This window comes from Thalassobacillus pellis, assembly GCF_016908295.1.
GTDB classification, from domain to species: Bacteria; Bacillota; Bacilli; order Bacillales; family Halobacillaceae; genus Thalassobacillus; species Thalassobacillus pellis.
Map to the genome: position 1 here is coordinate 1 of NZ_JAFBDO010000001.1, position 230,686 is coordinate 230,686.

At 41.8% G+C, this 230,686-nt stretch carries 238 protein-coding genes, 2 tRNA genes, 1 other RNA gene, 3 pseudogenes and 3 riboswitches (1 of these 247 cut by a window edge); of the genes and pseudogenes, 82 read left to right on the forward strand and 162 right to left on the reverse strand.

Annotation, left to right across the window (positions count from 1 at the left end; genetic code table 11):
• Positions 1–132: 132 nt before the first annotated feature.
• Positions 133–486 (reverse strand): YlbF/YmcA family competence regulator, encoded by a 354-nt coding sequence (locus JOC33_RS00005; protein ID WP_205089790.1) that lies wholly within the window; start codon positions 484–486, stop codon positions 133–135.
• An 88-nt stretch (positions 487–574) separates the two neighbouring features.
• Entirely contained in the window at positions 575–1,711 is a 1,137-nt protein-coding gene (locus JOC33_RS00010; protein WP_205089791.1) for a DUF445 domain-containing protein, read from the reverse strand.
• Between the two features lie 206 nt (positions 1,712–1,917).
• On the opposite strand from JOC33_RS00010, the gene JOC33_RS00015 reads away from it, so the two are divergent.
• Positions 1,918–3,225 carry a YheC/YheD family endospore coat-associated protein gene (locus JOC33_RS00015; protein ID WP_205089792.1) on the forward strand — a complete coding sequence of 436 codons (1,308 nt, stop codon included), beginning with the start codon at positions 1,918–1,920 and terminating at the stop codon, positions 3,223–3,225.
• A gap of 56 nt (positions 3,226–3,281) precedes the next feature.
• Positions 3,282–3,434 carry a hypothetical protein gene (locus JOC33_RS00020; RefSeq protein ID WP_205089794.1) on the forward strand — a complete coding sequence of 51 codons (153 nt, stop codon included), beginning with the start codon at positions 3,282–3,284 and terminating at the stop codon, positions 3,432–3,434.
• A gap of 93 nt (positions 3,435–3,527) precedes the next feature.
• On the opposite strand, the gene JOC33_RS00025 is transcribed toward JOC33_RS00020, so the two are convergent.
• Positions 3,528–3,803: a metal-sensitive transcriptional regulator gene (locus tag JOC33_RS00025; protein ID WP_239533921.1), complete on the reverse strand. Its 276-nt coding sequence runs from the start codon at positions 3,801–3,803 to the stop codon at positions 3,528–3,530.
• Positions 3,804–3,934: 131 nt separating this feature from the next.
• On the opposite strand from JOC33_RS00025, the gene JOC33_RS00030 reads away from it, so the two are divergent.
• Positions 3,935–4,837: a PucR family transcriptional regulator gene (locus tag JOC33_RS00030; protein WP_205089796.1), complete on the forward strand. Its 903-nt coding sequence runs from the start codon at positions 3,935–3,937 to the stop codon at positions 4,835–4,837.
• A 119-nt stretch (positions 4,838–4,956) separates the two neighbouring features.
• A complete protein-coding gene (locus JOC33_RS00035; RefSeq protein ID WP_205089798.1) occupies positions 4,957–6,054 on the forward strand; it encodes an ABC transporter ATP-binding protein in 1,098 nt (365 codons plus the stop codon).
• A 42-nt stretch (positions 6,055–6,096) separates the two neighbouring features.
• On the opposite strand, the gene JOC33_RS00040 is transcribed toward JOC33_RS00035, so the two are convergent.
• The 3 genes from JOC33_RS00040 to fumC all read right to left on the reverse strand — a co-directional run bounded on the left by JOC33_RS00040 (position 6,097) and on the right by fumC (position 8,125).
• On the reverse strand, positions 6,097–6,357 hold the full coding sequence (locus JOC33_RS00040) for a hypothetical protein (RefSeq protein WP_205089799.1): 261 nt from the start codon (positions 6,355–6,357) through the stop codon (positions 6,097–6,099).
• Between the two features lie 81 nt (positions 6,358–6,438).
• The gene (locus JOC33_RS00045; protein WP_205089800.1) at positions 6,439–6,645 is read right to left on the reverse strand and encodes an alpha/beta-type small acid-soluble spore protein; all 207 of its coding nucleotides are present in this window, start codon (positions 6,643–6,645) and stop codon (positions 6,439–6,441) included.
• Between the two features lie 88 nt (positions 6,646–6,733).
• Complete coding sequence (gene fumC, locus JOC33_RS00050) at positions 6,734–8,125, reverse strand: class II fumarate hydratase (protein WP_205089801.1); 1,392 nt, start codon at positions 8,123–8,125, stop codon at positions 6,734–6,736.
• Between the two features lie 401 nt (positions 8,126–8,526).
• Here fumC and JOC33_RS00055 point away from each other — a divergent pair, with 401 nt between their 5' ends.
• Positions 8,527–9,444, forward strand: coding sequence for a zinc dependent phospholipase C family protein (locus JOC33_RS00055; RefSeq protein ID WP_205089802.1), 918 nt, complete (start codon positions 8,527–8,529; stop codon positions 9,442–9,444).
• A 90-nt stretch (positions 9,445–9,534) separates the two neighbouring features.
• On the opposite strand, the gene JOC33_RS00060 is transcribed toward JOC33_RS00055, so the two are convergent.
• Positions 9,535–10,830: an MFS transporter gene (locus tag JOC33_RS00060; RefSeq protein WP_205089803.1), complete on the reverse strand. Its 1,296-nt coding sequence runs from the start codon at positions 10,828–10,830 to the stop codon at positions 9,535–9,537.
• 121 nt (positions 10,831–10,951) lie between these two features.
• Between JOC33_RS00060 and JOC33_RS00065 the strand changes: the two genes are divergently transcribed.
• Positions 10,952–11,575, forward strand: coding sequence for an NAD(P)-dependent oxidoreductase (locus JOC33_RS00065; protein ID WP_205089805.1), 624 nt, complete (start codon positions 10,952–10,954; stop codon positions 11,573–11,575).
• Positions 11,576–12,024: 449 nt separating this feature from the next.
• Here JOC33_RS00065 and JOC33_RS00070 read toward each other — a convergent pair whose 3' ends face one another.
• The 7 genes from JOC33_RS00070 to JOC33_RS00100 all read right to left on the reverse strand — a co-directional run bounded on the left by JOC33_RS00070 (position 12,025) and on the right by JOC33_RS00100 (position 17,155).
• On the reverse strand, positions 12,025–12,861 hold the full coding sequence (locus JOC33_RS00070; protein WP_205089807.1) for a M15 family metallopeptidase: 837 nt from the start codon (positions 12,859–12,861) through the stop codon (positions 12,025–12,027).
• A gap of 259 nt (positions 12,862–13,120) precedes the next feature.
• On the reverse strand, positions 13,121–13,363 hold the full coding sequence (locus JOC33_RS00075) for an IDEAL domain-containing protein (protein ID WP_205089809.1): 243 nt from the start codon (positions 13,361–13,363) through the stop codon (positions 13,121–13,123).
• Positions 13,364–13,780: 417 nt separating this feature from the next.
• Entirely contained in the window at positions 13,781–14,392 is a 612-nt protein-coding gene (gene wrbA, locus JOC33_RS00080; protein WP_205089810.1) for an NAD(P)H:quinone oxidoreductase, read from the reverse strand.
• A gap of 208 nt (positions 14,393–14,600) precedes the next feature.
• Positions 14,601–15,251, reverse strand: coding sequence for an ATP-binding cassette domain-containing protein (locus tag JOC33_RS00085; RefSeq protein ID WP_420825692.1), 651 nt, complete (start codon positions 15,249–15,251; stop codon positions 14,601–14,603).
• A complete protein-coding gene (gene modB, locus JOC33_RS00090; protein WP_205089815.1) occupies positions 15,248–15,925 on the reverse strand; it encodes a molybdate ABC transporter permease subunit in 678 nt (225 codons plus the stop codon). Before modB ends, JOC33_RS00085 begins: the two co-directional genes overlap by 4 nt.
• Positions 15,926–15,940: 15 nt before the next feature.
• On the reverse strand, positions 15,941–16,696 hold the full coding sequence (modA, locus tag JOC33_RS00095) for a molybdate ABC transporter substrate-binding protein (RefSeq protein ID WP_205089816.1): 756 nt from the start codon (positions 16,694–16,696) through the stop codon (positions 15,941–15,943).
• Between the two features lie 240 nt (positions 16,697–16,936).
• Entirely contained in the window at positions 16,937–17,155 is a 219-nt protein-coding gene (locus JOC33_RS00100; RefSeq protein ID WP_205089817.1) for a hypothetical protein, read from the reverse strand.
• A gap of 251 nt (positions 17,156–17,406) precedes the next feature.
• On the opposite strand from JOC33_RS00100, the gene JOC33_RS00105 reads away from it, so the two are divergent.
• Positions 17,407–18,276 (forward strand): cation diffusion facilitator family transporter, encoded by an 870-nt coding sequence (locus JOC33_RS00105; RefSeq protein WP_205091484.1) that lies wholly within the window; start codon positions 17,407–17,409, stop codon positions 18,274–18,276.
• Positions 18,277–18,512: 236 nt separating this feature from the next.
• Here the strand turns inward: JOC33_RS00105 and JOC33_RS00110 are convergent, their stop codons facing one another.
• From JOC33_RS00110 to JOC33_RS00125, 4 genes are all read right to left on the reverse strand, one after another.
• Complete coding sequence (locus tag JOC33_RS00110) at positions 18,513–19,049, reverse strand: GNAT family N-acetyltransferase (protein WP_205089818.1); 537 nt, start codon at positions 19,047–19,049, stop codon at positions 18,513–18,515.
• Between the two features lie 95 nt (positions 19,050–19,144).
• Positions 19,145–19,579: a transporter gene (locus JOC33_RS00115; RefSeq protein WP_205089819.1), complete on the reverse strand. Its 435-nt coding sequence runs from the start codon at positions 19,577–19,579 to the stop codon at positions 19,145–19,147.
• Between the two features lie 98 nt (positions 19,580–19,677).
• Positions 19,678–19,968, reverse strand: a complete 291-nt coding sequence (locus tag JOC33_RS00120) for an AzlD domain-containing protein (RefSeq protein ID WP_205089820.1) — start codon at positions 19,966–19,968, stop codon at positions 19,678–19,680.
• Positions 19,965–20,702 (reverse strand): AzlC family ABC transporter permease, encoded by a 738-nt coding sequence (locus JOC33_RS00125; RefSeq protein ID WP_205089822.1) that lies wholly within the window; start codon positions 20,700–20,702, stop codon positions 19,965–19,967. The genes JOC33_RS00120 and JOC33_RS00125 overlap by 4 nt, the downstream gene beginning before the upstream one ends.
• A 696-nt stretch (positions 20,703–21,398) precedes the next feature.
• On the opposite strand from JOC33_RS00125, the gene nhaC reads away from it, so the two are divergent.
• Positions 21,399–22,778 (forward strand): Na+/H+ antiporter NhaC, encoded by a 1,380-nt coding sequence (gene nhaC, locus JOC33_RS00130; protein WP_205089824.1) that lies wholly within the window; start codon positions 21,399–21,401, stop codon positions 22,776–22,778.
• Between the two features lie 60 nt (positions 22,779–22,838).
• Entirely contained in the window at positions 22,839–23,666 is an 828-nt protein-coding gene (locus JOC33_RS00135) for an MBL fold metallo-hydrolase (RefSeq protein ID WP_205089825.1), read from the forward strand.
• A 5-nt stretch (positions 23,667–23,671) separates the two neighbouring features.
• On the opposite strand, the gene JOC33_RS00140 is transcribed toward JOC33_RS00135, so the two are convergent.
• Positions 23,672–24,454 carry a cobalamin-binding protein gene (locus tag JOC33_RS00140; protein WP_205089826.1) on the reverse strand — a complete coding sequence of 261 codons (783 nt, stop codon included), beginning with the start codon at positions 24,452–24,454 and terminating at the stop codon, positions 23,672–23,674.
• A gap of 98 nt (positions 24,455–24,552) precedes the next feature.
• Here JOC33_RS00140 and JOC33_RS00145 point away from each other — a divergent pair, with 98 nt between their 5' ends.
• Positions 24,553–25,383 carry an alpha/beta fold hydrolase gene (locus JOC33_RS00145; RefSeq protein WP_205089827.1) on the forward strand — a complete coding sequence of 277 codons (831 nt, stop codon included), beginning with the start codon at positions 24,553–24,555 and terminating at the stop codon, positions 25,381–25,383.
• Positions 25,384–25,739: 356 nt separating this feature from the next.
• Here JOC33_RS00145 and map read toward each other — a convergent pair whose 3' ends face one another.
• Both map and JOC33_RS00155 read right to left on the reverse strand, forming a co-directional pair.
• Entirely contained in the window at positions 25,740–26,495 is a 756-nt protein-coding gene (gene map / locus JOC33_RS00150; protein ID WP_205089832.1) for a type I methionyl aminopeptidase, read from the reverse strand.
• A 92-nt stretch (positions 26,496–26,587) separates the two neighbouring features.
• Positions 26,588–27,142, reverse strand: a complete 555-nt coding sequence (locus JOC33_RS00155) for a sugar O-acetyltransferase (RefSeq protein ID WP_205089834.1) — start codon at positions 27,140–27,142, stop codon at positions 26,588–26,590.
• Between the two features lie 100 nt (positions 27,143–27,242).
• Between JOC33_RS00155 and JOC33_RS00160 the strand changes: the two genes are divergently transcribed.
• The 4 genes from JOC33_RS00160 (at position 27,243) to JOC33_RS00175 (ending at position 30,839) form a co-directional block, all read left to right on the forward strand.
• The gene (locus JOC33_RS00160; RefSeq protein WP_205089836.1) at positions 27,243–27,743 is read left to right on the forward strand and encodes a GNAT family N-acetyltransferase; all 501 of its coding nucleotides are present in this window, start codon (positions 27,243–27,245) and stop codon (positions 27,741–27,743) included.
• A gap of 228 nt (positions 27,744–27,971) precedes the next feature.
• Positions 27,972–28,694 (forward strand): ABC transporter ATP-binding protein, encoded by a 723-nt coding sequence (locus tag JOC33_RS00165; RefSeq protein WP_205089837.1) that lies wholly within the window; start codon positions 27,972–27,974, stop codon positions 28,692–28,694.
• Positions 28,687–30,336: a putative ABC transporter permease subunit gene (locus JOC33_RS00170; RefSeq protein WP_205089845.1), complete on the forward strand. Its 1,650-nt coding sequence runs from the start codon at positions 28,687–28,689 to the stop codon at positions 30,334–30,336. Before JOC33_RS00165 ends, JOC33_RS00170 begins: the two co-directional genes overlap by 8 nt.
• A 26-nt stretch (positions 30,337–30,362) precedes the next feature.
• On the forward strand, positions 30,363–30,839 hold the full coding sequence (locus JOC33_RS00175) for a DUF1648 domain-containing protein (RefSeq protein ID WP_205089847.1): 477 nt from the start codon (positions 30,363–30,365) through the stop codon (positions 30,837–30,839).
• Between the two features lie 23 nt (positions 30,840–30,862).
• Here the strand turns inward: JOC33_RS00175 and JOC33_RS00180 are convergent, their stop codons facing one another.
• Positions 30,863–31,282, reverse strand: a complete 420-nt coding sequence (locus JOC33_RS00180; protein ID WP_205089849.1) for a universal stress protein — start codon at positions 31,280–31,282, stop codon at positions 30,863–30,865.
• Between the two features lie 282 nt (positions 31,283–31,564).
• Here JOC33_RS00180 and JOC33_RS00185 point away from each other — a divergent pair, with 282 nt between their 5' ends.
• A complete protein-coding gene (locus tag JOC33_RS00185; protein ID WP_205089851.1) occupies positions 31,565–33,037 on the forward strand; it encodes a SulP family inorganic anion transporter in 1,473 nt (490 codons plus the stop codon).
• A gap of 266 nt (positions 33,038–33,303) precedes the next feature.
• Here the strand turns inward: JOC33_RS00185 and abc-f are convergent, their stop codons facing one another.
• Positions 33,304–34,881 (reverse strand): ribosomal protection-like ABC-F family protein, encoded by a 1,578-nt coding sequence (gene abc-f / locus JOC33_RS00190; RefSeq protein WP_205089854.1) that lies wholly within the window; start codon positions 34,879–34,881, stop codon positions 33,304–33,306.
• A gap of 300 nt (positions 34,882–35,181) precedes the next feature.
• Here abc-f and JOC33_RS00195 point away from each other — a divergent pair, with 300 nt between their 5' ends.
• Entirely contained in the window at positions 35,182–35,697 is a 516-nt protein-coding gene (locus JOC33_RS00195; protein WP_205089856.1) for a dihydrofolate reductase family protein, read from the forward strand.
• Positions 35,698–35,711: 14 nt separating this feature from the next.
• Positions 35,712–36,326: an NUDIX hydrolase gene (locus tag JOC33_RS00200; RefSeq protein WP_205089858.1), complete on the forward strand. Its 615-nt coding sequence runs from the start codon at positions 35,712–35,714 to the stop codon at positions 36,324–36,326.
• A gap of 37 nt (positions 36,327–36,363) precedes the next feature.
• On the opposite strand, the gene JOC33_RS00205 is transcribed toward JOC33_RS00200, so the two are convergent.
• The gene (locus JOC33_RS00205) at positions 36,364–37,125 is read right to left on the reverse strand and encodes a (S)-benzoin forming benzil reductase (protein WP_205089860.1); all 762 of its coding nucleotides are present in this window, start codon (positions 37,123–37,125) and stop codon (positions 36,364–36,366) included.
• Positions 37,126–37,271: 146 nt separating this feature from the next.
• On the opposite strand from JOC33_RS00205, the gene JOC33_RS00210 reads away from it, so the two are divergent.
• Positions 37,272–37,901, forward strand: a complete 630-nt coding sequence (locus JOC33_RS00210) for a YczE/YyaS/YitT family protein (RefSeq protein ID WP_205089861.1) — start codon at positions 37,272–37,274, stop codon at positions 37,899–37,901.
• A 548-nt stretch (positions 37,902–38,449) separates the two neighbouring features.
• Here JOC33_RS00210 and JOC33_RS00215 read toward each other — a convergent pair.
• From JOC33_RS00215 to pyrH, 6 genes are all read right to left on the reverse strand, one after another.
• Positions 38,450–40,558: a TRAP transporter permease gene (locus JOC33_RS00215; protein WP_205089863.1), complete on the reverse strand. Its 2,109-nt coding sequence runs from the start codon at positions 40,556–40,558 to the stop codon at positions 38,450–38,452.
• The gene (locus JOC33_RS00220) at positions 40,551–41,066 is read right to left on the reverse strand and encodes a DUF1850 domain-containing protein (RefSeq protein WP_205089864.1); all 516 of its coding nucleotides are present in this window, start codon (positions 41,064–41,066) and stop codon (positions 40,551–40,553) included. Before JOC33_RS00220 ends, JOC33_RS00215 begins: the two co-directional genes overlap by 8 nt.
• A gap of 152 nt (positions 41,067–41,218) precedes the next feature.
• Positions 41,219–42,202 carry a TAXI family TRAP transporter solute-binding subunit gene (locus tag JOC33_RS00225; RefSeq protein ID WP_205089865.1) on the reverse strand — a complete coding sequence of 328 codons (984 nt, stop codon included), beginning with the start codon at positions 42,200–42,202 and terminating at the stop codon, positions 41,219–41,221.
• Between the two features lie 209 nt (positions 42,203–42,411).
• Positions 42,412–42,852 (reverse strand): hypothetical protein, encoded by a 441-nt coding sequence (locus JOC33_RS00230; protein WP_205089866.1) that lies wholly within the window; start codon positions 42,850–42,852, stop codon positions 42,412–42,414.
• A 236-nt stretch (positions 42,853–43,088) separates the two neighbouring features.
• Positions 43,089–43,982: a D-amino-acid transaminase gene (dat, locus tag JOC33_RS00235; RefSeq protein ID WP_205089870.1), complete on the reverse strand. Its 894-nt coding sequence runs from the start codon at positions 43,980–43,982 to the stop codon at positions 43,089–43,091.
• A gap of 90 nt (positions 43,983–44,072) precedes the next feature.
• Positions 44,073–44,813: a UMP kinase gene (gene pyrH / locus JOC33_RS00240; protein ID WP_205089872.1), complete on the reverse strand. Its 741-nt coding sequence runs from the start codon at positions 44,811–44,813 to the stop codon at positions 44,073–44,075.
• Positions 44,814–45,402: 589 nt separating this feature from the next.
• On the opposite strand from pyrH, the gene JOC33_RS00245 reads away from it, so the two are divergent.
• Both JOC33_RS00245 and JOC33_RS00250 read left to right on the forward strand, forming a co-directional pair.
• Positions 45,403–46,665, forward strand: coding sequence for a helix-turn-helix transcriptional regulator (locus JOC33_RS00245; RefSeq protein WP_205089878.1), 1,263 nt, complete (start codon positions 45,403–45,405; stop codon positions 46,663–46,665).
• 12 nt (positions 46,666–46,677) lie between these two features.
• Entirely contained in the window at positions 46,678–47,238 is a 561-nt protein-coding gene (locus JOC33_RS00250) for a hypothetical protein (RefSeq protein WP_205089879.1), read from the forward strand.
• A 39-nt stretch (positions 47,239–47,277) separates the two neighbouring features.
• On the opposite strand, the gene JOC33_RS00255 is transcribed toward JOC33_RS00250, so the two are convergent.
• The 8 genes from JOC33_RS00255 to JOC33_RS00290 all read right to left on the reverse strand — a co-directional run bounded on the left by JOC33_RS00255 (position 47,278) and on the right by JOC33_RS00290 (position 54,018).
• Entirely contained in the window at positions 47,278–48,072 is a 795-nt protein-coding gene (locus tag JOC33_RS00255) for a phosphotransferase family protein (protein WP_205089882.1), read from the reverse strand.
• Positions 48,073–48,301: 229 nt separating this feature from the next.
• A complete protein-coding gene (locus JOC33_RS00260) occupies positions 48,302–49,663 on the reverse strand; it encodes a TrkH family potassium uptake protein (RefSeq protein ID WP_205089885.1) in 1,362 nt (453 codons plus the stop codon).
• Between the two features lie 43 nt (positions 49,664–49,706).
• Positions 49,707–50,060: a fluoride efflux transporter FluC gene (locus JOC33_RS00265; RefSeq protein WP_205089886.1), complete on the reverse strand. Its 354-nt coding sequence runs from the start codon at positions 50,058–50,060 to the stop codon at positions 49,707–49,709.
• The gene (gene crcB / locus JOC33_RS00270; protein WP_205089891.1) at positions 50,057–50,437 is read right to left on the reverse strand and encodes a fluoride efflux transporter CrcB; all 381 of its coding nucleotides are present in this window, start codon (positions 50,435–50,437) and stop codon (positions 50,057–50,059) included. The genes JOC33_RS00265 and crcB overlap by 4 nt, the downstream gene beginning before the upstream one ends.
• Before the next feature lie 116 nt (positions 50,438–50,553).
• On the reverse strand, positions 50,554–51,420 hold the full coding sequence (locus tag JOC33_RS00275; protein WP_205089894.1) for an AraC family transcriptional regulator: 867 nt from the start codon (positions 51,418–51,420) through the stop codon (positions 50,554–50,556).
• Between the two features lie 73 nt (positions 51,421–51,493).
• Positions 51,494–51,673, reverse strand: a complete 180-nt coding sequence (locus JOC33_RS00280) for a DUF6954 family protein (protein WP_205089895.1) — start codon at positions 51,671–51,673, stop codon at positions 51,494–51,496.
• Between the two features lie 42 nt (positions 51,674–51,715).
• Complete coding sequence (locus tag JOC33_RS00285; RefSeq protein WP_205089897.1) at positions 51,716–52,138, reverse strand: DUF1801 domain-containing protein; 423 nt, start codon at positions 52,136–52,138, stop codon at positions 51,716–51,718.
• Positions 52,139–52,599: 461 nt separating this feature from the next.
• Positions 52,600–54,018: a SpoVR family protein gene (locus tag JOC33_RS00290; protein WP_205089899.1), complete on the reverse strand. Its 1,419-nt coding sequence runs from the start codon at positions 54,016–54,018 to the stop codon at positions 52,600–52,602.
• A gap of 200 nt (positions 54,019–54,218) precedes the next feature.
• On the opposite strand from JOC33_RS00290, the gene JOC33_RS00295 reads away from it, so the two are divergent.
• On the forward strand, positions 54,219–54,548 hold the full coding sequence (locus tag JOC33_RS00295) for a DUF2628 domain-containing protein (protein ID WP_205089901.1): 330 nt from the start codon (positions 54,219–54,221) through the stop codon (positions 54,546–54,548).
• Positions 54,549–54,610: 62 nt separating this feature from the next.
• Here JOC33_RS00295 and trxB read toward each other — a convergent pair whose 3' ends face one another.
• The 5 genes from trxB to JOC33_RS00320 all read right to left on the reverse strand — a co-directional run bounded on the left by trxB (position 54,611) and on the right by JOC33_RS00320 (position 57,766).
• Complete coding sequence (trxB, locus tag JOC33_RS00300; protein ID WP_205089903.1) at positions 54,611–55,564, reverse strand: thioredoxin-disulfide reductase; 954 nt, start codon at positions 55,562–55,564, stop codon at positions 54,611–54,613.
• A 238-nt stretch (positions 55,565–55,802) separates the two neighbouring features.
• Complete coding sequence (locus JOC33_RS00305; RefSeq protein WP_205089905.1) at positions 55,803–55,961, reverse strand: DUF1540 domain-containing protein; 159 nt, start codon at positions 55,959–55,961, stop codon at positions 55,803–55,805.
• Between the two features lie 119 nt (positions 55,962–56,080).
• Positions 56,081–56,728 (reverse strand): YhcN/YlaJ family sporulation lipoprotein, encoded by a 648-nt coding sequence (locus JOC33_RS00310; RefSeq protein WP_205089909.1) that lies wholly within the window; start codon positions 56,726–56,728, stop codon positions 56,081–56,083.
• Positions 56,729–56,846: 118 nt separating this feature from the next.
• Positions 56,847–57,371, reverse strand: coding sequence for a hypothetical protein (locus tag JOC33_RS00315; RefSeq protein WP_205089910.1), 525 nt, complete (start codon positions 57,369–57,371; stop codon positions 56,847–56,849).
• A 212-nt stretch (positions 57,372–57,583) separates the two neighbouring features.
• On the reverse strand, positions 57,584–57,766 hold the full coding sequence (locus JOC33_RS00320; protein ID WP_205089911.1) for an imidazoleglycerol-phosphate dehydratase: 183 nt from the start codon (positions 57,764–57,766) through the stop codon (positions 57,584–57,586).
• 158 nt (positions 57,767–57,924) lie between these two features.
• Here JOC33_RS00320 and JOC33_RS00325 point away from each other — a divergent pair, with 158 nt between their 5' ends.
• Entirely contained in the window at positions 57,925–58,158 is a 234-nt protein-coding gene (locus tag JOC33_RS00325) for a YhdB family protein (protein WP_205089913.1), read from the forward strand.
• A gap of 34 nt (positions 58,159–58,192) precedes the next feature.
• Here the strand turns inward: JOC33_RS00325 and JOC33_RS00330 are convergent, their stop codons facing one another.
• The 4 genes from JOC33_RS00330 to JOC33_RS00345 all read right to left on the reverse strand — a co-directional run bounded on the left by JOC33_RS00330 (position 58,193) and on the right by JOC33_RS00345 (position 62,710).
• A complete protein-coding gene (locus JOC33_RS00330) occupies positions 58,193–58,831 on the reverse strand; it encodes a response regulator (RefSeq protein WP_239533922.1) in 639 nt (212 codons plus the stop codon).
• The gene (locus tag JOC33_RS00335) at positions 58,800–60,266 is read right to left on the reverse strand and encodes a GAF domain-containing sensor histidine kinase (protein WP_205089915.1); all 1,467 of its coding nucleotides are present in this window, start codon (positions 60,264–60,266) and stop codon (positions 58,800–58,802) included. The genes JOC33_RS00330 and JOC33_RS00335 overlap by 32 nt, the downstream gene beginning before the upstream one ends.
• Before the next feature lie 141 nt (positions 60,267–60,407).
• Positions 60,408–61,133, reverse strand: coding sequence for an SDR family oxidoreductase (locus JOC33_RS00340; RefSeq protein ID WP_205089917.1), 726 nt, complete (start codon positions 61,131–61,133; stop codon positions 60,408–60,410).
• Positions 61,134–61,147: 14 nt separating this feature from the next.
• On the reverse strand, positions 61,148–62,710 hold the full coding sequence (locus JOC33_RS00345) for a bifunctional GNAT family N-acetyltransferase/carbon-nitrogen hydrolase family protein (protein WP_205089919.1): 1,563 nt from the start codon (positions 62,708–62,710) through the stop codon (positions 61,148–61,150).
• 168 nt (positions 62,711–62,878) lie between these two features.
• Here JOC33_RS00345 and JOC33_RS00350 point away from each other — a divergent pair, with 168 nt between their 5' ends.
• On the forward strand, positions 62,879–63,103 hold the full coding sequence (locus tag JOC33_RS00350; protein ID WP_205089921.1) for a DUF3892 domain-containing protein: 225 nt from the start codon (positions 62,879–62,881) through the stop codon (positions 63,101–63,103).
• A gap of 378 nt (positions 63,104–63,481) precedes the next feature.
• Here JOC33_RS00350 and JOC33_RS00355 read toward each other — a convergent pair whose 3' ends face one another.
• The 7 genes from JOC33_RS00355 to JOC33_RS00385 form a co-directional block, all read right to left on the reverse strand.
• Entirely contained in the window at positions 63,482–64,222 is a 741-nt protein-coding gene (locus JOC33_RS00355; protein ID WP_205089923.1) for an ABC transporter ATP-binding protein, read from the reverse strand.
• 77 nt (positions 64,223–64,299) lie between these two features.
• Positions 64,300–65,268, reverse strand: coding sequence for an ABC transporter permease (locus tag JOC33_RS00360; protein WP_205089925.1), 969 nt, complete (start codon positions 65,266–65,268; stop codon positions 64,300–64,302).
• Positions 65,252–66,448, reverse strand: a complete 1,197-nt coding sequence (locus JOC33_RS00365; RefSeq protein ID WP_205089929.1) for an ABC transporter permease — start codon at positions 66,446–66,448, stop codon at positions 65,252–65,254. Before JOC33_RS00365 ends, JOC33_RS00360 begins: the two co-directional genes overlap by 17 nt.
• 22 nt (positions 66,449–66,470) lie before the next feature.
• On the reverse strand, positions 66,471–68,114 hold the full coding sequence (locus JOC33_RS00370) for a DUF6583 family protein (protein ID WP_205089930.1): 1,644 nt from the start codon (positions 68,112–68,114) through the stop codon (positions 66,471–66,473).
• A gap of 291 nt (positions 68,115–68,405) precedes the next feature.
• On the reverse strand, positions 68,406–69,599 hold the full coding sequence (locus JOC33_RS00375) for an anti-sigma-I factor RsgI family protein (RefSeq protein WP_205089931.1): 1,194 nt from the start codon (positions 69,597–69,599) through the stop codon (positions 68,406–68,408).
• Complete coding sequence (gene sigI / locus JOC33_RS00380; protein ID WP_205089935.1) at positions 69,596–70,336, reverse strand: RNA polymerase sigma-I factor; 741 nt, start codon at positions 70,334–70,336, stop codon at positions 69,596–69,598. Before sigI ends, JOC33_RS00375 begins: the two co-directional genes overlap by 4 nt.
• A gap of 315 nt (positions 70,337–70,651) precedes the next feature.
• Positions 70,652–71,446 (reverse strand): PRC-barrel domain-containing protein, encoded by a 795-nt coding sequence (locus JOC33_RS00385; RefSeq protein ID WP_205089937.1) that lies wholly within the window; start codon positions 71,444–71,446, stop codon positions 70,652–70,654.
• A gap of 147 nt (positions 71,447–71,593) precedes the next feature.
• Here JOC33_RS00385 and JOC33_RS00390 point away from each other — a divergent pair, with 147 nt between their 5' ends.
• The gene (locus JOC33_RS00390) at positions 71,594–72,205 is read left to right on the forward strand and encodes a flavodoxin family protein (protein WP_205089939.1); all 612 of its coding nucleotides are present in this window, start codon (positions 71,594–71,596) and stop codon (positions 72,203–72,205) included.
• 177 nt (positions 72,206–72,382) lie between these two features.
• On the opposite strand, the gene JOC33_RS00395 is transcribed toward JOC33_RS00390, so the two are convergent.
• The 4 genes from JOC33_RS00395 to JOC33_RS00410 form a co-directional block, all read right to left on the reverse strand.
• On the reverse strand, positions 72,383–73,192 hold the full coding sequence (locus JOC33_RS00395) for a S1C family serine protease (RefSeq protein ID WP_205089941.1): 810 nt from the start codon (positions 73,190–73,192) through the stop codon (positions 72,383–72,385).
• Between the two features lie 30 nt (positions 73,193–73,222).
• On the reverse strand, positions 73,223–75,250 hold the full coding sequence (locus JOC33_RS00400) for an ABC transporter ATP-binding protein (RefSeq protein ID WP_205089943.1): 2,028 nt from the start codon (positions 75,248–75,250) through the stop codon (positions 73,223–73,225).
• Positions 75,250–76,998 (reverse strand): ABC transporter ATP-binding protein, encoded by a 1,749-nt coding sequence (locus JOC33_RS00405; protein WP_205089945.1) that lies wholly within the window; start codon positions 76,996–76,998, stop codon positions 75,250–75,252. The genes JOC33_RS00400 and JOC33_RS00405 overlap by 1 nt, the downstream gene beginning before the upstream one ends.
• 569 nt (positions 76,999–77,567) lie before the next feature.
• Entirely contained in the window at positions 77,568–78,587 is a 1,020-nt protein-coding gene (locus tag JOC33_RS00410) for a TIGR00341 family protein (RefSeq protein ID WP_205089946.1), read from the reverse strand.
• A gap of 129 nt (positions 78,588–78,716) precedes the next feature.
• Here JOC33_RS00410 and JOC33_RS00415 point away from each other — a divergent pair, with 129 nt between their 5' ends.
• Complete coding sequence (locus tag JOC33_RS00415) at positions 78,717–79,274, forward strand: beta-class carbonic anhydrase (RefSeq protein ID WP_205089948.1); 558 nt, start codon at positions 78,717–78,719, stop codon at positions 79,272–79,274.
• 53 nt (positions 79,275–79,327) lie between these two features.
• Here JOC33_RS00415 and ku read toward each other — a convergent pair whose 3' ends face one another.
• Positions 79,328–80,203, reverse strand: coding sequence for a non-homologous end joining protein Ku (ku, locus tag JOC33_RS00420; RefSeq protein ID WP_205089952.1), 876 nt, complete (start codon positions 80,201–80,203; stop codon positions 79,328–79,330).
• A 102-nt stretch (positions 80,204–80,305) separates the two neighbouring features.
• On the opposite strand from ku, the gene ligD reads away from it, so the two are divergent.
• Entirely contained in the window at positions 80,306–82,102 is a 1,797-nt protein-coding gene (ligD, locus tag JOC33_RS00425) for a DNA ligase D (protein ID WP_205089955.1), read from the forward strand.
• 158 nt (positions 82,103–82,260) lie between these two features.
• Positions 82,261–82,821 (forward strand): CotY/CotZ family spore coat protein, encoded by a 561-nt coding sequence (locus JOC33_RS00430; RefSeq protein WP_205089956.1) that lies wholly within the window; start codon positions 82,261–82,263, stop codon positions 82,819–82,821.
• 303 nt (positions 82,822–83,124) lie between these two features.
• Here JOC33_RS00430 and JOC33_RS00435 read toward each other — a convergent pair.
• From JOC33_RS00435 to JOC33_RS00560, 26 genes and pseudogenes are all read right to left on the reverse strand, one after another.
• Positions 83,125–83,391 (reverse strand): annotated as a pseudogene (locus tag JOC33_RS00435) (transposase); the annotation flags it as partial.
• A gap of 64 nt (positions 83,392–83,455) precedes the next feature.
• Positions 83,456–84,241 carry a sulfite exporter TauE/SafE family protein gene (locus tag JOC33_RS00440; RefSeq protein ID WP_205089958.1) on the reverse strand — a complete coding sequence of 262 codons (786 nt, stop codon included), beginning with the start codon at positions 84,239–84,241 and terminating at the stop codon, positions 83,456–83,458.
• Between the two features lie 44 nt (positions 84,242–84,285).
• A complete protein-coding gene (locus JOC33_RS00445) occupies positions 84,286–84,513 on the reverse strand; it encodes a sulfurtransferase TusA family protein (protein WP_205089959.1) in 228 nt (75 codons plus the stop codon).
• A 20-nt stretch (positions 84,514–84,533) separates the two neighbouring features.
• Positions 84,534–85,664: an MBL fold metallo-hydrolase gene (locus tag JOC33_RS00450; protein ID WP_205089960.1), complete on the reverse strand. Its 1,131-nt coding sequence runs from the start codon at positions 85,662–85,664 to the stop codon at positions 84,534–84,536.
• A 15-nt stretch (positions 85,665–85,679) separates the two neighbouring features.
• Positions 85,680–86,252, reverse strand: a complete 573-nt coding sequence (locus JOC33_RS00455) for a sulfurtransferase TusA family protein (protein ID WP_205089962.1) — start codon at positions 86,250–86,252, stop codon at positions 85,680–85,682.
• 55 nt (positions 86,253–86,307) lie between these two features.
• Positions 86,308–86,787, reverse strand: a complete 480-nt coding sequence (locus JOC33_RS00460; protein WP_205089964.1) for a DsrE/DsrF/DrsH-like family protein — start codon at positions 86,785–86,787, stop codon at positions 86,308–86,310.
• Positions 86,788–86,866: 79 nt separating this feature from the next.
• Positions 86,867–87,127 (reverse strand): metal-sensitive transcriptional regulator, encoded by a 261-nt coding sequence (locus JOC33_RS00465; protein WP_205089966.1) that lies wholly within the window; start codon positions 87,125–87,127, stop codon positions 86,867–86,869.
• 295 nt (positions 87,128–87,422) lie between these two features.
• Positions 87,423–88,211, reverse strand: a complete 789-nt coding sequence (locus tag JOC33_RS00470; RefSeq protein ID WP_205091486.1) for an aldo/keto reductase — start codon at positions 88,209–88,211, stop codon at positions 87,423–87,425.
• Positions 88,212–88,463: 252 nt separating this feature from the next.
• A complete protein-coding gene (helD, locus tag JOC33_RS00475) occupies positions 88,464–90,737 on the reverse strand; it encodes an RNA polymerase recycling motor HelD (RefSeq protein WP_205089969.1) in 2,274 nt (757 codons plus the stop codon).
• Between the two features lie 228 nt (positions 90,738–90,965).
• Positions 90,966–91,316 (reverse strand): hypothetical protein, encoded by a 351-nt coding sequence (locus tag JOC33_RS00480; RefSeq protein ID WP_205089970.1) that lies wholly within the window; start codon positions 91,314–91,316, stop codon positions 90,966–90,968.
• 102 nt (positions 91,317–91,418) lie between these two features.
• On the reverse strand, positions 91,419–92,489 hold the full coding sequence (locus JOC33_RS00485) for an undecaprenyldiphospho-muramoylpentapeptide beta-N-acetylglucosaminyltransferase (RefSeq protein ID WP_205089972.1): 1,071 nt from the start codon (positions 92,487–92,489) through the stop codon (positions 91,419–91,421).
• 610 nt (positions 92,490–93,099) lie between these two features.
• Positions 93,100–94,533 carry an aldehyde dehydrogenase family protein gene (locus tag JOC33_RS00490; RefSeq protein WP_205089974.1) on the reverse strand — a complete coding sequence of 478 codons (1,434 nt, stop codon included), beginning with the start codon at positions 94,531–94,533 and terminating at the stop codon, positions 93,100–93,102.
• Positions 94,534–94,816: 283 nt separating this feature from the next.
• The gene (locus tag JOC33_RS00495) at positions 94,817–96,007 is read right to left on the reverse strand and encodes a nucleoside transporter C-terminal domain-containing protein (protein WP_205089975.1); all 1,191 of its coding nucleotides are present in this window, start codon (positions 96,005–96,007) and stop codon (positions 94,817–94,819) included.
• A 270-nt stretch (positions 96,008–96,277) separates the two neighbouring features.
• Positions 96,278–96,877: a SafA/ExsA family spore coat assembly protein gene (safA, locus tag JOC33_RS00500; protein WP_205091487.1), complete on the reverse strand. Its 600-nt coding sequence runs from the start codon at positions 96,875–96,877 to the stop codon at positions 96,278–96,280.
• 392 nt (positions 96,878–97,269) lie between these two features.
• Positions 97,270–98,367, reverse strand: a complete 1,098-nt coding sequence (locus JOC33_RS00505; RefSeq protein WP_205089976.1) for a Ger(x)C family spore germination protein — start codon at positions 98,365–98,367, stop codon at positions 97,270–97,272.
• 14 nt (positions 98,368–98,381) lie between these two features.
• The gene (locus tag JOC33_RS00510) at positions 98,382–99,557 is read right to left on the reverse strand and encodes a GerAB/ArcD/ProY family transporter (RefSeq protein ID WP_205089977.1); all 1,176 of its coding nucleotides are present in this window, start codon (positions 99,555–99,557) and stop codon (positions 98,382–98,384) included.
• Entirely contained in the window at positions 99,532–101,067 is a 1,536-nt protein-coding gene (locus JOC33_RS00515; protein ID WP_205089978.1) for a spore germination protein, read from the reverse strand. Before JOC33_RS00515 ends, JOC33_RS00510 begins: the two co-directional genes overlap by 26 nt.
• 452 nt (positions 101,068–101,519) lie before the next feature.
• Positions 101,520–102,329 carry a pyrroline-5-carboxylate reductase gene (gene proC / locus JOC33_RS00520; RefSeq protein ID WP_205089979.1) on the reverse strand — a complete coding sequence of 270 codons (810 nt, stop codon included), beginning with the start codon at positions 102,327–102,329 and terminating at the stop codon, positions 101,520–101,522.
• 314 nt (positions 102,330–102,643) lie between these two features.
• Positions 102,644–104,161 carry a potassium/proton antiporter gene (locus JOC33_RS00525; RefSeq protein WP_205089980.1) on the reverse strand — a complete coding sequence of 506 codons (1,518 nt, stop codon included), beginning with the start codon at positions 104,159–104,161 and terminating at the stop codon, positions 102,644–102,646.
• Between the two features lie 215 nt (positions 104,162–104,376).
• Complete coding sequence (gene yhbH, locus JOC33_RS00530) at positions 104,377–105,549, reverse strand: sporulation protein YhbH (protein WP_239533924.1); 1,173 nt, start codon at positions 105,547–105,549, stop codon at positions 104,377–104,379.
• Between the two features lie 152 nt (positions 105,550–105,701).
• Positions 105,702–105,947: a hypothetical protein gene (locus JOC33_RS00535; RefSeq protein WP_205089982.1), complete on the reverse strand. Its 246-nt coding sequence runs from the start codon at positions 105,945–105,947 to the stop codon at positions 105,702–105,704.
• A 207-nt stretch (positions 105,948–106,154) separates the two neighbouring features.
• The gene (gene odhB, locus JOC33_RS00540; protein ID WP_205089984.1) at positions 106,155–107,462 is read right to left on the reverse strand and encodes a 2-oxoglutarate dehydrogenase complex dihydrolipoyllysine-residue succinyltransferase; all 1,308 of its coding nucleotides are present in this window, start codon (positions 107,460–107,462) and stop codon (positions 106,155–106,157) included.
• Complete coding sequence (locus JOC33_RS00545) at positions 107,449–110,307, reverse strand: 2-oxoglutarate dehydrogenase E1 component (RefSeq protein ID WP_338054453.1); 2,859 nt, start codon at positions 110,305–110,307, stop codon at positions 107,449–107,451. The genes odhB and JOC33_RS00545 overlap by 14 nt, the downstream gene beginning before the upstream one ends.
• 240 nt (positions 110,308–110,547) lie before the next feature.
• On the reverse strand, positions 110,548–110,715 hold the full coding sequence (locus JOC33_RS00550; protein WP_205089989.1) for a hypothetical protein: 168 nt from the start codon (positions 110,713–110,715) through the stop codon (positions 110,548–110,550).
• 300 nt (positions 110,716–111,015) lie between these two features.
• Positions 111,016–112,911 carry a PrkA family serine protein kinase gene (locus tag JOC33_RS00555; protein WP_205089990.1) on the reverse strand — a complete coding sequence of 632 codons (1,896 nt, stop codon included), beginning with the start codon at positions 112,909–112,911 and terminating at the stop codon, positions 111,016–111,018.
• A 269-nt stretch (positions 112,912–113,180) separates the two neighbouring features.
• Positions 113,181–113,360: a hypothetical protein gene (locus JOC33_RS00560; protein ID WP_205089991.1), complete on the reverse strand. Its 180-nt coding sequence runs from the start codon at positions 113,358–113,360 to the stop codon at positions 113,181–113,183.
• A gap of 270 nt (positions 113,361–113,630) precedes the next feature.
• Here JOC33_RS00560 and JOC33_RS00565 point away from each other — a divergent pair, with 270 nt between their 5' ends.
• Together JOC33_RS00565 and lipA are read left to right on the forward strand one after the other, a co-directional pair.
• Positions 113,631–114,449, forward strand: coding sequence for a lipoate--protein ligase family protein (locus tag JOC33_RS00565; protein WP_239533925.1), 819 nt, complete (start codon positions 113,631–113,633; stop codon positions 114,447–114,449).
• A gap of 23 nt (positions 114,450–114,472) precedes the next feature.
• A complete protein-coding gene (gene lipA / locus JOC33_RS00570; RefSeq protein WP_205089995.1) occupies positions 114,473–115,417 on the forward strand; it encodes a lipoyl synthase in 945 nt (314 codons plus the stop codon).
• 313 nt (positions 115,418–115,730) lie between these two features.
• Here the strand turns inward: lipA and trmL are convergent, their stop codons facing one another.
• From trmL to JOC33_RS00605, 7 genes are all read right to left on the reverse strand, one after another.
• On the reverse strand, positions 115,731–116,204 hold the full coding sequence (gene trmL / locus JOC33_RS00575; protein WP_205090000.1) for a tRNA (uridine(34)/cytosine(34)/5-carboxymethylaminomethyluridine(34)-2'-O)-methyltransferase TrmL: 474 nt from the start codon (positions 116,202–116,204) through the stop codon (positions 115,731–115,733).
• Between the two features lie 46 nt (positions 116,205–116,250).
• Positions 116,251–117,117, reverse strand: a complete 867-nt coding sequence (locus JOC33_RS00580; protein ID WP_239533926.1) for an amidase domain-containing protein — start codon at positions 117,115–117,117, stop codon at positions 116,251–116,253.
• Between the two features lie 93 nt (positions 117,118–117,210).
• Positions 117,211–117,750, reverse strand: coding sequence for a methylated-DNA--[protein]-cysteine S-methyltransferase (locus JOC33_RS00585; RefSeq protein ID WP_205090001.1), 540 nt, complete (start codon positions 117,748–117,750; stop codon positions 117,211–117,213).
• Positions 117,751–117,823: 73 nt separating this feature from the next.
• Positions 117,824–118,957, reverse strand: a complete 1,134-nt coding sequence (gene queG, locus JOC33_RS00590; protein ID WP_205090007.1) for a tRNA epoxyqueuosine(34) reductase QueG — start codon at positions 118,955–118,957, stop codon at positions 117,824–117,826.
• 23 nt (positions 118,958–118,980) lie between these two features.
• Positions 118,981–120,693, reverse strand: coding sequence for an ABC-ATPase domain-containing protein (locus tag JOC33_RS00595; RefSeq protein ID WP_205091490.1), 1,713 nt, complete (start codon positions 120,691–120,693; stop codon positions 118,981–118,983).
• Between the two features lie 150 nt (positions 120,694–120,843).
• Positions 120,844–120,914: transfer RNA gene (locus JOC33_RS00600), tRNA-Gly, on the reverse strand.
• A gap of 333 nt (positions 120,915–121,247) precedes the next feature.
• Positions 121,248–121,640: a hypothetical protein gene (locus JOC33_RS00605; protein ID WP_205090009.1), complete on the reverse strand. Its 393-nt coding sequence runs from the start codon at positions 121,638–121,640 to the stop codon at positions 121,248–121,250.
• Between the two features lie 182 nt (positions 121,641–121,822).
• Here JOC33_RS00605 and JOC33_RS20460 point away from each other — a divergent pair, with 182 nt between their 5' ends.
• Positions 121,823–121,957, forward strand: coding sequence for a hypothetical protein (locus JOC33_RS20460; RefSeq protein WP_275576954.1), 135 nt, complete (start codon positions 121,823–121,825; stop codon positions 121,955–121,957).
• A gap of 598 nt (positions 121,958–122,555) precedes the next feature.
• Here the strand turns inward: JOC33_RS20460 and JOC33_RS00610 are convergent.
• Entirely contained in the window at positions 122,556–123,161 is a 606-nt protein-coding gene (locus tag JOC33_RS00610) for a hypothetical protein (protein WP_205090013.1), read from the reverse strand.
• 126 nt (positions 123,162–123,287) lie between these two features.
• On the opposite strand from JOC33_RS00610, the gene JOC33_RS00615 reads away from it, so the two are divergent.
• Positions 123,288–123,854, forward strand: coding sequence for a recombinase family protein (locus JOC33_RS00615; RefSeq protein ID WP_205090019.1), 567 nt, complete (start codon positions 123,288–123,290; stop codon positions 123,852–123,854).
• Positions 123,855–123,990: 136 nt separating this feature from the next.
• Here JOC33_RS00615 and JOC33_RS00620 read toward each other — a convergent pair whose 3' ends face one another.
• Together JOC33_RS00620 and JOC33_RS00625 are read right to left on the reverse strand one after the other, a co-directional pair.
• Entirely contained in the window at positions 123,991–125,067 is a 1,077-nt protein-coding gene (locus JOC33_RS00620; RefSeq protein WP_205090020.1) for a DUF3644 domain-containing protein, read from the reverse strand.
• A gap of 151 nt (positions 125,068–125,218) precedes the next feature.
• A complete protein-coding gene (locus JOC33_RS00625) occupies positions 125,219–126,523 on the reverse strand; it encodes a YopA family protein (RefSeq protein WP_205090021.1) in 1,305 nt (434 codons plus the stop codon).
• Between the two features lie 452 nt (positions 126,524–126,975).
• Between JOC33_RS00625 and JOC33_RS00630 the strand changes: the two genes are divergently transcribed.
• A complete protein-coding gene (locus JOC33_RS00630) occupies positions 126,976–127,782 on the forward strand; it encodes a GerAB/ArcD/ProY family transporter (RefSeq protein WP_275576955.1) in 807 nt (268 codons plus the stop codon).
• Positions 127,783–127,788: 6 nt separating this feature from the next.
• Positions 127,789–128,865 (forward strand): Ger(x)C family spore germination protein, encoded by a 1,077-nt coding sequence (locus tag JOC33_RS00635; protein WP_205090023.1) that lies wholly within the window; start codon positions 127,789–127,791, stop codon positions 128,863–128,865.
• Between the two features lie 156 nt (positions 128,866–129,021).
• Here JOC33_RS00635 and JOC33_RS00640 read toward each other — a convergent pair whose 3' ends face one another.
• Positions 129,022–129,516, reverse strand: coding sequence for an SRPBCC domain-containing protein (locus JOC33_RS00640; protein ID WP_205090028.1), 495 nt, complete (start codon positions 129,514–129,516; stop codon positions 129,022–129,024).
• Between the two features lie 499 nt (positions 129,517–130,015).
• Here JOC33_RS00640 and JOC33_RS00645 point away from each other — a divergent pair, with 499 nt between their 5' ends.
• From JOC33_RS00645 to JOC33_RS00675, 7 genes are all read left to right on the forward strand, one after another.
• A complete protein-coding gene (locus JOC33_RS00645; protein ID WP_205090030.1) occupies positions 130,016–130,465 on the forward strand; it encodes an NUDIX hydrolase in 450 nt (149 codons plus the stop codon).
• On the forward strand, positions 130,462–131,331 hold the full coding sequence (gene phaZ, locus JOC33_RS00650; protein WP_205090031.1) for an intracellular short-chain-length polyhydroxyalkanoate depolymerase: 870 nt from the start codon (positions 130,462–130,464) through the stop codon (positions 131,329–131,331). Before JOC33_RS00645 ends, phaZ begins: the two co-directional genes overlap by 4 nt.
• Positions 131,332–131,376: 45 nt before the next feature.
• A complete protein-coding gene (locus tag JOC33_RS00655; RefSeq protein WP_205090032.1) occupies positions 131,377–131,862 on the forward strand; it encodes a GNAT family N-acetyltransferase in 486 nt (161 codons plus the stop codon).
• A gap of 84 nt (positions 131,863–131,946) precedes the next feature.
• Positions 131,947–132,420 (forward strand): hypothetical protein, encoded by a 474-nt coding sequence (locus tag JOC33_RS00660; protein ID WP_239533928.1) that lies wholly within the window; start codon positions 131,947–131,949, stop codon positions 132,418–132,420.
• Between the two features lie 157 nt (positions 132,421–132,577).
• Complete coding sequence (locus JOC33_RS00665; RefSeq protein WP_239533929.1) at positions 132,578–133,576, forward strand: M23 family metallopeptidase; 999 nt, start codon at positions 132,578–132,580, stop codon at positions 133,574–133,576.
• A 396-nt stretch (positions 133,577–133,972) separates the two neighbouring features.
• Positions 133,973–134,662: an MBL fold metallo-hydrolase gene (locus JOC33_RS00670; protein WP_205090033.1), complete on the forward strand. Its 690-nt coding sequence runs from the start codon at positions 133,973–133,975 to the stop codon at positions 134,660–134,662.
• Between the two features lie 233 nt (positions 134,663–134,895).
• Positions 134,896–136,071, forward strand: a complete 1,176-nt coding sequence (locus tag JOC33_RS00675) for an alpha/beta hydrolase (RefSeq protein ID WP_205090034.1) — start codon at positions 134,896–134,898, stop codon at positions 136,069–136,071.
• Between the two features lie 101 nt (positions 136,072–136,172).
• Here JOC33_RS00675 and JOC33_RS00680 read toward each other — a convergent pair.
• From JOC33_RS00680 to JOC33_RS00695, 4 genes and pseudogenes are all read right to left on the reverse strand, one after another.
• Positions 136,173–137,548: pseudogene (locus JOC33_RS00680) on the reverse strand (MFS transporter).
• Between the two features lie 776 nt (positions 137,549–138,324).
• Positions 138,325–138,867 carry a GNAT family N-acetyltransferase gene (locus JOC33_RS00690; protein ID WP_205090040.1) on the reverse strand — a complete coding sequence of 181 codons (543 nt, stop codon included), beginning with the start codon at positions 138,865–138,867 and terminating at the stop codon, positions 138,325–138,327.
• A 13-nt stretch (positions 138,868–138,880) separates the two neighbouring features.
• Positions 138,881–139,009: a hypothetical protein gene (locus tag JOC33_RS20465; protein ID WP_275576956.1), complete on the reverse strand. Its 129-nt coding sequence runs from the start codon at positions 139,007–139,009 to the stop codon at positions 138,881–138,883.
• A 131-nt stretch (positions 139,010–139,140) separates the two neighbouring features.
• Positions 139,141–139,989, reverse strand: a complete 849-nt coding sequence (locus JOC33_RS00695; RefSeq protein ID WP_205090042.1) for an NmrA/HSCARG family protein — start codon at positions 139,987–139,989, stop codon at positions 139,141–139,143.
• A 296-nt stretch (positions 139,990–140,285) separates the two neighbouring features.
• On the opposite strand from JOC33_RS00695, the gene JOC33_RS00700 reads away from it, so the two are divergent.
• Positions 140,286–140,891, forward strand: coding sequence for a TetR/AcrR family transcriptional regulator (locus JOC33_RS00700; RefSeq protein ID WP_205090043.1), 606 nt, complete (start codon positions 140,286–140,288; stop codon positions 140,889–140,891).
• Between the two features lie 584 nt (positions 140,892–141,475).
• Here JOC33_RS00700 and sufB read toward each other — a convergent pair.
• From sufB to JOC33_RS00735, 7 genes are all read right to left on the reverse strand, one after another.
• Positions 141,476–142,873, reverse strand: a complete 1,398-nt coding sequence (gene sufB, locus JOC33_RS00705) for a Fe-S cluster assembly protein SufB (RefSeq protein ID WP_205090044.1) — start codon at positions 142,871–142,873, stop codon at positions 141,476–141,478.
• Between the two features lie 33 nt (positions 142,874–142,906).
• The gene (gene sufU / locus JOC33_RS00710) at positions 142,907–143,350 is read right to left on the reverse strand and encodes a Fe-S cluster assembly sulfur transfer protein SufU (protein ID WP_205090045.1); all 444 of its coding nucleotides are present in this window, start codon (positions 143,348–143,350) and stop codon (positions 142,907–142,909) included.
• Positions 143,340–144,560, reverse strand: coding sequence for a cysteine desulfurase (locus JOC33_RS00715; RefSeq protein WP_205090046.1), 1,221 nt, complete (start codon positions 144,558–144,560; stop codon positions 143,340–143,342). The genes sufU and JOC33_RS00715 overlap by 11 nt, the downstream gene beginning before the upstream one ends.
• Entirely contained in the window at positions 144,560–145,870 is a 1,311-nt protein-coding gene (gene sufD / locus JOC33_RS00720; protein ID WP_205090047.1) for a Fe-S cluster assembly protein SufD, read from the reverse strand. The genes JOC33_RS00715 and sufD overlap by 1 nt, the downstream gene beginning before the upstream one ends.
• Positions 145,871–145,888: 18 nt before the next feature.
• Complete coding sequence (sufC, locus tag JOC33_RS00725) at positions 145,889–146,674, reverse strand: Fe-S cluster assembly ATPase SufC (RefSeq protein WP_205090049.1); 786 nt, start codon at positions 146,672–146,674, stop codon at positions 145,889–145,891.
• Between the two features lie 289 nt (positions 146,675–146,963).
• Positions 146,964–147,104 carry a YuzK family famiily protein gene (locus tag JOC33_RS00730; RefSeq protein ID WP_205091561.1) on the reverse strand — a complete coding sequence of 47 codons (141 nt, stop codon included), beginning with the start codon at positions 147,102–147,104 and terminating at the stop codon, positions 146,964–146,966.
• Between the two features lie 237 nt (positions 147,105–147,341).
• A complete protein-coding gene (locus tag JOC33_RS00735) occupies positions 147,342–147,707 on the reverse strand; it encodes a carboxymuconolactone decarboxylase family protein (RefSeq protein ID WP_205090050.1) in 366 nt (121 codons plus the stop codon).
• A gap of 234 nt (positions 147,708–147,941) precedes the next feature.
• Between JOC33_RS00735 and JOC33_RS00740 the strand changes: the two genes are divergently transcribed.
• Positions 147,942–148,466, forward strand: coding sequence for a ribonuclease H-like YkuK family protein (locus JOC33_RS00740; RefSeq protein ID WP_205090053.1), 525 nt, complete (start codon positions 147,942–147,944; stop codon positions 148,464–148,466).
• A 42-nt stretch (positions 148,467–148,508) separates the two neighbouring features.
• Positions 148,509–148,928, forward strand: coding sequence for a TlpA family protein disulfide reductase (locus tag JOC33_RS00745; protein WP_205090055.1), 420 nt, complete (start codon positions 148,509–148,511; stop codon positions 148,926–148,928).
• Here JOC33_RS00745 and JOC33_RS00750 read toward each other — a convergent pair whose 3' ends face one another.
• The 10 genes from JOC33_RS00750 to JOC33_RS00795 form a co-directional block, all read right to left on the reverse strand.
• Positions 148,929–149,255: a hypothetical protein gene (locus JOC33_RS00750; RefSeq protein WP_205090057.1), complete on the reverse strand. Its 327-nt coding sequence runs from the start codon at positions 149,253–149,255 to the stop codon at positions 148,929–148,931.
• Between the two features lie 71 nt (positions 149,256–149,326).
• Complete coding sequence (locus JOC33_RS00755) at positions 149,327–149,674, reverse strand: thioredoxin family protein (RefSeq protein ID WP_205090058.1); 348 nt, start codon at positions 149,672–149,674, stop codon at positions 149,327–149,329.
• A gap of 15 nt (positions 149,675–149,689) precedes the next feature.
• Positions 149,690–150,046, reverse strand: a complete 357-nt coding sequence (locus JOC33_RS00760; RefSeq protein WP_205090059.1) for a toprim domain-containing protein — start codon at positions 150,044–150,046, stop codon at positions 149,690–149,692.
• Between the two features lie 95 nt (positions 150,047–150,141).
• On the reverse strand, positions 150,142–150,294 hold the full coding sequence (locus tag JOC33_RS00765) for a hypothetical protein (RefSeq protein ID WP_205090060.1): 153 nt from the start codon (positions 150,292–150,294) through the stop codon (positions 150,142–150,144).
• A gap of 42 nt (positions 150,295–150,336) precedes the next feature.
• Positions 150,337–150,720 carry a glycine cleavage system protein GcvH gene (gene gcvH / locus JOC33_RS00770; protein WP_205090061.1) on the reverse strand — a complete coding sequence of 128 codons (384 nt, stop codon included), beginning with the start codon at positions 150,718–150,720 and terminating at the stop codon, positions 150,337–150,339.
• Positions 150,721–150,822: 102 nt separating this feature from the next.
• Complete coding sequence (locus tag JOC33_RS00775; protein WP_338054454.1) at positions 150,823–151,179, reverse strand: arsenate reductase family protein; 357 nt, start codon at positions 151,177–151,179, stop codon at positions 150,823–150,825.
• A 191-nt stretch (positions 151,180–151,370) separates the two neighbouring features.
• Complete coding sequence (locus JOC33_RS00780; protein ID WP_205090066.1) at positions 151,371–153,155, reverse strand: acyl-CoA dehydrogenase family protein; 1,785 nt, start codon at positions 153,153–153,155, stop codon at positions 151,371–151,373.
• 14 nt (positions 153,156–153,169) lie between these two features.
• Positions 153,170–154,345: an acetyl-CoA C-acetyltransferase gene (locus JOC33_RS00785; protein ID WP_205090067.1), complete on the reverse strand. Its 1,176-nt coding sequence runs from the start codon at positions 154,343–154,345 to the stop codon at positions 153,170–153,172.
• A gap of 36 nt (positions 154,346–154,381) precedes the next feature.
• Complete coding sequence (locus JOC33_RS00790; protein WP_205090068.1) at positions 154,382–156,781, reverse strand: 3-hydroxyacyl-CoA dehydrogenase/enoyl-CoA hydratase family protein; 2,400 nt, start codon at positions 156,779–156,781, stop codon at positions 154,382–154,384.
• Positions 156,782–157,082: 301 nt separating this feature from the next.
• A complete protein-coding gene (locus JOC33_RS00795) occupies positions 157,083–158,000 on the reverse strand; it encodes a proline dehydrogenase family protein (RefSeq protein WP_205090070.1) in 918 nt (305 codons plus the stop codon).
• 265 nt (positions 158,001–158,265) lie between these two features.
• Here JOC33_RS00795 and JOC33_RS00800 point away from each other — a divergent pair, with 265 nt between their 5' ends.
• Positions 158,266–158,526 carry a hypothetical protein gene (locus JOC33_RS00800; RefSeq protein ID WP_205090071.1) on the forward strand — a complete coding sequence of 87 codons (261 nt, stop codon included), beginning with the start codon at positions 158,266–158,268 and terminating at the stop codon, positions 158,524–158,526.
• Between the two features lie 13 nt (positions 158,527–158,539).
• The gene (locus JOC33_RS00805; RefSeq protein ID WP_205091493.1) at positions 158,540–158,881 is read left to right on the forward strand and encodes a spore coat protein; all 342 of its coding nucleotides are present in this window, start codon (positions 158,540–158,542) and stop codon (positions 158,879–158,881) included.
• A gap of 49 nt (positions 158,882–158,930) precedes the next feature.
• Here JOC33_RS00805 and copZ read toward each other — a convergent pair whose 3' ends face one another.
• The 4 genes from copZ to JOC33_RS00825 form a co-directional block, all read right to left on the reverse strand.
• Complete coding sequence (copZ, locus tag JOC33_RS00810) at positions 158,931–159,137, reverse strand: copper chaperone CopZ (protein ID WP_205090072.1); 207 nt, start codon at positions 159,135–159,137, stop codon at positions 158,931–158,933.
• A 29-nt stretch (positions 159,138–159,166) separates the two neighbouring features.
• Positions 159,167–161,557 carry a heavy metal translocating P-type ATPase gene (locus JOC33_RS00815; RefSeq protein ID WP_205090073.1) on the reverse strand — a complete coding sequence of 797 codons (2,391 nt, stop codon included), beginning with the start codon at positions 161,555–161,557 and terminating at the stop codon, positions 159,167–159,169.
• A 19-nt stretch (positions 161,558–161,576) separates the two neighbouring features.
• Positions 161,577–161,891, reverse strand: a complete 315-nt coding sequence (locus tag JOC33_RS00820) for a metal-sensing transcriptional repressor (RefSeq protein WP_205090078.1) — start codon at positions 161,889–161,891, stop codon at positions 161,577–161,579.
• 196 nt (positions 161,892–162,087) lie between these two features.
• Positions 162,088–162,471, reverse strand: coding sequence for a DUF302 domain-containing protein (locus JOC33_RS00825; protein ID WP_205090080.1), 384 nt, complete (start codon positions 162,469–162,471; stop codon positions 162,088–162,090).
• Between the two features lie 296 nt (positions 162,472–162,767).
• Between JOC33_RS00825 and JOC33_RS20470 the strand changes: the two genes are divergently transcribed.
• On the forward strand, positions 162,768–162,893 hold the full coding sequence (locus JOC33_RS20470; protein WP_275576957.1) for a hypothetical protein: 126 nt from the start codon (positions 162,768–162,770) through the stop codon (positions 162,891–162,893).
• Between the two features lie 245 nt (positions 162,894–163,138).
• Here the strand turns inward: JOC33_RS20470 and JOC33_RS00830 are convergent, their stop codons facing one another.
• From JOC33_RS00830 to JOC33_RS00850, 5 genes are all read right to left on the reverse strand, one after another.
• Positions 163,139–163,900: an STAS domain-containing protein gene (locus JOC33_RS00830; protein WP_239533986.1), complete on the reverse strand. Its 762-nt coding sequence runs from the start codon at positions 163,898–163,900 to the stop codon at positions 163,139–163,141.
• A complete protein-coding gene (locus JOC33_RS00835) occupies positions 163,887–164,549 on the reverse strand; it encodes a cobalamin B12-binding domain-containing protein (RefSeq protein WP_205090091.1) in 663 nt (220 codons plus the stop codon). Before JOC33_RS00835 ends, JOC33_RS00830 begins: the two co-directional genes overlap by 14 nt.
• An 18-nt stretch (positions 164,550–164,567) precedes the next feature.
• Positions 164,568–164,930 carry a hypothetical protein gene (locus tag JOC33_RS00840; protein WP_205090092.1) on the reverse strand — a complete coding sequence of 121 codons (363 nt, stop codon included), beginning with the start codon at positions 164,928–164,930 and terminating at the stop codon, positions 164,568–164,570.
• Positions 164,927–165,232 (reverse strand): antibiotic biosynthesis monooxygenase family protein, encoded by a 306-nt coding sequence (locus JOC33_RS00845; RefSeq protein WP_205090093.1) that lies wholly within the window; start codon positions 165,230–165,232, stop codon positions 164,927–164,929. The genes JOC33_RS00840 and JOC33_RS00845 overlap by 4 nt, the downstream gene beginning before the upstream one ends.
• A gap of 292 nt (positions 165,233–165,524) precedes the next feature.
• Entirely contained in the window at positions 165,525–166,331 is an 807-nt protein-coding gene (locus tag JOC33_RS00850) for a VLRF1 family aeRF1-type release factor (protein ID WP_205090094.1), read from the reverse strand.
• A gap of 405 nt (positions 166,332–166,736) precedes the next feature.
• On the opposite strand from JOC33_RS00850, the gene JOC33_RS00855 reads away from it, so the two are divergent.
• Positions 166,737–168,206 carry a UDP-N-acetylmuramoyl-L-alanyl-D-glutamate--2,6-diaminopimelate ligase gene (locus JOC33_RS00855; RefSeq protein WP_205090095.1) on the forward strand — a complete coding sequence of 490 codons (1,470 nt, stop codon included), beginning with the start codon at positions 166,737–166,739 and terminating at the stop codon, positions 168,204–168,206.
• Positions 168,207–168,359: 153 nt separating this feature from the next.
• Here the strand turns inward: JOC33_RS00855 and JOC33_RS00860 are convergent, their stop codons facing one another.
• Complete coding sequence (locus JOC33_RS00860) at positions 168,360–168,539, reverse strand: YfhD family protein (RefSeq protein WP_205090096.1); 180 nt, start codon at positions 168,537–168,539, stop codon at positions 168,360–168,362.
• Between the two features lie 112 nt (positions 168,540–168,651).
• Positions 168,652–168,752, forward strand: a riboswitch (guanidine-I (ykkC/yxkD leader).
• 49 nt (positions 168,753–168,801) lie between these two features.
• Between JOC33_RS00860 and JOC33_RS00865 the strand changes: the two genes are divergently transcribed.
• Positions 168,802–169,146, forward strand: a complete 345-nt coding sequence (locus JOC33_RS00865; RefSeq protein WP_205090098.1) for a DMT family transporter — start codon at positions 168,802–168,804, stop codon at positions 169,144–169,146.
• Positions 169,143–169,457, forward strand: coding sequence for a DMT family transporter (locus tag JOC33_RS00870; RefSeq protein WP_205090099.1), 315 nt, complete (start codon positions 169,143–169,145; stop codon positions 169,455–169,457). The genes JOC33_RS00865 and JOC33_RS00870 overlap by 4 nt, the downstream gene beginning before the upstream one ends.
• 167 nt (positions 169,458–169,624) lie before the next feature.
• Here JOC33_RS00870 and JOC33_RS00875 read toward each other — a convergent pair whose 3' ends face one another.
• A complete protein-coding gene (locus JOC33_RS00875; RefSeq protein ID WP_205091494.1) occupies positions 169,625–169,984 on the reverse strand; it encodes a Lin0512 family protein in 360 nt (119 codons plus the stop codon).
• 332 nt (positions 169,985–170,316) lie between these two features.
• On the opposite strand from JOC33_RS00875, the gene gvpQ reads away from it, so the two are divergent.
• The 13 genes from gvpQ to JOC33_RS00940 all read left to right on the forward strand — a co-directional run bounded on the left by gvpQ (position 170,317) and on the right by JOC33_RS00940 (position 176,670).
• On the forward strand, positions 170,317–170,916 hold the full coding sequence (gene gvpQ, locus JOC33_RS00880; RefSeq protein ID WP_205090100.1) for a gas vesicle protein GvpQ: 600 nt from the start codon (positions 170,317–170,319) through the stop codon (positions 170,914–170,916).
• A gap of 27 nt (positions 170,917–170,943) precedes the next feature.
• On the forward strand, positions 170,944–171,240 hold the full coding sequence (gene gvpA, locus JOC33_RS00885; protein ID WP_205090101.1) for a gas vesicle structural protein GvpA: 297 nt from the start codon (positions 170,944–170,946) through the stop codon (positions 171,238–171,240).
• Positions 171,241–171,314: 74 nt separating this feature from the next.
• Complete coding sequence (locus JOC33_RS00890) at positions 171,315–171,581, forward strand: gas vesicle protein GvpO (RefSeq protein WP_205090102.1); 267 nt, start codon at positions 171,315–171,317, stop codon at positions 171,579–171,581.
• Positions 171,582–171,597: 16 nt separating this feature from the next.
• Positions 171,598–172,530: a gas vesicle protein GvpN gene (gvpN, locus tag JOC33_RS00895; protein WP_205090103.1), complete on the forward strand. Its 933-nt coding sequence runs from the start codon at positions 171,598–171,600 to the stop codon at positions 172,528–172,530.
• Positions 172,527–173,291: a GvpL/GvpF family gas vesicle protein gene (locus JOC33_RS00900; RefSeq protein ID WP_205090105.1), complete on the forward strand. Its 765-nt coding sequence runs from the start codon at positions 172,527–172,529 to the stop codon at positions 173,289–173,291. The genes gvpN and JOC33_RS00900 overlap by 4 nt, the downstream gene beginning before the upstream one ends.
• The gene (locus JOC33_RS00905; RefSeq protein WP_205090106.1) at positions 173,288–173,548 is read left to right on the forward strand and encodes a gas vesicle protein GvpG; all 261 of its coding nucleotides are present in this window, start codon (positions 173,288–173,290) and stop codon (positions 173,546–173,548) included. The genes JOC33_RS00900 and JOC33_RS00905 overlap by 4 nt, the downstream gene beginning before the upstream one ends.
• Positions 173,549–173,558: 10 nt before the next feature.
• Positions 173,559–174,362: a GvpL/GvpF family gas vesicle protein gene (locus tag JOC33_RS00910; protein WP_205090108.1), complete on the forward strand. Its 804-nt coding sequence runs from the start codon at positions 173,559–173,561 to the stop codon at positions 174,360–174,362.
• 13 nt (positions 174,363–174,375) lie between these two features.
• Complete coding sequence (locus JOC33_RS00915) at positions 174,376–174,636, forward strand: gas vesicle protein (RefSeq protein WP_205090109.1); 261 nt, start codon at positions 174,376–174,378, stop codon at positions 174,634–174,636.
• Positions 174,626–174,916: a gas vesicle protein K gene (locus JOC33_RS00920; RefSeq protein WP_205091495.1), complete on the forward strand. Its 291-nt coding sequence runs from the start codon at positions 174,626–174,628 to the stop codon at positions 174,914–174,916. The genes JOC33_RS00915 and JOC33_RS00920 overlap by 11 nt, the downstream gene beginning before the upstream one ends.
• Before the next feature lie 16 nt (positions 174,917–174,932).
• Positions 174,933–175,250, forward strand: a complete 318-nt coding sequence (locus JOC33_RS00925) for a gas vesicle protein (protein ID WP_205090110.1) — start codon at positions 174,933–174,935, stop codon at positions 175,248–175,250.
• A gap of 31 nt (positions 175,251–175,281) precedes the next feature.
• Complete coding sequence (locus JOC33_RS00930) at positions 175,282–175,692, forward strand: YtxH domain-containing protein (protein WP_205090111.1); 411 nt, start codon at positions 175,282–175,284, stop codon at positions 175,690–175,692.
• 32 nt (positions 175,693–175,724) lie between these two features.
• Positions 175,725–176,129 carry a gas vesicle accessory protein GvpU gene (gvpU, locus tag JOC33_RS00935; protein ID WP_205090112.1) on the forward strand — a complete coding sequence of 135 codons (405 nt, stop codon included), beginning with the start codon at positions 175,725–175,727 and terminating at the stop codon, positions 176,127–176,129.
• Between the two features lie 91 nt (positions 176,130–176,220).
• A complete protein-coding gene (locus JOC33_RS00940) occupies positions 176,221–176,670 on the forward strand; it encodes a hypothetical protein (RefSeq protein WP_205090113.1) in 450 nt (149 codons plus the stop codon).
• Between the two features lie 158 nt (positions 176,671–176,828).
• On the opposite strand, the gene JOC33_RS00945 is transcribed toward JOC33_RS00940, so the two are convergent.
• The 3 genes and pseudogenes from JOC33_RS00945 to JOC33_RS00955 all read right to left on the reverse strand — a co-directional run bounded on the left by JOC33_RS00945 (position 176,829) and on the right by JOC33_RS00955 (position 179,638).
• Complete coding sequence (locus JOC33_RS00945; protein WP_205090115.1) at positions 176,829–178,511, reverse strand: sodium:solute symporter family protein; 1,683 nt, start codon at positions 178,509–178,511, stop codon at positions 176,829–176,831.
• A 38-nt stretch (positions 178,512–178,549) separates the two neighbouring features.
• Positions 178,550–178,851 (reverse strand): annotated as a pseudogene (locus JOC33_RS00950) (DUF4212 domain-containing protein).
• 547 nt (positions 178,852–179,398) lie between these two features.
• Positions 179,399–179,638: a hypothetical protein gene (locus tag JOC33_RS00955; RefSeq protein WP_205090117.1), complete on the reverse strand. Its 240-nt coding sequence runs from the start codon at positions 179,636–179,638 to the stop codon at positions 179,399–179,401.
• Positions 179,639–179,789: 151 nt separating this feature from the next.
• Between JOC33_RS00955 and JOC33_RS00960 the strand changes: the two genes are divergently transcribed.
• On the forward strand, positions 179,790–179,930 hold the full coding sequence (locus tag JOC33_RS00960) for a hypothetical protein (protein ID WP_205090118.1): 141 nt from the start codon (positions 179,790–179,792) through the stop codon (positions 179,928–179,930).
• Positions 179,931–180,052: 122 nt separating this feature from the next.
• On the forward strand, positions 180,053–180,190 hold the full coding sequence (locus JOC33_RS00965; protein ID WP_205090119.1) for a small, acid-soluble spore protein L: 138 nt from the start codon (positions 180,053–180,055) through the stop codon (positions 180,188–180,190).
• 314 nt (positions 180,191–180,504) lie between these two features.
• Here the strand turns inward: JOC33_RS00965 and JOC33_RS00970 are convergent, their stop codons facing one another.
• The 3 genes from JOC33_RS00970 to JOC33_RS00980 all read right to left on the reverse strand — a co-directional run bounded on the left by JOC33_RS00970 (position 180,505) and on the right by JOC33_RS00980 (position 184,160).
• A complete protein-coding gene (locus tag JOC33_RS00970) occupies positions 180,505–180,816 on the reverse strand; it encodes an ArsR/SmtB family transcription factor (RefSeq protein WP_205091496.1) in 312 nt (103 codons plus the stop codon).
• Positions 180,817–181,074: 258 nt separating this feature from the next.
• Positions 181,075–182,769 carry a dihydroxy-acid dehydratase gene (gene ilvD / locus JOC33_RS00975; protein ID WP_205090120.1) on the reverse strand — a complete coding sequence of 565 codons (1,695 nt, stop codon included), beginning with the start codon at positions 182,767–182,769 and terminating at the stop codon, positions 181,075–181,077.
• Positions 182,770–183,026: 257 nt separating this feature from the next.
• Entirely contained in the window at positions 183,027–184,160 is a 1,134-nt protein-coding gene (locus JOC33_RS00980; protein ID WP_205090122.1) for a zinc-dependent alcohol dehydrogenase, read from the reverse strand.
• A gap of 240 nt (positions 184,161–184,400) precedes the next feature.
• Here JOC33_RS00980 and katA point away from each other — a divergent pair, with 240 nt between their 5' ends.
• Complete coding sequence (gene katA / locus JOC33_RS00985; RefSeq protein ID WP_205090124.1) at positions 184,401–185,858, forward strand: catalase; 1,458 nt, start codon at positions 184,401–184,403, stop codon at positions 185,856–185,858.
• Positions 185,859–186,080: 222 nt separating this feature from the next.
• On the opposite strand, the gene JOC33_RS00990 is transcribed toward katA, so the two are convergent.
• The gene (locus tag JOC33_RS00990; protein WP_205090126.1) at positions 186,081–187,061 is read right to left on the reverse strand and encodes a cation diffusion facilitator family transporter; all 981 of its coding nucleotides are present in this window, start codon (positions 187,059–187,061) and stop codon (positions 186,081–186,083) included.
• A 283-nt stretch (positions 187,062–187,344) separates the two neighbouring features.
• Here JOC33_RS00990 and murB point away from each other — a divergent pair, with 283 nt between their 5' ends.
• Together murB and JOC33_RS01000 are read left to right on the forward strand one after the other, a co-directional pair.
• Positions 187,345–188,268, forward strand: coding sequence for a UDP-N-acetylmuramate dehydrogenase (gene murB, locus JOC33_RS00995; RefSeq protein WP_205090128.1), 924 nt, complete (start codon positions 187,345–187,347; stop codon positions 188,266–188,268).
• A 464-nt stretch (positions 188,269–188,732) separates the two neighbouring features.
• Positions 188,733–189,188 (forward strand): hypothetical protein, encoded by a 456-nt coding sequence (locus JOC33_RS01000; RefSeq protein ID WP_205090131.1) that lies wholly within the window; start codon positions 188,733–188,735, stop codon positions 189,186–189,188.
• 188 nt (positions 189,189–189,376) lie between these two features.
• Here JOC33_RS01000 and ssrA read toward each other — a convergent pair.
• Positions 189,377–189,740, reverse strand: a transfer-messenger RNA (tmRNA) gene (gene ssrA / locus JOC33_RS01005).
• A 124-nt stretch (positions 189,741–189,864) separates the two neighbouring features.
• Positions 189,865–190,326, reverse strand: a complete 462-nt coding sequence (smpB, locus tag JOC33_RS01010; protein ID WP_205090133.1) for an SsrA-binding protein SmpB — start codon at positions 190,324–190,326, stop codon at positions 189,865–189,867.
• Positions 190,327–190,466: 140 nt separating this feature from the next.
• Between smpB and JOC33_RS01015 the strand changes: the two genes are divergently transcribed.
• A complete protein-coding gene (locus tag JOC33_RS01015; RefSeq protein WP_205090134.1) occupies positions 190,467–191,324 on the forward strand; it encodes a GNAT family N-acetyltransferase in 858 nt (285 codons plus the stop codon).
• Between the two features lie 330 nt (positions 191,325–191,654).
• Here JOC33_RS01015 and rnr read toward each other — a convergent pair whose 3' ends face one another.
• From rnr to secG, 3 genes are all read right to left on the reverse strand, one after another.
• On the reverse strand, positions 191,655–193,958 hold the full coding sequence (rnr, locus tag JOC33_RS01020; protein WP_205091497.1) for a ribonuclease R: 2,304 nt from the start codon (positions 193,956–193,958) through the stop codon (positions 191,655–191,657).
• Between the two features lie 63 nt (positions 193,959–194,021).
• On the reverse strand, positions 194,022–194,765 hold the full coding sequence (locus tag JOC33_RS01025) for an alpha/beta fold hydrolase (RefSeq protein ID WP_205090135.1): 744 nt from the start codon (positions 194,763–194,765) through the stop codon (positions 194,022–194,024).
• Between the two features lie 187 nt (positions 194,766–194,952).
• Positions 194,953–195,186: a preprotein translocase subunit SecG gene (secG, locus tag JOC33_RS01030; protein ID WP_205090136.1), complete on the reverse strand. Its 234-nt coding sequence runs from the start codon at positions 195,184–195,186 to the stop codon at positions 194,953–194,955.
• A gap of 222 nt (positions 195,187–195,408) precedes the next feature.
• On the opposite strand from secG, the gene JOC33_RS01035 reads away from it, so the two are divergent.
• The 6 genes from JOC33_RS01035 to ytzI all read left to right on the forward strand — a co-directional run bounded on the left by JOC33_RS01035 (position 195,409) and on the right by ytzI (position 201,295).
• Positions 195,409–196,158 carry a DeoR/GlpR family DNA-binding transcription regulator gene (locus JOC33_RS01035; RefSeq protein ID WP_205090137.1) on the forward strand — a complete coding sequence of 250 codons (750 nt, stop codon included), beginning with the start codon at positions 195,409–195,411 and terminating at the stop codon, positions 196,156–196,158.
• Entirely contained in the window at positions 196,155–197,069 is a 915-nt protein-coding gene (gene pfkB / locus JOC33_RS01040) for a 1-phosphofructokinase (protein WP_205090138.1), read from the forward strand. Before JOC33_RS01035 ends, pfkB begins: the two co-directional genes overlap by 4 nt.
• Positions 197,070–197,082: 13 nt before the next feature.
• Entirely contained in the window at positions 197,083–198,969 is a 1,887-nt protein-coding gene (locus JOC33_RS01045) for a PTS fructose transporter subunit IIABC (protein WP_205090143.1), read from the forward strand.
• 53 nt (positions 198,970–199,022) lie between these two features.
• A complete protein-coding gene (locus JOC33_RS01050) occupies positions 199,023–199,289 on the forward strand; it encodes a phosphocarrier protein HPr (RefSeq protein WP_205090144.1) in 267 nt (88 codons plus the stop codon).
• 4 nt (positions 199,290–199,293) lie between these two features.
• The gene (ptsP, locus tag JOC33_RS01055) at positions 199,294–201,009 is read left to right on the forward strand and encodes a phosphoenolpyruvate--protein phosphotransferase (RefSeq protein ID WP_205090145.1); all 1,716 of its coding nucleotides are present in this window, start codon (positions 199,294–199,296) and stop codon (positions 201,007–201,009) included.
• A gap of 133 nt (positions 201,010–201,142) precedes the next feature.
• Entirely contained in the window at positions 201,143–201,295 is a 153-nt protein-coding gene (ytzI, locus tag JOC33_RS01060) for a YtzI protein (RefSeq protein WP_239533987.1), read from the forward strand.
• A gap of 72 nt (positions 201,296–201,367) precedes the next feature.
• Here ytzI and cysI read toward each other — a convergent pair whose 3' ends face one another.
• From cysI to JOC33_RS01105, 9 genes are all read right to left on the reverse strand, one after another.
• Positions 201,368–203,077, reverse strand: a complete 1,710-nt coding sequence (gene cysI / locus JOC33_RS01065) for an assimilatory sulfite reductase (NADPH) hemoprotein subunit (protein WP_205090148.1) — start codon at positions 203,075–203,077, stop codon at positions 201,368–201,370.
• A 21-nt stretch (positions 203,078–203,098) separates the two neighbouring features.
• Positions 203,099–204,937 carry an assimilatory sulfite reductase (NADPH) flavoprotein subunit gene (locus tag JOC33_RS01070; protein WP_205090153.1) on the reverse strand — a complete coding sequence of 613 codons (1,839 nt, stop codon included), beginning with the start codon at positions 204,935–204,937 and terminating at the stop codon, positions 203,099–203,101.
• Between the two features lie 68 nt (positions 204,938–205,005).
• The gene (locus tag JOC33_RS01075) at positions 205,006–205,797 is read right to left on the reverse strand and encodes a uroporphyrinogen-III synthase (protein ID WP_205090155.1); all 792 of its coding nucleotides are present in this window, start codon (positions 205,795–205,797) and stop codon (positions 205,006–205,008) included.
• Positions 205,794–206,450 (reverse strand): NAD(P)-binding protein, encoded by a 657-nt coding sequence (locus tag JOC33_RS01080; protein ID WP_205090156.1) that lies wholly within the window; start codon positions 206,448–206,450, stop codon positions 205,794–205,796. The genes JOC33_RS01075 and JOC33_RS01080 overlap by 4 nt, the downstream gene beginning before the upstream one ends.
• Positions 206,450–207,205, reverse strand: coding sequence for a sirohydrochlorin chelatase (locus tag JOC33_RS01085; RefSeq protein WP_205090157.1), 756 nt, complete (start codon positions 207,203–207,205; stop codon positions 206,450–206,452). Before JOC33_RS01085 ends, JOC33_RS01080 begins: the two co-directional genes overlap by 1 nt.
• A 19-nt stretch (positions 207,206–207,224) precedes the next feature.
• A complete protein-coding gene (gene cobA / locus JOC33_RS01090; RefSeq protein ID WP_205090158.1) occupies positions 207,225–208,001 on the reverse strand; it encodes a uroporphyrinogen-III C-methyltransferase in 777 nt (258 codons plus the stop codon).
• A gap of 61 nt (positions 208,002–208,062) precedes the next feature.
• On the reverse strand, positions 208,063–208,656 hold the full coding sequence (gene cysC / locus JOC33_RS01095; RefSeq protein WP_205090159.1) for an adenylyl-sulfate kinase: 594 nt from the start codon (positions 208,654–208,656) through the stop codon (positions 208,063–208,065).
• A gap of 6 nt (positions 208,657–208,662) precedes the next feature.
• The gene (sat, locus tag JOC33_RS01100) at positions 208,663–209,820 is read right to left on the reverse strand and encodes a sulfate adenylyltransferase (protein ID WP_205090160.1); all 1,158 of its coding nucleotides are present in this window, start codon (positions 209,818–209,820) and stop codon (positions 208,663–208,665) included.
• Between the two features lie 29 nt (positions 209,821–209,849).
• On the reverse strand, positions 209,850–210,584 hold the full coding sequence (locus JOC33_RS01105) for a phosphoadenylyl-sulfate reductase (RefSeq protein WP_205090161.1): 735 nt from the start codon (positions 210,582–210,584) through the stop codon (positions 209,850–209,852).
• Between the two features lie 104 nt (positions 210,585–210,688).
• Positions 210,689–210,808, reverse strand: a riboswitch (SAM riboswitch).
• A gap of 177 nt (positions 210,809–210,985) precedes the next feature.
• Positions 210,986–211,090: riboswitch (SAM riboswitch) on the forward strand.
• A 140-nt stretch (positions 211,091–211,230) separates the two neighbouring features.
• Here JOC33_RS01105 and JOC33_RS01110 point away from each other — a divergent pair.
• Both JOC33_RS01110 and JOC33_RS01115 read left to right on the forward strand, forming a co-directional pair.
• Positions 211,231–212,118, forward strand: coding sequence for a sulfite exporter TauE/SafE family protein (locus JOC33_RS01110; protein WP_205090163.1), 888 nt, complete (start codon positions 211,231–211,233; stop codon positions 212,116–212,118).
• Between the two features lie 114 nt (positions 212,119–212,232).
• Positions 212,233–212,628, forward strand: a complete 396-nt coding sequence (locus JOC33_RS01115; RefSeq protein ID WP_205090166.1) for an SET domain-containing protein-lysine N-methyltransferase — start codon at positions 212,233–212,235, stop codon at positions 212,626–212,628.
• Positions 212,629–213,056: 428 nt separating this feature from the next.
• Here the strand turns inward: JOC33_RS01115 and JOC33_RS01120 are convergent, their stop codons facing one another.
• The 4 genes from JOC33_RS01120 to JOC33_RS01135 all read right to left on the reverse strand — a co-directional run bounded on the left by JOC33_RS01120 (position 213,057) and on the right by JOC33_RS01135 (position 216,156).
• Positions 213,057–213,518 (reverse strand): thioesterase family protein, encoded by a 462-nt coding sequence (locus JOC33_RS01120; protein WP_205090168.1) that lies wholly within the window; start codon positions 213,516–213,518, stop codon positions 213,057–213,059.
• Positions 213,519–213,522: 4 nt separating this feature from the next.
• A complete protein-coding gene (locus JOC33_RS01125) occupies positions 213,523–214,494 on the reverse strand; it encodes an L-carnitine dehydrogenase (RefSeq protein WP_205090170.1) in 972 nt (323 codons plus the stop codon).
• Positions 214,495–215,388, reverse strand: coding sequence for a beta-keto acid cleavage family enzyme (locus JOC33_RS01130; RefSeq protein ID WP_205090172.1), 894 nt, complete (start codon positions 215,386–215,388; stop codon positions 214,495–214,497).
• Positions 215,389–215,619: 231 nt separating this feature from the next.
• The gene (locus JOC33_RS01135; RefSeq protein ID WP_205090176.1) at positions 215,620–216,156 is read right to left on the reverse strand and encodes a TetR/AcrR family transcriptional regulator; all 537 of its coding nucleotides are present in this window, start codon (positions 216,154–216,156) and stop codon (positions 215,620–215,622) included.
• A 253-nt stretch (positions 216,157–216,409) separates the two neighbouring features.
• On the opposite strand from JOC33_RS01135, the gene JOC33_RS01140 reads away from it, so the two are divergent.
• On the forward strand, positions 216,410–216,907 hold the full coding sequence (locus tag JOC33_RS01140) for a hypothetical protein (RefSeq protein ID WP_338054456.1): 498 nt from the start codon (positions 216,410–216,412) through the stop codon (positions 216,905–216,907).
• Positions 216,908–217,029: 122 nt separating this feature from the next.
• On the opposite strand, the gene JOC33_RS01145 is transcribed toward JOC33_RS01140, so the two are convergent.
• From JOC33_RS01145 to JOC33_RS01180, 8 genes are all read right to left on the reverse strand, one after another.
• On the reverse strand, positions 217,030–217,200 hold the full coding sequence (locus JOC33_RS01145) for a hypothetical protein (protein ID WP_205090178.1): 171 nt from the start codon (positions 217,198–217,200) through the stop codon (positions 217,030–217,032).
• Between the two features lie 79 nt (positions 217,201–217,279).
• Positions 217,280–218,566 carry a phosphopyruvate hydratase gene (gene eno, locus JOC33_RS01150; protein ID WP_205090180.1) on the reverse strand — a complete coding sequence of 429 codons (1,287 nt, stop codon included), beginning with the start codon at positions 218,564–218,566 and terminating at the stop codon, positions 217,280–217,282.
• Positions 218,567–218,591: 25 nt separating this feature from the next.
• Positions 218,592–220,130 carry a 2,3-bisphosphoglycerate-independent phosphoglycerate mutase gene (gene gpmI / locus JOC33_RS01155; protein ID WP_205090182.1) on the reverse strand — a complete coding sequence of 513 codons (1,539 nt, stop codon included), beginning with the start codon at positions 220,128–220,130 and terminating at the stop codon, positions 218,592–218,594.
• The gene (gene tpiA, locus JOC33_RS01160) at positions 220,123–220,884 is read right to left on the reverse strand and encodes a triose-phosphate isomerase (protein WP_205090184.1); all 762 of its coding nucleotides are present in this window, start codon (positions 220,882–220,884) and stop codon (positions 220,123–220,125) included. Before tpiA ends, gpmI begins: the two co-directional genes overlap by 8 nt.
• 17 nt (positions 220,885–220,901) lie before the next feature.
• Entirely contained in the window at positions 220,902–222,083 is a 1,182-nt protein-coding gene (locus JOC33_RS01165) for a phosphoglycerate kinase (protein ID WP_205090185.1), read from the reverse strand.
• 246 nt (positions 222,084–222,329) lie between these two features.
• On the reverse strand, positions 222,330–223,337 hold the full coding sequence (gene gap, locus JOC33_RS01170) for a type I glyceraldehyde-3-phosphate dehydrogenase (protein WP_205090187.1): 1,008 nt from the start codon (positions 223,335–223,337) through the stop codon (positions 222,330–222,332).
• Positions 223,338–223,373: 36 nt separating this feature from the next.
• The gene (locus tag JOC33_RS01175; protein ID WP_205090188.1) at positions 223,374–224,402 is read right to left on the reverse strand and encodes a sugar-binding transcriptional regulator; all 1,029 of its coding nucleotides are present in this window, start codon (positions 224,400–224,402) and stop codon (positions 223,374–223,376) included.
• 150 nt (positions 224,403–224,552) lie between these two features.
• Positions 224,553–224,786 carry a glutaredoxin family protein gene (locus tag JOC33_RS01180; protein ID WP_205090189.1) on the reverse strand — a complete coding sequence of 78 codons (234 nt, stop codon included), beginning with the start codon at positions 224,784–224,786 and terminating at the stop codon, positions 224,553–224,555.
• A 657-nt stretch (positions 224,787–225,443) separates the two neighbouring features.
• Between JOC33_RS01180 and motA the strand changes: the two genes are divergently transcribed.
• Both motA and motB read left to right on the forward strand, forming a co-directional pair.
• Positions 225,444–226,235, forward strand: a complete 792-nt coding sequence (gene motA, locus JOC33_RS01185; protein ID WP_205090190.1) for a flagellar motor stator protein MotA — start codon at positions 225,444–225,446, stop codon at positions 226,233–226,235.
• The gene (motB, locus tag JOC33_RS01190; RefSeq protein WP_205090195.1) at positions 226,228–226,992 is read left to right on the forward strand and encodes a flagellar motor protein MotB; all 765 of its coding nucleotides are present in this window, start codon (positions 226,228–226,230) and stop codon (positions 226,990–226,992) included. The genes motA and motB overlap by 8 nt, the downstream gene beginning before the upstream one ends.
• 364 nt (positions 226,993–227,356) lie before the next feature.
• On the opposite strand, the gene JOC33_RS01195 is transcribed toward motB, so the two are convergent.
• A tRNA-Arg gene (locus tag JOC33_RS01195) sits at positions 227,357–227,432 on the reverse strand.
• Positions 227,433–227,617: 185 nt separating this feature from the next.
• On the opposite strand from JOC33_RS01195, the gene JOC33_RS01200 reads away from it, so the two are divergent.
• The 3 genes in view from JOC33_RS01200 to JOC33_RS01210 are tightly spaced (at most 36 nt apart) and all read left to right on the forward strand, a layout consistent with a single transcriptional unit that may run on beyond the window.
• Positions 227,618–228,616 (forward strand): ABC transporter ATP-binding protein, encoded by a 999-nt coding sequence (locus JOC33_RS01200; RefSeq protein WP_205090196.1) that lies wholly within the window; start codon positions 227,618–227,620, stop codon positions 228,614–228,616.
• Entirely contained in the window at positions 228,613–229,614 is a 1,002-nt protein-coding gene (locus tag JOC33_RS01205; protein ID WP_205090197.1) for an ABC transporter ATP-binding protein, read from the forward strand. The genes JOC33_RS01200 and JOC33_RS01205 overlap by 4 nt, the downstream gene beginning before the upstream one ends.
• A 36-nt stretch (positions 229,615–229,650) precedes the next feature.
• Positions 229,651–230,686, forward strand: the 5' portion of a protein-coding gene (locus JOC33_RS01210; RefSeq protein WP_338054457.1) for an ABC transporter substrate-binding protein. The gene runs 584 nt beyond the window's last position; the window shows 1,036 of its 1,620 coding nt (coding positions 1–1,036); it begins with the start codon at positions 229,651–229,653; its stop codon lies off the right edge, out of view.

The window sequence follows — 230,686 nt, forward strand, 5'->3', positions numbered from 1 at the left end:
TGGACACCCTTGCCTTTGGCTAACAGCTACAACGACCTTCGCCGTTCGGGACTTGAACCCTAGAGTATATGCCCATGCCGGGCACACATAAAAAAAGATCAGACGTTTTCGCCTGATCTTTTTGTAAATGCTTTATTGTTCTTCTGGATTGCCGTAAAGCTCTTCCAATGGTTTCGTGATAATACGGCTTACATCATTGATGACTGTATTCAACTGTTGTTCTTTTTCCATAAGCTTAGAGATCTGCTCATGCTGTTGAACCAGCTGAACTACTTGTTGTGCTTGCTGTACTTCTTCCTCCGTAATCTCTTCCCCTTGCATTTGTTTCTGCTGAAGGTTGATTTGAGTTTCGCGGAAGTTATCGAACATTTTTTTAGCAGCTTCGTCAGCCATTACCGCTTCATATGCTTCCTTCAAACCTTGAAATTCATTACTTTCTCGGATGGATTTCTCCAAGTCATACGCGTTATCATAAATATTTGCCATTTTTAAAAAAACCTCCTAATTGATTGGCGTACTTTGATTCCTCCCCCACTATAACAAACGAATAGAGCTCTGTATAGGATAAGGGGGATTATCCGAAAATTATGACGAGCACACCCTGAATTATTCCAATTAAACCACCCAGCAACGCTCCTAAATAAGTGATCATTTTGAATTCACGGCGGGAAATACCAAGCACCATATCTTCAAGCCTCTCAACTGAAAAAGTATCTACCTGCTCCTGAACGATCTCTGCCAGATGCATTTTTTCCATCATATTTTCAATCTTGTCAGAAATAAGTTCGGTAAGTTTCTCTACCAGTACCGGAATTCCTTCTTGGATAATTGTTGAGCGGTATGGCTTTACCCATTCTTTGACCGACTTGTCCAGCCAGCTTTCTACTGGAAGAAATTCAGCTACGGTTCTGCCCAGCGTACGTTTGATAGTGTTTTTCCCTATTTTATCTTCCAGGTTCCCTATCGGCTCTTCCATCCACGTATGCAATTCTTTTTCCAGCAATTCAGAGAGCCAAGCCCTGGTTTCAGGGGCACGTACATACTGTAAAATGGCTGGGTGAGCGCGTTCCGTCAGTCCTTGTGGTGTCATAAAGGAGGCAATCATATTACCCAGGAACCCCTGGCCGCCAAGGTAATCTTCTATCAAATCAGCTATTTTCTGTTTGCCTTCCCAGCTTTCTATATAATTCTCCAATTTTCCTTGAATATGGATAGACAGCTGCTCTGCCCCTTGGAATGCTTTTCTCCGCCACCTGTCAGGCATGATATCGCCGATTTTTTCATGACGGTAACCTTCCATTATTTCTTCATAGCGGTTCTCAACCCAGAATGCTGTTTTGCGCTTGATACCCGCAGCCTCGACTTCTATATCCATTTTTTTCAAAAGTTCTTTGATTGTTGTTTCCTGACTTAGAAAATGTTTTGCTTCTGACTGGCTCCACCGAATCATTTGCTGTTGAAACTCATGATTCTTAAGCTTCTTCCGCAACCCTTCCGCCGTAAGCAAATGCTTGACGACCATCCTTCCAAGCTGACGGGCAAGCTCCCCTTGCCGTTTCGGAATCAAGCCTGGTGTAAAGGGAAGCCGGTATCCTTTTATATAAATGGGGCGGTACGGACGGAATAACATCCGTATGGCTAATGAGTTCGTCAGCCCACCGATCAATGCCCCGATAGCCATCATTAATAGGATCATGATTATCGTATCCATTAGATCAACCTCATTTCTTATCCATCCTCAAGTATAATCCATTTGTCTTCTTTTCTAAAAGTTTTACTAATGTATGAAGATAGATCTCCAATCATATATTTTTATTAGAACTCGTCTTTTCGTGCTTTGAACTTGAAAATTTCCACTACGTCGCGGAACTAAATTCCAAGTCTTTCATAAACGTGTTAAAAAGAGGAGGGCCGTCCATGTTCTTTGCTATCCGTTTTTACCCTAGCGCCCACGCCCGCATGATTGTCCCTAAAGCCTATGGCAGGGAATTTCACCCGATTCACTCGGTGTCATTTGGGGATAGAACCTGCCCTGTCCAATGCCTGACCCATAACCAGGAAGACAATTTCATTCTCATTTCTTCAGCTGTAGAAAAACGGCTTACGCTGCCGAGACATCGGATGGCCAGTTTCCACTTGAATGGCGAAAATGCCACATGCACGATTCCATTCGGGGTTTTCACCGCAGGTTTTCAAAAACGCGGACCACTTTTAGGGACAAGGACAAAATATTTTGAAGCACTTAGTAATGCAGGACGGAATCATGGTTACCAAAGTGTTTTTTTCGGGCAACAGCACCTGAATTCGCTTCCTTCTTATATGACCGGCTACATTTATGACCAGAATATCTGGAGGAAAATTGAATCTCCTCTTCCTGAAGTAGTTCATAACCGTATTCCTAACCGGAAAGCGGAAAATCATCCAAAAGTGGCTAATGCATTTCGATCATTGCGGAAGAAGACACATATTTTTAATCCAGGGTTCTTCAATAAATGGTCGGTATTCAAACAGTTGAAACAGAGCGATCATCTTGATCATCTTTTACCAAAGACCGTTTTCCACCCTTCGGAAGCTATGATTGCTGATATGCTGGAAAAAGAAAATATCTATATAAAATCTTCCCACGGCAGTAAAGGAGAAGGATTGATCCGCGTCCAGAAAACAGACACCGGTTCCATACATGTAACCGAATCGGAGGCGCTTCAATCCCAAACTTTTGCAGATGTCCATTCTTTTTTTTCCTCCTATTTCCCTCAAGGAAGCGAGGGATATCTGCTTCAGCCACAGATCAGGTTGTTTGAGATTGACGAACAGCCTGTTGATTTCCGTGTTCACACCAATAAAGATGAGACAGGAAAATGGCGTGCCACAGTCATGGCAGCACGCCTGGGATCAAAAGGACAGCCGACAACTCACCTGACCTACGGGGCACAGGTTAAACTGGTAGAGGAAATATTCCCTGAAAAGAAAGCTGCTCAAATCACAAAGCGGCTGGAATCTGCAGCATTGGAAACGAGCTATGAGCTTGACCGTCATTATCATCAGCAACTAGGTGAGCTTGGACTCGATATAGGTATCGACCAGGATGACTCACTCTGGCTATTTGAGGCAAATGCCAAGCCGGGTTATTTCATTTTCGAGCACCCTATTCTCTGGAACCAAATCGAGGATTACTTTTCCTACATTTATCGTTACAGCTATTATTTAATGACGAAAAGATCTTAATTGGCATGAATTACCCGTTATGGCTAAAACTAATGCTAGTAACGGGAGGTGAGCAGATGCGTAAGCGAAAAGAAAACCGTGCACCGGAAGGTAAAGGAAAATACGAGCTCGATGTCGATCGAATGATTAATGAAGGCATGGCAGGAGGAAAAGTGTTCCGTCATGGCCAAATAGATGAAGCGCACGAAATCCCTAAACAGAAGAAATGACTTTAATCCTTTAACAAAGTTAAACCTTTTAAAGGGTAAAAAAAGGGTCTGCCTCTAAAGGTCTTTTGGAAGACTTTTGGGCAGCCCCTTTTGTTATCTGCTTTTTACAATCATCTGAACTGCTTCATTAATCAGTTCTTCAGCAGAATCTTCATTTTCATGAGTAGTACGGATACACTTTTCCAGGTTTTTCGCTACTATATAGCCAACGGCGCGATCCATGGCTGTTCGTGCAGCTGACAACTGAGTGATGACATCCCTGCAGTCTTTTTCTTCATCCATCATTTTCAAAACACCACGTACTTGTCCTTCAATTCTCTTCAATCTGTTCTTCATTTCCTGATTGTAATGATCCATTTTTGTTTCCATTGTCATCCCTCCAATTTCACTGAGGTCAAATTATAATTCTGTTTAAGCTGGAGCTTGTAAGTGACTTTTCCTTGGATGCAGCAGACATATTCCATATAATAAAGAATAATCCAACAAAAAGGAAGAGACAAATGGCGATTATTGAAAAATTAAAAGAGTTGTACCCTTCATTGATCGAGCGTAAAAAAGAGCAAGAAATACCTAAAAATCATGCATGGTTTCTAACTTCGGATGACGAAATCATTGGGATTGACAGAGATGAGCTTGATGGTCAGGAAGCAGACATGCTCGGAATTTTCCTTACCCCTTACCATTGGGAAAAACCTGAAAATACCGAGCGCGAACAACAATGGGCAGATCTGTTGTTTCATGAAAAATTGGACAATCGCTTATTGGAAAATCCACCGATCCAGTACAGGTTCGTCTTCTTTATAATATCAGAAAATCCGATGGAATCAGAAAGCTTCCAGGAAGCAGTTCAAGGACTTTTTCCTACTGCGATGCCGTTAATTTGGGAAGACGAAAATACTGGATTTATTATCGAGGAAGCTGATGAAAATTTTGAAGAAAGCCACTCCTATGAGCAAATTATCGATGTACTCATGAGTGATTTTTATGTGAAGCTGTCTTTTTTTGTCAGCGACTTTTTCACCGACATCAAACAGGCACCTGCTCATTTTAACTGGAGCCGTCAATGCTCTCAGGTTGCACAAAAACACCTGAAACTGTCTGTCGCAGATCACTTGGATGTCATCCCTTTCCTTTTTCTCGATAAACTTTCTGATCGGACAAGCGAGAATATTATAGAAGCTATTTTAAAAGATGCGAAGGATGATCATGAGTTGTTAAAGACGATACAAGTCTTTCTCGAATGTAATTCAAATGCAACCCTGACATCGAAACAGCTGTATATGCATCGGAACAGCCTGCAATATCGCGTGGATAAATTCATTGAAAAGACGGGAATAGACGTTAGGCAGTTCAAAGAAGGTATGCTTGTCTACCTTGCCATGTTGTTACAGGACAAGAATTGACAAGTTGCACAAAACTCAGAAAATTCTTTGTGCACTTCGTCCATTTACCAAACAAACCTTCTTCGGTAGACTGTAAACATATCGTAAAAACGCTTACATTACTAAGGAGGAATTGTTTCATGGCAGAATTAGTACTCGATCATATTGATAAGGTTTATGACAAGAAAGTAAAAGCTGTAGAAGATTTCAATCTACATATCAACGACAAAGAGTTTGTCGTCTTCGTTGGTCCATCAGGCTGTGGTAAATCCACAACCTTGCGAATGATTGCCGGTCTGGAAGAAATCACAGACGGCGATTTCTATATCGGTGACCGCCGCATGAACGATGTTGCCCCGAAAGATAGAGATATTGCGATGGTTTTCCAGAACTATGCCCTATATCCGCATATGAACGTGTATGACAATATGGCGTTCGGTTTGAAACTACGTAAAATGGATAAAAAAGAAATCGAGCGTCGTGTCCAGGATGCTGCCAAAATTCTTGGATTGGAAGCATTGCTTGACCGTAAGCCAAAAGCCCTATCCGGTGGTCAGCGTCAGCGTGTCGCCCTCGGCCGTGCTATTGTACGTGATGCAAAAGTTTTCCTGATGGATGAACCGCTTTCCAACCTTGATGCAAAATTACGTGTACAAATGCGTGCGGAAATCCAAAAGCTTCACCAGCGTCTGCAAACGACTACGATTTACGTTACGCACGACCAGACAGAAGCAATGACGATGGCAACTCGCCTCGTTGTTATGAAAGATGGGTACATCCAGCAAGTCGGTGCTCCTAAAGAAGTTTATGATAAACCAGCGAATGTCTTTGTCGGTGGATTCATCGGATCTCCTGCAATGAACTTCCTGACTGGTACGTTGAGCGATGGCAGTATCGAAATCGGTGATGTTAAAATTAAGGTACCTGAAGGAAAAATGAAACCGCTTCGAGCTCAAAACTATGTAGACAAAGAAATCATTCTGGGTATCCGTCCGGAAGACCTGCATGACGAGCCACTATTTGTAGATGCTAACCAGGATGCAAAAATCACTGCCCACATCGAAGTTGCTGAGCTGATGGGATCTGAATCCTATCTATATTCAAAAGTTTATGACCAGGACTTTATTGCGCGTGTAGATTCCCGCACAGATATCAATGGCGGCGAAGACATCGAGCTTGCCCTTGATATGAATAAAGCTCACTTTTTCGATAGCGAAACAGAAGAACGCATTGATTAATACAAAAGCCAAGTTAAACGGCGAAAGGCTAACCTTCAGTGGTTAGCCTTTTTCTATGGGCTCTTCCTCGATGACAACTACTTCATCCCTGTCACAACTTTTACATCTGAGTACATGTATACAATGATCCGACTTCACGGATTGCCTATCCCCATCAACCATTTTGGTAATCCCGACATCAAGGTAAGGGCTGTAATCATCCAAATAATCGACAAGCTTCCCTTGATCATCCATTAGATTTTTGCATGCCGGACATTGTTGTTCCAAATGTTTCAGCCCATTGCAATAGGAACAAACCTTCATTGAGCGCTCCTCCACCATCTATCATTATAGTATATGAAAATGGAAAGAGAAGTGGCTCGCCACTTCTCTTGTTTACCATGCTTATCGTTGTTGAGGTTGTCCGCTGAATTGTTGTTCAGCCATTTGTACTAGACGCTTAGTGATTTCTCCACCTACAGAACCGTTAGCACGGGAAGTAGTGTCAGCACCAAGTTGTACACCGAATTCTTGAGCGATTTCGTATTTCATTTGGTCTAGAGCTTGTTGTACACCAGGTACAAGCAATTGGTTAGATTGGTTTTGAGCCATTTTGTCTCACCTCCTGTGTAATTGTAGTTTGACCACAATTTCAGGAAGTATCACAAAAATAATTTGGTAAATTAGGGAAAAACTCACCCTACTTGGCGTTCGGTTTTGTCATAGCTTTCGGGTCTACGTACTCTTCAAACTGGTCTTCTGTTAAAATACCAAGCTCGACAGCGGTCTCTTTCAATGTCTGATCTTTTTCAAAAGCGGTTTTTGCAATTTTCGCTGCATTTTCATAACCTATATGGGGATTAAGGGCTGTCACCAGCATCAAGGAATCCTTCAGGTACTGCTCAATTTTTCCATGTTCCGGTTCTATTCCACTTACACATCGTTCATCAAACGATACCATGCTGTCTGCTAATAATTGAGCAGACTGGAGGAAATTATATGCGATAACCGGCTTAAATACATTCAGTTCAAAGTTCCCTTGACTTGCTGCAAATCCAATCGTTGCATCATTCCCCATCACTTGAGCCGCCACCATTGTCACTGCTTCACTTTGCGTTGGGTTGACTTTACCTGGCATTATCGAACTTCCAGGTTCGTTAGCCGGAATTGTGATTTCTCCGATTCCACAGCGAGGACCGCTTGCCAGCCAGCGCACATCATTTGCTATTTTCATGATATCTGCAGCTAGGGCTTTTAAGGCACCATGCGTATGGACAAGCTCATCATGAGAAGTCAGTGCATGGAATTTATTAGGAGCCGAAACGAATTCTTTTCCTGTTTCCTCTTTTATTTTTTTTACTACTAATTCCGCGAAATCAGGATGGGCGTTAAGGCCGGTCCCAACTGCGGTGCCGCCTAAAGCGAGTTCCTTCACATAAGAGAGACTGTCCTCAAGCATGCTTTCTGTTTTTTCCAGCATCCGGTGCCAACCGCTTATTTCCTGCCCAAGCGTAAGTGGAGTGGCATCCTGGAGATGAGTGCGCCCGATTTTAACAATATCGTGAAACGCTTCCATCTTTTCTTTCAATGTACTTTTAAGCTGTCTTAACGCAGGAAGTACAGTGTCTTCTACTTTAAGTACAGAAGCGATATGCATGGCAGTGGGATAAGTATCATTCGAGCTCTGCGATTTATTGACATCATCGTTTGGATGAAGACGTGTTTCACTTCCTTGCTCTTTCAGCCATTCGCTCCCAACATAAGCTATCACTTCATTGACATTCATGTTTGACTGCGTACCACTGCCAGTCTGCCAGACAACTAAAGGAAAATGTTCTTCCAGTTTTCCCTTAAGAATTTGATCAGCAGCATAACCGATAGCATCCGCACGTTCCTGTTCTAATAAACCAAGCTCACTGTTCGCACGTGCAGCGCTTTTTTTCAAAATAGCAAAACCTTCGATCACTTCCACAGGCATTTTTTCATTACCGATAGGAAAGTTTTCTTTACTGCGTTGTGTTTGGGCTGCCCAGTATTTCTCTTTCGGAACTTTCATTTCACCGAGTGTGTCTTTTTCGATACGATAGTCCATATATATCCTCCCTCAATTATACGAAATTAACTCCTTTCCTATTGTAACAAATTTCAACATTATCCCACTAACAGAACCAAAGTGAATTTTTCAAAAATATTTCTTTCAGACTATTTACATTTTTCTGAATTGGGCGTATATTAAAGATAACAATTAAGAAAGGAGGCAGGAAGATACTACATAAAACGCTAAGGAGGGATATATTAGACGTTTTGTAGATGATTTTCTTGCTCGATCTCTTTCGAAAATGGGAAAATAGTGGTAAGGGAGCCCTGTGGGAGGGCTCCCTTTTTCGTATGGAAATGTTATGAAAAGTTCACATCCCCTCTTAAATTCCTTCAATAATTCTTTCCGAAATTTTATATAATGGTAATGAGAAAATCAGGGAAGGAGCCATCCCCATGCCAAATGTATGGACTCATATTCATTTTGCCGAAGATATACTGGACAGTGTCGAACACCCAGATTCATTCGGTTTGGTCACGAATTTTGTCAATCTGGGTGCCCAGGGACCGGATCCATTTTTTTATCACCGTTTCTGGCCCTTCTTAAAAAATAAAGAAGTCGACCAGGTAGGGATGAAACTCCATACAGAAAAGTGCGGTGATTTCCTGCTTGACCTTATTGAAGCAGGCAGGACTGCTCCATTACCAGTCCGAGCTTATATTGCTGGTTTTGTCACCCACCATATTTTAGACCGAAACACCCATCCCTACATCCATTACCGGGCAGGCTATGAAGGTAATAATCATCAACGTCTGGAAACGATTATCGATACCATTATTCTGGAACGGATTCGAAACATCAAAACATGGAAAACTCCCGTATACAAAGAAATCGATGTTGGTAAGCACCTGAATCGTGGAGTGATTAAAGTTGTAGAAGAGGCAATCAAGCGCCACTTTCCTGTTCTTGTCGAAGACTTACCAGCTAAATTCATTCAGCAATCCTATCGTGACATGAAACTCGCTTTAAAAATTCTATACGATCCTTACGGCTGGAAAAACAAACTCCTCCGGTCACTCGTATCACCGTTCTCCCACCGCCCTGTATCAGGCGATGTAGACTATTTGAACGAATGCCATACGGAATGGAAGCACCCGGCAACCGGTGAAATAAGGATTGACTCTTTTTTTGAACTGTATGATAACGCCAGAAAAGAAGGAATGGAAATCCTGACTCTTCTCCTCCATTACTGGAACGAGAAAGAAGCCATACTTTTTAATGAAATTGAATCCTTATTAAGCGATATTTCTTATGATACAGGAGAGCCGCTCCACCGAAAACTGACCAATCAGTGGAGCCAGCCAATTGTTTAGATCAACCAGCGCTTTAACTGCTGTTCTCTAACGAAAAAAGACGATTCCTTCCCGTCACTATGCTTTCGGAGGAATCGTCTTTATTTGTTTTTATGAATGAATATCAATTGTGTCCTTTAATCGAGTCATGTCCTTGGCATCTTCCACACCTTTATCAACGTCCACACGCTGTAAGAGTATCAGACCAACAACAAAAAAAGTAACCAAAGCAAGAATTCCATACCTGCTCGAACCTGTCAACTGACCGACGATTGCAAAGAGGAATGGACCAAAAATTGCCGCAAATTTTGAGGAAATCCCATAAAACCCGTAAAATTCCGCGTGTCTATCATCCGGTACCATCCTGCCAAAAATAGAACGGCTCAGGGACTGTGCCCCTCCCTGCACCATTCCTACACAGGTTGCCAAAATATAAAAATGAAGGGCGCTGGTCATGAAATAACCGATAACCACAATGATGATATAGACGATTAAGGATAAGCTGAGCGCTCGCTTCGCGGTTATTTTAGATGCGAGCCATCCGAATACGAACGTGAATGGAATTCCCACGAACTGTGTAATCAGTAAAGCAAGAATAAGGTCATTACTGTTGATTCCGATATCTCTTCCATAGATAGTCGCCATTTTAATGATGGTGGAAATGCCGTCATTATATAACCAGAAGGCAAGGAGGAATATAAACAGCTGTTTGTATTGATTAATTTCCCGAAAGGTCTGGCCAACTCTTTGGAAACCAATCGCTGCGTAGGATTTTGTCCTTTTTTGCTTCACTTTCTTTTCTTCGAGGATATTTTTAAAAAGCGGTATGGAAAATACCAGCCACCAGAGGCCGACGGAAACAAACGATAACTTAGTGGCTAAAAGTGTGCTTGAAATCCCAAACAACTCTGGCTTCATGATCATCGCCAGGTTTATGGCAAGAAGAACCCCACCTCCGATGTAACCAAAGGCAAATCCCCAGGCAGAAACTTTATCAATCGTCTTTTCATCTGCAACTTCCGGTAAAAATGCATCATAGAATACATTTCCCCCAGAGAAACCGATTGTCCCCAAAACCATCAGCAGGGATGCCAGTAAATACTGGCCCTCTCCCACAAAAGCCATAAGGATACTGGCTATCATTCCCATGAAGGCAAAGAACATCAGGAATTTTTTCTTGGCTGCGGAATAGTCACTTATTGCCCCAAGAATAGGTGCAAGCACTGCAACTATCAACACCGCAATCGATTGCGTGTAGCCCCAATAACTGCTGGCCAGGGTATCATCGAGCCCGGCCGCTGCTACATCATAATAAAAAATCGGTAAGACTGCTGCCATCATCGTCGTAGCGAATGCGGAATTGCCGAAGTCATAAAAGACCCAGCTTAAAATCGGTTTCTTTTTCATGTTTTTCCCCCATCAAGACAATGACTTGTATATCGTATATACTAAGCATAGCAAATTCTCAACAGTTCATGCTCACTTTTTTCAGAATAATCATAAAAATATACAACAAAAGGGGATAGTAATGAAGGTAGCTGTTTTTGGTGCAACTGGCCGTGTAGGAAATAGTTTTATAAACCTTGTCCATGCTCACAAATCATGGAATTTGAATGCTTTAGTCAGAAATACTTCACAAGCGGGGATGGTATCCGGCAAGGCTGGCATCGTTGAAGGCAATGCCAAAAGCCTAAAAGATGTAAGAACTGTTCTGACGGGATGTGACGTCGTCTTCAGCGCGCTCAATACAGATAAAAACGATACACTGTCAAAAGCGGTACCGTTGATTATAACGGCAATGAAGGAACGGGAAATAAAAAGAATTGTGACAGTCGGAACTGCAGGCATTCTGGACAGCAGATTGGAGAAAGGTAAATACAGATTTCAAACTTCAGAAAGTAAACGTAAATCTACGTTCGCGGCAGAGGAACACCTGAAAGCCTATCAAATACTTAAAGAAAGCAACCTGGACTGGACAATCATCTGCCCGACCTACCTGCCTGATGGAGATGCCCTTGGCGGAGTACGATATGAAAAAAATCTTCTACCTGAAAACGGCAAAAAAATAACAGTAGGAGACACTGCAAACTTTGCTGTGGAAGTGATCGAACAGAAACAGTTTATCCGTAGCCGTGTCGGTATTTGCTACTAAGAAGCATGTGTTTCCGGAAGAAGCCGGATTGTGTCTTCTGAGGAAGCAAAGGTCATGTTCTTTTCGTATGAAAAAAAGAAGACTTTTGCATTGTTGATTGCTAATTTGGGCAGGGAAAGTATGAGACTCCTGCAGGAGAGTCAAGACTGACGAAGCCCGAGGAGACTTGTCGTCTTCCCTGCAGAAAGAGAATCGTTTGGTCAAGCGATATTCTTGACCAAGTTAGCTGAGGTCGTGCCCGCGGCAAGCATCCGCTGGCAAGCGATTAGTGAGAATCAACAACAAACTTTAACATTTCCTTTCGATTATAAAGGGCTTTTTTAGTCGCTTCAATCGTTCTCTAGCCATACTTTTCCCGTATCAACAATATGAAAACAAGAGGCTGCCCGTAAGTCTATTTTTGACTTATGGACAACCCCAATCCTTTAAATCAGACACTCTTCCTGTAATTATTGTTTACTTGGAAGCAGTCCAAAAAATTCTTCCAATGTCTTTTCCTGCTGGTGTATTTCCTCTGCTGTCTCTTTCCCTACATAACGAAGGTGCCACGGTTCATATGAATAACCGGTAATATCTGATTTACCTTTCGGATAGCGAATTACAAATCCATACTCATAGGCATGTTTAGCCAGCCACTCTCCTTCTGCTGTCTGACTGAAGCTCTGCTCCAATTTAAAAGCCATCTGGGCAGAAGTAACATCCATAGCAAGTCCTGTTTGGTGCTCACTTGTGCCTGGCTTAGCCGAAAATTGATTGGCCCACTCCTGTCCCCTCGTCTTCACATTATTTTGGTAAATGCTTTTCTGCCGTTCATACGAACGATATCCAGATGCTCCAACTAGCTCAAGACCTGCCTGGCGGGCCCCTTGAAATAATTCCTCTAAAGCCTTGGCTGCTTCTTTCCTCATCTGTTTCTTCGGATGAAACTCGTCAAAATAGAACGGAACATCCGGAACTACCAGATTTTTTGGAACAAACCCATCAGGTAGTTTCCGATTTTTATTTACTACTACCTGAAAGCTATTAGGTTCCTCAACTACAACCATTCCACTATTTCCTTTATCTGAATTCGGTTCTTTACCCGAAACAGGCGTATCATCCGTTGTTTCATTTTTATTTTTGTTGGCATGATTCGTGTCCTCTTGCTCCTTTTCTTTCATTCCTGATTGTTTCTCAGCGTTATCACTGGAGGTTAACTGAGAAGAGTTGGTTTCTTCACCGAAACCTGCACAACCTGCTAATAATACCGTCAGAGAGAGAACTGTACTGGTTATCATCCTGTCCATTTCTTATGTTCCTTTCAAAAACCACTTTTCTCCCACTATAACATGGAAAATCCATACATGTAAGCAGATTCCCTATCATTCAATAATCTTAATTTCCAAGGCAAGTCTCTTAGAAAAACTTGGCTCGCCAAGTCTTTATGGCGAAAGCCTTCGTTTTACTTATACTTTAACCTTTAACAAATTTAAACTTTCATAAAGTGAAAAAAGACCGGCTGGACTCAGTGAATCCATCGGTCTTTACTATCATATCTAGTTAGACTTACTCCCAAGTATATGGCACATATTCTTTACTTAAGCGATCAAATCGGTCACGATCTTCCATTTCAATGGCGTCATTAATTTCAGCGTCAAGTCGCGTTTTATTAAACTGGTAGCTTAACTCATCTAGGATCAAACGCGAAGCTAGTTGAAGACCGAAGGATAGCTCTCGCTTTGCATAAATAGTTTTATCTCTAAAAACAGGGCTTCTTCGCAACACGTAATTAATTTTTTGCTTTTTCATGTGGCCTACCCCCTAAATGCTTTTTTCTATTATGCAGGATTTGAAGAGGTTTTGCAACAATTTTCTGAATATTTAATTTACTATTCCCTCTTACACCCATTTTAAACCTGTCCATACACCTATTTCAATTGTAATTTATGGGAATTAAATATTTCTATTTACCCTTATTTTTTAAGCGTTATCCATTAATTTGGAAAAAATTTATCTTGATTTCATAGAAAAGTAGCATAGACTACGACTTGTCTATTCTATGAGCGACAACACGGTTATTTGTACCGAGTACCTGGATAAATAGGCTGCTCTTATGTTGAATATAGAACTATCATTCCGAAATGTACTAATTCGACCTTTGGAAAAGGGGGATGAGACAAAAGGAGCTGTCCCACTTGGAACAGCTCCTATCCTGAAGAAATAATATTATTGTTGTCCTTTGACAATCATTTCCGCCACATTAATAGTACGGATCGCTTGATTACGGACAGCTTCTTCCACATCTTCTTTCATGTTGCCTTCACCATCGACGCTAACACTTGTTCCATAAGGGTTGCCGCCTGCAGTGAAGGCTGCGTCGTTGGTGTATCCTGGTGCTGCGACGAGCACGCCCCAGTGGAACATGCTTGTGTACAGATTCAACAAGGTGGCTTCTTGTCCGCCATGTGGGTTTTGTGCAGATGTCATGGCGCTTGCTACTTTATTGACTAGTTTACCTTGGAACCATAGTCCGCCAGCCATGTCCATAAGCTGTTTGAATTGAGATGGGACATTACCGAAGCGTGTAGGCACACTGAAAATATAAGCGTCTGCCCAGTCCAGATCATCCACAGTTGCTTCCTGGACGTCTTTTGTTTCTTCATAATGCTTCTTCCATGCAGGATTTTGTTCAATTGCTGACATTGGGGCAGTTTCCGCAACTTTAACTAGTTTGACTTCCGCTCCTTCTTGCTTCGCTGCGTCTTCCGCCCATTTTGCCATTTGATAGTTAGTACCGGTAGAACTGTAATAAATGACTGCTAATTTTACATTTGCCACTCTTATCTCTCCTTTTCACATTTCATTTTATCGTTTCCGGCAGCCTGGGTAATTATTCCGGCTGCTACATTTCCACTATATACCCTCTTATAATTTTATTCAAACTAAAGACTCTTTAATTCAAGATATTTTTTATATACGGTTTTATTTTCATAAAAAATTCCCAGGTTCCTTCAATCATCTACGGAGTTCTCCCGGGAATCTCATGCTAGTTTGTGTCAACTATTTTTCCGTTTTCAATAAAAAGGATGCGGTCAGCGAGCTTTTCAGCCTCTTCTCTGTTGTGGGTAACGAGTATCATAGGGATCTGCCACTTTTCTTTCAATTGAAGCACTTGTTCATGGCACTGGTAACGACTTTCTTCATCGAGAGCGGAAAACGGCTCGTCCATAAGCAATAAATCAGGCCGATAAGCAAGTGCCCGCACTAAAGCGACCCGCTGCTTTTCCCCTCCTGAAATCTCATGAGGATATTTTTTCTGCAAGTGCCCTATTGACACCATGTCCACCAATTTATTTATATGGCTTCGAGACTCTGCTGTATTTTCGTCCCTTATGCCATATTGAATATTTTTTTTCACAGTCATATGAGGAAAAAGTGCGTAATCCTGAAATACATAACCGATATTTCTTCGCTGCGTTGGATGGTGGATAGTCCCTTGGTGGTACAAGGTTCTTTCGTTTAACTTGATCCAGCCGTCAGCAGGTTTGGATAGCCCTGCAAGCAGCTGTAAAATTGTAGTTTTTCCAGCACCGGAGCGCCCAAATAAGACCACTAGTTCATTGTCGACATTCAGATCGATATCCAATAGATAATAGTCCAGCTGTTTTTTGAAACTGGCAGTAAGCAATACGTTCACCTCTTCCCGGGATCATTCAGCCAAGGTTTTTTGCTCCAATTATTAAGCCAGTAGATTGTCGTAAAACCAATCAGCACAATGATGATCACCCATAATAAAGCCTGCTGTTCATTGCCGGACTCTACAGAAAAATAAATGGCAAGGGGCAGCGTATCTGTCACCCCAGGGATATAACCGGCAACCATCAGTGTGGCTCCAAATTCCCCAAGACCTCTGGCAAACGATAGGACGAGACCGGCGAGGAGTCCTGGCCACGCCAAGGGAAAGGAAATAGTCCAGAATACTTTCCACCTGCTCGCGCCCATCGTATAAGCAGCATTTTCAAGTGTCCGATCATATCTTAAAAATGCTGCTGACGCGCTTTGGTACATTAATGGAAAAGAAACTACTATTGCAGCGATCACAGCGGCATACCACGTAAAAATGATTTGAAAATTAAACCATTCCAACAGTAGACTGCCTAACGGGCCGTTTTTCCCGAATAAATATAACAAACCGAACCCTACTACGGTTGGCGGCAGAACCAATGGAAGCATGAACAACGCCTCCAGTACCTGTTTACCGAAAAACTGTCTCCTGACGATTCCCCTTGCCAGAAATGTTCCGGTAAGAAATACAATCGCCGTTGAAATAGAGGCTATCTTTAAGGACAGCCATAATGGTGAAAAATCCATTAACAACACCCAGCCTTATCCGTCAAAACCATATTGTTCGTAGATTTCTTTTACTTGTTCACTCTTCATATAGGTAAGAAATTCCCTTGCAGCTTCCTTTTGGTCTGAGGAGGCAATCACTGCTCCAAAATAATGGATCGGAGAATGCAGTTCTTCCCGAATGAGAATTGCTGTCTGAAGCCCATCCAATGCGGCAACATCGCTGCGATAAACAAGACCTGCATCAACGTTACCGGATTCGACGTAAGCAGCTACCTGCCGGACATTTTTAGCATAAACCGCCTTAGATTGAACTTCCTTCCATAATCCTTTTTGTTTCAACGCTTCTTTCGCATATTTTCCAGCAGGGACACTTGCCGGATCACCGATCGCAAATTTTGTCACGTGCGAGGAGGCAAGATCGCTTAGGTCAAGTGACTTTTCTCCCTCTGGAGGAACTGCAAGCACCAGTCGATTATCCAGAACCGTCCGAACACTCTTACTTGTGACCAGCCCTTTTTCCAATGCATAATCCATCCACTTTTCACTGGCTGATAAATAAACGTCGCCAGGTGCGCCTTTTTCAATTTGACGGGCGAGTTTACCTGATGAATTAAAATTCATGATCAGATCATAATCTGTTTTCTCTTCAAAATTTACTGCTATCTCTTTCAAAACACTTGTCAGGCTTGAAGCAGCAGATATTCGCAGGGACGTCTTCTTGTCCCCTGCGGTCGACTGACACCCCATTAACAATACGATTAACAGGGCAGTTATGATTACCTTCTTCATTGTTTTTCCACCTTATGTAGACGCTATTACTGCTCTCATTATAACGAAAAACCAACTCCTATGAATAGCAAGACCTCCATCGCACAAAAGCAAGAAGCGTTTTGTTCTACCAACAAGCTTGTACCAAATTTTATCCTGACACTTTTTTATCACTGCAAAGGTATGTTAAAACCATCAATTTTTCTTAGACACCAGAATAAGACCGCGTACGTTTTCCCGCACACGGTCTTAGTAAAATAATTACACTACCATTCCGTAATATGGAGGATAAGTCCAATAAGATTCCTCCCACCCTCGTTGAATAGCCAGTTCTTCAAATGATTGGGCCTGACTGCCAAAGAAATTGATCAAAGCCTCTTCAGGCGTCTGGGAATCTGGATCATAGGAAATCAATACAGGCTTAGAAAATTTCATCCCTTTGATCGAACCTTCTACAACAACGGTTTCCTGAAAGACCATACCTTCACCCCTTTAATAAAAAGTAACGCAATGGAAAAAATAAATGCTTGTTCCCTATTTACCCCAGTCACAAAATATAAACCATCTTCGTTATCTTTCCCCTCGGAAACTTTATTGCTTTTTATCAATACGTGTGCTGCCGGCAATCATTGTTTCTCTAGACTCAATATGTATGGCTTTGTTAAGCTATGAATGCTAATAATCAAGGTTGGACTAATTTTCCATTTTTCCCGTTATCGGAGGCGGAAATGATGAGCGAATACGAAAACTTAAAAAAAGGTGAAAAAGGAGCCTGGGTCAGCATTGCAGCATACCTTGTCCTGGCAGCTGTCAAACTGATCATTGCCGCCATCGGAGGATCTGCCGCCCTGCGTGCTGATGGGTTGAATAATACTACCGATGTCATTGCATCCATTGCGGTCTTAATCGGGTTAAGAATCTCCAGAAAACCGCCTGACGAAGACCATCACTATGGTCACTTTCGTGCAGAAACCATTGCCTCTCTAATTGCAGCCTTCATCATGATGACAGTTGGATTAGAAGTGATCATTGGTACAGTGGAAAATTTATGGCATCAGAATTTCGAGGAACCGAGTATACTTACCGCCTGGACTGCACTTATAGCTGCCTTTGTCATGCTCGGTGTCTACCGTTATAACTTGAAGCTGTCCAAAAAAATAAAAAGCGCTTCATTATATGCGGCCGCCCAGGATAATCGTTCGGATGCCCTTGTAAGTATCGGCGCTTTTATCGGGATTCTTGGTGCCCAGTTCGGTATTTTCTGGCTGGACCCATTAGCCGGGTTTATCGTAGGTTTGATCATTTGTAAAACGGCATGGGATATTTTCCGTGATTCCACTCATACGCTTACAGATGGCTTTGATGAAGAAATGCTTGCAGAAATCAAACAGTTGATTGCAAAGAATCCAGGTGTATGGTCCATAAAAGACGTCAAGGGGAGACTACAGGGTAACATCGTACTGATTGATGCGACGATACATGTTGACCCCGAGATAAGTGTCGAGGAAGGCCATACCATTACCGATGAAATTGAAGAGATGCTCGAAGAAGAATTGAACATCAAGCATGCCCAAATCCATATCGAACCATATAAACAATAGAACGGATCCCTCTTTCCCTTTTAATTGAGAGACTTCTGAGAAACTGAAGGTTTAGATAAGGTATGAACTTTAAAAAACGGTCTGTCTGGAATTTAATGTCCAGACAGACCGTTTTGTCAAAATAACTGAATTCCGGTCTTTTTGACCAAGAAGGCTTGAGGCCGTGCCCGCGGCAAGCATCCGCAGGCAAGTGATTTGTGAATCAACAACCAACAATACTGCTCCTTTAGCGTTTTTTATGCATGGAACTGGTTCAGGAGAGCATCAATATGCTGCCACCCAAATGCGGTTTCCTGATATGTACCGTCGCCGATCGTAACTATCTCTGCTTCTACACGCTTGGCACCATATTTACGATAAAACTTGCTGGCAGGATTTTTTGTCAGCACCCATACAAGGAGTGAATCATAACCATGTACTTTCATTTCCTTTGAAAATGCATGGAGCAGCAAACCACCTAATCCTTTTTTTTGATAGTCATCCAATAAGTAAAGCGTATAGATTTCACCGTCATAGCCGTAACGTTTTGTCCGTTCCCTGCCGCCGGATATGAACCCTACTATCTCTTCTCTATCATTTTCCAACACAAGTACAAACTGTCCATTCAGAGGTACTTTCAAAACTGTTTCCCACAGGGCAGTCCTGTTTTCCACTGTAATGTTACTCATATCTTGTTCATCGATAACATCTTTATAAACGGATTTCCAGCTGCTTACATGAACATCTGCTATCTTCCTTGCATCCTTATAGACTGCTTTTCTTACATTGAACATTGGCACGTATCATCCCTTCTGGTTTGATTATGGCTGCTCTATGTCAAAACTAGAAAAACAAGGATGGATGACCGCTGTTGGCCATCCTCCTCTTTTCAACATTGGAAAGATACAATCCGGTTCGTATCTGTTCCGAAATAGACCCAACGTCTTTGGCGTGGACGCCAACGATATCCTGCTACGGAAGTCCTTCCAATGAAAACAGGATAGAACCAGAACCTTTGGCCATTTCTTAGCCATACGCGTGTAAATCGGAATAAACAGCCGTAGAACGACCCTGGATCTACCGCAAAAAGGCCCGGGGATTGCTGGGCACTGAATTGTGGCTCATCTGATGGCGGCGGCGGAAGCTGGATGGACTGCGATCCTCCACCAGGAAAACCTCCTGGACCCTGCCCCGGAAATCCGCCCGGGCCCTGGCCGGGAAAGCCACCTTGACCTGGGAAACCTCCCTGTCCCTGGCCTGGAAAACCTCCTATCCCACCAAATCCTGGCAGGTTAGAAAAGAACCCTCCTTGTTGTCGATGCATACGATCATACTCCTTTATTGAGATAATCCCTACAATATATGCATCCCAGCAAGGCGTGTGACTATATCCATCTGTGTCCGATTACTGGAAGATCAGTTTCACAATGTCATCAGAAAAACGGTAGTAATGGCACCAATGACAACCAGAATGATGTTTAATCCTGCCCAGGCAAGTCCGATAGCAATAATTCCAGCAGTTATCCCAATGTGTGGAGATTCGGGCTTTACATTTATGATACCCGGAAAAATAAGTGCCCCTAAAGCTGCATAAGGGATGGCATTCAACCATCGGTCCACCCAGCCTGGGAAACGCAGTTTATCAACAATAAAAGCTGGAACCACCCTTGGAATTGCTGTCACTAAGGCCATCCCGACAATAATCCAGATCATGGCTTATCCTCCTTTAACAAACCGATACCGCTTAAACCCCCGATTAAAGTGCCCAAGACAATCGCCCATCCGTCACTCATACCATTAACAGAAAATATAAAATTCGTCGCCATGGCAATAACAGCAACAACTGCAACTTTGGATTCTTTTTTGATAGATGGGATTAGCAAGCCGATAAACATAGCATACAAAGCAATTCCCATACTCTGGCTCAATCGCGCTGGAAGGATATCTCCAAGTACCCCGCCTAAATATGACCCACCGATCCAAGCAACATAAGCAGTCAGAATCAGGGAACCAAAGAACCATACACCATATTGCTCTTTTGCTTCCTTTTTATGAAGGGAGGATACAGTAAAAGTCTCATCAGTAAGCCCGAGGGATAATGGAACTTTCCACTTTAATGCAATTCCCCGTAACCGATTCATGAAAGATAAGCTCATGACAAAATGCCTGAAATTAAGCACGAACGTCGCGATTATCAGCTCTGCCGCTCCAGTACCTATGGCTATCATATTGGCAGCCATAAACTGTGCAGCACCAGCAAATACTAATATACTCATTAATGTCAATTCTATATTGGACAAACCAGATTGACGGGCAAGTACTCCATAAGTGACTGCAATGGGAAGATAGCCAAGCATAATCGGCAGTCCTGCGACAAACCCTCTTTTTACCATGTGCTTTCTTGTTATGTAATTGTCTGCTTCTATATCCATTACTTTTGGTTCCATACCTCTACCTCCGGAACAATAAAAATCCATAACACTTTTAATCATAACGGAATTTTTCAAATGGCGCGATTGCTTTTATTTACCATTTTTAAAATGCTCCATGCATAATACTTCCATTGACAAAAACCTATTCTTTATTTTATATTAAATGACATACTTTACAACATAAAAGCGTTTAAGTATAAAAGAAGTGTCAAGAATTCCGAAGTAGGGTCCATGGAACAGTTACAGAGACTGGATGGCAGCTGTGAATCCAGGTTGCATGTTTCCTGAATTACAGAATTCTATTTACAGCGGCATTTTCTTTTTCTTAGAGTGGATGACATTTTCATCAATCAGGGTGGTACCGCGGAGTGAACTTCGTCCCTATTCGGGATGAAGTTTTTTATTGTCATGAGGTTATAAAAATGGATTGTTGTGGATAACCCTTTTGCAGAGGGGTTTCATCCAGCTCCAGCGCCTACCCCCTGGGGCATAAGCCCTTCCTCTCTGTGACACAGATCGTCACGACGAGGCTTGGCTTATGCTTGGCGGGGGTGACAAGGCGCTTTCGCTTTAGTCTCATCCAGCTCCAGCGCCTACCCCCTGGGGCATAAGCCCTTCCTCTCTGTGACACAGATCGTCACGACGAGGCTTGGCTTATGCTTGCGGGGGTGAACAAGGCGCTTTCGCTTTAGTCTATAGGGAGGAATCAGCATGTTACATTTACAGCCCAAGAAATTACCAAGCATGGCCGAAGCAATTATATTATTGATTCTCATCGTAAGTGTTATCAGTTATTTTATTATTCGTTTACAAACTGTTCCCCATATTCCAATCTTAATCGGGTTAATGATTATGCTCAGTTATGGATTATTCAAAGGTTTCTCATTTAAAATGCTCCAGAATGGTATGATTCAGGGGGCACAAACCGGCATGGGAGCTGTATTGATTTTCTTCTTGATTGGTATTCTGATCAGCAGCTGGATGGTCAGCGGTACCATTCCCGCTTTGATGGATGTTGCTTTCCTGATGACAGGCGGCCCATGGTTTTTAGCATTGGTGTTTGCCATTACTGCCATTGTAGGGGTTGCCCTTGGAAGTTCGTTCACCACAAGTGCCACAATCGGTGTAGCTTTACTTGGGGTTGCTTCGTCCTTAGATGCTTCTTTAGCCATGACAGCTGGTGCTATCGTATCCGGGGCATTTTTCGGAGATAAAATGTCGCCACTATCCGATACGACTAATCTGGCATCAACTGTCGTAAAAGTAGACTTATTTGACCACATCAAAAATATGGCCTGGACAACTGTCCCTGCCTTTATTCTGTCATTTATTCTTTTTGCATTTTTATCACCATCTGAAAACGCAGAAAGTGCAGGAAGCATTAACAGTATTCAGCAGGCACTTTCTGAGTCTGGGCTTATTCACTGGAGTTCATGGCTTCCGCTGATTATTTTAATCGGTGCGACCCTTTTTAAAGTTCCTGCTTTTATTTCACTCGCGATCACAAGTATTACAGCAACTGTCCTTGCAGGGATCCGCGGGGTGATGCCCTGGACCGATTTATGGAATACATGGTTTGATGGCTTCACTGCTGAAACCGGTAACGATGCCGTCAACAGCATGTTATCCAGAGGTGGAATGAACAGTATGCTGTTCACCATTTCCCTTGTGATTTTAGCCCTGGCTCTCGGAGGATTGTTTTTCGTAACGGGTGTGATTCCAGCAGTCCTTAACAGCATCCAACAGTCCTTACAGACAATCAGAACAATCACTTTATCTACAGCGCTTACCGCAATTGGAATCAATATATTCATAGGAGAGCAGTACCTGTCGATTCTGCTGACAGGCGAAGCTTATCAAGATATTTATGACAAGGCTGACCTGGCCAGGAAAAATCTGTCGAGGACACTGGAAGATGCAGGAACGGTCATCAATCCGCTCGTTCCTTGGAGTGTTTGTGGTGTATTCCTTGCGGATGTACTGGGTGTAGCTGTCATCGACTATCTGCCATTTGCGTTCTTTTGCTTATTAAGCCCTGTGCTTACTATTTTGTTCGGTTTAACGGGAAAAACAATTGAACGAAAAGCTTGAGTTCCGTGTATAACTTCCATCATTCGTATAAGACTAAAAGAAAACGAGGAGTTCGGATATATGGATAAGCACACGGAACATTTACAGGACGGTTGGAAAATGGACCATGCGGTCGCTGATGTCGTACTGGATGATCTTGCCTTCTATCAGACCTTGATCGTTAATGTATGTATGATTGGAAAAGAAAATTCAAACGACTGGGTGTTGATTGATACCGGAATCAGACATTATGGGGAACGGATCATGGAAATGGCACGGAAGCGATTTGGCGGCCACCCGCCAAAAGCGATTATTTTGACACACGGACACTTTGACCACGTCGGTTCTGCAGTCTACCTTGCCAAACATTGGGATGTCCCGATATTTGTCCATCCCATGGAATGGGATTACGTAACAGGGAAACGCGATTACCCCGTGGGAGATGCTACTGTCGGTGGAGGTTTTTTTGCATTGATTTCTCCTTTTTATCCTACGAAGGCTGTTAATTTGGCACGTTATGTGGAGAAACTTCCGGAAGATGGTTCACTCCCTCATCTTCCGGACTGGAAGTATGTCCATACACCAGGCCATACCCCCGGCCACATCGCATTATTCCGGGAGAAAGACCGGGCGCTGATTGCCGGTGATGCCTTCATAACAGTCAAACAAGAATCAGCCTTTGGTGTGTTTACCCAACACCAGAAAGTGCACGGACCGCCTGCTTACTTTACTCCGAACTGGAAAGAGGCGGAAAAGTCGGTGCAAAAGCTGGCAGAACTAAAGCCCTCAGTCGCCATCACCGGACATGGGCTGGCCATGGAAGGGGAACGGCTGAATAAACAGCTTCAGGAGCTGGCCGCAAACTTCAAAGAGCTTGCAATACCAAAGCACAAACGGAATGTCCATTAGTCTTGTTACGGGTTAAAAACCTCTGGATGGAGAAGAGAGGCCAACTTCTCAATCCCTTCCAATAACCGCGGGGATGGACGGCAATATAGCGATTCTTCTAAAACATGAATATCATTTCTCTTCACGGCCTTCATGTTTTCCCAGCCCGGTCTTTTTTTTATAAGATCCGGGTTCATTTTTTCTTCTTTCACCCCTACCCAAACCATGCAAATCTGGTCAGGATCACGCATGCGCACATCTTCCCAGTCCGTCTGGACACTTGCTTCATTCTCCGTTGCGAAGATATTCTCCGCCCCGGCAAGCGCACTTACTTCGGTCAGCCAATTGATTTTTCCCGGGGTAAAAATCGGCTTCGGCCACCATTCCCAATAAAGTTTCGGCTTAACCTCAATCCCTTCAGCCAATTTACTGAAATGAGTGATGGCATCTCTGAATACCTGCGCTTTATGTTTACCTTTATTCTCTTCCCCTAACGCGTGCCCGACAGCTTCCACATCCAATGCGATTTCCTCAAGAGAATTCGGATTGAGAATGATGTATGGAATGTTTCTATCTTCCAAGCCTTTAATATTCTTTTCCATTCCAGGCACACTCAGTGAAGCTAGCACCAAATCAGGATCCAACGACTCCAGCTTGTCCATATCTATATCCAGATCCGGGCCCAGCCTAGGAAGACTGTTGGTGCTTTCCGGCCAATCAGAATAATCATCTATCCCAACAAGCAAATCTACTTTATCCAGATAAGCCACAAGTTCTGTGTTACTAGGGCATATGGATACTAAACGCATCTTCTTTCCTCCTTATTTCAGACTTCTATCGTATTTCCTTTTCTTTCATTATAGCTTATATTGAGGGAGACTCTAAATGCAACGGAAAGGATGAGGGTATGCGACCTGTCTTACTGGAAACCAGAAATGGATACGTAGAATATTCCTATGAAGGACAAGGACCACCGCTATTGGTGTTAAAAGGCGGGCATTGCAGCAGATATACGGACCTGTCACATGGCAGCCTAATCCATGAAGGGTACTCCCTGCTAACCGTCTCACGCCCCGGTTATGATAAAACGGAAGTAAAGACAGGGAAAACTCCGGAGGCATTTGCAGATACTTTAATAGAAGTTCTGGATCACCTCCACATAAAAAAATTGCCGGTCATTGCCATTTCTGCAGCCGGACCAACTGGCATTGCGCTTGCCTCCAAATATCCAGAACGAGTGGACAAGTTGGTGATGGAAGCTGCACTTGTCACTCCCTGGGACAAAAACTATAAACGAAAAGGCAGGCTGCTCTTTGGCCGCGGGGAAGCTGTGACTTGGAAGCTGTTAAAATTGTTGCTCCGCATACATCCGGACTATGTGATGCGTATGATTCTGACTGAGCTGACAACGGAAGACCCTAATGCCCTGTTGCAAAAACTTTCAAGGCGGGACCGACGTTTCCTTTATGAAATGCTGGATACTTCCAGATCCGGTAGAGGCTTTTCTGCAGATATGAATCATCAAGTTTCCGATCTTTCCAAAATCACTGTACCAGTGCTCGGTCTTTATGCTAAAAAAGACCGAAGTGTAAGCTACACCAATGCTGTACTCTTGAAATCTTCGGTTCCTCAAAGTGACATCTATGACGTAAATGCTGACAGCCATTTGATTTGGATTGGAGATGCCGCACAGGAAGTATGGCAGAAACGCCTCGAATTTTTAAAAATGACAAGTTAATTTTAAAAAACCTTGCCGTCATGCAAGAAAGCCAAGGTTATCGGTCAATAAAAAAACAGTCTGTATGGAGCTTTATGTCCATACAGACTGTTTTGTCTATTTCTAGAATTTTATGGTGATGCGAATCTAGTTCAGCGCCCCCCTTAAGGTCTTAATCCTCCTCTTTGGGAAGAAGAACGTCACGACCAAGCTTAGATTAAGGTTATCGAGGGTGCACAACAAGCTTCCATTTTTGTTCTTATTCGATTGGCCAATGTTGCGGTTTATAGTGCCATACAGTTATAACACGGTTGATTCCACGATGAGCAAGAGGCCGTGCCGGCGTCAAGCATCCGCCGGCAAGCGATTCGTAAATGTTACAGGTTGTCTTGATCTGTCAAAATAACAGGACCATCTGCCGTAATTGCTACTGTATGCTCATATTGTGCAGAAAGCGAACCGTCAACGGTACGGGCGGTCCAGTTATTTGTATCCATTTTACTTTCCCAACCACCGATATTCACCATCGGTTCGATCGTTATAACCATTCCTTCTTTCAATCGTGCCCCTTTACCTGCCTCTCCGAAATGAGGGATATAAGGATCTTCATGTATCGTTTCTCCTATTCCATGACCAGTAAAATCCCGGACAACAGAGTACCCTTCTCCTTCTACGTAGCTCTGAATGGCATGACCGATGTCACCGATACGGTTTCCGACCCTGGCCTTCTCGATCCCTTTGTAAAGGGATGTCTTAGTTACATCCAATAGTTGCTTCGCTTCTTCACTGATATTGCCGACTGGATGTGTCCAGGCAGAGTCAGCAAGACCTCCATTCAGTCGAATGACCATATCGACAGTTACAATATCGCCGTCTTCTAAATTATCCGTTCGCGGAAAACCATGACAAATCTCGTCATTAATAGATGCACATGTAGCAAACTCATATCCTTGATACCCTTTCTGTTCCGCTGTGGCTCCGTGTTTTTTCAAGTACTCCTCAACGAAATTTTCGATATCCATTGTGCTTATCCCTGGTTTGATATATGTTTCTAATTCTTTATGAACGTTTGCTAAAAGCTTTCCTGCTTCATGCATTAATTCGATTTCTCTTTTACTTTTACGTTTAATCATTTTGCAGCCCCTTCCTTCCACTATTCATATATGCAATCGAAACCACTGTTGATGATAACGGAAATCACGTTTTTTTGCTACCTTCCTTACTATCAAGGTAGTTCCTTAATGACCCGGCAAGGGTTTCCTGCCGCAAATACATTATCAGGAACATCTTTTGTGACGACACTGCCAGCACCAATCACACTGTTGTTCCCTATCTTGACACCTGGATTAATGATCGCTCCTCCGCCAATCCAGACATCATCTCCAATCGTTATCGGTTTCCCAAACTCTAAGCCGGTTTTTCTTGTTTTTACATCCATTGGATGGGTAGCGGTATAAAGCTGTACTTTTGGTCCAAGCATGACCCGATTCCCAATGGTTATCTGACATACATCGAGAAACACACAATCAAAATTCGCGAAAAAGTTTTCACCCACAAAAATATTATAGCCATAATCACAGTAGAACGGCGGTTCGATTTTTATATCCTCCCCAGTTTTACCGAATAACTCCTTGATCCATATATCACGGTGATCCGTATCATGCTCGCTGGATTGATTAAAATCCTGCATCAATTTTCTTGCACGCGTGCGGTCGTGTATCAATTCTTCGTCCCAAGACTCATATAATTCTCCTGCAAGCATTTTCTCTTTTTCATTCATGAGCTTAATCTCCTTATGTTCAGGCATTTATGTATTTACTTTACCATAAATATAGGCTACGATTTGATTCAATACTCAACAGAATAGGTGGTTGATCACAATGTTAATCAAACGTCTTACACCTGATGACGCGGCAAATTACTGGGAACTTCGACTTGAAGCATTACAGAACGCTCCTGATGCATTTATCACAACTTATGGTGAGGCAAAGGCACGGGAAAATCCCATCGAACACGCTGCTGGCCGCATGAGTAATAAAGGTAACTATACATATGGCGCATATTTAGCCAATGAAATGATCGGTTCGGTGACAATGCTCAGGCAGGAACATCCTAAGTACGCCCATAAGGCAGATATCCTTGCTATGTATGTCTCACCGAGGGGCAGAGGACATGGCGCCGGGAAAAAAATGCTGCAAAAAGCTATGGAGGATGCCGCGCGTGACGGAATTGAAAAACTGATGTTGGCGGTCGTGTCCACTAATACCCCAGCTGTAAAGCTTTATGAATCAGTCGGATTTAAAAAATTCGGCGTTGAAGAAAATGCCGTCAAAAATGCTGAGGGTTACCTTGACGAAGACCTGATGGTATATTTCCTGTAAGAAATCTCTACTTAATGCGTTGATTAATTAGCTAATAAATTTCTGATGGAAAACCAGGCGGGGCTGAACTTCTTTTTCTAAGGAATGGCTTGACGGGTTTCCACGGCAAAAGCAGGCTTCTTGTCCGATATAAAGAAATTGAACTCTATTATTACCTTAACCATAAGTTTGAAACGAATTCCCTAATTAAAACGTATGTTAGTTAGTTGTAGAAGGAAGGGGAATAGCATGATTACCATTAATAATGTCACGAAAAAATTTCCGGGAAACACAGCAGTCAGCAACTTGGATCTTACTATTCCGGACGGAAAAATATTCGGATTTCTCGGACCGAATGGTGCCGGCAAATCCACTACCATTAAAATGATTACTGGTATTCTCCCTATTGATGAAGGAGAAATCACCATCAATGGTTTTAACATTGCCTCACACCCAATGGAAGCGAAAAAAATCTTCGGCTACGTACCAGACCGTCCAGATGTCTTCCTGCGGTTAAAAGGAATCGAATACTTAAACTTTATTGGCGATGTCTATGATATACCTAAGGATATCAGACAGGAAAAGATCGAATATTTAACGAAAAGCTTCGGTATTTACGGATCATTAAGCGATCACATCCAGACTTATTCCCATGGTATGCGGCAAAAAATCGTCATTAGCGGTGTGCTGCTCCATGACCCGGATGTATGGATACTAGATGAACCTCTGTCAGGCCTTGATCCAAAGTCGTCTTATACCTTGAAGGAAATGATGCGCGAACATGCTGATAAAGGAAACACCGTCTTCTTTTCCACCCATGTGCTTGAAGTTGTCGAGCAGCTTTGCGATGAAGTAGCCATCATCAATTACGGGAAACTCGAGTTTCGTGGGAACATGAAGGAACTGAAGGAACAATTCGAAGCGGAACAGACATTGGAGAAATTATTCCTGGAGCTGACCAGCCATGAATAAAACGCTTTTGTTAGCACGTACAATGCTGAAAATGCAGTATTCCATGGCAGGAAAAAGCTCCAGCGAAAAATTCGGCATTATTCTTGTCATAATAATGGTAATCCCTTTTGGCGGAATGTTTTTCTGGTTCGTCGATTCGTTAATCGGCAGTATGTATGAGCAGCTTTCAGCAACTAACAATCAAAACATTATTCTTGGACTCCTTTTTATCAGCATGACGTTTCTTTTGCTATTTGTGAGCCTTGCTTCCATTCTGAGCTCCTTTTACTTTTCTGAGGATATTGAAGGGTTCATGACTTACCCCTTCCATCCATATCAGCTGATGGCCGGTAAAGCAGCGGCACCATTTCTTTCCCTTTACCTGACCTCAGGGGTGCTGATGGTTCCCATCCTCTTGTTTTATGGAATTCATAGCGAAGCTGGGGTTCTTTATTACCTTGCTGCATTTCTTATTTTTATCGTTTTTCCCATCATACCTTTTACCGTGATGGCCGTCATATTGATGTTTTTTATGCGATACGCCAATATTGCAAAGAACAAAGACAGGACGAAGTTGTTTGCCGGACTGCTAACTTTCGTGTTTGTAATTGGCATAAATATCGTTCTTCGTTTGAATCAGGACACAGGCCAGACAGCAGCTGATATTACTGCGCTTATCCAGGAACAGGATGGTTTCTTGAAACTGATTACAGCTTTGATTCCAACAGCCTATTTCAGTACCAAGAGTCTGACTGATCCTTTTTCACTGACTGGAAGTTCATTTCTGCTAATAATGTACGGACTTACGTTTATAGCCGCTGTCATTTTCTTCAGTACCGGACAGAAGCTTTATTTCAAAGGCGTCCAGGGACTGACAGCCGGTAACAAGAATAGATTCAACAAAGCTAAAATAACGGCAGCTATAAAGCCACAGCCATTATTTATCAGTCTTATAAAAAAAGAGCTGAAGATTATATTCAGGACCCCAACATTTTTCATGCAATGTGTCGCTCAAAGCTTATTCGGCCCTGTTTTCTTAATCGTCATCCTTATATTTGAAAACTCTTCCGGTGCCCTGGGCTCTATCGGCACCTTATTAGAACAATTCGAAGGAAAAACTTCCATTCTGATCTTGTTCATCTTTTCGTTGCTCATTTTAGGTGCCAACCCCGCCTCCTACTCATCGATTTCACGGGATGGGAAAAGCTGGTCCTTTAATCTTCATATGCCGATGAGAAGCACCACCGTCGTTTACAGCAAAGTGGTAACCGCCTGGCTAATCAACTTATTATCGTTAATTCTATTAGCTGCAGTTGGTATATTTATGGCAAAACTCCCCCTTGTTTTACTAGTCATTTGGATTGTTTTATCCCTTATGGCCAGCTGGTTCACAAGCCTGGTCGGAACAATATTTGATTTGCACTCTCCAAAATTGAATTGGACGGATGAACAGGAAATTTTTAAGGCGAGGATTATCGGATTGATTGCATTACTATTAGAACTTGGTACCTTTGGGATAATGGTGTTCCTTCTATGGCATTTGGATACGGTGAACGGAATCTGGGCTGCTGCGCTTGTTTTGGGGGGATTTCTGGCTCTCGTAATCGGACTATGTCATTTTATTCTTCATAAAACCATACACCGCCATTTTCAGCGCTCATGAAAATTCAGAAAGGAGAGAAGGGTTTTATGCCTGTGATCGTTAGAATAAGTACCTGGCTCTCCCTATTATTTGTTATCACGCTATTCGCCATGACAATTTATTATTATCCATCTCTGCCGGAAGCATTTCCACGTCATTTTAATGCAAGTGGGAAACCTGATGCTTATGCTGGAAAAGGATTTGCATTCTTCCTGCCTTCAATTGGATTATTTTTGTTCGGTTTATTTACCGTTATTCTACGCATCCCACAAATCATCAACCTACCAAACTCAGTGAAACCAGCTGATGAAGAAATTTACCGTCAGGAATCGCAAAAATTAACAGCCTGGCTGCAGCTCGAATGTCTTCTTGGGTTTGTCTATACTCATTGGCAGAGTATCCAGGTCGCCTTTGGGAAGGCCGACGGTCTCGGCAGCTGGTATCTAATAGTATTTCTCGGAGCAGTATTTGGAACAGTAGGGTTCTATATACTGAAGCTGATAAAGATTAAAAAAACCGCTTGAAAATTAATTTCAGGCGGTTTTTCTTATTTCACGATCATCACGGGGCAATTGGCTCGTTTGGCTACCTTATGGCTGACGCTTCCAAGCACCATTTCCTGTAAAGTGTTCAATCCCCTGCTCCCGATGATAACGATATCGAATTTTTCTCCATTAGCGTATTTAACAATGGAAGGACCAGGCTCCCCGCGTTTTACTACTATTTCATACGCTACACCTTTTTCTTCCAAGTGTGTTTCGATCGGCTTTAGTCTTTCTAACCGTTTCCTGTCAATTGTTGCTTGATTTCCCTCAGCAAGCACGTCATGCTTAGACGTTTCCCCGTCTATTACATAGATAACAGAAACCTTGGCATCCTGCTGCAGTCGTGCCAATTCAGCAGCTTTTTCTGCCGTGCGGATCGAGTGTGCCGATCCATCAGCAGCTATTAGAATCTTCTGGAACATGCTTTTCCCCTTTTCCCGAATATAATATGATTCTATTTTATCACTTTAACGCTGGTATTTCTTTAAGTTTTTTGAGGTATCCACCCCATAAAAAGGACTAAATTAGGTTCTGGTCATTATGACAGAGTATATGAAAGAGATTTGGAGAATGATCTTCATTTATACGCTTACATGCGATTACCACTAATTATATATCCGTGTTATAATCACCTTCGTTCATGCCGGAAACAGCACTGTTACGGACAGTGCTAAGACTTTAAAATTTGGAAAAGAGGTGCAGTATTGAACGTAGAAAAAATTAAACAAGATTGGTTTGGAAATGTGAAGAATGATGTGCTTTCAGGAATGGTCGTTGCGATGGCCTTGATTCCAGAAGCGATTGCATTCTCTATTATTGCTGGTGTAGACCCGATGGTTGGTCTTTATGCTTCCTTCTGTATTGCCGTAATTATTGCCTTTATGGGCGGACGGCCTGCGATGATTTCTGCTGCAACGGGGGCAATGGCGTTATTGATGGTGACATTAGTCGCTGAGCATGGTCTGGAATACCTGCTTGCAGCTACTATTTTGACAGGGGTCATTCAATTTGTTTTAGGAGCATTAAAAATCGGGCAATTTATGAAATTCATCCCCCGATCGGTAATGGTAGGCTTTGTGAATGCCCTTGGAATTCTGATATTTATGGCTCAACTGCCACATCTTGCTGGTGCCGGATGGCCGATGTATGCTCTAGTCATCGGTTCATTAGGAATCATTTATTTGTTTCCGCGTATTACCAAAGCTGTCCCAGCTCCGCTTGTTGCCATTGTGGTAATGACAGTCCTGGTCATGACGACCGGAATCAATACGAGCACTGTTGGTGATATGGGTGAGCTATCCAGCACATTACCATTTTTCTTAATCCCGGAAATTCCGTTAACATGGGAAACATTACACATCATTTTCCCAACCGCATTGGCATTAGCATTTGTCGGATTGCTGGAATCTTTGCTTACTTCCCAAATTGTAGATGACATGACAGATACGACCAGTGATAAGAACAGAGAAGCGCGCGGCCAGGGCATTGCCAATGTTGTAGCAGGCTTCTTCGGTGGGATGGCAGGATGCGCAATGATTGGACAATCAGTCATCAATGTAAAGTCTGGCGGACGGGGAAGGTTATCCACCCTTGTAGCTGGAGTATTCCTGATGGTGCTGATTATCGTTCTGAACGATATCCTTGTTCAAATTCCCATGGCCGTACTTGTAGGTGTCATGATCATGGTTTCCATTGGAACATTCGACTGGAGTTCTTTGACAAAACTTCACATCATGCCGAAAACCGATGCTGCCGTCATGATTGTTACGGTAGTCACAGTAGTTAAAACACATGATTTATCAAAAGGCGTACTGGCTGGTGTTCTCCTGAGCGCTATTTTCTTTGTAGCAAAAATCTCTTCTGTACACGTAGAGAAAAAATTCGAAGAAACCACGCGCATGGTCGTATACAAAGTCAAAGGACAAGTATTCTTTGCATCCGTAGATAATCTCATTAAGCATTTTGAATATAGTATCGATGCCGACTATATCAAAGTTGATTTCAGCCACTCCCACATTTGGGATGATTCCGCTGTAGCTGCCATCGATAAGCTGGTATTAAAATTCCGGGAGCATGGTAAAGAAGTAGAAATCGCAGGTTTGAATGAAGACAGTTCAAAGCTTGTCAAAAGACTAGGCGTATATCATAAACCAAATGCTACCCTATCTAATCATTAAACAAAAAGCAGCCCCCTGAGGAGGCTGCTTTTTTAGATATGTCAGATGGTTAGCGTCAGAAATCTTTTTTTCGTTCTATATTCCTCTACAATCGACCGACCTCTCTTTATGCTCGTTCCATGGCCGTTTACGATCGCCAACCTCTTCTTTATGCTTGTTCCATGGCCGTTTATGCTCGCCAACCTCTACTTTATGTTCATTCCATAGACGTTTATGCTCGTTGACCACATTTCAATTTTCAAATTAACATACTGGGAACTCTGTACTCACTTGATTTGCTTAAGCTTTTCTAATATCTCGTCGTACTCCCTTTCTAAAGCAGAAACATCCTCCCCAGGTCTCGGCACGCTGATTCTGCTGATCAACTCAGTCAGCTTTGTTTCGAGGGTCATCTTATCGTACAAGGTTTCATTCACTTGGGCAGGTCTATTTTGGGAATCAAGATATTCGTTATAACTCCCATCAAACGAAGTTACAGTTTTATTTTCCATTATCCAGAGTTTCGTGGCAGTCGCCTCAACAAAACGGCGGTCATGGGATACATAAAGAATCGTACCGGGATAATCCTGGACAAGATTTTCTAACGCTTCCATCGCTTCGAAGTCGATATGATTTGTCGGCTCATCAAGTACAAGGACGTTGAAATCTCCTGTCAATAGGCGGGCAAGCGCAACCTTCACCCTTTCCCCGCCGCTCAGGATTCCGATTTTTTTATGGACCTCATCCTGCGTGAACCTTAGTCTCCCTAATATGACCCGCAGGAAGTGTTCAGGCAAACTGCTTGATTCACTGACATATTCAAAAACCGTTTTAGTTTCTGGCAGTTTTTCTAGGGTCTGGTCGAAGTGACCGATATTTGCCTGTTTGGAAAATGTTATATCCCCATCCTTCCTTAGAAGCTGCTTGAGGAGAGTGGTTTTCCCACAGCCATTATCACCGATAAGCGCCGTCTTACTGCCTGTTTTCAGCTTTAATACAGGGATGGTAAAAAGATCAGTTATTTCTAAGTCCTTGGCTGTAAAAATATTTTTACTATGAATCGGCTCAGCCAGTACATAATCCATTTTCATTTCATCCCATTCAAAAGGCTTATCGACTTTTTCGAGTCGTTCTATCCGGCGCTCAATTACTTTCGTCACTCTTTCGACTTTCTTCTGTTTCCCTGCCGCCTTATTTTTACCAAGCTGCCATTCTGAATTACTCATCCGTGCCGGAGGCTTACGCATCCCTTTTGCCTGGGTTCGCTTAGCAGTCAGCCGCTCCGTCAATCGTTTCTTTTCCCTCAAATAATTTTCATACTCCATATATTGCTGCTTTCTTTCTAGTTCCTTTAGCTCCGTGTAAAAGCTGTAATCACCACTATAAACAGACATTTTCCCTGCTTCTAACTCCCAGATAGTGGTACATACATTATCCAATAGAGCGCGGTCATGGGAAACGATAACAAAAGCTCCTTTATGCTGTTTCAACTTTTGTTCCAACAGTTCTATTCTCCGCCAATCAAGGTTATTAGTCGGTTCATCAAGAAATAGTAGTTGTTTACCTTCTGAGAAAATACATGATAATTTTTCCATTGTTTTCTCGCCACCACTCATACTACCCCAATTTACCTGGGCAGATTCCGGGGAATCAAGCTGCCGAAACCAGCTCCATTCAGAATAAAAATCAACATTAGCCGAGCTTTCCTCCTCTTCCAAAAGACACCGTAAAAGCAGTGTTTTTCCCACCCCATTTTTACCAACAAGTCCAATTCTGTCTCCTTGATGGATGCTTAGTTCCCCTATATCCAATAGCGTACGCTCTCCAATGCTGTATACAATATTCATTGCTCTCATTAATTGCATAAAAAAACCTCCCTGGCTCATCTTTCCAGAGGGGTGAGGATCTGTTACCATACCAATTCAAAAAGGACATACGAAAACACTAACCGGCTTTCGTATAGGCAGCAAACAATGATATCCTTTTTTGGACAGACTAACCCCTTGTCTGGAACGAGCAAATTTTAAACTTATTCATAACTCGTTTAGCAATAGGATTAGTACTTCATTGCCCTAAACTTCAGTCCCTTCTTTTTTCGTTGCATCTATTATATGATTATATTTACGAAGGATGCAACAGAATTTTTTGAAAATGAGGTGAAACCTATGGGGAAGGTAATATTGTTTATTGCTATGAGCCTTGATGGTTATATTTCTCAAGAAAATGAAGAAATCGACTGGCTGTGGAAAGAAGAGAATTACGATTATGAGAAATTCTACGCTTCTATTGACACTGTCATCCTGGGGAGAAAAACATATGACCAGGTTCTAGAACGGTACGATGAGTTCCCCTACCGGATGAAGGATGTATACGTGGTTTCCAATTTGCAGGAGGGAAACGAGGAATATGCAAGATTTATACAGCCGGAACAAATCCGCCCATTGGTCAACTTACTTAAAGAAGATCAGGATAAAAACATTTGGATTGTCGGTGGAGCTAAGTTGATTCAACACTTTATACAAAAACAACTGATCGACGAATTTCAGATCACTATCCAGCCAACCCTGCTCGGGTCAGGAATACCATTATTCCCACCAGGCGGCATCGAACAGCAGCTGGAATTATATGAGGTGAAGCCTCATCCAACAGGAATGCTGATGCTTACATACCATAAAAAATAGAAAGGAGTGAGCCTATGCAGAAGAAATGGCTGGAATGGGCAAAAGAAATCCAGGCAATTGCCCAGGCAGGACTAACATATACGACTGATCCTTTTGATGAGGAACGATTTGAACAGCTGCGAAATCTAAGTGTGGAAATATTGCAAAGTTACACCGATGAACCATTTGAAAAAATCCACCACTTATTTACAAATGAGACAGGCTATCAGACTCCGAAAGTCGACATCAGGGCTGTCGTTTTCGACAATGATAAGCTGTTATTTGTGAAAGAAAAGGCAGATGGGAAATGGGCACTTCCAGGCGGATGGGCGGATATAAACTTGTCCCCTAAAGAAATTGCAGTTAAAGAAGTAAAAGAAGAAGCGGGAATTGATGTCACAGCCAACAAATTATCAGGAATCATCGATATGCACAAACACCCCCATCCTCCAAATCCCTACCATATTTATAAGATACTTATTCAGTGCTCATGGAGCGGAGGAAGTTTGCAGAAGGGACTGGAAACAGACAATGCTTTATTTTTCCCTCAGGATCAATTACCGGAACTCTCGCTGCAAAGGAATACTTACGAACAAGTTCATAAACTTTTCGCTAACAGAAACGAGAATCTCCCAATATTTTTAGATTGAAACAGCCCCTCCAAATAATGGAAGGGGCTTCGATTGTTTACTTCTTGATCATATCGTATAGCTTATACACTTTTCCATTTTCAATTTCCTCAGGATTGATCCAAATATCCTTTAATACAGCAGCCACTGTCTCTGGACTGCGTAACTTCCCTTCTTCTTTCATCTCCTTGAACTTTTCAATATCCTCGAACTCCTCCTTGGAAGCACTACGGATGACGCTTTGCATATCGGTATCCATTACACCAGGGCTGAACGCTACTATATGATGATTCTTACCCTGATTTTTGAACTCTTCAGCTGTCGTTTCCGTGAATCTATTGATGGCTGCTTTGGTGCTGCTATATACACTCCACCCATGAACAGCTCGATCAGCAGCACCTGAAGTTATGTTAATAATAGTAGCTTGCATATCCTGCCTATTTGCTTCCTCCAGAAGCCGGTTGGTAAGTAAAACAGGCGCTGTAAGATTGACCTGTATATGTTTTATCACCTCTTCCTGTCCCATACTCCCGACAGGCGCAACCGGTTCAATCATGCCGGCATTATTGATAAGGTAAAACTTATCTGCCAAGCTGAAATAATCATCAATTAAACGGTCAGCACAATTCAATACTTGGTTATTATCACTTAAATCACAGGATAGATGGTAGTAGTTTCCTTGCTGCTTATCTGCATATTGCTTCAAACTGTCATTCCCAGAACGGGAAATGCCAATGACACTGACTCCCGACTCCAAAAATGTTTTCGCTGCCGCTTCTCCAAGCCCCCTGGAATCTCCAGTTATAATTGTATAATGCATTTTCAAATGCCTCCTTATTAAATGTTAGTATTCTTTTTCCTTTCCTCATCTTAAGCAAACACAAGGTGCTTACCCTTTACATAGAACAACTGTCCGTATATGATGATAAAAGTGTATGCCATTGCAACTAAGTAAGGAGTAAGATTATGAAGTATCTGTTATTATTCATCATTTACCTTATAGGCATTGTTGTTTCCAGCCTTGGCCTTGCATTGATCATCAAATCAGGACTGGGCGTAGGGCCTGGGGATAGTGTTGCTGTAGGGATTGCCATGCATTCGCCAATTACAGTTGGAAATGTATTAATTATCAGCTTTGTAATTCTGTTGCTGATAAATGCCTGGATTGAAAAAAAACGACCGGTATTTGAATCTCTCCTTCCGATCATCATTCGTGGATGGACATTGGATTTATTTCTTTACACCACATTTGAAGGTGCTGATTTTGAAGTATGGTGGTCAAAATGGCTCGTCTTTACGATTGGACTTCTTGCCATGGGAATTGGGATTGCCGTTTATCTTAGGACACCATTTCCAAGAATACCGCTTGATCATTTTATGATGATTATGAACAAAAAAACAAAACAATCCAAAAGTTCAGTCCGGATTTTTTCGGAATCCTTCCTGGCGCTTATCGGCTACTTGCTAGGTGCCCCGGTAGGAATAGGAACTTTATTAGTAGCACTACTGCTTGGACCGATCATCAATATCTTTTATGTATTATGCAGACCCCTTATTAAATTATGGGGACTGCATCAAAAACAAACCCTCATGTAAAAGACTCGCTGCCTCCAGCGAGTCTTTTTCCATGTGGTGACAACTCTTGGTTTCCACGAGCCTTTTTCTTGTAGCCAGGAGCATAAAGACCCTTCCCTTTCCGCGGACGAGTGCCCGAGCTTCCTCGCGAAACCCACGCTCGGCGATCTCGGCTCCCTCGTTCTTCCGCAGGAGTGGAAGGGTCCTCGCTCCTTGGGGATCACTTAAAAAGGAAAAAAATCTACTTCCTTTAAGTCGCCCTTGCTAAATTAAAGACAATCTTTTTTATGTTCTGGCAAGCAGCAGTCATCAACGCTATTTTCCTTCACTTTTTCCTTACAAAAAGCAATTATGCAGCCCGTGCAGTTCTTTTAAATTTAAGATGCTACGCTCGACTTTCATGTTGTTGTTCTTTCCCTCATTGCAACAAAAAATCCTCGCCTGAACAGATTCTTATCATTAGGATACAAATATAGCACGCTATGCAAAAATGGGAGAAATCAGAAAAAATCAGCCTGCAAGTTTCTCGAGATCCTGAAAGACTCGCTGTCTCCAGCGAGTCTTTTGTATTATGCTTGCACTTTTTTTCCTCTACGCTCGACAGGCAGGCCAATTAAGTCTCTCTTTATTAAGAATTGCAGCCCTAATATCACTGCAAAAACTGCCAGACCAATGATGTCAGACATGGTGCCAGGATAAATGAGTGTTAAACCTCCGGCAACGGAAGCGATTCTCTCAAACCATAACATTCTACGGAACCAATATCCGATTAAGCCTGCTCCGATCGCTAACATTCCACAAACTGCCGTAAACACCACCCATAACGTTTCCATGAAGGTGGTATCAATCATTAATAACCTCGGTTCTAATACAAACATGTATGGAATGATGAAAGCAGCAATCGCAAGCTTGGCAGCATTAACCCCGGTCCTGATCGGCTCTGAGCTGGCAATACCAGAAGCCGCAAAGGCAGCCAGTGCTACAGGCGGAGTGATGTCCGCTACAATTCCAAAATAGAAAACAAACAAGTGTGCCGGAAGATCAGCTACTCCTAACAATATAATTGCAGGTGCAGCAATGGTGGATGTTATGACATAGTTTGCGGTAGTCGGTGAACCCATTCCCAGAATGATAGCAGCAAGCATCGTAAAGAACAGGGTAAGCAATATTTCACCATTTGCTAATGTCACCAGGCTGTTTGCCAATTTCAATCCGAGACCTGTTTTTGTCACAACCCCTACGATGATACCAGCAGCAGCTGTCGCAGCTACTACTCCTAATGCTGTACGGGCACCATCAACAAGGGCATCGACCGACTCCATGAAATTGCCGTCAAAAAGATAGCTTACTAGAATTGTTGCAATTGTCGCCGCAACTAAAGATTGTGTGATAGAAAATCCGCCTGTGGCCATTCCGTAGATAGCATAGCCGACAAGGACCACTCCAAATACGATTGGGTATAATTTACGGAACTTTTCTCTTCTGAGCAAGCCTACTAAAATTGTGGTCAGAATACCATAGATAGCGGCCCTCATTACACTCAACCCACTACTGAGGTACAGTACAATAGCTACAATTGGCAATAGGAGGTAAAGCTGTTTGAACACTTGCTTACGGTCCGGCATTTGTTCATCCGGCAAGCCGCTTAAACCAGTACGTTTAGCTTCGAAATGTGTCATGATCCATACCCCTGTAAAATATAGCAGGGCAGGAATTGCCGCCGCTTTGGCGATACTCCAATAATCCATTCCAATAAATTCGATCATCAGGAAGGCAGCCGCACCCATGATTGGGGGCATAAGTTGTCCTCCTGTTGACGCAGCGGCTTCCACTCCACCGGCAAATTCGCGTCGGTAACCCAGTTTTCTCATCATTGGTATGGTGAAGGAACCGGATGTCACAACATTGGCTACAGAGCTTCCGCTGATCGTTCCCTGTAAGGCACTTGAAAAAATAGCTACTTTAGCAGGTCCGCCTGTACGTTTACCTGCCAATGTGACAGCCAGATCATTAAAGTACTGACCGACACCAGTTTTTATCAAAAATGCACCGAACAATAGGAACAGGAAAATGAAAGTGGATGATACCGCAATTGGTGTTCCTAATATCCCTTCTGTGGTAAAGAACATCGATTGGACAATATTGTCTAAATCGACGCCCCGATGAATGAGAAACCCTGGCATCTGACGCCCCCAGTAAGCGTAAGCCAGGAAAGCAGCAGCAATAATAGTAATCGGCAATCCTACTGAGCGTCGTGTTGCTTCCAAAACAAGAATAACTGCTAAAAGTCCGACATAAAAATCGAGGGTTGAAATACTCCCTGCCCTCATAATAATTTGTTCGTAAAAGAGCGGCCAATAAGCACCCACTCCAAGACCCAATAAGGCAAGTACAATATCATACCAGGCAATCTTCCCTTTTTCACGGTTTTTTCTTGTTGCTGGAAATAGCAAGAATATAAGTACCAGACCAAATCCTACGTGGATGGAACGATGAATTTGTGCAGGTAAAGGGTAAATAGTTGTCGTATATAATTGATAAATGGAAAATGCTAATAATCCAAAGAAAACAATTTTCGCCATAATACCAGTCAAATCTCTGACCGATGATTCAGGATCATACTTTGCCATGATTTCTTTTTGTTTTTCAACAGATAGCGATTCATGTTGTTCACTCATGTACTTTCACTCCTCCCAAAAGTTGCCACTTACTTACATGCTGGGGTTTTATTTTGACAATAGTACCTGCCCCAACATATTCTTTCAAAAGATAAGTCCGGCTATCATGGACAATTTTATGTGCTGCCCTCACTTCTCCTACCGAAAGCGTGATAGACTGGTGGGAGCCATTCAATCCGGTAATATAATACTTTCCATTACGTAATTCGAATTGTTCTCTCTTCCCTGCGTTCGAGGGCATGCCGACAGCAGTATCCTCATAAATCAACTTAACAGGATAGAGCTTATCATTCTTGATTTTAAATTCCTCTATCACTTCACTAAGATGAATGGAATGTGTATATTTTAATTGGAAGGTATCTCCTTCCGCAATTGGAATTGCCATTAAGAGTTCATCTTCTTTAGGCTTTTGAAATCCGAGAACATAATGATAGGGGATAAAAAGCCAGACAAGAAGGATTAATACTAACCCAATAGCAGCTGAAATCCATTTCCTTTTTGTCCTCATAAGCCTTCCCTTCCAACATGAAAAGACGAGGCTGCCCACCAGCCCATGCACCTCCAAAAATACAGAAATATAAACCGCATTTTTGGAGGTGTCTGGCACTTTTTTCTTGGACACCCTCATCCATAATGAATAAATTCAATCATGATTAAACATTACTGTTCATCATAATACTTTTTCGCCCCTGGATGGAGCTCAATTCCTATGCCCTCCTGAGCACTTTCTACGGTAATTTGTTTACCTTTACTATGTGTGATTTTATCGGTGTTTTCAAAAATAGATTTGGTAATATTATAAACAAGATCTTCACTTAAATCAGATTTTGCTACCATCATTGCCTGAACTGCTACAGTATCAACAGCCTCTTCAAGCCCATAGGTTCCAGCAGGGATTTGATCCTTGGAGTAAAAAGGAACTTTATCCATTAATTCCTGAATTTTCCCCTCACCGAATTTGACGATATTGATATCAGTTGTTGCTGCAAGACTTTCAACAGCACCAGTTGGTGTGCCAGAGGTAATGAATGCTGCATCTATGGTTCCATCCTGGATTCCAGAGGTAGAATCACCAAACTCTAAATCACGCTTTTGGATGTCATCCATTGTCAGCCCATGAATTTCCAGAATGTTTTTGGCATTAGCATAGGTACCTGAACCAACTGCACCTACAGAAACAACTTTTCCTTTCATATCTTCTACCGTTTCAATGCCAGAGTCTTTCGTAGTTACGATCTGGATCGTTTCAGGATATAATGTTCCGATTGCCTGAAAACCTTCAATCGCCTTATCAAACATTACTTCCCCATTTGCTGCATAGGAAGCAATATCTGTTTGTGTAAACGCTAATTGCCCGTCTCCTTCACTCAGCTTCTTCATATTCTCAACAGAAGCACCGGTTGATACCGCATTAGCTTCTGCCCCATCAACATTTGAATTAATGATTGTAGCAAAGCTTCCACCTAACGGGTAATATGTTCCTTGCGTTCCACCAGTAAGTATATTCAAGAAAACAGTACCGCCATCTTCTCCGCCTTCTCCACCTGTATCACCACTATCGGCAGCCCCGCCTCCACAAGCAGCAAGTACAACCGAAAGCGCTAACATTAAAGACATTAATAACATCCAATTTTTTCTTTTCACAAATATTGCCCCCTTTAAAGTTAATCTAAGCAAGATTATATTAGCAAAATTTGATGAAATATTCAAACATTTCATCCTACTAAAGCCATGGAGAATTTTGAGGAACATGTCCAGACCATGACACTAATAACCCACTAAATCATACGTCCTGTCTATAGATTCAGGACTTTTATCTGTCCTCTCCTCTATAGTTCACCAAGATGGACGTATTATCCTTTTTCCCAATTTACATTCTTCATCCCATTTTCATGAAGATCCATTTCAATCTCTTCTTCATAGCCGAGCTTTTTCAATATTTGTTCTTCCGTCAGAGGTACAGACACTGCACCGTGCCCTTTGGCTAACTCTTTATCAGCAAGCTTCTCTGCAAGCTTCTCCCAAAAAGTATACTCGTCATAAGGCTCCACATAGTTATGAAGCAATTCCGATTCGTAATTGACATTTAAATCATTGAAACCAAATTCCTCATTCTTTTCTATCAAGCCTTCCATTCCTGCTTCCTTATAATAAGATAGTACATGATCCCTTACTGCCTCGAATTCTTCATTCAAGTCCTCTCTTGTGGAGTTAGCCACCCATGTCCCCAAAAACACGGACTCTACCAGTTTCTGATATTGTGCGGGTGTCAATTCAATCTTTACTTTTTTCATAAGAGCCCTCCATTCTTCTTGTCTTTATCTTTATATTACCTAAAATAATGGTGCAAGGATAGTTGGCTGGTAAGTTTCATGTAAATTTATTGAGAGAGGGTGTGCTTATGACCTCGATGGGGTAAGTGCTTAAGCAGTATGAAGCCCGCTGAAAGGGATTACCATCCATTTATATAGTCCTGGCAGCAAAAAAAGCGGCCTATCCTATAGAAGGCCGCTCCTTCGCTATATTATTATTATGCGTCTTGCTCGATGACTTTTTGAAACAACGATTTTTCATCTGAAATTGCTGCGTCTTTTTCATATGCTTCCTGCAGCTTCCTGGTAACTTCTCCAGGCGTTCCGTCTCCGATTATTTTACCATCCACTGATACAACAGGCATGATTTCCATTATGCTGCTGGTAGTGAACATCTCATCGGCGAATTGAATATCTTCCAAATGAAAAGCAGTTTCATCAAATGGAATGCCCAAATCTTTACAAAATTGCTCCACACGCATCCGGACACATCCATGGAGAATGTTTTTCTGGGCAGGATGGGTATATACTTTTCCATTTCGGACAAGGTACACATTCGAAGAGCTCCCTTCTGTGACCACCCCGTCTTTATGAAGCAGCGCTTCTACACACCCCTGCTCTTTCGCTTCCTGTTTAGCCAGGACGTTCGGAAGCAGATTCAAGCTTTTGATATAACAATAGTCCCAGCGAATATCCGGCTGTGACAGGACTGGAATACCCTCGAGCATTGCATCCATCATGCGAGGGATTTCCTTCACGTAAGCATAGAAGTTCGGCTGGATATCATCTGGAAAAGCATGGTCTCTCGCAGCAGAGCCTCGTGTAATCTGCAGGTAAACCTTCGCATCCACGTCAACCTTATTCCTTGCAAGGAGACCCTCCAGTCGTTCCTTTATTTCACGTTTTGTAAAAGGAATTCGAATTTTAATAGCCTCAGCTGATCGGTAAAGACGATCAATATGTTCATCTAATAAATAGAAATTCCCATCATAAATCCGAATAACTTCATATACACCATCACCAAATTGCAGTCCTCTTTCCTCGAAAGGATACAATAATTCTTCCTGGTTCACAAAGTCCTTTTCTGTCAAAATGACAGGTTTTATTGTCATAGTATTCTCTCCTTTGCTGCCTCCTACAATTATCTGCCTACTTATAATTGTAGCAAAATCACGACCTTAATATCCAAAGATTAATATGCTTTAAGCCTCTTCTTTAAAAGACGAAGGACTGTGGGAAACAATGGTTCCATAATCCCTGCCCTCGCATAAATCCAGCATTATATTCGGATGATCAAAATTAAAGATATGAACTGGGAGTTGATGATCCCTCGCAAGTAATAATGCCGACTGGTCCATAACCTGAATATTTTTCATCAATATGTCATTATAATTTAAGTTTCCGTACATTTTTGCATTACTATCCTTGAAAGGGTCAGCAGTAAATACACCATCAACCCCTTGCTTAGCGACCAGAATCGCATCGCAGTCAAGTTCGACCGCCCGCTGTACTGCCGGATAGTCGGTAGTGACAAATGGCTGCCCGTTCCCTCCGGCACAAATAACTATAAATCCTTTATCAAGATGGTGCATCGCTTTCAAACGGATATACGGTTCGGCCACAGAGGATATCGGAATCGATGTCATGACACGTACTTCAGTTTTCGTCTTGCTTTTCAATACTCCGCGCAACATCAAGCTATTGATCACTGTTCCCATTGTACCAATATTATCAGCTTCGACACGGTCTATTCCCCACGCTTCAGCTGTTCTTCCCCGGAAGATATTTCCTCCGCCAACAACAACAGTAACTTCAATTCCTGCATCCACAAGATTCAATATCTCATTGGAAATATGGTCTAAATGTTCATGGTCAAAATTTTCATTATTTTCCCCACCCAAAGCACCGCCGCTTATTTTCACCAAAACTCGTTGGTATCTCACCTTTGATCACCCTCCAAGCTCTTAGCTGCATTGTATATTTTTAAAATGAAAAAGAATGGATTATCAGAAAAAACGCATGCACTCGTCCTTGCGAGAATGCATTAGTTTTTCTAATACTTGGAAATGAAAAATTTTCACAACGTTGATGGACTTCTTTGCAAAAATTTTTAAATTCCCCTAACGTATAAAAAAAGAGCAAAGACGTCAGCCGCCTATGCTCTTAAAAATAGAAACGATTGAACCAGGGAAATAAGCTTTTCCTTGCACTTTTCCATTCCAATCGCTCCTTACCATTCAGATTTGTTAAATCATTATAGCATATTCAGCATAATTAAAAAGGATTTCTTTCTCCGTGCCTTTTTTACACTCGTACATTCGGGGATAATCCTTAACTTATAAATGGTTTATATTAGTAATACGTAAGAAAAAAGAAATAACAAATAGGTATTTTTACCTGTTTTTCGTGAGCGTATTATCCCAAAAACCATGCGACATATTTCCTTTTTTCCTTTTTTGGTATAATATGAAAATCACAAAGGCTAAATTGTCGAATAATATTCATGAATAACCAAATAATGGGGTCTGATCAATGCATATAGGGAATCGCATCCAAATCATGAGAAACAATCGTAACTTAACCTTGAAGCAAACAGCAGACACTATTACTTCCACCAGTTACCTGGCGAAGATTGAAGAAGGGAACTACCCTCCAAAACCACATGTGCTGCAAGCTTTAGAAAGAAAGTTCGAAATAGCTCAAGGATTTCTAACAAACTATGAACACCGGGACGAAGATGCGGAATACATCCTTCGTCTGTTACAATCAAACATCGTGCTCCACCCCGATAAAGCTAAGGAAGTTATTGATGTCATTGAAGAGAATTACTATGAATACTTATCACCTATTAATCTAGAAGCCACTTATTTATGTTTAAAATGCGCATACTTTTACAAAATCAACGACACAAAATCCGCCATCGATCTTTATGAAACCTATCTTATCCATTACATAGATGAGACCGAGCTTCGGTCATACCCGAAGCTAGTAAGAGAGAGCTTCAACTATATGATGGCCTTAAAGACATTTTCAGAAAATAAGATTAAAGATTGCACCTATTATATGGAAATGTTTGTAGATTCCGTGGAACAAAGTCCAATGAAAGCTGCCGTAATCTATAATATAGCACTCTTATATGGAAAACTTAATCTTCATAGTAAAGCCATACAATTTGGCCTTAAAGCAAAGTTCATGTTTGAATACACCAAAAAATATGAATTACTGCTATGTAAAACAAATAATCTATTAGCTGCACAGCATTTGGAATCTGGTCTATATGAAGAGGCTCTTCAGTACCTCAATCAAGCGGAGTTACCTGCTAGCAGGTATGGTTATACTAATTTGCTGTCACTGATTTACCATAATAAAGGCTTGATTTACACAGATTTAGAAAACTATACAGAAGCCAAAAACTTTTTTCAGAAAGCTATTAATTTGGAGCTCACTGAAGGAAGAAACCCATTACCAGTCACTTATAAATCCTTCATTGACTTACTTGTTATTAGTGAAGAAAAAGAACTTGGTATAGAGTTATATGAAAGTATGATTAATAATGAAAAACTCCACCTCGACCAACACCAAATTACAATTTTATTCACAAACTTCATTTTGAAATATTTAAACGAGGAAAAATATATGACTGAACTTCATAATGCTATTGAACATTATGAAAATACTCAGGAAAAGAATATTTTGTATGACGTGTACCACTCTCTCGGTGATTATTATTATCAAGAGAGTGACTATAAACAAGCAAGTTTTTACTTCAAGAAAGCTTTAAAAATAAAAGAATGAGGAGTGAAAGAGATGAAAATGAAATTTGGAAAACTTTTATGCACAGTCGGTTTTATCGCAATTTTCTCCATTGGATTAGCTACTAATAATAATACAGAATTAGCGTCAGACAGAACAGCGGTTGGAGGGCTTAACTCTGTCGAACTTATTCCTGGTGACAGAACTGCAGTCGGTGGACTGAACTCCATTGAACTTATTGCTGGTGATAGGACTGCAGTTGGTGGTTTGAACTCTGTTGATCTCGTTGCGGATCGTACAGCCGTTGGAGGGCTGAACTCCGTTGAGCTTATTGCTGGTGACAGAACTGCAGTCGGTGGTTTGAACTCTGTTGATCTTGTTGCGGATCGTACAGCCGTTGGCGGACTGAACTCCGTCGAGCTTATTGCTGGTGATAGAACTGCAGTCGGTGGTTTGAACTCTGTTGATCTCGTTGCGGATCGTACAGCCGTTGGCGGACTGAACTCCGTCGAGCTTATTGCTGGTGACAGAACTGCAGTTGGTGGTTTGAACTCTGTTGATCTCGTTGCGGATCGTACAGCCGTTGGCGGTTTAAATTCCTCAGAATTAGTTTAAGGATATAATAAAAAAAGGAAGGGGCTCCCCTTCCTTTTTTTATGTTCCAGAACTGAATGATGCTTTAATTTCTTTCCTCAGCCATTCCTTCTCAAGCGCCGGTATCTTTTCATTCAATCTTGCCACCATCAAAGGTGTCATCCATGGTTTTACATCGGCAAATCGAAATGGCGCTTCTTCGAAATAGCATTCCAGATAGACAGCAAACAGCTCTCTCCTGATTGCGGTGAACGCATCTTTTCTTTCTTCGGGATAGTTATCGGGCAGTACAGCAAAATTCAGGATGATGATGGTCCGGGCCACATCTGCTTCAGGAGGGCCTTGGCAACCTGTCAGCCAATCAATTACCACTGACTTTTGCCCCGTCCATAATACATTACCAGGATGGTAATCCATATGACAAAGCCGGTCTCCCGTAGATTTTTGGCTGATATCCTTGAGGAGTTGCTCTTTTTCTCGTTCATTTATTTCCTCGGATTTAAGAATTTCTTTTTCCAGTTCCGCTACCAAGCCAGGCAGTCCCTCCCCCGTTTGGGTATGCATATGCTGGTGCAATAATGCGAACTCTTCTGCTGCTTCTTCAACAGTAACATGCTCCTTAATCATTAAATCAAGTAAAGAGTCTCCCTTTATATGTTCATATACGATGGATTGCCTTCCCTGTATTGTTCTTATTCCAAAATATTCTGGTGTTTCAAGGTCTATTTCTTGTAATAATTTTGCTGCTTTCGCTTCTTTTTCAATTGTTTTTAATTGGACATGTTCATTGAACTTTTTGATTACTTTATTATCCTCTTTAATTAGCTCTGAAGTATTGCCTTCACCAATTTTCAATTTATGGAAGCCACCTCTCTTTCCTACTCATTTAAAAATTTCCATTTCTATCCATGGTTTTCCGGTTATAGCCGAATAATGATTTTTTACTCTTCTTTCTATTTCCCTGAAGCTTCTCGAATCGTTTACGTATCCCTTTAGATTATTCCATAACTAATTCCGTATTCCTCTGTATTTGTAAAAAATATCTTTATATAATGGAAAAGCTAGGTGTTCTTCTCGTAAGCACCTAGCCAATGATAACCCGTTCTGTCGGGTAATGATACGTTTCTTTCACTTCTTTTCCCCTTATAATGAATAATAATGAAAAGATTCCAATCCTTCCAATAAACATCAATATCATAATTACTATTTTTCCACCTGTACTTAAACCGGCTGTTATCCCGGTAGATAATCCTGTTGTACCGAAAGCAGAGCATACTTCAAAAACGATATTCACCAATGGGAGGGCTTCCTCTATGATTGATAATAGTATCACAGCTGTCCCACATATAAAAGCAGCAGTAATGATGACGATATACGAACGCATGATATCATTTTGATGGATTTCCCGGTCGAAAATCCTGATATTGGTTCTGCCTCTTGCAAATGCAATAATACTCATTATTGCTATCGAAAAAGTCGTCGTACGTATACCTCCTCCTACACTGCTTGGTGATGCACCAATAAACATTAATACTGCAAGTCCAAGGAGGGTTCCTTCTGAAAATTCTGCCACATCCATTGTGGCAAGACCTCCGTTCCTGGCTGTTACCGACTGAAATAAAGCATAAAAAAGACTTTCATGCCACGGTTTTCCTTGAAAGAAATGATCATATTCAAGTAATAGTATAAAAAACATTCCAAAGAATACAAGTGCAAAAAATGTTGTCGTAGTAAGTTTTGTATAAAGCGAAAAACGATAATTATCACCTTTATAAGTCAAATACTCTTTCAGTTCAATCAAAACAGGAAAACCAATAGCTCCAAGAATCAGTAGCAGAATATTAATGAACTGGACAAAATAATCATCATGAAAGGGAACCAGGGATGCCCCGGTAATATCAAACCCCGCATTTGTTGTAGCACTTACAGCAGCAAACGCCCCATGAAGATAGGCTTCCTGCCATGACTCAAAATACTGCAAAAAATAAGTTCCTAACACTAGAAAACCAATAAATTCTATCACAAGTATCAAAACAAGAATTTGTTTCATCAATCGCACTAACCCGAAAAGAGTGGAACGATTTTGATCAGTCATTATCAATTGTCGCTCTTTAAAGCCGATCTTCTTTCCAAATGCTAACCAAATAAACGTGCCCAGAGTCATAATTCCGATACCGCCAAACTGGAGGATAAACATCAAAATAAAGTACCCTGTTGTGCTGAAAGTATCAGCAGTTGAAACAACGGTAAGTCCTGTTACACTAATAGCACTGACAGCAGTAAACAATGCATCTACCAAGGACAGGTCGACCCCTTCATCGTGGGCAATTGGGAGACTAATCAAAACAGTAGATACAAATACTGCTGTCAAATAATAGAGAACAATCAATTGCACGGATGTTAATCTTTTTATTTTCTGAAGTGGCTTATCTGTGTGGTAGGTCATCGTTTCACCGTCATTTCTAATACAGATTCCTTACCTCGCTGGGTTAGCTTAAGAAATATCCTAAAATGGCAAGGCCTAAACCTCCACCATAGCTAATCAATGTATAGATTACTACTGTTTTCCACCTTCTTGCCAGATGTAATTTCCATAATTCCAAATGGAGAGTAGAAAAAGTTGTTAATGCCCCCATAACTCCTGCACCAGTAAAAAGGTAGGTCATTTCCTGCATCTCCCCACCTAAAAAGTATCCTAGCAAAAAGGAACCGATTAAATTTACGGTCAAGGTGTGGAGTGGGATAGTGAATTTATAATTTTTTGTAAAATAATCACTTAGCAACATACGGAATACTGCCCCGATAAACCCTCCGGTCCCGACCAAAAGTATTTCTTTTATCATGGGGAAACCTCTCTCGTTTTTGCGAGCCTATATCCAAAGCCGGCAAAAAGAAATCCACCCAAAACACTGGAAAATAAGTATAGGAGACCAAGGAAGAATTCATCCTGCTGAAACAATTCCATCGTTTCAACACTAAGAGTGGAGAACGTAGTAAACGCCCCTAAGAGTCCTGTTCCCAGAGCTTTTTGCAACTGAATGGCACCTTTCCTCCTTGGAACAAAACCGTAAGTGAGCAAAGCAAGAACAAAAGCTCCCATTAAATTCACTGCTAACGTACTAAATGGGAAATGTTGATTGGGTACATATAAAAACTCCCCAAAGCTGTACCTCAGTATAGCTCCAATAAAACCTCCTAACCCTACCCAAAAATAAACCATATCTTAAGCTCCTATCTTCCTAAATAGATAATCCATATTATAGCAGTGTAAATGAGGATGTAAAACATAATAAAAACCTCAGCGTATTAAAACGCTGAGGTTATCTGAGGTAAATATCATTTTATTGGTATCCATATTTCAGATTCATAGTCCGGACTGGAAGGATCACCTTCTGTATAAACCTCCATACCTGGTGCTTCAGCATGTTCATAGCCACTTGAGGGAAACCATTCGGAAAATATGCGTTTCCACGTTTCTTGTATAGCCCCCGGCATCGGACCTCGCACTTCAAAAGCAGCCCATTTTGCAGCAGGTATTTCTAATGTTTCCATTCCTTCCGGCGGCTCAGCCTGTGAAGAAGCCGCTATCCAGTAGTCCATCTTGGGTGAACTGGCTGCGTCCAAATCTTTTTCAACACATACCCCCAGTATACCCTTTACCGTTTCATCATTGAGTTGGAATAAGACTTGATCTGTTCCCTCTTTATTAACTTTCTCCCACATCACCGGAATGCCCGTTAAATTCTCTTCGCACTCCAATGAGAATTCTTTCTTGATTCCCACTACTTGAAATTTTTCCTTTTCCACAATGTGATAGTCCATCGGTTTTGCTCCCTTCAAATTCACCTGGATTATCAGGCGGTTATAGGATGTCAGCCTCCCATTATGCCTCCGAGCATCCATCGGTGAAAGTTGATGTTGTCTGCGGAAGGCTTTTGAAAAGGCTTCGGGAGTGTCATAGCCATATTTATAAGCAATGTCGATTATTTTCAAATCGCTGCTCGCCAGCTCTTGTGCCGCGAGTGATAACCGGCGTTTTCTCAAATATTCTCCCACGGACATTTCTGTCAGGACAGAAAACGTTCGCTGGAAATGAAAAGCAGAAACATTCGCCTGACTTGCAATTTCTTCAATCGACATATTCTCATGAATATTGGCTTCCATGTAGTCTATCGCTTTCTGCAAAGCATCCACCCATGCCATGTAATGTCACTCCCTTATCCCAATGGTATCACGCAATACAGAGGGGCTTCCTGTCCGTTTCTGCTTTCTTTTGTCAGGTTCTTTTCTTCCACTTGATAAACAAAAAAGTCAGGAGGTTATACAGGATGGCCACTACGACAAGCGTTAACATCCTTTCCTGTTTTGATCCATCTGCGAAAATTACCGGCCCCAAGCCAAAAAATGTAATAGCTGCATAGCCTGCAATAAAAATTGCATATATAAAAACCTTCATAGTAATCCCCCGAAACTCATATTTTAACTAATATGAATTTTATCATGCTTTCGGGTAGGTTTCCTGTAAAAACGTAACAGATTGCCTGATCAATGCTTTAATAATCTCTACATCGACATCAGCAAGTTTGTTTATGTAAACACAGGCTTTCCCTGACTTATGCTTACCTAACTGATTAAGCAGTTTTTCTCTCTCAGGGTCCCCTGTGGCGAAGTAAAGACTGAAATTTGCTTTACGTGGAGAAAATCCCACCAAGGGTGCATCCCCCTCATGCCCTGATTCGTACTTGTAATGGTAGGACCCGAACCCAATGATGCTTGGCCCCCACATTTTCGCCTCGTAGCCAGTTGTATCTGTAAAAATATCCAGCAGTTTATAAGCATCCTCACGCTTCTTTGGGTTCTCGACATTTTCTATAAATTCCAGAACGTCACGATCGTTTTCTTTCGTTTTCAGTTCATACATTCCATTCACTCCTTCCCCATGTATTGATTACTTATTTCAAGTCGAATGGGAAAAACTCCTTCAATTCTTTTCGAAATTAATTACGGGTAAGATTAGCAGACAACATTTTTTTATCGTTGATACCGAAAAAGTATGGCTGGGAAACGATTCCTTTCCGCAGGTAAGACGGCAAGTCTCCTCGGGCTTGCCCTGCGGGGCCTCGTCATCCTTGCCTCTCCTGCAGGAGCCTCATCGTTTCCCTGTCCCAATTGGCAATCAACAATCTAAAGATCTTCTTTTTTACATATTAGAAAAATTTGGCTTGTCGCCAATTCTTTATGGCGACAAGCCTTAGTTTTACTTATACTTTAATCCTTTAACAATATTAAACTTTTTTAAAGTACGAAAAAACCACAAAGAAAAGTCAACTTCTTTGTGGTTTTTCTTTTCAAAGAGGCCTTTTGGGACAGCCCCATCTGCACTTATAAAAACTTCTTCTGCACTTTTTTGCCGCTATAACTGAACATGACTCTTTTCTTCTCCACAACCGTTTCCATATGGACCGGGCGTCCCCACAGCTGATGAATATATGGCAGCGTCCGCTCCAAATATTCCAAATCAAGCTCGACATCTTCATAATGATGGGCAAGGTATAATTCACCGTTTTTCAAGAAGTCTCCGTCCTGAACAGTGATATATGGGAAACCACCGTTTACTCGCATCGTCACAAGCTGTTCACGGACTGCTTCATAATCCTTATCAGAGATTTTGTAGTCCCTGCCTTGTTTTTGGAATAGATATAGGTCTTCGTTTCTGCATAAATCTTTCGTCAAATAATTTCGGATGAAAGATATGTCAGATTCTATTTCGCGAACCTCAAACATTTTTTCACGGCCAGATCCTGGCTTGACACCCCGTTTTTCCATCTCTTTCGTCGGATTGTCATAACGCCTTTCAATATCTTCAAAAATCTTCAAACCTAAATAATAAGGGTTTATTTGTGTCCTGGATGGCTGGACGACGCCTGCATTCAGTTTGGCAAATTCAACAGCTTCATCACTGGTGAGATCCATTTCCCTCAAAATTCGTGAGTGCCAGAACGAAGCCCACCCTTCATTCATGATTTTGGTTTCCAGCTGCGGCCAGAAATAAAGCATTTCCTGGCGCATCATCGTGAGCACATCACGCTGCCACGGTTCTAACTCACGACTGTATTGCTCGATAAATAACAACAAATCTTTTTCCGGGCGTGGCGGAAACTTCTTTTTTCTTTTCACCGGCTCTGTTTTCGGTGCCTGCCCTATCTTCCATAAATCATCATATGGGGTTGTTTTTGGGGCAGATTCAATCTCCTCTTCTTCCTCTTCCACATCCTGCCAGGTCCACTCCAGTTTTGGCCGCACTAAGGATGGATCGATATGTTCCTGAATTGCGAGTATAGCGTTTAAGAAGTCCTCTACTTCAGACTTCCCATATTTTTTTTCATACGCTGAAATCCGCTCTGCCGTCGCCGACATGCTTTCCACCATATCGCGATTCGTATTCTGGAAACGGACGTTATTTTTAAAGAAGTCACAATGAGCAAGCACATGAGCAACAATTAATTTATTTTGAATCAGACTGTTTGAGTTCAACAAAAAAGCATAGCAAGGGTTGGAATTGATGACTAGCTCATAGATTTTACTCAATCCTAAATCATACTGAAGCTTCATTTTATGATACTGTTTTCCAAAACTCCAATGGGAAAAACGTGTCGGCATGCCATAAGCGCCAAATGTATAAATGATATCAGCGGGGCAGATTTCATAGCGCATCGGGTAAAAGTCCAGGCCAAACCCATGTGCTATTTCAGTTATCTCACTGATTGCCCTGTTAAGCTGCTTTTGATCCTCTGGTTTCAATCGAGTCTCCCCCTTTAACCTATTATTCCTAATGTATGAGTACATCGAACAAATGATGAAAGGTAATGGCAGGAGGGGGGGAGACTATGTAGGTTAAAAGTAATTTAAAAATTCTATTCCAAAGTAAAAAAATGACTATTATTGAAGATTTTATGTTATATTTAATAGGTATATAAACTCATGACAAAAGGAGTGTTTCTATGAAGGTACGATTGAAAAATGAAGCAGGAGTGACAAAAGAGGTTAAAGCCGGTTTTAGTTGGACAACATTTTTCTTTGGCTTTTTTCCAGCCCTATTCAGAGGTGATTTAAAATGGGCAGCGATCATGTTTATAACCGCAGCATTAGTCGGGGCATTTACATTAGGGTTTGGCGCCTGGATTCCGGGAATTATTTTTTCTTTTGTCTATAACAAGATTTATATTAAAGATCTAATGGAAAAAGGGTATCGTCCATCTGATGAGGACTCACGTACTGAACTGCAAACCAGGGGAATTATCTCATCTGCAGAAAATAACATCGGGGCATAACAGCTACCAGGAAATAAAAAAATGCCCTCTGCAAAAATACAGAGAGGGCATTTTTTATAATGTCAGGATAAATTTTGACTCCAATCGATTGTCGCTTCGCCTTCCAGATAACGCTCGGCATCCATTGCCGCCATACAGCCTGTACCTGCTGCTGTTACAGCCTGACGGTACTTGCTGTCCTGTACGTCTCCGCAAGCAAATAAACCGGGAACATTCGTATCGGTGGTACCAGGTGTGACCTGGATATAGCCGTTTTCGTCCGTATCAACCTTCCCCATCAAGAATTCTGTGTTCGGGTTGTGGCCGATTGCGACGAAAATCCCATCTGCATCAATCACTTCTTCTTCTCCTGTATCGTTATCCCTTACCTTAAGTCCAGATACTTTCATCCCGTCAGACATGACTTCAATGGGGGTCTTGTTCATACTCCAGGTGATTTTTTCGTTGTTGCGGGCACGATCCTGCATGATTTTAGAAGCACGAAGCTCATGACGACGGTGGATGACATTAACCTCATCAGCGAACTTAGTCAGGAAGTTGGACTCCTCCATCGCGGAATCTCCTCCACCGACAATCAACACTTTCTTGTTTCGGAAAAAGAAGCCATCACAGGTTGCGCAGGTACTCACACCTTTCCCCATGTTTTCTTTTTCACCTGGTATGCCTAACAGTTTAGCAGAGGCACCGGTGGAAACGATCAGTGTATCAGCTTCCAGTTCTCCAAGCCCGTCAACGGACAGCTTGAATGGACGGTTTTCCGTATCAACATCCGTGACCCAGCCACGTTCAAATTTTGCACCGAATCGCTCTGCCTGTTTTTTCATATTATCCATCAATTCCGGACCCATGATACCATCAGGAAATCCCGGGTAGTTTTCCACTTCGGTTGTCAGTGTCAATTGACCGCCTGGTTCGGGTCCTTCAATGACGAGCGGTTCCATGTTCGCTCTTGCCAAATAAACTGCTGCTGTCAATCCAGCAGGTCCTGTGCCTAAAATAATTGCTTTATGTGCCATCCAATCCCTCCTACATTGCCTTTTTCATTGGGTTTTGTTATAAGTATAACCCAAAGACACAAATCTATGGGTTTACATACCTACTATACCTATTATCCTGCCTGATAAAAATCGAAACATGGAACAATACATACACTGATTTGTACTGCAAATTTATCATAAAAACAGACACCTTTCTGAAAAAAGGTTTTATTAAAACTTAAAAGAAGAGACACCCACTGCTGGGTGCCCCTTTTTGTTAATGGGTTTTTGGTTCAAATGTTTTACAGTCAGTTTCTCTGCTATTTTCAGCCTCTTCCCCTTTATGGCTGACCACATAGATTTCAGATGCTCCACAACGGTTTCCATGCGCATGATGCACACAGTTATTGACCTCACATAAGACATCCTGTGCCATGTTACCCACCTCCCATTATTATTCTTTCCGATTCAACTGACAACTACCACTTTCTCGCCGCAATAACTTTTTACCAATTTTAAAAGCACCCCACCTTTGATGGGGTGCCTTTGGCAGGCTTATTCAGCATCAGGGAAGATGCGCTCGGCCATTTTTCCAAATTCGCGGAAGAAACCTTCGACCGGCTCACCGTTATTAACGTCATTGATATAATTGTTTGTTAAATCCACAAAATCAGGATTTGTAGAAACATAAACGTCATTGATATCCTGATCTGTCTGTTTTACAATCTTAACGATTTGTTTTTTCATCTCCTTGCTCACGCGGTCTTCATTCTGATTACGGGTGTTTTGAGCCCCGTTTTCATTATTGAATTGCTCACCAAGTTCAGCATTTTCCTTGTTGTTATTGTTTGCGGAATTTTTGTTACCATTATTGTTTCCTTTTTCCCCATCTCTTATTACAGCCACATAAGCCTTGTCGCGGGTGGTTAAGACATATGCACGCTTCACGCCTTTTACATCCTGGCTGATACGCTCAGCCGCCCTTTCAGCAACCTGAAAGTTAGTGTTATGGATCATGCCACGATCGTTATCGACATTGTCTACTCTGTTGCCGCCTTCATACATATCATCCGCTTCACGTTCAAATCGAGTATTTTCTACACCATTATAGTTTCCATTACCTGCCCCTTCTTCTTGTTCCGCCTGGCAGGCAACAAGCGCTGAAGTGGCTAACAGACCAAATGCTAAAGCTTTTAACTTCATGATGAATTCCTCCTTAGAATACGTTACCGTTAGTATGCAACCGAATTACATACTTATACCGCAGTTTCCAAGAAGAACTAGCACATAAAAAAAGACTGGCTATAATCCAGTCTTTTACTTAAATCGGTAAACTCCACCACATATTCAGAAATATCATATACACGGTCAATAAAGCATTGGCAAATAAAACAACAGCCGGCAGCACTTTATATATCGTCTTTATTTTTGTAAAAGCCATTCGTAAAAATACGATCGATGCAATCATAAAAATATAATATGTAATGAATAATAGCCAATAATTGTTAAAAGGACTGTTTAATCCAATCTCAAAAACAACAGCAAGCCAAACCCATACGCCTGCAAAAGAAACAACTGAAATAGACAGCCAACGATCATTATTGTCCCGTAAATAAATGATTCCTAAAATGCCAGCTATTAAAGCAATTGCTCCGAATACTTCTGTGATAATGACCATCACCCTGAGTGCTGTGTCTGTTCCTGCAACGGTGAAGCTGATCAACAGGAAGAAAGCACATAAAACTGCACTCCCTAAAATAACCCAAAACAAGAGTTGGAGCTTGTTCCCCATGACTGATTTCCTCTCTTTCCACTTAAGAAGCGACAAACCATCTTGACCACTCATTATCTCACCCCTATTTGTTTACAAATCATGAAAATTATATCATACTTCATTTCCACTTTTATGTTAGAAAAACTTGGCTTGTCGCCAAGTCCTTATGGCGAAAGCCTTAGTTTTACTTATACTTTATTCTTAAACAAAGTTACATTTTCTTAAAGTGTAAAAACGAATATCCGGCATATCTGCCGGTTATTCGCTTTTCTCCTGAGATACGCTCAACGATTGGACTTTTGTTTTGCTTTTGGTCCTTTTTTGGAACGATAATCTTTCCCTTTATTCTGATCGCCTGAAGCGATTTCTTTTCCGAATTCTTCATTCATCCTGCCGCCCGGTAATTTGCCGGTGCGCTTTGGAGAGCTTTGATTTTTACTACCTTTACTGCCGTTTTTACTGGTCATATATGAAGCTCCTTTCCATGGATTACCCTTATTTTCTGTCTTTAAACGTGTTTCATTCCGACAACACTTGGCAATTTTAGTATCAATCGTCTTGAAAAGTTAATTGCTTGCTGGACATAATAAGTGTAACCCTTCGCAATAGAAAGGGATGATGTAAAATGATTAATACGGACTATGATAAGGCTCTATACTATACCATATGGGGTCAATGGGATGATCTTCTGATATTAATGGTTCGGACGAATGACCAGTTTTTATCTAAAAAAATTGAGACGTTCCTCCATGCTTTTCACTACCATCCCAGCGAGCAAATGGTCCTTGATTCTCATGAAGATTTACTCCACTATATTGATCATGCCATGGCTACGACAACCCCGGCTGTGATGATATAAAGAGAGGCTGGCCTTCATCGGGCCAGCTAACCTCTTATAAATACTTAACTCCAAATAAAGCTGCCTGCGTACGATCCTGTACTTCCAATTTTGAAAAAAGGTTCGACACATGCGTTTTTACAGTCTTTTCTGTTATAAATAAACTGGTTGCGATTTCTTTATTACTTTTTCCCTGCATAATTTCCCTGAGTACGTCGAGCTCTCTTTTTGTCAGTTCCTTCAACCTTTCTGCTTCTCTTTCATGATTAGCTCCTGTCACATGGGTCATCAGCTGTGCTGCCGCTTTTGAATCAATCATGGTTTCTCCTTGATAAACTTTATGAATCACTTTTACGAGCTGGTCAGGGTCTATATCTTTCAATTGATATCCGTTTGCCCCTGCGCGGATTGCCGGTATGACGGTATCGTAATCTGAAAAGCTTGTCAGCATAATGATTTTCATGTCCGGATAACGCTTTCTGATTTCCTTTGTTGTATCAATGCCGTCCATTCCTGGCATTTGTACATCAAGTAAAACGACATCAGCCCATTTCTCATTAAGTATCTCCATTACTTCTTGCCCACTTCCAGCCTCCCCAACTACCTCGATATCGTCCTGCGTTTGAAAATAAAAAACAAGCCCTTTTCTGACAACTTTATGATCATCCGCTATCAGGACCTTGATAGTCGTCATTTTCCTCCACCTCCAACGGAACTTCTACATCAATTACTGTTCCCTGGTTCTTTTTGCTTTTAATAATCAAATTTCCATTATAAAGTGCTACTCGTTCCTTCATTCCCTTCAAACCGAAAGAAGGAGAGTGGCATGCCTGATCGGTGTCGAATCCACAGCCCTGGTCCTTTATGGTGAGCAGTACTTTGCTGGCTGTCTTATGCAGATTAACTGCTGCTGATTCAGTACGGGCGTGCTTGTGCACATTATGTAAAGCTTCCTGTCCGATTCTTAATAGCATCTCTTCGATTACATAAGGCAGTGTGATTGTCCCCTCCGACTCGCCTTCCACTTTCAAGCCCAGCAACTTTCCGTACTTTATTAACTCTAGAAGTACACCCTGCTTCAGGTCAACCGCCTTTTGCTGCGCGATCATCATTCGCATTTCTTTCATTGCTTGGGAAGATAATTCATGAATATACTCCACCTTTTCCTCCAGATCTGTACCTTTTGCCTGTGGAATAGATGATTTAGAAGTAAGAACGATGGAAAAAAGGAGCTGACTGATGGAGTCATGTAAATCTTGAGCCAGGCGGGATCTTTCTTCTACACGTGCTAAGTCCTTTTCTTTATTGTTGACAATAATTCTACGGTAGTAAATATTAATGTATTCCATTAAAAGAGTAAAAACTTCTTTTTCGGTTTCAGAAAAGGCAATTTCCCGTTGCATCAGGAGCTGATGACGTACATCCACTAATGCGGAAAGGATGGATGGTTTCTTTTCAGCTAGTACCTCTTTCTCTTTCCATTCTATATGATCAGGTTGAAAAAGCATTCTCAATTTTTCAGCTGTTTGGTCAAGTAACTCTTGAAGTTCAGAGACAGTTTGCAATTCTTGAGTAATTGCATGGGCTGTGCTCAGTAATTCGCTGCGATTCTTTTGCTGTTCATATTGTTCGATTCTTTCCAGTGCAGATCCAATTTGAAAGGCTACTGCCTCCAGTAGTTCAAGCTCTTCCGTATACGTTTCTTGATGGGGTGCAGCAACATTCAACAGTCCAAAGGTTCTGTCAGGCGTTTTCAATGGTACTGTCGCATGGTGAGTGATTGCATTGGTTTCCTTATCGCCTCTTTCAAGCACTAGTTCAATTCTTTTACAGCCAATCACACTAGTAGCTTTGTTCAGTTCGTTTCGCTTAAACCTTGAAACACAATAACAGTCCTCCCCGCACATGACTGCTTTTTCATTCCGAAGTAAGGCAGGTGGAAGTCCATGATCTGCAGCAATACTGACTGCGCCATGTTGCTCCAAAAACAGCCACCCGGCCTCAAAATGGGTCATGCTGATAAACTGTTCAAGGACATTATTTAACATGACGTTTCTGTCTGTCGACTGATTCAGTAACTCAGCAATGTTTTTCAATGTTTCCATCCGGTCTGCTCGAAAAGAATTCATGTGCGATCCCCCCTGGTTTAATCTATACATGATTATATCAGTATTCCACACCCCGGGATATCCAGAAATTGGATGTCCCGGGGTGTATTTTCTTATTATGTAAAAATGACTGCCGAAGCTAGCCCGGCAGTCTTTGTATCTCTATGGTCTTGGATAATTCTGAATCATTGGATGAAGATGCAGTTCATCAATCAGCATATGCTTTGGCGCGCTGGCCATATGAACGATGGATGCAGCAATATCTTCCACTTTCAGCCATTTTTCTTTTTCAGGAAGTCCCTGCTTGCTGGCAGCGAAATACGTATCGACCATACCAGGATTAATGGTGCCTACGCGGATGCCACTTTCCCTGACCTCCTGAGCCACAGACCCCATGAAGCCTTGAACGGCATATTTCGTTGATGTGTACAAAGCACCGCCTTCCGGTATCGTATAGCGGGATACATCAGAAGCGACTGTAATGATAGTACCGAATTCCTGCTTTTTCATAATAGGAATAACCGCTTTTGTGGCAAGGAATACACCTTCTACGTTGACAGCATAGGTCTTTCTCCATTCCTCAATCGTTACATCTTCCAGCTGCTTAAATTCACCGACTCCTGCGTTATTGATAAGAATATCAACTTTCCCGTATGCCTTTTGTGTTGCCTGGACAACTTTTTCCACATCATTCTCGTTACTCACATCAGCTATAAAGGATTGGACGTGCTCAAATCCCTCATCCCTCAATTCCTGACCGGTACGGTGGATATCTTCCGAGCTTCCTAAGATAGAAAGCTTTACCCCCTCCTGTGCCAATTGGCGGGCTGCCTCTCTTCCTATTCCGCGGGAAGCCCCGGTCACGATTGCTGTCTGATCTTTTAACATCGACTCATCCTTTCTCACGTTCTTTCAGGTTTTACAATTGTATCAAGTTTATAATCCAGTTCAAATAAATCTCTGCGGCGATCATGCAGCTGTCTTACAGTTCCGGATTTGCGCTGCCTTCGCAATATTTCCAGGTCGACATCCCCGACCACGACCGTTTCCACATTAGCATTACATTCTCCTACGATTCCATCACGAGCAAATTCAAAATCAGACGGGGTAAAAATACCGGACTGAGCGTATTGAATGTCCATATTTTCCACCTGCGTCATATTACCGACCGTGCCGGCGATGACCGTATAAACCTGATTCTCCACGGCACGAGCCTGGGCACAATAACGGACTCGCAGATATCCCTGCCGATCATCGGTGCAGAATGGTACGAAAATTATGTTTGCTCCTTGATCGACTGCATAACGGGCCAGTTCCGGGAATTGAATGTCATAACAGATTTGGATAGCGATTTTCCCGCAATCCGTATCAAACACTTTCACAGCATCCCCTGGCTGGATTCCCCACCATTTACGTTCATTAGGGGTTACATGAATTTTATATTGCTTTTCAATTGTTCCATCTCTCCGGAACAGATAAGAAATATTATAAATATGGTCGTCTTCTTCCACAAAATGCGAACCGCCAATAACATTAACATTGTATTTTACTGCGAGGCCAGTAAACAGCTCAATATAGTCTTCCGTAAATTCCGACAAACGCCTGACTGCTTTTGAAGGAACCTTCTCATCCAGGAACGACATAAGCTGGGTGGTGAAAATTTCCGGAAAAACGGCAAAATCAGAACCAAAATCAGCAGCCACGTCTACGTAGTATTCACACTGGCGCGCAAATTCCTCAAATGTATCAATATCTTTCATCATGTATTGAATGACCATGATTCTGACAGGAAAGCTTGTCTTGAAATGACGCTTTGACCTGGCCCGGTAATCGACATTATTCCATTCCATCAATGTCGCATACTTCGACGATTGCTTGTCATCGGGCAGATAATTCGGATTAATCCGCATAATGGAAAATCCATTCATGATCTGGAATGTAAGTACTGGATCATAGATGTTTTTATTAATTACTTCCTCTACATACTCCCGGGGACTTAATTCATCTTCGTATTTATGATAATTCGGGATTCTGCCTCCGATAATGATACTTTTCAAGTTAAGTTCACGGGCGAGGTCCTTCCTGGCTTCATACAGCCTGCGTCCTATTTTCATACCACGGAATTCTGGATGAACCATTATTTCAATGCCATACAAGTTATAGCCTTCATCATCATGGTTCGTGATATATCCTTCATCGGTAATATCGTCCCAGGTATGTTTATCGTCATATTCATCAAAGTTTACTATCAAGCTGGAGCAGCTGCCGATTATGTCACCATCGTATTCAACGACGAACTGCCCTTCCGCAAAATGGCGGAGATGGCTTTCCAAGTGTTCTCTTTTCCACGGCTCCATATTAGGAAAACAAACCTTTTGAAGTTCCAATAATTCTTCAATATCTTTATCCTGCAGGTTTCTGACCCGCAGTTTTTTCTCAAATTGAGATAAATCGAGTTTAGACATAGGAATGATCCTTTCCACAATTTGCTTTCTCTTCTTATTCCCATCGTACTGAAAAATCAATCAGCTTGTCTAGTTTCCACCACCTGTGAAAATTAGTTTTTAGGGAAAATATTTTTTTCGAGTAAGAATGAAGCATCCCATCCATAATAAGAAAAAGGAGGCGATAATATGGCAGAACAAGTGGTTGCAGTAAGAAAAAATGGAGATGGAGATATCGTTGAATTAAAACTCTCGTCCGGCCAGATCGTCGATTACAAACAGGCACAGATGATGGCTGAGAACGAAGAAATTGAACACGTCAACACCTTTAAAGGCAGAGACGGCGACAAACATTTACGAAGTGATGCAGACGGAGATCCAAGTAATAACCTCGATAACCTTCCAACCTTCTGAACACAGCAGAAGATAGGTACAATTCGAAAGTTACCATTTCCTGGTTCTCCTGGGGTGGATAAATATGGTTCTCCCGGGGTGCCAAAAAATGCCAAAAAAGGACCGGGTATTTTCCTGGTCCTTTTTATGTTATAGTTATGTAATGTTTAGGTAAATTTGTCCTAATTTGTTCCTTCATCATTTACAATGGAAGCATATTCATCATTTTATATAAGGAGTGGGGTCATGAACTGGAGGTTTTTAGGCAAGATTGCCGTAGCCCTCTTGGCCGTGTTACTGATTACTGCTTAAATGATGCTATAGAGAAAACTTATTAAGCCATTATTTTTTATTATATTTGATATGATTGCCGTGATTGCTGTAATAACCTTACTGCAGTCACGGTTTTTTATGATTCACCGCTTTGCCTGCTTTAATGATGTTGGTGAGTTCTTGAGACAGCTCTACCTCGCCGTTCAATAGGTCATCCATGTGTTTCGAATCACCCTCAAACACTTTCACACCTTCATCGAGAACAAGCATACGGCTGCAGAGCTGCTTCAGTTCATACCAGTCATGACTGATGAACACGAGGGTCATCCCGTTTTGATGAAGGCACTGCAGCCACTCTAAAATATCCACTTTGGCTGCGATGTCAATTCCGACTGTGGGTTCATCCAATAAACATATCCTTGGCTCATGGAGCAAGCCAATACAAAGATTCAATTTTCGCTTCCATCCTCCTGATAGATCTTTTGTCCGCTTATCCATCACTTGATTAAGCCGCAAGATTTCCACCATACGATTGACATGTTGTGTATCCACCTTGTTCGATGCCAGACGGCTCCAAGCCGGTATTTGCTCCTTCACTTTCAACTCATCAAATAAGGCAATTTCCTGGGGAACATATCCAATCTGGCTCCGAACTTGCTTCAAGTTATGGCTGTACGGTTTACCTTCAAACCTCAGCTCTCCTGAGCTGGGCTTCAATACCGATGCTAATACCTTGAGAAGCGTTGATTTTCCAGCGCCATTCGGACCGATCACCCCAATACTGTCACCTTCTCTGATTTGCATGGATACGTCTTTGAGAATCGACTTACGCTTTATGCTACTACTGACCTTATCAACCAGGATCATTGTTTTCCCTCCTGTATTCATCCAGTACATACCATTTTTGGGTCATCCACTGTGCTAAAGTGTCTCTTCCTGCTTTCCTAATGGACAAATAAAAAAAATGCGCACAAGATGCCAAAGCTGATGGCGAAATACAATCGCCTTTTATGGATTAATTTACTTAGTATTAATAAAAACAATTGGAAGCCTGCCAGGATAATAAGTGTTTTATATACAAAACCTGTATAAGTGGCAAAAGAAAAATCATAGTAAAACAATAGAAAAACAAACCCGGGCAACATTACAATAAACGATACAGTTATATGCAATAGCACCGAAGAAGCATCGTAAAAGTGTATATGTCCGGTAAATTGGGAAATGCGCTGATACAGTCCAGATTCTTTATCAGCAAAAAGCTGCCTTTTTAATGCCACCCCTACTCCCATCGCATATATAAGGAAAAAGGATAAGATACCTTTTATCTCCGGCTTAAGGGTTGTCTCTTTGGCTTCCCTGCCCTCTCCGACCCACACAAAATCCATTCGGAAAAGCGGCTCAGGCTCCCAGTACTGATCGGCAAATTCGAATGCCTTATCCCAAGTAAATTCACTATTATATTCTTCAACAAATTCCGCTGCCTTGCTGTTCATCATCAATCGCATGGCTTCTGCAGCTATCTTTTCCTTGGCAAAACCATCGAGACCAGATGAATCCGAACGCAGCCACGTTATCACAGGGTCAGCTTCGCCTGTTTTTAACTGCTTCTCAAATCCTTTTTCAATGATAAAAGCTGCTTCCACTTCCCCGGTATTGACCATTTTTCCCCCTTCCATTTCTGTAACTGGTATAACCTTCAGGCGCTCATGCTCAGAAATTCGTTTCAAAACAAGCTTTGAAAAATCAGTCTTGTCCTGATCCGCCCAGGCAATAGGAATCCTGCTTTCGGTTATCGCCAGGCTCATGAATGGCAGCAACAACATTAGGACAAGGGAAGGGAAAGTGATAAGAAATAACAGAAACCTCCATTTCTTTATCAACAGTAAAGCTTGTACTTTAAGCTGAATTCCCATCGTGTACCACCCTCTTCCTTGCTGTCAGCCATCCTGCAATCAGGAGTAATGTTCCCCACCCAACTGGGACCAGAATATATGTATAAGACGGATTTTCAAACCAACGATAGAAATGGCTCCATGGTAAAAATCCTATAGATCTTCCAATCCATCCTGGAAGGTATATAGCAGGGATCAATATACCGCTTGTTAACAGGAGTGGCAGACACCAGAACAAATGCCACAGTGCTGCCCGCCCTTTTCCAGAAGTTAAGGTCATGCAGCAAGCAGCAAACACCCCCTGCAAGACGGCGTGTATCAACAACATGAGATGAAAGGAAAGTCCTCCAACCGATAGCTCTTCACTTTTCATGGTAATAATAAAAAAGTAAGCTTCATTGCAGCTGAAAGTAAATAGCAGGATTACAAATACCTGGACAAGAAAAATTTTGCTGTACATAATATTCATGCTAAGAAGACGCTCCCCAACTCCATCAAAGAATAATGATTGTCGAGAGAAAATAAACAAGCTTATTGCAAGCCATGAACCAACGAGCCACCATGCAATGTCGGCATGTTCTTCCCATCCGATCAACGCTCCCCGTTCCACAGTCTCTTTACTAAATAATTCATTCCTATCCAGTGCTGCAAGTGTGAATGTTACGATGACCTGCTGCAAAAGCTGTTGGTTGTTACCAGTCTCATTCATTGGTTCAATCGCCAGCTCATAAGCGGTATTCACTCCGCTTTGAGCTGCAGATATGTATGCCGCTCCACTGTCCAGTAACAGATGGATCATCGAAGCTTCCATCGGATAATCCTGATTCAGTCTTACCTCAATTGGTGTATTTGTGCCGTTCCGGAGATCTGCAGTAAATCCTCTCGGTATGATAATGACTCCAGCAACTTCATGAGAATTTAGACTCGCTTCCGCTTCCTCTGAACTCATCGGTAATATAGCCAGTTGTTCATCTAAGCTCTCATCTTCCTGCAATTGACTGAGCAAGGATTTTGTCTCAAATGTGTTATCATAGTCCACGATTGCTGTACGGATTTTCCCATTTTCTCCGCTTATAAACCCTGCTGCCGAATAACCGATAAGACCAAGAAGGATAAAGGGACTGCTCATACAAATAAAAAGAAGGAGCGGACGCTTAGCCACCGCTCTGATTTCTAGTAAAAACAGCGATATGCCTTGCATCACGATCCTCCCCTAACTTCAATCAGAAGCTTCCAAGTCCCCCAAAGCTTCCAAACATATTCATGTAGTATTCCTGTACATTATTTTCGATTTCTTTCATAATCGATTCCAGCTCCTGGTCACTTGTTTCTGCCAGGTTGACTGTGTTCTCTGCGGCTAACTCAGGAAAATCAAAATCACTGGTAAAAGTAGTAGCAGTATCCACTTGGAATTCAACAGTACCTGCGACAGGTCCTATCATCGGATCTTTCATGCCAAGATCTAATCCTAAGACTACCTGACGATTCACCGTTTCCTTTTCCGTTTTCGTTTCTGTATTTAAATAACCGCCAATTTCAGGTACAGGCAGGCCAGCAAATGCATCACCCTCCAGGTTGACGTCGAATGTCGTTTCCGTGTTCCCTTCTGCCAAAATGGATGATAATGCTACACTAACAGTCGAGGACTCGCCTGTTTCCGTTAGCTTGAATGCTATATCCTGTTCTATATTCCACTTCTCCTCTTTTTTCTTGCCGTTTTCTTGATAGTTTACATGGAAAGAGCTCTTTTCACCTTCCTGTTTCACAGACATATCTATCGTGGAAGTATAGGAATTTTTATCTTCCTCTGCATAAGAAGTGTGTAAGGCAACAGAAGCAGTTGGAACATCCTTTGCAGGTTTGATATCAAATGCTATCTCCCGATTAACCACAAGGTCTCCATCAAGATATGCTGTTAATTTGACTCCTTCTGGCAGCTGTAGCTGATCGATGCCTGCAATTAGTTCATCTAATGAAGATTTGCCTTCCTTGACTGCGTTCTCAGCTTGTCCCTCAGGCAGATTGAAAGACAACTGGTTTTCGAATAGTTTCCATATTCGCTCGTCTTTTTTCATCTTCTCAACGAGGACCGTTATCAAGTCCTTCGCTTCTTCCTCAGAAAGTGTAACGGTTACTTTATCCAATTCTTTTCCTTCAAAGTTAACGCCTTTTTCCAGTGCAAACTGGTCACTTTCCAGTTCCTTTACAAGGGCAATTGCATAGTCCGAAACGATTTCCTCTGCTTCTTCTGCAGTCAGTCCAGAAGTCTGGTATTCTGCTAAATTAGGAATTTCATTCATATCTACAGGCTGGCCACTTCTTGCTAATAGTTCCCCAAGTTTATTATTTTGCAGGGAAAAGTATTTTTCATATAAAAAAGGTACCTTCACAGCCGTTTTCTCATCTGTTTGATATATTTCTGCATTTCCGAGGCTTTGACCCTGAAGAAGCAGGTCAAATGCCATAAACGTGTCTTTTGTTTCAGGATCGAGCATTTGTGTTGTTTCCAGCTGAGCCGAAGATATTAGCCCTTGAATCATCGGCAGCATAGCACCTAGATTCTGGCCGCCTTCCGTAATATCCACATCGGCTTTAATAGTAGATTCGGTCTTAAATGCTTCCTTAAGCATCTTCTCCTGAACCTCTTCCATATCACCGGAAAACTCGTCCATCAGATTCATCTGTTTTTCTAATGTATTCTTTTCGGCACTTAAATATCTTGCCATCGGGTTATTATTCTTCAACATACCGAAGGCTGTTGCGCCGATCCCCGCTACCAGTACCACTGTTACAATGACAAAAACCCAGCTTTTCACTCCACTGAATCTTTTCTTTGCAGCAGGGCTTGTCCCCTTTTCACTACGCATTCTTTTTCCCCCTGACCGTTTAAATGATTATAACTATATGTACGAAGAAACTGGTGGAAAGTTGCATGAAATCAGCAATTTTTTCCAATATAAGTATACTACGGAAATACATAAATAGGAATATGAAGTTACGTCAGGGAAAGAAAGAGACGGAACATATATGTGAAGATACTACAATCTATTTAGAAAACGCGCATTTACGCCGGTAAGCTTCTTTGTAAATTCTTTTTCTTTCTCAATATATAAAAAAGTGCACCTGGACGGTCCAGATGCACTTTTTCTGTGAGTAGCTTATTTTTCATGTTTTCCATTTTTCTTACCCTTGCCGTGCGGATGGTCTTTTTTCTTACCCTTGCCGTGAGGGTGGTCCTTTTTCTTCTCTTTACCGGAAGGGTGGTGCCCCTTTTCTTTTCCATTCACTGGTAATTCGTTCTTATCTTTATTCATGCGGGAATGAGAATGATCCTCCCCCTTTTGCCGGTCTGACGGCTTCGAGCTTTGAGGAGTATCATTCCCTTTTTCTTTCCCTATTCCGTTACCTTTACCAGGATGCCCATCTTTGAACTTTTCGAGTCCTTTTCCTTTACCTGGATGTTCATCGTTGAATTTTTCAGTTCCCTTTCCTTTACCGGGGTGTTCTGGCTTGTTACCAGGGTCAGGTTTATTACCATTCTTGGGGTCATTTTCAGGAGTAAAGTGATCAGGGCTATTCCATTTCTGTTCCTTTGCATTAGTGGAAGGTGCTTCTTCGTTATAAAATGATTGTATGATTTCTTTATCAGCTTTATCGAGGTTGACCTGTTCTTTTTTCGTCTCTACTTTTTGCTTTTTAGAGTCGGACAAAGAATCTGCCATTATCTTGTTCACTGACTCATTACTCTTTTCGGCCTTTCTGCGAAGACTTTCCGGAATGATGAATGTAGCAATTGACAGCGTGGAAAAACGTTCATCCATATAATCCTCTATTTGCTTTGTGAAGTTACCTTTACGTGTTTCATCAACATAGCTGATCCCTACCAGTACGCTGTTTCTTGCGTTAAGATAGCCTTCTTTTCGGCTGGTTTCAACAATGGAAGCGATCACTTTTTCTACCGGATCCTTTTCCCAGTTTGATAATACCTCAATAATATGGGCAGCATCTTCATTACCGGGAATCAACTCCAGCACTTTCCTGTTTTCGTTAACTTTCATTTCAATACTAGGATTGATATCGAGGTTGACGTATGCGTAGGTCTGATTGCCATCATACCAGGAATAAATAGGGAATATAGCTATCAATAATACAGCAACCATGGCAACCAATTTAACTTGCCCTCGACCGAATAGTCTTTGAAAGAAGTTGACCATACCCTCATATTTAGGTTCAAAAATTGCTTCCGAACCTATTTCTGCACCATCAATACGTTTTGCTTTCTGGAGGGTACCTAATTCCGTCATAACAATCGTATAACGGCGGTGATGTTCCATGACAATCCCTTTTTTCACATACCCACCCCCTTAATATAATCTTGAAGGTACACATAATCTCCACTCATCAGAATGACCATTGCCAGAATGAATTTACGATTGCGTTCAAGCGTTTTTTTGCTCACTTCCACACGGTCAATGAGATCCTTGATCGGGAGCCTTCCCTTTTCCAGTACTTTTTCTCTGAGAGCTTCATCGTCATGAATCTGCCTCGCCACTTTAACAGCAGAATCACGGGCATCCCTGTGTTGCGGTGATACCTCTGTAAGCTCTTTGAAAGAAAGCCTGTACTGTTTCAGTTTAATCTGAAAGTCTTTGATCTCTTCTCTGCGGTACCATGCTTCTGTTTCGCGTTCGTAATGTTCTTTAGCAGCTATTACTTCCGAAGGGTTTTCCATTTGCTCCTCATTCTCATATTCTTCATCAAGGGAAGCAGCCACCAAGTGCTTTTGTTCGTTACGGATGTAATCGATGACCTTCCTTTTGATGACTAAACGGGCAAATGACAGAAAGGAACTGCCCCTATCGGAGGAAAACGAATCTATCGCTTCATTAAAAGCCAATAGACCAATACTGAATTCATCATCTGAGTTTTGATCGATATACCTCTTGCAAACTTCGGAAACATTTTTGGCGATAAAAGGTTGATATTGCTTTAAAAGGTGATTACGAATTTCTTCGTCTCCCTGCTTAGCCAGATCTACTTGTTCATCCAGGGAGGTGTCAGTTCTTTTTGAAAACAAACTCCTGATCAACCTTTATCACCTCCAGCTATTAAGAAATTTCGAATCGTTATTCGTTTTTTTGGGTGTAATATTAAAATTTTTTCATTTATATTACAAAAAGATTTCAACCATGCCATGTTTCCAATGTTCACCTTTATATTAAGGGGAATAGACTATTCGTTTTAATTCGACATGGCTATCTTACCTAAAATATGCCTATGTATCTAGCACAGGATGTTTACATTTTATTAAATAATCATTTCAAAAAATAGACCATTATACCCCTTACGGTTTTTATCCATGAAAAAAGCCCCCACCTTTTTAGGGAGGGCTTCCTATATTTTTTCATTTATTTATCCAATATGGTTCTTTTTGGTATTTTCGATAAATTTCTTCTTCTAATTCTTCTGTAATTTCCTGGTGTTTATCATAATTTGGTCCTGCTTCAATCGTTTCAAGGCTCAGATCGATATAAAAGTTGTTATCGACCCAGTCAATGGATTGCAGCCAGGCCGGGGAAAGCAATACTTGGAAATTAGTGGACCATTCGCTTGTATTAACGACTAGATAGCGAATTTTCCATGTCTCGTCATCCACGATAATGTCACTTATATAGCCAGCTTTTCCATCTTTCCCGTGGACAATTCCATGTTTCACTGCGCCTTTGATTTCCTCAATACTCCTTAGTTTATCATCGCCTGTATACTTACCTTCTTCAATTGGCGGATTATTTTCTTTTGCGGCAAGCATTTCCTTCTGGCCTGGCTCAGGCATAGTAGCAAGTGGAGAACCGTAACCTCCCCATAAATAGTCGCCTGCCCAATATTGTTTCCAACCAAAGAAATCCGTCAATTCCATTTCTTTCTCACGGGAAAAGGCCTGTTTTTCCTCAAGACTCGCATTATTTCTGATATCCTCTTTTTTATCTCGAATATAAATGGCTTGCTCTTCAGGCACGACAGAGTCAAACCCTGAAGGAGACACAACCACTTTTTTACCAGGCAGCCATTTTCTTGTGTCTACAACTAAATAGCGAACCGCCCACTTATGGTCATCGAAATAAAGATCTTTTACTTTACCCAGCTCTCCATCTTCAGCCAAGATATTATAATGCTCCAGCTTACTTACATGGTAAAGCATGCAATCACTCCTAAAAGGTATCGTTTACTAAAAATTTACCACGTGACATGCTGTGTAAAACTTAGAATACCCCGTGTCACAGTGTTTATTCTTATGATGTAACAGGTATAGAAACAATAGATTGTGAGTCGAAAGGAGGGGATGACTATGAAAGCAGTATTGCTCAATACCAGTTTAAAACCAGGTACAGATACCAGTGATACTGAGGAATTACTGCATGAGACCGCCCAGCTGCTGCAGGCAGAGCATATAGATACAAATCGGATCCACTTGAGGGATTTCCATATATCCTTTGGAATTACCAGCCGGTTGGACGGAGACGATGACTGGCCGTTCATCTTTGATAAAATAAAAGAAGCAGACATTGTAATTATTGGAACCCCTATTGCTATGGGCGAGAAAAGTAGTATCGCCTCTTTGATCCTGGAAAGATTACAAGGCTATCATGATATGACTAACCCGAAAGGACAAACACTATTCTATAATAAAGTTGCCGGTGTCATTGTAGCTGGCGGTAATGAAGATGGAGCCCGGTTGGCGGCACAATCTATTTTTTATCGTCTGTCAATGCTGGGTTTCACAATACCCCCGCACGCTCATGCTGCTTTTGAAAATTGGGAGGAAGAAAATGAGGAAATGGAAAAGGATGAAGTAACTTCATTTCAAAATATCGAACGGATGACTTATAATCTAATTCATTTCGCAGAACTGTTTCATTTCCACCCGATTCCAACGTTGGGAAATACCATCAAACCTTAAACTTCCTTTTGGGGGAACAAAAAGGGGCTGCCCCATAAGTCTTTGATAGACTAATCGGGGCAGCCTTATCTGTATTGCTGATACCGGAAAAGCGGGGCTGGGAAACGATTCCCTTTCCACGGGGAAGACGACAAGTCTCCTCGGGCTTTGCCCTGCGGGGGTGGGACAACCCCTTTTCTAATCGCTTTTTTGATAATAATAGTCAATTGGTACTGCTAATCCAACCTTCCCATGTTCATCATGCCTGAGAGTAGCAAACACGACACCGATCACCTTACCATTTTCGTTAATGACCGGACTTCCACTGTTTCCTTTGTATATCGGTGCATCCAGCATCAGCACGGGCTGCGACCAATCATCAAGTTCTGTATAGCCGATAATGCTCCCTTTGTTTGCTATTCCAGTAAAACGAAGGGGGTTCCCAATAAAATAAATCGATGCTGCTTCTGTGAAGGATGTCTCGGTTGCAAGCTCCAGATACGGCAGCCCATTCCCTTCAACATCCAATACTGCCAAATCAACTTCCGGATAAGCTGCCTCTATTTCGGCTTGGTATAAGCCTTCCTCTGGAAATGCCACTGATATTCTTTTTTCTCCCTCAATGACATGATGATTCGTTATTATTTTGCCATCTGGTGTAATAGCAAACCCTGTGCCTTTGCTTTGGCCGGCTTCAATGACGACTATTGATTTTTTATATTCCTGGATATCAGCATCATTCGACAGCTTGGCGGACGTGACGAGGAAGTCAATTGCAGGAATAGAAAAAGTCTGAGGAATAACAGCTCCCAGGTTTACTACCATAATTATTGCAATCAACCAAAACGCCCACTTCGGGAATGGGCGTTTCGGTTCTGCTTCTTCTGCCTGTTCTTTGGCTAATGCTTTTCTCTTTTCTTCCTGGACTAATTCGTATAGTTCCTCTTCATCCATTTCTTCATAAAGATCTTCATCAATGATATCTCTTTTTTGATCATCGCTGTTCATGGCGGCAACACCTCAGATTGGATGGGAACATTACATAGCCTTTGCTTTCAGCTTACCTTTCTGCATTTGATACATTTGATAATAAAGCCCCTTCTCGGCAATCAGCTGATCATGTGTTCCCTTTTCTTTCATTGTACCATGACTGAGAACAATAATTTGATCTGCTTGTTGAATGGTGGATAGACGATGAGCAATTACTAAGGTGGTTCTGCCCTTCTTCAACACTTGTAAAGCATCCTGGATTAATTGTTCCGTTTCAGTATCTATATTGGCAGTCGCTTCATCAAGTATAAGAATAGCCGGATCAAACGCAAGGGCTCGGGCAAAAGATATTAACTGCCGCTCCCCCATGGATAACGTGCTTCCTTTTTCCTTGACTGGTTCGTCATACTTACCAGGGAGCTTTTCAATGAAACGGTCAGCGCCTACTGCTTTCAAAGCATCAATCGCCATTTCCCGGGAAATGTTTGGATCATTCATCGTTACATTCGACAAAATAGTACCCGTAAATAAGAATGGATCCTGAAGAACGATTCCCATATGGCTTCGAACCTGCTGGCGTGACCACTCATGAATCGATTGATTATCAATGGTTATTCTCCCTTTCTGCGGATCGTAGTAACGGAACAGCAGATTCATGATCGAACTTTTACCTGACCCAGTATGGCCGACAAAGGCCGCTGTCTGACCGGCTTTCACTTCAAAATTAATATCCTTCAAGACATACTCATCACCTTCATAAGCAAAAGAAACATGATCAAACTTTACTTCACCTTTATAACGTGGAAGATTTTCCTCATCCACCGTTTCTCCGTCTTCTGCCATAAGGTCAAATACGCGTCCTGCAGACACCCTGGCCTGTTCCAGCTGTGGAAGCTGATGAACGAGGTCGTTGACAGGCTGGAATAATCGATTCAGATAATCAACAAATGCATACAGCACACCGACAGTAATCAACCCTTCTGCCCCGAGTGCTTGAGAGCCGAAATACCAAATAAACGCTACAAAAGCCAAATTACGAAGAACGTTGACTAGATTATGGGAAGTCAGGGCGCTCAAGCGAATTAATTTCCGCTGATAAGTGAAGTGCTTATCATTTAAGGATTCAAATTCCTCTGACGTCTGATTCTGTCGCCGGAAAGCCTGAATGATGGACATGCCCTGTATTGCCTCGTTGATGTTCCCATTCATATCACTGACAGTGGACCTTACAACCTTGTTGTACTTCCCGCCAAAGTGTTTATAAACCCGCATCCACGCCATAATGATCGGCAATAGTAAAAGGCAGATAAGGGCAAGCCGTAAATCCAGCAAAAACAAAGCAACGTAGATACCGGTCATATAGACGATACTTGTCACGAATGTAGCCAGTACACGGACATACAATTCCCGTATCGCTTCCGTATCGTTTGTAACCCTTGCGACGATTTTCCCTGCTGGCTGATTGATGAAATAATTAATCGGCAGCCGTTGAATATGCTGAAATACATCCTTTCTCATTTTCTGTATGATACGATTTGATGTCTTTTGCAGCAAATAGGTATTCCCAAATTGAAACACCGATGCAATCAATAACAATGCCACATACAAGGCAAGCAATTTGAAAATAGCTGGTCGTTCAGGCGCGAAAAAACCATATAATTCTTCCAATGAAAGCTTTTCCGCCTGGGCAGTGACTGTGCCGTCAGGAGTTTCAATAATTACTTTCCCTTCGTTTATATTCCGGCTTCCTGTCGTAGGAACAGCGTCTTCAATAAAATAATAGCTGCGTCCCACTTGGAGGATGGTCGCTTTATCAGAAGAATTATCTTCCTCTAGCAAATGGTCTTCCCGTTTGTAAAGTCCTCCCTCATACGTCACTGTAAAATCATCTTTTTCACTGACTTGATGCCATTGCGACTCAATTCCGACTACATGCTGGTCAATGAGCCGTTTGGCGATGAAAGGGCCGGTCAGTTCCAATGCAACCGCGATGATCAGACATATCAGTCCAATCCCGATGCTTTTTCTGAATTTCCATGCATATTGAAATAACTTTCTTTCCGTTGAGCCTTTCATCAGGAAACCTGCCCCCTTTCTTCCAATTGCTGCGACTCATACTGGGTTTTATACCAGCCATTCAATGCCATCAATTGTTGATGAGTCCCCTCTTCCATTATCTTTCCTTCATCCATGACAATAATATGGTCAGCATGGACAACCGCAGAAAGACGATGTGCTGCAATAAACGTGGTTTTTCCTCTCCGTTCTTCCTTCAAATGCTGTATGATGTTCGCTTCCGTTTTACCATCCACAGCAGACATGGCATCATCAAGAATCAAAATTTCCGGGTCCATGATAAATGCTCGTGCGATAGCTACTCTCTGCTTTTGTCCTCCAGATAAGGTGACACCGCTTTCGCCGACTTTTGTGTCTAAACCTTTCTGAAGATTTTTGATATCATCCAGAAAGTGGGCAAGCTCCATGACACGAAAAATCTCTTCATCGCTGGCATCGTCTTTTCCAAATTGAATATTTTCCCGGACCGTTTTCGAAAACAATATTTGCTCTTGAGGCACATAACCAATCCAAGACCTGGTCATATCAAGAGAAAAATCGTTTATATCGACTCCCGATATGGTAAGTTTTCCACTCATACCGGAGTATTCCCGTAATAACTGACGGAACAGGGTCGTTTTACCTGCACCGGTTTTTCCGACCACTCCGATCGTCTGACCACGTTCAATGTTTAGATTCACTTTTTCAAGACGGTTAATTTCGTTATCCGGATATTTGAAATCAACATTTTCAAATAGAATTCGTTCAGGTCTCTTCGCGATTTTAGGTGATTCTGGTTCTTTTACATCAGGTGCATAATCGATTGTTTCATTCACCCTGTCCAGTGAAGCATTTCCACGCTGCATGACATTAATCAATTCCCCAACTGCAAACATCGGCCAAATTAACATTCCGAGATAAACGTTAAAGGAGACTAACTCCCCGAGTGTAAGCACATTTTGGAATACCAGAGAAGTCCCATATCCAAGTCCAATCGTGTAGGAGATGCCTACTAGAACCTTTATTGTCGGTTCAAATAAAGCATCAATTTTAGCAACTTCAACATTCTTCTTGTACACGTCCTCTGTCATCTTGTGGAACCGTTGTTCATCTTGTTTTTCCTGCACAAAAGCCCGAATCACCCGTACACCTTTCACTGATTCCAGAACATCGTCATTCATATCGCCAAAAGCGGTTTGTGCTTTCATAAACCGCTCATGAATGACTTTTCCGTAGCGATTCATGACAATCGCCATAATCGGCAAAGGCAGCAGTGCAGCCAATGTAAGCTTCCAGCTGATTGTGAACCCCATCACGGCAATCAATAGAAGCATAAAAATTGAGGAGTCTACCGCTGTTAAAATGCCAAAACCTGCTGTCATATTGAGCGCTTTCAAATCGTTCGTAGCACGGGCCATCAGATCTCCCGTCCGGAACTTTCCAAAGAATGTCGGGGTCATTTTCAGAAAATGATTCATCAGCCGTGAGCGCATCGTTTTTTCCATGATGACTGCCCCGCCGAACAACATGTAATCCCAAAAAAAGTTTATAGTATAACTGGCGATGATCAATCCTCCATATATGAAAAGGATTTCCAACATCCGCTCAGAAGTCAAATCGTTGAACTGTATTTCATCAATTGCCATCCCGACAAGTTTAGGCGGAATGATATCGATGATACTTGCGATAACCAGCGCTACAATTGCAAAGGTATATCGCTTCCAATATTGCTTAAAAAACCAGCTTAACTTTCCAAACACTCCAAACATTATCTCACATCCTTTCGTTTATACACTGACTAGCCGCTATCTTTCCAATCTTCTACTACCTGCCTGAGTTGCGTGATTTTTTCCATCTTTTTTTCCTCCTTTATTTATTCAGCCCATTTTCAACTCTTTAAAAAAGAGCCTTTATATAAAGCATAGTAATGCTTCATACCTAAATCAGAAATAACCCATAGTCACTCGTACTTCCATGAATGCGTCATTCTTCTTATACTTGGAACTTAAAAATTTTCACTGCGTCGAGAAGCTTCCTCGCTTAAATTTTATGCCTTTTACCAATGTATAAAAAAAGAGCATACGCCTCTCGCGCATGCTCTACACACATAAAAAGGCCACGAAGTGATACGCAGCCTAAGTAACTTTCAACGTAATATAAAATACTGTTAAAGCAAAATACAGCGCGGCCACGCTCGATATGAAATTGATTCAGCAACAACAATAAGTGCAATCCGCTTTTTCATCGTCGTGACCTCCTTTGCTTTATTGGTTATTTAATTATATAGTTTTCAAAAAATTTAATCAATACCATCCTCAAAATAAGTGAAAACTTTCGTTCAAGTGGCTTCTATTCCGTTTCCAAAAACAATCGTAAAAGCAAGAATCGATAGAAGAATAAGGATAAAAACTATGGAGATCGGACGGGAAACGTTTGCCTTTTGTACTTCTGCCCATTTTACCGGTCTGATTCCACTGAGGGAAAATATAATCATTGCTGATAAAAGGATGGATGACATATTCAGCAGTACTAATAGGATGGAACCATATGCATGGCTCCACACGCCATCACCGAGCGAAATACCCAGAGCTACAGTAGGAGGAAGCAATGCTATAGCAACCATAATTCCAACCAAGTTCCCTGGAAAGTGATTCAAAAAAGCCAGTGCTCCAGCAACTCCTGAAGCAATACCCAAAAATATATCGGGAATGGTAACTTCTGTGCGAGCTAAATATTGTTCAGTCTTTATTTCCACCCCATATACATAACCAAATAATACGGAAATACCAAGCACAAGGAAGAAACCTAACAGGAAGACTGTGATTGCTTTTCCGATTCTTCTATAATCACCTAAAATGGATGCAAAGGCAATTGCGATGACAGGACCAATTAAAGGGGCAATGACCATTGCAGCAATTACAACAGCCTCACTGTTCTTAAGAAAGCCGACTGTTGCTACAATCGCAGAAACTACAATCATAATCGTATAGTTTAGTGTGATTGTACTATTATCTTCGATAGCTGTAAGCAACTCATGACGGCTTGCCCTTAATAGTCTGCTGTCCTCCCCATCTCCTTCTTCGCCTTCTTCCTCTGCTTTTTTCTTATCGAGTGTATCCTTGGAAAAGTAAGCATCGACAGGTACTAGCAGCGTTTCCGTTTCTTGCTCATGTGTAAGGCCTTCAAGGTAGTTTAAGATATCTTCCACTTCATGGTTGCTGACTATGATTCGTACCCTGGTTCTTCCTTCTTTTTCCTCTGTCATCCAACTGGATTGCTGTTCGAACTCTTGAAGCTTTTCAAAAACTTCCCCACTTTTTTGAGATGGGATATATACGTCGATAACCTTAAATTCCATTTCTGTTATTTCCCTTCAGCAGCTAATTATTTATAGCTTTCCTAGGACAATGAAAATTTACACACCTTCTAAGTCCAAATTTTCGATAGTTTTTGATAAAATGAAGCTAGTGAATCAAGGAGGGATTAGATGTATTTAGATGAAGTATTGGAACAGAACAGGAAATTCGTCGAAGAAGAAAGTTACATTCCTTATCAGACTGACAAATTCCCTGATAAACGGATAGTTGTCCTCAGCTGTATGGACACAAGACTTGTGGAACTATTGCCACGAGCACTGAATGTTAAAAATGGGGACATTAAAATGGTCAAAAATGCCGGGGCAATACTGACCCATCCGTTTGGAAGTGTCATGCGCAGTCTAATGGTTGCTGTTTACGAGTTGCAGGCCGATGAGATTTTCATCATTGGACACCATGACTGCGGAATGAAACATTATAATGGTGAACAAACGATCAGTAAGATGAAAGAGCAGGGTGTCAAAGATGAAGTCTTTGAAACGCTAGAGTATGCTGGTGTGGACGTCAAGAATTGGCTCCAAGGATTTGAGCGTGTGGAGGATTCTGTTCAAAACAGTGTCGACATGGTACGTAACCATCCATTGCTGCCAAAGAAAACCCCAGTCCATGGTCTTGTCATCGACCCAGGAACTGGTCGGTTGGATTTAGTCACTCGAGGTTATGAATAACACTTAAAAATGGAGGCTGTTTGACAGTACATAAACTGACAAACAGCCTTTTTTTATGCGTTCTTTTTTGTTTTGTTATTTGTAGAAGCTTTTTTCTTGGATGTTGTTGTTTTCTTTTTTGTTGTTTTTCCTTTGCCTGTTCCTTTGCCTGTTCCTTTGTTAGCTTTATCCAGTGAAGCTTGGAGAGCATCCATCAGATTGGTAACATTATCCGGCTTTTTCTTATCTTTAGCTGTCGCCACCTGGTCCTGATTCTTCCGTTCCTCGATAAGCTCCAGTAAGGCATTCCGGTAATCATCCTGGTATTTACCCGGGTCAAATTCGGTCGTTAACTGGTCAATTAACATCTTCGCCGTGTCTAATTCCTTTTTAACAGTTTCCTCCTCTTCAGGTACATTCGGAACATCAACCGTATTCCTCACTTCATCCGGGTAATGTATCGTTTCCATCACCAGTGTATTCTGATAGACACGTATGACAGCAAGCTGCTCCTTTGATCGGATCATGATTTTTGCCACACCGATTTTTCCAGTATCCTGTAAGGCCTGCCGTAAAAGGACATAGGCTTTAGATCCCCCTTCATTTGGGGATAAATAATAGCTTCTCTCAAAATAAATCGGATCGATCTCCTCCAATTTTACAAAGTCAACGATCTCAACAGATTTATCGGTATTTTCCTTTTTCAGTTCAGCGACTTCCTCTTCATCAAGCATGACAAATTTGTTTTTGGCATATTCATATGCCTTCACAATTTCCTGCTGTTCCACTTCCCGTTCGCAGACCGGGCACACCTTCTCATATTTGATTGGCGACTGGCATTCTTTATGAAGCTGACGCAGTTTGACGTCTTTATTTTCCGTAGCTGCATGCAGCTTGATAGGGATATTGACCAACCCGAAGCTGACCGTCCCTTTCCACATCGTATGCATCGTTCCACCTCTTTTTTTACTTAGTGTGTGCTTCCTGGGTTGTTTTATGTTTAGCATCTCGGCGATTTCACAAACTAATGTAATCATTGGAGGTGATCTGCCTTGAAGAAACCAGAAAAAGTTATGAAACCAATCTTATCTGAAAAAATTCCTTCTGGCCGCGAATGGCTCTATGAAGTGAAATACGATGGTTTTCGCTGTCTGCTTCATTGGAAAAAAGACGATATCCAACTCATTAGCCGAAACGGGATTTCATTTACAGATCAATTCCCCGAAATTATCTCTTTTTGTGAAGATAAAACTGATGAAATATCTGACCTCCTGCCGCTTAGCCTTGATGGAGAGCTGGTTATATTAAATACAGAACTGCAGGCTAATTTTTCCATGCTGCAAAAACGTTCACGCATGCGCAGCAAAAAAAGCATTGAGCAGATTAGTCGTGACAGACCTGCACACTTTCTTGCATTTGACCTGCTTGATACAAAAAAAGCTATTTATCAACACAGAAAAAAGAACCTCGTAAAAGTATTCCAATCGTTGAACCTTCCACGGGAAATTTCCATGGAATCACCACTGGGTTACGTCCAATCCTCTGATAATTATGAAACATTGTTCCGTAAGCTGGATGAGCATATGGGTGAGGGGATTGTCGCCAAGAATAAACACTCCCATTACCGGGAAGGGAAGCGACCGGACTGGTTGAAAATAAAAAATTGGCGGACCCTTACGGGCATATTGACAAGCTTCCATCCTTCAAACGATTATTTCGGAATAGCCGTGTATGATGATGGAAATCTACTTTCAATTGGTAAATGTAAACATGGACTGGATGATAAAGACCGGGATACATTAAGGAAATTCGTAAGGGAGCAAGGGGAAAAACAAGGGCAAACCTACCTCCTTCCTCCTGCTATATGTATGGATATCCATTGCCTTGGGATCCACGATAAAGAGCTGCGCGAGCCATCCTTTGCAGCATTCAGGCTGGATCAAGAAGTGGAAGCTTGCACCAGAGATAAACTTAACTGGCAGTTGAGTATGCCGCCTGAAATAAATTACACGAACCTTGATAAACTGCTTTATCCTGAAAGTGGCGTGACAAAACAATTACTGATCGGATATTTGCGAGAGGTTTATCCCTATATGAAACCATTCCTGGACAATCGTATCCTTACTGTCATACGGTTTCCCGATGGTGTGAAGGGGGAGGCATTTTACCAGAAACACCTGCCTGAATATGCTCCAGATTTCATTAAAGCAACCAAGGAAAAAACGCAGCTGATAGATTCTGTAGAAGCTTTAGCCTGGTTTGGTAATCAGGCTGCTATCGAGTATCACGTTCCTTTCCAACAAAGTAATAGCAAATATCCGTCGGAAATAGTTTTTGACCTGGATCCTCCTGATGATAACAGCTTTGACATGGCAGTAAATGCTGCCACCCAGCTGCATGCTATATTTAATAACTTAGGTCTCCATCATTTCGTAAAAACTTCAGGTGGAAAAGGCCTTCAGGTATACCTGCCACTGCCCGAAAATACGCTCAGTTATGAAGAAACAGCAAAATTCACAGAAATCATTGCTGAAACCTTGGTTCAGTATGATCCAGATTCATTTACAACAGAACGGTTGAAGAAAAACCGCCATGGCAGGCTGTATGTCGATCATATCCAGCATGCTCCAGGGAAAACAATCATTGCTCCCTACTCTCCCCGCGGGCGAGAACAGGCTAGCGTAGCAACGCCCATATATTGGGCAGAATTACCCGAAATCAGTGACCCATCCATATTTACCATTCATAATACATTGGATCGTCTTCACGAAAAAGGCTGTCCGTTCCGTACTTTTCATGAAGTTAAAAACAAACAGCCGATGAATGTGTTCGATAGGTTTATAAAGTAAAATGCAACCATTTGCCCATTTAACTCATCTGGACGTTTCTATCACGGGCAACCGTACATTTATAAGGCACAGAGACAAACTCCCATGCATATGCGCTTTGCTCTCATATTCTATTAGTACCTACGGGTAATAATCTAATTAAGGAGTGTAAAAAGAATATGAGCTGTAAATGCAAAAAAGACAATTGTGTCTGCGAAAAAGTAAGAAAGATTCTTGCCGCTCAGGAAGCTGTAGCAAATAATGACTGTTGCCGCAGTGGATCTTGTGAATTGTCCATCAGGGATCTCGTTTCCCCAACTGGAAATGGCAATGACACAATACCTTTCATGCTATTGTGCGGTTGTGAGAATACTTTCGCCGGCTTACTCCCTTACTTCGCATGGGGCGTGAGAAGAGATAACGACTGCTTTGGTCCAATCCCTTCCCCGTTCTTCCGTGTGAAAAAGTTCAAGGATGACTGCTGTGCGGTACTTGAGCTGCTGTTCCCTAGCTTGTGTGACGAAACACCAGACTCCATCTCCGACTTGTTCTTGTTTGATGGCTGGTTCAGCACTGGGGTATGTGTCGAAGTAGACCTGAGCTGCTTCACTGGCATCACCTGCTTCCCGCCGACTACACCAGTACCTGCAAACTCCGCTCAAGTGTCAAAAGGACTTCGTGCTGTCAATGCCCTTCGCGCTGACAAAAATGCAATGGTCGGCCTGGCTAACAGACACTAAGAACATGTGAATTACACGTGTGGCTCACAGCATTTTCCCCTTTCATTAAAATAAAATCGGCAGCTCATTGGCTGCCTCAGCTTGTGGAGAAACCCCTGTTTTTTCCGCAAGCTTTTTTTCTTACCGCCAGGAGCGAAGGACCCTTCCCTTTCCGCGGACGAGCGCCCGAGCTTCCTCGCGAAACCCACGCTCGGCGATCTCGGCTCCCTCGTTCTTCCGCAGGAGTGGAAGGGTCCTCGCCCTTTGGAATTTCTTTAAAACAGAAAAAGACTCTCCTTCACTTTCTCTTTTCCACGCAAATGACAATGGGGTGGAGTCGGTAAAGAGCACTCTCTCCGCCATCATACGGTGGTTCATAGCCTGAAGCACGATTTCATCGAAGACTTCCTGAAAGATGTCGGTCTCTTTAAAACGTGTTCGGCGATTCCAACTGATCGTGGAATGATGAGGAACTTGGTCCGTTAAGTTTAGCCCTAAAAACCAACGATACGCAACGTTGGTCAGAATTTGTCGTTCCAAATCACGTTCGGAACGGATGCCATAAAAATAACCGATGAACATCAATTTGAATTGGGAAAAATACCAAAAAAAATCAGGTTGTCGAGACTTTTCGACAACCTGATTTTTTTGATTATTATCCTATTATATCTATCCAGATTTTAATTGCTGTCCCTAATATCAACAACGCCAGAATCCATTGTAACAGCTTGGTATTCACTTTCTTCCCGAAGTTAGCCCCAAGTGGTGAGGCGATCAGGCTGGCTATAATCATAACTGCAGCAGGCAGGTACAAAATCTGCCCGGTCAATAGTTTTCCGGTTGTTGCACCGATGGAAGATATGAAAGTGATTGCCAGGGAAGTGGCAATTGTCATTCTCGTTGGGATTTTCAGGACAAGAAGCATGATCGGTACCAGAATAAACGCACCAGCGGCTCCAACAATTCCTGCCCCTATTCCAACAAGAAAAGCTAGTAATGCAGCCAGCCATTTATTGAATGTCACCTTTTCCAATTCAATATCATCAAGGCCATTTTTAGGAACAAACATCATAACTGCAGCAATAGTTGCCAGCAATCCATATACGAGATTGACACCAGCATCAGACATGAATTGTGAACCATAACCACCAATAAAGCTTCCTATTAAAATACTTATCCCCATATAGATAATAAGTGTTTTACTTAAATAGCCGCCTTTGCGATAAGCCCATACCCCGCCAATAGTTGCAAATAACACTTGAACGGCGCTGATACCAGCTACTTCATGGGCAGTGAATCCTGCCAACCCTACCAAGGGGGGTATATATAATAACATGGGGTACTTAATGATTGATCCTCCAATCCCTACCATTCCTGATAAAAAGGAACCGACGAAACCAATCATGAAAATAATAATAAAGAAATAAATACTAAAGTCCATCAAACTCCCCCTAATAAAAGTGGCCCATTAAAGTGGGCCACCCGTTAAGCTTTTTTGATCCAGAATTTAAATACACCGTCTTCTTCAGAATCTTTCATTAGTTCGTGCCCACCCGATTTTGCCCAGGCAGTCAGATCACTTTTAGCGCCTTTATCAGTAGCATGCACTTCTAATACTTCGCCTGAACTGATATCTCCTATCGCTTTTTTTGTTTTTACAATCGGCATTGGACATGCCAACCCTTTTGCGTCTAATACTTTAGCTATTTCCATAAATGAAGCTCCTCCTTTTTTTATCCTTCGACCGCACAACGGTTCGGACCTGTTTCCATTTCTTTTTGTTCCTCCGTATCTGGAGAGATTTTACCAAGATTGGTTTTTCGAATATTTTCATACGCATTTGGCTGTGGTGGAAGATTTTCTGTTACCATCTTTTTGAATTCTTCCGTATCATCCACCTGTAATCCTGAATTTCTTTCATATAGGTCTCCTAATCGTGCGGAGACTTCCCCATTTTCATGCAGCTCTTCTGCAAATGAGTAATGTGCAGGCAGAACGGTAAGGTTATATGATAACTCTTTGTAACGAGAGTAAAGGGTTTCACGGAGATCTTTTACCCAATCATCTGCTAGACCAGCAAGGTCTGGACGGCCGATTGATTTAACAAACAGGATGTCACCTGTAAGCAAATACTTATCATCAATAATTAAAGAAGTACTGCCAATCGTATGCCCTGGTGAATAGATAGGCTGGACTTTGATTTTTGTTTTACCGACAGTGATATCGTTACCTTCTTTCAAAGGTGCATAATCAAACGTCACTTCTTCCGCATCTTTAGGAGGCAGATGATACGTTCCCCCTGCTATTTCTGCTAGTTTCCGACCACCGGATATATGATCTGCGTGTAAATGGGTATCAAGAAGATGAGTGATGGCAGTCCCGCGTTCTTTGGCGAACTTTTCATAAATATCAGTCATCCTGTTGGCATCCACGATAGCTGCTTCACCGTCGGACTCAATGACATAGGAGAGACAGCCCTTACCAAGCCGTACGAACTGATACAGGCTTCCCCCATCACTTAAATCAGCGATTTTCACTGGTTCCAGATGTTCGCTCCAGGCCTTCATTCCGCCTTCAAGACTATAAGCATTTTGATAGCCGGCTTCATCAAGTAAATCAGCCACCATTACAGAAGACCCGCCTTTGGCACATACAACAATGACTTCTTGATTTTTGTCTAGTTTTTCATCCAGAGATTCAACCCCATCAAGGAGATTGAAATACGGTTCATTAATGATTTCTGCCTTACCACCTTCTATTTTCCAATCCTCAAATTGCTCAGTATTCCTTACGTCCAAAATAAGCGTTTCTTCTTGATTTACTATTTTCTCCGCCAATTCTCTGGTTGTAATTGTTTTAGCCATATTTTTCCCTCCTATTTATTGGCTTTTATCTGTCGGGCCCGCCCACTCAGCCATACCTGGTACTACATTTATAACGTTACGGAAGCCATTCTTAACCAGCTTCCGGGCAGCTAAGTCACTCCGGCTGCCGGAACGGCAAATGACATGAAGCTCTTTTTCTTTATCAAGTTCATTCATACGATTCTCTAACTCTCCAAGGGGTATATTTACTGCCCCAGGTATATGGCCAAATGCGTATTCTGCAGGCTCTCTTACATCAAGGATGTCAATTGGCGCTTCTGAATCAAATTTACTTTTCAACTCATTCAGTTTCAGTACTTGTTCATGCTTATTGGATTCATTTATTTCTTCATCACTTACTTTTCTTAAATAATGTTTCAGTACATCCCCTTCTTCAAAGGTGCCAAGGTACTGATGGCCAGTACTCTCCGCCCAAGCTTTCAAATCAGCAGTTGATCCCTTATCTGTTGCCTGTACTTCCACCACGTGTCCGGATTCTAAGTTAGTGATTGCTTTTTTTGTTTTAACGATTGGCATTGGGCATGCCAGCCCTTTTGCATCTAAAATCATATTTGCCGTTATCTTCATGTCCTTTCCTCCTTTATTGATATAGGGGTATGGGTATATTGGGATTTAAAAAAATTTAGATGAATAAGTTAATGTTTCCTTCTTCAGCGTCCCCGATATAAGCGGCAACACCCGCATAATCAATGCCATTAAGCAGTTCTTCTTTTTGAAGGCCTAATAAATCCATGGTCATCGTACATGCGATCAGTTTTACATCCTGCTCCTGTGCCATCTCAACCAATTGTGGTAATGGCATGGCATTGTGCTTTTTCATGACATTTTTAATTAATTTTGGTCCCATGCCAAGATAATTCATTTTAGAAAGCTCCATTTTGTCTGCACCTCTAGGCATCATTTTTCCAAACATCTTTTCCATAAACCCTTTTTTAACAGAGACAAGTGCGTCTTTACGCAAAGCATTCAATCCCCAGAAAGTGTGAAAAATGGTTACCTCATGGTCATAGGCAGTAGCTCCATTAGCAATGATATAAGCCGCCATAGCTTTGTCGTAATCTCCACTAAACAATACAATGGTAGTTTTCTTTTTTTCAGTCATATATAAATTCCTCCTATAATTAAATACACATACGTGTAGGGGTATAATAAAACGTAAAAAAATAAAGAACTATTAATTATTACCTGCTTCTCACCAATAAATCGACAGCTTCTTGAATAAGATCTTCGGAGCTCTCTCCTTTATCCTCCTGCTCACGGATACATTGTTCTAAGTTGGAACTGACAATGAGTGCAGCAGTACGATCAAGGGCATTTCTTACCGCCGATAATTGCGTAACGACTTCCCTGCATTCCTTTTCTTCGTCGAGCATTTTCAGCAATCCTCTTAGTTGTCCTTCTATCCTTTTCATTCTATTGGTAATTTTCTTATCGTAGATCATCCCCGACTCTCCTTTTTAAGTTATTAGCAATGACTTCCCATTTGCCATGTGTGTTTGTACCTGCTCTATTCCTTTTTATTACGGAAGAAGCCGTCAATTATATTCAACTGAGCTTGATGAAATGTCATCAACGATTACAATGATATACCTATAGGGGTATATTGTCAACATGTAAGATCCTAGTTATTTTTTCATAAAATGAGTAAGTGTTTTTTCTTAGATTGTCGCCACTCTCTCAATAGCGCAGAAAAGAAAAAAAGCACGCCCCGCTAATGCAGGCTCGTGCTTTTTCTGTTTAATAATCAAATTCATCGGGATGAGGGCCAGTACGCCCTTTTTCATCAAGATTCAATTCATCGATACGTTTAATTTCTTCTTCTGTCAGTTCGAAATCGAAAATATCAGCGTTTTGCTGTTGTCTATCTTTATTGGTGGACTTTGGTATGGCCACAATATCATTTTGGAAATCCCAGCGCAAAATAATTTGGGCAGGAGTCTTTTCATATTTTTCGGCAAGTTCTTTTAACACAGGGGCATCGAAATATTTCCCTTTGGCAAGTGGTGACCATGCTTCAACCTGTATTCCATTTGCCGCACAGAACTCCCTTGTCTGCTGTTGGTGTAACTCCGGATGAAGTTCGATCTGGTTGACCATTGGCGTGATTTCCGCATCTTTCATTAGTTCTTCTAAGTGGTGTGGAAGGAAGTTACTGACACCGATTGCTTTCACTTTTCCATCTTTATAAAGTTTTTCTAACGCTTTCCAAGTGTCCGTGAACTTTCCAGGTACCGGCCAATGAATCAGGTACAGATCGATATAATCCAATCCTAGTTTATTCAGGCTTCGATCAAATGCCTCAAGCGTGTTCTCATACCCTTGTTCATCGTTCCAAACTTTTGTAGTGATAAACAGGTCTTCACGAGGGATGTCACTTTCTTTGATTGCTTTTCCGACCCCTTCTTCATTTCCATAAAAAGAAGCGGTATCAATGTGCCGATAACCAAGCTCAATAGCTGATTTAACGGCCTCGACAACCTCTTTTCCATCTTCCATTTTATAGACTCCAAGACCGAGTCTTGGCATTTCTACATCATTGTGAAGCTTAGCGGTACTTGTCAAACTCAAAACTGATCGCTCTCCTTCCAAAATCAAAATTTTGCACACTAGGCTTGTACCCTTCTAACCTCAGACTCTAACCTAATTAGAAAAACTTGGCTTGACACCAAGTCCTTATGGCCAAAGCCTTAATTTTAATTATACTTTAATCCTTTAACAAAGTTAAACTATCATAAAGTGCAAAAAGAACCGCAACCAAGATGGGTTGCGGTTACCACGTTATCTAGTCTGATAACTGCTTGGTTGAATACGATTTAACAGAAAATCGGAAGGCGCTTTTCCTATCATATACAAGCGGTGCAGCGGTCGTGTCATGGCCACATACAGCATTTTGATATCAAGCTGCTCTTCTTCGTATGTGTTTTGGTCAGCTACTAAAAAGACGACATCGAACTCCAACCCTTTTGCTAAGTATGATGGAAGTATCATCTTATTACTCATCTTTTCCTTTTCATCAAGAAGCAGAAAATCCATTTTCAAGGCTTTAATTTCCTTATGGACTCTTTTTGCCTCTTCCATCGTTTTGGTTACTATTGCAAAGCTTCTCATCTCATTTTTCATTTCCGTATTGACTACATTTTTAAATTCATCTGCCCACCTGTCTGTCTTTCGCAGGAAAGATGGCTTTTCTCCCCTTCGAACTACTGGTTCAGCAAGAGGTAAATCATCTTTCATCAGTGCAAGCAGCTGATTTGCAAGATGCATTATTTCTGTTGTGGTTCGATACGTTTTCTGCAAGGTAAGATAGCTTGGTTCTCGAAAAATATCCGCTTTTAAAGTCTCCCAATTTTTCAGACCCCGGTATCCATAAATCCCCTGTGCCAGATCTCCCACTATGGTAAAGAGCTCGGTTTGAAAAGCTCTCCGTAAACTGTATATTTCGAAATAGCTGTAATCCTGCGCCTCATCGATGACTACCTTCTTCGCCTGATTGTCTTTATTAACACCGAACAAGAAGGTATGGAGGTATAACAACGCTGCAAGATCCTCAGACTGAATCTTTTTTTTGTGAAGATACTTACGGGTGAATTCTCTTAAATATACTTTATGGCTGTTATCGATCTCTGACTCCTTGAAGATCTGCTCAAATACTTCTTTGTTTTCGAATAAGCGAAGATATACATTGAACAGCTTTGGGCTCGGGTATTGTTTCATATATTTAGCTACTGCAGTTTTGGATTCTTTCTCAATCCGTGCAAGCTTTTCCTGCTTTTTATCCATCAAAAAACTGACCCGGACCTTGCGCTGGTCTGGATCTTTCATATCGAATAAGGCGCGGTCAAGCGCCTGATCATACTTATCTTTCACCTTTTTAAGCATGACCTTCTTCTTTCTTCTTAATTCACTTTGTAAAATAGCTTTGATTTTTTGGACTCTAATCTTGTAGGGGAAATAATGATAGTCTTCTAAAAATAACCGTTTGATGTTCTGTCCGCTTTTTATTTTGAAATCCGCAACCATAAAATCTTTATCGATCAAAAAATCTTTTTTAACGAGCTGTAAATATTTATCCATAGCTTGTTTGTAGGCTGGAGATCCTTTGAATTCTGCCATCCACATTTCTAACTGATTATCTCTGGATGTGCTTTCGATAATGGATGTCAGACTCTCATGCTGGGTTATCAATCTGCCTTTCACTTTCGTGACCTCGTACACAAAATCTGCATAAGTGGTCTGTTTTGCGCGGTGAACACCGAGTTCAGGCAATACCTCGGATATATACTGAATAAATAATCTGTTTGGGGCAAGGATCAGCATTTCTTCCGGTTTGAAGATATCTTTCATTGTATAAAGAAAGTAAGAAATTCGATGCAGGGCAATGGTCGTCTTCCCACTTCCGGCAGCACCCTGAACGATGATCGGTTTTCTGAGATCTGCGCGAATCACCTGATTTTGTTCTTCCTGGATGGTGGACACAATTTCACTTAGCCGGCTGTCGGCATTTTGTGCCAGTGATTCCTGCAGCAGCTCGTCCTTTGTGGTTAAGTCAACATCACGAAAATCTTTCAATTTTCCATCTTCGATCTGGTATTGCCTCTTCAAGCTTACGTTGCCTTCATACCACTCGCCGTGGGCTTCGTAGCTGATTTCTCCAAGTCTGCCCTCATAATAGACATGTGCAAGCGGAGAACGCCAATCAAGGATAATCGGTAACTGCGTTTCACGATCGAACAAGGATACTTTTCCAATATAAAAAACTTCTTCTTCCGGTTTTTCTTTTCTCTGAAAGTTGATGCGGGCAAAATATGGCTTCTTACGGAGGCGTTTGAGGTTCTCTAGCTGTTCCTTCGACATCTTCATGAAACTGGAGTGGGTCAGCATTTCCTGGTATCGGAGACTGCTGTCTTTAAAATCAAGCTTTCCGAGAGTCTCTTCCTGTTTTTTCTTTAAAGCTTCCTGGTCCACTTCCTGAGCGGCAATCACTGTGTCCATGTAAGCCTTCGTAAAATCAAGACGTTCCAATTCCTGTGAATAATCCGGATGGTTCTCCATCAGTCATTCTCCCTTCCATAAAAAAATGGAATGACGTAGATGCACTGCGGTTTTTCAAAGCAACATTACTACGATACCATAACCCACTCACCTAAAACAATCTTTTTTGCTAATTTTCAAAAAACATACTGGAAGGGATTTAATAATGAATCAGGGCTGTTTAGTAATTTTCTCGATTATCGGCATTATACCAGGGGGTTTTGCACGTGGAGCCTGCTTTGGTAGCTGTCACCTGGTTTTATCCGGGCTGATCTTAGGGAGGGTAAGCTCTATGAACATCAGCGATAACAGCCGGAGTCCGACTGGATATATCGCTATGATACCGATCAGGTCTCCTACAGCGCCGAGTGAATCAGTGAAAAGCATCCATAGGGCGAGCAGCAGCATTAATGCTGCGCTGATATTACCTGTTGTACCATTGACCGGCTTCCATGATTTTATCGAAAGGCTGGTCTCACTTTCTTTTTTTTGAAAGCATACATAATGGAATGGTCTCAACCTGAACCAATTGGATGCAGTCACAAGTTCATCCCTATCTTTGATTTCTTTTTTACAATAATGGCACAAGATATGTTTCATGTCATTTACCTCCAGGGGATTTGTCTATTTCCATTATAGCTAAAAATGCTGGATAAAAGAAAAGTCTGCCGGATTTCACACGGCAGACAGTTTCGCAGTTATTTATTTTTCATGAGCTTGAAGCAGTTCTACGACACGGTCCTTCACTTCTTGGCTTTGATAGTTCTCCATGTTTTTCAGAATCTTTGATTTTTCGTTCATAAGCGCTGCGATTTCACGGAATAGTGATTCCTCCGTTAACTCTTCTTCCTCGAGTTTTCTGGCAAATCCCTGTGCTACGAACGAGTCCGCATTCAAAATCTGGTCTCCGCGGCTGGCATGTTTTGATAAAGGAATCAACAGCATCGGCTTCCTGAGTGCCAAAAATTCAAAAATTGCATTTGAACCTGCCCGGGAAACAATGTAATCAGTCGCTGCTAATAAATCTTTTAGTTCGTCGGTTACGTATTCGAACTGGACGTAACCCGTTCTGTCTATTGAAGAATCAATATTTCCTTTTCCGCAGATATGAATGATCTGCAGTTTAGGCAGCAGGGTATCCAACTGCCCTCGGATAGACTCATTGATTTTCCTTGACCCCGTGCTTCCTCCCATTACCATGAGCACTGGTTTTGTGTTCTTAAAATTGCAAAGGGAAAGCCCTTCTGCTTTATCCCCGGTAAACAGTTCTTCACGGATAACTGCTCCTAGGTACTCTTTTTTCCCCTCAGGCAGGTATTTCATCGTTTCCGGAAACGTAGCCAGTATTTTTTGGGCAAATGGAATTGCCAGTTTATTAGCAAGGCCTGGGGTGTAATCCGATTCATGGATGATCGCCGGTACGCGGTTCATCCATGCAGCCGCAACAACTGGAACGGAAACAAACCCGCCTTTAGAAAAGACAACACCCGGCTTTTTCTTACGGATAATATTCCATGCCTCTATAGTACCTTTCAACACCTTAAAAGGATCTTTCAAATTCTCTTTTGACATGTAACGGCGCAATTTTCCCGTTGAAATGGCATGATAATGCACACCATCCATCGACTCGATCAGCTGGCGTTCAATCCCAGCATGGGAACCGATATAATCTACTTCATAACCCTGTGACAGGAATTCAGGAATCAGCGCTAAATTGACAATCACATGCCCCGCTGTCCCGCCACCAGTGAATAAAATCCTTTTACTGCTCATGTGCTAACGTCCTTTCTCCATGTTCCTCTAACTCGAACTTGTCATCTATGTGAATTGTATCAGAAATACCTCTAATATATGTACGAAAAAAAGCAAAATAATTAGGGGGCTGTAAGAACAAAAGCGCAAGCGCCTTGTCCACCCGCGACAAGCTTAAGAAGAGCCTCGCCGTGACGGGTTTTGTCACAGAGAGGATCGGCTTAAGACCTCGAGGGGGTAGGCGCTAGAGCTGGATGAAACAAAAGCACAAGCGCCTTGGTCACCCCCGACAAGCTTAAGAAGAGCCTCGTCGTGACGGGCTTTGTCACAGAGAGGGTCGGCTTAAGACCTCGAGGGGGGAGGCGCTGCAGCTGGATGAAATCTCTTTTCCCAACATCCACTTTTGTAATTTCCTAAATAGCAAAAATTCTAACCCGAACATTTATATGTCCGGGTGTAGTTAAGACATCATAACCGCTTCACCTGTTTTACTGCGCTTTCCATGGACACGGTCTTAGTTTACTTCCAGGATTTTTGGTCCGTGGTGTACCCACACGAGTCTTCCGATATTGGCTGTGCTAGAAATTCTTTACATCAGTTGGTCTGAATTTTTCCTGAAATCTCTTAAAATTTATTTCTCTGAATCGAGATTGAAAACAACCAGACGTTCCTCAGTCAAATCCTCTATGACATATTTTGGTCCTTCTTTTCCCCAGCCGCTGTTTTTGACTCCGCCATATGGCATTAGATCAACCCGGTACTGGGAAGAATCATTGATCATCAAACCGCCGACTTCCACATGTCTAGCTGCATAGAAGGCAGTCTCTAGATTTTTCGTGAAAATGCCGCCTTGAAGACCGTAGCGTGACTCATTCAATTCATCTATGCAGTTTTTCAAATCGGAGAATGGAATAATCGTCGCTACTGGGGCAAATACTTCCTCGCATACCACTTTCATATTCTTTTCCACATTGGTAAGAAGTGTAGGGTGAAGCAGCGCGCCTTCACGCTTAGCACCTTCTATTACTTCGGCGCCATGGTGAACAGCTTCATTTACCCATTCCTCTGCCCGCTCAGCTTCCTCTTCACTGATCATTGGGCCAACGTCCGTTTCAGGATCCATCGGGTCGCCCACCTTAAGTCCTTTAACAGCATGGACTAATTTTTCCTGAAATTCATCCTTTACATCTTCATGTACGTAAATCCGCTGTACAGAAATGCATACTTGTCCGGCAAAAGCGAAACTCTTTTGGGCAATGTTGTCTGCAGCTTTATCAATGTCGGCTTCTTTATCCACAATCACTGGTGAATTGTTGCCCAACTCAAGAATGAGCTTATTAAGTCCGGTATTCTGTTTCAGTTTCAAGCCTATCTCCGCACTTCCAGTGAACGTATAGGCGTTGATACGTTTATCTTCCATCATTTGTTGCCCAACTTCAGAACCAGACCCGACAATTACATTCAAGAAGCCATCAGGAAGGCCAGCTTCCTGGAATAATTCCGCAAGCTTTAAGGCGGAGACTGGTGTTTTACTTGCTGGTTTCAGTACTACAGCGTTCCCGGCAGCAATAGCTGGGGCAATTTTATGTGCGACAAGGTTAATCGGAAAATTGAATGGCGTAATTGCACCGATGACTCCGACTGGCACCTTTAGCGTATAAGCCATTCTGTTTTCAGAACCAGGAGCCGCGTCTACAGGTACTCCTTCTCCATGAATCCGTTTTGCTTCTTCAGCAGAAAGCTCAAATGTTTGGGTAGCACGGTCAACTTCTGTTCGGGCTTGCTTAAGGGGCTTACCGGCTTCGATGGATAAATTCTCCGCAAGGGTATCTTTGTTTTCTTGCAACAGCTCGCTCACTCTTTTTAGAATTTGATAGCGCTTATAGGGTGGCATTTGCTTATCTTTAAAAGCAGATTGCGCAGCTTCCGTTGCTTCGTCGACTTCCTTTTCACCTGCTTTTGCTATTTTCACATAAGTTTGCTGGGTATATTTATTTACAACATCAATTTTGTCGTCTGTCTGAATCCAATTTCCGTTGATGAACACTTTATAATCCTGAACCATGTTCCCACTCCTTTATTAAATTTCACTCCTAGTTACTTTACCTCTTAAAGGAACTGGTGAAACTTTCAAGTAGTGCAAGCCCGCAAAGGAAAGCCTTAATAATTACGAACAAAAGCGGAAGCGCCTGTTCATTCCCGACAAGCTTAATACTAGCCGTGCCTTACTTTTTCACAGAGAGAGTCGGCTTAAGCCAAAAAGGGCATTCACGACCATCCATTTTTATAATTGCCCTGCCAGAAAAAAGACGTCATCCTGAAATCAGGATAACGTCTCTTTCAGACCTTTATAGAAATAGACCAGCAATGGTTGCAGATAAGGCTGATCCAAGTGTTGCACCAATCAGAAGTTTCATACCAAAGCCTGAGACTTTTCCACCTTTTGCAGGGTCGATCCCCTGAACTGTCCCAGCGATGATACCAATAGAAGAGAAATTTGCAAAACTTGTAAGGAAAACAGTTACGATACCTACTGTTTTTTCAGATACAGAATCAAGCATGGTTTGGAATTCAAGCATCGCAACGAATTCGTTTGTTACGATTTTCGTACCCATGATGGCTCCTGCTTCAACGATTTCAGAGGCAGGAATCCCCATCAGGAAGGCAAGCGGTGCAATAACATACCCCAGGGCTTCCTGTAATGTAAAGCCGTTAAATATCGCTGCGAAAACCCAGTTTGCTAATTCTAGTGACGCAATGAAGGCAATCAGCATAGTTGCAACGATCAATGCGATTCGGCCCCCATCGAGCGCACCATTTCCCATTGCTTCAAAAAAGCTGTTTGCATTGGAAACGTCTTTGATGTCAACAACATCTTCTTCTTTGTCCACTTTAACAGGAGCAATCAAAGAAGCCACAATCAATGCACTGAACATGTTCAAAGGCAGTGCGACCAGAATGTATTTTGCCGGAAGCATTCCGATATAAGCCCCGACGATTGAAGCTGATACGGAACCCATTGCCGAAGCACTTACGATATACAGACGGTTGTCATTCAGCCTTCTGAACTGTGACTGAATGGCAAGAAGGGCTTCAGATTGGCCAAAGAAGATACTGTTTACAGCATTGAAAGATTCAACTTTCGGTAATCCTGTAATATATGAAAGGCCAAAACCGATATATTTGATAATAAACGGCAGGATTTTTAAATAAGTAAGTACAGATAAAATCGTTGCGAAGAAAATGATCAATAGCAGGACATTGAAAAAGAAGACACTTCCGCCCTCATCAACAGCGATTCCTCCAAGAACAAAATTTACACCGGCAGAACCGAATTCAATTAACTTATTAAACCCGGCAGAAATCGCCTCTATAATAATTCTTCCGATCTCCGTGTTGAACATGAACCAGGTAGTCAGGAGCTGCAGAACCAGCATGATTCCTATTCCACGGTAATTGATGTTCTTTTTATCGTTCGACAACAAAAATGATATACCCAAAATCACTATGACTGCCAAAATACCTAAAAGTATATCCACATTATTTCCTCCCTTAAAAGTTAGCCGTCAACCAAAAAAAGGCCAAGTATGAAAATGCTTTCATACCTATTTCCATATAGGAGTTTAACAGGTTGTCAGACGTCATGCAAGCAAATTCTTCGACAAATTAGTAATAATCTCTTAGTAACCCTTCCCGTTTTACCTAGAAATAAAGCCGCAACTTCCAAAAAATTTAAGAACAAAATTCTTAAGACCTCCAAAAATAGAAAAGCTGCTCCTAAATCCTTGCTGGAGCAGCCCTCCTTCCTGTTATCTTTTTTGGATAAACATTTGTGTCCAGTATGTGCCGTAGCTGCCACCTTCCGCATAGCCAACTCCTATATGGGTCATATTACCATTTAGTATGTTTTTTCGGTGACCCGGACTATTCATCCATCCGTTGACGACTTCTTGAGGGGTACGCTGGCCCGCTGCAATATTTTCAGCCGCACGTCTGTAGGAAATATTGAAATCTCTCATCATCGTAAATGGAGAACCATACGTCGGTGAATGATGGGAAAAGTAATTTCTTTGTGCCATATCTCGCGACTTGTAGCGAGCTACCCTGGAAAGCTGCCAGTCTTCACGAAGAGCGGGCAATCCTCTCTGTGTCCGTTCTCTGTTCGTTAGATCGATAACCTGCTGTTCTACTGACTTGGTTTGTCGTTTCAACGGTATCGTCACTCTATCCCCTGGGTAAATCAAATCAGGATTACTGAAATGCCTGTTAGCATCGATGATTTCTGATAAACCAATCTGATAACGGCGGGAAATTTTCCAGAGAGTGTCCCCTTTTTTAACGATATAGACGTCAGTCCGTTGGGCGCTTACCGTATCGTCGACCTGTACTCCTAAACAACAAAATAGCATGAAGACCCCTGCAAATAACCATTTGTTCACTATATACTCGCTCCCTCATGTTTGCTTACCAATATAGTTTTCCTCATTCATCCCTTTTCATGTAAAAATTGATAAATAAAAAAACGCCCTACCATAAAATTAAGCTGGTAAGGCGGTGGGGAGCTGCTTTTCAGTTTACAATGGAACGATCGACTTCATTCCTATCCTATTTTGGCAGGCTTTCAGTTGATCTCTTGTAATGAAACACTTGCTTAAAAGAGTAGCGTTTACAGTCTGTATGATACTCCATAGAACCAGTCAAACGGTACATAATGAAGCACCAAATCCTGGCTTGAACATCTTCTATTTAGTTATTTAGACGAAAAAGGTAGTGGAAAAGTTTCATAAAAACCATTTTTCATTTAATTGATAATGCCATGCTGCTGAATGACAATTTCAATGTCAGGATTGAAAGTTACATTTTCCAGATAATTCTTTTTATCAAGCTGCTTCCATACATCTGGATAATAGGCGGCAACCCTACGTCCGATTCCGAATACATCACTATTTGTATCCTTGAGCTTGGCGAAAATTTCTTCAGATTTTTGGGTCAGCTGTTTTTTGAGTTCTTTCTTTATTTTCTTTACCTCTTTTACAGTTTCCAAATGGTTTTTAGGGTATTCGATGACATCCACCCGCATATGCAGCTTAATGTCAGCAGTTACATTAGAACCTGAAGTAGTCACATTGATCCTGCTATTTGATCTATACACGTGGATAGTTGCATAGTTCATAATTCGTTGTTTTCCATCTTCTCGGACTTTGAAAGTCATTCTGGCTGTTTTACCCTTCTGACCGTTTAACAGCATCATTAAAACTGCTTCTTCCTGATCTAAATCTTTCCCTGTATAAGATCTTTCATTGAACAAGGCAAGCCCATCATACTCAATTAAACTTGCCTCCTCATTTACTCGAAGTAGTGGCAGGACAAAATCCTGCCCAGGCTCAAACATCTCCGCACAAATCAACTGTAGATTTTCGCCTGGAGAATGAGTAGTATTTTCCATTGCTTGTAATAGTCCACCAAGATATTTGCTAATTCTTGATTCCTGCTCAATTTTCAATCGGATAGCTTCCGATGCTTCCCCTTTAACGACAGCGATTTTTGCATTTAAATTACTTCGAGGATCACGATAGAAGACATCAAGAGGTGGATAAAGATCCTGCTTTGCCAGCTCTTCTCCTACTAAAAGAACTTCAAGCTTTGATGCAGCAAAGGAATTGGATATTTTCCGGTCTATTTTATCCCTGGTATCCCTTGGAGTACGACCAATGGCAGAAACTACCTGGATTCGCTCCTGTCCGGCCCCGTCACTGCTTCTGAGAATTGTCGGAAGCGAAACGGTCGTATTGATTTGTCCATCTTCCATCAGATCAAACCCTGCCGTCAGAACGAGTTTCACGTTTTTAAAATTTCGTTGATCCCAACAGCCCGTTAATAGGATGATGCATATTATCACAAGCCACCCCTTTTTTAACATGAGCTTTCACTTCCTTGTTCCTTCTTTTTTCTGACCCAGGCAATGATTAAAATGAAAATAGGAAGAATACCGGAAAAGAGATATCCCCCTCGGGAAATCCAGGTGCTAAACTTTATAATCGATTCCTCCTCATTCCCAGGTAAAAATGTCACAAATAAAATAAGAAAGGCTGAAACAATAAGTGCCGGAAGCTGCCTTTTCGCATTAAACAGCGAGCTGAAACCTATTCCGGACATGTAGAGATAGCTTGTAAATGAGGTAGTGACCGAAACTATCCATATGGAAAGGAAAAACAAGTCAATCCTGCTTACCACCGTAAATTCAAAGGCCTTTAACATGTATAAAAGTGGTGCAGGCACTAACTTCAGCTCTTCCGATCCAAAAAATGTAAAACTGATAAAAACCGTGAAAAGGTAAAAAAATAAAACAAATCCATGTGCAGTCATTATCGTCCACAGTTTTTCTTTATCCGTTCCTTTAACGACTGGGTAAACCAGTAATATAACTACAAAACCCAGAAAAGAAATAGCCCCAGCATTCATACCTTGTAAGATTTTCATAATGCCTTCCGTGCCTATCGGAAACAAATAAATCAGCTGTATTTCTCTCAATACGTAACTGAACCCTATGATCAGAAATACCAACAGCACGGATAAGATCGTATAAACTCGAGCAAGTACTGTAATGGAACTGGAAGCTATATAAAGACCGGCAAGAATCATGAGAACGATCAGCACAGACCGAGGTGTCAACGGTAAGATCCAGATGTTGATCATCCGAACATAGAGTATAAGCACCAGTGACGCCACAAAGATAAAATAAACAGAGTACATTAAGGATACACATTTCCCAAGGAATTTTCCTAACAAAATTCCTATATAATCAAATAGATGCTTGTCGGGAAACCGCTTAGCAAGCAGCCAGATTAAAATAAGCAGCACTGCAATAACTAGCCCCGCCCCAATGAGAGAAATCCAACCGTCCTTTCCGGCAGCTTTATGCAAATCATAGGGCAGGGATAAAATCCCTACCCCGATCTGGGTCTGAATAATAACGAAGAAGAATTGCCTGCGGGAGAGTTTCTGTTTCTTTTGATTTTTCTGATTACCGTTTGGCCGACTGGTATTAGTTCGTGGTTGAGAATTATTTCCTCTTCTGCTGTCTTTCAATTTTCGTCCACTCCCTTGATTCCCCTATAGCTTTTGATTTCACAGGTTTTGCATCTTTTGGTCTCTTATCAAGCCAGAATAATGGCAACCGGACGAAAGTGTCTTTTAAGTCCTTAATCCGTAATGGAGCAACTGGAGCAAAGTAAGGAGTTCCAAAGGATTCCAGTTTGCAGAGATGAATCAAGATGAAGAGCATACCGAACACGATTCCCACAAACCCAAGTGTTCCTGCAAAAAATATCAGTGGAAACGTTAGTATTCTTAAGGTCGTACTCAACTCATAGGACGGCACCACAAAAGACGCAATGGCAGTCAATGCTACAACGATTACCATCAAATTAGAAATCAAACCAGCCTGCACTACAGCATCACCAATAACGAGACCACCGACAATACCGATGGTCTGCCCAATCGGCTGAGGCAGTCTGATCCCTGATTCACGGATAAGTTCCACAATAATTACCATGATCAGGGCTTCAACAATTGGCGGATAAGCGATTTCGTTTATCGAGCCTTTAACAGGCAATATCAAATCATCAGGTAACACTTCATAATGAAAACCGATTATGGCAATATAGAATGCCGGTAATCCGATAGCGATGATAAAACTCATCAGCCGGATAAGCCGGATGAATGTACCTGAGATCCATCTGGAATTATAATCATCCGGAGACTGATAGAACATAAAAAAAGTTACAGGTAAAACCAAGGCAGTAGGGCTTCCTTCAGCCATGAGAAGAACACGCCCATCCATAAGATTAGCAACAGCCCGGTCAGGTCGTTCAGTACTCATCATCTGCGGAAACGGTGAAAAAGGTGCATCTTCAATGAATTCTTCCATGTATCCCGGACTGAAAATGGCATCTGAGGTCACGGATTTAATTCGATTTGTCACTTGTTCGATAATGTTTGGGTCTGCTATACCATCCATAAATGCAAGGACTATATTCGTATTGGTTTTTTTTCCAACCCTGAAATATTGGAAGGTCAAATCACGATGCATCAGCCGCTTCCTGATTAAATTGATATTTATCATGACGTTTTCTACAAAACCTTCATGGGACCCACGTACAACTCTCTCGTTTATAGGTTCCTCTACTGAACGATTGAATTGGGAGGTAACTTCAAATTGCGTGAGTGTCGTACTTCCCTCCTGGACATACACTGCATGACCGGTAAGAAGCGTTTTCAGTGCCTCTTCAAGATTTTCCGTATGCTTGCCATGAGGGAGGTCAAGAACCTCCTCCCATCTCCCTGATTCAATTTGAGAGAAAATTTTCTTCTGAAGCTTTTCCTGATCCGCAAGGGACTCATAGTACAGAAGAGCGGCTTTGCCATCATTCAAGATTCTAACCTTTAAATCGCTGCTATTTTTTAATGCTTTAGTCAGATAGTCGATATTTGCAGACAGTTTTAAAAAACTCGGCTGCTGAGGCTCCTTCACAGAAGGACCGGATGCCTTTTCTTGTTGTCCTTCACCAGTCTGGAAAATTTTTCTGAAAAAGCCCATGGCACTCACCGCCCCTGTAAACGTAGTGTTTCTTAGTATGAGCGTAATTGGTCGATTTACTCTATTTTGGAAAAATCTTTTGCAAGAACTAAAGCGTAAGTGCCTTGGTCACCCCCGACAAGCTTAAGAAAAGACTCGCCGTGACGGGCTTTGTCACAGAGAGGATTGACTTAAAACCTCGAGGGGGTAGGCGCTGAAGCTGGATGAGACTAAAGCGTAAGCGCCTCGTCCACCCCCGACAAGCTTAAGACAAGACTCATTCAGACGGTCCCGATATGTTCATTTATTGTCCATTTTTAATTTCGGTACAAATTAAAAAGCACTCCAATTTAATGGAGTGCTCAACCTGTAAAGAAAGCCCTATTTTTCTTATGCTATTTTTGGTCACCGGAAGCTGGCGACCCTTTGGATTTCCTTACCATGGTAAAATAACCCGTTACTTGCTTAATCGGTCATTCATTCGACAATGCTCTCGCTCTTTTTGTACAGGCATCCATGGCCTTAATAACTGCATTACGGAAGTTCTCACTTTCGAGTGTGGTCACCGCTTCAATCGTTGACCCTCCCGGGGTACATACATCATCTTTCAGCTTACCTGGATGTTCACCAGTTTCAAGCACCATTTTCGCTGCTCCCAGCACAGCTTGGGATGCAAGCTTGTACGCTTGCTGCCGGGGAATCTTTTGTTGGACAGCGGCATCTGCCATCGCTTCAATGAACATATACACATATGCCGGAGCAGAACCACTGATAGCAGGAATTGCATCCATCAGTTCTTCTTTTATGATTTCCGCTTTACCGAAGCTTTCGAAGATTCTTATCACTTCTTCCATTTCGTCTTCTTCAACGAAATCATTCGGGCAAAGGACACTCATACCCTCCCCGACGAGTGATGGAGTATTCGGCATTGAACGCACCACTTTGACTTTATGATCAAAGGAATTTTTCATTTTATCCAAAGTTATACCTGCTGCAATTGTAATGATGACAGCATCCTCTTTCACATACGAGCGTATTTCCTGAATGATACCTTCGTACAAATAAGGTTTGATAGCCAAAAATAAAATATCGCTCTCACTGGCAACCTGCTTGTTGTCATGAGTAGTATCGATCTCGTATTTTTCAGCAGCATCATCGATGGTTTCATCTGTGACAGCGGTAGCTGCAATTTGTCCAGGTTTTACGATTCCGTTAGCAAGCATTCCCTGGATCATAGCTGTCGCCATATTGCCACAGCCAATAAAGCCGATTTGCTTATCCATTTTGACCGACTCTCCTTCCGTTCATACGTTTTTCCATTATAGAATAAGTAAGCGTTCTTTAACAATTATTAATTTATGTTGAATCGACAATATTCGTTGCATCTCTGGTTTCTATACTATTCCCTTGAAGGGATAAAAATACCTTCAGTTGCAGCTGATAAATTTATGTCGAATGAAAACATTGGAAATATAAGCATGTTTTTCTTAGAAAAGGTTTACAAATCCACTTCTGTTCATTATAATAAAGCATGTAATGTTCATATCATAGCGATTCACCAAAAATATCATAGCTGCTACGAGAAAAGCCGAGCTGGTTAAGCTCGGCTTTTCTCGTTATTGTCCCCCACCTCTTCATCCGTGCCTTTTACTGCTCTCAGCAGATTCTGTACTTTCTTTTTCGCCCCTTTACTTACTGTTACATAAAGTGTATCTCCTGCATGGATTTCGGTCTGGCCATATGGAGTGATTAGATCACCATCGCGAATAATCGCATTGATTAATGCCTTATCAGGAAAATCAAGATTCTCAAGTGTTTCACCTACGATGTAGTTGTTTTCGGTAACCTCATATTCCAGCATTTCCACATTCGCCTTCCCAATCGAAATCACTTCAAGGGAATGAATCGGGTTGACCGTTTTGTCCGATACAAGGTGCAGCTTCTCCGCCAGCCAGGTGATGGATGAACCCTGAATGAGTGCTGACAATAAGACAATGAAAAAGACCATATTAAAAAAGATCTGGCTATTTTCAATTCCTGCAAGCATTGGAAAGATAGCCAGAACGATCGGAACAGCACCACGCAAACCAGCCCAGGAAAGAAAAACCTTTTCTTTATTGGTAAATTTAAAAAATATTAAGCTGATATAAGTAGCAATCGGTCTGGCAACGAACATTAGGGCAAAGGACAGAAGCAGACCTTTTCCCATAAGTTCGATCGTAAACACGTCAGATGGGAATACGAACAAACCAAGGATGATGAACATAAGAATTTGTGCCATCCATCCGAAGCCTTCATTAAAACGTAAAATCGAATAACGGTAAGCAAGCTCCGCATTGCCTATCACTACTGCAGTTATGTATACTGCCAGCAAACCACTTGCCTGAAATAAAGAAGCGATACTATAGGACATAAGCGCAAAGGCTAGTGCGAATAATGGATAAAGACCGCTTGAGTCCAGATTAATCCGATTCAATGACATGCTTCCTATATACCCAAGCAACAGACCAACTACAAGTCCGGCGCCCATTTGCCAAAAGAAGCTGCCGATCAAGGCCCATATATTCGTAGCATCTCCTGTTAAGAGCTGAATGAATGTTATCGTCAGGAAAACTGCCATAGGATCGTTTGTGCCTGACTCTGCTTCAAGCGTAGATTCCAGTTTGTTGCGGATGTTTTTACCTTTTAGAACTGCAAAAACTGCTGCAGCATCGGTAGAACCGACAATGGACCCAATCAAGAACGCCTCCATCCAGGAAATATCCAGAACTAATTTCGCAAATAGAGCAACAATCCCGGAAGTTAACAGCACACCAAGGGAGGCCAGCGTAACAGAAGGAGATACCACTGGCTTGATAGAATCCCATTTTGTGAGCATACCACCTTCAAAAAGTATGATGACAAGCGCGATGACTCCGACTATCTGAGCAACTTCTGCATTATCAAAATAAATAATTTTCAATCCGTCTGAGCCAACCACCATTCCTACAATAATAAATAAAACAAGGGATGGAACGCCAAGCCTTGAGGAGAATTTGGTGACAATGACACTGATAATCAATAATAATGCCATCAAAAAGATGAATTGGTTGGATTCAAGAATCTCTTGTATCAATCGACCACGTCCTTCATAAATTACGACTACTAATAATTATAACTTCTCATCCTATATTTTTGAAAAAATTGAACTTTGATATCAGCTGGAAGCCCCCGACATTCTTAGGCTAAGCCTGGGAAGCTTTCTAAAGATTGCTTCAAAAGCTATCTGGAGGCTTCTAGTTTTGTAATGCTTATATAAAAAGAAAAAAACCAGCTCAGAGTTGAGCTGGTTCATACGGGTAATTTATCTTCTTCTTTACCTTCTTCACTCAAAAACTTCTGCATTGCATAAAGCACGTCAGCTTTCTTTCTAAGAACATAATAACGGAATTTCGGATGTTCAATCTTTTTATATACCTGCATCAGGCTCGAATGACGATTATACTGGTTGACTTCGCCATAGCCGAACAGACTCGATACTTTCACCAATTGCTCAATCATCTGCAGGCAGCGTTTGTTATCAGATGTCAGATTGTCACCGTCTGAAAAATGGAAAGGATATATATTATAGCGAGATGGTGAATATTTTTCATCAATCAATTCAAGCGCTTTCCGATAGGCAGAAGAACATATGGTACCGCCGCTTTCACCTTTTGAGAAAAAATCGTCTTCGCTTACGACTTTGGCTTCGGTATGGTGGGCAATGAATTCTATATCTACCGTCTCATATTTCGATTTCAAGAAGCGGTTCATCCAGAAAAAGAAACTCCTGGCCATATATTTTTCCCAAAGTCCCATGGAGCCACTCGTATCCATCATCGCGATAACCACTGCTTTTGACTCCGGTTTTACGACATCATTCCATGTTTTATAACGGACATCCTCCGGGTAAATCGGTGCAAAAGACGATGTTCCCTTCATGGCATTGCGTTTGAAAGCCTCGAGCATCGTACGTCTTTTGTCAATGTTACCTGTCAGCCCGATTTTCCTGACATCACTGAACTCTATATCGGTTGTCACAATATTATCTTTTTCCTTTTCTTCCAGATTCGGAAGCTTCAGCTCGCTGAATAGCGCTTCTTCCAGTTCAGCAAGGCTTACTTCTGCTTCATAATAATCCTCGCCTGCCTGGTCGCCGGCTCCTTGACCTTTACCAGCACCTTTATCTGCGGAACCATCTCTTGCCACCACATCACCAACTTGACTGTCTCCATCACCTTGCCCGACATGCTTATTCTTGTCATGATTGTACCTTATCTTATACTCATCCAAGGAACGAATCGGAATTTTAACAACATGCTTCCCTTTTGACATGATGATATTTTCTTCGGTAATCAAATCAGGGAGTTGATTTTTCATGGCCTCCTGAACTTTTTCCTGATGGCGCTTCTGGTCGTCATATCCTTTTCGGTGGAGGGACCAATTTTCTTCTGCAATCACAAAATTCTTATTCTCTTCAGCCAACGTCATCCCCTCCTGCTATAGTATTACTCTATACTATGCAGGTTTGTCGATTTTGATTAAATATTCAGAATATTAACTTGTAAAAATAGATGGTATATCTAACAGACAGCCTCTACGACAGGGATACGGCTGTCTGTTAAACACATTCTGTTTCAATTGTTCCTATCATTTTCCTCATCTTCCTGCTCTGCTTTGAACTGTGTCAAAAGGTCATCACTTGCCTTAGCTTCAGTGGTGACTTCCGTAACTCCTAAAAACGACCAGCCATTGACTTCCACCCATTCCATGAACTCTTCCAGAAACTGTTCGTGCGTGATATCAATATTATAGATAGCACCATTGATGGCAATCGTTTTCTTAGGATACAACACCATATTAAACGACTTTGGGGACTTCATGTTGGCCCACCTCCGTATTTTTATTCTTTTCTATGTATAAGGAAAACTCGCATTCACTCGATCTTCTGTAAATGCGTTAGTTTTTCTTATACTTGGAACTTAAAAATTCTCATTGAAAAGCTTCATTGCAAAATTTTATGATTTTTTGAGTATAAAAAAGGGGCTGTCCCCTATGTGACTTCGTTTCCGGGACAGCCCCTGCCATAATCAGCCTTCAAGCAATAAATCGTATGGGTCTTCAATCAGTTCTTTAACACGGACAAGGAATTGTACTGCTTCCTTACCATCAACTATCCTATGATCATAGGATAGCGCGATATACATCATCGGTCGGACTTCAATCGTGTCATCCGGCATGACAACCGCACGCTTCTGAATGTTATGCAACCCGAGGATACCTACCTGTGGAGCATTTAAAATCGGCGTGGACAGCATCGATCCAAAAGTACCACCATTGGTGATCGTGAAAGATCCTCCTTGCAGTTCATCCAGCTGAAGCTCTTTATTAATGGCTTTTTTGGCAAGGCGTGAAATATCTTTTTCAATACCTGCAAAGCCTAAACGATCAGCATCCCGTACTACAGGAACTACCAGACCTTCGTCAGTGGAAACCGCCATTCCGATGTCATAGAATTTCTTTTTGACAATTTCGTTTCCTTGGATCTCAGCATTTAACAACGGAAAATCTTTTAGTGCGCCAACGACGGCTTTTGTAAAGAAGGACATGAAACCAAGCTTGATATCATGTTTCTTCTGGAATTCTTCTTTACGCTCACTGCGCAGCTTCATGACAGCAGACATATCTACTTCATTGAATGTGGTGAGCATGGCAGAATTCTGCTGCGCTTCGACGAGACGTTTAGCAATTGTCTGACGGCGGCGGGACATTTTGACTCGTTCCACAGGCTTTTCGAATTCTGTTTTTTCGTTTTTCGTCTCTTGTTTCTTTTCTTGCTTAGGTGCCGCCTGCTTCGTATCTTCAGACTTGGATCCCTTTGCAGCATCCTCAACATCTTCAGGACGGATGCGGCCTAATGGATCGCGGGCAGTAATTTCACTCAGGTCAAGTCCAAGTTCGCGTGCACGTTTCCTTGCAGCTGGAGTTGCTACAATATCTCCTTTTCCGCCTTCTTCTTTACTTGATTCTGTTTCTTTATCCTCTTTGGAAGCTTCTTCTTTTTTAGCTTCCTGTTTCTCTTCTTTTGGTTCTGATTTTTGTTCGGACTCTTCTTTTTGCTCAGATTTTTCGGAGGAATCCTCAGAAGATCCGCCAGCTTCGCCGTTTTCATCGACTTTGGCAATGACATCTCCAACTTCTACGTCGTCTCCTGCTTCCTTCAGGACTTCGGCAATAACACCACTATGGTCGGCATTCACCTCTACGTTCACCTTATCTGTTTCCAGTTCAAGGATAGGGTCGCCTTTTTCTACCTTGTCCCCTTTTTTCACCAGCCACTCGGCAATGGTACCTTCTGTAATGGATTCAGCTAATTCCGGGACTTTAATTTCCTTCACGTGAATTTCCTCCTTTAGACATCATAAGCGCTTCATTGATAATACGTTTTTGCTCAGTCTTGTGGATGTTTGGCTCACCTACTGACGGAGAGGCGCGGTGTGGGCGTCCGACATAACGGTGGATTTGTCCTTTTTTAAGCATTTTGTGCAGAATTCCTTCTACGTAATACCAGCTGCCCATATTTTGCGGCTCTTCCTGTACCCAGACAAGCTCTTCAAGGTTAGGATACTTATCCAGGATTTCCTGCAGCCGTTCTTCAGGGAATGGATAAATCTGTTCGACTCTCACTCCAGCAATATGATCGAGATTCTGGCCTTCTGCCTTCTCAACTGCATCTTCTATATCGACCATGATTTTTCCGCTTCCTAATAGTAAAGTCTTCACTTTCTTATTATTTTGACTCAAGCCTGGCTGCTCAGCAATCGTTTCAAATTTACCATTGCTGAAGCATTCTCCTGGATCTGCAATACGCTGGTTACGGAGCAGGCTCTTCGGTGTCATTAATACCAATGGACGGGCTTCTTCTTTTCCACTGATAGCAGCTTGTCTGCGCAATAGATGGAAGTATTGCGCTGCAGAAGTGACATTGGCAACCGTCCAGTTGTTTTCTGCTGCCAGCTGCAAGAAACGCTCAAGACGGGCACTGGAATGCTCCGGTCCTTGTCCTTCATAACCATGAGGGAGCAGGAAGACCATACTTGTCTTTTCTCCCCATTTCGCACGTCCTGCGGCAACGAACTGGTCAAAAATGACTTGGCCGGCATTGGCGAAGTCACCGAACTGCGCTTCCCAAAGAACCAGTGATTCTGGCGCCTGGACACTATAACCATATTCAAATCCAATGACACCTGCTTCTGATAAAGGACTGTTGTGAATAGCGAAAGAAGCATTCGCCTGTTCCAATCCATGTAGCGGGTTGTATGTTTCTCCCGTTTCTACGTCATGGAGTACCATATGACGGTGCGCGAATGTTCCCCGCTCACTGTCCTGACCTGTCAATCGGATCGGCAGGCCATCTTCCAGGATAGACGCAAAAGCAAGTGCTTCTGCTGTAGCCCAGTCAACTTTTCCATCATCTTCAAGCATTTTGGCTCTGCGCTGAAGAATCTTTTCAAGCTTTTTAAATCCATTGAAGCCTTCCGGACGCTTCAGCATACCTTCGTTCAATGCTTTCAAACGGTCTAAATCAATTGCTGTCTCAATTTCGTCAAGCGATCGCTCAACCCCTTGCGGCCATTTTGCAACATCTGCTTCCACCGTTTCATTTTCTTTCATATTTTGGTAGACCTTACGGAGGTTGCTTTCCACTTCCTCCAGCATTTGCTTAAAGTCTTCTTCTTCCACAACGCCTTCTTTAACCAGTGTTTCCCGGTATATATTAGCTGCTGTTGGATGGTTATCGATTTCATGGTACAGGTGCGGCTGAGTAGCACGCGGCTCGTCCATCTCATTATGACCATAACGGCGGTAACCTACCAGGTCGATCAGGATGTCTTTATGGAATTTAACCCGATACTCATACGCTAACGCGGCTGCAGAAAGACAAGCAATTGGGTCATCCGCATTCACGTGAATGACCGGGATTTCAAATCCTTTTGCCAAGTCACTGGCATAACGTGTCGAGCGGCCGTGTTCGCGGTTGGTAGTGAAACCTACCAGGTTATTCGCAATTAAATGAACGGTTCCACCTGTGCGGTAACCAGGGAGGTCACTCATATTCAGGGTTTCTGCTACTACCCCTTCACCGATGAATGCAGCATCCCCGTGAATAAGTATTCCGAACGCTTTATCCTGGTGATGTTCCGGAAGACCTGCTTTTACTCTGTCGTCCTGGGCAGCTCTTGTAAACCCTTCTACTACTGGATTGACATATTCCAGATGGGATGGGTTGTGAGCAAGAGTCACACGAGTTGATTGCTGCTCCCCATTCTTAATTTCACGACGGGCACCGAAGTGATATTTCACATCACCCGTCCATCCATAGTTGATCCCCATGGAGCCTTCAGACGGTACAAGCGCCTTATCAGGAGAATGGTGAAATTCTGAAAAAATTTGCTCATACGGTTTCCCTAATATATGGGCAAGCACATTCAGTCGTCCCCTGTGAGCCATGCCCATCATGATATGCTCTGTTTCATCGGCATAGGAAGACTGGATGATATGTTCAAGCATCGGTACCATGACGTCAAGTCCTTCGATAGAAAAACGTTTTTGACCGACGAACGTCTTGGCTAAAAAGTTTTCAAACCCTTCCACATCTACTAACCGCTTCAAAAGCTGCTTCTTTTCTTCATTACTCAACGAAAGCAAATAGGAGCCAGAATCAATTTTATCTTGCAGCCATCTGCGCTCATCTTCCAGATTTACATGATCATATTCAAACGAAATGGTCCCTGCATAACGTTCTTTTAATGTACGGACAACCTGCAACGCATTTTTCAATTTGAGTGGAGAATCAGGCCAGACCCACCTTGCCGGGATGGACTCCAAATCCTCTTCTGTCAAATCGTACGTTTTTGGATCAAGCAGTTCCGAATATCTTTCTGATCCGCCGACTGCATATATATCAGCTTCCAGATGCCCATGACGACGAATAGCCTCAACAAGTTTATATGCTGAGGTGACTTTTGCTATATCTTGTTCGGATGGTTCACCAGAGACTTGTTCGCTTCCACTGGCCCCGTTCATCCATTTCGGAGCACCATGCTGTTCGAACATTTCCCTTAGAGAAGGGTCGACAGCATCCGGGTCTTCCGAATATGTTTCATATTGTTCTTCTATATAACCCATGTTTGGACCATGAAAGTTTTCCCAAAATCTTTCGTGTGACCCATTGTTTGACACGTTGATTACCCCCATGTAGATGTGATCATTAGTTGTTTCGTAAACGATTCCAAGTCTAACTTATATTATTATAGGTTTTATCAGGTTAATTCTTCAAGAATTATACCTTATATAATTCAAGGAAAACAACATGTCTATTATAACAAGAAGACGCACCACTGGGTACGCCTAATTGCAAATTTCCGACAATCCTCACCATAATTCTTTTTTCCAATTATAATAAGTGGATGTTTAAACCCCTTATTCATCTGGATTATGCTGTTCAGGGTCTGGTTCCTTACCTTTATCCTTTACTTTTTCGTTCGTATTCATCCGCTCCATCACTCTGCCGTGGTGCTTTATTTCTTCCATGTCCTTAGCCATAGAACTGTTCTTCGGCTTATCCTTTTCCATTCTCTTTTCACCCATCTTGCCACCGCCTTTCTGATTAAAGGTGTTAATCCAGCTGTTTCTTTCCATCTTAACGAAGCTTTATCATTACTATACCTCTGCTTGAAAAAATCAAACCGCCGGTTGCTGATTCTCAAAAACCGCTTGCCGTGGATGATTAGCGCGGGCGTCACCTCTCGCACTTCTTGGAATCAACCATCTATGAGGGGGGGGCGCTGAAACGGGATGAAGACTGCTCCAAAGAATTAATAAGACAAAGAAAAAACGGTTTGTATGAATACATCCATACAAACCGTTCATTTTAAATTATACCTTTGATCATCTGTTCAGCAAGCTTCCGACATAACGTAACAGCTCATTTGCAGAGCTTGAATTGTACCCATATTCATCAATCAAGGTTGCAATAACTTCGTTCATTTTCTTCAATTGCTGTTCATCCGGAGTTTTTGTGGATGTCGTGATTTTAACAATATCCTTCAAGTCAGCAAACAATTTCTTCTGGATAGCTTCTCGTAAACGTTCGTGGGAATGGTAATCGAATTTCTTCCCTTTCCTTGCGTAAGCACTGATTCGGATAAGAATTTCTTCCCGAAAAGCTTTTTTGGCATTTTCCGAAATTCCAATCTGTTCTTCAATGGAGCGCATCAATTTTTCATCCGGATTCAGCTCTTCCCCTGTCAGAGGGTCCCTGATTTTCGATTTATTACAATAGGCTTCAACATTATCAAGGTAGTTATCCATAAGAGTGACCGCTGATTCTTCGTATGAATATACAAACGCTTTTTGTACTTCCTTCTTAGCTAATTCATCATACTCTTTCCGGGCGATTGAAATGAAGTTCAAATAACGCTCTTTATCGTCCTTCGAAATAGACGCATGACTATCCAATCCATCCTTCAAGGAGCGCAATACATCCAGTGCATTGATCGACGTCATTTCTTTTTTGATGATCGTTGAAGAAATCCTGTTAATGACATAACGCGGGTCAATACCGCTCATCCCTTCATCGGAGTATTCCCGCTGAAGTTCTTCAACATCAACGTCACTGAAGCCTTCTACAGATTCACCGTCATAGAGACGCATCTTTTTCAGTAAATCCACCTGTCCCCTGGTGGAGTCTTTCAGCCTGGTCAGAATGGTGAACATTGCCGCAACCCTTAACGTATGCGGAGCAATATGAACATCCTTAATGTCACTCTGGCGAATCATTTTTTCGTAGATGCGTTCTTCCTGGCTCACCTTTAAGTTATAAGGCACCGGCATAACAATCATTCGCGAATGAAGAGCTTCATTTTTCTTATTGGCAATAAATGACCGGTATTCCGCTTCATTGGTATGGGCTACGATCAGCTCATCGGCAGAAATCAATGCAAACCTGCCAGCCTTGAAATTCCCTTCCTGAGTCAGCGAAAGCAAGTGCCAGAGGAATTTCTCATCACATTTCAGCATCTCCTGGAATTCCATCATACCGCGGTTGGCTTTATTCAACTCCCCGTCAAAACGGTAAGCGCGGGGATCAGATTCGGAACCATATTCCGCAATCGTGGAAAAGTCGATGGACCCGGTTAAATCTGCAATATCCTGTGACTTCGGATCTGACGGACTAAAGGTTCCAATGCCGCAGCGTTTATCCTCTGAGAAAAAGATCCGCTCGACAAGTACATCTTCTATCCTTCCCCCGTATTCCTCCTCCAGGCGCATCATGTTAAGTGGAGACAGATTCCCCTCTATCCTTATCCCGTATTCATCCTGAAAGTCGGCTCTTAAATGGTGTGGAATCAGATGAAGCGGATCCTCATGCATCGGGCACCCTTTTATGGCAAAAATCGCTCCTTCATCTGTATGAGAAAAGTCTTCCAGACCACGCTTCAAAATGTTGACAAGCGTTGATTTACCACCACTCACGGGTCCCATTAATAATAAAATCCGTTTGCGGACATCAAGCCTTTTAGCCGCCGGGTGAAAATATTCTTCCACCAGCTTTTCCATCGAATCTTCCAGCCCATAAATTTCATGCTCGAAAAATTTGTACTTATGATGACCGTTTTCCTCTTCAATACCAGCTGACTTAATCATATTATAAACGCGAGAATGTGCAGATTGGGCAAGATATGGACGTTCCTTCAACAACTCAAGATAATCAGAAAATGTCCCTTCCCATTTCAGCTTCTCCTCTTCTTCCCGGTAACTCTGAATTTTTTTCAAAATATCCACTGTACGACCTCCCCTGTCGATAATGGGCAAAAGCTGATTAATACAGTCTATGTAGGTACAGCACAAGTGATGAATAGATTAAAGAAAAACACTAGATTCTGGACAACTATCATCCCCTGAATGGATGGCCAGACAGCTTGTTTAAGGAAAACAAAAGTGCATGCGCCTTGTCCACCCCCGATAAGCCCAAGGGGGAGGAGCTCTACAAAAGGGGGATCCACAACCATCCAATTTCTAGACAGCAAAAAAAAGACTGACCAAAGAAATGGTCAGTCATCCATCCAGCCCTTTTCCTGCTGATATTGCTTCCGCCTTAGAAGCCCCAGTAAAAGAAATACAATGAATAAAATAATATTAAGTACACGGAAATCATCATAAATGAATGCAAGCACAGCCCAGATCGCCGCACTGACAAAAAACAAAACACTTGAAATAAGGGTTTGGCTCACTAGGGATTCCTCCCCTCGATTGTTTTGGCAGACCAGGACGTTTATTTGTCTTCTATCATAAAGCCTGCGTTCTGAATTGGCAATCAGCGGGCGGCATTGTAGTTATCTTGTAATAATGTATTCACTTTTTTTATTCCTAGAAGTAACAATTAGTAATCCATGCAGAATAGTCTGAATACCTTCTTTGACACATAATTCCCCCCCTTGTTAAACTAAAACTATACGTTTTAATTAGCTAAAGTAGTAATTCTAATAGAGAAGAGGTTCATCATGACAGATACTTGGTATTATGTAGATACAGGACATGCTACTCCAGCTTTCAACATGGCCATGGATGAAATGCTCCTCGAATGGCACAGTAAAGGGGAAATCCCTCCTGTTTTACGCTTTTACGGCTGGTCTCCCGCCGGACTCTCCATAGGCTATTTCCAAAAGGTAAATGGGAAAATAGACGTCGACGGGGTAAACCGTCATGGATTCGAATTGGTACGACGCCAGACTGGCGGTCGGGCAGTTCTTCACGATCAGGAACTTACCTATAGTGTCATAGTTTCAGAAGATCATCCAGACATGCCAAAATCGGTCAAAGAAGCCTATCTGGTCATATCAAAAGGGTTGCTTCACGGCTTCAGAAACCTTGGCATTCAAGCTGATTTTGCCATTCCAGAGGAAAGATTAGAAACAACTGGGTCTGCAGTCTGCTTTGAAGAGCCTTCCTGGTACGAATTGATTGTCGATGGCAAAAAAGCAGCCGGAAGTGCTCAGACCAGAAAAAAAGGCGTTATTCTTCAACATGGATCGATTCCGTTTCACGTCGACGATGGTAAACTGTTCGATATGTTCCTATATCCAAATGACCGTGTGAAAGAACGAGCACGCCGAGCTTTCGGTGACAAAGCTGTCGCAATCAACGAAATACTCACCGACCCCGTCGATTTCAATCAAGTGAAAGATGCTTTTAAACGAGGATTTGCATCTGGACTTGATATCAAATTAGAGCCTTTTGAACTTTCCAGTAAGCAATGGGAAGCCGTTGAAAAATTGGCAGATGAACGATACAGAAACGATAGCTGGAATTTTTCCCGTTAAACTACATTGAAGGAGTGTCAGCAATGGCTAAAAAAGAAGAGTACATAAGAAAACCGGAATGGCTGAAGATTAAGATCAATACCAACAAATCGTATAATCGTTTGAAAAAGTTGATGCGTGACAAGAAATTGAACACAGTCTGTGAAGAAGCCCGCTGTCCTAACATCCACGAATGCTGGAGTGAAAGAAAAACAGCTACGTTTATGATTCTCGGTGATACGTGTACACGAGGCTGCCGATTCTGTGCAGTAAAAACCGGTCTTCCGAACGAACTTGACTGGGGCGAGCCGGAGCGAGTGGCTGAATCTGTTGAAATAATGGATCTCAAGCATGTGGTGGTAACGGCAGTTGCACGGGATGACTTGACGGATGGCGGAGCAGCGGTTTTTGCTGAAACAGTCAAGGCAATCCGCAGGCGTGTCCCAGGTTGTACGGTAGAAACACTTCCTTCTGATATGAAAGGCGATTATGAAAGCCTGCACACATTAATGGAAGGAAAACCGGATATCTTCAACCATAATATCGAAACCGTCCGCCGTTTGACGAAACGAGTACGTGCCCGTGCCATGTATGATCAATCCCTGACATTGCTGAAAAGAGTTAAGGAAATTGCTCCAGATACACCAACGAAATCAAGCATTATGGTCGGACTTGGCGAAACAAAAGAAGAAATCGTCGAGGCCATGGATGATTTACTGGCACACAATGTGGATATTATGACAATCGGCCAATATCTGCAGCCGACTAAAAAACATTTGAACGTAGAACGTTATTATCACCCTGATGAGTTTGAAGAGCTGAAGCAAATCGCTATGGAAAAAGGATTCAGGCACTGTGAAGCAGGTCCTATGGTCCGGTCTTCTTATCATGCCGATGAACAAGTGAACGAAACATCCGCTCAGCGTCGTATTAAATATATGAAAGGTTACGAATCTCAAGGCGAAGAATTGGATAACGTGAAATTCTAAAATTTGGGAGCCAGGGTATTATAGTACTTTGCCGAAACACCAGCTACCTGCTATAATAAATCCTGAAGAGTTTAAAGGAGGCGGCAACACATGAAGTTAGCATTAATCATCGGAGTCAGCGTAATGTTTTTGACATCTATCTTTACAGCTGGATATGACGAAAAGCCAGGTACACCACAAAAGAAATAAATACTTAAATCAAGCCCGAATCCAATAAGATTCGGGCTTTTCCTATATCATCACAAAAAAGAACGCTGGATAAATTCCAGCGTCCTGGCGCATTGCTGTCCAGTTGAAGAGCCAGCTTTCTTTTTCACTTTAAACCCGGAAAATTCTGTTGTCGTAACGCTTCATAAATCATGATGGCAGCAGAATTCGAAAGGTTGAGCGACCGCATCTTACTTGTCATGTGAATCCGTAAGCATTGGTCTTCTTTACCTGCTAGTAACTCTTTTGGAATACCATCTGTTTCCCTTCCGAACACAAAAAACAATTCTTCTTCTGAATCACTGTAATCAAAGTCAGTATAGTGTTTGCTTCCAAAATTCTCAATATAGTAAAAGCTGCCTTTGGGATGAGCCTCATATAATTCATCGAGACTATCATAATAATGGATATTGACATCGTGCCAATAATCAAGGCCAGCACGTCGCAGCATTTTATCTTCTGTTGAAAAGCCAAGCGGGCGAATCAGATGAAGCGTTGTGTCTGTAGCCATGCAGGTTCTGGAAATATTTCCAGTGTTGGCAGGAATCTCTGGTTGGAACAATACTACATGTATAGCCATTTCTTTCACCTCTGGTTGTTGATTGACCTGCCTATTATAACACAATCTAACCGCCAATCCGGAAAAATTTATACTTGATATTCGGCGTATAGGCGGTCGAATCCTCATATGACCAATAACGGTGCCTGCTGTTGGTCGTATGGGCATTAACAAGCGGCATGCCCTCACTGTTCTTCATTACTACAATCGTATTATGATTCCACCTGCCATCTCCTTCAAAGTCATAACAAATCACATCTCCCGGTATCAAATCCTTCGGGGAATCCATTTCCTGCACCTTCAACCCTTGGCGCGCTCCGCTTAAGTACCACCTGAAAGCATGGGCGACAGCCCAGCTGTAACTCCATGACCGGTCATTATACCACCAGCCTTTCCCCCTATTCGGTGCTCCCCACATCGGCACTCCGCCAGCTCTCAGGCATTGAGAAATAAAATTGGTACAGTCATTCGTAAAATGACGGTAGGCAGGATTGTAGCTGTCCCACCAACGTTCGGCATATCTGACAGCACTCCGGCGGTCATAAGTGAATCGCAGGGAACCTGCTCTTTCGAGTGGAATCGGTTCATATTTTACTTCGTCATGGATCTCTTCCGTCTTTTCTTCCCTGAATTCATGGGTGAGCAGTTTACCATTTTTCCATATTGCCTGACAGTCAATTTCCGCTTCTTCTACATAGATATCCTGCTTTTTCCTAATGACAAAATACATTTTAAGATGATAGTTCCAGTTTGTCGACTTATCTCGGGAATGAATACGGTGGTAGGGCTGAACCTGACCTGATATCCGCACAATCCGGTAACCGTTTTTTTTATGTAACTGATATTTTTTATACAGCCAGGGCACAGCCTCCAGCTTTTCTTGTGAGCTCAATATGTCCATCCAGAAGTCTCGCAGGAATTTTCCACTCGCCATCAGCACCACCCTCCCCTTTTCAGTTTATGAAAAGAAAAAGGGCTTCAAAACAAAAAAAGAGCGTAAAAGATTATATCATATCTTTTACGCCAGCTAATTCTCTTTAAAAACCATTTGTGGACTTTCCAAATCAAGCAAATGCCTCTTTTTATCAAGACCGCCATTATAACCGACCAGTTTTCCGTTAGTACCGATGACGCGGTGGCACGGGATTATGATAGTAAGCGGATTACGATTAACAGCACCACCAACTGCCCTGATTGCTTTTGGCGCCTGGATGGCCCTCGCAATTTCCTTATAAGATCTCGTTTCCCCATAAGGAATTTCTTCATACAAAGCATTCCATACTTTTTGTTGAAATGGAGTGCCATGGAAATGAAAGTCTATTGAAAAATGCTCACGTTCGCCCTGGAAATACTCGATGAATTCCTTTACGATTTCTCTCATCTTCTCTTCATCCCGAACGAACTCAGGGCAAAGGTAGTATTTTTTTGCCCAAATATGATGATGTCTGGCCAGATGATCGTAATTACCAAAGTCTGCCCGGCAGAGTCCCTTCTCATCAGCAATCACCGTTATAGGTCCGATGGGGGTTTCTAACTCATCATAATATAGAAAGGAACGTTTACCCATAAACAACCCCTTCCGGTAAAAAAGTTTGTTTCATTATACTAGAGTTAACATATAATTGGAAGGTCCTCCTAGATTAAATTCGCTGAAAACCAAGCCCTTTTTCCATCTCATAAATCACCTGTTCATCCACTTCCCCGTCCAAAGCCTCTTCAATAGCTTCAAACACCCCAGGAGAACCAATTTTTCCCAGGCTCCATGCTGCAGTTCCTCGTATAACTGGACGGGGGTCTTCTTTCATCAGCCTTATCAGTTGTGGGACAGCTGCTTCCTCTTTAAAATGTCCCAGGGCAAGGATAGCATTCCTCTGAATCGGCTTCTTCCCTCTCCAAGAACCAGCAATTGGTCCGAATTTTTCTTTAAACTCTCGATTGGATATCGACAATAACGGTACCAATTTTGGTTTTACTACCTCTGGATCCGGCTCAAATTCCTCATGCAAATGAAAATCCTTGCGTTTGTTTTTCGGGCATACCGTCTGGCATGTATCACAGCCATAAAGCCTGTTGCCAATTTTCCCCCTGAACTCATCCGGAAGAAAACCTTTGGTTTGGGTAAGGAAGGCAATGCATTTGTTCGCATCGAGCTGCCCTCCCTGAACCAATGCTCCAGTCGGGCAGGCATCGACGCAAATATTACAGTCACCACAGCTGTCCTCGACGGGACTGTCAGGAGAAAACGGGATGTTGGTCACCAGCTCTCCTAAATAAACATAGGATCCATACTCTGGTGTAATAATGGCACAGTTTTTTCCGCTGAAACCTATCCCCGCCCGTTCTGCCACAGCGCGATCAGCCAGCTCTCCTGTATCCACCATTGATTTGATATTCGCTTCCGGGAACTTTTCCAACAAAAACTTCCCTAGCTTCTGCAGACGATCACGTAGGACATCGTGATAATCCTGCCCCCACGAAGCACGGCAGAAAATACCACGCCGCTCCCCTTTTTTGCCTCTCGGAGCATCCTTCATTTTGGAGGGATAGGCTAAGGCAATCGAGATGATGGACTGTGCTTCAGGCAGAAGCCTTTCCGGTTCTGTCCGTTCTTCGATGGTCCCTTTTTCAAAACCGGATTGATAGGAAAGGTCCTGCTGACGCTTCAAACGGGCTTTTAATTCTCCGAACACATCAGCTGAAGCAAACCCGATTTTATCAATACCGATTTCTTTACTGTAAGCAATAACTTCATCTTTAAACTGATGGTAATCCATATCCTATCCCTCCTTTCCATATATTATCGTCGTAAGTCTTTCACTTTAGCTGTCCGCATCCTGTTGAGTGTTGCTGCTATTTCAAAACGTCTAGGACGAGCAAGCTCCCCAGGATGCTGGTCCTTAAACGGAGCAAAGGATGCAAGTCCTTGCTCGTCCAGCTGTTGTTCTATATTATCCAATAACTGCGAAAGAGAAATTTCCTCTTTCAGCATGTCCTTCTTTTCCATGACGAGAAGCATATCAGCAATCATCCGTGTCTGTGACGGGTCAACAAGCTGCTCTACATAGTGAAGGGAAATATCTGTCTTGCCCATCATGATATGAGTTTTGCTTTTGGCCTGTACCTTTGACTTCTTCCCTCTTTGTGTTTGCAGGCTATTTGGCATGAACCTACGCTCAGGCACCTGCCCAAAGCTTTCTTCAAGTTCCACTTCACGCTGATGGGGATGTTTTTCAGCTATATCCTTCGCCTTTTCGGTAACATTATAAGGAAGATACTGATCCATCATGATCACCTGGTCAGCTGCATCAAAATAGTCACCAGAGCCACCCATGACCAGAATCGTTGAAACATCCAAATCTTCCTTCATCTTCTTGACCTTATCAATGAACGGGGTGATTGGTTCTTTTTCTTTCACCACAAGTTCCTGCATCCGTTCATCGCGGATCATAAAATTGGTGGCACTCGTATCTTCATCAATCAATAATGTGCTTGCACCTGCTTCCAAAGCTTCTACGACATTCGCTGCCTGTGAGGTACTGCCACTGGCATTCTCGGTTGAAAATCGTGTCGTATCCGTCCCATGAGGAAGATTTTTAATGAACGGGGAGATATTAACAGTAGATACCTTCCGTCCATCCTCAGCCCGGACTTTGACTGCAGAAGGGTCAGTAAGGACATACTCCCGTCCATCCCCTTTAATATGAGGATACACCCCGCGCTCTATCGCATTCAAGAGGGTACTTTTACCATGATAACCTCCACCTACAATCAGAACGATACCTTTTTTAAGAGCCATTCCAGTCACTGGCTCGTCACGATGAGGAAGGTCTATGCTAACTCGATTCACCTCCGGGCTTTCAAAAGGAATGGCATCCTCCATCGGCCGTTCACTTATGCCACTTTTCCTTGGAAGTACGGAACCATCTGCTACGAAGGTTATCCAGTTATTTTTCTTCATTTCTTCCCGAATAACACTGTGCTGGTCCGCCAGCTTAACAGCATTTTCGATCTCCGTATCACGAATGTGGAAAATAGACTTATCAAGAATTTCAGGGATAACATCAAAAAATAACTTTTCAGCCTGTTTACCATTGATTCGCCGCCCATTAGCAGGCAACCCAACGGTCAGACATATGATCGTATGGTCATTATTCAAATCCACCGCTGTTCGTTCTAAAACTTCCTGGCCAGGGCGGTCTATCGAAACCATTCCGCTTTTACCTGACCCTTTGACATTTGAATTGGTATGGTTGATTACATTGGCAATATAACGATTAATCACATCTTCAGCATAGATTCTGCGATTTTTGTCCTGAAGCCATTCGGGTTTCATTGCTCGTTTATTGTAAGGAACCTTGATTCTGATTTTTGAAGGGGCTGCAAATGGATCCCCCTGAACATAGTCAATCATCAGGTGAAAGTTTGAAAAGGAGTAACTTCCCTGTATTTGCTTATATCCTTTATAACTTTTTCCGTCAATTTGGCGTAATTGCTGCTGAAGTCGTTTCATCATACATCCTCTCCAATCTTTACATTATTAAGATTTCCTTATAAATGTATCCAATAAGCACACATAAAAAACGCAATGCTTCGTCTCCAAGGAACGAAACACTGCGTTGGCTCACATAATCAGATAGTACTCGGTTAAAATCTATCAAAGAGCGGGTGATGGGAATCGAACCCACATCATCAGCTTGGAAGGCTGAGGTTTTACCACTAAACTACACCCGCATGTTAGTAAATGAATGTTGCTATTGATTGGCTCACGAACAGTCATGCCTCTTCCTCTGCATGCATTTGCTTCGAAGTAGTATCCGTCGAGGCAACTCGCAGTCGATTCGGTGGAAGCTTTGCTCGTGGCTGAGGTTTTACCACTAAACTACACCCGCATATAAAAGAATACTGCATCTGCTTCGAAGTCATGTCTATCGTGTACTTGATGAAGTGATGTTATATATTATAACAATCGATGTTTTCTTGTGCAATGAATAACATAAGATTTTTTGTCGAAATGAAGGATTTTTTTTGATGAGTAAGGCGCTAGAAAATAAGCGCCTTCTAATTTTAATTAGCTTTTAATTGCCTAATGCTTTCCAGCCGCTCTTGCAATCTTACCAAAGAGGGATGTTTGCTAGAACGTCCGCTTGATCCTTCATCGGCAAGAACCTCGAGAGCCTTATGAATGACATCTATTTCTTTATCATAGGATTCCTCTTCCCGATATATAGCAGATAGACGTTCGTAAGGAAAAACACCGACAAATCCTTCATCGACGTTTTTTAAATAAAGTTGCTTAGCAGCTTCAATGTTCCCTTCATTTTCAAATTCTACTGCTTTGATATTTCTCATAATCTGTGAATTATGTTCAGCGCCGGTAATCGATTGATTATCTAAATCAGACCCATCTTGGGATGAAAACCTGCCCGTTTTGAAGAACTCGATTATCTTCTCTAACATTTTACTCATCTCCCCTTTACCAGAATATTCTCGACTATTTCTTGGTAAGAATTGTATCTTACTATTGAATTCTTTTCCATAGGAATTTGGAAAGGGAAGTTCCCTATTTCTTAATACACAATTTATTAACAAAGTTTAGGTTATAGTAATATTACACCTGTCAAGAGAACGGATGAAGGGACATGGCGAATTCTTTGTCCATCATTTGGCCAGAAGAACGGACACCAAGAGCTGGTGAGAATTTTAATATATGCGGCTTAATAGAGCATGAATCCCGTATGATATGGGGGAAGGAAATCCAACAGCTCCAATTATGATTATACAAGACAATCCTAGGGCACGTGAATATTCTAGATAAGCTATATAAACACTATTTTCATTGATGGTTTATCGCTAAATTAGTACTTTATATTAAAGTACTATTATACGCAAAAAAGCCAATGCTCTGAATAACTCAAAGCACTGACTTTTTTGAATTGTTAGTACCGGTGGCCGGGGTCGAACCGGCACTCCCGAAGGAACACGATTTTGAGTCGTTAAAAAACCCTTACCGTTCCCCTATTCGAGTAGAACTCGATGATATCAACGTTCATATAGCATCATGCGTTACCTCCGAAGCATAACCTTCGACGATTACGTGACTTTTGTTTGATTATATCTGAAATTGTGTACGCATACAAGCGTTATTTCATGCGGTGATTTTGGTCTTCAACATTCTCAAACATATGTAAACAGTCTTTTTCTCCTTTATAAACTCGATCAACCATAGTGAGAGAACGGCTTTGGTCTATAATAAGAGTTTACTATCGTTTACATCCAACGAACTACCGTTCAATCTCATTAGCATCTGAAGCCCATCGAGGACTAACTTCCAAACTCAAGGGGGGCGATTTTTCTTTTACCTATTCGACATAATTAAATGAATGATAATATACCAAAAAAGATGGTAAATATTAACCCTACAATGGATACGGGAACTGACCACTTATTTTGCTTTTCTATTCTTTCTAAATATTCTTTCCTGATTTGTATAGAAGTGGACATCTCATCGAGTTTTCTCATAATCGATTTTTTATCGTCCTTCTCTAAAAAAGCCACTATATCGTTCATTATATTTCTATCCGCTTGTGGTAACTCTGAAAAGGGTGAAAGTTCTTCGTTTTCTTTTATGAATCTATCAATTTTATCTTTCCATTCTTTAATTTTTTCCTTGCTAAGCTTTTCCCCGTCATTTGTATGTAGTTTAACTAAGTATTCTCTTAGTAATTCATTTAACCTAAACCTATAATTATCATTTTCGAGTGTTAAATTATTAGTTCCTTTATAAAGATTATAAATATCGTCTAACGAAGCAATAGTTTCCATTTCCAATCCTTCATCTAGTACTTTATAGAAGTTTTCCTTCTTCTTTTTTTTCCTTTCATTTCTAACCTTAAATAATTTTTGAAATGACATTACGTAAGTCGCAAGAGCAAGAACTAATGTACTAACAAATGAATATGAGTCAAATAAGTGAATCAACTTAATGCTCCTTTCGATTTTTGAATTTGTAGTCATAACTTAAAAGTATTGACCATGATAATGCTTCCTGATAAAATCGCACCATCAGACGTAATCATAACTTACAGTCATAAATGGAGGGTTAAAATGACACGATACGGATACGCAAGGGTATCGACCAAAGGACAGGATGTAAACGCACAAATTAAGCAGCTTGACGAAGAAGGTGTCAATTACATATATCAAGAAAAGTTTACGGGCACAACCAAAGAACGTCCCGAGTTTGAACGAGTCCTTACCGTTCTGGAAGAGGGCGACACATTAGTCGTTACTAAGCTCGACAGGTTTGCGAGATCAGCACACGAAGCTCTCGGTATAGTTAAAGACTTATTTGATCGTGGAATACGGGTTCATATATTAAACATGGGAGTTGTAGAAAACACTCCGACAGGTAAGCTTATTTTTACGATAATGTCGGGTTTTGCGGAGTTTGAACGAGATATGATTGTTGAGCGTACTCAAGAAGGGAAAGCCATCGCAAAACAAAGTGAGGACTTTCGAGAAGGTCGTCCGAATAAATACGGCAAGAAGCAAGTGGAACACGCTCTCGGATTACTAGACTCGCATTCTTATACCGAGGTGGAACGAATGACGGGGATCTCTCGCTCCACTTTGACACGAGCTAAACGAAAAGCAAAAGCAGAAACGAAATAAGGAAGAGAGTTCGGCGGTACGACGATAAGGTCTGCCGTCTTTCTTATGCCCCCAAAGCCCCCTCCTTACATTCACTACAACTGACCCCAAGAAATTGCGAGATATAATTTTAAACTCAGGGGTATAAATGCAAAATTCATTCATAGGAAAGTATATCGACAGTACCTCCATCTCTGTATAACAGTTTCCATGTTTCTCTATCCATTTTTCCCATGGCTATTAACTGCACAATAAATTCAACCCATGTGTCTTGATACACGTAGTCTCCATGAACTTCGTCATAATGGCAATAGGAGGTGTTCGTTTCAAATTCATCTGTTTCACTATTACTATTTGGACGCACAGAGAAAATACTGTACAAACAGGTATGGTCATATTGCTTAAAATCTATAGTAACCCTGTTATTAACTTGTTCAACTACATCGCTCGGCTTAAGTCTGCCCGGATTAATTACTTCTTTTCTCACTACTTTATCTTTAACTATCGTTACCAAATGTTCATAGCTCGCTCTGTCTTCGTCTGATAAGCTATCCCACTTCACAAATTCCACAGATAAATCATTTCTATCTGTGTTTGAAATTTTAAGGACTTGTATTAGCTTTATACTAAATTCTTGAGAATTAAATATCTCTTCATCGAGTGAGTTTCTATAATCCTCTATATACTTCTTTAGCTCATTCACTTCTTTAGATAAGAGCTTTCTATTAGATTGACGCTGCTCTTCTGTTCTAAAGCTAGAAAATTGCAATGAAAATGCTAGACTTTCATTCAAAGCATATTTTTCACCGAACAACTCCATTAAAGTATTCTCATAGTTATACAGTAAAGATTGACATTCTCCAAAGATAATATTACCAATCTCATCTTTTTCAACGTGCCTATGCTCTATTTTGTTGCGTAGACCGATGAAAAACTCTAGATTATCCTTTACAGCAAAATCCAGCTGATTATACTTATTTATACAAGTTTTTAATTCCCATGCTTTCTTTTCTCCATCCACTCTTATGTACCTAGTGCCTTCTTTATAATAATATTTATCACCTATTGTGTGATTAAAATGTGCATGAAACAGACGTGTCCAAGCCATAATCATTAAAGTAATATAGTTTTCAACCCGAAAAAGTGCTCTAGGTTTGTTATAAACTTCGACCGCCAGTAAAGCAGATTCAATAGAACTCTCCAATAATGTCTTTGTTTTTCCACGTCGTAACAATTAACTACATCTCCTTTAGTTATCAGACATTTCCACCCAGAATTTTACCATATATTAGATATATAGTTCATTAAAGTACACTAGAGTAGAGTTTGTAAACCTATAAAACTGACACCAAAATAAAGGCTGCAATTTCAAATGTTTTTGCAACTCAACGTCTATACCAAGGAGTTATCATTTCACTCTCATACCCACATATGGATTTAATAGTTTCCTCTAAAAAATACATCCCTTGCAAGTAAACTGTATATTTTGAATCTGTATCTACCTTGTAAAAGTTTTTCTTCTTCACAGGATGGACAAAGTTGTTTCTAAAATCTACAAACATAAATACTCCGTCATTCTTATAGTTTTCTATTAGCTCTTCAGACAATGGTACTATTATCTCTCTAGAAATATTCAATTGATAACAAAGAAGTTTAAGTATATCTGAAAATCGTAGTTTCTTATATGCGTCCTTTTCGAGAATCAACTCTTGGGAGACTAGATAAGTCCAAGCTAATTGCTCTAGAGATACCTGAGTCGAGATAATGGCATTCTCAGTAAAAGAGGTACTTTTAATTTCTAAATACCAGTTCAATGTTATTTTTAATACATCTTCCCATACCTCTTCATTCAGTTTTGTTGCTACACGTGAGAAACAAGTGTTGAAATTCTCAATATCACCAAAAGGAACCCATCCATGAACATCTTGGAAATGAGATTGTCGATCATTTTTCATAGTGTATTTCTCCCATACCTTTCTACCTTCTTTAAAACCTAATTGGATAGGAATGAACACACTTTGACCTGAACCAAAAGAAAGATACCATTCAACATTTTCCACTAAATTATTGATTTCATCTGTTTTAAAGCTCTCATTTGATTTTTTGGATATAGTACCGACATGAGTAATGTCATATGATCGGTTTCTTTTCAAATTATCATAATGCTTAGTCGTATCCTTATCAGGTCTAAACTTAAATTCAACTTTCCAATCATCGTATTCAAACATATATTCTTTATTATTTAAATATGTTGAACCAATATGACTACAGTTGAAAATAAAAATTACAACCTCGTCCACTAAAGTGGTTTCAGATTTAATTTCGTCTAGAAAAATTCTAAATCCATCAATGTTATTATCATCGTTATATGTAATTTCTCCTCCACTCTCACTTAACAAATATTCATCTAAGGAAATATCATAATCAAGCAAGCTGGGTTTTTCCCGTTCTTCAAAACCCTCACCCAGATTCAAGTCTTCTACAGCAAACAGGTGAATTCGTGGATAAGGCGACATACTGAAGATAATATCTGCTCTTGTATAGATAGTATCCTCCTCATATGATAGAGATATTTTGTCGTTGTAGATTTTAAATAAATCAGGACTTAACAAATGTTTATATAAATCATCATTGTTACTCATATATTCACCATACCTTTTTCTGTTTATAATTTTATTACTTTGATTCACCCTCCCAATTCGATGCGATAACGTTCTTTCTCACCAAGTGCGTAATATTCGCAATAAAATCCACGAACTATTATCGACTAACTCAACGCCCCCCTCAACACGAATTATTTCGTGAAGATTTCGTTTAACACACTTTAAGTACTAATTTCGTTGGAACATCAGGAAAAATAAGGATTGGAACAGACCAAATTTTCGTTCGTGCCACTCCGCCTTTGTGTAGACTATCCGAAAAGAATCTAATTCATATCCTTCGTTCCTGAAGAATTTTAATCATTGTTCCGATCATCGATATTTACTTCTCTAGTTAACTTGCACTTTATCGGAAAGCTAAACCCTTACTACAATAAACAACTCATAGCACACGAGAAACCTCTGAGGTTAAGACTTAATGAAGTAAGAGTAATTAAATCCGCTAATTAGGAGACCAACTAGAAAATTAGTAGTACTTAGCTATGATTTCGGGTTCAATATTTTCCGTAGCCTTTACCGTATTTCGGACGTACTTGGAAGTAGTGCAGGTCTGGATGTTTCCTGATTTAAATCTGTGGGTGGCTTCAGCTGTTATACTGCCTCTCATAGCTTTCATCCTTAAGGGCGGGTTTCGATCCATCGTTGGGATTTGCTTCTTAGGGGTGGTGCTTCCGTCTTTCTTGGTCCTGACTATTTATTTTCCCTTGCAGTATGCCCACTTTGGCAATTTATTGCCGGTAGGTGGTTTTACGATCAAAGAGATGGTCATTTCAACTAGGAACATGGTGTTAAGCTATTTGAGATTCGAATTAACATTGTTTTATTATGGATTTATAAAAATGGCAGAAAGATCTCAGAAATGGGCGCATCTGGGGAACGCCGTAACTATATTTACTTATCTGGCGTTAAGCATAATTTCTTTTGCTTATTTTCCAGCATCCTATATAAAAAATGCAGAATGGGCTACCTTAATTATGTGGAAAATAGTTGAGTTCCCTTTTCTGGAGCGTTTCGAATATATCGGTGTCACCACCTGGATGATGGTAATCATGCCTATATTGTGTTTGTTTTTATGGGCGGCTAGCCGAAATATGAAGCATCTTTTTCCCCATCTTCAGCAAAAAACTGCTTTATATATGGGGTTACTGCTCATGTTTTTAGCTGTAGGATTTATACAAACACGATCTCAAATAAGCCTATTAAATTCAATTACTTCACAGTTTGGAATATTTTTTTTAGGTAGTTATATTCCCTTGCTCTATATACTAACGTTACGTAGAAGGAAGTAGGATACTTTGAAAAAAATAGCCCTTTTAACCATCGCAACGCTTCTTTTCTTAACATCCTGTGTCATGCAGACGGAAATCGTGGATGATATTGCTCTTGTCACCGCCGCTGGTTTCGATGAAGGGAACGGAGACAAACTATTGGCCACACTCTCTGTCCCTTTTTACAGGTCGAATACCGATGTCACCAACAATATATATCAAACAAAAGCTTATTTTACCAAAGATGCAATCGACTTGGGTAGTGGTAAGTCTGAACGCCCCATGGTCATCGGACAGAGTGAAGTGGCTATTTTCAGCAAGGCTCTGGCAGAGAAAGGACTAATGGAATATTTGGATACCTACCAGCGAGATCCCAGCATTAGTACACGTTTATTTGTTGGATTAGCCAAAGATAAAAGTGCTTCGTTATTTAGAGGGGAAACTTCTTTACCCAAGGATAATGGAGCCTTAATCAGAGGAATGCTCAAACATAACATTGAAAGGAATTTTCTTCCGAAGACAAATTTGCATGTCTTTCTGTTTGACTACTACCAAAAAGGCAAGGATCCATTTCTTCCCATTATTGCGAAAGAACAAGGCTTATTCACCCTTGATGGTCTAGGTTTTTTTAAGAAATCAATATATAAAGGATCAATTGATTATGGATACGACACAATGGTTTTTCGACAACTAAAGGAATCCTTTAGCCATGGTTCCTATACCATAAAGATTAGTGACAAAAAGATAGCTTCTCTTCAAAATATATCCTCCCGAAAAAAAGTAAAAGTCGACTTTGGAAAGTCCAAGCCGGTCATTAATTTCAACATTCGTATGGAGGGGTATATGCGTGAGTATTCAGGTAATACAATAAACAAAAAAGTGATACAATCCATTACTTCCCATATGGAAAAGCAATTTCAAAAAACCTCGGCAGATTTGCTTACGAAGTTTGAAGAATGGGAGGTCGATCCACTAGGCCTAGGAAATGAAATAAGGAAATACAAACGTGATTGGAAGGAACATGAATGGAGGAACATTTATGATAAGGTAGATATTCAAGTGACAATCCATATAACAATCAAGGAAACTGGAGTAATTGCATAGACATTAGGTGAATCTTGACAGATAGAGCTGCGTTATAAATTAAGAAATTTATAATTGTAAAAGGCAGTCAAGAAAGGGAATTAGAGGCGCAAGTCAATTTTTAGATTTGCGCCTTTTGGTGTAGGTAATGCATCATTTACTCCATTACATTAATCTTCATTTTGATACCTTTAACAAATAATCTTCTAATTGATGGAAAGTGCTTGAGAACCCTTCCCGAACCATGTCTTGTGATTCCCCAAAGGTTTTAAGTTCCTCTTCAGTTACTGATATAGGAGTCACTGTAGCTGCAACAGTTGTTTTTCCTTTCTCATCGTTAAACGTTATGCTATTAAGGGTCTCCAACGGCCACTTTGTGTTAAACGGGGCACGTATAATATTACCTTCCTCATCAGAAAAGAAACTGGTATAAACAATATGCTCTGGTACAATAATTTCTCTGTATACAAACTTAACCCACATCTCATCACCTTCGGGAGGTTTCTGGCTGTAATGAAAGACACCACCTACGGCGAAATCTGATTTAAAAACATTAAACGTCCACCCTTTTGGCCCCCACCAGTTCTGTAAATGTTCTGATTCTGTGAACGCCTTAAACACCAGTTCACGTGGAGCATTGAAAGTACGAGTGATTTTGACTTGAGTTGACATTGTGTTTCCTCCCAACTTTTTGTCTTCCCTTTCTTTTAACACACTCCAAGAAATACCAACTTCCCTCCCTGAATATTACGGTATTCTTTCAACCTAAAGCATATGGCCTTGATTGGCTTTGGGAAGGGGAATTCATTCCGCAATTTCACACAATGCTTTGCGAAATAAATTAACTACTGAAGAAACCACTGTTCTCATTAAATACCATTTTACAGTCAAAAATATGTCTCTTTAACATAAATATTCCTTTTTAAGAATATACCATCACCGGAATATTCCAGTCAATGAATTAAATCGTTTATATTAATCTAACATGGATAACAGAAAAGTTAAGCTCTTTTTGATGTATATCATCTCTAAATGATGATATACATCACTACCTAAATTCTTACCGGTAAGGTATTTTCAAATAGGGATGCTATCTTGAAAAAATGTAACCTTTCATACCATTAAAACGATAAATATGATGTAACAAAAGGAAAAGGAAAGGAATTTGCCTATGTCTCATTTATTTGTTGTCAATGTAGAAGCTGCTATTGTCAGAGGCCAGGAATTTTTGATTATTAAACGTGCAGAAAAAGAAGTTCATGCTGGAGGCTTGTATTCGCTCGTAGGTGGGAAAATGGACTTCGATGCGAGCAGCTTACAAGTATTGGAAGAAAACGTAAAAAGAGAGGTAGCAGAGGAAATAGGAGTGGCATTGCACGACCCATTAACGTATATACATAGCAATACGTTCAAGGCTGGGGATACCCAAGTCTTAAATATTGTATTTTTAAGTGAACATTTTAACGGACTTCCTTACGTAAAGAGTAAAGAAGAAATTTCAGAAGTCACCTGGATGGACGGACAAGAGATTTTGCAATCGAGCGTCATTCCGACATGGACCAAAAACAGTGTGGAATTATCCATTAGATCGTTAAAACAGAAAAGAGGGCTGGAACAATGAAAATTACGTTAAAGAATAACGAAACACTCGCATACAAAGTACGACCGGGAGGAGATTTGAACCTGCTTTTGATCCACGGAAATATGGCTTCTTCCGAACAATGGGATGTATTCATGGATCAGTTGCCTCCGGCCTATACTGTATACGCCATCGATCTACGGGGGTATGGCAAATCCACCTATCTTACTCCTATCCAATCCATCGGAGACTTCTCCGAAGACATCAAATTATGGATGGATGAATTAGGAATCAAGACTACGCATGTGATGGGCTGGTCGAATGGCGGTGGAGTAGCCATGCAATTGGCGGCCGATTATCCGGAGCGTGTCGAGAAAGTCGTCTTGTTAGCATCGATGTCCACGCGAGGATACCCGGTTTATCATACTGATGGCCAGCGCTTACATACCAGAGAAGAGATAGCATCAAGCCCCGGGCTGGAGATGCTGGAACAGGCGCAAAAGAATAACAACCGTCTCTTTTATAAAGCCGCTATGGATCAAATGCTTTATACCAACAAGCAACCGAAGGAGAATAGATATGAAAAATATATCGATGTTGCTCTGGAACAACGCAATATCATGGATGTTGCCTTTGCGGCGAACCGATTCAATATCAGCACCATTTCTAATGGCGTGGTGAACGGTTCTGGAGGGGTAAATCGGATTACTGCGCCAGTTTTGGTGTTATGGGGAAAAGAGGATCGCATAACCACAGAAAAAATGACCAAAGAAACCCTTTTGGACCTCGAGGAAAATGGCGTCGAAGTAACTTACTGCCTTTTAGACACAGGGCATGCGGCATTGATCGATAATCAGGAAGCAGTGCAGGAAAAAGTAATGAAGTTTTTAAATGACTCTCCTTTGTAGATTACGTTTCGAATAGATTCACTCCATATGAAGAGGAGATATAAGATGCCTAAGTTGAAATTAGTGAAATTTCAAATATATGACTTTGAAGATTACTTTAGCCTTGTATCAGATAAACAAGTAATGGCTCAAATAACGGAAAGAGCGATTCCGCTGGAAGAAGCCCAAGTAAACTACGAAAAGTTATTAATGCGTAATTCGAAGCATGAGATATTAGGATCCTATAAAATACATGACACAAATACCAGCGAATTCGTGGGTCTTGGTCATTTGACGTGGAATGAGGATTGTAAAAAAGAAGCCGAGATAGGGTATATGTTAGTCCCTAAACACTGGGGAAAAAGGTATGGAACAGAAATTGCCAAAGAATTGTTACATCTTGCTAAACAAACCGATATAAAAAGATTGACAGCTACCATTGATCCCCAAAATAAAGCCTCTAGAAAGATTCTCATTAATCTAGCATTTACTTCTGAAAAGATCGGTGAGATCGACGGTTTACCCGGAGAAATTCTAAGTAAAAGTTTATAGCGGCCAAAGGTTGAAGGAGGGCTTGGCATCGAATATGTAAGGGATTATGTGATGTATATGGCGATTTTTGGGATGTGTAGTTTTATGTGGTTTGGCTGGGCACAGGAGAATCCCAGAAAAGGCTGGCGGAAGTATATTGGATCGGCCGCGGTGGCAGCACTCTTGGTAGGTTTAATCGGAATCTACTTAAGTGTGACCAATTGGCACGAACCCACGGCCTTATCTACTACCACTGCCTACCATCAGTATCTACTGGTCGTTACAATCGAGTTTCTTTTGGCAGGGATCGGGGCCTTCCTATTGATAAAGCGAAAAAAGAAGGACTATATCGCTCCATGGATTGCAGGTATGGTAGGTATCCATTTTTTCTGGTTAACCAGTATTTTTAATGATGGCAGCTTATCTATTTTAGCAGTACTGCTGATTGCTGTGGCCTTGGTTTCCTTATTCCTATCAAAAAAACTGCAAGTGGCGAACAGTGCTATCACCGGGGTTGGTTCAGGGACGGTGCTGTTTGGTTTTGCGATTGCAGGATGGATCCGATTCCTCCTTGTATAAACGTAGAAAACCTTTATCCACATGCTTGCAGACGATAAGGTTTTCCTTAATAGATTCATATAATTTTCGGAATCACTCGACTAATGTTAGAACGCAGCAACACTTTCGAAAGCGCGACTCATGCATAAAAAAAACAGCAAAAAAGGGAGGAGTTTACTTGTTAAAAAACAGCTTGATCACATTGGCCGTCCTTAGTTTGACTCCTTTTCCCGCAGCCTCCGCAGAGACTGTTCTTGGCTCTACAGACCAGGGAGAGACGGTAACAAGCCAGGAATATAGCCAAAATAAAAAAGACCGGATCTTACCGGAGGAATTTGGAGAGGCCTTTTTACAAGGACACTACTTCAAAATTTATCAGCAAACGAGTGAATCATTTCGGCAAAATGTTTCGTTTGCCGATTTTAAAAGCTTAGGGACCTCCTTCAACTGGGGAGTGACCACCTATGAGCTGAAAACGAGCTTTCGGATCAATAAACACCAGACGCGTTATGTCTGGGTTAATGGAGAAGCGTCCAAAGGCATCCAGCTCGTATTCGATAAGCATGGCACGATTCAAGAGCTTTACTTAACCCCATTGGTATCTTATCCAGAGACGGATCACATCTATACGAGCAACACGTACACCATGCCGATTAAAGAAGAATGGTTTGTCTTTTGGGGAGGAACGAATCAGTTGATCAATTATCATTATGTGTATGAAAACCAAAGGTATGCTTATGATTTAGTAAGGAAAAAGCATGGAAGCACCCATCATGGAACCCCAACGAAAAATAAGCATTTCTACGCTTTCGGCGAAGAAGTAGCTGCGCCGGCGGATGGGAGAGTCCTACAAGTGGTCGATGGAATAAAAGATAATGTACCGGGAAAAAGGAATACGGAACAACCTTTAGGAAATTACGTGATTGTTGCCCACGATAATGGGGAGTACAGCCTGTTGGCCCATTTCAAGCAAGGTTCGATAGAAGTGGATCCTGGGGACCGTGTGGAAAGAGGAGAATTATTAGGCTTATGCGGTAATTCAGGAAATTCGAGCGAACCGCATATTCATTTTCAGGTTATGGATTCTCCGGATGTATTCGAAGGAAGCGCGATTCGTATACGATTTCAACAAAGAACTTCCCCTATACAAGGGGAGTTTGTTGAACCGATCGATTAATCATCCACTAATTTACAAACCTCTTATTCAAGAATGGGAGAAGATGGGAGACGCAAAAAGGAGAGAATGAATTGGACAATAATAATCGGTTAGATGATTCTCCATTCCATTATCGAGTTAACGAAAATTAGTAATGGCAAAGATAACTGGTAACTTCAAAAGAGGAAGTGAGCGGAATCATTCGACAAAATAGCCCCTCCTTTCCTCGCTGGGGATTGTGCTCAATTTCCATCCCATCGAAGATAGAAACAGTTTTCGAAAGCTTACATTCGGGTCAAGAAAGCTTTTCTTCAAAAGGAAACTAGGAAAACAACCGCACACAAACGTTTACATTTATGGATACTTAGAAGTACTCCTTTTGGGTTTTAAAAAAATTACAGACGGGGAGTTAGGAATATGAAAATAACACAAGTGTCCGAAAATATTTGGAGTTTAAGAACGTGGGCGATTATCCCGATTCATGTTTGGGTAGTGACGGAGGAAGACGGGCTTACCTTGGTGGACGCTGGAATTCCAACAATGGGAAAAGGCATTCGAAAGTTCCTGAAGCAATTAAAAGCTGGACCCTTGAAGCGAATCTTACTGACTCACGGGCATTCGGACCATGTGGGGGCTTTAAATAAAGTCTTACAAGAACAACCCGTGCCAGTCTATGCGCATCGAATGGAGATTCCTTATATGGAAGGGGAAATCACCTATCCTGGTCGAAAAAAGCCTGCACAATCGATTGAAAAACATCTTGCCCAGCCTCTAAAGGAGGACGAAAATGGCAACCTACTCCGAATGGGGGCATTAACGCCTTATATCACACCGGGACATTCACCGGGACACGTCGTTTATTATCATGAAAAAGATCAAGTATTGTTAGCAGGAGATCTATTCACTTCAAAAAACGGAAAGCTTCACAGACCCATTCCTATGTTCACGGCTGATATGGAAAAAGCAATCAGAAGTAGTGAAGTAGTACGCCAGTTAAAACCAAAACGACTAGAAGTATGCCATGGAAATCCAGTACTCCATCCAGTAGAAGATTTAGATAATTATATCGATAGGACGCTTACAAAACAAAAAGTTCTCAAGAGTTAATAAGAATACACTTCATTACACGGCCTCTACTTTTTTGCAACTTGAAAAATCACAAAGGATGTTTATCATGGAAAACCTCTGATAATCATCACTACTCCATCTTTTATATTTACGGTAATGTAAGAGAACACCTATGGAAAAACCTTTAAGGGACTCGGATCCGTCTGTTGGTTTGTCAGCAACTCCCGTCCCCTGGAGAATACAAAATCAATCACAGAAAGAAGAGGATAGACATGGCTTCCATTCCATACGGTTATCTCCTGCCTGCGCTACTTGTCCTCTGGTGTCAAGGCGCTGTATGGCTGCCTCGCACGTGGGCCCGTGTGAGGCCACCGTTCGGTTTGCCATTTACCGTCAATGAATTGCCGGGCTTTGCCCTGGTCATTTTTTTGGGGCCGACATGGCTGGCGTTTAGCACTGGGGATATTGATTCCATTGCCGAATGGTGCGCGTTCGGGTTAACCATAGTCGCGTCCTTAGGTCTAATCGGGCAAATCTACTTCGGACTGCAGGCATCTTCCACTATCCACCGTGCGCTTGACAGAGGATTTGGGAAAACAGATTGGCGTACTTCTATACCTCCTCGAATGGCGTTACAATTAGGAAGGTCCTTTACCCCTATTGCCTTGCTCGGACCTTTTTTGATACGACGGCATGATGTACGACGCATCGCAAACATCCCCTACGGGAACGCAGGACTAAGAAATTTACTCGATATCTACCAGCCCCGATCCCTGCCTACCAGTGCTCCTGTATTGGTCCACCTCCACGGCGGAGCGTTTGTCCGTGGGAAGAAAAACCGGGAAGGGCTTCCGCTTCTATATCGATTGGCGAGTAAGGGGTTCTTAGGCATCAGTGCCAACTACCGCCTCCGGCCTTCCGCCACTTTTCCGGACCAGTTGATCGATATCAAAAAAGTCATCGCCTGGATACGGGAATACGGCCAGGAATATGGCGCTGATCCTTCCCAGATTTTCATCGCTGGGAGCTCAGCAGGGGCGAACTTGGCGGCGCTGGCGGCCCTTACCCCGAATGACCCATCCTTGCAGCCAGGGTTCGAGGAAGTGGACACAGCGGTCGATGCTGCCATTTGCCTGTATGGCTATTATGGCTCCGTCGACCTCCACGCAGGAGTCCCTTCCTCTCCGCTGGCATACACCAATCCAGAGGCCCCGCCGTTTTTCCTTGCCCATGGCGATCGGGACACGATCGTACCTGTTGAAGAAGCTCGGCACTTCCAGGCTCATCTCCGTCATGCTTCCTCCCAGCCGGTCATTTACGCGGAACTTCCAGGGGCAGAACATGTTTTTGATCTTTTTCATTCGATTCGTAATGAGGCAATCCTGCATGGCATCGAAGCATTCACTGCATGGGTACGGGCAAACAACGGGAACAACTTCCCTCGTTGATCCCTTCAGGATAAGAGTATAGGGAGGCTCCCACAAAAAAGTCCGCCCCCTTTTTACGGGTAGTTTCCATCGTTTAGGCACCTCTCTATGATCAAAAGTCTTCAAGGTACTGCCTGATTATTCTGGCATTGAAAAGATTTAACCTCCAGTTTGTTTGCCCAGGATAAGTAAAGATGTGCCATAATCGGAAGGAATATCGTAAAAAATAAGAAATACAGAATAACCGTATCCTTTTCAAAATAATCTAATAGGATAGAAATAATCATGACCCCTAAAATACTTCCTATCTGGCGTACAAGATTTACTAAAGAGGAGATCTCATTGTGGTACATTTTATTAGTCGCCATAAATGCTACGTTCATTAATACAGGAGCAATTGCTCCAGAGAAACCTAAAACGATGAAGCTGAATGAAAGGAAAAGGGGGACGGCTAATATCGTAAAGTAAACGAACAGAAGCATGCTTCCTATAACCAAAGCAAATAGGCAAAGCTGTTGTGTTAATGTTTTCCCAAGTTTATTAACTAATATTGGTGATAAGAATGAAGATAGGAGCATGGCTGATACGGTTAAGGGTAAAAATTTAATTCCTGTCTCAAGGGAAGATAAAAATAAGCTGTCTTGAAAATAAATAGAAAGGAAGTACATAATTCCATAAATCGAAAAGTTGTACGTAAATCCATTCATTAAGCTTGAAATATTCAATTTTGAAAACATTTTCCGGTGGATCACATGTGTGAGATTCTGATGGAAGTTCCTACCGTAAACACAGCCAAAAATCAGTAGAATCATGATTCCTACTATGAACAAAAATGGCGATTGACTAATCATTTTGTACTCATGCGTAACATATACAGAGGTTAAAATAAGCAGCATAACAATGATTTGTTCTTTCATGAACATAGGGGTCTTTTCTTTGTTTGAATCTTTAACCGATATCAATGCTGTCACAATAACAAGTAAAGTAAACGGCACATTGATAAAGAAAACACTTTGCCATCCCCAGGCTTCATTTAAAAACCCATAGGAGAAAAAGCAAACCCTATGCCTGAAGTACCTGACCAAATTCCAAACGCAATGGCTCTTTTTTGAGGATCTGATACTGTTGAAGATAAAAGGGTTGTTGCAATGGGGGCGAACAATGCCGCACCAACCCCCTGAATGATCCGAGAAATGAGTAGTCCCTGATAGGTCGCTGCTAAACCACAAAATAATGAACCAAACATAAAAATGGTAATCCCTGCAATAAAGGCATGTTTTGGGCCTAGTCGTTTACTAATCCTAGCAAAAAACATGATTAGCGAGGCAAACGTTAAAACATAGCTGTTTACAACCCATGTAGTTTCGGAAATCGTCAAATCCAACTGCTGTCGTAAGCTTGGAATAATAATGCTGACAATATTAGTATCTAAAATAATTAAAAAGGTGCCAATACAAATACTTACTAAACTGATAACCTCTTGCCGTGTAAATGTCATTAACCCCACACTTCCTTCATTTCAAAAAATTTTGAATTGTATTTAGTTTACTTCAAAATAATTTGAAATGTCAAGGAGGAATGGGTATAATAAATTTATGAAAACTAATCATCGTGTAACAGACGTCTTTAAAGTACTCCAGGATCCAATACGAATTCGAATTATTGAGATGTTGCGATTTGATCAGGAAAGGAGAGAATATTTACCGGATACAATTGAGGCAAAAAACGGATTTTGTCCAATGGATGTTTTGGCTATTTTACATGCTGAAGACATTAACATTTCCAATACCAAATTGTCTTACCATCTCAAAGAACTAAAAGACAACTCCATGATTTATTTAGTAAAGGAAGGAAAGCGTAATTTTTATCTATTTAACAGCGATAGCTTAGAAACGATCATACGCTGGATTAATAGCATCGTTCGATAACTGCCAATCCTTAATAAAGTAAAGGCGACCGACTATATTGAAGACAGTTGATTAAAGAATGGTCGAAAGCATGATCTGAGTAGCTCGCTTAAATAATGGTGAAGTTCGGAAAAGTATCAGAGAGAAACTATCATGACATTGGACACTTTTACTAGCAGGGAAGCATCCATTCTTTGAATGAGCTTTTTTCGCTCTCTGCTTTATTTTTTTCTTTTAGAAGAGAGGTTCCGCTTGAAACGCTTTTTGTTTATTGAACAATCGCCCCCGATCGTTGTTGAAGACTTGATTTCAAGATATCTACAATGAAATATCTGAGTAAGTCGAATGTTCATCATCTTTAATTAACCTAATTTAATCTCCCCATCAATAAAGTGTTGTAATAATAACCGTCACATAACAACTTGTCTTTTTGTAATATACCTTCTACCATAAAACCATATTTTTTATAAAGGTTTATAGCTTTTTCATTTGTCTCGAGAACCTTTAAATTAATCTTCTTTATACCATTTGCATCTGCCCATCTAACAGATTCTTCTAAAAAGATCTTTCCTATTCCATATCCCCAATAAGCCTTTAAAACACCTACACCAAACTCTACCTTATGGGAAGTTCTCTTTAATTCATTTCCTTCGCATCTTGAGAAACCAACAATAACCCCCTTAGTTTGAGCAACTAAAAAAAGATTGTTATGGCTTTTGGAGTCATTCTTGATAATTTCCTTAAAAGCTTCTTCGTCTATGTATGACTCTCCTTGAACTCTATCTAAATTTTCAGTTTCACCATCAATCTGTAACCTTACTTTAGACAGAGCTTTCGCATCTTTCAATTCGGCAGACCTTACTATGTAATAAAGGTTACCAACATCAAATTCTTTTGAGTCTACTATCAATTGATTTTTCCTCCTAAGGCGTATATAAATACTTTTCATTTGGAGTCTTAAGTTCTTCAGTAAGCTCCTTCATATTGTGCTCAATCACCTTTTTTCTAATAAAATCACTATCTTCTTGTTTCCATTGTTCTACTATATTCATAATTACAGTGAGCCTCCTTTTTGTTCTACCTGGCTTATAAGAAATATTTAATGCACAACACCCCCAATCCTGGAACAAAATGGCAAAACTAACCGGATACGATTCATTATACATTAGCACCTTTTTTTTTCTTAAACAAATGGATCCCATCCCGAATTTTTAACCCAGGTTGATAAATCAAGCAATTCGGGATGAATTTTACGTAGGGAAGGAATGTCAGCTTGATACCCATCAGTTTCTAACCATTTAAACATTTTATTTTTCTGAAATTGATCCCTGGCAGCCTCCAAAACTTCACATGGCGTATCAAATACTTGACTAAATACTTTCGCCACTTCTGAAAGCGTCACTTCGTCCCCGGCAATTTCAATGGCCATTCCCTTGTATTTTTCCGGGGTGTTAAAGGCAATTGCAGCAAACGCCCCAATATCTTGCACCGAAATGATTTGTAATTTCGTATTCACATCTATAAATCCCTGAATCATCAACTTTTGTTCATAAACTTGACTAAATCCTATAAAGTTTTCCATGAAACCAGCCGGCCGGAGAATCGTAAAAGGTAAACCAATAGCACGTATATATTTCTCAATTTCCCACTTTGTTTCAAAATGGGGAACCCCACCATCTCTTTCAGCGCCACCGGCCGAGCCATAAACAAAATGTGAAACGCCCACCTGTTTGGCAACATCCGCTACTGTTTTCCCTTGTTGGATCTCTTTTTCGTGATTCTTAGAATACAAAGGTTGAACACTATAAACACCGTAAACCCCCCGCATAGCTTCCAAGAGAGATTGTTTATTATCCATGTTCGCTTGAACGACTGTGGCGCCTTTTTTTTGCAGTTCTTGTGCAGCCGATTGATCCGGGCGCCGCGAAACCGCGCGCACGGGCCATCCATCAGCTAATAAGTTCCTGGCAACTGCACCTCCCTGTTTTCCCGTTGCACCCAACACTAAAATGGTTTTGTCTGATTTTGTCATGTAGAAATCCTCCTTGTATTTTGTCATCCCTGCCTACATTTCAGTCGGCAGGGTCAAGCCCGGCATCGAGAAGAAGAACAAAAATCGGCGCTGTTGCATATCCAATCCAATTCAAGAAGAGATTCATCCTATACATCCGCTTTAATAGACAACTTTTGATTAATTAACACTATGTTGTTTACAATGCCATTATAGAAGAATACAAGAAACATACAATAACCAATGTTTTACGATATGTATGATAAACGACACTTTATTTAAATTTGTTACTTATTTTATAAAAGAGGGTTGAAAAAATGGCTAAGAAAACAGACCTACGAGTAAAAAGGACGAGAAAACTCATTAACGACGCATTCTTGAAGTTTATCGAAGAGAAGGGCTTTGAGGCAATGACCATTCAAGAGATCGCAGATGAAGCGTTAATCAACCGTGCAACTTTCTATCTTCACTATGATGACAAGTATGACCTTCTGGAAAAAATGAGTGCTGACGTCATCCAGGAATTGACCAGCGTCATCAATCCGCCTTTCGTCCAGGCAGATCAAGAAGTGAATATTGAGAGGTTAAAAGGCAGTGTCACCAATGTTTACCAATGTATACAAAAACATCAAATGTTCTATCAAGTCATGCTCGGTGAAAATGGAATCAATGGCTTCAGGAACAATTTAGAAGAAGTGATTCGTGAGAAGTTTGACAGGCACATAAAAGAAGTCGTGAAGGATCCAAACCAATTCCAAATCCCGGAAGATCTCCTTCTCCATTTTATCAGTGCTGCCTTTGTAGCTGTCATCCAATGGTGGTTAAACCAAGAGGAGAAGCCTACACCTGAAGAGATGGCCAACCAGCTCACCAAACTCATCACTCAAGGACCAATACAAACTGCCGGCGTCAAAATCGAATGATAGTATTTTTAAGAAAGAGTCAGGTATCGTTTCAGAAGCATTGATAATCTGACAGGAGACTTTATCATCGTTTGGAATAATCATTTTCATATTGATCCTATTTATAGGTAAACTTGGTCTGGTGACATTAGCATTTTCATTAGTTAAACAGAAAAAGGAAAATTTATGTTTCAATTGTGTATTGAGAACTACAACCAATACTCAACTTTACCGTTCACCATCCTGGTAGGTTATTCATAGATATTGGCCCTTTTGTGAATTAAAAATAGCAACCTCTTATTCCAGATAACTGCCCTTATCTGGAAGACTCAGTTTCGAGATATCTGCCTTAAAAAATATAAAATATGCTCTTTGCAAATAAAATCGCCACACGCACAAATCCCCCCTTAAGTAATAAATTCCACAAAAACGTTACAGACTTGCTTAGGATTCAATTTACATATTTGGTTAACCTAATCCAAATTTAAATATACTGAGCTTAAAAATACATCTCAAAAATTCTCAGTCGGCACGAAATCGGCACAAAGAGAAAATATAAAAATAACCCTTGATATAATCGTTGTTATATCAAGGGTTATAGCGTATTAACCGATAGAACCTTCCATTTCGAACTTAATCAGACGGTTCATTTCAACTGCATATTCCATTGGCAGTTCTTTCGTAAACGGTTCAATGAAGCCCATAACAATCATTTCAGTCGCTTCTTCTTCGGAGATACCACGGCTCATGAGATAGAACAATTGCTCTTCAGAAACTTTGGAAACTTTCGCTTCGTGTTCCAGGGAGATGTTCTCATTCATAATTTCGTTATATGGGATCGTATCCGAAGTTGACTGATTATCCATGATTAGAGTATCACATTCCACGTTTGAACGTGCTCCTTCCGCTTTGCGTCCAAATTGGACAATACCACGGTAGGTAACTTTACCTCCATGTTTGGAGATAGACTTCGATACGATGGAGGAAGACGTATTCGGCGCCAGGTGAATCATTTTCGCTCCGGCGTCCTGATGCTGACCTTTACCGGCTAGCGCAATGGACAACGTCATGCCACGAGCTCCTTCACCCTTCAGGATTACTGCTGGATACTTCATCGTCAGCTTGGAACCAAGGTTACCGTCAACCCATTCCATGGTAGCATTCGCATCCGCAGTGGCACGTTTGGTTACGAGGTTATAGACGTTATTTGCCCAGTTCTGAATAGTTGTATAACGGCAATAAGCATTTTTCTTAACGAAAATTTCAACTACTGCACTATGAAGAGAGTTCGTCGTATAGACTGGTGCTGTACACCCTTCCACATAATGCACAGATGCATCTTCGTCGACAATGATCAGCGTACGCTCAAACTGTCCCATATTTTCAGAGTTGATACGGAAATAAGCTTGAAGCGGGGTGTCTACTTTCGCTCCTTTTGGAACATAGATGAAAGAGCCACCAGACCAGACTGCGGAGTTTAAAGCCGCAAACTTGTTATCAGACGGGGGAATCACTTTTCCGAAATATTCACGGAATAGATCTTCATTTTCCTTAAGTGCGGAATCCGTATCTTTAAAGACAATCCCTTGTTTTTCCAAATCTTCCTGCATGTTATGATAAACAACTTCTGACTCATACTGTGCAGACACACCTGCCAGGTATTTCTGCTCAGCTTCTGGGATACCCAGTTTGTCGAATGTGTTCTTGATTTCTTCAGGTACTTCATCCCAGGAGCGCTCTGAACGTTCTGATGGCTTCACATAGTAAGTGATTTCGTCAAAATCAAGCTCCGCAAGATCTCCGCCCCATTGCGGCATCGGCATTTTATAGAAATGCTCCAATGACTTAAGACGGAATTCAAGCATCCACTCCGGCTCATCTTTATAACGAGAGATCTCTTCTACGATCTCTTTTGTCAGTCCTCTTTGAGTACGGAAAATGGAAATATCCTTCTCATGAAACCCATACTTATAATCTTCGATTTCTGGCGCTTTTTTGGCCATAATCAAATACCTCCTTTTGGTGTTTACCAGAAACTAGGCTTGCCCTTGTTCGTCAACACCTTTTTCCATAGCCTTCCATGCTAACGTAGCACATTTGATCCGGGCAGGGAACTTCGAAACGCCTTGAAGAGCTTCAATATCTCCCAGATCAATATCCTTTTCCTCAACTTCTTTCCCTTGCATCATATCTGAAAAGATCTTTGACATTGTCAAAGCTTCTTCTACACTTCTCCCTTTGACGGCTTGCGTCATCATGGATGCAGAAGACATGCTGATAGAACAGCCTTCCCCATCGAATTTTGCGTCTTTCACTTTTCCTTCTTCCACCTGCAGCTGCAATTGAATGCGATCACCGCAAGTGGGATTGTTCATATCGATAGCCAAGTGCTCCCCATCGATATTTCCCCGGTTACGAGGATTCTTATAATGATCCATGATGACTTGTCTATAGAGTGTATCAAGGTTGTTAAAAGACATCACCAAAATACTCCTTTGTTTTTTGTAGTCCATCGACAAGTCGATCGATGTCTTGTTCTGTGTTGTATAAATAGAAACTTGCACGGGCTGTTGCTGAAACATCGAGCCATCTCATTAATGGCTGTGCACAATGGTGACCGGCACGGACAGCAATACCTTCCGCATCAAGAACTGTTGCCACATCATGGGGATGGACGTCTTCTAAATTAAATGTAACAAGACCAGCTCTTTCTTCAGGCCCATAGATGGTCAGACCTGGAACTTCTTTCATTCGTTCCTGTGCATATGCAGCTAATTTATGCTCGTGTGCTTCTATTTGTTCTAATCCAACATCGTTCAGAAAATCGATAGCTGCACCCAAACCTATTGCTCCACCTATAATTGGAGTACCCCCTTCAAATTTCCAAGGAAGCTCTTTCCAGGTAGAATCATAGAGGTTGACGAAATCAATCATTTCCCCGCCGAACTCGAACGGTTCCATATCATTCAGCAGCTCTCGTTTTCCATAAAGGACACCAATTCCAGTAGGTCCACACATCTTGTGACCGGAGAAAGCATAGAAGTCGCAGTCCAGATCCTGAACGTCTACGTTGATATGAGGAGCGCTTTGGGCTCCATCAACCAACATGACAGCATTATGCCTGTGCGCGATTTCAGCTATTTCCTTCACAGGATTGATAGTACCTAGTACATTTGATACTTGCATGACAGCTACAATCCTTGTGTTTTCCGTAACTGTTTCTTCAACGTCCTTCAAGTCAATTGTACCATTTTCTTGAAGAGGAAGATACTTCAAAGTAGCGCCAGTGGCTTTAGCTGCCTGCTGCCAGGGAATGATGTTGCTGTGGTGCTCCATTGGTGTGATGACGATTTCATCGCCTTCCCCCAACTTCTCCCGACCGTAACTGGAAGCTACTGTATTGATTGCAGTAGTAGTACCACGAGTGAAGATGACTTCCTGGGTGCTTGATGCATTAATGAATCGACGGACTTTTTCCCGCGCTCCTTCATATTCATCAGTTGCTTTAGTCCCAAGTGTGTGAACGCCACGATGCACATTAGAATTATAATTGCGATAGTATTCTTCGAGTTTCTCAATCACCTGTACAGGCTTTTGGGAAGTAGCTGATGAATCAAGGTAAACTAACGGATGTCCGTTGACCTCCTGATCCAAAATCGGAAAGGACTGGCGGACTGTTTTTATATCCATCAATTAACTTTCCTTTCAATAACCTGTACCAGCTGCTCCTTGACTGCCTCAATTGGCAATTGTTTTACAACCGGAGCCAAGAAGCCATGGATGACTAGTCGCTCCGCTTCTTTTTGAGACATACCACGACTCATTAAATAGAAGAGCTGCATCGGATCTACACGTCCGACAGATGCAGCATGGCCTGCGGTTACGTCATCTTCATCAATCAGGAGGATCGGGTTAGCGTCTCCGCGTGCATCTTTGCTGAGCATCAATACACGGGACTCTTGCTCTGCATTTGATTTGGAAGCCCCATGTTCAATTTTTCCGATACCATTGAAAATGGAGGTAGCTGCATCCTTCATAACACCATGCTGAAGGATATACCCTTCTGAAGCTTTGCCATAATGGACGATTTTAGCAGTAAAGTTTTGTTTTTGGGAACCTCGGCCAACAGAAACGGTTTTTGCATTTCCATGAGAGTTTTCCCCCATAAGGTAAGTGAAATTTTCAGAAATGGTAAAACCATCGTTCATTTGGCCAAGCGCCCATTCGATTGTAGCATCCCGGTCAGCCACACCACGACGATTCAGGTAAGTCGTCGTTCCAGCGCCAAGAGTATCAACTGCACCAAAGGAAACTTTCGCATTATCATGAGCGAATACTTCTGTAAGGATATTCGTAACTGCTTCTTCCTCTTCCTTATTATTAGAAAGATAATTTTCTACATACGTTACGGAACTGTTTTTGTCCGCTACAACAATGACATGGTTAAATAGTGCAGCTTCCGGATCTTCCTGCCAGAAGATCGCTTGAAGCGGTTCCTCTACTTGAAGATTTTCAGGCACATAGACAAACACACCGCCATTCATTAGTGCTGCATGGAGGGCAGTCAGACGATGTTCATCAACCTGGATGCCGTCTTTCATATAATATTTTTCAACGAGGTCGCTGTTTTCCTTCATTGCTGTGAAAATGTCTGTGAAGATAACCCCTTTTTCTTTCAATTCTTCCGAAAGAGAAGCATAAGCGACACGTTGATCACGTTGTATGACGAGGTTTTGATTTTCTTTATCCTTGTCAACGAAATCCTTGATTTGTTCAGGGAGTTCGTCCAGTGAATCAAGCTTGTCTCCTCTTACATCATGAGTGAATTTAGTGAAATTCCAACGATTGATTTTGGTTTTATCAGGCTTAGGCATTGGCAGTCGTTCTGCTTGTTCCAATGCATCCAGACGAAGGGTCTTCATCCATTCTGGTTCATGTAAGCCTTCAGAAAATTTACGGACATAATCTTTATCGTATCCTAGTGAGATTTCTACTGTCATGGTATCCCTCCTATCTGTTTACGCTTGCTGGCCTACTGTTTCATCTTCTATTCCAAGCTCCTGCTTGATCCAGTCATAACCTTCTTCTTCCAGACGCTGTGCAAGTTCTGGTCCGCCGGATTTGACAATACGCCCCTGCATCATAACGTGAACTTTGTCAGGAGTGATATAGTTCAATAAACGCTGGTAGTGTGTAATGATCAAGCAGCCGAAGTCTTCACTGCGCATTTGATTGATCCCTTTGGAAACTACTTTCAATGCATCGATATCCAGACCGGAGTCGATTTCATCCAGAATAGCAATAGCTGGCTTGAGCATCATCAATTGAAGAATTTCATTCCGCTTTTTCTCCCCGCCTGAGAAACCTTCATTAAGATAACGCTGTGCCATGTTTTTATCCATGTCAAGGACGTCCATCGTATCGTCCATTTCTTTAATGAACTTCATCAAGGAAATCTCATCGCCTTCTTCACGACGGGAGTTGATGGAAGAACGTAAGAAATCGGAGTTAGTGACACCACTGATTTCACTTGGATATTGCATAGCCAGGAAAAGCCCGGCCTGTGCTCGCTCATCCACTTCCATTTCAAGCACATCTTTACCGTCGATGTATACTTCCCCTTCCGTCACTTCATATTTGGGATGGCCCATGATAGCTGAAGCTAAAGTGGACTTTCCTGTACCATTTGGTCCCATTACCGCATGAAATTCTCCACCATTAATCGTAAGGTTCACTCCGCTTAAAATTTCATCACCTTCGATTGCTACGTGAAGATTTTTGATTTCTAAAGTTGATCCTGCCATAACTAATACCTCCATATCTATGATCAATGTTTTTTGATTTGGATCAAAAATCCATTCTCAATCTATTCTCATTACAATCTTATATCAAATCGAATCTGTTATCAACTTTTTCAGACTGTATTCCACAAGGTCAATACAAGGCCTACCGCCTTTGCAGCCTGAATTTCAGGATAACATGTTTTTTCCTTATTATATAGTAACTCCTTTTAATTAGAGGAGACGCTAAACGTATTATAACCTGATATCATCAAAAAATCAGGTGACTGGTGCCACCTGATTCCTGAATTTATTATTTATGCAATTGACGATCTACTTCAGCCACTATTTTACGGCTCTCTTCGTATTCCTTTTGACGACGCTTTTCAACTTCTAAACGCTGATCTAATTTATTGCTATATTCTGCATATCCCATTCCATGAGATTGCTGCATAGCTTTCTCCATTTCAGAGGTATAATTCAGCTTGAGTTGGTCGTTAATAATAAATCAATCCTTTCAGAATTTTTGTACAGTTTTAACCTTAACACAAATATTCTACCCGAACCAAAATTGGATTAAACTTATTTTGGCCGCTAAAGCGATAAAGAGTATTTTTATCAAAGGTTTAGTGGGGCCGTAAATACAATACATCCAATTTACTTCCAAATACTCCTTGTTTCATAAGTTGCATCAATGGGGTGCCGCAGATAGTTCCTGATAGGCCTCCTGGACAAGGGTTACAGCCTGACTCATTGCCGCTCCACCGCCGAAAGCTGCAGAAACACCACAAGCCTCCATGATTTCCTGTTCACTGGCACCTTGATCAATACAACCTTTCGTATGGTAGATCATGCAATATTCATCCTGAGCCACAATACTTATACCAAGAGCAATCAGTTGTTTTTCCTTTTTCGAAAGATTTCCTTCTTCAAAACACGCTTCAGAAAAAGCGTTGAAATGCCTTGCGAGTTCAGGCATTTTTTCCGTAAAAGTACCAATGCCGTGTTTATATTCCTGTAAGTAGGCTTCTGTAAATGTCATTTTTTGTTCTTCCATTGAAAAGAACCTCCCAGGTTGTAATTTTCTACTGCTAGTATAAGCAATATCGATAACTTTATCCTGTCCGTCCTGCTGCTTTTTTTACCAGATACCAATTAATCTCCTTTAAGCGGAAAATGTTGTACTTTTTTACATAAGATAAAAGAACACTGTACCTTTGTTCCGCGGATATTACTGCTTCTTCTTTACTGCCGGAAAAATGCTTCCAACAATATTAACGGGGGAAAAGAAATGAATAGAAGATTGGTTTTTCAGAATATCTCCCGGGATCAGATGGATTTCCACGAGGTATTCAACTGTATCTATAGCTTTATGAAAGAAGAACCTATAGGCAAATATAAATTGATGATCGGCACAGATTCCCAGGTACACAAAAATGCCACCGTCTTTATTACAGGTATAGTTGTACAAAGGATGAGTCAAGGGGTCTGGGCATGCTTCAGAAAAGAAGTGGTGCCACGAAAAATGGATGTTTTAGGAGAAAGGATTTCGTTTGAGACTGCACTTACAGAAGAGGTTGCCAGTCTTTTCACAGGAGATTTAAAGGAGAAACTAATTTCCATTGTTCTTCCCTATATATACAAGGGCGCAAGTTTTGATTTGGAGGGGCATCTGGACATAGGCTCAGAAGAACGCAACAGGACCAGAATTTATGTTAATGAAATGATGTCAAGACTTCGATCACTAGGACTCGTACCCAAGATTAAACCGGAAGCGATCGTTGCGAGCGGGTATGCTAACAAGTATACTAAATGATGTACGAAGAATTTGAACACACAAAGAAAGGAGCTTCCTTCTATGGACGAAGCACCCCTTTTTGAACTTCCTGATATTCATACGGGTGAATCATATCATCTGGAAAAAGACCTGGGTAAAATTATCGTGCTGACATTTTGGACATCCTGGTGCCCGGATTGTGCAAAAGATCTCCCCCTAAAAGAAAAGCTCCATCAATCGATGGATGCAGATAAAGTTAAAATGATTACAATTAATGTGACAGGAAGAGAACGTGAGCAGGGTGAAGGAACAAGATTCGCCGAAAAGTTCCTGTCTCAGCTGACTCTGAAAGATGTCGATCGCACCGTCTATGATCAATATGGATGTACAGGGGTACCAACAACAATAATTATCACCCAAGAAGGTGATATTGCTGCCCATTTAAATGACCAGACATCTTTTTTGACAATTGTCGAAAAAATTGGCAACATGCTCTCCTGATTATCTTCCCAACAGAAATAATGACTCCAGGAAGAGGATATCCCTGTAGGCTCCTTGAATTTGAATTAAATGCGTCGGTATTTTAGTCAATTGTTTTTTTCCTTCCAATACTTCGGCTATTACCTCCGGATGACCTTTCAGAGTCACCCTTCTTCCTAAATAATCGCGGGCCCGCTCTGTTTCGATATGATTATTCGTTACACAGATCTGAACAGTCTGATGCAGATTGTCAAAACAAATCAAAAGTGAACGCTTCTTCCATCTAGGCAGCAAATCCTTCCTGCAGGCAACCTGCTCCTGCCATGCAAGCACATGCTCTTGTAACATAATAAATCCCCCATTGGTTTTTGATTAACATGTGTTTCGCCAAGGGAGCTTAATTCACCTTCTTAATTAAATCAGATTCGTTCGTTATTTCTCGGGAAATAATGAGCAGAGTTGACGTATTGTGACACCAGTTTATACATGTAAGGAACTGAATGGAATGCATACACTTTTTCCACTACTCTCGGTCCTGATGTTATTAACAGACAAGGGACACTTTCAATTTGATACTGTTTCATAAATTCAGGATGAAGTGTTGCATTCAATTCATAAAAAATTGCTTTATCCCACGTTTTTTCTATAGTCTCGAGCATTTTCCGGGCAACCTTGCATGTGCCGCAAAAAGGACTGTGGATAAAAGTCAGAATATATCCGCCCATCACTATTTTCTCGTTTGAATTAAATATATTTAGTTCTTCCATTTTAATACTCCCCTATTAAAGCAAATAAATCGGCTTGACTTGGAAATGCTGACTTAATAACGCCCTGGCCAATTCCGGTTCTGGTGTGGTGGCGACCTCTCGATAACCTTTGTTGATATACATATGTTCTGCATGAGGCAATTCCTGAGTCAATTGTCTTCTTAATTTATTACCTGAATAATCTTCATCAACCAGAATATAAACCGGGCGGTGGTCCAGGCTATAATCGAAAATCAATTCTTCCATTCTTTCGACACCTAGTGTTCCATGTGTACATATAATTTCAACTTCTTCATCCAGAATTTTTGATATCTGCCTTTTATCGGTTATGCCCTCGACAATCAATATAGGCTTTTTATCTTCGATATTCATCACTGTTCCCACCCGTTATTTTTAGTTGCCTGGCGATTTTAAAACAGACCATGCTCATGAAAAAGCATGGTCTGGAATCTTTCTTTATAATCTCATTAACACCAACCGTTCTGGTCGCAATCGACATATTGCCCGACTTTAGGCGCCTTCGATTGTTTGGCCGGCTGACGAGCATGTTTCCGTTGTACTGCAGTATTTCCGTTATCCCTTTTTTCCCGGGAGGTTCCGGATTGATTCGTATGTTCCATAAGGTCACCTCCTACTGGGTAGGGTGTCCAAATGGATTGGAATTAATCTTCTGTAATCATTTCCTCATACTGTTCTGCAGTCATTAACTCGTCCATTTCGGACTGATTGGAAGGTTCGACAATAACCATCCATGCTTTCTCGTATGGAGATTCATTTACAAACTCAGGACTATCTTCCAGATCTTCATTAACCTCGACAACTTTTCCGCTTACTGGTGCATATAACTCGGATACAGTCTTAACGGACTCTACACTGCCAAATGGCTCGTCCGCTTCCAATTCTTCGCCAACTTCAGGGAGCTCAACGAAAACGATATCCCCAAGTTCAGATTGGGCAAAATCTGTAATTCCGATACGGACTTTCCCGCCTTCTTCTTTCACCCATTCGTGTTCTTCTGAATAACGTAAATCTTTTGGTAAACTCATTAGTACCCCTCCAAATTATAATAGTTATAAACAACAAACCACTATTAACATAAAAGCATTACGCTTTTATTTCCAATCATCTGCTCAGAATGTGAATACCCGTCATTTCCAAGTATTCTCGAATTCCGCTTCTTTAAACCCGACTGTTATATTCTTGCCATCAGTTATTATTGGTCGCTTAATCAGCATTCCATCAGAGGCTAACCAGGATACCATCTCATCTTCGTTTGCATCCTTAAGCTTATCTTTCATTCCGAGTTCCCGATATTTTTTACCACTGGTATTAAAAAACTTTCTGGCGGGAAGATTACTTTTTTCTATAAAGTCTTTCAACTGTGACTCTGACGGCGGATGTTCCACAATATGTACGGTTTCATAGTCCACTCCATTTCCATCGAGCCACTTTTTGGCTTTTTTGCATGTTCCACAGTTTGGATACCAATAAAAGGTCACTGCCACAAGTTTCGACCTCCTTTTGACTGACTTCCCCTCCATTCTACCATAACTGCCAGAAGTTTTTCAGTTAACAATAGCGATTCTATGTAAAGCTTACTATGGCGGTAAACCAGTATCGGAATGTTCCACAAAAAACAAGTGCCTCGGATGCTATGTTACGCAGCCGACGCACCTGAAACTTCTCTATAAAGACGTTATACGATATATTTTTCTTCGTTTATTAAAGCACAAGCAATTTCTCGTTTTTTGCTGATGACATTGACAGGTGTATGTCTTGTCAGTTTTCTCAACGCTCCAAGCATGATTCTTAACGTATCCCCTGTCTCAGAGGCGATTAAAGTTTCTTTTGCGTGGGCTTCAATACGGTTAAAAGCTTCCTGGACGTATACCTGGGTATATAAAAGTTTCTGCTTTTCTTTTTCTGCCCCTGCTTTTTCAAGCGCTTTTTCCGTACGGAGAACTGCAGATTCCATATTATAAACTTCTGCTACGATATCAGCGATATTAACAAGCAGTTCTTGTTCGTATTCTAATTTTTCACCGTATTTTTGTGCAGCAAGCCCTGCTGCTACTAGTGCAATTTTCTTTGCGTTTTTCACAAGGTACTTTTCTTGTTCCAATGCACCTTCTCCGGGCTCTTCCGGCATCATCATCATTAATTCTTCCTGAAGGGATTGAGCCTTTTGAAGTAAAGGCAATTCACCTTTCATAGCCTTTTTCAAAAGTGTACCCGGGACCAGCAGGCGATTGATTTCATTTGTACCTTCAAATATTCTGTTGATTCTCGAATCCCTGTACATCCGTTCTACCTCATACTCCTGCATAAAGCCGTAACCACCATGGATCTGCACTGCTTCATCAACAGCAAAGTCGAGCAGTTCTGTTCCAAACACTTTATTTAAAGAACATTCAATCGCATACTCAGCAATTACCTTAGCAACTGCTTTTCCATCCTTAAGTTCTTCATTCGAAAGCTTTCCCATGCTTTGTTCGAAAAGCCCGACCGTCCGGTAAACAGCACTTTCATTCGCATAGGTATTGGCTGCAACAGAAGAAAGCTTTTCCTGAATCAACGGAAAACTCGATATTGCCTTTTGGAATTGTTTCCGCTGGTTGGCGTATTTGACTGCCAGTTCAATTGCGCGTTTGGAACCGCCGACTCCGCCAATTGCAAGTTTATAGCGGCCAACATTCAAGATATTAAATGCGATGACATGCCCACGACCGATTTCTCCCAAAACATTTTCAACTGGCACTTCAGCATCCTCCAGAATCAAAGTACGTGTAGAAGAGCTCTTAATACCCATTTTCTTTTCTTCAGGACCTGTGGAAACCCCTGGGTATTCTCTCTCAACAATAAATGCAGTAAATTTGTCTCCATCAATTTTGGCATAAACCACAAAGACATCCGCAAATGCCGAGTTAGTGATCCATTGCTTTTCACCATTCAAAATATAATGCGTTCCTGCTTCATTCAATTTTGCAGTCGTTTTTGCCCCTAATGCATCGGAGCCGGAACCTGGTTCTGTTAATGCATACGCAGCCAGCAATTCACCAGTAGCAAGCTTGGGAAGATATTTTTGTTTCTGAGCTTCATTACCGAAAAAAACAATGGGGAGTGAACCGATACCCACGTGGGCACCATGGGTGACAGAAAAGCCTCCTGCACGCGAGAATTTTTCTGTAATCAAAGAGGAGCTGACTTTATCCAATCCTAAACCGCCATATTCCTCTGGCACATCGACGCCTAAGAGACCAAGCTCCCCTGCCTTTTTCAAAAGTGCAACGGAGTGTTCGAATTCATGGTTTTCCAGTTGATCTATTTTAGGCAAAACATCCCCAAGCACGAAATCTTCAGTGGTTTTGGCTATCATCAAGTGTTCGTCTGAAAAGTCTTCAGGTGTCAACACATCTTCAGCCGCAATGTCTTCAATTAAAAATCCTCCGCCTTTAAAGACCTTTTCCTTTGTTTCCCCCATTTACATTTCCTCCCTTATATTAATTCGAAAACGCCAGCAGCTCCCATTCCTCCGCCAATACACATCGTTACTACGCCAAATTGCTCGTTTCTCCGTTTCATTTCATGGATAAGACTGAGGGTCAATTTCGTTCCCGAGCATCCCAGCGGATGTCCCAGGGCAATTGCACCTCCATTTACGTTTACTTTATCCATGTCAAGGCCAAGCTCCTGAATTACCCGGAGAGACTGGGAAGCAAATGCTTCATTCAACTCAATCAGGCCGATATCTTCCTGTGTAAGTCCCGCTAGTTTTAATGCTTTTGGAATTGCAGCTATCGGTCCTACGCCCATAATTTCCGGTTCAACCCCAGCCACTGCGAATGCTCTGAATTTAACCAATGGCTTAAGACCTTCAGCTTCCGCTTTTTTTCGATCCATAACGAGAACAGATGCCGCACCGTCACTCATCTGCGAAGAATTACCGGCTGTTACAGAACCATCAATTGAAAAAGCTGGTTTTAGTTGGGATAATACTTCCACCGTCGTACCTGGCCGGACGCCTTCATCCTCAGAGAACAGGGTTTTTCTCTCGTTTATTTTATTGTCTGAACCAACCTCACGTTCCGTTACCTCCACGGGTACAATTTCTTCCTCAAACTTACCTGCTCGGATCGCTGCATAAGCCCGTTTATGGCTTTCTGCCGCAAACGTGTCTTGATCTTCGCGTGAAATACCAAATCGCTTAGCAACTTCTTCCGCTGTATGACCCATTGACATATAATAACCAGGTGCATTTTCCACTATTTGAATATTAGGTTTAATCACGTGTCCAGGTACAGGGACCATACTCATTGATTCTGCTCCACCAGCCAATACCGTATCGCTATGCCCAACCATTATTCTCTCCGCTGCAAAAGCAATGCTTTGCAGACCGGAAGAGCAATACCGATTAATGGTGATTCCAGGAATAGTATGGGGCAGCCCTGCAAGCGCACCAATATTCCTTGCCATATTCATCCCTTGTTCGGCTTCAGGGATGGCGCACCCAATGATAAGGTCATCGATGTTCCCTTCATAATTCCCAGCACGTTTTAAAGTTTCTTTTATCGTTAACGCAGCCAAATCATCAGGGCGCGTATTTGTCAACGTACCTTTCTTAGCTTTGCCGACAGGCGTTCTCGCCCCGGCAACGATTACTGCTTCTTTCATTCTTCCTTCCCCCTTCGGTCAGAGTTGTTTCCGAGGCTAATTGCGAAGTGGTTTTCCTTTCATCAACATATGCTGCATCCGCTGCTGTGTTTTAGGTTCCCCAACCAAACTTAAAAATGCTTCCCGTTCAAGATCCAATAAGTACTGCTCATCTACGAACGTACCTTCTTTCAAACGTCCTCCTGCCAGGACAAATGCCAGTTTTTCGGCAATTTTCAAATCATGTTCCGATGCATAACCGCCAAGACCTAAAGATTTTGCCCCAAGCAACATCGTGGCGTAACCTTGTTCTCCTACTACAGGTATTTTCGTCCGTTTTGGAGCAGTATACCCGGAGCGTGCCAGCCCAAGAACTTTTTGTTTCGCATCGTGGAGGAGGTGATCTCCGTTTACACTGAGTGCATCACTAGCATCAAGGTAACCATTCTCGCGGGCTTCTTCCCCGGAGGTAGATACCTTTGCCATAGCGATTTTTTCAAAAACGGTGTTCGCAACTTTTTGTAAATCAAAATCGATTCCTTGCGGGATATTACGGAGGTGCTTCAAATATAATTCTTTATTACCGCCTCCTCCAGGTATGAGGCCGACCCCTGTTTCAACAAGGCCCATATAGGTTTCCTGAGAAGCCTGTATGGCAGCAGCCGGAAGACAGACCTCCGCTCCTCCTCCCAAAGTCATCCCAAAAGGAGCAGCAACTACTGGTTTGTCAGAGTACTTTATTCTCATCATCGCTTCTTGGAATTTTTTGACCACTAACTCGATTTCGAAAAAATTGAAGTCCTGTGCTTCTATCAAAATCATGCCGATATTGGCACCTACACAGAAGTTTTTGCCCTGGTTTCCGATCACAAGCCCTTCATAGTTACGTTCCACTTCTTCCAGGGAGAAGTTGATCATCTGAATAATATCCAATCCAATCGCGTTGCTTTGTGAGTGGAATTCTAACCCGGCTACACCATCTCCTAAATCTATCAGGCTTGCTCCAGTGTTTTTCTTAATCACTTCATTTGTTTCCTTAAGAAGTTTTAAATTAAATTCTTTTTCATTAATTTTTTTAAAACGGTACTCGTTGAAATGATAAAAGAAAACGCTGCCATTTTCCTGCTTATAAAACTTTTCATGCCCGTTGGCTAGCATATGCTCCAGCCAGTCAGGGAGAGTGTGACCTTCTTTTTTCATCCGGTCAGTGGATTGTTTTACCCCAAGAGCATCCCACATTTCAAATGGACCCAGTTCCCAGCCAAATCCCCACTTCATTGCATTATCGATGGAAGGAATGTCGTCTGCTATTTCTCCAAGCAGATCAGCAGAATAGATCAGAACCGGCTTTATGATTGACCACAGTAAATCGCCTGCACGATCACCTTCTGAATAAACCAGTGACTTCAGCTTCCTTTTTGTCCCCTTTTCCTGTTTGGCCATTTCTGTTGCTTTTGTTTTAAGCTTGTTCCGCGGTTCATAATCCATTTTTGAAGGATTAAGTTGTAATATTTCACTGCCTTCTTTACCTTTCTTTTTCAAGAAAAATCCCTGGCCTGACTTTGAACCAAGCCAGCCATTATTTTGCATCTGTTTCATGAAATCCGGTATTTCAAAGACTTTTTGTTCTTGGCCATCCACCTTTTTATGGACATTGTCTGCCACATGTATGAAGGTATCCAGACCGACAACATCGAGTGTACGGAAGGTTGCACTTTTTGGTCTGCCAATCATCGGACCTGTTACAGAATCGATTTCTCCGACGCTATAGCCTTTTTCAAGCATTTCACGGACTGTAACCATCAGTCCGTATGTACCGATCCTGTTTGCTATGAAATTAGGAGTATCTTTTGCTTCCACAACTCCCTTTCCTAGAATATCTTCGCCAAACTTTTTCATAAACTTCACTATATCTGAATCTGTATCTTTGGTAGGAATGATTTCCAGCAGTTTTAAATAACGCGGCGGATTAAAAAAGTGTGTCCCTAAAAAATGTTTCTTGAAGTCATCTGACCTGCCATCCGCCATCGCCTCAATAGAAATACCTGAAGTATTGGAGCTGACGATCGTTCCCTGCTTTCGGTAATCTTCCACTTTGGAATAGACCTTTCGTTTAATATCAAGATTTTCCACAACAACTTCAATGATCCAATCAACTTCCGCTAATTTCTCCATGTGATCATCCATATTACCAACCTGTATCAGTTCAAGGTTTTGTTTACTTGTTAATGGGGAAGGTTTTTGTTTCAATAATGCTTGTTTATTACCTGCAGCGATTTTGTTCCTTACTGCAGGATCCTCCAGCGACATACCTTTTTGTTTCTCTTTATCAGTCAATTTTCCTGGCACGATATCCAGCATCAATGTCTGAATGCCGACATTCGCCAGATGGGCTGCTATTCCAGCCCCCATGACGCCGGATCCAAGTACCGCTGCACGCTTGATCTTACGGTTCATTCTTTAGTCCCCCTAACCAGTTTGAATGAATACTCATTCATTTTTTGGATAAAAAAAGAAACCCTTCCATTTCCAATATCTAATTTAACTATAAAATATTTTCAGATATTTCGCAATCCTTTTTCATTTCAACATCAGGAAATTTTTTGCAGATTTAACGATTTATATAATGCTCCCTGAAAATCTGGCCAATAATGAAAATACCCAGAGCTGAACGATAAAATCGTCAGACTCGGGTATTTGTTGATTCCTATTAAAAGACACAGCAGTTCTTCAGTATCACTTTATATACTGCTTTAATTCATTTACCAAATACACCTTTCAAAACAAAGGCTACGTTTGCAGGACGCTCTGCCAACCGGCGCATAAAGTACCCGTACCAGTCGTTTCCATAAGGTACATAAACACGCATCTTGTATCCTTCGGCAACTAATTCCTCCTGGCGCTCCACCCGGATACCATAAAGCATCTGGAACTCAAACAGGTCATTCGAGATATTATGCTCTTTCACCAGCTTTTTTGTATACTCAATCATAGCATCATCGTGTGTAGCAACGGCTGTATAATTCCCGTTCAGTAAATGCATCTTGATGATTTTCTTGAAATTATCATCGACATCCTTCTTCTCAGGGAACGCAACTTTCGGAGACTCTTTATAAGCCCCTTTGACAAGGCGGAGGTTGGGGTTGTATTCATCCAGTTCTTCGATATCCTTTGCAGTACGATAAAGATACGCCTGCAGGACAGTACCGACGTTGTCATATTCAGAGCGTAATTCCTTAAATATATCAATCGTTTTTTGGCATCGTTCATAATCTTCCATATCAATGGTAATGAAGACTTCATATTCTTTACCTGCTTTAAGAATACGGCGCATATTCTCCATAACCAGATCTTGGGAAATATCAAGCCCCATTGATGTCATTTTTAAAGAAAGCTGGGAATCAAGATTATCTTCCGAAATCGCTTTGATTGCTTCTATGCAATCATCGGCTGCTTTTCTTGCTTCGTGTTCACTATCAATGAATTCACCCAGATGATCAATAGTGACCGACATGCCTTTCTCATTCAGTTTCTGTATCGAACGGACTGCATCAGGGATAGTTTCACCTGCAACAAACCGTCCAGCCCCAAAACGCAGACCATATCGTTTAGCAAGCTTAGTGAAAAATCTATTTTTTGATAAAAACAAGAAAAAGTTTCTCAGCAACTGCTCCATGATGATCCCCCTCAAAAACTTTCCTCTATACTAAGATTGTTATTTTTTTGTAAACGAATACACAAATCCATTTTATCACTTTTTGTTGGAAGTGGGTATATTTTCGCAAAATTAATCGAATAGTCGGAGTACTACCATAACGCCGCCTATCACTTACCCTCAAGGCAGGTATCTGCTTCAGTCCAAGTGTAATTCCCAGTGAACCCTCATAGTAAACAATTTTTGGGATAAACTAAGGCGGAAATAAATAAAGGAGGGACCAAATATGGAACAACAAAATCAGCCTGCTATGCAGCAGGCACAACCGATGCCACAACCGCCAAACATGGTCACCAGTAAAGATCAGCTTTATATCACAGATATGCTGTCATGGAATCTGAATGCCTGTAAGAAAGCCCACTTCTATGCCCAACAATGTCAGGATCCTCAGTTGAAAGCTGCTCTAGATGAGGCTGGTCAGATGCATGAACGTCATTACAATAAAATTTTGGGACATCTGAATAACCAGACTTCCCCATTAAATTAAGGGAGTGGAAATGATGAATCAACAAAATCAGCAAAGTCAAAAAATCCAAAATCCTGAAACAACTGTGCCGAAAACCCCGCAGATGAATGAACGTGATTTCGTGAACGATCAGTTGACTACAGAAAAATACATGACAGCCTCCTATAACGTGGCACTGAATGAGGCCAGTAATGAGGCATTATACACCGACCTGGCAACCATTTTCAAAGAGACACAGGATTGTCAGCGAAACCTCTACAACCTGATGTTTAAAAACGGATGGTATGCTCTTGAAGCAGCCGATCAGCAGAAGACACAACAGGCTTACCAGCAATTCACCGGATATAAAAACCAGCTTCCATACGGGACTCAATAACATAGAAGGCAAAAAATCCTGGAAGATTGATTCTTCCAGGATTTTTTCATTACCCTACTGGTTCATACCCTTGTTCTTCGATGGCATCCTTCATTTTTTCTTTCGTGACGAATGCTTCATCGTATTTGACATCTACTTTCCCGGAGTCCAGATGTACTTCTACTCCATGTACACCTTCTAACTCTTCAAGAGCACCCTTTACTGCCTGTTCACAGTGACCACAAGTCATACCGTTAACTTCTAAAGTTAATTCCATCTACCTCATCCTTTCCATTCCATTTTTAGTTATAATTTAACTCGCTTCAAACGAAGTGAGTTTGAAACCACACTTACGGAACTGAATGCCATTGCTGCCCCGGCGATCCAAGGAGCAAGCAGACCTGCTGCAGCAATGGGAATCCCAGCTGTATTATAGGCAAGTGCCCAAAATAGATTCTGTCGAATGTTTTTCATCGTCAGGTGGCTTAACTGGATTGCCTTAGGAATCAAAGTAAGTTCACCGCCCAGTATGGTTACATCGGCAGCCTCAATAGCGACATCCGTACCTGTTCCAATGGCGATTCCGACGTCGGCAAGCGCCAAAGCAGGTGCATCATTAATACCATCCCCAATCATGGCAACCCGCTTTCCTTCCTGCTGAAGCTCTTTTACTTTTTCAGCCTTTTCTTCCGGAACTACTTCAGCAATGACTCGGTCGATACCGAGCTGGGAGGCAATGGCATTTGCAGTCCTTTCATTATCACCAGTCAGCATTACCAATTCTATATTGGCTTCTTTTAACAACTTCAATGCCTCGTTAGCAGATGGTTTGATTGTATCGGCTACTGCAATCACGCCTGAAAGTTCGTTGTCGACAGCAATCAGCATAGCTGTTTTTCCTTCTTGCTCCATTTTTTTCATTACTTCTTCATATTTGACGTATTCCACGTTAAGGCGATGAAATAACTTCCTTGTTCCGATTGCAACATTTTTATCATTTATGACAGCCTGGATACCCTGTCCGGGAATCGCTTGAAATTCAGACGCTTCATATAAACCTTTTCCCTTTTCAGCAGTATAGGCAACAATCGCATCTGCTAAAGGGTGTTCTGAACCTCGCTCCGCACTTGCTGCGAGCACCAATGTTTCTTCGCTGCCTTCAAAATCAGTGACCTCTGGAGTTCCTTTTGTCAATGTACCTGTCTTATCAAATATAATTGTATCCACTTTATGGGTACTTTCTAAATGCTCTCCACCTTTAAACAAAATTCCCTGCTCTGCTCCTTTGCCAGTTCCAACCATGATGGAAGTCGGGGTAGCCAGCCCAAGCGCACATGGGCAGGCAATGACCAGAACTGCAATGGAAGCTTCCAGAGCCATCGCTAAATTACCTGGTGTGATAAGAGTAAGCCATATAATAAAGGTAATGAGAGCTATTCCCACCACGATAGGAACAAAATAACCCGAAATTACATCAGCCATGCGCTGGATCGGTGCTTTTGAGCCTTGTGCTTCTTCCACTACCCGAATAATTCCCGATAAAGCCGTATCCTTCCCTACTTTGGTGGCTTTCATTTGGATACTGCCATTTTTATTGATAGTAGACCCGATTAACGAATCACTTGCTGTTTTTTCAACGGGAATGGATTCTCCAGTAATCATCGACTCATCAACAGAAGTTTGACCCTTAATGATTTCTCCATCCACAGGGATTTTTTCTCCTGGTTTGACAACAATTATATCCCCTGCCACTACCTGTTCAAGAGGAATATTTATTTCTTCTCCATTCCGCAGTACCTTCGCTTCTTTCGCCTGAAGGTTTAGTAAGCTTGATATTGCCTGAGTCGTTCTGCCTTTTGCCAGAGCTTCAAAGTATTTACCCACTAGAATCAAAGTGATTAAAATGGCACTCGTTTCAAAATACAAATGTGGATGATAATTCGGATTGCCAATAGTCAGAGACGTTTCCACCAAGCTGTAAAAATAAGCTGCACTTGTTCCTAAAGCAACCAGGACATCCATATTAGCGCTTTTATTTTTCAGGCTTTTGTAGGCACCCTGGTAAAACTGCCAGCCAATGATGAACTGTACAGGTGTTGCTAAAACAAGCTGTACCCATGGATTCAATAGCATATGTGGAACAGGTAAACCGAAAAGGTGATCGAACATGGTCAAAAGTAGAGGGAAAGACAAAAGCGCCGATATATATAATTTTATCCGTTTACTTTTTAGCTCTTCCTCTTTGCGGTTCGCTTTCTCTTCTCTGTCTTCCTTTAATCGGGCATCATAGCCGAGCTTTTGAATTCTATTGATAATGACATCGGCATCTACTACCCCCGCCTCGTATTCTACAGCTGCAGTTTCATTTGTTAAATTGACACTGGCGTTCTGAATGCCTTCTGTCTTATTCAGCACCTTTTCTATCCTTGCCGAGCAGGCAGAGCAAGTCATACCGGTTATATCAAACTCAGCCTTCTCGGTTCTTACGCCATACCCCAGCTTTTCAATTTTTGCTGTTATTTCTTCTGGGGTTGTAGTCTCAGGATTATAAGCGATTTTAGCATTTTCCATGGTGAGGTTGACTTTCGCATCTACCCCCTCCATTTTATTCAGAACTTTCTCGATTCGGCTGGAGCAGGCAGCACATGTCATTCCTGTTATATCAACAGCTATTTGCCTTTGAGTTTTCTCAGCCATTTAACATTCTCCTCAAAAATTATTTTGCAAACTGCTTCATTACTTTCATCAATTCCTCAATGGATTCATTTCCATTTCCTGCCTTGATTGCATGACTGACACAATGCTTCGTATGGCGTTCCATCAATGAAAAACCCACTTGATTAAGGGCTTTGTCTATGGCCGATATCTGAACCAGGATATCGACGCAATAACGATCTTCCTCAACCATTTTCTGAATGCCCCTGACCTGCCCTTCAATACGTTTTAAACGGTTAACGAGACTTTGCTTTTCATCTGCAGTTCTGGAAAGCACAGGTTTTTTTTCATTATTTTGATGTACTTCTCGCTCCATATTCACACCTCAATTTGATTTTAATTAAACTATACCCCTGTTAGGTATTATGTGTCAAGTCGATTGATTTAATATCAGAAAAACTTGGCTTGTCGCAAATTTCTTATGGCGAAAGCCTTCGTTTTTCTTATACTTTAATCCTTTAACAAAGATAATTAAAAATGCAAAAAAATAGAGCGACTTCTGCCGCTCCATCTTACTTCGCTTCATTGATTGCTGATATCATCCGTTCTTCAATACTACCTGCTATTTGATTAAGCTTGGAATCGTCCACGAATTCAATCAATTTTGTCGGTTTGGGCATGCCTATTTTGGTGATTCCGTCACTTTCATATACAACAACTTTACAAGGAAGAAAATAACTTACTAATTCATTTTTCTCTAATACCTTTTTTGCTTCCTCGGGATTGCAAACTTCGAGGATTCTCATCGACTGGTTGTGATCGAAACCTTTATTTTTCAATGTTTTTTTGACATCAAAATCCCAAAGGACGCCAAAACCTGCATTTTTCAATGAAGCCTCGACCTCTTTCACAGCCTCATCCAAGTTGTGTTTGGTATTTACAGTATAATGAAACATTCCATCCCTCCAAAATTGCTTTATATTACCCATACCCCGATGCGTATTCATTCAAAACTTTTTTATACGATTCTTTTATTATAAATCCCATTACTTGCTGAAAGCAATTTGGTTATCCTATGATAATGAAAAGAAAAGGAGGATATTTCATGAAGATTACGGATGAAGCTAAAGCAGATGTCCTTGATATATTAGAACAGTATAATTCAGATGGCATCCGGCTGTTTTTGGCAGGCATTGGCTGAGGTGGCCCGCAGATTGGACTGTCCCTGGATGGGGCAGAAAAAGAGGACAACATGGAAATTATCAATGGAATAAAGATAGCGATTGATCCACAACTTAATGGAATGACAGATACTCTACGACTTGAAAAACGGCCGCATGGCCTTGTTCTTGCAGGGATACCTGCGGGGGATTGTTAAAGACTTAAAGCCGCCTGATGGATAGTGGCGGCTAGTCTTTTTGCAATTAAAATTTATGCCTTCTTAATGCGAAAGCGGAAGCGCCTTATATACCCCCGCCAAGTTTAAGCCAAGCCTTGCCGTGATGTTCTTTGCCACAAAGCGGAAAGGTTTAATACCTCGATTAGATAGGCGTTTTTTTATTTCCTTATTTTCCTGAATAAATTAAAAACCGTGCTCCAGTGATGATACACTGAGGTACGGTTCTAATTACAAAACTGTTTGATAGCCTGCTGTAGTGATCCGATATGCCTTATGTCCATTGAGGCTCCGAGTTCATTTATACGTTTTGCTTGAGAGGGTTTTATACCAACTACTGCTACCTCCACTCCCATGTAAATGATAGATTGCACAAGTTTCTGTAATACATGGACTCCGTCTCCGTTAAGTTCACCTACGGCTGTAAAATCAAATAAAACACAGTCAATCCCTGTCTGCTGCACTGCATCGAGCGTATTACTTTCAATGGCATATAGCTTTTCAACTGATATATCTCCAAATAAGGGAATCAAAGCGGTTTCTTCTGTCAATTCAATAAATGGCGCAGACAAACGATTGTTAATCTCTATAGATTTCTGCAATTTATCCTTTTCTTCCAGCAGCTCGAAGTTCGTAGCTTGCAGTCTTGTCCTTAACTGCTGCAATGAGTCGCTAATTCCACGGATACCCTCGCCTTTTTCCATAAGAATTATATCAGCCTGCAAATCGTTAATCCAATTGGCAAATAGATCAATGAGAATCGGGGCATCCCCATAATCAACTGCGTTTAAATTTACTTCCATTTTTGTTTTGGGAACACTAGGGATTATCCCTTTCTGAACTTTGGAAATGCTTCCTTCGTCCAACAAGTCTAAAAGGTTGGCTGACAGCCTGGTCAATTCAGCCATTTCAGGTGAATAACACTGGATGTTGTAATGCTTATCTATCCTGATAAACGGAAGCGGAAAGAAGTGTTCAACTTGTCTCATCAATGATCTCTTCTCCCCTTTGATTGTGTAGACGTGATAAATCATTCAGTCCTCTTATTACATAAATTCGATCAGAGATGAAGTCCAGCAAATCGAATTTCCTTGTTATCCTGCCACCGATCAGGATTGCAGGCTTCCATTCCAATTGGCTGAAACGATGTGCAAATTGCTTTACAGCCGGCAGACGGTACGAAAGGGCTGCAGAAATACCGATCACATCCGGACGCCAGCGATTGATTTGATCAATGGCATGATCAATAGGAAGATTAGGCCCAAGATACCTGACATGCCACCCCATCTCCCGATAAAAACCGGCCACCATTTTCAACCCTAAATAATGCTGTTCTTTTTCAACACCGAGCAACAGCACTTTGTTTCCTGCTTTATCATTATTCGATTCCTTTTCCGTAAAACGATCATCCAATCGGGATACGACATAATCACATATAGCTGTCGCTAAATGTTCATCCGCCACTGTTATTTCATTGGTTTCCCATAAGACACCGACATGATACATAGCCGGGGTGATGATATCTTCATATAAATAAAGCCTCGGATGTTCGTTTAAAAGCTCGTCGATAAATGCAACTGCCTCGTCTTCACGTCCTTGAAGAAAAAGTTCAGCCAGTTGCTCGTGACGATTTTCCATCAAAATAATCACCTCAGATTATGAAGGGCTTTCCAAAAGCTGAATACCTTCCTGTAAATACATAATATACGTTTGTCTTTCTTTAACGCTTTCAAATTCTACCTTGTCCATTCTTTGAATTAGTCGCTTATAATTATCAACAATCAAGTCAGTCCTGACACCTCTTGATGTGAGAATGTTATTCAGCCAGAGTGTATAATCCTTGAAAAAAGCCCCGCTGCCCATCTGGTATGCAGTCTCAAGATGGTCCAGGTGATGGAAATTATCTTCGATCGTCCGTTCTTTCCCATGCTCCCCGAACTTGTCAATCAAGTTAGGAAAACTGGTATAAATATCTTCTACTACTAAATCCACAAGCTTTGACTTTTCAATGCTTTTCATTCAGCTACAACCTTGTACTTGGAAACTTTTGGAACAATTCCGGCAAGTTCTTGATCGGGATAGTTTTTTTCCAATTCATGTATTCTCTTGAATTCATCACTTCTTGCCCATGCAAGGTAATGTTCTTTAGATTCCCATTCCATATGGACGGTCAACTCTCCGGACCGTTTATCATTTTGGAGTAACTGAAAGGAAAGAAATCCCTGTGCATTATCAACAGATCGGCTTCTGTTTCGATATATGGCAATCAGCTCCTCCGCCTTATGGGCAGGTACAATAACAGTCGAATCAACAATATACATAATTATCTCCTTTATAACCTAACGAATTATCTAATAAGGATTTTATCATACATCCTAATACCTGTATAATTAAGAGCCTTTTTATACATGTCTCTGCTATTCTGAAAATAATACACTATTGTGAGAGTACTATCATTTATTCATCTCCCATTGCATCACCAGGACAAAAGCGGAAGCGGCCTTATTCACCATCGACCGGCATTAGAGGGTTATCCGTAACCATCCTTAAATTTCCATTAGAGCAAAAAAAGCTTGCAGGAGAACGTGTCTCCTGCAAGCTGGCCGAGGGTTACTAAACTGCTGCTACTTCTTCAATTACTTTAGATTCTTCATGATCAAGCATATTTTTATTAACGACCTCAGTGATTTCTTTATTCATGTTACTATTCAGATCCTTTGCTTCTTCTTTATCACCGACAATGTATAGACGCTCCCATTGGCGGTCTTTCGCAAGTTTATCCAGCTTTGGTGCAAGGCTTTTATACCAGCGATAACGGTTAGCTTCAAAGCGCTCTTTGAACTGGTCCTGTTTCGTACTCTTTCCACCTGACCCCATGGAAGGTTCCGCACGGTGTGGACCGGTGTGCTGCCGCCAATCTTCGGTATCCAGATCCAATTCGAACAATTGGGTGTCCTTTAACGTACCTAATTCCGTATCAAGAACTTTGATTGCTTCTTTTTGCGTTAAAATGATTCCTGTTTTCGGGAAGTTACTATACATTTCCCTTAATTGATCAAGTTTTGCTGTTTCTTCCCAATAAAATTCTGTTTCTACAGGCATCTGAAAGCGTTCTGCGAACCATACTGACTCATCCGCTGTCGCAAAGATGACCAAACTCTTACTAAAATTCTGTTCATTGTTATGAACGAAATTCTCTACTTTTTCCTTTATCGCCCAAAAATTGCGTTTTTCATCTGAATCACCATCTTCCTGAAGATAGCTTTCAAAATTGTTCAAACCATTCTTCAGGTGAATTTTCCACTCTCCACCCTGTTGATCCGGGTCGGAAGGATCCGTATTTAAATACATACTGAACACGCGTTGTGGTTTTTCTAAATATACACTTTCCAGCTTTTTAATTTGCTTATTCATATCCATAAGACTCGATCTACTCCTTTACAATGTCAGTTTGTTCTACTACCTATGTAACCGGCACACCCGAGCCTCAAACATGTATACGATATAAAGTTACGCTAATGTATAAAGTAATGCCTGCAGAGAGACAATGAGGTTTCTCTGCAAGCTAAAAACCAAAAGATTTTTCGACACGAATATACATGCGATTACAAATTGTAATATAAATTTAATTTATTGCAAACTTCTTGCGCACGTGAAATATCCGCGGCGATTTCTGCGTGTTTTCCCAGAAATTATATAGTGATACGGTTAATGAAATAGGATTTTAGTGATAGAATAAAAAAATGAATCAAAGGTGGGAGTTTGATTGCAGAGCATAAAGTCTATACACTAATAAAAAGAATCCCCCATGAAGGAGATACACGAATGAAAGCTGCGGAATTACTCAACCAAATCCAACATCTAAGTCCTAGCAACCCTTCTGATACCTATAACATGGAAATCGCAGATATTGCCTGTGATTCGCGTGAAGTAAAACCGGGGTCATTATTCGTTGCTATAAAAGGACATACCGTAGACGGTCATAATTACATAAACATGGCTATGGACCGGGGGGCTTCCTTAATTATTGGTGAACAAGAAGTTGGAGACACCTCCCTTCCCTATGTGCGGGTTCCTGACAGCAGAAAAGCACTTGCTCAGGCCGCGAAAGCCTATTATATGACTAATAAACGCTCCCCGGTTCTTATTGGAATAACTGGAACAAATGGAAAAACAACCACTTCTTATATGTTAAAAAATATTTTTGAACAGTCTGGTCACACCTGCTCTATTTTCGGGACTGTTTCTTATATTGTAAATAAACAGGCTCATGAGTCATTCAATTCCACTCCTGATCCGTTGACACTTTATAAATTCTTAGCTGAAAGTAATGATGACATAGCTATCCTCGAGGTTTCTTCCCATGGAATAAAGCAGGAGCGTGTTCATGCTTTGGAATTTGATCACTTGATTTTTACAAACCTTGGGCATGATCACCTTGACTATCACCATTCGATGGAAGATTATTTTGAAACAAAAGCAAGTTTATTCGAACAGTTGAAGAGTAATGGAAAAGCTGTCATCTATACCGGTCAGGATTGGGGAAAAACACTTGCCAGCCGTTTAAGAAAGCAGGGAAAACGAGTATACACAGCCGATTCTGATATTAGTGACGACATCATCATTGATGCTGATGGACAAAAAATCATAATTGGAAGTGAAGAAATATCATTACAACTTCAGCTGCCTGGACGTCATAATTTTCATAATGCCACTTTTGCTGCTTTTACTTCCTATTTAGCAGGAGTAGATTGGGATTCAATCCGACATACCCTAGAAGCAAAACTGCATGTGCCAGGCAGATTCGAGCAATATGAACACCCAAGTGGGGCAACAGTGATTGTCGATTACGCCCATACGGCCGACGCCCTTGAAAATATTCTTTCGACAGCACATGCCGGTGGAGCACACCGAATCTTTCATGTTTTCGGATTCCGGGGAGGAAGAGATCAAAGCAAGCGTAAAGCCATGATTGAAACGACTGCTTCCTATTCTTCCCTCTATATACTGACTGCCGATGACTTGAATGAGGTAAGCAGTTCAACAATGGAAAAAGAGCTCCAGTACCTTCAGGAGAAATATGGTACTGAAAGTGGACAAGTGATTTATGACCGCACAGAAGCAATAAAGTTTGCTTGGGACCGTGCTCAACAAGGCGACTGGATCGTCATAACAGGTAAAGGCCATGAAAATTACCAGCAAAGATATAAATTTGCTGTCGAGTCAGATGTAGCGTGTATTAAATTCTTTCGCCACTTTTCCAAACACCCTAATAAAAAATTGATTCAAAGCTGACTACCATCGACCATAAAGTCTGCTCTCTTATTAGAGCAGGCTTTTCTTGTACATCTTAATTAATACTATAACATATCTACATCCATATATTGTAAACTTTTATATACTTCTCATAAGAAAAGGGCCCACTTTTTTCGGTGTGGCCCTTTCCTGTTAATTTTTCGCTCGTTCATCTGCAGCTTTTGCGCGCTCTTGTGCTTCTCTGTCCTGCTGATCCGCCAATTCTCGTGAAAATTCCACATCGATACCATCACTATCTTTTTCATATTTTGGCGTCTGAGGTAAGGAGGCATCATTCTTTCCATTTGCCTTTCTACGGTCATCTCTTCCCATGTCATCCACCTCTTTTCTTATATTCTCGGCTTTATTTTGCGTAAAAAAGATTGCTGTCATTCTTAATTGTTGAAACTTGCCAATGATTACGCAATAATAAAGAAAAATGAACAGAAGTGTTTCCTAGGGTTCCGCAGCAAAGGTTGTGCTGGGCTGGTCCAAGAGGAAGCCCACAGTAATACTGTGACACGGAGGGACAAAAGCCCGGGAGATATCAAGATATGATATCTCTTTTTTTATTTTTGAAATAGAGGTGAGAAGAATGAAGGCAACTTGGTACAAGGTAGTACTTGCTGCTTTATTTGAAGTCGGGTGGGTTATAGGATTGAAGCATTCCAATAACAGTTGGGAATGGATCGGCACAGGAATTGCTATTGCTGTCAGCTTCTATTATTTGGTTACAGCTGGAAAAAACCTTCCTGTAGGAACGGTATATGCTGTTTTCGTCGGTCTCGGTACTACCGGAACCGTCATCTGTGAAATTTTATTTTTTGGAGTACCTGCCGACGCAGATAAACTTATGTGGATTGCCCTTTTAGTTATGGGAATAATCGGATTAAAACTGGTTACTGACATTTCGGAAGGAAAGGAGAAAGAAATAAATTGAGCTGGCTCTATTTAATATTAGCAGGCGGATTCGAAATGACAGGGATTACGATGATTAACAAACTCAACAAGGATCGTTCCTTCCTTGCCTTACTGTATATGATTATTCCAATGGCCGCGAGTTTTTTATTCCTGTCGAAAGCAATGGATGAATTGCCAATGGGAACTGCTTATGCTGTCTGGACGGGCATCGGAGCCTGCGGCAGTACAATATTAGGAATGCTTTTCTTCCGAGAGCCGGCAGACTGGAAGCGGATGTTATGCCTCTTCATAATTATCTTTGCCACAGTCGGACTGAAATTATCTTCCTGAAAAAAAGCTGTCCCAAAACGCCTCTTTAAAATTAAAAACCACCAAGAAGTTTACTTTCTTTGCGGTTTTTTCGTACTTTAGGTAAGTTCAACTTTGTTAAAGGATTAAAGTATAAAAAAAGGCTGCCCCTATAAGTTTTTTCAGACTTATAGGGGCAGCCCTTTGTATTAATACCCCACTTCAACAGACGCATTTACAATATACATCAGATCGTTGGAATCATTTTTATCTTCGAGTACTATACCACTTGTAGTAGCCATACCACCTTCAACTACTTCTACGGAAACATTTCCATATGGTATCGTCTCTTTCACTTCCTTTTCGTCCAATTGATTATGGTCCTTGGGAATTGCCAATTTCACATTCACTTTCATATTATCCAGTGACTGTTCTGGGAGGGCCTGTTCGACCCCTGGCATAGAATTGAAATGAATCGCGTCCTTCACTGCACGTACGGAAGCCTTTGTGACATTCTGGCCGTGAACGTCAATCCCCATTCCTGTTTGAATGAATAATACTTTATCCAATCTCATCACTCCTCCTAGTTAAAAATAGATATTGTATCCTGATTCTCTTGTCACTTTTTTTGCCTTCATTCATTCCATATCCTTGTTTCTCCCTAGCAAATCATATTTTCTGATAAATAATATATTTGTAATATTTGTCATATTATGAGGCGTCTTTCTCCCAATTCCCCCACCATTATCGCATTTCCCAAAAATCCGCTTTTAAAATTAAATGTAATATATTCCAGTACTGGCATCACAGTCTTTTCGACCTAGTTTCTGCCTGATTATTTCGGGTATCCAAAGATTAAGGTCATCAGCAAAGATGGACGTTCACGCAAAGGAGGTATCGCATGGGTACTACTGAAAAAATCAAAAACAATTCCGGAACCAGCAGTTTGGCAGGGAGTGTTGCGCTAGCAGCGTCATCGTTGCTTCACCCAAAAGTCCGAAAGGGTGTCAAAAAAGGTGCGAGTAAATCTACCTCTTATATGAGTAAAAAATTCCCTCGCTTCTCAAGAGCGGTTAAACGAGCTGATGACCCAGTGGATTTTAAAGAAGAAGCAGAAGATGAAATCCACGATGAAATCACGGATCGGATGCGTGAAAATTTCAAAAGAAAGCTCCAGTCCAAAGTGAATGATGCATCCGAAAGTTTACAAGCCGCTAAGGAGGAAAACGCTGAAAAAGTTCATTCCAATGCAGAAGATGTACAGGAAAAAGCACAAAATGCATTGTTGAAATTTCGTGAAAAGCTAGCCGGAGTTAAAGAAGCCGGTGAAGATTTTCAGGAAAAAATGAATGATAAAGGAACTTCCAGCAACAGCATTGATGGCGTGAATGATATTAAAGGGGCTAAAGACATTAAAAGTTCAACCAATATCAAAAGTTCTAACCAGATCAAAGGGCCTCAAAATATCAAACACCCTTCAAATACAAAATCTACCAGTTAAATCATTATCAGAAAGGGGTATTTACAAATGGCAGTACAGAAGACAACGGATAGTTCCAGTCTTGCAGAAGTTATTGACAGAATTTTGGATAAGGGTATTGTAATTGATGCCTTCGCACGCGTTTCTGTAGTGGGAATCGAGCTCGTAACGGTAGAAGCTAGAGTCGTCATTGCAAGTGTCGACACCTGGTTACGTTATGCAGAAGCTGTCGGATTACTGCGTGATGAAGTAGAAGAAGAAGGATTATCTAACAGGCTGTCTGCACGAACAGATAGCACATCAAGCTCTGGGCAAACCAACGAACGAAGTGAATTCAGCATTTAGCATGACGAGAGTCAGAGTGTGATGCTCTGACTCTCCTCTCTGCTTTATTGTATTTATTGAAGGAGGATTTTTTCATGAAGGTAATGGACGAAGTAAACCAATTTTTCAATGAACACATAGCTCCTCCCCATAAAATCATTTCCGTCAGGGAGCGGGAAGAGGATGACAAGGAAGGTTATCGTGCTCTGGTTGAGGTCATTGAAGAGAAAGAATATATGAAAAAGTACGCCAATGACCAGATGGTTGGCCTATATGAAGTGTTTTTAAATAAAGAGTCGGAGGTCACTGGATTTTCGCGGATCAGCCTCCGGTATCGTAGTGACTTGGAAGAGCAATCCTGATGCGGGGTGAACATTCATGACTGTATTGAAGGAAGTCAGACAACAACCACATATCTCCAATGAGGTCTACAAAAATTCCTCTTATCATCAGGGGCTGATCAAGCGGTCGCTCAGCTATCTTTCCTCTGGTTACCCTATCCATTTCACCGGTCCATCAGGTATTGGCAAGACGACACTTGCATTGCACATCGCCAAACAGCGTAAGCGTCCAGTGTTATTGCTTAATGGGAATAAAGCATTATCAAATGAGGATTTAATTGGTGCATTTACCGGTTACACCAGTAATAAGGTGAAAGACAATTTCATACGCACAGTTTATAAGACGGAGGAAAACCTTACAGAATCGTGGTCAGAAGGAAGATTACTTGAAGCGGTGAAAAAAGGTTACACGGTCGTTTACGACGAATTCACCCGGTCACAGCCGGAGACGAACAACTTATTCCTGTCTATTCTGGAAGAAAAAATTCTGCCTCTTTATGGTACAAAACAAAAGGAGTCCTATGTTAGAGTTCACCCGGAATTCTCCGTCATATTCACAAGTAATCCAGCTGAGTACGCAGGGGTATTCCGATCCCAAGATGCTTTGCTTGACCGAATGATAACCTTGCCGCTTGAACAAATGGATGAAAAGGCAGAAATCGCAGCAGTATCAAGTAAAACAGGTATACCCTTCCAGGAGGCTGGAGCGATCGTCAAGTTTGTTTCCAAAGTAAGGGAGTTTTGTGAAACACAAGAGCATGGGCAAGGACCAAGCTTGAGGTCGTCAATAATGATTGCTGATTTGGCACAACGATCTGAAATACCGATAGATGGCGGTGATGAGACATTTCAGCAGCTATGTATGGACGTCACAGCCTTTCCGCTTCAGACGTGTCTGGAGAAAAAAGACCTGAGCGAGATAAAAAAGAAGTTACTGACAGAATGTAAAAAAATTAAAGTTGGTGAATGATAATGGACAATGGAATTTATGTATTCTGTGGAATTCAGACAAATGAGGAACATGATTTTGGCACCATTGATTTCGAAGGGGAAACCCGCGAAATCTACACGATCTCTTATAAAGATGCATCCATGGTTGTAACGGAAGTTCCGATGAAAATTTATCACCCAAGCAAAGGAAATTTGATGATGCATCAGCAGGTGATTAACCGTGTAATGGAGAAAATGGATACTGTGGTACCTATCAGCTTCGGGAATGTTTTCCAGACAAAAGAGGATGTCGCTGTCCTGCTCGAAAACCTGTATCCACAGCTTGAGAAACTTTTTCCTCAACTCAAAGGTAAAATGGAATTGGGTCTTAAAGTAATCGGCAAAAAGGATTGGCTGGAAAATGAAATTCATAAAAACCCTGAAGTAACGAAACAGAAAGAAACCGTAAAGAATAAATCAGAAGCAGCTGGTTATTTTGACCGTATTCAGCTCGGGGAAATGGCACAAAAGTTTTTCCAGCAGCTGCAGCATGATGTGGAACAGAACATTCATGAGAATTTGAAACCGATTGCGGAAGCCACAGAAGTGAACGATCCCATTGGTGAAAAGATGCTATTGAATGCTTCGTACCTGGTTGATAAGGAAAAAGAAGCACAGTTTGACGAAAAAATTAACGAACTTCATGATCAATGGCAGGATAAGGTCGAATTCAAATATACCGGCCCATGGCCAGCTTATAATTTCATTAATATTAAACTAAAAGTGGAGGAAACTTCATGATCCACAAATTATTCACTTCCCCATTGAATCTTGTCGTCAAAGTCGGAGAAAAGGTAAAAGAAGAAGTGGATAAAGAATATTATGATCTGGAACACATTCAAAGAAAACTGGTTCAACTTCAAATGATGTATGAACTAGATGAAATATCGGAGGAAGATTTCAAGACACAGGAGAACGAATTACTACTACGTTATGAGGAAGCTAAGAGAAGAGAAATGGAACAATGGAATGAACTGACCAAGCGCTCTGAAAAGTGAGGAAGACGCAATGGATAATTTGATTTATTTATATGGAATAGTGCCCGAAAATGAAATATCGGCAGCTCCTCTCCCCTCTTTTAAAGGACTGGATAATGAACATGCTGCCTACACCATTTCTATTAATGGTATAAATGCTGTTGTTTGTAATCTGGATGAGGCGGGTTATAAGGAAACTGAACTTGAGAAAAAAACGAATGACCCGCAATGGCTGCATGAAAAAGCTTTCCATCACCATGAAGTACTGTTGGATCTGAATAACCGTTATACGGTTATCCCGATGAAATTCTGCACCATTTATGAAAACGCAGACAGTTTATGGAATAAGCTTGAACCGCTTGAACAGAAGATTGCAGAACAGTTGAAATGGCTTAAAAATAAAGAAGAATGGAACATGAAAATATATTGTGACGACGAAAAGCTGCGTGAGAGCGTCGCCGCTCACAATTTAACCATAGAAGCAAAGAAGAAGGAAATAGAAGAAATGAGTCCTGGAAGACAGTTCCTGGAAAAGAAACGACTTGACCAGCTGATCGACCAGGAAGCATTAAAAGAAAAGGAAACATTTTCTGCCCGCGTTCATGAGCAACTGACGGAAATGTGTGAAGATACATCTGTAAAGAAAAACTGGAACAAAAAGGTGACTGGCCGAAACGACGAAATGTGTTGGAATAGTGTTTACCTGCTCTCCACTGAAAACGTGGAAGAATATTTATCTGAGATTAAGTCTTTACAAGATAAGTGGACACGGGACGGCTGGCACCTGGAGATTACTGGACCATGGCCGGCCTACCATTTTGCCAGTCTTACCTGAAGCGAGGGATATTATGTCCTATAGACAAGAATTTGAAAATAAAGATGTAGCCCTGATTGATATTTTAGATGTGGTCCTGGATAAGGGTGTTGCGATACAGGGGGACATTCTTATTTCGATAGCTGGAATCGATCTTGTTTACCTGGACTTACGCATACTTCTATCATCCGTTGAAACGCTTGTCCAGGCAAAACAGGCTTCTGACAGGCAATTATCGTCTAAGCAATTTGACAGGGAAAAGGAGGAATTGAACCGTGCCATCCGTGAAACCTGAAGAGTTATCCCAAAAGAGTGGACGAATTAACCTTGACCCTGAAGGTGCAGAGCAAGGACTTGCCCAGTTAGTTCTTACTGTCATCGAACTTCTTAGACAGTTAGTCGAGCGGCAGGCATTACGCAGGGTTGATGGAGGAACCCTTACTGAAGAAGAAATCGAAAGACTGGGAGTCGCTCTTATGAATTTAGAAGTGAAAATGGATGAACTGAAAGACATTTTCGAATTAGAAGATGATGATTTGAACATTGATTTAGGACCATTAGGGAACTTACTTTAAGTAAGGAGGCGTTAACATGGCTATTGAGCAATCCACCCAGTCGAGTAACCTAGTCGATGTATTGGAGACCGTTTTGGATAAAGGTGTAGTTATTGCCGGAGATATCCGTGTAGGACTAGCTGACATAGAGCTGCTGTCGATAAAGATCCGGTTGATCATTGCATCTGTTGATAAAGCGAAAGAAATCGGAATGGACTGGTGGGAAACGGACCCTTACCTCAGTTCTAAAGCAGCCGACGAAAATCAGGAACAATTGAAGAAAGAAAATGAACAACTGCAAAAACGAATTGATGCGCTTGAAGATAAAATAGCGCATGACAATCGTTTCATATAAATCATTCATTTTTTATAAGGAGGAATTAATAATGGAAAAACAACAAGCAAAGAAAGCACTAAAAAAACGTGGAGTGATGACAGGAACATTAGTGGGTGGAGTAATCGGGGCAACAGCAAGTTTATTACTGGCACCAAAAGCAGGTAAAGAATTACGAAGCGATATTTCTGCCCAGACTAACGCTGTAAAAGACAAAAGCAAACAGTTCAGTGGTAATACAAAAACAAAACTTTCAAATTTAAAAAATAGCACCAGTGAAAGATCACAGAAATTAGCGAAGAAATTTAAGAAATCGAAAGACCAGGACGCTGCAGATGAGGCTGCTGCAACACAGGAGTCTTCTTCAGAAAGTGTGGCTGCTGATACAGACAATTCCTTTCAGGAGAATCCCTCAGCCAGTACAGAAACAACCATCTCAACAGATGACGACACAACAAAATAATTAGCCATCATCACCAAAGGAGGTAACAATGAATGGATAAACAGTCCAGTAAAGATGATGTACTTTCCATGTTCATCCGGGCGGCAAATAACCATGATTTATCGCTCGACATCACAATAAATGTCAACGGCTCTTTGGTGACAGGCACTACCACCTCTGCCCAGAGCTACTTTGAAAAAATGAGTGAAAACTTCAAAGATGGCAATGATATTGCAGAAGCATTGAGCGGCCAATTGATGGATGCAAGTGAAACAGCCAGCAATAATGATTCTGATGAAGTTAATTATATCCATCTTAAGGACGCCCAGGTATACTGCGGCGACAGTGACCCTACTCCCTCTAAAGGAAAATTTCTATGGCGCGGGAAACTGTCCGAAGTCGATGGCTTCTTCCTTGGTACAATTGCCAAAGATAATAAAAAGAAAAGCTCGTCATAATAATACTTGGGGAATCGTCATGATTCCCTTTTTTTGTTTAAGACAAGATGTGCTATAATTGCTTTCACTATTCTTTAAAGGGAGCTGCACCATGCTTACATTTGTTGATAAAATAGCTATAGCCGAATCTTTTTCGGAATTAAATAGGAAAGATATTTCTTTAGGAAGGGTGAACTTTCACTATGATGACAGTTTATTTGATAAAACGATTGTCATTCAGCATCTTCACCCCAACGGAAATGGTTTCGTATATACTGGAGATTCAACCAAATATAACGCCAATGATAAAGGCCTTGTAAACATTAGAGATTTCACAGCTGAAGATTTAAAAGAAATCATTCAGTTTTCCATCAATTATCTATCAAACGATGTCCAGTCTTCTCATTTTCAGCAGTGGACCGGGCCGGATAATGAAATTTTGACTCTTGTTCAAGAGGATTATTTTTGGAACATTTATACCGGAGAGATGCTTGAAGAAAGCTTCGAGACCTATAATGAGGCAGAGTCCTACCTGAAGGAAGAAGGGTTTCAAAGACAGTAATGTTTCACAATTGGCTGGTAGAAGGAAGGTGCGCAGTCTTTAGCAGATTCCTTATCTCCTGCCGCTGATTTCTTTCGCTGCACAATGACTATTGAAAAAGCCGAACAATGTGTACTCCACACTGCTCGGCTTCCTTTCTGGATAAAATTTTGTGGACTCTATTTTGCAGAGTATTTCGAAACATCATCTGTTTCCTCCATCCACACTTCCCCATTTTTATATGTCATTTGTTCCGGATAGCGCAGATCTATGACTTCCTCCTGCACTTTTTGGGAAGGTGCTGCCGTCGTTAAGGACACAATAATATTCGTCAGTATCGCAGCAGTTGCTCCAAACACTCCAGCACCCGTATCAATTATGCCAAGTATCGTAAAGCCGCCATATTTAGCTGCAAAAATATAGGCAAGTGTAACAGAGAGACCTACGACCATACCAGCGATGACACCCGGACCATTCGACCTCTTCCACCATACCCCAAGAAGCAGGGCTGGAAAAAACGAACCGGATGCTAAAGCAAATGCCCATGCGACAATTTGGGTGATTGCGCCTGGCGGGTTCAAAGCTAGAAGGCCGGCAAATACCGTAGCTAAAACAATCGACCAACGGCCAACAAGCAGCCTTTTTCTCTCACTGGCATTGGGATTGATCGACCTGAAATAAATATCGTGAGAAAGTGCAGCAGAAATTGATATCATCAGCCCGCCTGCGGTAGATAAGGCTGCTGCCATTGCTCCTGCCGCGGTCAATCCAATAATAAAGACACCTAAATTGGCAATTTCAGGAGTGGCCATAACGACAATATCATTACTAATGACTATTTCTGTCCATTGCAAAATGCCATCACTATTGGCATCTGCTACAGAGAGGCGACCTGTATCTACCCATGCAGCTGTCCAAGCTGGCAAATCATTAATAGATGCACCAGCCACCTGTGTCATTAGGATAAATCGTGAAAAAGCTGCGTAGGCAGGTGCCGACAAATAGAGCAAACCGATAAACAGAAGCGCCCATGCCCCACTCCATCTTGCTGCCTTCATGGTTGATACAGTATAAAAACGAACTATAACATGAGGAAGCCCTGCTGTACCTGCCATCAATGTAAACATGAGAGCGAGAAATTGCCATTTAGTGGCTTCTGTAAATGGTGTAACATATTCCGTTACTCCAAGCTCCTGGTCTAATATCTGTAATTCACTGATTACCTCACCATAGGAAATCCATGGCATAGGGTTTCCTGTAATCTGGAGAGCCATAAAGATTACAGGGATAAGATAAGCAATAATTAATACGAGGTATTGTGCTACTTGAGTCCAGGTTATCCCCTTCATTCCCCCAAGTGCAGAATAAAACGCTATCAACACAACCCCAATCATTGTACCGATAGCAGCATCAACTTCTATCAGCCGACCGATGACTACACCAGATCCTGACAATTGGCCTACGGAATAGGTGAAGCTGATGATGATTGTAGCTATCGCTGCTATTAATCGAGCTGCATTACTCTGGTACCTGTCTCCAATAAATTCAGGCACGGTATAGCGTCCATATTTCCTGAGCTGTGGAGCTAACAGGAAAGTCAATAACAGATAACCTCCTGTCCACCCCATAATATAAGCAAGGCCATCATATCCTAACACCATGATGGTTCCTGCCATTCCTATAAAAGAGGCAGCACTCATCCAGTCTGCACCGATAGCCATACCGTTAAAGACAGGAGGGACACCACGTCCTGCCACATAAAAATCTGAAGTTTGCTTCGCTTTGTTATATACGGCAATTCCTATGTAAAGTCCAAATGTCGCTATGATTAAAGCAAATGACACGAGAAACTGGTTGTCCATTCATGTTCCTCCTCAAAGTCTGGATTTGTTTCCCATTTTTAATGATCGACTTTCTTCTTTGAATGATTTCCTCATTCTTGTCTGGGTCTATTCCATATTTTTTGTCGATTTTATCGCTTACTATGGCGTTTATGAAGAGAAGTATGATGAATGTCAACACAGCTCCCTGAGCTCCCATATAGTAATGGACAGGAATGTTATTAATTGTGAAATTTGATAAAGTATCAGCGAAAAAGACCACCACAAATGAAACGAGAAAACCGATAGCAAGGTAAAGGATAATCATCGTTGTTCTTGCTCGGAAATAGTTATCAGCAACTCTTTTCTCAATCTTTTTCATCTTTGTTTCACCTCCCTCTACATATCAATCAGCCACGCAGATTAAAAATAAAACGGACAGTTTCCCAAAAAGGCAGCGGAACCATAATGATCTTAATCAACATAAAAATAAATAAGGAAAAGAAAGGAATCGCTAAAAAAACAGGCTTGCGTTTATTTAGAGCGAATATCACCGAGACAATTGTAATGACAGCGAATAAGAATACCCAAACCATTTTTTTAACCCCTTATTGTAAGCGTTATCATTTTTAGGAATAAAAGCGCAAGCGCCTCGTTCACCCCCGACAAGCTTAAGCCAAGCCTCGCCGTGACGGGCTTTGTCACAAAGAGGATCGGCTTAAGACCTCGAGGGGGTAGGCGCTGAAGCTGGATGCAGCCAGCTGTAGAGATTTATCCAAGAACATACATTTTTGAACAAATAAAGAAATTCCCTCATAAAGTGACGGAATTTTTTGTATGTTGTCATTATTCTAAAAATAACCTATGCTTGTCAACCTTTATGCTTTTGGAACTAAAAACTCCCACTTAAACAGTGGGAGTTGACGAAGTTATATTTTTTCTACCACGTAAGCTTTTTTATCGCGGAAGTGTTTTTCTCCATCTTGTTCAGAATGCTCAAAGAAACCCTCAAATTCATTAATCACCTTATATTCTCTGGCTGGTTCAGTAAAAAGCTGCGAACCATTATTGGACAGGAGCAATACATTTTTTGTTGACACAAAACTGTCCAGCTCCTGTGCAGAATAATTACTTCCTGGCTTCAATGTATTAAAACCACTTTTTGTCATTTTTGATGACTCCTTTCCACTTTTTTTATTGCAGTTCCCACTAGATCACGGAATAAAACATCATCACGAAAGAATGGAAATAGTTCTCTGACATGCCCTTCCATCAGCTGATGCAAAATAAAGATGTAAAGGGAAAGGTGGTGTATGTGAGATGCAGAGAAGGAATATTCGGTGGCTGCCAATGATCGCTTCCATCGGGATCGGCGCAGCAACTTACAGCATGATGACAGGACAAGGCGGTCAATTGCAAAACATGGTTTCAGGAATGACGAACATGGCTGGGCGAAAATGACCAAGGGGAATAACTTGACAAATGTCAAGTTTTTATAAATAAAACGGACTCTTCCGGGGAGTCCGTTTTTCATTGGATAAATAATCAACATAATTGCAACACTAATAGTGGAGGTGTCTTTCATGTCTAAAAAAGAAAAAAACAAAGGGAAAAGAACTGCTTCATCTGTAAATGCACAGGGGCTCTCTGAAGGTGTGGCTGACCAGCAGCCTGATTCACAACTAGAGCAGCGCGCAAAAAAGAAGAACACAAAGATTTAAGCTATGCCCCAAAATAGCTGCCTTTCTGAAGGCGGAAGAAGCTAAGCCCTCTCAGCAGCTATTAAAGCTTGTTGATTCACACGGCAGAGGATGCTAACTGACTAATACGATCGCCCAGCAATGAAATATGCTTGTCCGTTGTCATAATACGATCGCCCGGCGGTGAAATATGCTCGCCAGAACGCTTGCCGGCGGATGCTTTCCGCGGGCACGGCCTGAAGCTAACTTGGTCAAGAAGGTCGCTTGACCAAGTGAATCTTCGGCTCGTGCTGTTCCCGCAGGCGTCATCGCCTCTCGCTTGATAAATTACTGCATCAACAACAGCAACCGGAACTATTCCCATCAGGTCTGAATAAACAACATAACTCTTCCGATAACAAGTGATTGATCGTATCTTCATTAATAGCATAATAACTCCAGGTTCCTTTTTCAGTACGGCTGATCAAATCCGCATCAAGCATTATCTTTAAATGGTAACTAAGCTTGGATTGGGTCATTCCTATTTTTGGTTGCAAATCGCAGACACAGGATGTCCCGTCCGTGCAAAGGATATGAAGTATTTCCAGACGCTTCTCATCTGCCAGTGCCTTAAATTTCTGCTTATATAATAAAAATTGCTGTTCCATTTTACTATCTGTAACTGGTATTTCTTTCATATAATTATCACCTTAAATCAATTTTATTTGATTAAATTATACCACAAATCCATGCAAATTATTTTAATAAGGATTTGGGCAACTAAGTGACATTTTCAACCGCCTGAAAAATAATGGAGTTCTGATGAGGATTTATATACTCCCGCAGAGGAGAACCAACTGAAAAACATAAGAAACAGGCAGCCGAGATATATTCCCGACAACCTGCAACGCAATTGCTCATTCTCATTAATCTAAATCAAGATCGGTAACGGCACCTTTTGCAGAAGAGGAAACCAGACGAGCATATTTAGCCAGTACCCCTGTTTTATATTTGAGTTCAGGGGTTTTCCACGCTTGCTTTCTTTGTTCGTATTCTTCTTCTGTTATCTCGAAATTAATCTGTTGGGTATCGCTGTCAATTGTTATTATATCACCATTCTGGAGCAGTCCGATCGGGCCACCGACATGTGCTTCCGGGGCCACATGCCCGATAACGAAGCCATGGGAACCTCCGGAAAAACGCCCATCCGTCAACAAGGCTACTTTTCCTCCTAACCCTCTGCCAACGATCATGGCAGTGATGGAAAGCATTTCAGGCATGCCTGGTCCACCTTTTGGTCCGACATGGCGTATGACAAGGACATCGCCTTCTACTATCTCACCTGCTTCGATCGCCTTTGTGGCCTCTGCTTCACTGTCATATACTCGGGCAGGGCCCTCGAAGCGGCTGATTTTCTGTCCGGACATCTTCGCTACTGCTCCCTCTGGGGCCAGATTCCCCCGCAAGAGCACCAGCGGTCCATTTGGTTTGATTGGATCCTCTAAAGAATGAATTACTTTCTGACCTTCTGTTAAGGATGGAGCCTCTGCCAAGTTTTCTGCAACAGTCTTTCCTGTAACCGTCAGGCAATCTCCATGAAGTAAACCATGTTCATGAAGCAATTTCATAACGGCAGGTACACCTCCACATTCGTACAAGTCCTGCATCACATATTTACCGCTCGGCTTCATATCAGCTATATGAGGGACGTTTTGCCTTACTCGTTCAAAATCATCCAATGACAGGTCAACTCCTGCTGAGTGAGCCATTGCAGTAAGATGTAAAAAGGCATTTGTGGAACCTCCCAGCGCCATTACTACAGTGATTGCATTCTCAAAAGCCTTTTTCGTCATGATATCTCTTGGGTAGATATCGTTTTCCAATAAGTCGATCACCATTTCTCCAGCTTGCCTGCACTCGTCATGTTTATAATCATTGACAGCTGGCGTGGAAGAAGACCCAGGGATACTCATTCCCAATGCCTCCACTGCAGATGCCATGGTATTAGCGGTATACATTCCTCCACATGCACCCGCTCCTGGACAAGCGTGACATTCCACTTGATGGAGTTCTTCATCATTAATGGTGCCCTGCTGATATTGCCCGACTGCTTCAAAGGAAGATACTATATCAATGTCTTTCCCTTGAAGTTTTCCCGGCTGGATCGTACCTCCATATACATACACAGACGGAATGTTCATACGCCCGATTGCCATCAGGCATGCAGGGGTAGTTTTATCACAGCCTCCGATTGCTACAACACCATCAAGACGTTCTGCATTGGTCACAGTCTCAATAGAATCAGCGATAACTTCACGGCTTGGCAAAGAATAATGCATCCCCTCATGCCCCATAGCGATGCCATCCGAAACAGTGATTGTATTGAAAATCAACGGTGCTCCACCATTGTCTGCCGCACCACCCTTGGCTTCTCTTGCCAGGTCATCGATATGTACGTTACAAGGAGTAACTTCACTCCACGTACTTGCAATTCCGATCATCGGTTTTTTAAAATCCTCATCTTCAAAGCCCACAGCTCTCAGCATGGAACGGTTAGGTACCCGGTTAACACCTTCACTGATTACTTTACTCCTGATTCGCAAATCTTTTTTCGTTTCCATGGTTTCATCCTCCCCTGGTAGATTTAAATATGATTAAGTCGGACGATCAATTACATCGAGAGACTATTATTATGTATGATACTAATTTGTGCGCCGGTTCGCAATGAATTTTCTGAATATATCAAGTTTTATCATAATTAAAGCGCTTCCATCTGGTTTTTAGTGTTATCTTCATATAGATAGGCTCTATTTTCCGGATAAAATATGCCTGGCTTTCGATGGCTGTAAACAACAGCGCACGAAAGCCAGGCAGGTATCTACGGTTTTAAAATTACTTTGATACAGTTATCTTCATGGTGATTGAAAATATGATATCCATGTCCTGCCTCTTCTAAAGACAGCTTATGGGAAATGATCTCTTTAGGGTCGAAAACACCATCCACTATCTTTTCATAAAGCTTCTGCATTAATGGTATCACCGGTGCCTGTCCCATCTTCAATGTAATGTTTCGCGAGAAAAAGGCACCAAGCGGGAACAAATTGTAGTTCGCGCCATATACCCCCGTCAACTGGACAGTACCCGTTTTCTTAACCGCTTTGGTCGCTATCTGAATCGGACCTAGTGTTCCACCTTGGAGTTTCAGCTTTTGCTCTAAAAATTCAAGAGGTGACTTTTTCCCATCCATACCGACACAATCAATAACAACCTCTGCCCCTCCTTTGGTGATTTCCTTCAAGTGTTCACCCATATCAGGATACTTGGTGAATTCAAAAATTTCCACATTATTCATTCTCTTTGCAAGAGCCATTCGATAGTCGAGATAGTCAATAGCAATGACCCGTTCTGCTCCTTTCAACCATGCGAACTTCTGTGCCATCAGGCCAACAGGTCCGCAGCCTAGAACGATTACGGTGTCGCCTTCCTTCACGCCTGCATGCTCGACACTCCAGTAGGCTGTCGGCAATACATCGGATAAAAATAACAGGGCATCATCCTCTAATTCACAGTTTTCCGGTATAAGAAAAGGCGTATAGTTTCCAAAGGGAACCTTTAAATATTCTGCCTGACCCCCCGGGTGATTACCAAATTTTTCTGTATAACCGAAATAACCACCCGAATCATAATGAGGATTTGAATTATCGCACTGACTGGTCTGATCATGCTGGCAATAATAACAATGACCGCATGATACATTAAACGGTATGACCACTCTGTCTCCTTTTTTAACTTTCGTAACCTCAGGTCCAGTTTCTTCCACAATTCCCATCGGTTCATGACCGATGATATACCCTTTCGGAAGCGGAAAATTCCCCTGGTAAAGATGCAAATCAGAGCCACAAATTGCAGTTGAAGTGATTTTTACAATAATATCGTCAGATTTTTCAATTTTAGGATCTGCCACCTGATCAACAGCGACATTTTTAGGACCCTGGTATGTTACTGCCTTCATAATTACACTCCCGTCTAGTTAATATCTTTAGTATTTTCTACCGGCTGTCATTCATCACAGGACATATCTTCCATCATCCAGTAATAATATAGACTCTCTTTACTTATATTTGGGTATGGGATAGAATTCCACTATTTACATACGGTATTAAATTAAAATAATTATAAAAAAACATTGATTTTTCATTGAGAAGTGTTATCATTATTTTAGAATTTAATTTTTAAAAAAGGTGGTTTTATAATGGGGAAAGAAAATAAAAAACTAACTACCAGCTGGGGAGCTCCAGTTGGTGACAACCAGAATTCCATCACCGCTGGGTCTCGCGGGCCGACATTAATTCAGGATGTTCACCTTTTGGAAAAACTTGCCCATTTCAATAGAGAGCGTGTTCCCGAACGTGTAGTACATGCAAAAGGCGCAGGTGCACATGGCTATTTCGAAGTGACTAATGATCTTACTAAATATACAAAAGCCGATTTTCTGTCGGAAGTAGGGAAGCGTACTCCTCTCTTTATCCGATTCTCTACAGTCGCCGGTGAAAATGGCTCTGCTGATACTGTCCGTGATCCACGTGGTTTTGCAGTCAAATTTTATACAGACGAAGGAAATTATGATCTTGTCGGGAATAATACTCCTGTTTTCTTTATTCGTGATGCTATCAAGTTTCCTGACTTTATCCATACACAAAAACGTCACCCGAAAACGCATTTGAAAAATCCGAATGCCATTTGGGATTTCTGGTCGTTATCACCGGAATCGCTTCATCAAGTTACTATCTTGATGTCAGACCGCGGAATTCCTGCTACTTATCGTCATATGCACGGCTTTGGAAGTCATACGTTCAAATGGACAAATGCCGAAGGAGACGGAGTTTGGGTCAAATATCATTTTAAAACGGAGCAAGGAGTCAAAAATCTTACAGAAGAAGTAGCCACTAAGATAGCTGGGGAAAATCCTGATTATCACACAGAAGACTTGTTCAATGCTATCGAAAAAGGGGACTACCCTGCCTGGAAGTTATATGTGCAAATCATGCCCCTTGAAGATGCAGATACTTATCGTTTTGATCCTTTTGATGTAACGAAAGTGTGGTCACAAAAGGATTATCCATTAATAGAAGTCGGCCGGATGGTGCTTGATCGAAATCCGGAAAATTATTTCGCTGAAGTCGAGCAGGCTACGTTCTCACCCGGGACCCTTGTACCAGGCATCGATGTTTCTCCGGATAAAATGCTGCAAGGACGCTTATTCGCTTATCATGATGCGCACCGTTATCGTGTTGGAGCAAATCATCAGGCCCTGCCGATCAATCGAGCACGTAATGAAGTGAACACCTATCAGCGTGACGGCCAAATGCGTTTTGACGATAATGGAGGTGATTCTGTCTATTATGAGCCAAACAGTGCCAGGGGACCGAAAGAATCACCAGAGGACAAACAAGCAGCCTATCCGGTGTCCGGTGTAGCAGAAAGTGTCGCTTATGACCACCATGACCACTATACACAGGCTGGAGACTTATATCGTCTGATGACTGTTGAAGAGCAGGAGCGGCTTATTTCCAACATCGTCCACGCAATGAGTCCTGTGGAAAGCGACGAAATCAAGCAGCGACAAATTCAGCACTTTTATAAAGCAGACCCTGAATACGGTAAGCGAGTTGCTGCAGGACTCGGATTATCTATCAAGCAAGAAGCCTGATGCGTTTTCAATTAAAAATAAATTTTCTCAATTAAAGAAAATTGGTTTGTCGCCAAAGTGTAAAAAAACTACCGTATTCACTCATGGATGCGGTAGTTTTTTCTTATACTTGGAACTTTTACATTTTCACCACGTCGAAAAACTCATTTACGCATTCTTACATATTAAAAGCTGCCACCATCTGCGGAGTATAATTTACCGCATGGGTTATGGCAGCTTTTATCATCCTTCCGGTTGTGGGTCTTGTTCATCGATTACCCAGTTTTGAGTATGATCTGTTTCCACAATTCCAATTGTTACATCGGTAATATCTTCGTCTTCTTGGACTTTTTCAATCACACGGAACTTGATATCATCTGCCTGATCGAGAGAGAGGCCTTCCTTTAACTCAATATAACCTTCGACATGGAAGTTTCCACCCTCCTGGAGAACTCTTAATTTGCGGATATCCACCACATCATCATCCTGAAGAATAAGTGAGGCGACACGTTCCTCCACCATTTTCGGTGCAGCGATTCCGATCAACCCGAGTGTATTTTCATACCCTATTTTTATTGCAATGATAAAGAGAAGAATACCGATCAGCATGGTCCCTACTCCATCCAGATAATATAAACCTGTCCAGTAGGAGGCTAAAACAGTAATTAAGGCCAAAAGGGCACCGAATGTAGCTACAATATCCTCCCAGAACACAAGTCTGGTGGGAGGTGCGGCGTAACGGACATTCTTGAATGCTGCTGGCACAATTTTAAACCCTGAGGCTTCGGCACGTGATTCTTTGACCACCTCTTTCATTGCTTTAATTAATACATAACCGTCAACAATGATGGCGGCTGCCAGTATAAGCAAATTCAGCCATAGACTAGTGGAGGCCTCTGGGTGCTGAATTATTTCCCACCCTTTTAATACTGTCTCATAAGCCATAATTGCTATCACCACTACGGCTACCAACACAAATAAATTCACTACTCGTCCAAACCCTGTGGGAAAACGCTTTGTCGGCTCCTTTTCTGCCAGGGCACTCCCAAAGAAAACGAGTCCCTGATTTGTCGCATCAGCAGTAGAGTGGATGGCCGTTGCCATCATAGCCCCACTGCCGCTGACAAAGGCAGCGATAAATTTAATAATTGCAAGACCGGTATTCCCGGCAGCAGCGACCCCTGAGGAAACATTTCCTTTCTTTAGCAATCGTATGAATCCCATGCAACCATACTCCTTCTTTTTACTCTTTTGCTTATTATGGACTGATTGAGGGAGGATAATGTATTGTACTTCACCCGCTCATCTTTTCAATAAAAAGGTGTTTATAAAAGCTTATCATGTAACTTCATTTACATATGGACCATAAACTAATATATTAATAATGGGTAGATCTCCTGTGAGATAGTACGAGTGATATCGTACACCGTTTGGGAAATCACTTTGAATGTCATCAAGATTGTTGTAAACTTCACAAGGAGACAATTTTTCAAATGGGAATGATTAAATGAATAACAAACAAAAAATATACGATAAACTGATGGAAATCGTAAGAGAAGAAAATGTCAAAGTGGATGAAATGCTTAAAAACCATTTATATACGAAGTTAGGAGGAACAGCTGACTTCTTTATTACACCTACCACATATCAGGAAGTTCAGAACGTGGTAAGGTTTTCTAATGAAGAAAACGTGCCTTTTATGCTGCTTGGTAACGGATCCAACCTGATCATCAAGGACGGTGGCATAAGGGGAATCGTGATAAACCTTAAACATTTAGACGATATCTCTACAGATGGCCATACCCTGGTCGCACAGAGTGGTGCAAGGATTATAGATGCCTCTCGTCATGCCTTGCAAAAATATTTATCTGGATTAGAATTCGCCTGTGGTATTCCAGGAACTGTCGGGGGAGCACTTTATATGAACGCTGGAGCTTACGGCGGGGAAATCAAGGATGTTCTTGATTATGCCTACGTAGTGGATAAAGAAGGCAATCTTGTTAAACGGCTGGCTTCAGAGTTGGACTTAGATTACCGTACAAGCAATATCCCTGATAATGGGGACATCGTTCTGGAAGCGACTTTCACCTTAAAACCAGGCAAATATGAAGATATCAAAGCAGTAATGGATGATTTGACGTACAAACGAGAATCCAAGCAGCCATTGGAATACCCTTCTTGCGGCAGCGTATTTAAACGTCCTCCAGGGTATTTTGCAGGAAAATTAATTCAGGACAGTGATCTCCAAGGAACGAATTTCGGAGGAGCGGAGGTCTCTACAAAACATGCTGGATTTATCGTAAACAAAGATAACGCCACCACTTCTGATTATATTTCATTGATTGAACACGTCCAAAAGACTGTAAAAGAAAAATTTGGCGTCACATTGGAAAGAGAAGTCAGAATTATTGGCGAAGATCCTGAAAAATAACCGTAAAAAACCCGTACATTCGCTAATGTGCGGGTTTTTTGTGCGACTAAACAGGACAAAAGTCCGGATATATTTCTGCAAAAGGACAGTAGTTCGACAAAACCAGGCATAAAAACCTACGTAAAACAAGAAATTTGTAGAAAATTTTGTTGTTTATAATTGTATAAATCGCGGTATAGGCTAATTAACAACTGTCTGTAAAGTTTGGGGCCTACTTTTTACAAACCAGGGAGGCGTAGTTGTGAAAATCAAGGTAAGAAGTTGGAGGATGCTGACCAAGCAGGACAAAATATTCATATTAAAAGCCGTTAGCCAAAGATCGAGGTTGAACAAAAGTGCATAAATACTTAAGAAAAAAGAGAGCCGATCGGGAATGAAGTCCATTTCCATATCGACTCTCTTTTACATTAACGCATGCATATTCCCTCCTCCTGATTACCATGCTAGTAAGGAGGTGAGCTCGCGTGTACTTTAATTTTTTTGCAGGACTTATTCTACCTTGCTTATTCGGAATATACATATATCGGAAAGCACCCGTCATTTTACTTACAGCTTATATTTTTACTGCCTTATTATCCGTTTCATTCAACCAGCTCGGGATGCAATCAGGGCTATGGAAAGTTGTTCCCAAGCCTGAAGTGATCCTCTTTGAGTCCCTCTTCCTTGACTTAGGATACTTTGCGGTCTTCGGAGCATTCTTTACTTATTTCCTTTATTTTAAAAAGTGGAAACGGGTATATGTATATGGAGCTATTCTTCTGTTAATGAATGGGTTTGAACTTATAGCACTGTATATGGAGAAGGTTTTATATTCTGCCCCCTGGAACGTATACTACACCTTCTTTACGTACTTAGCCTGTATGATAACCGTAGACAGCTATGGCTATGTACTGAAAAAACTGCGTGTTTACCCATATTAGCTATAGGATGTTAAAAGCATTGGCAACGCCCTACTCGTTTCGAGAATTCACGAATACCATTCAGCAGGGAGAATTTTTAGGAGTTCTTTTTGAGGTGGGTGCTTTGGGGGCTTACCTTTTACGAATCCTCTTACTATTAGCAATAATAATTGGATTGAACAACATTAAAAAACCACCAATATATGTATTGGTGGAGACGGTGGGAATCGAACCCACGTCCAGAGATATCGGCACTCAGGCTTCTACAAGCGTAGTCGGTATATTATAATTCGCTACCTGTTCAGCCTACCAACAGGCTTCCCAGGCGCTAGCCTGATTAGTCTCTTCGTTTCTCCTCAGGCGGTGGAGAAACGCGTAGTCCGCTTCAGTTTGAGACCCTTCGATCTGGCACACGGACAATGCCAGGAAGGATCAGCTCAAGTCAGCTTACGCTGCTAGAGCTAGGTTATCGTTAGATTCGCCAGTTATATTTAGGCAAATGACGTTTAACGAGTCGTCGCCTCGACTTGCAACCTGAGCTCGACCTATCCCTGTCGAATCCGTAACGTCCCCGTCAGGATTAATAAGAATAGGCTGGCTACTATTCATTTGTAGAATCAATGTCTTTAACGACATATTCCATTATAACACAGTTTCTCTTTTGTTCAAAGAAAATGCCTGGTTACATATCCATTATTTAGTAACGATCTTTCAATGCGCGATCAATATCACGCTTCATCTGTTTTTCTTTCAGCACCTGGCGTTTATCATATTTCTTCTTACCTTTACCAAGACCAAGCAGTACTTTCGCAACACCGTTCTTGATATAGATTTTCAATGGAACGAGGGAATACCCTTCCTGCTGGGTAGCACCGATCAAGCGATCGATTTCTTTACGATGCAGCAGAAGTTTCCTTGTCCTTGTCGGTTCATGATTATAACGATTACCTTGTTCATAAGGAGAAATATGCATGTTATGAAGGAATACTTCCCCTTTGCGAATCGTTGCGAAGCTATCTTTCAAATTGACCCGTTTAGCTCGAATCGATTTAATCTCCGTGCCTTGCAGAACCATGCCGGCTTCAAAAGTTTCTTCGATAAAATAGTCATGACTGGCTTTTCGGTTTTGTGCGATAGCGTTTCCTTTACCTTTTGGCATAATGGTTCCTCCTCTAATTGCCGTATTGATAATTGTATCAAAAAAGGACCCTTTTTCCAATAAAGTGCGTTGCAATAGACAATGGCACGAATCGTGTGAGATATTATTTTTGGAAATATTTCGAAAAGGGGCCTGCAGCTATGGATCAACGCTATACAATAAGAAGTCTGCATCTGCATGACATGGAGAAATTAAAGAAAATGGATACTGGGATCGAAAATGATTATATCATTCGCATTTTCAAACGTTTGGTATCGGCTGCAGAACATGGTGTTGTTGGTTTGTTTTCTGATGAGGACTTGGTCAGCCTTGCAGGTTATACAATTTTTGCAGATGAATTTGCTATGCTGGGCCGGCTCCGGACAGATCGCAACTATAGTGGCCAAGGCTATTCCACAAAAGTATTACAGCATATCATTGACTATTCAAACAGAAAAGCTAATATAAGCTGGATTGGAGCGAACACGCAAATACATAATACACCGGCGCGCAAAGTCATTGAAAAAGCCGGGCTCAACGCAGGGCCTACTCACTTCTATACTGTATTGAAATCACCGGAACAGGTAACGGGAACAAAAGGCCCTGTCTGGGAAAAGGTGGATACTTTCAATGAGAAATCAAGTCTGTTGGCTTCCCTCCACTTTACTGCCCTCGATGCGTTTCCTTATGAGTGTTACTATCCTCTCCCTTTTGATCAACAGCTGTTTACTAATAATTATCTAGAAGAATGTACCTTTTATGTCAATTCTGCGACAGACCGCTTTGTCATACTGCGAAATGACTTAAAAGGTGATTTATACTCCCATGTGAAATACCTTTGGGATGATCATTACGAACAGCCTGGTTTTTTTGAAACAATTCAGTACCATTTAAAAACCATCTCTCCAGAGACTGCAGGTGCATGGATCGACTTCTCACAAGATGGATTTAAGAATATTCCAGATAAGACTCCTTACGAGATTCAGAAACCGTGGATTCTTTATGGGAAGTGGTTATAAAAAGGCTGCCATATACCCGGCAGCCTCAGATTGTAATGAAAACAGTTATCTTTCTGCCAACTATATTTAGTGCGTGAGGGTGAAATCACGCGGTAAGTAAAAAGTATGGCATTCACGATCTTGACCATAACTTCAGGCCTCGCCCGCAGCAGTATCCCAATGGCAAATGTCTGGCGAGCATATTCTAGTCACGGGCGATTTGTTCTAACTGGCATTATGGGTAGCATTCCTGAACTACCTGCTTCCATTAAAAGTAACTGACAAAAAATAAAAAGCTATCGAATCTTTCTCGATAGCTTGAAGCAGCCAGTTAACTGGCTGCCTTCTTTGTTATTTCTTTTTCTTATTGCTTTTTTTTCTTTGTTTCAAACCTTTATTATTATAAAATGGTTTGTTTTTCTTTTTTCCTTTGCCATTCTTTTTCTCTTTTCCACTTTTATTCTCGGAGGTACGGTTCGCACTTCGTGTTTTAATCACTTTTGGACGGTCAGAGAAATTACGTTCTTTCCGTGGTTTCATGCCAACAATTTCAAAGTCGACCACACGCTCTTCTAAATTGACATTCGTCACCCGGACAGTGACTTCATCGCCAATGCGGAATACATTACCTGTCCGTTCCCCGATCATGGCATAATGCCGCTCGTCAAATCGGTAGTAATCATCCGTCAAATAACTGACATGGACAAGTCCTTCGACGGTGTTAGGCAGTTCCACGAACAAGCCAAAGCTGGTGACAGAGCTGATGACTCCTTCAAATTCTTCACCGATTTTATCCTGCATGAATTCCGCTTTTTTCAAATCATCCGTTTCGCGTTCTGCATCGACAGCAGCACGTTCCATTTCAGAAGAATGACGAGCAATTTCCGGCATTTGTTCTTTCCAATGCTGACGGGTTTTGTAATCAAGTTTATTTTCGACAGCGTATGTTCTTATCAGCCTGTGCACAATCAAATCAGGATAACGTCTGATCGGTGAGGTGAAATGCGTATAAAAATCTGTCGCAAGTCCAAAGTGACCAATGCTTTGCGGATCATACTTCGCCTGTTGCATAGAACGGAGCATCAGCTTCGAAATGATCATTTCCTCCTGAGTGCCTTCGATGCTCTCCAGTACTTTCTGTAACGCTTGTGGATGGATTTCATTCGATGTACCTCTAACGACATATCCAAGGTTTGCAACAAATTCGAAGAAATGCTGCAGTTTATCAGGGTCAGGGTCCTGGTGAATCCGGTGGATAAATGGAACGTCCATCCAGTGAAAATGTTCAGCAACCGTTTCATTTGCAGCCAGCATGTACTCTTCAATCAATCGCTCTGCGACAGAACGTTCCCGAAGCTTGACATCGACTGCTTTTCCTTGCTCATCGACAATGACTCCTGCTTCTTTGAAGTCAAAGTCAATCGCTCCGCGCCCCATTCGTTTTTTCCGGAGTATGGCAGCAAGCTTGGCCATTTCGGTGAACATTGGCACAAGCTCTTTATACCTCTCCATCAGTTCTGCATCCTGGTCTTCTAAAATTTTATTGACGTCTTTATAGGTCATCCGCTCATTCGTCCGGATCACACTCTGGAAAATTTCATGGCCGACTACTTCTCCGTTAGAGTCAATTTCCATTTCACAGGAAAGTGTCAATCGGTCCACCTGCGGATTCAGTGAACATATACCATTCGATAAACGATGCGGAATCATCGGGATGACCCTGTCGACAAGATAGACACTTGTTGCACGCTCCCGTGCTTCCTTATCGATTGGTGAACCTTCCGGCACATAATAAGTGACGTCGGCAATGTGGACTCCTAATTTATAATTGCCATTCTCAAGCTTTTTCACAGTAACAGCGTCATCAAGATCCTTTGCATCTGCACCGTCAATGGTGACGATCATCTCATTGCGTAAATCACGGCGGTTCTTGATTTCCTCTTCAGATATTTCATCCGGTACTTCCTTTGCCTGTTCGAGCACTTCCTCTGGAAAATCAATTTTTATGCCATGCTTATAAATGATCGAAATAATATCAATGCCTGGATCATTCTTGTGACCAAGAATTTCTTCCACTTCTCCTTCGGCGCTCATCCGATCTTCCGGGTATTTGGTTATATTAACAATGACCTTATGGCCATCTGCGGCACCATTCGTTGCCCCTTTAGGAATAAAAATATCATTGGGGATCCGTTTATCGTCGGCAATGACAAATCCGAAGTTACGGCTTGCCTGATACGTGCCAACTACTTTCGTCGTTGCTCTTTCCACAATTCTAATGACCGTTCCCTCCGGCCTTTGTCCGGTTTCATCTCTTTTTTCAACCCGAACAAGAACCTGATCGTTATTCATTGCTGAGTTCAGGTCCGAATGATGGATATAAATATCGTCCTTTCCTTCCTCATCAGGAATCAAAAATGCGAAACCCTTCGCGTGCATTTGAATACGTCCACGGATAAGGTTCATTTTTTCCGGTAGGCCGAACCGGTTTTTACGTGTCCTGACAAGCTCTCCCTGTTCTTCCAGTTCGTTCATAGTTTTTATGAGGTCAGAGAAGTCATCGGCTCCATCGAGCAGCAGCGTTTCTTCTAATTCTTGAACAGAAAGTGGCTTGGTTGCTGATTCATGGAAATAATCCAGTACTTTATTTTTCATTTCGTTACTCAAAACGCTTCATCCTCCTTCTAATGTTCCGTGACATTTCCGGCCTCTCCCCATTCAGCTCCAGTCTAATGACTCCAGGAAATCAAGTATATCCTCATGGAGTTTTTCCTTTTCTTTATCCATTGTGATGACATGTCCGGAGTTTTCATACCATTTTATATCTTTTTGATCGGATTCAACATTTTCATAAATATAGTTGGCACTTTCCGTATTGATCATCTCATCTTTAGCTGCCTGGACTACGAGCGTCGGGGTGTATATATGGTCGATATTGTCATGAACTTCATTAATGAATTTACCGAGCTGTTTAAACATATCCTGAGACTGCTCAAGCAGCTCCTCCACTTCAGTTTCGATTGTTTGTTTGTCTTTTCCTTCTAATTGTTTGTATTCCCTTGCTTTGAATTTATATCCTTGGGTCAATTGTTCTTCATTATCAAAAAACATCGGAGCACACATGGATATTACTCCTCTTAAACGCTCTGAATAAGCAAGTTTAAGTCCAAGAACGCCTCCAAGGGAAAGACCAGCCACTGCAATCTTCTCATAGCCAAGATCCTTCAGATGCTCCATGGCCTGCTGTACATCTTCCCACCATTGGTCAGGTGTTGCCTTTGTAAGCTCTTCTGGTGGCAGCCCATGCCCGCGATAGATCGGTGCATGACTTGTGTACCCATGTTTTTGCAAGAACCTTCCTAACATACGTACATCTGCAGAATGTCCTGTGAAACCATGTAATAATAATACCGCGCGTTCTCCTTCTTCAAACGTGAAGGGTTGTGGTTGTTTGATTTTCACGAGTTATCTCTCCTTGTCTTTGTAATTCCCTATTTGGGCAGTTTTCATTCTGTCTTTACACAACGTTTTCATATTAGCAGATTTATTTTTAACCATCACAGAGTCTGCCTATTATCAATAATTTCTGTTGACAAAAGAAAAACCGCACTATTATCAGCGCGGCTTCCCTGTATTCCCGTATTCAGCTTTAACTCAGAACATAAGCGGCCAGGAAGGAGAAAACGAAAAACAATACCCCCGTTACAATGGTAGCTTTGTGGAGTACAGCATCTATACCTCTCGCTTTTTGCTTCCCGAACAATTGCTCAGCCCCACCGGAAATGGCACCCGAAAGGCCTGCGCTTTTACCGGATTGAAGAAGGACCAAAACGATGAGAACGATTGTATCAATAGTCAATAAAGTAATTGCAAGTGTTTGCATGATGTGACTGACACCTCCTAAGACGCACACAAATACATAATGATAATGTAGCACAAATTCCCATTCTCATCAACATAATTTCCTCCCCCCTATGTGAGTGTTTTTGATAGAATACCAAACATGAATTAATCGTTTTTGATTGATTATGATTGTTTTTGATTGATTTATGAAAGGGCTTCCTTTATTATGGAGCATAGAGAGATATAAAAGGAGCTGATTCTATTGTTGACTCCGGAACGGCATCAATTGATATTAGATTTGCTCTACGAGAAAAAGGCAATCAATATTCAGGAACTTGTTGCAGAAACAGCGGCATCTGAATCAACTATACGGCGAGATCTCAGTCAGTTAGAAAGTGACGGGAAACTAAGGAGAGTGCATGGAGGCGCCTCAATAAAAAGCTCTGCCAGCGAAGAGCCAAGTATGATCGAGAAAACCAAAAAACATCATAGAGAAAAGCTTGCTATCGCCAAATATGCAGCTTCCCTGGTACGTGATGGGGATAGTGTATTTCTTGACGCAGGGAGCACAACATACGAAATGATTCCATTTTTAAGCGGAAAGGAAATCGTGGTGGTTACAAACGGGATTAATCATATAGACGCGTTGACGGACAACTATATCAACACGTACACCATTGGCGGTCATATCAAAGCAACCACCCGGGCTGTAATAGGTGCACACGCAGTTGAAAGCTTGAAGCAATACCGTTTTGAAAAAAGCTTTCTCGGCATCAACGGGGTCCATCCCGAAGAGGGATATACAACCCCTGATCCTGAAGAAGCAATCGTTAAACGGACAGCGTTGCAATTATCAGGCGAGTCATTCGTTCTTGCTGATGCATCTAAATTTAATGAAATAACTTTTTCAAAGGTAGCCGCCATTGAACAAGCCGGTATTATCACAAATGCCGCAGGTACCGCATTAGAACAGCTTAAAGAGTATACAGAAATAAAGGTGGTAGACACATGATCCATACATGCACACTAAACCCATCCATTGATTATGTCATGCATTTGGAAGGATTTGAGACTGGACAACTGAACCGTGCTACGAAGACTTTTTACTATCCTGGCGGGAAAGGAATCAATGTTTCCAGAATGCTAAGCCGGTTTGATACTGCTACAACAGCTTTAGGATTTGCCGGGGGTTTTACCGGGCAATTCATCAAATCTTTCCTCGAGGAGGAAGGAATTCATGAAAAGTTTATCGATACAGGTGATTACACGAGGATTAATGTCAAACTAAAAGCAGACGAAGAGTCGGAAATAAATGGGCCAGGACCACAAATCACCAGGGAACAACAAGAGCAGTTATTGCAGCAAATCAAGGAATTACATTCGGACGACAAGTTAGTCCTTGCCGGGAGTGTTCCAGCTTCTTTGAGTAATGATATCTATATAAAAATTGCAGAAATTTGCAAGGAAATGAGCGTACCCCTGATTGCAGACACTTCTGGTGCAGCCTTAGAACAGCTAATCGGTTATCCTGCATTTCTCTTGAAACCGAATCATCACGAACTCGGGCAGTTGTTTCAAACGTCTATCGAAACTAAGAAGCAAGCTGCAAGCTATGCGAAGAAACTCATTGAACGAGGAGCAAAGCACGTTATTGTATCCATGGGTGGTGAAGGAGCAGTTTTTGTGAGTGACAAATATTCTTACTATGCCACTGTGCCAAAAGGTGAAGTGAAAAATTCAGTCGGAGCTGGTGACTCGCTGGTTTCCGGTTTTCTGGCCGCATACACGAAAGGGTCTTCTTTGGAAGAGGCTTTCCGATTCGGCGTGGCGTCCGGCAGTGCTACTGCCTTCAGTGACGACCTTTGTAAACAGGATGATGTCGAAGCATTGTTGAGCGAAGTTCATATCAGCCCAATCATATAAGGAGGTAACAAACATGAAAATTACAGATTTATTGAAGAAGGATACAATCATATTGAATCTGTCCTCCCGCTCGAAACCCGGAGTCATCGATGAATTGATTAACAAGCTGGATGAGGCCGGCCGTTTAAATGACAGAGATGGATTCAAGAAGGCAATTTTAGCCCGCGAAGAACAAAGCACAACTGGAATCGGTGAAGGAATCGCTATTCCTCACGCTAAAACAAGCGCAGTCAAAGAACCTTCCATCGTATTTGGAAGAACTCAGGAAGGTTTAGACTATGAATCATTGGATGGACAACCAACACACCTTTTCTTTATGATTGCAGCTTCTGAAGGGGCTAACCAGACTCACCTGGAAACCCTGTCTCGATTATCTTCCTTTTTAATGGATAAAAACTTCCGTAATAAACTGGAATCAGCAAAGTCAGAAGATGACATAATTGAGGCAATCAACGCCAAAGAGGCAGAAGAAGAGGATGAAGAATCGGATGATGAAACTTCAGAAAGCAAAATTCTCGCGATAACTGCCTGCCCAACCGGCATCGCCCACACCTACATGGCGGCAGACAAATTGAAGGATACCGCTAAAGAAATGGGCATCAATATCAAAGTACAGACAAACGGTTCCAGTGGAGTCAAAAACCGTTTAACAGAAAAAGACATCGCTGAAGCAGACGCCATCATCATCGCTGCCGATACTAAAGTGGAAACAGCTCCATTCAAAGGTAAACCTGTCATCGAAGTACCTGTCGCAAAAGCAATACATGAACCAGAAAAGTTATTGGAACGTGCAGTAAAAAAAGATGCTCCCATACACCAGGGAAGTGGATCATCCGAACGTTCAGAAAAAGAAGGCGGCCAACGCTCAGGTATCTATAAACATTTGATGAACGGGGTATCTAATATGCTTCCGTTCGTTGTCGGCGGGGGAATATTAATTGCGATCTCCTTTCTATTCGGTATCAATGCGGCGGACCCGGAAAGTGAACAGTACAACCGTTTCGCTGAAATGCTCAGCATCATTGGAGGCGGTAAAGCGTTTTTCTTACTAGTACCTGTACTGGCTGGTTTCATAGCATCAAGTATAGCTGACCGTCCCGGCTTTGCTCCAGGTATGGTAGGCGGCTTGATTGCAATCACGACAGGTGTAGCAGAAGCTAGTGGCGGCTCAGGATTTCTTGGTGGTCTGATTGCTGGTTTTCTTGCTGGTTACTTGACCCTCGGTATCAAAAAGGTGCTCACTGGCCTGCCTGATATGCTTGATGGTTTAAAAACTGTATTGTTTTACCCTGTATTGTCCATTTTTGCCACAGGAATGATCATGCTGATGATCAACCCTCCTTTGACTCAGCTTTATACGTCTGTTCTGGGCTGGCTGGAAGGTATGGGTGGAACCAACCTCGCATTGGTAGGACTCCTTCTTGGAGGTATGATGGCACTTGATATGGGAGGTCCGATCAACAAAGCGGCATATACGTTTGGACTTGCCATGATAGATGCAGAAAACTATGAATTCATCGCAGCCATCATGGCTGGCGGAATGGTACCGCCACTTGCGATGGGAATTGCTACCTTGATTTTCAAGCATAAGTTCACTAAACAAGAGCGTGAAGCAGGAAAGACAGCCTTACCATTAGGAGCGTTTTTTATCACAGAGGGTGCGATTCCGTTCGCAGCTGCCGATCCTGCACGTGTCATCCCATCAGTTGTTATCGGCTCTGCCATTGCAGGTTCATTAACAATGGTTTTCAGCATCGAATTATTCGCCCCGCATGGCGGCATTTTCGTCTTCCCGCTCGTCGAAGGCGGATGGTATCTGTACACGCTGGCTATCTTAGTTGGTGCATTTGTCAGTGCAATTATAGTAGGATTCTTGAAAAAAGACTTAAGAAAAGCTTAAACTAGTATAGATAGAGGTATTAAACTAAGAAATACTTTTGAGGAGGAAGAAACATGCAGGAAAAGACTTTTACCATTACATCTTCGGACGGTGTCCATGCTCGTCCAGCTACCGTGCTTGTCCAAAAAGCCGGTCAATTCCAATCAGATATTAATATGCACTACAAAGGTAAAGCTGTGAACTTAAAGTCAATCATGGGCATCATGAGCCTCGGTATTCCTTCTGGGGCAGAAATTGAAATCACTGCAGAAGGAAAAGATGAAGAAGAAGCTATTCAACAGCTAGCCGATACAATGAAAAACGAAGGCCTGGGGGAATAACAACATGAGTCACATCAAGGGAATTGCAGCTTCCAGCGGTATAGCGATCGCGAAAGTGTACCGTCTGGAAGCTCCAGACCTTTCCTACGAAAAAAGAACAATCGATGTACCGGAAAATGAGGTTAAGCGTCTTCATGAAGCACTCGATATTTCCAAGTCGGAATTAGAAAAAATAAAAGAACACACAAAAAAATCTCTCGGTGATGAACATGCCGAGATTTTTTCCGCACACCTGCTTGTCCTGAGCGATCCAGAACTGATTCAGCCGATTGAGGATAAAATCAAGTCCGATAATGTTAATGCTGAGGCAGCACTAGAGGAAACAGCTAATATGTTCATTGACCTCTTCAAAAATATGGACAACGAATATATGCGCGAGCGTGCAGCTGATATTCAGGACGTTACCAAAAGGGTAATGGCACATCTGATCGGTGTCACGTTCCCTGATCCGGCACTTATCAATGAAGAAGTAGTCATTGTCGCTGATGATTTGACTCCATCTGATACAGCGCAGCTAAACAAACAGTTTGTTAAGGGCTTCACGACTGACATCGGTGGCAGAACTTCCCACTCTGCTATTATGGCACGTTCTCTTGAAATTCCTGCTGTTGTCGGCACGAAAGAAATTACCGGGAAAGCTCAAAAAGGCACAATGATTATCGTGGATGGTATCGACGGAGATGTAATCGTTGACCCATCTGAACAGGATCTGGACAAATACCGTGATAAGATGGCACGATTTGAAGAGCAGAAGCAAGAATGGGCCAAGCTGAAAGATGAAGCCACAGTTACTTCTGAAGGAACGCATGTCGAGCTTGCTGCCAATATCGGTACCCCGGAAGATGTACAAGGGGTGCTCGATAATGGAGGTGAAGGTGTCGGTCTTTACCGAACTGAATTCTTATACATGGGGAAAAATCAGCTCCCTACCGAAGAGGAGCAATTTGATGCCTATAAATCTGTGCTCGAACAAATGGGAGATAAGCCTGTAGTCGTCCGGACACTTGATATTGGCGGAGACAAGGAACTGGATTACTTAGAGCTTCCTAAAGAATTAAATCCGTTTCTTGGATTCCGAGCCATTCGCCTTTGCTTAGAACGGGATGATATTTTCCGTACGCAGCTCAGAGCCTTGCTTCGGGCCAGTGTTCATGGCAATTTAAAAATCATGTTCCCGATGATTGCAACGCTTGAGGAGTTCCGTGAAGCGAAAAATATTTTGAACGAAGAAAAGCTAAAATTGCAAGAAGAAGGTAAAGACGTTTCAGAAAATATCGAAGTAGGAATCATGGTAGAAATTCCTTCTACTGCCATGATTGCCCGCCGCTTTGCAAAAGAAGTCGACTTCTTCAGTATCGGCACCAATGATTTAATACAATATACAATGGCGGCCGATCGAATGAATGAGCGCGTCTCCTATTTGTATCAACCTTATAACCCTGCAATTTTAAACCTTATTAACAATGTCATCGAGGCTGCCCATGCTGAGGGTAAATGGGCAGGAATGTGCGGTGAAATGGCAGGTGACTCTATTGCCATTCCAATCCTTCTGGGATTAGGATTGGATGAATTCAGTATGAGCGCCACATCCATCCTTCCAGCGCGTACACAGTTAAAGGACTTATCTAAAGAAGAAATGGCTTCGGTCAAAGATACTCTGCTGTCAATGGGGACTGCAGATGAAGTCGTCGCATTTATAAAAGAAAAAACAAATCAGTAATAGTAATTTGGAATGTATTGTGCCAAACTAAATGGGAAAGAAGGGGAGCGGCCTCCCCTTCTTTTTTAAAAGGTCTTTTATTACTAATTATTTTCACAGAAAGTGGTGCCCGGGTATGACCCTCACAATTATTATGATCGTCACTGTATTAATTGTTTTAGGTATAGCTGCTGCTTTTGCGTTTGCTATAAACTCAGGATATAACTATAAGCATACCGTTGATCCTCTCCCTGAAGAAGAGGATGACAGTAGCATTAATCCCCCAAAAGATCATACGGATCGATGAAAATTCCATAATATGTTCCATACAAAAAAAGATCTTAGGCCAGCATGCATCACTGTGCCTAAGATCTTTTGATTATTCATGGAAATCAAGTCCTGAATGTACTTCCTCCACGTACCCTGCCCTGATGACGTAATCTCCGAAATGTTCATTTTCTTTACGATTTTTTGCATATTGGAATAAAATCGGACGCAAAGTTTCCAGTATTTCTTCTTCCCCTATGTTTTCCCGGTATAGTTTGTTCAAGCGATCTCCGGCAAAACCAGCTCCCAGGTACATATTGTATTTTCCTGGTCCTTTTCCGATAAATCCGATTTCTCCTAGTGCTGGACGAGAACATCCATTAGGACAGCCTGACATACGAATGATGATATCCTCGTTTTCAAGTCCAGCCTCCTGGAGAATTACTTCGATTTTATCTAACAGGCTGGGGAGGTACCTTTCAGATTCTGCCATTGCCAATCCGCAAGTCGGCAAGGCTACGCAAGACATGGAGTTCCTCCTTAAAGCGGAATTCTCCTTTCCGTCCGTAAGTCCATACTTGTTCACAAGTTCAATGATTTTTGGTTTCATTTCTCCGGTAACGTTAGCAATTATAAGGTTTTGATTGGGCGTGAGACGAAAATCTCCAGTATGCACCTTGGCAATTTCCCGCAAACCTGTCTTTAATTGCCTTTCTTCTGTGTCACTTACCCGCCCATTTTGGATGAATAATGTCAAGTGCCATTTCCCATCGCCTTTTTCCCAGCCATAACGATCGCCGTTATGCTCAAAATAATATGGACGGGAATCCTCCAATTTCCAGCCAAGCCTATTATTAAGCTCTTCTGTAATCCAATCGAGGCCTCTTGCATCAATCGTATATTTAAACCTGGCGTTCTTCCGCTCGGAACGGTTCCCATAATCACGCTGAATCGTGATGATTTTCTCTGCAACTTCTTCAATGTTTTCTTTCGGACAATATCCAATGACTCGAGAAAGCTGGGGATATGTGCTCGTATCCCCATGAGTCATTCCCATACCTCCGCCAACTGCCACATTGAATCCCTGAAGTTTCCCATCTTCCATAATGGAAATAAACCCTAAGTCTTGAGAGAAAACATCAATGTCATTGGAAGGTGGGACGGCAATACCGATTTTGAATTTCCGCGGCAGATAGTGCCGACCGTACATTGGCTCTTCTTCTCCACGGCTGTCAGCGACTTTTTCTTCATCCATCCATATTTCATGATAGGCTTTCGTTTTTGGCAGGAGATAATCACTTAAACTCTTGGATATCTCATGAACTTCTTCATGGATTTCTGACTGATAAGGCTGGGCATTGCACATGATATTCCGGTTTACGTCGCCGCATGCTGCAATCGTATCGAGCAACACGCTATTGATAGCTTGCAGGCTCTTTTTCATATTCCATTTAAGCACGCCATGCAATTGGAATGTCTGGCGTGTTGTCAGTTTAAGAGTTCCATTGGCGTAATCGTTTGCTATTTCATCCATCGTCAGCCACTGCTGCGGACTCGCCACACCACCAGGGAGTCGGACACGGACCATGAATTGATAGGCTGGTTCCAGCTTCTGGCGCTTCCGTTCGTTTCTTACATCCCTGTCATCCTGCTGATAACTGCCATGGAATTTCAGTAACTTCGTATCATCCTCGGCGATGCTCGCTGTGATTGGATCTTGAAAACTTTCAGCAATAGTTCCTCTTAAGTAATTGCTATCTTCTTTAATTCGCTCCATATCGCTGGGGGGACCGTCCGGGAGTACCACTCTTTTGTCTGTCATCCTAAAACCCCTTTCCTAAAATCAATAAACGTCACGTTGATAACGTTTCTGTTTACGCATGTCAGCAAGATAGACTTCTGCTTCTTCTTTACTCAGCCCGCCTTCTTCCTGAAGAATAGATAACAATGCGTCTTGAACATCACTAGCCATATATTTTTCGTCACCACAGACGTAAATTACTGCTCCTTCAGCAATCCACTGATAAACTTCTTTCCTCTTTTCGAGAATTTTATGCTGCACGTATACTTTCTCTTTTTGATCCCTGGAAAAGGCAACATCCATTCTTGTGAGGACGCCTTCTTTCAGCCATTGCTGCCATTCAATCTGATAGAGGAAATCAGAAGAAAAATGCTGTTCACCAAAGAACAACCACGAACTTCCTTGTGCTCCAATTTCCTCGCGTTCTTCCATAAATGCTCGAAAAGGAGCAACCCCTGTTCCGGCACCAATCATGATAATTGGGGTGTCTGTTTCGTCCGGCAGTTTGAAGTTAGGGTTCGGCTGTATATATATCGGCAGTGTATCACCTGGCTGGGAACGTTCGGCACATTGCCCGGAGCATACTCCAGTCCGTTCACGGCCGTGGGCATCATATCGGAGCGCGCCGACAGTCAGGTGAACTTCTTCCGGATTTGCCGCTGAACTGCTGGCAATGGAATATAAGCGCGCAGGAATTTTACGCAGTATTTTAGTCCATTGCACTGCCGGAATTCCTTTTAGGTCAAATTCGCGGACAAGGTCGAGAAGATCTCTTCCTTCTAAATATGACCGCAGCTCACTTCTCTCAGTAACAGCGAGGAAATCTTTTAATTTTTCATTTTCAAATTGTTCTGCTGCCTGTTCAAGCAGTGGCTTTGTCAGCTTCGTAATTTCATAATGGGAAATTAATGCTTCCCGTAATGGTTTAGCTTCTCCCTGTTTATCTACCGTAACTTGTTCTTCTGGATTCCAATTCATTTCTTCCAATAGGTGGTCCACAAGGACACTATCGTTTTCCGGATAAATTCCGACGCTGTCCCCTGGAGAAAATTCTAGATTGGAACCCTCCAGATCAAGCTCGAGGTGGCGGGTTTCCTTATTAGAACCACGACCATTCAAATTCAAATTTTCCAGGATTTCTGCTCTGAAAGGGTTCTTTTTCGAATAAACCGACTCCTGGCTAGTAGTTTCGCCGGCTGACTGTAGCATGGATGCCGCCTGGGCTCCTCCCTGGTTGTCACTCAACTTTCCGAAGACACCGTCAAACCATTCGCCGGCGGAATCTTCATAATCGACATCACAATCCACACGAGGATACAGCCGCTCGGCTCCTAACTCTTCCAGTCGTTCATCGAAATCTTTCCCGGTCTGGCAGAAAAATTCATAAGAACTATCACCCAAGGCAAGGACGGAAAAACGTACATTATCTAACTTAGGCGCCCGTTTACTATAAAGAAATTCATAGAAAGACAACGCATTATCAGGTGGGTCTCCTTCCCCGTGGGTGCTTGCAATGATCAGCAAATCTTCCACTTTTTTAATAGATTTTGGCTTAAAATCATCCATCGAAGAAAGTGTGACTTGAAAATCCTTCTCTTCTAATTTCTTTGACAGATCTTCTGCCAAAGATTGACCATTTCCCGTCTGTGAACCAAATAAAATCGTGACCTGACGGGTGGCTGGTTGAACCTGCCCATTTGCTGCTGGTGAAACCGCCCCTTTTTCCTGGAGTGGCGGCTCAGCCACAGCTGCTGTCGTATTGGATGCGGCCAGGCACCCACTTAACCATGCTTTCTGTACTTCTGACAACGTCGGAAGCAGGCGGTTAAGATGTTCAATCTGTTTCTCATCAAACGGACTATTCGTTACCTGTAACTGCAAAAGTACCCACCTCACTACAAAAATATTCTATTATGACCTCTCACACCTGTGGTATGATAAAGTTCTTTTTATTTATAAAAACGGTCGAGGGCTACTACCATAGCACCCATTTTGGCGTCTTCCGGCTGTAGGACATGATCTATCCCATGTTGTTCAAGTTCTTGGGCTGTTACCTTGCCTACAGCTACAGCAAGAACGTGGCTGTTGAAAGACGCTGACAGATGGTCTGTTTTCATTACGTTTTCAAACAAGTTCCTTACCTGGGTCTTACTTGTAAAAATAGCTGCGTCCAAGGAACGCTGGATAATTTGTTGACGAAACCTGGAAATAACCTTAGTATCCGGCTTTTGATAGGAATATGGCTTGGAAAGAACAACTGTGTGACCGTCTTTTTCTAATGTGTTTTTTATTTTAATGTCATCCTGGTTATAGGCCTGCAGGAAAATATTTAGGTTTCCTGTTGTGCCTGCTGATAAATCGGAGAGCAGCCCATCCATCGTCCCATCTTTTGAAGTCAGACTTGGCGATAAGGAAAACTCTTTACACCATTGCAGCGTCTTTTTTCCTCGAACTGCAAGCTTACTTTCAGCCAGTTTTTCAACAAATGCTGTTAATAATCCATGCTTCTCCGCTTCATTGGCTAATGTACTTGCCCCTATTCCTGTCGTAAGGATCACCCAGTCAAATGGAGCTTCCAGAAAGGTACGTACATCATTCAGACTGGTTTGTTCATTCAAATGACGTTGTCCTTGAAGCGGATACTTCAAAGGTGTACCGCCTTTTTTCTCAACCATGGTACTGATTGTGTCAGCGCTGCGATCAGCAGCAATGCCGACACGTTTTCCAGTTAAACCTGTCATGTCCTCCCCCTCTCTTGACACAGATGTTTCAGCCAATTGATTGTCTGCTGCTGTCTTTCGTAATTGAAATAATCAGAATGGAGAAGTTCTCTTAAAAGTTGTTTCTGTTTTGCTTTCGGAAACCCGGAATGCTTGATTAACTGACGGCAATCCGATAAAAAGTCCACGTATTGCTCATAGTCCTCATCAAACTGTTCTTCCAGATCTTTCTTTATTTTTGAAGCAAGCATCGGACTTGCCCCATTAGTGGAAACAGTAATAGTTAAATCTCCTCTTGTCACATTAGCGGGGAACTGAACATTCCCTCGCCTGGCATCTGCAGTATCATTGAATAATAGATTGTCGCTGGATGTCTCTGCTACCTCTGCATTAACCGAAGGATTATCCGTGGCTGCTACGACCATGAAAGCTTTCTCACTATCTGCCTGTTCATAGCACTTACTCTTCCAATCCACTTCGGATAAATTCCACATCTGGTAGAGTTCCGGGCAAATTTCCGGACTCACTATGGTAACCATAGCGCCATAGTTTCTTAATGTACGAGCCCTTTTAGCGGCCACTTTTCCACCACCGGCAATGACCACTATTTCTCCATGGACACTTATCATCAGTGGAATAGCTTTATCCTTATCTTGCAATACTCTGTTCTTCATCAAGTTATTCCTTCTTCATATTTCTGCTCCATAGCCTCCTGAACACGGTCTGCTAATGCATCTATCATGAAAGGGTGACTGCCAAGATAATTGCACAAGCTTACTGAATGGCCATTTTCCCTTAAATCGTTCACTTTCTTTTCCATCGAGTGAATCAGCACACCTGTAAACCAGAGATACGGAACGACGATGGTTTGGGAAAAATCGCTTTCTATCGAAGCCTGCAGCCCTTCATCAAAGGAAGGTGAACACGCCGCTAAATAGCAGACATTAACGGAAGCATCACTAATTTTGGTTTGAAGCTTTTCTTTGATTTGCTCCATAGACTTCGGCGTTTCTGGGTTATGGCTTCCTCTACCGACAAGCAGAAGGTTTGTTCCTGGATATATCGTTGCTTTTGTCTCTTCCACCCGATCAACCAAAACTTCTATAATTCGATCCTGAACACCCAGCGGCTTGCCATAAACAATTTGAATATCGGGGTAACGAATTTGAGCCTGAGCGATTGCTTCCGGGATATCTTGATAATAATGCCCAGCGCTTAACAAAAGGACAGGTACGACAGTTATTTCACTGGCCCCTTGCTGCACCAATCGCGCGAAGCCCTCATTCATATCTGGATCTGCAATTTCTAAAAAACAAATTTCCTGCAAAGGGACATCTATTCTCTTCTTAACGGTCTCTATACAGGAAACAGCTTCATTTCTTGCCTCTTGAAGTCTACTTCCGTGACAGACATATAAAATACCTAGCATGGAATCCCTCCCTAAAGCCTCACCCGACCACAGAATGGGCGGGAATGCCTTCTTCCACTTCCAGCTGTTCAAACCACTGAAGCTGTTCGCGCAGTTTTACTACCTCCCCAACTATGATCATGGAAGGATTTTTGATTTCCCTGGACTTTTCGATAATGTCTTCCAAGGTTCCCGTTACTGTTTTCTGGCTTTCTGTGGTCCCAGCTTGAACAAGCGCTATCGGCGTCTCTAGATCTCGGCCATGACGGATTAGCCGGTTACATATCTCCGGCAGCTTCCTGACACCCATATAGATACACAATGTATCCATACTTTTCACCACATGTTCCCAATATTTTTCTTCGTCTGTTCCAAGCTTGCTGACTCCTGAAATAAAAGTAACAGATGAACTGTAGTTACGATGGGTTACAGGAATTCCTGCATACGCCGGGGCAGCTATACCCGAAGTAATACCAGGAACAATTTCAAAAGGTATGTTCCTTTTTGCTAATGCCTGTGCTTCCTCACCTCCGCGACCGAAGATAAAGGGATCCCCTCCTTTAAGCCGCGTGACCGTTTTACCCTGTAAAGCGTATTTACACAAGAGGCCATTGATGGTTTCCTGGCTTAAGGAGTGATTATCCGGGCTTTTCCCGCAATAGATGAGCTCTGCATGGTCAGGCGCCTCATACAGTAACTCTTCGTTGATCAACCGATCGTATAAAATCACGTCAGATTGTTGAATAGACTTTAAACCTTTTACCGTTATCAGCTCCAGGTCACCTGGACCGGCACCGACCAAAAATACTTTTTTCATGCTTGATCACTCACTCCTTCATCCATTTAAATACTCGCCTGCTCATTCCAGGACTCAGTACTTATATCCATCCTTTTTCCTCAAGATAGTGAAGAACCTGCTCTGTGCACTCCTCTTCACTCCATTCTCCTGTATGCAGTGTCAGTTCTGGTGATTCAGGTGATTCGTAGGGAGAATCAATCCCTGTAAATCCTTTGATTTCTCCGCTTCTTGCTTTTTTATAGAGTCCTTTTGGATCCCTCACTTCGCATTCATCGAGCGGGCAATCCACATGGACTTCCAGAAATTCATCTGCGGGGAGAATATTCCGTACTCGATCCCGATCTTCCTGATAAGGAGAAATAAAAGCGGTCAATACGATTGTGCCACTGTCTGCAAACAATTTTGCCACTTCACCGATTCTCCGGATATTTTCCTTACGGTCCTCCGGGCTAAATCCAAGATCGGCGTTCAACCCATGGCGAATATTGTCACCATCGAGAACATAGGCGTTAATTCCTTTTTCATACAGCCGCTTGTTCACAGTATTTGCGATGCTCGATTTTCCAGAACCTGAAAGGCCTGTCAGCCAGATCACTCCGCTGCGATGACCATTTTTTTGACGGTAATCTTTTTTCTGCACTGTCGCCTCATGCCACACAATATTAGATGCCAATATCGCTCACCCTTTCTGTCCCTGACTTACAACTTCACTGCGCTGCAGTCCTTTGATAAGCGTTTCGGCAACTTCAGGACGACTAAAAGTTTTCGGAGGTTTTTCGCCATTTCGAAGCAGTTCGCGTACCTTGGTGCCGGACAAAATAACGTGCTGGTCATCATCATGCGGGCATGTTTTATGGGAAACCATCGCTTCACAAGCTAGACAGTAAAAGCTATGTTCGAAGAATAGGGGCGTGATTCCCAGTTCATCTTCCTCAAAATTACTGAAGATTTTTTGAGAGTCATAGGTTCCGTAATAATTACCGACACCAGCATGGTCACGCCCTACAATGAAGTGCGTGCACCCGAAGTTTTTACGTACCAGGGCATGGAAAATTGCTTCCCTTGGGCCGGCATAACGCATGGCAGCATTAAAGACTGCGAGCACAACACGGTTGGCTGGATAATAGTTTTTCAATAAGACCTGGTAACTTTCCATCCTCACGTCACTTGGAATATCATCACTTTTCGTTTCGCCTACCAGCGGGTTGAGGAACAGCCCATCAACTGTTTCCAGTGATGCTTTCTGGATGTATTCATGGGCTCGGTGTACAGGATTTCTTGTCTGGAATCCAACAACTTTTTTCCAGCCCAATTGCTTAAATAAATCTCTTGATTCAGCCGGGTCTAAATAAAATTTATCGTCATGCTCCCGGGAAGGACGTGTAAGTAATTGGATTTTACCTGCAACATAGAAATCAGGACGGTCATATAGTTTTTTTACACCTGGATGATTGGTTTCCGTTGTTCGGTAGACATTTTCTGCTTCCTGGACCTTATCGGGCTGATAAACTTCCTCTATTTCAATCAGGCCATAAACGGTCCCGTCTTTTTGCAGTTCTGCCACATCCCCCTGTTCCAAACGATCAGCCTGCTCCTCATCTACTGGCAATGTAATCGGAATACTCCATGGTGTTCCATCAGCCAGCCGCATATTTTTCACAACAGATTGATAGTCTTCCTGATTCAAAAATCCTTCAATCGGGCTGTATGCCCCTGTCGCAATCAGCTCCAAATCGCTGAGAGCCATAGGATCTAATTCAATGCTAGCCGTTGGATCCGAGAAGTTTCCTTCCAATCGATTTACAAGTTTTCCTCCATGAGGTTGAATAAGTGCCATATTGCAATTCCTCCTTAAAATGGATCGTATTATTTTTCATTTCCTGATGGGACATGAAGTCCACATTCCGTTTTATTAAATCCACTCCATCTTCCGGCCCTTGAATCTTCGGAATCTTCTACTGCAAAAGTACATGGCATACAGCCGATGCTCGGATAACCTTGATCATGTAACTCGTTATAATCCAAGTTGTTCTGCCGAATATAGTCCCAGACATTATCCCAGGTCCAGTAAATAAGCGGACAGACTTTTACGGAATGGAATCGTTCGTCCTTATTTACAAAGTCTGTGTTGCTTCGGCTGGCAGATTGATCTCTGCGAAGTCCCGAAATCCAAGCATCCACACCATAGAGGGCATCTTCAAGAGGCTTGATTTTCCGGATATAGCAGCACTGGTTCGGCTCTCTTTTCCAAAGTGCTGAGCCATATTCTTTCGCCTGCTCATCGACAGTAAGTTCGGGCTGTTTCATCGTGATATTTAGTGCAGGATATTTTTGTTTAACTTTTTCAATCAATTCATACGTTTCAGGAAAATGCAGCCCTGTATCAAGAAAGACTATTTCCGCATCCTTTTTCACTTTTGATATCAAATCAACCAACACAATTCCTTCTGCTCCAAAACTGCAGGCATAAACGAGTGACTCTTTATAAGTGTCATAAGCCCACTGCAGAATCCTTAAAGCTCCTTTGGTATCATCTTCTGGATCCCATCCTTCAAAAGGGTCCCCAGGAAAGTGCTCATAAGTAATCGTATTGCTCTCCATTTTCTCCCCCCTCCGGGATAATCGAATCGTAGAAATAAAAAACCTCTCTACTTAAATGAATAAGAAGAGAGGAATATTCAGCAATAAATTGCAAAATTTCCACCTTCTTATCTTTCAAACGCCTGCTTGCGCCTGCTGGAATTGGCACAGTGTCCGAAATGATGATACCCGAACCCGTTGCCGAGGCTTCGAAGGGCCAGTCCCTCCACCTCTCTAGATAAGAATGCCGATAAGTTAACTTGGTTTTTTAAAAAGTATTGGTACACATGTTATGGGCATTTGGAAAAAATGTCAATAGGTACTTTGAATATTCATACTTTTTACACGATTTTTTTAAACGCAGTTGACAAACGTTGGAAACTGCTTTACATTTATATCTATTATTCATCACACCATACGAATCCTTATAAAGAGCCGGGGGAGGAAACTGGTCCTACGATCCGCAGCAACCTCTTGCTATCAGGAAGGTGCTCAGTCCAGCAGACAATTTGTCTGGAAAATAAGGAGAGGACATCGATTTTATACCTCTTCTTTTGAAGAGGTTTTTTTATTGCTTCTATCAAGCCTAGATAAGAAAATATTATGCTTTAATTCCGAGTATAATGATCTGATTAGTAATATTTTGTGAAATGAGGAGAGGATGGAAATGAGAAAGCTGGTTATTTTCGCTTTAGTGGGATTTTTTGCCCAATTAATTGATGGGGCCCTTGGAATGTCATTCGGTTTAAGCTCATCATCACTGTTAATCGCATATGGACTTGCCCCGGCTGTGGTTTCATCTTCGATACATATGTCCGAAATTGCGACAACCGCCGTTTCCGGCATTTCTCATTATAAATTTGGCAACCTGGATAAAACACTCGTCCTGCCCTTGGTTGTGCCCGGTGCAATCAGTGCTTTTCTAGGAGCTGCTTTTCTCAGCAGTTTGCCTGGCGAAGTGATCAAGCCATTTATTTCTGTCTTCTTGCTTTTGCTCGGAATTTATATCGTAGTACGTTTTCTGTCGTTAAGAAGTACTCCTGAAAGTTCAAAAAGGTCGCCTTTGAAGAAACGTTTTCTTTATCCTTTGGGTGCAGTGGCAGGATTTTTTGATGCAGTGGGCGGTGGCGGCTGGGGGCCAATCAATACACCTATTCTTCTTTCTCAAAAAGGTGCGACCCCACGTAAAGTGATTGGTACTGTTGATACAAGCGAATTCGCTATTACCATTTCCGCGACACTCGGTTTTTTATTATTTTTGGGCTGGGAACAGTTCAGCTGGATATGGGTTCTGGCTTTCATGATCGGCGGCGTTATAGCAGCCCCAATTGCAGCATGGCTTGTCAGAATAGTACCATCGTTTATTTTGGGTGTTTTGGCAGGAGGTTTCATTATTCTGACTAATGTCCGAACACTGCTTACGACTGGAAATATAAGCAATGATGTTTTGACTGTTATTTACGCTGTACTCCTGCTTGGCTGGCTGGCTGTTATCGTCACTTCTATCCGAAAAAATATCCGTTTTCAAAGAAGGCGGGAAAATACCGTTAACTGATATTTTTCAGATAACAGGTAATACACTAAGTTTTACAACGATTGCATTCTTGCCCTTCAGCTGTCAAAATGAATACAGGAAAGATGAGATTGAAAAGAAAGCTTAGGTGAGAATGTGATAGAAGTAAGAACTTCCAATGTTACGGATGATGAGTCTAATAAAGGAGTTTTCGCCACTCGTAACATAGAAAAAGACAAATTGATTCATGTAGCCCCTGTACTTCCTTACCCGAATGAACAGCATAAGTACATTGAGAAGACGCATTTAGCTGATTACGTTTTTGAATATGGGAAGAATCATACGGCTTTTCTCTTAGGGTATGGAATGATGTTTAATCATTCTTATCAGCCTAACGCCTATTACGAAATCAATTTTGAAAATCATTCATTTGACTTTTATGCGTATACCGACATAAAAGCGGGAGAGGAAATCTTTATTAACTATAATGGGGAAGTCAATGACGAAGATCCACTATGGTTTAATGAAGAGAAAAACGAGAATGAGAGTTAAACATCCTTTTTTGGATGTCGGGTTGTCGAGAAATTTCGACAGCCCTATTTTAATTCTTTCTTCCCCTTCTGACCAATCTGAAAAAGAGTGATGGAAATTGATCTAGAAAAGAGGAACACGTATCTATGCCAAAAGAAAAAACCACCAAGAAAAATTAATTTCTTCGTGGTTTGTTTCGTTTCAGGGCTTTGGGACAGCCTCTTTTTTGCAAGTGTTACTTCCTTTTTGAATCGGGAACAATCGTGCAAATGCCTCGTTCACCCCCGACAAGCTTAAGCCAAGACATCAATTATTTACCCATCATTTTGTTTACTTTTTCTTAGTTGTTATCGATTCATTATTACACAATTTATCACAATCTCTATCTTTTTAATCTGGCTTGATAGGTTTGGTTCCATTCCTATCTTGTATCCCGGTCAAGTAATGGACTATCGTTTGATGCCAATCTGTCTGCCCACTTGTTTAGGCTGGGTTAAATGTTCATGTTCCTGTCGCAACGAGTCAATTCTATTTGCAACTGTATCCGGAAAAGGGGCTGGTATCCCTTTATCCGTATCGATTCCCATTAACATTTGTTCACTTGTTGCCAACTGCTCACCGGCATCATTTTTCATCGTATAGAAAACGTGAAGTCTTTTGGCATCATCATCCAGCAACTGTACAGTGACATGAATAGTTTCATCTTTTCTGGCTTCTTTTAAATAACAAAGATGTGTTTCGAGTGTGAAGATTGTATAGGCATATGATTCCCGTGCCGATTCATCTAAACCGATATACTCCATCAGTTTATCGACAGAGTGACTGAATACAGCCGCATAAGCCGCATCGTTCATATGACCGTTATAGTCTACCCATTCGGAACGAACATGGTCCTTAAAGTGAAATGACATACCCTCACCCCTCTTTCACTATGCTGTTGGATTCTGGCCAATATTCTTCAACTAACCCCAATAATTTAACGAGAAATTCATTGCGTTTTCTTTCAAGCTCAGCTATTTCCTGATCACCTGCGTAGCTCTCACAGCCTTCAATGACACGTTCCTTTAAATCTTCGGTCAATTCCGGAGCTTCAAGCTTTGTCCAAGGGAGTTTCAATGCAGGGCCAAATTGTTCGAGCATATGCCTCATCCCCTGTTCACCTCCAGCAAGATGGAAAGTTAAGAACGGCCCCATCTGTGCCCATCTTAATCCAGCTCCATAGATAATGGCCTTATCTACTTCTTCTGTGGTGGCTATACCGTCATTGACAAGATGCAACGCTTCACGCCAAAGAGCTTCCATTAAACGGTCTGCCACATGACCGTCAATCTCTTTCTCTACTACTAGCGGCTTCATGGCAATCGACTCAAAGAACTGAGTTGCCTTTTCAATGGTAATTTTTTCTGTTGCCTTCCCCCCTACCACTTCAACAAGTGGTAGAAGATAAACTGGATTGAATGGGTGAGCTACAATGAATCTTTCTGGATAACGCATACCATCCTGTAAGATGCTCGGCTTGATCCCGGAAGTACTTGACCCGATCATCGCTTCAGGTTTTGCATGATGGTCTATATCTTTAAGAACACTTTTTTTCAGTTCTTCTCGTTCCGGGACATTTTCCTGGATATAGCCACTTTCAGCGACTGCTTCCTCTAGTGTGCTGGCAAAGCAGAGGCGGTTTTGTGAAGCCCCATCAGCAAGCCCGATCTTTTCTAATGATGGCCATGCTTGCTTGACAGCCTGACGCGTCCTGCTTTCTGCACCTTCTGCTGGATCAAACGCGATCACATCGTATCCTTGGGCTAAAAACCTGGCAATCCAGCCATTTCCAATAACGCCTGTTCCGACCACTGAAACTTTATTTACTGTTTCTATTGTCTTAGCCATTTACTTTCCTCCCCCATCAGGGTTTCTCAAGCCGAATTGTTCACGGGCTTCCTGTGGACTCATCACTTCGATATCGTTGCCATGAAGCATATGAACTGCTTTATCTACAAGCTGGTCATTACGGGCCATAACCCCTTTTTTCAGATAAATGTTATCCTCCAAGCCAACACGAACATTACCGCCAAGCATGGCAGATTGTGCTGCAATTGGCATTTGCATCCGACCTATACCGAAGGCAGACCAATGGGCATTTTCAGGAAGGCGATTCTTCATATAGAGAATCGTTTCTGCATCAGCTTCCGCTCCCCATGGAATTCCCAGACAGAATTGAAACATTGGATTTCCATCTATAAGGCCTTCCTTGATCAGCTGATTAGCAAAACGGACATGACCAGTATCAAAGCATTCTAATTCTGGCTTTACACCACTTTCCTGTATTAACTTCGCCTGGTCCCGCAGCCAGTCAGTCGGGCTAAGATAAACCATGTTTCCGAAATTGGTACTTCCGCAATCAAGGGTGCACATTTCCGGAAGCAGTTCACCAACAGGCTCATGCCGTTCATGAGGGGGTTGCATATCTGTGCCTGTTCCTCCAGCTGCCGGCGTATTAAGGCTAGGTATAAAATCACCGCCGCCACCGGAAGTTATATTGATGATGATATCTGTTTCTGATTCGCGAATACGATCCACGATTTCACGGTAATGTTCGATGTCATGACTGATACCACCTGTTTTCGGGTCACGTGCATGGACATGAGCTACCGTAGCCCCGGCCTTGGCTGATTCAATAGCTGCTTCTGCGATTTCTTTTGGTGTCACTGGGACATGAGGGTTCTTTTCCGTTGTTTCTCCGGCACCAGTAACAGCTGACGTTAACAACACTTTCCTTTTCATAGATGTTTCCTCCTTATATATATCTAGTCTTTATTTTACTGTACCATCCAGACGGTTTTTATCACAATACAAACTGTACCATCCAGACGGTTACTAAATCAAGGGGGGAGACTGAAATATCGCTTTTTCGTTCCTACGTCAGATGGAATAACCTTTTATATGACAAGGAAGAAAGCAGCGAAAATTTTTAAGTCCATCAAAAAAACCCCATCCGTAATGGATGAAGTTTAATTATTCTTCCGTCCAGGCCATCAAGGTCCGGTAGACTTCCTCTTTTTTTTCCTTTTCAATTTGGTAAATGTCGAATAATTCCGATAACCACATCCCATCAATGGCTAAACGGATAATGGTGGCTTTGACTGGATCTAATCCATCGTTTTCGATGTTATGCTGCCACTGCTTATAAGCTTCTCGAATCGGTTCCAGTAAATCAGAATTCACCGCTTTAGCTGCAAGTAATCCGGCATTCATGTCTTTATTCTGATAGCTTTGATTAAACGTTACGTCTAAAAAGGAGCGGGTCCACTTTCCTTTTTCCTCTGCATCCTCTTTCGCATTCTTACTTATTTTCTCACGATAATTACCAGCTAGATGTTCTACCATCCCCTGTACCAATGCTTCTTTAGAAGGAAAATGGTAAAGTAAGCCACCTTTGCTTATTCCCGCTTCCTCAGCAACAGCTTCTAAAGTTAAATTAAAAATACCTCTGTCCGTAACAATTTTGGATGCGGCTTCCAATATATCTAACTTACGAGAATTTCTACCCATGTTAATCCCCTTTATTTATTTTTGTAAAAAGTATATTAATAAAACAAAACCTTATTAGTAGAACAAAGGTTGGATTTATGCCTATTACTATACTATTTGGACGGTTTTGTTTCAAGATTGGAACAGTTAATTCGAAAAATTTGTAAAAAATCCTCGATAATTGTAATACGATTTTTACAGGTATTTTAAAGACATTGTCGAAAACAAAAATATAAGTGATGGTCCCGATACTCACAATTACTACAGAAGGAAGGTGAATGCTATTTTCAAGAATAGTTTATTGAACTTAATTCCAAATAAAGAGCAAAATGTTTGTGAGAAGAAGCTTTCCAAGGTTATGAAACGCCTTAATATTGAAGATTTCGATTTCAACTGGGACCGCAGCAGCTGCTATATTGAATTTAAATTTCAGGAGCAGGCCTACAAGCTAGAGCATTCTATTGAAAAGGCCAGAAAAAGAGGAATACTGTTAAAAAATGGAATGGATTGTTTAATTGCGTTGACACAATCTCTTGAAGATTTATGCGTTATTATTGATAGAGGTACTTATGATTTCGAGACATGGATTTCTGGCATGAAAGTGATGCCTGCCGACCAAAATGTCCCTGAATATGAGGAAGAATTGCAACTGGAATATGAGTCTCTTGGTGAGCAGGATTATATCGACTATGATAAAGATGAGCAGTTTATCCCTTTCACTTCGAGAAAAATGGATCGAAACAGAGTTATTCAGCGCACATACAGTAAATAAAGAAAAGTGCTGTCTTCCTGGTCTTTGATAGACTAAAAGAAGACAGCACTTTTTGCTTTTCAACTCCACATGTTCAGTTCCCTGTCATCATGAGCTATTAGAGGTGTTTTCCTCTTTTTTCATCAGAATCTCCATCCTAAAAAAATATAGCCGATGACTCCAATAAACGCCGCAGCCAGGCCTATCACAAAAATCACTTTGTTACGCTTGGCAGGGCTGTCTCGATTTCGTTTCGATATTATACTTATCACAGCAATGATAGCGGCTAAAACACCAATCCAAAACCCATCCATCCATAATCCTCCTAATCTGTAATTACTACCAGCATATAAAAAGAATGCCGGTATGCTTCCGGCATTCTTTTTAGGCTTGTTATTTATTCAAGTTGTAAAATGCTTTGCCGCCGGCATAAATACCAGTTCCAAGGAGCTGATCTTCGATGCGAAGCAGCTGGTTGTATTTCGCTACACGGTCGGTTCGAGACGGTGCACCTGTCTTGATTTGACCAGCATTTGTCGCAACAGAAATATCCGCAATTGTGGAATCTTCTGTTTCACCGGAACGGTGGGAAATAACTGCAGTATATCCTGCTTGTTTCGCCATTTCAATCGCTTCAAAGGTTTCGGTCAGCGTACCGATCTGGTTCACTTTAATCAGGATGGAATTCCCGATACCTTCTTCAATTCCGCGGCTGAGCTTCTTCGTATTGGTGACGAATAAGTCATCTCCGACAAGTTGCACACGGTCACCGATACGCTCGGTCAGCTTCTTGAATCCTTCCCAGTCGTTTTCGTCGAGTCCGTCTTCAATAGACACGATAGGGTACTTGCTGACAAGCTCTTCATACCAGTCAACCATCTCTTCAGATGTACGTACCACACCTTCACCTTTTAAGTTATATTTACCATCTTCGTATACTTCCGAAGCTGCAACATCCATCGCCAGTTTAACTTCTTCATCTGGCTTATAGCCTGCTGCTTCGATAGCTTCGATAATAGTAGATAGTGCTTCTTCATTGGACTGAAGGTTCGGTGCAAATCCGCCTTCATCACCTACCCCAGTGTTGTAGCCTTTATTTTTCAACACTTTTTTCAGGGAATGGAAAATTTCTGCTCCCATACGTACTGCTTCACTGAAGTTTGGTGCACCGACCGGCATGATCATGAATTCCTGGATATCGACGTTGTTATCCGCATGCTCCCCGCCATTCAAAATGTTCATCATAGGAGTCGGAAGTGTTTTAGAGCTGAAGCCTCCAAGGTATTTGAACAATGGCAGGCCGACGAAATCAGCTGCTGCATGAGCTGCTGCCATGGATACGCCAAGGATGGCATTTGCACCTAGTTCTCCTTTGTTTTCCGTTCCATCAAGCTCAATCATCAAGGCATCAATAACCACTTGCTGAGTCACATCAAGTCCTAGAAGCTCAGGCCCGATTTTTTCGTTGACGTTCCTTACAGCTTGCTGAACACCTTTGCCTAGGTAACGATCTTTGTCTCCATCACGCAGCTCAACAGCTTCGTATTCACCAGTAGAAGCACCGCTTGGTACTAATGCGGAACCAAATGCTCCGGATTCTGTGTAAACTTCTACCTCAATTGTCGGGTTACCACGGGAGTCCAGTACTTCACGTGCGTACACATCTGTAATATATGGCATAGAAATTCTCCTTTTCATGAAAAAATTATTTTTTGATCAGGGATGTTCCTGTCATTTCTTTTGGCAGTGCAACTTCAAGCAAATCGAGTAATGTTGGGGATAAATCTGCTAAAATGCCACCTTTGCGAAGCTCAATGCCTTCTTTTGTGACAATGACTGGTACAGGATTAGTAGTATGAGCAGTCATCGGTCCGCCTTCCGGTGTGATGACTTCATCGGAATTACCATGATCTGCAGTGATGATGGCATGTCCGCCTTTTTCATGGATTTTATCGACTACTTTACCTAAGCATTCGTCTACAGCCTCAATCGCTTTGATTGTCGGTTCAAGCATACCTGAGTGGCCAACCATATCCGGGTTGGCGAAGTTCAAGATGATAGCGTTATGCTTGTCTGCATCTAGGTCCTTCAACAAGGCATCTGTTACTTCGTATGCACTCATTTCCGGTTTTTGATCATACGTAGGCACTTTTGGTGAATCGATCAAAATTCGTTCTTCCCCAGGAAATTCCTGTTCACGTCCGCCACTCATGAAGAATGTGACATGGGGATACTTTTCTGTTTCAGCAATTCGGAGTTGTTTCAAATCATTTTGCGCCAAAACTTCTCCAACCGTGTTATCCAGGTTGACAGGTTCATAGGCAACTTTACCATCAACGGTTTCGCTGAACTGGGTCAGACCAACAAAATATAGGTTTTTCGGCGCTTTGTCTCCCCGTTCAAAATCACGGAAATCCTCATTGGCAAACGTGCGTGAAATCTGGATGGCACGATCCGGTCGGAAATTATAAAAAATAACAGAGTCTTCATCCTGGATCTGCGCTTTTGGATTTCCATCCTCATCTACGATAACAGATGGGATGACGAATTCATCATAGATTTCATTAGCGTAGGAATCCTCCACTACTTCCATGGCACTCTTGTAAGTCGGACCTTCTCCATAAACCATAGCATCATAAGACTTTTTCACACGGTCCCAACGCTTGTCACGATCCATGGAATAATAACGCCCGGAAATCGTTGCGAACTCACCAGTGCCGAGTTCTTTCATCATGTCTTCTGTCTGTTTGATGAATTGTTTAGCAGACTGTTGTCCAACATCACGGCCATCAAGGAAACCATGGACATATACTTTTTCTATTTTATAATCGGCCGCCATTTTCAGCAAGGCGAAAAGGTGATCGATATGGCTGTGAACCCCTCCAGAAGATAGCAGACCGAATATATGCAAGGCTTTGTCATGCTCTTTTGCATGCTGGATTGCATTGACAAATGCCTCATTCTCATAAAAGTTGCCTTCTTTTATAGACAAGTTGACACGAGTAAGGCTCTGATAGACGATTCTGCCCGCTCCAATGTTCAAATGGCCGACCTCAGAGTTTCCCATTTGTCCTTCAGGAAGACCGACCGCTTCCCCAGATGCCTCCAGCTGGGAATGTGGAAACTGATTCCAATAGCGGTCAAAGTTTGGTGTCTTGGCTTGTTTGACTGCGTTTCCCATTTCTTCATCCCGCAGTGCAAAGCCATCTAAGATGATTAGTGCTGCAAGTTTGTTGTTACTCATGCTTACCTGCCTCCACAAGTTTTAGGAATGACTCAGCTTCCAGGCTGGCACCGCCCACAAGTGCGCCATCAATATCAGACTGTCCAAGTAGCTCGTCCACATTTGCCGGCTTTACGCTGCCGCCGTATTGGATACGGACTGCTTCTGCTGCAGCTTCTGAAGAGAAGTCCTTCACAACATTACGGATATGCGTACACACTTCATTGGCATCCTCAGCGGAAGCGGTCTTTCCGGTACCAATCGCCCAGATTGGCTCATATGCGATAATCACTTGTTTTACCTGGTCATCGCTTAAACTTTCTAATGCATTTTTCACTTGGCTTTCAACATGGTCCTTGGTTTGATTGCTTTCGCGCTGTTCCAAGGTTTCCCCAACACAAATAATCGGTGTTAATCCATGCTTGAATGCAGCATGCACCTTCTTATTGACATCTTCATCTGTTTCTTTGAAAATTTCGCGACGCTCCGAGTGTCCTAAAACAACATAAGTGACACCAAGATCTTTCAACATCACCGGGCTGACTTCACCGGTAAAAGCACCGCTTTCTTCAAAGTGCATATTCTGCGCTCCGACCTTCAATGGAGTTCCCTCTGTCTTTTCGACCAATGATTGCAGGAAAGGAAATGGTGCACAGACAACAGATTCTACCTGCTCTTCTGATGGTACTTCGTTTTTTGCTTTCTCAACAAATTGATCTGCTTCACTTATTACCTTGTTCATCTTCCAGTTACCTGCAATTACCTGCTTACGCATACGCTCACCTCTCCCAATTATTTATCGTTCAATAAAGATACGCCGGGAAGTTCTTTTCCTTCCATGAATTCCAATGATGCTCCCCCGCCTGTTGATACATGATCCATTTTTCCTGCATAACCGAACTTTTCGACTGCTGCTGCAGAGTCTCCGCCACCGATGACAGTATAACCTTCTGTTTCGGCAAGTGCTTCTGCCACAGCTTTCGTTCCGTTAGCAAAAATTTCGAATTCAAAAACGCCCATCGGTCCATTCCAGATAATCAGCTTGGAATCCTTCACGACCTCGGTGTATTTTTCGCGGGTTTTTGGACCAATGTCCAATGCTTCCCAGTCTGAAGGAATACTGTCGATTGTCACTTCCTTCGTGTTTGCTTCACGGGAGAAATCATCAGCCACAATGACATCTTCAGGCATCAGGAAGTTGACCCCGTTTTTCTCCGCTTTTTGCATGAATTCTTTTGCTAAGTCAATTTTATCTTCTTCTAGTAATGATTTGCCGATTTCATAGCCTTTCGCTTTCAAAAAGGTATAAGCCAATCCTCCGCCAATGATCAAGTTGTCCACTTTATCTAACAGATTATCGATGACACCAATTTTGTCCTTCACTTTTGCACCACCGATAATGGCCGTGAACGGACGATCCGGATCAGATAGTGCCTGTCCAAGAACTTTCAATTCTTTTTCCATCAATAAACCGGCAGCTGCAGGCAGGTGTTCAGCAACACCAGCCGTTGAAGCATGGGCACGATGTGCGGCACCGAATGCATCATTGACATATACGTCAGCCATATTGGCGAATTCTTTCGCAAGATTATCATCATTTTTTTCCTCACCAGGATGAAAACGGACGTTTTCAATCAATAAAACATCTCCGTCTTTCATATCTTTGATAGCGCGGTTAACTTCATCTCCATAGACTTCATCGGTTTTCGTCACCGTCTGGCCAAGCAAATCGCTTAAACGGGCCGCGACTGAATCAAGGCGGAGCTCCTCATGTACTTCGCCTTTTGGGCGGCCAAGGTGGCTTGCTAAAATGACTTTTGCGTTGTTCTGGACAAGATGCAGAATTGTCGGTAATGCCGCTTTAATACGAGTATCGTCGGTAACTTCACCTTCCGCCATCGGCACGTTGAAATCCACCCGGCAAAATACTTTTTTTCCATTAACATCGATGTCACGAATCGTCTTCTTATTCAAGGTCAGGACCTCCTTTTGATTGACTTTCCCTTTTATATACTTCCTTGCTTTAGGTATATATCCTTCTCCTATTTTCACGAAGGTCAGAAAAACTTGGCTTGTCGCTAAGTCCTTATGGCGAAAGCCTTAGTTTTACTTATACTTTAATCCTTTAAAAAAGGTAACTTACTTAAAGTACAAGGAAAAGGAGGAGGATTACGGACCTCCCCCTTTGGTTTGTTACTTATGAGCAGACCCTAATCTGTATTAAAGTCCTTTTTCTTTAAGAAATGCAGCCAAATCTACACAACGGCTGGAATAACCAAATTCGTTATCGTACCAGGAAACAACTTTCACCATGTTGTCTTCCAATACCATAGTAGAAATAGCGTCAATTACAGAAGAGTTGGTATTACCATTATAGTCGCGGGAAACAAGCGGCTCTTCACTGTAACCAAGGATGCCTTTAAGCTCTCCTTCAGCAGCTTCTTTCAATGCAGCATTCACATCTTCTGCTGTAACGTTCTGATCTAACTCCGCAACAAGGTCCACAAGTGAAACGTTTGGAGTCGGTACACGCATTGCCATACCGTTCAATTTACCATTAAGATCAGGAAGAACTTTTCCTACCACTTTAGCTGCACCTGTAGTTGTCGGGATGATGTTTTGAGCTGCTGCACGGGCACGGCGGTAATCTTTATGAGGCAAATCAAGGATTTGCTGGTCATTCGTGTAAGAGTGAACAGTTGTCATCAAGCCGCGCTTCAAGCCGAACTTGTCGTTAAGCACTTTAGCAAATGGTGCAAGGCAGTTCGTTGTGCAAGAAGCGTTTGAAATTACATGATGACTGGATGGATCATAATCTTGTTCATTTACACCCATCACTACTGTAAGATCTTCTTCTTTTGCTGGAGCGGAAATGATTACTTTCTTAGCTCCTGCATCCATATGCTTCTTCGCATCAGCACGGTTAGTGAAGCGGCCAGTTGATTCGATGACTACCTCAACACCAAGGTCTCCCCAACCAAGCTGAGCTGGATCTTTTTCAGAAAGTACTTGAATCTCTTTGCCACCAACGACAAGATTCGTGCCGTTGACAGTAACTTTTTCTTCTAGTTCCCCATGAACGGTGTCATATTGTAATAGATGCGCCAGCATGTTAGCATCTGTCAAGTCATTTACTGCTACAACTTCCACATCGTCATTCTGAAGGGAAGCGCGGAAAACGTTACGTCCGATACGTCCAAAACCATTAATACCAACTTTTACTGTCATACTGAAATTCCTCCTTGAATTTAATTGTTACTTTATTTAAAGGGACGAATCCCTTAAAAGCTTTTGTGCTGCACCTTCATCGGTGACAAGAACATTGCTCTTACCTGGCTTGAAGTAAGACGCTATGGCATCTGCCTTGGATTCTCCGCCGGCGACGGCAATCACATGCTGAGAAACGGAAAGATCTTCAAGCTGCAGACCTACTGTCCTGACTTTGTGGACGATTTCACCTTTTTGATTAAAGTAATAACCGAAGGCTTCTCCGACAGCCTGGCCTTGCTTGATTTTCTCCATTTGCTCTGGTGGAGTCTTTCTTCTCTCGGCCATCGTAACAGCATTGCCTATTCCATGAATGACCGTATCCGCATTCTTGATCAGGTCAAGCACTTCTTTGACAGATGGCTCTTCCGTAATGGTAGAATAAGATTCCTCGCTGATGGGATCAGGCACATATAATAGCCGGTAATCCCCTCTCGCTTTCTTAGCCATCTCTGCACAAATGGTGTTTGCCTGGTTTTCCACTCTTTCCCCCAGTCCTCCCCGTGCAGGGACAAACAAGAAACTCGGGGCATTTTTGAATGGAGTCATCATTTCGGCAACAGCTGCCATCGTAGAACCTCCCGTAATCGCTACCGTCTGTTCTGCCGTCAATTTGTTCTTCAGGTAAGACACACAAGCTTTTCCCAATTCCTGTTTTACCCATGGCAGTTCATCACTGTCCCCGGGAACTACAACAACATGGTCTAAATGTAATTTTTCCCTTAACCTGTTTTCTAAAACGTCTATACCTGAAACGTCTTTGATAAAATCGGCAAGCTGCTCCAAAATTCCCTTCCCTTCATAGGTCAAATGCATCCCCTTTAAAGTGACCTCGATGAAACCTTGCTGGTTCAAGAAGTCTACCTCGCTTCGTACCGTCCGCTCTGCGATTGCCATGTTATCTGCCAGGCTTCTTCGACCGACAGGTTCCATCAGCTGTATGAAATGCAGAATCTGATACCTGCGCTGCATAATTTCGAGAAGATCAGGGAAAAGTTTCTTTTGTAGATCAATTAAAGCCCTCATGGAAAAGCTCCTTCAATTTCTAATCTTCCTAACCGGGATGTTTTTGTCCCGACCAGTCATAATATGTCCCACGTAGAGCAAAAAAATATTTCTTTCAGTTTTCATACTACCAGTACCATCTTATAGTCGCAAGCAGAAACAAATAGAAAGTTATTGTAAGCGTTTTTTCAAAGAAAACAAATCTATCTGCTCGCAATTCAGCTCTTCTCCTTCTATAACTACCACTGGAATTTCAATTTGATAACGCTCCAGTAATTCGTCATCCTGATAGATATCCTTCTCTATAATTGTAAAATCATGCTCATATTTCAATATTTCCAATAATTCTTTTGCTTCATCACACAAACAGCAGTTTTCCTTTGTATAAAGTATGACTTTCTTCATGACCTTCCCTCCGACTCTTAATTCTATTCCATTTTACCATAGCCTGTTCCATCAGTCTTTTATGACATCTGAGTAATTTGGCCTGTCGCCAAGCGCCTATCGCGAAAACCCTGGTTATCCTTATCCTTTAACAAAGTTAACCTTTCTCAAAGCAAAAAAAAGACGCTAAGATGCGCGTCCTTCTTTTTTGTCGTAAAAGCCTAGGTTTATTTTCTGTTCTTTTGTTTTTAAAAATCGTGTAAGCTCTTCGCCGGCACGTTCTGCGGTGTTTCGTTTCAAGGAATCATAGTTGAAAGACAATCGGGAGCGAGAAGCCATATCATAGACATGTATTCGCCTGTCTTCTGAGATTCGTTCTGTATACAAGATTTTATAGCGAATTATTTTCGTCGTAAACACCCCATTTATAAGTGGTACTCGACAAGATTTTCTCTCTATTATAGAATAACATGTTTTGGTAGTAATAAAAACATTCGTTCGATTACGTTTCCATTACAGCCTCATGTCTTGTATAACACAGGTTTCATCAATAGGGAGAAAGCCCTCTTTTAAATAATCCTCCGGTTAAGGCTAAAATCAATGCTTATTGTGTCGATATAACGAGTATTAAAACCTCACACATTTACTAACTTCGGCATGAAAGTATAGGTGATTTAATTGGATAAGTCGTCATTAATTGGAGTAATACTTGGATTGATTGCAGTATTTGTCGGGATGATATTAAAAGGGGTAAGCCTTTCAGCACTTATCAATCCGGCAGCTATTTTGATTATCCTTCTGGGGACAGTTGCCGCTGTGACAATCGCATTTCCTTCCAGTGAATTGAAACGGATTCCACAATTGTTCGGAATCCTGTTTAAAGAAAAAGACACACTGACCATTGAAGAATTGATACCGATGTTTTCTAACTGGGCCACTATCGCACGAAAGGAAGGTCTGCTTGCTTTGGAAGCTCAGCTTCATGAGATTGAGGATGATTTTTTAAGGAATGGTATCGGCATGGCTGTCGATGGACAAGTAGCTGAATTTATCCGTGACGTAATGACCGAGGACATCGAAGCGATGGAAGAAAGACATTCAGCCGGTGCATCGATTTTCACTCAGGCAGGGACATACGCTCCTACCTTGGGAGTACTGGGAGCAGTAGTAGGATTGATAGCAGCACTGAGCCATATGGACAACACAGAAGAGTTAGGGGTAGCCATCTCAGCAGCATTCGTCGCTACCTTTTTAGGAATTTTCACAGGTTATGTACTGTGGCATCCATTTGCAAATAAGTTGAAGCGGAAATCCCGTCAGGAGGTAAAAGTGAAAGAAGTGATTATTGAAGGTGTTCTTTCTGTACTTCAAGGGGAGTCTCCTCGGGCTATTGAGCAAAAGCTATCTACCTATTTGACCAACAAAGATCGGCAAAGAATCATAAGTGAGGGTGAGCTGACGGATGTCTAGACGTAAAAAACGCAGGAAACAAGAAGAAGAACACATGGATGAGTCTTGGCTCGTACCCTATGCAGATATACTCACCTTGTTGCTAGCCTTATTTATCGTCCTGTTTGCCGCAAGCTCAATAGATGCCCAGAAATTCCAGCAGATTGCCTCCTCCTTCAACAACGTACTAGATGGAGGAAGCTCCATTATGGAATATCAGGCTCCTAAACAGCCGGAACTTGAATCCCTTCCTATAGTAGAAGAAGAAAAAAAACCACTAGAAGAAAAGTCGGATAAACAGAAAGACAAAGAAGAATTAGAAGAATTACAGAGGAAGATTAATAAGTATATAAAGCAAAATAAGCTCGATGATGCCTTGCAGACAAAGCTGACCGAAGAAGGTCTCCTGGTGACATTGCAAGATGGAGCACTATTTGACTCCGCCAGCGCCAAAGTCCGTGCCGAAGATGCCGAGCTCGCCAGGGAAATCTCCGAATTACTGGTGTTAAATCCTCCCAGGAAAATTATTATCAGCGGTCATACAGACAATGTCCCAATCAATAACCATGAATTTGAAAGCAACTGGCACCTGAGTGTCATGCGCTCAGTGAATTTCATGAAGATACTCCTGGAAAATGAAAAACTGAACCCCAGTTATTTCAGCGCACGAGGGTTAGGAGAGTATGAGCCAATTGCCACCAATGAAACAGTAGAAGGCAGGGCCAAAAATCGCCGTGTTGAAATCCTTATCCTGCCTCATGCTGATCTGCAGCCCTAGTAGACTATCAGCGTTTTTTTTGGGTGCTGCTTTTCTGTGGAAAGGAAATCGTTTAAGACCACTGAAAAAGTTCTCTGTAATCTTAAAAAGTTGTTAAAGATTGTTGTTGATTCTCACAAATCGCTTACCGGCGGATGTTTTTTTTATAAAAATGAAGAATTTTTGCATTGTTGATTGCTAGCTTTAGCAGGGAATCGTTTCCCAGCCATACTTTTCCTCTATCAATAATGAAAAACAAAGGTCTGACAATAAGTCTATTTCATTTCATATGGATAAGATTTTTTGTACAGACTTTTTTCTCGCATTAAAAAAGACCTTCTGGCTGCATAAAGCAGCCAGAAGGTCTTTTCTTTGCATTTATAAGCGCACCCGAGAGGATTCGAACCTCCGACAGACGTAGAACCGGAATCTACCGCTCTATCCAACTGAGCTACGGGCGCAAATTGACATGCAATATTCATTATAATGACTGGAAGCGAAAAACGCAAGAAGAATTTTTTGTAAGATTATTTCTCTTATTTTCACTTTTTTTCGAGAAAAAAGAGAAGAAATTCATAATTTTCAGAATTACCGTATAATAATATTCAGCACCAAACTAGATTCACTTCTGCAAAGGAGGCTTTTTATGGCTGAGCAACTTCCCATTTTGGAAGTAGATAATTTACATACACACTTTTTTACTAAGTCCGGCGTTGTCAAAGCTGTTGATGGCGTAAGTTTTTCCGTCAAGCCTGGGGAAACATTAGGAATTGTCGGGGAGTCTGGTTCCGGAAAAAGCATCACTGCCATGTCTGTGATGAAACTTGTCCCCTCTCCACCAGGCAGAATTGTTGATGGAGATGTAAGATTCAATGGAGACAGTCTTCTCCCTAAAACCGAAAAAGAGATGAGGAAAATAAGAGGGAAAGACATTTCGATGATTTTCCAGGATCCGATGACCTCCCTCAATCCCGTTTTCTCTGTTGAAAAGCAGATGTTGGAGACCATCCTTACCCACGAGGACATGAACAAGCATCAGGCAAGAAAGCGAGCAGTTGAACTTCTTGACCTTGTTGGAATCCCTGATGCGAAGAAACGACTAAAGAACTATCCTCACGAATTCAGTGGAGGCATGAGACAGCGTGTCATGATAGCCATGGCACTTGCCTGCAACCCAAAGGTGCTGATAGCCGATGAACCGACTACAGCACTCGATGTGACCATACAGGCACAGATCCTTGCTTTGTTAAAAAGACTTCAAAAGGAATTAGGAATGGCAATCATCATGATCACTCATGACCTCGGCGTTGTAGCAGAAGTTTGTGACCGAGTAATGGTCATGTATGGAGGGAAGCCGGTTGAATTTGCGTCTGTCAAGGAACTATTTGATGGGCCGAAACATCCATATACATGGGGACTGCTATCTTCCATTCCACAAATCCACAACCGTAAAGAAAGACTGGAGGCAATCCAGGGGCTTCCTCCTGACCTGCGTCACCTGCCGGAAGGGTGCAGTTTTGCCCCAAGATGTACGCATGTTAAGGATTCCTGTCTGCACATTGACCCAGCATTGCTTGAGGATGACACCGATCATTTCGTCCGGTGCTTGTTGTATGAAGAGGAAGAGAAGGTGATACAACCATGAGTGAACTATTACGTGTCGAAAATTTAAAAAAACACTTCCCGATTACAAAAGGGGCCATTATTCCGAAGCAAGTAGGAGCAGTACAGGCAGTAGATGGTATTTCTCTTACAGTTAAACAGGGGGAGACTCTGGGCCTTGTTGGTGAAAGCGGCTGTGGGAAATCAACAGCCGGAAGGACAATCCTGAAACTGCTTGACCCAACTGAAGGCAGTATTTATTACAAAGGCAAAGACATCACGGATGTAAAAGGCGAAGATTTAAGGAAGTTAAGAAAAGAAATGCAGCTCATTTTCCAAGATCCCTACGCGTCCTTAAATCCGAGGAAGACGATTGCACAAACAGTTACAGAACCGATGAAAATTTTTGGAATGCCTAAAGAAAAACGGCAGCAGAAGCTCGACAAATTGTTAGAAGTTGTTGGCCTGGATTCCTATCACAAGAACAGATATCCGCACGAATTCAGCGGCGGCCAACGTCAACGGATTGGTATCGCCAGAGCACTTGCCCTGGACCCTGAACTGATCATATGTGATGAGCCGGTCTCGGCGCTTGATGTTTCCATTCAGGCGCAGGTGATCAACTTAATGGAAGACCTGCAAAAAGAGTTCAATCTCACTTATATTTTCATCGCCCATGATTTGAGTGTTGTACATCATATCAGTGACAGGGTAGCCGTCATGTATCTGGGTGAAATTGTAGAAACCGGAGAAGTTGAGGAATTATACGGGAACCCGAAACATCCGTATACCAAGGCGCTGCTTTCTTCCATTCCAGAAGCCAATCCTGACAAAAAGCGGGAACGCATCATGCTTGAAGGAGACTTGCCATCCCCATCTAATCCGCCAAAGGGATGCAAATTCCATACCCGATGCCCGATTGCTGAGGATATATGCAAGGAAAAACGCCCGGTGCTGAAACAGGTTCCAGGAGGAGAACATCAGGTAGCATGCCATCTTGTTAAGGAGGTGGTAGGAGACATACAGTCAACGCCTGTCTAATACTTAACTCACTAAATTATCAAAGGGGGAACTATTTTGAAGAACAAAGCATTATGGATGTTATTTTCTTTATTCGCATTGATGCTACTCGTAGTGGCTGGCTGCAGCGGCAACGATGAAGCCAGTTCAGAGGGAGATTCCGACACTGAAAAAGCAGCGGAAGGAAACGGGGATAATACATTTGTTTTCGGTCGTGGAGCTGACTCTACCCAGCTCGATCCATCTAAGGTTACAGACGGTGAATCTATTTATGTTACGAACCAGATTTATGACACTTTAGTCCGTTATAAACAGGAAGGTACGGAAGTCAAGCCTGCCCTGGCAACGGAATGGAAAGTAAGCGATGACGGTTTGAAGTGGACATTCCAGCTTCGTGAAGGCGTAAAGTTCCATGACGGCACTGACTTCACAGCAGAAGATGTGGTGTTTAACTTTGAACGCTGGACAGAAAGTGCTGAATATGTCTACTACGGCTACATGTTTGGGGCTACGGAAGACGATATGGGCGGTATTATTGAAAAGGTGGAAGCTACAGGTGATTATGAAGTCACATTTACATTAAGTGAGCCGAATGCTCCTTTCTTGAATACGTTGGCTATGCCTCCATTTGGTATCGCAAGTCCTGATGCTATTAAAAAACATGGTGAGGAATACTTCAAAAACCCTGTTGGTACGGGACCATTTGTCTTTGAAGAGTGGATTCCAGATAACAAGATCACTTTAAGTAAAAACGAGAACTACTTTGGTGAGGTAGCTAAAGTGGACGAAGTAGTCTTCCGAGTCATACCAGATAACGGGGCCCGTTTTATGGAACTTCAGGCTGGTTCTATCGATGCCATGAATGGTATGAATCCTCAAGACCTTGATACAGCGGAACAGGATGTGAACTTACAAATTATTCGCCGTCCTTCCATGAATGTTTCTTACATGGCTATGAATACTCAAAAAGGACCTTTGCAGGATAAGAAAGTTCGTCAGGCAATCAACTTAGCAATTGATAAAAAGAAATTACTTACGTTGTTCGAAGGAATTGGAAAGCCGGCAAAGAATCCGCTGCCTCCATCTCTATGGG

Excerpts from the sequence above, each read along its gene's own strand:
- JOC33_RS00005 (WP_205089790.1), bottom strand. The coding sequence starts at position 486 with ATGGCAAATATTTATGATAACGCGTATGACTTGGAGAAATCCATCCGA.
- JOC33_RS00010 (WP_205089791.1), bottom strand. The coding sequence starts at position 1,711 with ATGGATACGATAATCATGATCCTATTAATGATGGCTATCGGGGCATTG.
- JOC33_RS00015 (WP_205089792.1), top strand. The coding sequence starts at position 1,918 with ATGTTCTTTGCTATCCGTTTTTACCCTAGCGCCCACGCCCGCATGATT.
- JOC33_RS00020 (WP_205089794.1), top strand. The coding sequence starts at position 3,282 with ATGCGTAAGCGAAAAGAAAACCGTGCACCGGAAGGTAAAGGAAAATAC.
- JOC33_RS00025 (WP_239533921.1), bottom strand. The coding sequence starts at position 3,803 with ATGGAAACAAAAATGGATCATTACAATCAGGAAATGAAGAACAGATTG.
- JOC33_RS00030 (WP_205089796.1), top strand. The coding sequence starts at position 3,935 with ATGGCGATTATTGAAAAATTAAAAGAGTTGTACCCTTCATTGATCGAG.
- JOC33_RS00035 (WP_205089798.1), top strand. The coding sequence starts at position 4,957 with ATGGCAGAATTAGTACTCGATCATATTGATAAGGTTTATGACAAGAAA.
- JOC33_RS00040 (WP_205089799.1), bottom strand. The coding sequence starts at position 6,357 with ATGAAGGTTTGTTCCTATTGCAATGGGCTGAAACATTTGGAACAACAA.
- JOC33_RS00045 (WP_205089800.1), bottom strand. The coding sequence starts at position 6,645 with ATGGCTCAAAACCAATCTAACCAATTGCTTGTACCTGGTGTACAACAA.
- fumC (WP_205089801.1), bottom strand. The coding sequence starts at position 8,125 with ATGGACTATCGTATCGAAAAAGACACACTCGGTGAAATGAAAGTTCCG.
- JOC33_RS00055 (WP_205089802.1), top strand. The coding sequence starts at position 8,527 with ATGCCAAATGTATGGACTCATATTCATTTTGCCGAAGATATACTGGAC.
- JOC33_RS00060 (WP_205089803.1), bottom strand. The coding sequence starts at position 10,830 with ATGAAAAAGAAACCGATTTTAAGCTGGGTCTTTTATGACTTCGGCAAT.
- JOC33_RS00065 (WP_205089805.1), top strand. The coding sequence starts at position 10,952 with ATGAAGGTAGCTGTTTTTGGTGCAACTGGCCGTGTAGGAAATAGTTTT.
- JOC33_RS00070 (WP_205089807.1), bottom strand. The coding sequence starts at position 12,861 with ATGGACAGGATGATAACCAGTACAGTTCTCTCTCTGACGGTATTATTA.
- JOC33_RS00075 (WP_205089809.1), bottom strand. The coding sequence starts at position 13,363 with ATGAAAAAGCAAAAAATTAATTACGTGTTGCGAAGAAGCCCTGTTTTT.
- modB (WP_205089815.1), bottom strand. The coding sequence starts at position 15,925 with ATGGATTTTTCACCATTATGGCTGTCCTTAAAGATAGCCTCTATTTCA.
- modA (WP_205089816.1), bottom strand. The coding sequence starts at position 16,696 with ATGAAGAAGGTAATCATAACTGCCCTGTTAATCGTATTGTTAATGGGG.
- JOC33_RS00100 (WP_205089817.1), bottom strand. The coding sequence starts at position 17,155 with ATGGTCTTTCAGGAAACCGTTGTTGTAGAAGGTTCGATCAAAGGGATG.
- JOC33_RS00105 (WP_205091484.1), top strand. The coding sequence starts at position 17,407 with ATGAGCGAATACGAAAACTTAAAAAAAGGTGAAAAAGGAGCCTGGGTC.
- JOC33_RS00110 (WP_205089818.1), bottom strand. The coding sequence starts at position 19,049 with ATGTTCAATGTAAGAAAAGCAGTCTATAAGGATGCAAGGAAGATAGCA.
- JOC33_RS00115 (WP_205089819.1), bottom strand. The coding sequence starts at position 19,579 with ATGCATCGACAACAAGGAGGGTTCTTTTCTAACCTGCCAGGATTTGGT.
- JOC33_RS00120 (WP_205089820.1), bottom strand. The coding sequence starts at position 19,968 with ATGATCTGGATTATTGTCGGGATGGCCTTAGTGACAGCAATTCCAAGG.
- JOC33_RS00125 (WP_205089822.1), bottom strand. The coding sequence starts at position 20,702 with ATGGAACCAAAAGTAATGGATATAGAAGCAGACAATTACATAACAAGA.
- nhaC (WP_205089824.1), top strand. The coding sequence starts at position 21,399 with ATGTTACATTTACAGCCCAAGAAATTACCAAGCATGGCCGAAGCAATT.
- JOC33_RS00135 (WP_205089825.1), top strand. The coding sequence starts at position 22,839 with ATGGATAAGCACACGGAACATTTACAGGACGGTTGGAAAATGGACCAT.
- JOC33_RS00140 (WP_205089826.1), bottom strand. The coding sequence starts at position 24,454 with ATGCGTTTAGTATCCATATGCCCTAGTAACACAGAACTTGTGGCTTAT.
- JOC33_RS00145 (WP_205089827.1), top strand. The coding sequence starts at position 24,553 with ATGCGACCTGTCTTACTGGAAACCAGAAATGGATACGTAGAATATTCC.
- map (WP_205089832.1), bottom strand. The coding sequence starts at position 26,495 with ATGATTAAACGTAAAAGTAAAAGAGAAATCGAATTAATGCATGAAGCA.
- JOC33_RS00155 (WP_205089834.1), bottom strand. The coding sequence starts at position 27,142 with ATGAATGAAAAAGAGAAAATGCTTGCAGGAGAATTATATGAGTCTTGG.
- JOC33_RS00160 (WP_205089836.1), top strand. The coding sequence starts at position 27,243 with ATGTTAATCAAACGTCTTACACCTGATGACGCGGCAAATTACTGGGAA.
- JOC33_RS00165 (WP_205089837.1), top strand. The coding sequence starts at position 27,972 with ATGATTACCATTAATAATGTCACGAAAAAATTTCCGGGAAACACAGCA.
- JOC33_RS00170 (WP_205089845.1), top strand. The coding sequence starts at position 28,687 with ATGAATAAAACGCTTTTGTTAGCACGTACAATGCTGAAAATGCAGTAT.
- JOC33_RS00175 (WP_205089847.1), top strand. The coding sequence starts at position 30,363 with ATGCCTGTGATCGTTAGAATAAGTACCTGGCTCTCCCTATTATTTGTT.
- JOC33_RS00180 (WP_205089849.1), bottom strand. The coding sequence starts at position 31,282 with ATGTTCCAGAAGATTCTAATAGCTGCTGATGGATCGGCACACTCGATC.
- abc-f (WP_205089854.1), bottom strand. The coding sequence starts at position 34,881 with ATGCAATTAATGAGAGCAATGAATATTGTATACAGCATTGGAGAGCGT.
- JOC33_RS00195 (WP_205089856.1), top strand. The coding sequence starts at position 35,182 with ATGGGGAAGGTAATATTGTTTATTGCTATGAGCCTTGATGGTTATATT.
- JOC33_RS00200 (WP_205089858.1), top strand. The coding sequence starts at position 35,712 with ATGCAGAAGAAATGGCTGGAATGGGCAAAAGAAATCCAGGCAATTGCC.
- JOC33_RS00205 (WP_205089860.1), bottom strand. The coding sequence starts at position 37,125 with ATGCATTATACAATTATAACTGGAGATTCCAGGGGGCTTGGAGAAGCG.
- JOC33_RS00210 (WP_205089861.1), top strand. The coding sequence starts at position 37,272 with ATGAAGTATCTGTTATTATTCATCATTTACCTTATAGGCATTGTTGTT.
- JOC33_RS00215 (WP_205089863.1), bottom strand. The coding sequence starts at position 40,558 with ATGAGTGAACAACATGAATCGCTATCTGTTGAAAAACAAAAAGAAATC.
- JOC33_RS00220 (WP_205089864.1), bottom strand. The coding sequence starts at position 41,066 with ATGAGGACAAAAAGGAAATGGATTTCAGCTGCTATTGGGTTAGTATTA.
- JOC33_RS00230 (WP_205089866.1), bottom strand. The coding sequence starts at position 42,852 with ATGAAAAAAGTAAAGATTGAATTGACACCCGCACAATATCAGAAACTG.
- dat (WP_205089870.1), bottom strand. The coding sequence starts at position 43,982 with ATGACAATAAAACCTGTCATTTTGACAGAAAAGGACTTTGTGAACCAG.
- JOC33_RS00245 (WP_205089878.1), top strand. The coding sequence starts at position 45,403 with ATGCATATAGGGAATCGCATCCAAATCATGAGAAACAATCGTAACTTA.
- JOC33_RS00250 (WP_205089879.1), top strand. The coding sequence starts at position 46,678 with ATGAAAATGAAATTTGGAAAACTTTTATGCACAGTCGGTTTTATCGCA.
- JOC33_RS00260 (WP_205089885.1), bottom strand. The coding sequence starts at position 49,663 with ATGACCTACCACACAGATAAGCCACTTCAGAAAATAAAAAGATTAACA.
- JOC33_RS00265 (WP_205089886.1), bottom strand. The coding sequence starts at position 50,060 with ATGATAAAAGAAATACTTTTGGTCGGGACCGGAGGGTTTATCGGGGCA.
- crcB (WP_205089891.1), bottom strand. The coding sequence starts at position 50,437 with ATGGTTTATTTTTGGGTAGGGTTAGGAGGTTTTATTGGAGCTATACTG.
- JOC33_RS00275 (WP_205089894.1), bottom strand. The coding sequence starts at position 51,420 with ATGGCATGGGTGGATGCTTTGCAGAAAGCGATAGACTACATGGAAGCC.
- JOC33_RS00280 (WP_205089895.1), bottom strand. The coding sequence starts at position 51,673 with ATGAAGGTTTTTATATATGCAATTTTTATTGCAGGCTATGCAGCTATT.
- JOC33_RS00285 (WP_205089897.1), bottom strand. The coding sequence starts at position 52,138 with ATGTATGAACTGAAAACGAAAGAAAACGATCGTGACGTTCTGGAATTT.
- JOC33_RS00295 (WP_205089901.1), top strand. The coding sequence starts at position 54,219 with ATGAAGGTACGATTGAAAAATGAAGCAGGAGTGACAAAAGAGGTTAAA.
- trxB (WP_205089903.1), bottom strand. The coding sequence starts at position 55,564 with ATGGCACATAAAGCAATTATTTTAGGCACAGGACCTGCTGGATTGACA.
- JOC33_RS00305 (WP_205089905.1), bottom strand. The coding sequence starts at position 55,961 with ATGGCACAGGATGTCTTATGTGAGGTCAATAACTGTGTGCATCATGCG.
- JOC33_RS00310 (WP_205089909.1), bottom strand. The coding sequence starts at position 56,728 with ATGAAGTTAAAAGCTTTAGCATTTGGTCTGTTAGCCACTTCAGCGCTT.
- JOC33_RS00315 (WP_205089910.1), bottom strand. The coding sequence starts at position 57,371 with ATGAGTGGTCAAGATGGTTTGTCGCTTCTTAAGTGGAAAGAGAGGAAA.
- JOC33_RS00320 (WP_205089911.1), bottom strand. The coding sequence starts at position 57,766 with ATGACCAGTAAAAACGGCAGTAAAGGTAGTAAAAATCAAAGCTCTCCA.
- JOC33_RS00325 (WP_205089913.1), top strand. The coding sequence starts at position 57,925 with ATGATTAATACGGACTATGATAAGGCTCTATACTATACCATATGGGGT.
- JOC33_RS00330 (WP_239533922.1), bottom strand. The coding sequence starts at position 58,831 with ATGACGACTATCAAGGTCCTGATAGCGGATGATCATAAAGTTGTCAGA.
- JOC33_RS00335 (WP_205089915.1), bottom strand. The coding sequence starts at position 60,266 with ATGAATTCTTTTCGAGCAGACCGGATGGAAACATTGAAAAACATTGCT.
- JOC33_RS00340 (WP_205089917.1), bottom strand. The coding sequence starts at position 61,133 with ATGTTAAAAGATCAGACAGCAATCGTGACCGGGGCTTCCCGCGGAATA.
- JOC33_RS00345 (WP_205089919.1), bottom strand. The coding sequence starts at position 62,710 with ATGTCTAAACTCGATTTATCTCAATTTGAGAAAAAACTGCGGGTCAGA.
- JOC33_RS00350 (WP_205089921.1), top strand. The coding sequence starts at position 62,879 with ATGGCAGAACAAGTGGTTGCAGTAAGAAAAAATGGAGATGGAGATATC.
- JOC33_RS00355 (WP_205089923.1), bottom strand. The coding sequence starts at position 64,222 with ATGATCCTGGTTGATAAGGTCAGTAGTAGCATAAAGCGTAAGTCGATT.
- JOC33_RS00360 (WP_205089925.1), bottom strand. The coding sequence starts at position 65,268 with ATGGGAATTCAGCTTAAAGTACAAGCTTTACTGTTGATAAAGAAATGG.
- JOC33_RS00365 (WP_205089929.1), bottom strand. The coding sequence starts at position 66,448 with ATGCAAGGCATATCGCTGTTTTTACTAGAAATCAGAGCGGTGGCTAAG.
- JOC33_RS00370 (WP_205089930.1), bottom strand. The coding sequence starts at position 68,114 with ATGCGTAGTGAAAAGGGGACAAGCCCTGCTGCAAAGAAAAGATTCAGT.
- JOC33_RS00385 (WP_205089937.1), bottom strand. The coding sequence starts at position 71,446 with ATGCTTTACCATGTAAGTAAGCTGGAGCATTATAATATCTTGGCTGAA.
- JOC33_RS00390 (WP_205089939.1), top strand. The coding sequence starts at position 71,594 with ATGAAAGCAGTATTGCTCAATACCAGTTTAAAACCAGGTACAGATACC.
- JOC33_RS00395 (WP_205089941.1), bottom strand. The coding sequence starts at position 73,192 with ATGAACAGCGATGATCAAAAAAGAGATATCATTGATGAAGATCTTTAT.
- JOC33_RS00400 (WP_205089943.1), bottom strand. The coding sequence starts at position 75,250 with ATGAAAGGCTCAACGGAAAGAAAGTTATTTCAATATGCATGGAAATTC.
- JOC33_RS00405 (WP_205089945.1), bottom strand. The coding sequence starts at position 76,998 with ATGTTTGGAGTGTTTGGAAAGTTAAGCTGGTTTTTTAAGCAATATTGG.
- JOC33_RS00410 (WP_205089946.1), bottom strand. The coding sequence starts at position 78,587 with ATGGAATTTAAGGTTATCGACGTATATATCCCATCTCAAAAAAGTGGG.
- JOC33_RS00415 (WP_205089948.1), top strand. The coding sequence starts at position 78,717 with ATGTATTTAGATGAAGTATTGGAACAGAACAGGAAATTCGTCGAAGAA.
- ku (WP_205089952.1), bottom strand. The coding sequence starts at position 80,203 with ATGCATACGATGTGGAAAGGGACGGTCAGCTTCGGGTTGGTCAATATC.
- JOC33_RS00430 (WP_205089956.1), top strand. The coding sequence starts at position 82,261 with ATGAGCTGTAAATGCAAAAAAGACAATTGTGTCTGCGAAAAAGTAAGA.
- JOC33_RS00440 (WP_205089958.1), bottom strand. The coding sequence starts at position 84,241 with ATGGACTTTAGTATTTATTTCTTTATTATTATTTTCATGATTGGTTTC.
- JOC33_RS00445 (WP_205089959.1), bottom strand. The coding sequence starts at position 84,513 with ATGGAAATAGCTAAAGTATTAGACGCAAAAGGGTTGGCATGTCCAATG.
- JOC33_RS00450 (WP_205089960.1), bottom strand. The coding sequence starts at position 85,664 with ATGGCTAAAACAATTACAACCAGAGAATTGGCGGAGAAAATAGTAAAT.
- JOC33_RS00455 (WP_205089962.1), bottom strand. The coding sequence starts at position 86,252 with ATGAAGATAACGGCAAATATGATTTTAGATGCAAAAGGGCTGGCATGC.
- JOC33_RS00460 (WP_205089964.1), bottom strand. The coding sequence starts at position 86,787 with ATGACTGAAAAAAAGAAAACTACCATTGTATTGTTTAGTGGAGATTAC.
- JOC33_RS00465 (WP_205089966.1), bottom strand. The coding sequence starts at position 87,127 with ATGATCTACGATAAGAAAATTACCAATAGAATGAAAAGGATAGAAGGA.
- JOC33_RS00470 (WP_205091486.1), bottom strand. The coding sequence starts at position 88,211 with ATGCCAAGACTCGGTCTTGGAGTCTATAAAATGGAAGATGGAAAAGAG.
- helD (WP_205089969.1), bottom strand. The coding sequence starts at position 90,737 with ATGGAGAACCATCCGGATTATTCACAGGAATTGGAACGTCTTGATTTT.
- JOC33_RS00480 (WP_205089970.1), bottom strand. The coding sequence starts at position 91,316 with ATGAAACATATCTTGTGCCATTATTGTAAAAAAGAAATCAAAGATAGG.
- JOC33_RS00485 (WP_205089972.1), bottom strand. The coding sequence starts at position 92,489 with ATGAGCAGTAAAAGGATTTTATTCACTGGTGGCGGGACAGCGGGGCAT.
- JOC33_RS00490 (WP_205089974.1), bottom strand. The coding sequence starts at position 94,533 with ATGGTTCAGGATTATAAAGTGTTCATCAACGGAAATTGGATTCAGACA.
- safA (WP_205091487.1), bottom strand. The coding sequence starts at position 96,877 with ATGCTATTTTGTTGTTTAGGAGTACAGGTCGACGATACGGTAAGCGCC.
- JOC33_RS00515 (WP_205089978.1), bottom strand. The coding sequence starts at position 101,067 with ATGGGCTTTTTCAGAAAAATTTTCCAGACTGGTGAAGGACAACAAGAA.
- proC (WP_205089979.1), bottom strand. The coding sequence starts at position 102,329 with ATGGATAAGCAAATCGGCTTTATTGGCTGTGGCAATATGGCGACAGCT.
- JOC33_RS00535 (WP_205089982.1), bottom strand. The coding sequence starts at position 105,947 with ATGAAGTCCCCAAAGTCGTTTAATATGGTGTTGTATCCTAAGAAAACG.
- JOC33_RS00550 (WP_205089989.1), bottom strand. The coding sequence starts at position 110,715 with ATGGGTGAAAAGAGAATGGAAAAGGATAAGCCGAAGAACAGTTCTATG.
- JOC33_RS00565 (WP_239533925.1), top strand. The coding sequence starts at position 113,631 with ATGACAGATACTTGGTATTATGTAGATACAGGACATGCTACTCCAGCT.
- lipA (WP_205089995.1), top strand. The coding sequence starts at position 114,473 with ATGGCTAAAAAAGAAGAGTACATAAGAAAACCGGAATGGCTGAAGATT.
- trmL (WP_205090000.1), bottom strand. The coding sequence starts at position 116,204 with ATGGCTATACATGTAGTATTGTTCCAACCAGAGATTCCTGCCAACACT.
- JOC33_RS00580 (WP_239533926.1), bottom strand. The coding sequence starts at position 117,117 with ATGGCGAGTGGAAAATTCCTGCGAGACTTCTGGATGGACATATTGAGC.
- JOC33_RS00585 (WP_205090001.1), bottom strand. The coding sequence starts at position 117,750 with ATGGGTAAACGTTCCTTTCTATATTATGATGAGTTAGAAACCCCCATC.
- queG (WP_205090007.1), bottom strand. The coding sequence starts at position 118,957 with ATGGATTACCATCAGTTTAAAGATGAAGTTATTGCTTACAGTAAAGAA.
- JOC33_RS00595 (WP_205091490.1), bottom strand. The coding sequence starts at position 120,693 with ATGAAACGACTTCAGCAGCAATTACGCCAAATTGACGGAAAAAGTTAT.
- JOC33_RS00605 (WP_205090009.1), bottom strand. The coding sequence starts at position 121,640 with ATGTTAGAGAAGATAATCGAGTTCTTCAAAACGGGCAGGTTTTCATCC.
- JOC33_RS20460 (WP_275576954.1), top strand. The coding sequence starts at position 121,823 with ATGGCGAATTCTTTGTCCATCATTTGGCCAGAAGAACGGACACCAAGA.
- JOC33_RS00615 (WP_205090019.1), top strand. The coding sequence starts at position 123,288 with ATGACACGATACGGATACGCAAGGGTATCGACCAAAGGACAGGATGTA.
- JOC33_RS00630 (WP_275576955.1), top strand. The coding sequence starts at position 126,976 with ATGATTTCGGGTTCAATATTTTCCGTAGCCTTTACCGTATTTCGGACG.
- JOC33_RS00640 (WP_205090028.1), bottom strand. The coding sequence starts at position 129,516 with ATGTCAACTCAAGTCAAAATCACTCGTACTTTCAATGCTCCACGTGAA.
- JOC33_RS00645 (WP_205090030.1), top strand. The coding sequence starts at position 130,016 with ATGTCTCATTTATTTGTTGTCAATGTAGAAGCTGCTATTGTCAGAGGC.
- phaZ (WP_205090031.1), top strand. The coding sequence starts at position 130,462 with ATGAAAATTACGTTAAAGAATAACGAAACACTCGCATACAAAGTACGA.
- JOC33_RS00655 (WP_205090032.1), top strand. The coding sequence starts at position 131,377 with ATGCCTAAGTTGAAATTAGTGAAATTTCAAATATATGACTTTGAAGAT.
- JOC33_RS00660 (WP_239533928.1), top strand. The coding sequence starts at position 131,947 with ATGTGGTTTGGCTGGGCACAGGAGAATCCCAGAAAAGGCTGGCGGAAG.
- JOC33_RS00670 (WP_205090033.1), top strand. The coding sequence starts at position 133,973 with ATGAAAATAACACAAGTGTCCGAAAATATTTGGAGTTTAAGAACGTGG.
- JOC33_RS00675 (WP_205090034.1), top strand. The coding sequence starts at position 134,896 with ATGGCTTCCATTCCATACGGTTATCTCCTGCCTGCGCTACTTGTCCTC.
- JOC33_RS20465 (WP_275576956.1), bottom strand. The coding sequence starts at position 139,009 with ATGAATATAGTAGAACAATGGAAACAAGAAGATAGTGATTTTATTAGA.
- JOC33_RS00695 (WP_205090042.1), bottom strand. The coding sequence starts at position 139,989 with ATGACAAAATCAGACAAAACCATTTTAGTGTTGGGTGCAACGGGAAAA.
- JOC33_RS00700 (WP_205090043.1), top strand. The coding sequence starts at position 140,286 with ATGGCTAAGAAAACAGACCTACGAGTAAAAAGGACGAGAAAACTCATT.
- sufB (WP_205090044.1), bottom strand. The coding sequence starts at position 142,873 with ATGGCCAAAAAAGCGCCAGAAATCGAAGATTATAAGTATGGGTTTCAT.
- sufU (WP_205090045.1), bottom strand. The coding sequence starts at position 143,350 with ATGTCTTTTAACAACCTTGATACACTCTATAGACAAGTCATCATGGAT.
- JOC33_RS00715 (WP_205090046.1), bottom strand. The coding sequence starts at position 144,560 with ATGGATATAAAAACAGTCCGCCAGTCCTTTCCGATTTTGGATCAGGAG.
- sufD (WP_205090047.1), bottom strand. The coding sequence starts at position 145,870 with ATGACAGTAGAAATCTCACTAGGATACGATAAAGATTATGTCCGTAAA.
- sufC (WP_205090049.1), bottom strand. The coding sequence starts at position 146,674 with ATGGCAGGATCAACTTTAGAAATCAAAAATCTTCACGTAGCAATCGAA.
- JOC33_RS00730 (WP_205091561.1), bottom strand. The coding sequence starts at position 147,104 with ATGCAGCAATCTCATGGAATGGGATATGCAGAATATAGCAATAAATTA.
- JOC33_RS00735 (WP_205090050.1), bottom strand. The coding sequence starts at position 147,707 with ATGGAAGAACAAAAAATGACATTTACAGAAGCCTACTTACAGGAATAT.
- JOC33_RS00740 (WP_205090053.1), top strand. The coding sequence starts at position 147,942 with ATGAATAGAAGATTGGTTTTTCAGAATATCTCCCGGGATCAGATGGAT.
- JOC33_RS00745 (WP_205090055.1), top strand. The coding sequence starts at position 148,509 with ATGGACGAAGCACCCCTTTTTGAACTTCCTGATATTCATACGGGTGAA.
- JOC33_RS00750 (WP_205090057.1), bottom strand. The coding sequence starts at position 149,255 with ATGTTACAAGAGCATGTGCTTGCATGGCAGGAGCAGGTTGCCTGCAGG.
- JOC33_RS00755 (WP_205090058.1), bottom strand. The coding sequence starts at position 149,674 with ATGGAAGAACTAAATATATTTAATTCAAACGAGAAAATAGTGATGGGC.
- JOC33_RS00760 (WP_205090059.1), bottom strand. The coding sequence starts at position 150,046 with ATGAATATCGAAGATAAAAAGCCTATATTGATTGTCGAGGGCATAACC.
- JOC33_RS00765 (WP_205090060.1), bottom strand. The coding sequence starts at position 150,294 with ATGGAACATACGAATCAATCCGGAACCTCCCGGGAAAAAAGGGATAAC.
- gcvH (WP_205090061.1), bottom strand. The coding sequence starts at position 150,720 with ATGAGTTTACCAAAAGATTTACGTTATTCAGAAGAACACGAATGGGTG.
- JOC33_RS00780 (WP_205090066.1), bottom strand. The coding sequence starts at position 153,155 with ATGGGGGAAACAAAGGAAAAGGTCTTTAAAGGCGGAGGATTTTTAATT.
- JOC33_RS00785 (WP_205090067.1), bottom strand. The coding sequence starts at position 154,345 with ATGAAAGAAGCAGTAATCGTTGCCGGGGCGAGAACGCCTGTCGGCAAA.
- JOC33_RS00790 (WP_205090068.1), bottom strand. The coding sequence starts at position 156,781 with ATGAACCGTAAGATCAAGCGTGCAGCGGTACTTGGATCCGGCGTCATG.
- JOC33_RS00795 (WP_205090070.1), bottom strand. The coding sequence starts at position 158,000 with ATGGAGCAGTTGCTGAGAAACTTTTTCTTGTTTTTATCAAAAAATAGA.
- JOC33_RS00800 (WP_205090071.1), top strand. The coding sequence starts at position 158,266 with ATGGAACAACAAAATCAGCCTGCTATGCAGCAGGCACAACCGATGCCA.
- JOC33_RS00805 (WP_205091493.1), top strand. The coding sequence starts at position 158,540 with ATGAATCAACAAAATCAGCAAAGTCAAAAAATCCAAAATCCTGAAACA.
- copZ (WP_205090072.1), bottom strand. The coding sequence starts at position 159,137 with ATGGAATTAACTTTAGAAGTTAACGGTATGACTTGTGGTCACTGTGAA.
- JOC33_RS00815 (WP_205090073.1), bottom strand. The coding sequence starts at position 161,557 with ATGGCTGAGAAAACTCAAAGGCAAATAGCTGTTGATATAACAGGAATG.
- JOC33_RS00820 (WP_205090078.1), bottom strand. The coding sequence starts at position 161,891 with ATGGAGCGAGAAGTACATCAAAATAATGAAAAAAAACCTGTGCTTTCC.
- JOC33_RS00825 (WP_205090080.1), bottom strand. The coding sequence starts at position 162,471 with ATGTTTCATTATACTGTAAATACCAAACACAACTTGGATGAGGCTGTG.
- JOC33_RS20470 (WP_275576957.1), top strand. The coding sequence starts at position 162,768 with ATGGAAATTATCAATGGAATAAAGATAGCGATTGATCCACAACTTAAT.
- JOC33_RS00830 (WP_239533986.1), bottom strand. The coding sequence starts at position 163,900 with ATGAGACAAGTTGAACACTTCTTTCCGCTTCCGTTTATCAGGATAGAT.
- JOC33_RS00835 (WP_205090091.1), bottom strand. The coding sequence starts at position 164,549 with ATGGAAAATCGTCACGAGCAACTGGCTGAACTTTTTCTTCAAGGACGT.
- JOC33_RS00840 (WP_205090092.1), bottom strand. The coding sequence starts at position 164,930 with ATGAAAAGCATTGAAAAGTCAAAGCTTGTGGATTTAGTAGTAGAAGAT.
- JOC33_RS00845 (WP_205090093.1), bottom strand. The coding sequence starts at position 165,232 with ATGTATATTGTTGATTCGACTGTTATTGTACCTGCCCATAAGGCGGAG.
- JOC33_RS00850 (WP_205090094.1), bottom strand. The coding sequence starts at position 166,331 with ATGGATATGAATAAGCAAATTAAAAAGCTGGAAAGTGTATATTTAGAA.
- JOC33_RS00855 (WP_205090095.1), top strand. The coding sequence starts at position 166,737 with ATGAAAGCTGCGGAATTACTCAACCAAATCCAACATCTAAGTCCTAGC.
- JOC33_RS00860 (WP_205090096.1), bottom strand. The coding sequence starts at position 168,539 with ATGGGAAGAGATGACCGTAGAAAGGCAAATGGAAAGAATGATGCCTCC.
- JOC33_RS00865 (WP_205090098.1), top strand. The coding sequence starts at position 168,802 with ATGAAGGCAACTTGGTACAAGGTAGTACTTGCTGCTTTATTTGAAGTC.
- gvpQ (WP_205090100.1), top strand. The coding sequence starts at position 170,317 with ATGGGTACTACTGAAAAAATCAAAAACAATTCCGGAACCAGCAGTTTG.
- gvpA (WP_205090101.1), top strand. The coding sequence starts at position 170,944 with ATGGCAGTACAGAAGACAACGGATAGTTCCAGTCTTGCAGAAGTTATT.
- JOC33_RS00890 (WP_205090102.1), top strand. The coding sequence starts at position 171,315 with ATGAAGGTAATGGACGAAGTAAACCAATTTTTCAATGAACACATAGCT.
- gvpN (WP_205090103.1), top strand. The coding sequence starts at position 171,598 with ATGACTGTATTGAAGGAAGTCAGACAACAACCACATATCTCCAATGAG.
- JOC33_RS00900 (WP_205090105.1), top strand. The coding sequence starts at position 172,527 with ATGATAATGGACAATGGAATTTATGTATTCTGTGGAATTCAGACAAAT.
- JOC33_RS00905 (WP_205090106.1), top strand. The coding sequence starts at position 173,288 with ATGATCCACAAATTATTCACTTCCCCATTGAATCTTGTCGTCAAAGTC.
- JOC33_RS00910 (WP_205090108.1), top strand. The coding sequence starts at position 173,559 with ATGGATAATTTGATTTATTTATATGGAATAGTGCCCGAAAATGAAATA.
- JOC33_RS00915 (WP_205090109.1), top strand. The coding sequence starts at position 174,376 with ATGTCCTATAGACAAGAATTTGAAAATAAAGATGTAGCCCTGATTGAT.
- JOC33_RS00925 (WP_205090110.1), top strand. The coding sequence starts at position 174,933 with ATGGCTATTGAGCAATCCACCCAGTCGAGTAACCTAGTCGATGTATTG.
- JOC33_RS00930 (WP_205090111.1), top strand. The coding sequence starts at position 175,282 with ATGGAAAAACAACAAGCAAAGAAAGCACTAAAAAAACGTGGAGTGATG.
- gvpU (WP_205090112.1), top strand. The coding sequence starts at position 175,725 with ATGGATAAACAGTCCAGTAAAGATGATGTACTTTCCATGTTCATCCGG.
- JOC33_RS00940 (WP_205090113.1), top strand. The coding sequence starts at position 176,221 with ATGCTTACATTTGTTGATAAAATAGCTATAGCCGAATCTTTTTCGGAA.
- JOC33_RS00945 (WP_205090115.1), bottom strand. The coding sequence starts at position 178,511 with ATGGACAACCAGTTTCTCGTGTCATTTGCTTTAATCATAGCGACATTT.
- JOC33_RS00955 (WP_205090117.1), bottom strand. The coding sequence starts at position 179,638 with ATGACAAAAAGTGGTTTTAATACATTGAAGCCAGGAAGTAATTATTCT.
- JOC33_RS00960 (WP_205090118.1), top strand. The coding sequence starts at position 179,790 with ATGCAGAGAAGGAATATTCGGTGGCTGCCAATGATCGCTTCCATCGGG.
- JOC33_RS00965 (WP_205090119.1), top strand. The coding sequence starts at position 180,053 with ATGTCTAAAAAAGAAAAAAACAAAGGGAAAAGAACTGCTTCATCTGTA.
- JOC33_RS00970 (WP_205091496.1), bottom strand. The coding sequence starts at position 180,816 with ATGGAACAGCAATTTTTATTATATAAGCAGAAATTTAAGGCACTGGCA.
- ilvD (WP_205090120.1), bottom strand. The coding sequence starts at position 182,769 with ATGGAAACGAAAAAAGATTTGCGAATCAGGAGTAAAGTAATCAGTGAA.
- JOC33_RS00980 (WP_205090122.1), bottom strand. The coding sequence starts at position 184,160 with ATGAAGGCAGTAACATACCAGGGTCCTAAAAATGTCGCTGTTGATCAG.
- katA (WP_205090124.1), top strand. The coding sequence starts at position 184,401 with ATGGGGAAAGAAAATAAAAAACTAACTACCAGCTGGGGAGCTCCAGTT.
- JOC33_RS00990 (WP_205090126.1), bottom strand. The coding sequence starts at position 187,061 with ATGGGATTCATACGATTGCTAAAGAAAGGAAATGTTTCCTCAGGGGTC.
- murB (WP_205090128.1), top strand. The coding sequence starts at position 187,345 with ATGAATAACAAACAAAAAATATACGATAAACTGATGGAAATCGTAAGA.
- smpB (WP_205090133.1), bottom strand. The coding sequence starts at position 190,326 with ATGCCAAAAGGTAAAGGAAACGCTATCGCACAAAACCGAAAAGCCAGT.
- JOC33_RS01015 (WP_205090134.1), top strand. The coding sequence starts at position 190,467 with ATGGATCAACGCTATACAATAAGAAGTCTGCATCTGCATGACATGGAG.
- rnr (WP_205091497.1), bottom strand. The coding sequence starts at position 193,958 with ATGAAAAATAAAGTACTGGATTATTTCCATGAATCAGCAACCAAGCCA.
- secG (WP_205090136.1), bottom strand. The coding sequence starts at position 195,186 with ATGCAAACACTTGCAATTACTTTATTGACTATTGATACAATCGTTCTC.
- pfkB (WP_205090138.1), top strand. The coding sequence starts at position 196,155 with ATGATCCATACATGCACACTAAACCCATCCATTGATTATGTCATGCAT.
- JOC33_RS01045 (WP_205090143.1), top strand. The coding sequence starts at position 197,083 with ATGAAAATTACAGATTTATTGAAGAAGGATACAATCATATTGAATCTG.
- JOC33_RS01050 (WP_205090144.1), top strand. The coding sequence starts at position 199,023 with ATGCAGGAAAAGACTTTTACCATTACATCTTCGGACGGTGTCCATGCT.
- ptsP (WP_205090145.1), top strand. The coding sequence starts at position 199,294 with ATGAGTCACATCAAGGGAATTGCAGCTTCCAGCGGTATAGCGATCGCG.
- ytzI (WP_239533987.1), top strand. The coding sequence starts at position 201,143 with ATGATCGTCACTGTATTAATTGTTTTAGGTATAGCTGCTGCTTTTGCG.
- cysI (WP_205090148.1), bottom strand. The coding sequence starts at position 203,077 with ATGACAGACAAAAGAGTGGTACTCCCGGACGGTCCCCCCAGCGATATG.
- JOC33_RS01075 (WP_205090155.1), bottom strand. The coding sequence starts at position 205,797 with ATGACAGGTTTAACTGGAAAACGTGTCGGCATTGCTGCTGATCGCAGC.
- JOC33_RS01080 (WP_205090156.1), bottom strand. The coding sequence starts at position 206,450 with ATGAAGAACAGAGTATTGCAAGATAAGGATAAAGCTATTCCACTGATG.
- JOC33_RS01085 (WP_205090157.1), bottom strand. The coding sequence starts at position 207,205 with ATGCTAGGTATTTTATATGTCTGTCACGGAAGTAGACTTCAAGAGGCA.
- cobA (WP_205090158.1), bottom strand. The coding sequence starts at position 208,001 with ATGAAAAAAGTATTTTTGGTCGGTGCCGGTCCAGGTGACCTGGAGCTG.
- sat (WP_205090160.1), bottom strand. The coding sequence starts at position 209,820 with ATGGCACTTATTCAACCTCATGGAGGAAAACTTGTAAATCGATTGGAA.
- JOC33_RS01105 (WP_205090161.1), bottom strand. The coding sequence starts at position 210,584 with ATGGAGAGCAATACGATTACTTATGAGCACTTTCCTGGGGACCCTTTT.
- JOC33_RS01110 (WP_205090163.1), top strand. The coding sequence starts at position 211,231 with ATGAGAAAGCTGGTTATTTTCGCTTTAGTGGGATTTTTTGCCCAATTA.
- JOC33_RS01120 (WP_205090168.1), bottom strand. The coding sequence starts at position 213,518 with ATGTCATTTCACTTTAAGGACCATGTTCGTTCCGAATGGGTAGACTAT.
- JOC33_RS01125 (WP_205090170.1), bottom strand. The coding sequence starts at position 214,494 with ATGGCTAAGACAATAGAAACAGTAAATAAAGTTTCAGTGGTCGGAACA.
- JOC33_RS01130 (WP_205090172.1), bottom strand. The coding sequence starts at position 215,388 with ATGAAAAGGAAAGTGTTGTTAACGTCAGCTGTTACTGGTGCCGGAGAA.
- JOC33_RS01135 (WP_205090176.1), bottom strand. The coding sequence starts at position 216,156 with ATGGGTAGAAATTCTCGTAAGTTAGATATATTGGAAGCCGCATCCAAA.
- JOC33_RS01145 (WP_205090178.1), bottom strand. The coding sequence starts at position 217,200 with ATGGATGGGTTTTGGATTGGTGTTTTAGCCGCTATCATTGCTGTGATA.
- eno (WP_205090180.1), bottom strand. The coding sequence starts at position 218,566 with ATGCCATATATTACAGATGTGTACGCACGTGAAGTACTGGACTCCCGT.
- gpmI (WP_205090182.1), bottom strand. The coding sequence starts at position 220,130 with ATGAGTAACAACAAACTTGCAGCACTAATCATCTTAGATGGCTTTGCA.
- tpiA (WP_205090184.1), bottom strand. The coding sequence starts at position 220,884 with ATGCGTAAGCAGGTAATTGCAGGTAACTGGAAGATGAACAAGGTAATA.
- gap (WP_205090187.1), bottom strand. The coding sequence starts at position 223,337 with ATGACAGTAAAAGTTGGTATTAATGGTTTTGGACGTATCGGACGTAAC.
- JOC33_RS01175 (WP_205090188.1), bottom strand. The coding sequence starts at position 224,402 with ATGAGGGCTTTAATTGATCTACAAAAGAAACTTTTCCCTGATCTTCTC.
- JOC33_RS01180 (WP_205090189.1), bottom strand. The coding sequence starts at position 224,786 with ATGAAGAAAGTCATACTTTATACAAAGGAAAACTGCTGTTTGTGTGAT.
- motB (WP_205090195.1), top strand. The coding sequence starts at position 226,228 with ATGTCTAGACGTAAAAAACGCAGGAAACAAGAAGAAGAACACATGGAT.
- JOC33_RS01200 (WP_205090196.1), top strand. The coding sequence starts at position 227,618 with ATGGCTGAGCAACTTCCCATTTTGGAAGTAGATAATTTACATACACAC.
- JOC33_RS01205 (WP_205090197.1), top strand. The coding sequence starts at position 228,613 with ATGAGTGAACTATTACGTGTCGAAAATTTAAAAAAACACTTCCCGATT.